200 protein-coding genes, 4 tRNA genes, 2 pseudogenes and 1 riboswitch are annotated in these 230,686 nt (G+C 34.0%); of the genes and pseudogenes, 103 read left to right on the top strand and 103 right to left on the bottom strand.

Annotation, left to right across the window (positions count from 1 at the left end; translation table 11 throughout):
• Positions 1-124: 124 nt before the first annotated feature.
• The 3 genes from rpmH to BUA98_RS16780 all read left to right on the top strand — a co-directional run bounded on the left by rpmH (position 125) and on the right by BUA98_RS16780 (position 4,826).
• On the top strand, positions 125-286 hold the full coding sequence (rpmH, locus tag BUA98_RS16790) for a 50S ribosomal protein L34 (protein ID WP_008464848.1): 162 nt from the start codon (positions 125-127) through the stop codon (positions 284-286).
• A gap of 146 nt (positions 287-432) precedes the next feature.
• Positions 433-3,288: a carbamoyl-phosphate synthase large subunit gene (carB, locus tag BUA98_RS16785; RefSeq protein WP_072974444.1), complete on the top strand. Its 2,856-nt coding sequence runs from the start codon at positions 433-435 to the stop codon at positions 3,286-3,288.
• Between the two features lie 152 nt (positions 3,289-3,440).
• The gene (locus BUA98_RS16780) at positions 3,441-4,826 is read left to right on the top strand and encodes a S41 family peptidase (protein ID WP_072974442.1); all 1,386 of its coding nucleotides are present in this window, start codon (positions 3,441-3,443) and stop codon (positions 4,824-4,826) included.
• A gap of 46 nt (positions 4,827-4,872) precedes the next feature.
• Here the strand turns inward: BUA98_RS16780 and BUA98_RS16775 are convergent, their stop codons facing one another.
• Genes BUA98_RS16775 through BUA98_RS16760 form a run of 4 tightly spaced genes read right to left on the bottom strand, consistent with a single transcriptional unit; the run spans position 4,873 to position 6,925 of the window.
• Complete coding sequence (locus tag BUA98_RS16775) at positions 4,873-5,418, bottom strand: DUF4252 domain-containing protein (protein ID WP_072974440.1); 546 nt, start codon at positions 5,416-5,418, stop codon at positions 4,873-4,875.
• A gap of 2 nt (positions 5,419-5,420) precedes the next feature.
• Positions 5,421-5,948, bottom strand: a complete 528-nt coding sequence (locus BUA98_RS16770; RefSeq protein WP_072974982.1) for a DUF4252 domain-containing protein — start codon at positions 5,946-5,948, stop codon at positions 5,421-5,423.
• Positions 5,949-5,970: 22 nt separating this feature from the next.
• On the bottom strand, positions 5,971-6,429 hold the full coding sequence (locus tag BUA98_RS16765) for a hypothetical protein (RefSeq protein WP_072974438.1): 459 nt from the start codon (positions 6,427-6,429) through the stop codon (positions 5,971-5,973).
• Positions 6,416-6,925: an RNA polymerase sigma factor gene (locus tag BUA98_RS16760; protein ID WP_072974436.1), complete on the bottom strand. Its 510-nt coding sequence runs from the start codon at positions 6,923-6,925 to the stop codon at positions 6,416-6,418. The genes BUA98_RS16765 and BUA98_RS16760 overlap by 14 nt, the downstream gene beginning before the upstream one ends.
• Positions 6,926-7,144: 219 nt before the next feature.
• On the opposite strand from BUA98_RS16760, the gene BUA98_RS16755 reads away from it, so the two are divergent.
• Entirely contained in the window at positions 7,145-8,617 is a 1,473-nt protein-coding gene (locus BUA98_RS16755; RefSeq protein ID WP_072974434.1) for a S41 family peptidase, read from the top strand.
• Between the two features lie 69 nt (positions 8,618-8,686).
• On the opposite strand, the gene BUA98_RS16750 is transcribed toward BUA98_RS16755, so the two are convergent.
• From BUA98_RS16750 to BUA98_RS16715, 8 genes are all read right to left on the bottom strand, one after another.
• Entirely contained in the window at positions 8,687-9,739 is a 1,053-nt protein-coding gene (locus tag BUA98_RS16750; protein ID WP_072974432.1) for a YncE family protein, read from the bottom strand.
• Between the two features lie 4 nt (positions 9,740-9,743).
• Complete coding sequence (locus BUA98_RS16745; RefSeq protein ID WP_072974980.1) at positions 9,744-11,597, bottom strand: TonB-dependent receptor plug domain-containing protein; 1,854 nt, start codon at positions 11,595-11,597, stop codon at positions 9,744-9,746.
• Positions 11,598-11,624: 27 nt separating this feature from the next.
• Positions 11,625-11,830, bottom strand: a riboswitch (cobalamin riboswitch).
• Positions 11,831-11,898: 68 nt separating this feature from the next.
• Positions 11,899-12,435, bottom strand: a complete 537-nt coding sequence (gene cobC, locus BUA98_RS16740; RefSeq protein ID WP_072974431.1) for an alpha-ribazole phosphatase — start codon at positions 12,433-12,435, stop codon at positions 11,899-11,901.
• The gene (locus BUA98_RS16735) at positions 12,420-13,217 is read right to left on the bottom strand and encodes an adenosylcobinamide-GDP ribazoletransferase (RefSeq protein ID WP_072974429.1); all 798 of its coding nucleotides are present in this window, start codon (positions 13,215-13,217) and stop codon (positions 12,420-12,422) included. Before BUA98_RS16735 ends, cobC begins: the two co-directional genes overlap by 16 nt.
• 181 nt (positions 13,218-13,398) lie before the next feature.
• Positions 13,399-15,078 (bottom strand): nicotinate-nucleotide--dimethylbenzimidazole phosphoribosyltransferase, encoded by a 1,680-nt coding sequence (gene cobT, locus BUA98_RS16730; RefSeq protein ID WP_072974428.1) that lies wholly within the window; start codon positions 15,076-15,078, stop codon positions 13,399-13,401.
• A 123-nt stretch (positions 15,079-15,201) separates the two neighbouring features.
• Positions 15,202-15,708, bottom strand: coding sequence for a bifunctional adenosylcobinamide kinase/adenosylcobinamide-phosphate guanylyltransferase (gene cobU, locus BUA98_RS16725; protein WP_072974426.1), 507 nt, complete (start codon positions 15,706-15,708; stop codon positions 15,202-15,204).
• 2 nt (positions 15,709-15,710) lie between these two features.
• Positions 15,711-16,112 (bottom strand): four helix bundle protein, encoded by a 402-nt coding sequence (locus tag BUA98_RS16720; RefSeq protein WP_086065418.1) that lies wholly within the window; start codon positions 16,110-16,112, stop codon positions 15,711-15,713.
• A 23-nt stretch (positions 16,113-16,135) separates the two neighbouring features.
• Positions 16,136-16,498: a C1orf53 family protein gene (locus BUA98_RS16715; RefSeq protein ID WP_072974423.1), complete on the bottom strand. Its 363-nt coding sequence runs from the start codon at positions 16,496-16,498 to the stop codon at positions 16,136-16,138.
• 173 nt (positions 16,499-16,671) lie between these two features.
• Here BUA98_RS16715 and BUA98_RS16710 point away from each other — a divergent pair, with 173 nt between their 5' ends.
• The 4 genes from BUA98_RS16710 (at position 16,672) to BUA98_RS16695 (ending at position 20,275) form a co-directional block, all read left to right on the top strand.
• Positions 16,672-17,814: an ABC transporter substrate-binding protein gene (locus BUA98_RS16710; RefSeq protein WP_072974422.1), complete on the top strand. Its 1,143-nt coding sequence runs from the start codon at positions 16,672-16,674 to the stop codon at positions 17,812-17,814.
• A gap of 1 nt (position 17,815) precedes the next feature.
• The gene (locus tag BUA98_RS16705; RefSeq protein WP_086065416.1) at positions 17,816-18,844 is read left to right on the top strand and encodes a FecCD family ABC transporter permease; all 1,029 of its coding nucleotides are present in this window, start codon (positions 17,816-17,818) and stop codon (positions 18,842-18,844) included.
• A gap of 140 nt (positions 18,845-18,984) precedes the next feature.
• Positions 18,985-19,398 (top strand): GxxExxY protein, encoded by a 414-nt coding sequence (locus BUA98_RS16700; protein WP_072974420.1) that lies wholly within the window; start codon positions 18,985-18,987, stop codon positions 19,396-19,398.
• A gap of 100 nt (positions 19,399-19,498) precedes the next feature.
• On the top strand, positions 19,499-20,275 hold the full coding sequence (locus BUA98_RS16695) for an ABC transporter ATP-binding protein (protein ID WP_072974418.1): 777 nt from the start codon (positions 19,499-19,501) through the stop codon (positions 20,273-20,275).
• A gap of 185 nt (positions 20,276-20,460) precedes the next feature.
• Here BUA98_RS16695 and BUA98_RS16690 read toward each other — a convergent pair whose 3' ends face one another.
• From BUA98_RS16690 to BUA98_RS16680, 3 genes are all read right to left on the bottom strand, one after another.
• Positions 20,461-20,919: a tRNA (cytidine(34)-2'-O)-methyltransferase gene (locus tag BUA98_RS16690; protein ID WP_072974416.1), complete on the bottom strand. Its 459-nt coding sequence runs from the start codon at positions 20,917-20,919 to the stop codon at positions 20,461-20,463.
• A gap of 67 nt (positions 20,920-20,986) precedes the next feature.
• Entirely contained in the window at positions 20,987-21,559 is a 573-nt protein-coding gene (locus BUA98_RS16685; protein ID WP_072974415.1) for a pseudouridine synthase, read from the bottom strand.
• Between the two features lie 55 nt (positions 21,560-21,614).
• On the bottom strand, positions 21,615-21,818 hold the full coding sequence (locus BUA98_RS16680) for a hypothetical protein (RefSeq protein ID WP_072974413.1): 204 nt from the start codon (positions 21,816-21,818) through the stop codon (positions 21,615-21,617).
• Between the two features lie 206 nt (positions 21,819-22,024).
• Between BUA98_RS16680 and BUA98_RS16675 the strand changes: the two genes are divergently transcribed.
• The gene (locus tag BUA98_RS16675; RefSeq protein ID WP_072974977.1) at positions 22,025-22,393 is read left to right on the top strand and encodes a hypothetical protein; all 369 of its coding nucleotides are present in this window, start codon (positions 22,025-22,027) and stop codon (positions 22,391-22,393) included.
• A gap of 164 nt (positions 22,394-22,557) precedes the next feature.
• On the top strand, positions 22,558-23,310 hold the full coding sequence (locus tag BUA98_RS16670; RefSeq protein WP_072974411.1) for an SDR family NAD(P)-dependent oxidoreductase: 753 nt from the start codon (positions 22,558-22,560) through the stop codon (positions 23,308-23,310).
• Between the two features lie 55 nt (positions 23,311-23,365).
• On the opposite strand, the gene BUA98_RS16665 is transcribed toward BUA98_RS16670, so the two are convergent.
• From BUA98_RS16665 to BUA98_RS16645, 5 genes are read right to left on the bottom strand one after another with little or no spacing between them, the layout of a single operon-like run.
• On the bottom strand, positions 23,366-23,926 hold the full coding sequence (locus BUA98_RS16665) for a MepB family protein (RefSeq protein WP_317614831.1): 561 nt from the start codon (positions 23,924-23,926) through the stop codon (positions 23,366-23,368).
• Between the two features lie 60 nt (positions 23,927-23,986).
• Positions 23,987-25,717, bottom strand: coding sequence for a hypothetical protein (locus tag BUA98_RS16660; RefSeq protein ID WP_072974408.1), 1,731 nt, complete (start codon positions 25,715-25,717; stop codon positions 23,987-23,989).
• Positions 25,714-26,268, bottom strand: a complete 555-nt coding sequence (locus BUA98_RS16655) for an RNA polymerase sigma factor (RefSeq protein ID WP_072974406.1) — start codon at positions 26,266-26,268, stop codon at positions 25,714-25,716. Before BUA98_RS16655 ends, BUA98_RS16660 begins: the two co-directional genes overlap by 4 nt.
• Positions 26,269-26,316: 48 nt before the next feature.
• Positions 26,317-26,715 carry a hypothetical protein gene (locus BUA98_RS16650; protein WP_072974404.1) on the bottom strand — a complete coding sequence of 133 codons (399 nt, stop codon included), beginning with the start codon at positions 26,713-26,715 and terminating at the stop codon, positions 26,317-26,319.
• Between the two features lie 7 nt (positions 26,716-26,722).
• Complete coding sequence (locus BUA98_RS16645) at positions 26,723-27,598, bottom strand: protease complex subunit PrcB family protein (RefSeq protein ID WP_072974402.1); 876 nt, start codon at positions 27,596-27,598, stop codon at positions 26,723-26,725.
• A 189-nt stretch (positions 27,599-27,787) separates the two neighbouring features.
• Between BUA98_RS16645 and rmuC the strand changes: the two genes are divergently transcribed.
• The 4 genes from rmuC (at position 27,788) to BUA98_RS16625 (ending at position 30,968) form a co-directional block, all read left to right on the top strand.
• Positions 27,788-29,161, top strand: coding sequence for a DNA recombination protein RmuC (rmuC, locus tag BUA98_RS16640; RefSeq protein ID WP_072974400.1), 1,374 nt, complete (start codon positions 27,788-27,790; stop codon positions 29,159-29,161).
• 32 nt (positions 29,162-29,193) lie between these two features.
• The gene (locus tag BUA98_RS16635) at positions 29,194-29,742 is read left to right on the top strand and encodes an acyl-CoA thioesterase (RefSeq protein ID WP_072974398.1); all 549 of its coding nucleotides are present in this window, start codon (positions 29,194-29,196) and stop codon (positions 29,740-29,742) included.
• Between the two features lie 31 nt (positions 29,743-29,773).
• A complete protein-coding gene (locus tag BUA98_RS16630) occupies positions 29,774-30,166 on the top strand; it encodes a VOC family protein (protein ID WP_072974397.1) in 393 nt (130 codons plus the stop codon).
• 232 nt (positions 30,167-30,398) lie between these two features.
• Positions 30,399-30,968 (top strand): YceI family protein, encoded by a 570-nt coding sequence (locus BUA98_RS16625; RefSeq protein ID WP_072974395.1) that lies wholly within the window; start codon positions 30,399-30,401, stop codon positions 30,966-30,968.
• Between the two features lie 2 nt (positions 30,969-30,970).
• Here BUA98_RS16625 and BUA98_RS16620 read toward each other — a convergent pair whose 3' ends face one another.
• Positions 30,971-31,882 carry a TIGR01777 family oxidoreductase gene (locus BUA98_RS16620; protein ID WP_072974393.1) on the bottom strand — a complete coding sequence of 304 codons (912 nt, stop codon included), beginning with the start codon at positions 31,880-31,882 and terminating at the stop codon, positions 30,971-30,973.
• A 96-nt stretch (positions 31,883-31,978) separates the two neighbouring features.
• Between BUA98_RS16620 and BUA98_RS16615 the strand changes: the two genes are divergently transcribed.
• Complete coding sequence (locus BUA98_RS16615) at positions 31,979-32,641, top strand: TetR family transcriptional regulator C-terminal domain-containing protein (RefSeq protein WP_072974391.1); 663 nt, start codon at positions 31,979-31,981, stop codon at positions 32,639-32,641.
• Positions 32,638-33,942, top strand: a complete 1,305-nt coding sequence (locus tag BUA98_RS16610; protein ID WP_072974389.1) for an ABC1 kinase family protein — start codon at positions 32,638-32,640, stop codon at positions 33,940-33,942. Before BUA98_RS16615 ends, BUA98_RS16610 begins: the two co-directional genes overlap by 4 nt.
• 263 nt (positions 33,943-34,205) lie before the next feature.
• On the opposite strand, the gene BUA98_RS16605 is transcribed toward BUA98_RS16610, so the two are convergent.
• The 16 genes from BUA98_RS16605 to BUA98_RS16525 form a co-directional block, all read right to left on the bottom strand.
• A complete protein-coding gene (locus tag BUA98_RS16605) occupies positions 34,206-35,501 on the bottom strand; it encodes a cryptochrome/photolyase family protein (protein ID WP_072974387.1) in 1,296 nt (431 codons plus the stop codon).
• 194 nt (positions 35,502-35,695) lie between these two features.
• A complete protein-coding gene (locus tag BUA98_RS16600; RefSeq protein ID WP_072974385.1) occupies positions 35,696-36,172 on the bottom strand; it encodes an SRPBCC family protein in 477 nt (158 codons plus the stop codon).
• A gap of 138 nt (positions 36,173-36,310) precedes the next feature.
• Positions 36,311-36,751: a sterol desaturase family protein gene (locus tag BUA98_RS16595; RefSeq protein ID WP_072974384.1), complete on the bottom strand. Its 441-nt coding sequence runs from the start codon at positions 36,749-36,751 to the stop codon at positions 36,311-36,313.
• Positions 36,752-36,836: 85 nt separating this feature from the next.
• Entirely contained in the window at positions 36,837-37,676 is an 840-nt protein-coding gene (locus BUA98_RS16590) for a phytoene/squalene synthase family protein (RefSeq protein WP_072974382.1), read from the bottom strand.
• A gap of 5 nt (positions 37,677-37,681) precedes the next feature.
• Positions 37,682-39,148 carry a phytoene desaturase family protein gene (locus BUA98_RS16585; protein ID WP_072974380.1) on the bottom strand — a complete coding sequence of 489 codons (1,467 nt, stop codon included), beginning with the start codon at positions 39,146-39,148 and terminating at the stop codon, positions 37,682-37,684.
• A gap of 37 nt (positions 39,149-39,185) precedes the next feature.
• Positions 39,186-40,085 (bottom strand): MerR family transcriptional regulator, encoded by a 900-nt coding sequence (locus tag BUA98_RS16580; protein WP_072974378.1) that lies wholly within the window; start codon positions 40,083-40,085, stop codon positions 39,186-39,188.
• Positions 40,086-40,157: 72 nt separating this feature from the next.
• On the bottom strand, positions 40,158-41,120 hold the full coding sequence (locus tag BUA98_RS16575) for an ion channel (protein WP_072974376.1): 963 nt from the start codon (positions 41,118-41,120) through the stop codon (positions 40,158-40,160).
• A 131-nt stretch (positions 41,121-41,251) separates the two neighbouring features.
• Positions 41,252-41,752 carry a tetratricopeptide repeat protein gene (locus tag BUA98_RS16570; protein ID WP_244279220.1) on the bottom strand — a complete coding sequence of 167 codons (501 nt, stop codon included), beginning with the start codon at positions 41,750-41,752 and terminating at the stop codon, positions 41,252-41,254.
• Between the two features lie 260 nt (positions 41,753-42,012).
• Entirely contained in the window at positions 42,013-42,573 is a 561-nt protein-coding gene (locus tag BUA98_RS16565; RefSeq protein ID WP_072974374.1) for a DUF4256 domain-containing protein, read from the bottom strand.
• A gap of 18 nt (positions 42,574-42,591) precedes the next feature.
• The gene (locus BUA98_RS16560) at positions 42,592-43,257 is read right to left on the bottom strand and encodes a DNA alkylation repair protein (protein WP_072974373.1); all 666 of its coding nucleotides are present in this window, start codon (positions 43,255-43,257) and stop codon (positions 42,592-42,594) included.
• 29 nt (positions 43,258-43,286) lie between these two features.
• Complete coding sequence (locus BUA98_RS16555; RefSeq protein ID WP_072974371.1) at positions 43,287-43,862, bottom strand: YdeI/OmpD-associated family protein; 576 nt, start codon at positions 43,860-43,862, stop codon at positions 43,287-43,289.
• Positions 43,863-43,878: 16 nt separating this feature from the next.
• On the bottom strand, positions 43,879-44,256 hold the full coding sequence (locus BUA98_RS16550) for a DoxX family protein (protein WP_072974369.1): 378 nt from the start codon (positions 44,254-44,256) through the stop codon (positions 43,879-43,881).
• A gap of 6 nt (positions 44,257-44,262) precedes the next feature.
• Entirely contained in the window at positions 44,263-44,730 is a 468-nt protein-coding gene (locus BUA98_RS16545) for an SRPBCC family protein (protein ID WP_072974368.1), read from the bottom strand.
• Between the two features lie 6 nt (positions 44,731-44,736).
• Positions 44,737-45,060: an ArsR/SmtB family transcription factor gene (locus tag BUA98_RS16540; protein ID WP_072974366.1), complete on the bottom strand. Its 324-nt coding sequence runs from the start codon at positions 45,058-45,060 to the stop codon at positions 44,737-44,739.
• A 909-nt stretch (positions 45,061-45,969) separates the two neighbouring features.
• Positions 45,970-46,042 (bottom strand) — tRNA-Lys (locus BUA98_RS16530).
• Positions 46,043-46,154: 112 nt separating this feature from the next.
• On the bottom strand, positions 46,155-47,033 hold the full coding sequence (locus tag BUA98_RS16525) for an AraC family transcriptional regulator (protein ID WP_072974362.1): 879 nt from the start codon (positions 47,031-47,033) through the stop codon (positions 46,155-46,157).
• 184 nt (positions 47,034-47,217) lie between these two features.
• Here BUA98_RS16525 and BUA98_RS16520 point away from each other — a divergent pair, with 184 nt between their 5' ends.
• The 14 genes from BUA98_RS16520 (at position 47,218) to BUA98_RS16455 (ending at position 68,431) form a co-directional block, all read left to right on the top strand.
• Positions 47,218-47,910: an RraA family protein gene (locus BUA98_RS16520; RefSeq protein WP_072974360.1), complete on the top strand. Its 693-nt coding sequence runs from the start codon at positions 47,218-47,220 to the stop codon at positions 47,908-47,910.
• A gap of 60 nt (positions 47,911-47,970) precedes the next feature.
• Positions 47,971-50,886 carry a glycoside hydrolase family 2 TIM barrel-domain containing protein gene (locus BUA98_RS16515; protein ID WP_072974358.1) on the top strand — a complete coding sequence of 972 codons (2,916 nt, stop codon included), beginning with the start codon at positions 47,971-47,973 and terminating at the stop codon, positions 50,884-50,886.
• A 1-nt stretch (position 50,887) separates the two neighbouring features.
• A complete protein-coding gene (locus BUA98_RS16510; protein WP_208857999.1) occupies positions 50,888-53,206 on the top strand; it encodes a glycosyl hydrolase family 95 catalytic domain-containing protein in 2,319 nt (772 codons plus the stop codon).
• Positions 53,207-53,221: 15 nt separating this feature from the next.
• Positions 53,222-54,388, top strand: coding sequence for a mandelate racemase/muconate lactonizing enzyme family protein (locus BUA98_RS16505; protein WP_072974355.1), 1,167 nt, complete (start codon positions 53,222-53,224; stop codon positions 54,386-54,388).
• A 39-nt stretch (positions 54,389-54,427) separates the two neighbouring features.
• On the top strand, positions 54,428-57,130 hold the full coding sequence (locus BUA98_RS16500) for a GH116 family glycosyl-hydrolase (RefSeq protein ID WP_072974353.1): 2,703 nt from the start codon (positions 54,428-54,430) through the stop codon (positions 57,128-57,130).
• A 149-nt stretch (positions 57,131-57,279) separates the two neighbouring features.
• Positions 57,280-57,735: a hypothetical protein gene (locus BUA98_RS16495; RefSeq protein ID WP_072974352.1), complete on the top strand. Its 456-nt coding sequence runs from the start codon at positions 57,280-57,282 to the stop codon at positions 57,733-57,735.
• Between the two features lie 18 nt (positions 57,736-57,753).
• Entirely contained in the window at positions 57,754-58,527 is a 774-nt protein-coding gene (locus tag BUA98_RS16490; protein WP_072974350.1) for an SDR family NAD(P)-dependent oxidoreductase, read from the top strand.
• Positions 58,528-59,418: an SMP-30/gluconolactonase/LRE family protein gene (locus BUA98_RS16485; protein ID WP_072974348.1), complete on the top strand. Its 891-nt coding sequence runs from the start codon at positions 58,528-58,530 to the stop codon at positions 59,416-59,418.
• Positions 59,419-59,428: 10 nt separating this feature from the next.
• Positions 59,429-60,430 (top strand): sugar kinase, encoded by a 1,002-nt coding sequence (locus BUA98_RS16480; protein ID WP_072974346.1) that lies wholly within the window; start codon positions 59,429-59,431, stop codon positions 60,428-60,430.
• Positions 60,431-60,446: 16 nt separating this feature from the next.
• A complete protein-coding gene (locus BUA98_RS16475) occupies positions 60,447-61,106 on the top strand; it encodes a beta/alpha barrel domain-containing protein (protein ID WP_072974344.1) in 660 nt (219 codons plus the stop codon).
• A 74-nt stretch (positions 61,107-61,180) separates the two neighbouring features.
• Positions 61,181-62,833, top strand: coding sequence for a sodium:solute symporter family protein (locus BUA98_RS16470; RefSeq protein WP_072974342.1), 1,653 nt, complete (start codon positions 61,181-61,183; stop codon positions 62,831-62,833).
• An 11-nt stretch (positions 62,834-62,844) separates the two neighbouring features.
• Positions 62,845-63,042 carry a hypothetical protein gene (locus BUA98_RS16465; protein WP_072974340.1) on the top strand — a complete coding sequence of 66 codons (198 nt, stop codon included), beginning with the start codon at positions 62,845-62,847 and terminating at the stop codon, positions 63,040-63,042.
• A gap of 493 nt (positions 63,043-63,535) precedes the next feature.
• A complete protein-coding gene (locus BUA98_RS16460; RefSeq protein WP_086065412.1) occupies positions 63,536-66,673 on the top strand; it encodes a SusC/RagA family TonB-linked outer membrane protein in 3,138 nt (1,045 codons plus the stop codon).
• Positions 66,674-66,760: 87 nt separating this feature from the next.
• Positions 66,761-68,431 carry a RagB/SusD family nutrient uptake outer membrane protein gene (locus tag BUA98_RS16455; protein ID WP_072974339.1) on the top strand — a complete coding sequence of 557 codons (1,671 nt, stop codon included), beginning with the start codon at positions 66,761-66,763 and terminating at the stop codon, positions 68,429-68,431.
• A 243-nt stretch (positions 68,432-68,674) separates the two neighbouring features.
• Here the strand turns inward: BUA98_RS16455 and BUA98_RS16450 are convergent, their stop codons facing one another.
• The 7 genes from BUA98_RS16450 to BUA98_RS16420 form a co-directional block, all read right to left on the bottom strand.
• On the bottom strand, positions 68,675-69,754 hold the full coding sequence (locus BUA98_RS16450; protein WP_072974337.1) for a DUF5007 domain-containing protein: 1,080 nt from the start codon (positions 69,752-69,754) through the stop codon (positions 68,675-68,677).
• Between the two features lie 31 nt (positions 69,755-69,785).
• Complete coding sequence (locus tag BUA98_RS16445; protein WP_072974336.1) at positions 69,786-70,424, bottom strand: fasciclin domain-containing protein; 639 nt, start codon at positions 70,422-70,424, stop codon at positions 69,786-69,788.
• Positions 70,425-70,450: 26 nt separating this feature from the next.
• Complete coding sequence (locus BUA98_RS16440) at positions 70,451-71,986, bottom strand: RagB/SusD family nutrient uptake outer membrane protein (protein ID WP_086065408.1); 1,536 nt, start codon at positions 71,984-71,986, stop codon at positions 70,451-70,453.
• Positions 71,987-71,997: 11 nt separating this feature from the next.
• Entirely contained in the window at positions 71,998-75,324 is a 3,327-nt protein-coding gene (locus BUA98_RS16435; protein WP_072974332.1) for a SusC/RagA family TonB-linked outer membrane protein, read from the bottom strand.
• A 303-nt stretch (positions 75,325-75,627) separates the two neighbouring features.
• Positions 75,628-77,493: a glycoside hydrolase family 35 protein gene (locus BUA98_RS16430; RefSeq protein WP_072974974.1), complete on the bottom strand. Its 1,866-nt coding sequence runs from the start codon at positions 77,491-77,493 to the stop codon at positions 75,628-75,630.
• Between the two features lie 89 nt (positions 77,494-77,582).
• Positions 77,583-78,638, bottom strand: coding sequence for a phosphotransferase enzyme family protein (locus BUA98_RS16425; protein ID WP_072974330.1), 1,056 nt, complete (start codon positions 78,636-78,638; stop codon positions 77,583-77,585).
• A complete protein-coding gene (locus tag BUA98_RS16420) occupies positions 78,626-78,838 on the bottom strand; it encodes a hypothetical protein (protein WP_072974328.1) in 213 nt (70 codons plus the stop codon). The genes BUA98_RS16425 and BUA98_RS16420 overlap by 13 nt, the downstream gene beginning before the upstream one ends.
• 1,164 nt (positions 78,839-80,002) lie before the next feature.
• Here BUA98_RS16420 and BUA98_RS16415 point away from each other — a divergent pair.
• Positions 80,003-80,434, top strand: coding sequence for a hypothetical protein (locus BUA98_RS16415; RefSeq protein ID WP_072974326.1), 432 nt, complete (start codon positions 80,003-80,005; stop codon positions 80,432-80,434).
• 225 nt (positions 80,435-80,659) lie between these two features.
• A pseudogene (locus BUA98_RS16410) lies at positions 80,660-81,144 on the top strand (IS982 family transposase); the annotation flags it as partial.
• 65 nt (positions 81,145-81,209) lie between these two features.
• On the opposite strand, the gene BUA98_RS16405 reads toward BUA98_RS16410, so the two are convergent.
• The 4 genes from BUA98_RS16405 to BUA98_RS16390 all read right to left on the bottom strand — a co-directional run bounded on the left by BUA98_RS16405 (position 81,210) and on the right by BUA98_RS16390 (position 89,725).
• Positions 81,210-82,793, bottom strand: coding sequence for a hypothetical protein (locus BUA98_RS16405; RefSeq protein WP_072974324.1), 1,584 nt, complete (start codon positions 82,791-82,793; stop codon positions 81,210-81,212).
• 18 nt (positions 82,794-82,811) lie between these two features.
• On the bottom strand, positions 82,812-84,548 hold the full coding sequence (locus BUA98_RS16400) for a RagB/SusD family nutrient uptake outer membrane protein (RefSeq protein WP_072974322.1): 1,737 nt from the start codon (positions 84,546-84,548) through the stop codon (positions 82,812-82,814).
• A gap of 20 nt (positions 84,549-84,568) precedes the next feature.
• Positions 84,569-87,658 (bottom strand): SusC/RagA family TonB-linked outer membrane protein, encoded by a 3,090-nt coding sequence (locus BUA98_RS16395; RefSeq protein ID WP_072974320.1) that lies wholly within the window; start codon positions 87,656-87,658, stop codon positions 84,569-84,571.
• Positions 87,659-88,036: 378 nt separating this feature from the next.
• Positions 88,037-89,725 carry a tetratricopeptide repeat protein gene (locus tag BUA98_RS16390; RefSeq protein ID WP_086065406.1) on the bottom strand — a complete coding sequence of 563 codons (1,689 nt, stop codon included), beginning with the start codon at positions 89,723-89,725 and terminating at the stop codon, positions 88,037-88,039.
• 499 nt (positions 89,726-90,224) lie between these two features.
• Between BUA98_RS16390 and BUA98_RS16385 the strand changes: the two genes are divergently transcribed.
• The 12 genes from BUA98_RS16385 to BUA98_RS16330 all read left to right on the top strand — a co-directional run bounded on the left by BUA98_RS16385 (position 90,225) and on the right by BUA98_RS16330 (position 106,066).
• Positions 90,225-92,762, top strand: coding sequence for a glycoside hydrolase family 2 TIM barrel-domain containing protein (locus tag BUA98_RS16385; protein WP_244279219.1), 2,538 nt, complete (start codon positions 90,225-90,227; stop codon positions 92,760-92,762).
• 18 nt (positions 92,763-92,780) lie between these two features.
• Positions 92,781-94,028, top strand: coding sequence for a glycoside hydrolase family 117 protein (locus tag BUA98_RS16380; RefSeq protein ID WP_072974318.1), 1,248 nt, complete (start codon positions 92,781-92,783; stop codon positions 94,026-94,028).
• A 32-nt stretch (positions 94,029-94,060) separates the two neighbouring features.
• Positions 94,061-95,077 (top strand): zinc-dependent alcohol dehydrogenase, encoded by a 1,017-nt coding sequence (locus tag BUA98_RS16375; protein ID WP_072974316.1) that lies wholly within the window; start codon positions 94,061-94,063, stop codon positions 95,075-95,077.
• Positions 95,078-95,098: 21 nt separating this feature from the next.
• Positions 95,099-95,869: an SDR family NAD(P)-dependent oxidoreductase gene (locus BUA98_RS16370; protein ID WP_072974315.1), complete on the top strand. Its 771-nt coding sequence runs from the start codon at positions 95,099-95,101 to the stop codon at positions 95,867-95,869.
• A gap of 24 nt (positions 95,870-95,893) precedes the next feature.
• Entirely contained in the window at positions 95,894-97,348 is a 1,455-nt protein-coding gene (gene aldA, locus BUA98_RS16365) for an aldehyde dehydrogenase (protein ID WP_072974313.1), read from the top strand.
• 16 nt (positions 97,349-97,364) lie between these two features.
• Positions 97,365-98,912 carry a sulfatase family protein gene (locus BUA98_RS16360; RefSeq protein WP_072974312.1) on the top strand — a complete coding sequence of 516 codons (1,548 nt, stop codon included), beginning with the start codon at positions 97,365-97,367 and terminating at the stop codon, positions 98,910-98,912.
• A 17-nt stretch (positions 98,913-98,929) separates the two neighbouring features.
• Entirely contained in the window at positions 98,930-101,128 is a 2,199-nt protein-coding gene (locus BUA98_RS16355; protein ID WP_072974311.1) for a glycoside hydrolase family 3 C-terminal domain-containing protein, read from the top strand.
• A 15-nt stretch (positions 101,129-101,143) separates the two neighbouring features.
• Positions 101,144-102,235, top strand: coding sequence for a mandelate racemase/muconate lactonizing enzyme family protein (locus BUA98_RS16350; protein ID WP_072974310.1), 1,092 nt, complete (start codon positions 101,144-101,146; stop codon positions 102,233-102,235).
• A 23-nt stretch (positions 102,236-102,258) separates the two neighbouring features.
• Entirely contained in the window at positions 102,259-103,305 is a 1,047-nt protein-coding gene (locus BUA98_RS16345) for an aldose epimerase family protein (RefSeq protein ID WP_072974308.1), read from the top strand.
• 31 nt (positions 103,306-103,336) lie between these two features.
• Positions 103,337-104,353: an L-rhamnose/proton symporter RhaT gene (locus BUA98_RS16340; protein ID WP_072974306.1), complete on the top strand. Its 1,017-nt coding sequence runs from the start codon at positions 103,337-103,339 to the stop codon at positions 104,351-104,353.
• Positions 104,354-104,363: 10 nt separating this feature from the next.
• Positions 104,364-105,260 (top strand): family 16 glycosylhydrolase, encoded by an 897-nt coding sequence (locus BUA98_RS16335; protein WP_072974304.1) that lies wholly within the window; start codon positions 104,364-104,366, stop codon positions 105,258-105,260.
• Between the two features lie 164 nt (positions 105,261-105,424).
• Positions 105,425-106,066: an HAD family hydrolase gene (locus BUA98_RS16330; protein ID WP_072974302.1), complete on the top strand. Its 642-nt coding sequence runs from the start codon at positions 105,425-105,427 to the stop codon at positions 106,064-106,066.
• Positions 106,067-106,228: 162 nt separating this feature from the next.
• Here the strand turns inward: BUA98_RS16330 and BUA98_RS16325 are convergent, their stop codons facing one another.
• The 3 genes from BUA98_RS16325 to BUA98_RS16315 form a co-directional block, all read right to left on the bottom strand.
• Positions 106,229-106,552, bottom strand: a complete 324-nt coding sequence (locus BUA98_RS16325) for a family 16 glycosylhydrolase (RefSeq protein ID WP_072974300.1) — start codon at positions 106,550-106,552, stop codon at positions 106,229-106,231.
• Between the two features lies 1 nt (position 106,553).
• Positions 106,554-106,850 (bottom strand): LamG domain-containing protein, encoded by a 297-nt coding sequence (locus tag BUA98_RS16320; RefSeq protein WP_072974299.1) that lies wholly within the window; start codon positions 106,848-106,850, stop codon positions 106,554-106,556.
• Positions 106,851-106,997: 147 nt separating this feature from the next.
• Positions 106,998-107,858: an AraC family transcriptional regulator gene (locus BUA98_RS16315; RefSeq protein ID WP_072974297.1), complete on the bottom strand. Its 861-nt coding sequence runs from the start codon at positions 107,856-107,858 to the stop codon at positions 106,998-107,000.
• A 153-nt stretch (positions 107,859-108,011) separates the two neighbouring features.
• Between BUA98_RS16315 and BUA98_RS16310 the strand changes: the two genes are divergently transcribed.
• A complete protein-coding gene (locus tag BUA98_RS16310; protein WP_072974295.1) occupies positions 108,012-109,130 on the top strand; it encodes a Zn-dependent alcohol dehydrogenase in 1,119 nt (372 codons plus the stop codon).
• 143 nt (positions 109,131-109,273) lie between these two features.
• On the opposite strand, the gene BUA98_RS16305 is transcribed toward BUA98_RS16310, so the two are convergent.
• Entirely contained in the window at positions 109,274-110,326 is a 1,053-nt protein-coding gene (locus tag BUA98_RS16305; RefSeq protein ID WP_072974293.1) for a family 16 glycosylhydrolase, read from the bottom strand.
• Positions 110,327-110,638: 312 nt separating this feature from the next.
• On the opposite strand from BUA98_RS16305, the gene BUA98_RS16300 reads away from it, so the two are divergent.
• Complete coding sequence (locus BUA98_RS16300; RefSeq protein WP_072974291.1) at positions 110,639-111,430, top strand: alpha/beta hydrolase; 792 nt, start codon at positions 110,639-110,641, stop codon at positions 111,428-111,430.
• A 244-nt stretch (positions 111,431-111,674) separates the two neighbouring features.
• On the top strand, positions 111,675-113,831 hold the full coding sequence (locus tag BUA98_RS16295; RefSeq protein WP_072974289.1) for a T9SS type A sorting domain-containing protein: 2,157 nt from the start codon (positions 111,675-111,677) through the stop codon (positions 113,829-113,831).
• A 174-nt stretch (positions 113,832-114,005) separates the two neighbouring features.
• Here the strand turns inward: BUA98_RS16295 and BUA98_RS16290 are convergent, their stop codons facing one another.
• From BUA98_RS16290 to BUA98_RS16255, 10 genes are all read right to left on the bottom strand, one after another.
• Entirely contained in the window at positions 114,006-114,452 is a 447-nt protein-coding gene (locus BUA98_RS16290; protein WP_072974287.1) for a fibronectin type III-like domain-contianing protein, read from the bottom strand.
• The gene (locus BUA98_RS16285) at positions 114,449-114,643 is read right to left on the bottom strand and encodes a glycoside hydrolase family 3 protein (RefSeq protein ID WP_072974285.1); all 195 of its coding nucleotides are present in this window, start codon (positions 114,641-114,643) and stop codon (positions 114,449-114,451) included. The genes BUA98_RS16290 and BUA98_RS16285 overlap by 4 nt, the downstream gene beginning before the upstream one ends.
• A gap of 101 nt (positions 114,644-114,744) precedes the next feature.
• Positions 114,745-114,921 carry a hypothetical protein gene (locus BUA98_RS22410; RefSeq protein WP_159433478.1) on the bottom strand — a complete coding sequence of 59 codons (177 nt, stop codon included), beginning with the start codon at positions 114,919-114,921 and terminating at the stop codon, positions 114,745-114,747.
• Between the two features lie 199 nt (positions 114,922-115,120).
• On the bottom strand, positions 115,121-116,722 hold the full coding sequence (locus BUA98_RS16280; RefSeq protein WP_262987438.1) for a sulfatase-like hydrolase/transferase: 1,602 nt from the start codon (positions 116,720-116,722) through the stop codon (positions 115,121-115,123).
• Positions 116,685-116,939: a sulfatase-like hydrolase/transferase gene (locus BUA98_RS22605; RefSeq protein WP_262987437.1), complete on the bottom strand. Its 255-nt coding sequence runs from the start codon at positions 116,937-116,939 to the stop codon at positions 116,685-116,687. The genes BUA98_RS16280 and BUA98_RS22605 overlap by 38 nt, the downstream gene beginning before the upstream one ends.
• A gap of 204 nt (positions 116,940-117,143) precedes the next feature.
• Positions 117,144-118,175: an L-rhamnose/proton symporter RhaT gene (locus BUA98_RS16275; RefSeq protein WP_072974284.1), complete on the bottom strand. Its 1,032-nt coding sequence runs from the start codon at positions 118,173-118,175 to the stop codon at positions 117,144-117,146.
• A gap of 91 nt (positions 118,176-118,266) precedes the next feature.
• Positions 118,267-119,724 carry an aldehyde dehydrogenase family protein gene (locus tag BUA98_RS16270; RefSeq protein WP_072974282.1) on the bottom strand — a complete coding sequence of 486 codons (1,458 nt, stop codon included), beginning with the start codon at positions 119,722-119,724 and terminating at the stop codon, positions 118,267-118,269.
• 9 nt (positions 119,725-119,733) lie between these two features.
• Positions 119,734-120,504: an enoyl-CoA hydratase/isomerase family protein gene (locus BUA98_RS16265; protein WP_072974280.1), complete on the bottom strand. Its 771-nt coding sequence runs from the start codon at positions 120,502-120,504 to the stop codon at positions 119,734-119,736.
• Between the two features lie 427 nt (positions 120,505-120,931).
• Positions 120,932-124,024, bottom strand: coding sequence for an FG-GAP-like repeat-containing protein (locus BUA98_RS16260; protein WP_072974278.1), 3,093 nt, complete (start codon positions 124,022-124,024; stop codon positions 120,932-120,934).
• 439 nt (positions 124,025-124,463) lie between these two features.
• The gene (locus BUA98_RS16255) at positions 124,464-125,234 is read right to left on the bottom strand and encodes an IclR family transcriptional regulator (RefSeq protein ID WP_072974277.1); all 771 of its coding nucleotides are present in this window, start codon (positions 125,232-125,234) and stop codon (positions 124,464-124,466) included.
• Positions 125,235-125,474: 240 nt separating this feature from the next.
• Here BUA98_RS16255 and BUA98_RS16250 point away from each other — a divergent pair, with 240 nt between their 5' ends.
• From BUA98_RS16250 to BUA98_RS16235, 4 genes are all read left to right on the top strand, one after another.
• A complete protein-coding gene (locus BUA98_RS16250) occupies positions 125,475-126,629 on the top strand; it encodes an ABC transporter substrate-binding protein (protein WP_072974275.1) in 1,155 nt (384 codons plus the stop codon).
• Between the two features lie 87 nt (positions 126,630-126,716).
• Complete coding sequence (locus BUA98_RS16245; protein WP_072974273.1) at positions 126,717-127,859, top strand: CaiB/BaiF CoA transferase family protein; 1,143 nt, start codon at positions 126,717-126,719, stop codon at positions 127,857-127,859.
• A gap of 20 nt (positions 127,860-127,879) precedes the next feature.
• Positions 127,880-129,022: a CaiB/BaiF CoA transferase family protein gene (locus tag BUA98_RS16240; protein WP_072974271.1), complete on the top strand. Its 1,143-nt coding sequence runs from the start codon at positions 127,880-127,882 to the stop codon at positions 129,020-129,022.
• A gap of 72 nt (positions 129,023-129,094) precedes the next feature.
• A complete protein-coding gene (locus tag BUA98_RS16235) occupies positions 129,095-131,659 on the top strand; it encodes a glycoside hydrolase family 2 protein (RefSeq protein WP_072974269.1) in 2,565 nt (854 codons plus the stop codon).
• A 362-nt stretch (positions 131,660-132,021) separates the two neighbouring features.
• Here the strand turns inward: BUA98_RS16235 and BUA98_RS16230 are convergent, their stop codons facing one another.
• Positions 132,022-134,115, bottom strand: coding sequence for a carbohydrate-binding protein (locus BUA98_RS16230; RefSeq protein ID WP_072974268.1), 2,094 nt, complete (start codon positions 134,113-134,115; stop codon positions 132,022-132,024).
• Between the two features lie 710 nt (positions 134,116-134,825).
• On the opposite strand from BUA98_RS16230, the gene BUA98_RS16225 reads away from it, so the two are divergent.
• The 5 genes from BUA98_RS16225 to BUA98_RS16205 all read left to right on the top strand — a co-directional run bounded on the left by BUA98_RS16225 (position 134,826) and on the right by BUA98_RS16205 (position 140,484).
• A complete protein-coding gene (locus tag BUA98_RS16225) occupies positions 134,826-135,983 on the top strand; it encodes a cytochrome P450 (protein ID WP_072974266.1) in 1,158 nt (385 codons plus the stop codon).
• Between the two features lie 42 nt (positions 135,984-136,025).
• Complete coding sequence (locus BUA98_RS16220; protein ID WP_072974264.1) at positions 136,026-136,334, top strand: 2Fe-2S iron-sulfur cluster-binding protein; 309 nt, start codon at positions 136,026-136,028, stop codon at positions 136,332-136,334.
• 33 nt (positions 136,335-136,367) lie between these two features.
• Entirely contained in the window at positions 136,368-137,612 is a 1,245-nt protein-coding gene (locus BUA98_RS16215; RefSeq protein ID WP_072974262.1) for an NAD(P)/FAD-dependent oxidoreductase, read from the top strand.
• 73 nt (positions 137,613-137,685) lie between these two features.
• Entirely contained in the window at positions 137,686-138,603 is a 918-nt protein-coding gene (locus tag BUA98_RS16210) for a bestrophin family protein (RefSeq protein ID WP_072974260.1), read from the top strand.
• Positions 138,604-138,819: 216 nt separating this feature from the next.
• Positions 138,820-140,484, top strand: coding sequence for a sodium/sugar symporter (locus tag BUA98_RS16205; protein WP_072974258.1), 1,665 nt, complete (start codon positions 138,820-138,822; stop codon positions 140,482-140,484).
• Positions 140,485-140,617: 133 nt separating this feature from the next.
• Here BUA98_RS16205 and BUA98_RS16200 read toward each other — a convergent pair whose 3' ends face one another.
• Positions 140,618-141,646 carry a LacI family DNA-binding transcriptional regulator gene (locus BUA98_RS16200; protein WP_086065405.1) on the bottom strand — a complete coding sequence of 343 codons (1,029 nt, stop codon included), beginning with the start codon at positions 141,644-141,646 and terminating at the stop codon, positions 140,618-140,620.
• Between the two features lie 185 nt (positions 141,647-141,831).
• Between BUA98_RS16200 and BUA98_RS16195 the strand changes: the two genes are divergently transcribed.
• Both BUA98_RS16195 and BUA98_RS16190 read left to right on the top strand, forming a co-directional pair.
• Positions 141,832-142,854 (top strand): sugar kinase, encoded by a 1,023-nt coding sequence (locus BUA98_RS16195; RefSeq protein ID WP_072974256.1) that lies wholly within the window; start codon positions 141,832-141,834, stop codon positions 142,852-142,854.
• A gap of 32 nt (positions 142,855-142,886) precedes the next feature.
• A complete protein-coding gene (locus BUA98_RS16190; protein ID WP_072974254.1) occupies positions 142,887-143,558 on the top strand; it encodes a bifunctional 4-hydroxy-2-oxoglutarate aldolase/2-dehydro-3-deoxy-phosphogluconate aldolase in 672 nt (223 codons plus the stop codon).
• A gap of 184 nt (positions 143,559-143,742) precedes the next feature.
• Here the strand turns inward: BUA98_RS16190 and BUA98_RS16185 are convergent, their stop codons facing one another.
• The 5 genes from BUA98_RS16185 to BUA98_RS22225 all read right to left on the bottom strand — a co-directional run bounded on the left by BUA98_RS16185 (position 143,743) and on the right by BUA98_RS22225 (position 146,711).
• Positions 143,743-143,949 carry a hypothetical protein gene (locus BUA98_RS16185; RefSeq protein WP_244279218.1) on the bottom strand — a complete coding sequence of 69 codons (207 nt, stop codon included), beginning with the start codon at positions 143,947-143,949 and terminating at the stop codon, positions 143,743-143,745.
• Between the two features lie 47 nt (positions 143,950-143,996).
• Positions 143,997-145,058: a DUF932 domain-containing protein gene (locus BUA98_RS16180; RefSeq protein ID WP_072974252.1), complete on the bottom strand. Its 1,062-nt coding sequence runs from the start codon at positions 145,056-145,058 to the stop codon at positions 143,997-143,999.
• Positions 145,059-145,088: 30 nt separating this feature from the next.
• A complete protein-coding gene (locus tag BUA98_RS16175) occupies positions 145,089-145,475 on the bottom strand; it encodes a single-stranded DNA-binding protein (RefSeq protein WP_072974250.1) in 387 nt (128 codons plus the stop codon).
• A 425-nt stretch (positions 145,476-145,900) separates the two neighbouring features.
• Entirely contained in the window at positions 145,901-146,332 is a 432-nt protein-coding gene (locus BUA98_RS22650) for a TIGR02391 family protein (RefSeq protein ID WP_396182543.1), read from the bottom strand.
• On the bottom strand, positions 146,292-146,711 hold the full coding sequence (locus tag BUA98_RS22225) for a hypothetical protein (RefSeq protein WP_086065401.1): 420 nt from the start codon (positions 146,709-146,711) through the stop codon (positions 146,292-146,294). Before BUA98_RS22225 ends, BUA98_RS22650 begins: the two co-directional genes overlap by 41 nt.
• A 411-nt stretch (positions 146,712-147,122) precedes the next feature.
• Between BUA98_RS22225 and BUA98_RS16165 the strand changes: the two genes are divergently transcribed.
• Positions 147,123-148,352, top strand: coding sequence for an AAA family ATPase (locus tag BUA98_RS16165; protein ID WP_072974248.1), 1,230 nt, complete (start codon positions 147,123-147,125; stop codon positions 148,350-148,352).
• Positions 148,343-148,957, top strand: coding sequence for a hypothetical protein (locus tag BUA98_RS16160; protein WP_244279217.1), 615 nt, complete (start codon positions 148,343-148,345; stop codon positions 148,955-148,957). Before BUA98_RS16165 ends, BUA98_RS16160 begins: the two co-directional genes overlap by 10 nt.
• A 459-nt stretch (positions 148,958-149,416) precedes the next feature.
• Here BUA98_RS16160 and mobC read toward each other — a convergent pair whose 3' ends face one another.
• Genes mobC through BUA98_RS16145 form a run of 3 tightly spaced genes read right to left on the bottom strand, consistent with a single transcriptional unit; the run spans position 149,417 to position 153,101 of the window.
• On the bottom strand, positions 149,417-151,399 hold the full coding sequence (gene mobC, locus BUA98_RS16155; protein WP_072974963.1) for a conjugal transfer protein MobC: 1,983 nt from the start codon (positions 151,397-151,399) through the stop codon (positions 149,417-149,419).
• A gap of 17 nt (positions 151,400-151,416) precedes the next feature.
• Positions 151,417-152,721, bottom strand: coding sequence for a relaxase/mobilization nuclease domain-containing protein (locus tag BUA98_RS16150; protein WP_072974246.1), 1,305 nt, complete (start codon positions 152,719-152,721; stop codon positions 151,417-151,419).
• Entirely contained in the window at positions 152,706-153,101 is a 396-nt protein-coding gene (locus BUA98_RS16145) for a plasmid mobilization protein (RefSeq protein WP_086065399.1), read from the bottom strand. Before BUA98_RS16145 ends, BUA98_RS16150 begins: the two co-directional genes overlap by 16 nt.
• Positions 153,102-153,737: 636 nt before the next feature.
• Between BUA98_RS16145 and BUA98_RS16140 the strand changes: the two genes are divergently transcribed.
• From BUA98_RS16140 to BUA98_RS16130, 3 genes are all read left to right on the top strand, one after another.
• A complete protein-coding gene (locus BUA98_RS16140) occupies positions 153,738-154,028 on the top strand; it encodes a hypothetical protein (RefSeq protein ID WP_317614830.1) in 291 nt (96 codons plus the stop codon).
• Between the two features lie 237 nt (positions 154,029-154,265).
• Positions 154,266-155,789 carry a MauE/DoxX family redox-associated membrane protein gene (locus BUA98_RS16135; RefSeq protein ID WP_072974242.1) on the top strand — a complete coding sequence of 508 codons (1,524 nt, stop codon included), beginning with the start codon at positions 154,266-154,268 and terminating at the stop codon, positions 155,787-155,789.
• An 81-nt stretch (positions 155,790-155,870) separates the two neighbouring features.
• Entirely contained in the window at positions 155,871-156,167 is a 297-nt protein-coding gene (locus BUA98_RS16130; RefSeq protein ID WP_072974240.1) for a DUF6520 family protein, read from the top strand.
• Positions 156,168-156,224: 57 nt separating this feature from the next.
• On the opposite strand, the gene BUA98_RS16125 is transcribed toward BUA98_RS16130, so the two are convergent.
• The 3 genes from BUA98_RS16125 to BUA98_RS16115 form a co-directional block, all read right to left on the bottom strand.
• Positions 156,225-158,822 (bottom strand): alpha/beta hydrolase family protein, encoded by a 2,598-nt coding sequence (locus BUA98_RS16125; protein ID WP_159433477.1) that lies wholly within the window; start codon positions 158,820-158,822, stop codon positions 156,225-156,227.
• 61 nt (positions 158,823-158,883) lie between these two features.
• Positions 158,884-160,269 (bottom strand): RagB/SusD family nutrient uptake outer membrane protein, encoded by a 1,386-nt coding sequence (locus tag BUA98_RS16120; RefSeq protein WP_072974236.1) that lies wholly within the window; start codon positions 160,267-160,269, stop codon positions 158,884-158,886.
• 10 nt (positions 160,270-160,279) lie between these two features.
• The gene (locus BUA98_RS16115; RefSeq protein ID WP_072974235.1) at positions 160,280-163,303 is read right to left on the bottom strand and encodes a SusC/RagA family TonB-linked outer membrane protein; all 3,024 of its coding nucleotides are present in this window, start codon (positions 163,301-163,303) and stop codon (positions 160,280-160,282) included.
• Positions 163,304-163,823: 520 nt separating this feature from the next.
• Here BUA98_RS16115 and BUA98_RS16110 point away from each other — a divergent pair.
• Positions 163,824-164,066: a helix-turn-helix domain-containing protein gene (locus tag BUA98_RS16110; RefSeq protein ID WP_072974234.1), complete on the top strand. Its 243-nt coding sequence runs from the start codon at positions 163,824-163,826 to the stop codon at positions 164,064-164,066.
• A 41-nt stretch (positions 164,067-164,107) separates the two neighbouring features.
• Positions 164,108-164,284 carry a hypothetical protein gene (locus tag BUA98_RS22405; protein ID WP_159433476.1) on the top strand — a complete coding sequence of 59 codons (177 nt, stop codon included), beginning with the start codon at positions 164,108-164,110 and terminating at the stop codon, positions 164,282-164,284.
• A 255-nt stretch (positions 164,285-164,539) separates the two neighbouring features.
• Here the strand turns inward: BUA98_RS22405 and BUA98_RS16105 are convergent, their stop codons facing one another.
• From BUA98_RS16105 to BUA98_RS16080, 6 genes are read right to left on the bottom strand one after another with little or no spacing between them, the layout of a single operon-like run.
• Positions 164,540-165,373 carry an HNH endonuclease family protein gene (locus BUA98_RS16105; RefSeq protein ID WP_072974233.1) on the bottom strand — a complete coding sequence of 278 codons (834 nt, stop codon included), beginning with the start codon at positions 165,371-165,373 and terminating at the stop codon, positions 164,540-164,542.
• On the bottom strand, positions 165,370-166,971 hold the full coding sequence (locus BUA98_RS16100; RefSeq protein ID WP_072974232.1) for an AAA family ATPase: 1,602 nt from the start codon (positions 166,969-166,971) through the stop codon (positions 165,370-165,372). Before BUA98_RS16100 ends, BUA98_RS16105 begins: the two co-directional genes overlap by 4 nt.
• A complete protein-coding gene (locus BUA98_RS16095) occupies positions 166,968-168,590 on the bottom strand; it encodes a restriction endonuclease subunit S (RefSeq protein WP_072974231.1) in 1,623 nt (540 codons plus the stop codon). Before BUA98_RS16095 ends, BUA98_RS16100 begins: the two co-directional genes overlap by 4 nt.
• Entirely contained in the window at positions 168,587-170,008 is a 1,422-nt protein-coding gene (locus BUA98_RS16090; RefSeq protein WP_072974230.1) for a class I SAM-dependent DNA methyltransferase, read from the bottom strand. Before BUA98_RS16090 ends, BUA98_RS16095 begins: the two co-directional genes overlap by 4 nt.
• A complete protein-coding gene (locus tag BUA98_RS16085) occupies positions 170,009-171,124 on the bottom strand; it encodes a nucleotidyl transferase AbiEii/AbiGii toxin family protein (protein WP_086065395.1) in 1,116 nt (371 codons plus the stop codon). It lies immediately after the preceding gene.
• Complete coding sequence (locus BUA98_RS16080) at positions 171,084-171,809, bottom strand: DUF6577 family protein (protein ID WP_072974229.1); 726 nt, start codon at positions 171,807-171,809, stop codon at positions 171,084-171,086. The genes BUA98_RS16085 and BUA98_RS16080 overlap by 41 nt, the downstream gene beginning before the upstream one ends.
• 454 nt (positions 171,810-172,263) lie before the next feature.
• Here BUA98_RS16080 and BUA98_RS16075 point away from each other — a divergent pair, with 454 nt between their 5' ends.
• From BUA98_RS16075 to BUA98_RS16065, 3 genes are read left to right on the top strand one after another with little or no spacing between them, the layout of a single operon-like run.
• Entirely contained in the window at positions 172,264-173,190 is a 927-nt protein-coding gene (locus BUA98_RS16075; protein ID WP_072974228.1) for a hypothetical protein, read from the top strand.
• Positions 173,190-173,681, top strand: coding sequence for a hypothetical protein (locus BUA98_RS16070; RefSeq protein WP_072974227.1), 492 nt, complete (start codon positions 173,190-173,192; stop codon positions 173,679-173,681). The genes BUA98_RS16075 and BUA98_RS16070 overlap by 1 nt, the downstream gene beginning before the upstream one ends.
• Complete coding sequence (locus BUA98_RS16065; RefSeq protein ID WP_072974226.1) at positions 173,668-175,704, top strand: AAA family ATPase; 2,037 nt, start codon at positions 173,668-173,670, stop codon at positions 175,702-175,704. The genes BUA98_RS16070 and BUA98_RS16065 overlap by 14 nt, the downstream gene beginning before the upstream one ends.
• 155 nt (positions 175,705-175,859) lie before the next feature.
• Here BUA98_RS16065 and BUA98_RS16060 read toward each other — a convergent pair whose 3' ends face one another.
• Positions 175,860-176,036, bottom strand: coding sequence for a histone H1 (locus tag BUA98_RS16060; protein ID WP_072974225.1), 177 nt, complete (start codon positions 176,034-176,036; stop codon positions 175,860-175,862).
• Positions 176,037-176,150: 114 nt separating this feature from the next.
• The gene (locus BUA98_RS16055) at positions 176,151-177,839 is read right to left on the bottom strand and encodes an AraC family transcriptional regulator (protein ID WP_072974223.1); all 1,689 of its coding nucleotides are present in this window, start codon (positions 177,837-177,839) and stop codon (positions 176,151-176,153) included.
• A gap of 353 nt (positions 177,840-178,192) precedes the next feature.
• Here BUA98_RS16055 and BUA98_RS16050 point away from each other — a divergent pair, with 353 nt between their 5' ends.
• The 23 genes and pseudogenes from BUA98_RS16050 to BUA98_RS22550 all read left to right on the top strand — a co-directional run.
• Positions 178,193-178,921: a hypothetical protein gene (locus BUA98_RS16050; protein ID WP_072974221.1), complete on the top strand. Its 729-nt coding sequence runs from the start codon at positions 178,193-178,195 to the stop codon at positions 178,919-178,921.
• A 289-nt stretch (positions 178,922-179,210) separates the two neighbouring features.
• Positions 179,211-180,071 carry a helix-turn-helix domain-containing protein gene (locus BUA98_RS16045; protein ID WP_139257023.1) on the top strand — a complete coding sequence of 287 codons (861 nt, stop codon included), beginning with the start codon at positions 179,211-179,213 and terminating at the stop codon, positions 180,069-180,071.
• Positions 180,072-180,183: 112 nt separating this feature from the next.
• The gene (locus BUA98_RS16040; RefSeq protein WP_072974217.1) at positions 180,184-180,864 is read left to right on the top strand and encodes a hypothetical protein; all 681 of its coding nucleotides are present in this window, start codon (positions 180,184-180,186) and stop codon (positions 180,862-180,864) included.
• A gap of 29 nt (positions 180,865-180,893) precedes the next feature.
• Positions 180,894-181,442 carry a hypothetical protein gene (locus BUA98_RS16035; RefSeq protein WP_072974215.1) on the top strand — a complete coding sequence of 183 codons (549 nt, stop codon included), beginning with the start codon at positions 180,894-180,896 and terminating at the stop codon, positions 181,440-181,442.
• A 270-nt stretch (positions 181,443-181,712) separates the two neighbouring features.
• Positions 181,713-182,192: a hypothetical protein gene (locus BUA98_RS16030; protein ID WP_072974213.1), complete on the top strand. Its 480-nt coding sequence runs from the start codon at positions 181,713-181,715 to the stop codon at positions 182,190-182,192.
• A gap of 137 nt (positions 182,193-182,329) precedes the next feature.
• On the top strand, positions 182,330-182,674 hold the full coding sequence (locus BUA98_RS16025; protein WP_072974211.1) for a DUF4134 domain-containing protein: 345 nt from the start codon (positions 182,330-182,332) through the stop codon (positions 182,672-182,674).
• Between the two features lie 11 nt (positions 182,675-182,685).
• Positions 182,686-183,114, top strand: coding sequence for a DUF1896 family protein (locus BUA98_RS16020; RefSeq protein ID WP_072974209.1), 429 nt, complete (start codon positions 182,686-182,688; stop codon positions 183,112-183,114).
• Between the two features lie 38 nt (positions 183,115-183,152).
• Positions 183,153-188,723 carry an Eco57I restriction-modification methylase domain-containing protein gene (locus BUA98_RS16015; protein WP_072974207.1) on the top strand — a complete coding sequence of 1,857 codons (5,571 nt, stop codon included), beginning with the start codon at positions 183,153-183,155 and terminating at the stop codon, positions 188,721-188,723.
• Positions 188,724-188,733: 10 nt separating this feature from the next.
• A complete protein-coding gene (locus BUA98_RS16010; RefSeq protein WP_072974206.1) occupies positions 188,734-189,051 on the top strand; it encodes a DUF4133 domain-containing protein in 318 nt (105 codons plus the stop codon).
• A 39-nt stretch (positions 189,052-189,090) separates the two neighbouring features.
• Positions 189,091-191,553, top strand: a complete 2,463-nt coding sequence (locus BUA98_RS16005) for a TraG family conjugative transposon ATPase (protein WP_072974204.1) — start codon at positions 189,091-189,093, stop codon at positions 191,551-191,553.
• 28 nt (positions 191,554-191,581) lie between these two features.
• Complete coding sequence (locus BUA98_RS16000) at positions 191,582-192,268, top strand: conjugal transfer protein TraI (RefSeq protein ID WP_072974202.1); 687 nt, start codon at positions 191,582-191,584, stop codon at positions 192,266-192,268.
• Between the two features lie 15 nt (positions 192,269-192,283).
• Positions 192,284-192,913, top strand: coding sequence for a hypothetical protein (locus tag BUA98_RS15995; RefSeq protein ID WP_072974200.1), 630 nt, complete (start codon positions 192,284-192,286; stop codon positions 192,911-192,913).
• A complete protein-coding gene (locus BUA98_RS15990; protein ID WP_072974198.1) occupies positions 192,910-193,545 on the top strand; it encodes a hypothetical protein in 636 nt (211 codons plus the stop codon). Before BUA98_RS15995 ends, BUA98_RS15990 begins: the two co-directional genes overlap by 4 nt.
• A gap of 12 nt (positions 193,546-193,557) precedes the next feature.
• Complete coding sequence (gene traJ / locus BUA98_RS15985; RefSeq protein WP_072974196.1) at positions 193,558-194,754, top strand: conjugative transposon protein TraJ; 1,197 nt, start codon at positions 193,558-193,560, stop codon at positions 194,752-194,754.
• A 17-nt stretch (positions 194,755-194,771) separates the two neighbouring features.
• Positions 194,772-195,392: a conjugative transposon protein TraK gene (traK, locus tag BUA98_RS15980; protein ID WP_072974194.1), complete on the top strand. Its 621-nt coding sequence runs from the start codon at positions 194,772-194,774 to the stop codon at positions 195,390-195,392.
• A 14-nt stretch (positions 195,393-195,406) separates the two neighbouring features.
• Positions 195,407-195,901, top strand: coding sequence for a hypothetical protein (locus tag BUA98_RS15975; RefSeq protein WP_072974192.1), 495 nt, complete (start codon positions 195,407-195,409; stop codon positions 195,899-195,901).
• Between the two features lie 4 nt (positions 195,902-195,905).
• Positions 195,906-197,189, top strand: a complete 1,284-nt coding sequence (traM, locus tag BUA98_RS15970; RefSeq protein ID WP_072974191.1) for a conjugative transposon protein TraM — start codon at positions 195,906-195,908, stop codon at positions 197,187-197,189.
• An 18-nt stretch (positions 197,190-197,207) separates the two neighbouring features.
• The gene (gene traN, locus BUA98_RS15965) at positions 197,208-198,053 is read left to right on the top strand and encodes a conjugative transposon protein TraN (RefSeq protein WP_072974189.1); all 846 of its coding nucleotides are present in this window, start codon (positions 197,208-197,210) and stop codon (positions 198,051-198,053) included.
• Between the two features lie 28 nt (positions 198,054-198,081).
• A complete protein-coding gene (locus BUA98_RS15960) occupies positions 198,082-198,879 on the top strand; it encodes a hypothetical protein (protein WP_072974187.1) in 798 nt (265 codons plus the stop codon).
• Between the two features lie 6 nt (positions 198,880-198,885).
• Positions 198,886-199,944 (top strand): hypothetical protein, encoded by a 1,059-nt coding sequence (locus BUA98_RS15955; RefSeq protein WP_139257022.1) that lies wholly within the window; start codon positions 198,886-198,888, stop codon positions 199,942-199,944.
• Positions 199,945-199,958: 14 nt separating this feature from the next.
• Positions 199,959-200,243: a hypothetical protein gene (locus BUA98_RS22555; protein ID WP_072974184.1), complete on the top strand. Its 285-nt coding sequence runs from the start codon at positions 199,959-199,961 to the stop codon at positions 200,241-200,243.
• A gap of 71 nt (positions 200,244-200,314) precedes the next feature.
• A complete protein-coding gene (locus BUA98_RS15945; protein WP_072974182.1) occupies positions 200,315-200,542 on the top strand; it encodes a hypothetical protein in 228 nt (75 codons plus the stop codon).
• Positions 200,539-201,465, top strand: a pseudogene (locus BUA98_RS22550) (recombinase family protein); the annotation flags it as partial. The gene BUA98_RS15945 and the pseudogene BUA98_RS22550, both read left to right, overlap by 4 nt.
• Positions 201,466-202,051: 586 nt before the next feature.
• On the opposite strand, the gene BUA98_RS15935 reads toward BUA98_RS22550, so the two are convergent.
• From BUA98_RS15935 to BUA98_RS15925, 3 genes are all read right to left on the bottom strand, one after another.
• Positions 202,052-202,134: transfer RNA gene (locus tag BUA98_RS15935), tRNA-Leu, on the bottom strand.
• A 44-nt stretch (positions 202,135-202,178) separates the two neighbouring features.
• A tRNA-Lys gene (locus BUA98_RS15930) sits at positions 202,179-202,251 on the bottom strand.
• 40 nt (positions 202,252-202,291) lie between these two features.
• A tRNA-Lys gene (locus BUA98_RS15925) sits at positions 202,292-202,364 on the bottom strand.
• A 126-nt stretch (positions 202,365-202,490) separates the two neighbouring features.
• On the opposite strand from BUA98_RS15925, the gene BUA98_RS15920 reads away from it, so the two are divergent.
• Positions 202,491-203,009: a shikimate kinase gene (locus tag BUA98_RS15920; RefSeq protein ID WP_072974181.1), complete on the top strand. Its 519-nt coding sequence runs from the start codon at positions 202,491-202,493 to the stop codon at positions 203,007-203,009.
• Here BUA98_RS15920 and BUA98_RS15915 read toward each other — a convergent pair.
• Both BUA98_RS15915 and BUA98_RS15910 read right to left on the bottom strand, forming a co-directional pair.
• Positions 203,001-203,501, bottom strand: coding sequence for a phosphoribosyltransferase domain-containing protein (locus BUA98_RS15915; protein ID WP_072974179.1), 501 nt, complete (start codon positions 203,499-203,501; stop codon positions 203,001-203,003). The two genes, BUA98_RS15920 and BUA98_RS15915, sit on opposite strands and share 9 nt — an antisense overlap.
• 150 nt (positions 203,502-203,651) lie before the next feature.
• A complete protein-coding gene (locus tag BUA98_RS15910) occupies positions 203,652-204,041 on the bottom strand; it encodes an RNA-binding S4 domain-containing protein (protein WP_072974177.1) in 390 nt (129 codons plus the stop codon).
• Between the two features lie 79 nt (positions 204,042-204,120).
• Here BUA98_RS15910 and BUA98_RS15905 point away from each other — a divergent pair, with 79 nt between their 5' ends.
• On the top strand, positions 204,121-205,212 hold the full coding sequence (locus BUA98_RS15905) for a BamM family beta-barrel-assembly machinery protein (protein ID WP_072974175.1): 1,092 nt from the start codon (positions 204,121-204,123) through the stop codon (positions 205,210-205,212).
• 83 nt (positions 205,213-205,295) lie between these two features.
• On the opposite strand, the gene BUA98_RS15900 is transcribed toward BUA98_RS15905, so the two are convergent.
• The 4 genes from BUA98_RS15900 to BUA98_RS15885 form a co-directional block, all read right to left on the bottom strand.
• Positions 205,296-206,249, bottom strand: a complete 954-nt coding sequence (locus BUA98_RS15900) for a transketolase family protein (RefSeq protein WP_072974174.1) — start codon at positions 206,247-206,249, stop codon at positions 205,296-205,298.
• 79 nt (positions 206,250-206,328) lie between these two features.
• Positions 206,329-207,180, bottom strand: a complete 852-nt coding sequence (locus BUA98_RS15895; RefSeq protein ID WP_072974172.1) for a transketolase — start codon at positions 207,178-207,180, stop codon at positions 206,329-206,331.
• A 249-nt stretch (positions 207,181-207,429) separates the two neighbouring features.
• Positions 207,430-207,729, bottom strand: coding sequence for a hypothetical protein (locus BUA98_RS15890; RefSeq protein ID WP_072974170.1), 300 nt, complete (start codon positions 207,727-207,729; stop codon positions 207,430-207,432).
• A gap of 101 nt (positions 207,730-207,830) precedes the next feature.
• Positions 207,831-208,733: a polysaccharide deacetylase family protein gene (locus tag BUA98_RS15885; protein WP_072974168.1), complete on the bottom strand. Its 903-nt coding sequence runs from the start codon at positions 208,731-208,733 to the stop codon at positions 207,831-207,833.
• Between the two features lie 364 nt (positions 208,734-209,097).
• Between BUA98_RS15885 and tgt the strand changes: the two genes are divergently transcribed.
• The 10 genes from tgt to BUA98_RS15835 all read left to right on the top strand — a co-directional run bounded on the left by tgt (position 209,098) and on the right by BUA98_RS15835 (position 219,431).
• Positions 209,098-210,228 (top strand): tRNA guanosine(34) transglycosylase Tgt, encoded by a 1,131-nt coding sequence (gene tgt / locus BUA98_RS15880; protein ID WP_072974166.1) that lies wholly within the window; start codon positions 209,098-209,100, stop codon positions 210,226-210,228.
• An 88-nt stretch (positions 210,229-210,316) separates the two neighbouring features.
• A complete protein-coding gene (locus BUA98_RS15875) occupies positions 210,317-211,405 on the top strand; it encodes an LptF/LptG family permease (protein ID WP_072974164.1) in 1,089 nt (362 codons plus the stop codon).
• Complete coding sequence (locus BUA98_RS15870; RefSeq protein ID WP_072974162.1) at positions 211,392-212,279, top strand: DMT family transporter; 888 nt, start codon at positions 211,392-211,394, stop codon at positions 212,277-212,279. Before BUA98_RS15875 ends, BUA98_RS15870 begins: the two co-directional genes overlap by 14 nt.
• 111 nt (positions 212,280-212,390) lie before the next feature.
• On the top strand, positions 212,391-213,344 hold the full coding sequence (locus BUA98_RS15865) for an acetyl-CoA carboxylase carboxyltransferase subunit alpha (RefSeq protein ID WP_056190985.1): 954 nt from the start codon (positions 212,391-212,393) through the stop codon (positions 213,342-213,344).
• Between the two features lie 140 nt (positions 213,345-213,484).
• A complete protein-coding gene (gene dnaB, locus BUA98_RS15860) occupies positions 213,485-215,029 on the top strand; it encodes a replicative DNA helicase (protein ID WP_072974159.1) in 1,545 nt (514 codons plus the stop codon).
• 188 nt (positions 215,030-215,217) lie between these two features.
• Complete coding sequence (locus BUA98_RS15855) at positions 215,218-215,574, top strand: hypothetical protein (RefSeq protein WP_072974157.1); 357 nt, start codon at positions 215,218-215,220, stop codon at positions 215,572-215,574.
• A 148-nt stretch (positions 215,575-215,722) separates the two neighbouring features.
• Positions 215,723-216,226, top strand: coding sequence for a hypothetical protein (locus BUA98_RS15850; protein WP_244279228.1), 504 nt, complete (start codon positions 215,723-215,725; stop codon positions 216,224-216,226).
• Between the two features lie 30 nt (positions 216,227-216,256).
• Positions 216,257-217,051 carry a sensor histidine kinase gene (locus BUA98_RS15845; protein WP_072974153.1) on the top strand — a complete coding sequence of 265 codons (795 nt, stop codon included), beginning with the start codon at positions 216,257-216,259 and terminating at the stop codon, positions 217,049-217,051.
• Positions 217,052-217,162: 111 nt separating this feature from the next.
• Entirely contained in the window at positions 217,163-217,828 is a 666-nt protein-coding gene (locus BUA98_RS15840) for a response regulator transcription factor (protein WP_072974151.1), read from the top strand.
• Positions 217,829-218,171: 343 nt separating this feature from the next.
• Positions 218,172-219,431 carry an asparagine synthetase B gene (locus BUA98_RS15835; RefSeq protein WP_072974149.1) on the top strand — a complete coding sequence of 420 codons (1,260 nt, stop codon included), beginning with the start codon at positions 218,172-218,174 and terminating at the stop codon, positions 219,429-219,431.
• Between the two features lies 1 nt (position 219,432).
• On the opposite strand, the gene BUA98_RS15830 is transcribed toward BUA98_RS15835, so the two are convergent.
• From BUA98_RS15830 to thrS, 11 genes are all read right to left on the bottom strand, one after another.
• Positions 219,433-220,236, bottom strand: coding sequence for an endonuclease/exonuclease/phosphatase family protein (locus BUA98_RS15830; protein WP_072974148.1), 804 nt, complete (start codon positions 220,234-220,236; stop codon positions 219,433-219,435).
• A 265-nt stretch (positions 220,237-220,501) separates the two neighbouring features.
• The gene (locus BUA98_RS22400) at positions 220,502-220,669 is read right to left on the bottom strand and encodes a hypothetical protein (protein ID WP_157849277.1); all 168 of its coding nucleotides are present in this window, start codon (positions 220,667-220,669) and stop codon (positions 220,502-220,504) included.
• 143 nt (positions 220,670-220,812) lie between these two features.
• Positions 220,813-221,481, bottom strand: a complete 669-nt coding sequence (locus BUA98_RS15820; RefSeq protein WP_072974144.1) for a response regulator — start codon at positions 221,479-221,481, stop codon at positions 220,813-220,815.
• A gap of 8 nt (positions 221,482-221,489) precedes the next feature.
• Positions 221,490-223,196 (bottom strand): ATP-binding protein, encoded by a 1,707-nt coding sequence (locus BUA98_RS15815; RefSeq protein WP_072974958.1) that lies wholly within the window; start codon positions 223,194-223,196, stop codon positions 221,490-221,492.
• 59 nt (positions 223,197-223,255) lie between these two features.
• A complete protein-coding gene (locus tag BUA98_RS15810) occupies positions 223,256-224,980 on the bottom strand; it encodes a tetratricopeptide repeat-containing sensor histidine kinase (protein WP_072974142.1) in 1,725 nt (574 codons plus the stop codon).
• A gap of 171 nt (positions 224,981-225,151) precedes the next feature.
• Positions 225,152-225,586: a carboxymuconolactone decarboxylase family protein gene (locus BUA98_RS15805; RefSeq protein ID WP_072974140.1), complete on the bottom strand. Its 435-nt coding sequence runs from the start codon at positions 225,584-225,586 to the stop codon at positions 225,152-225,154.
• Between the two features lie 78 nt (positions 225,587-225,664).
• On the bottom strand, positions 225,665-226,237 hold the full coding sequence (locus BUA98_RS15800) for a Crp/Fnr family transcriptional regulator (protein WP_072974138.1): 573 nt from the start codon (positions 226,235-226,237) through the stop codon (positions 225,665-225,667).
• 152 nt (positions 226,238-226,389) lie between these two features.
• Positions 226,390-226,734, bottom strand: coding sequence for a 50S ribosomal protein L20 (gene rplT / locus BUA98_RS15795; RefSeq protein WP_007810721.1), 345 nt, complete (start codon positions 226,732-226,734; stop codon positions 226,390-226,392).
• Between the two features lie 101 nt (positions 226,735-226,835).
• Positions 226,836-227,033: a 50S ribosomal protein L35 gene (gene rpmI, locus BUA98_RS15790; RefSeq protein ID WP_007810722.1), complete on the bottom strand. Its 198-nt coding sequence runs from the start codon at positions 227,031-227,033 to the stop codon at positions 226,836-226,838.
• Positions 227,034-227,148: 115 nt separating this feature from the next.
• The gene (infC, locus tag BUA98_RS15785) at positions 227,149-227,700 is read right to left on the bottom strand and encodes a translation initiation factor IF-3 (protein ID WP_072974136.1); all 552 of its coding nucleotides are present in this window, start codon (positions 227,698-227,700) and stop codon (positions 227,149-227,151) included.
• Between the two features lie 22 nt (positions 227,701-227,722).
• Positions 227,723-229,669: a threonine--tRNA ligase gene (gene thrS / locus BUA98_RS15780; RefSeq protein WP_072974134.1), complete on the bottom strand. Its 1,947-nt coding sequence runs from the start codon at positions 229,667-229,669 to the stop codon at positions 227,723-227,725.
• Positions 229,670-230,686 lie beyond the last annotated feature (1,017 nt).

Below are 230,686 nucleotides of genomic sequence, written 5' to 3'. Positions count from 1 at the left end.
AAAAATATTTTTATTAAAGTACTTGCCAGAAAAAAAAGTCTTTGTATATTTGCACTCGGTTTTAGAATAACGATATTCAAAAACAGAAAAGAGATATTAGATACCATTTTAAAGATACAAAGCAATGAGCAAAAGAACGTTTCAACCATCGAAAAGAAAAAGAAGAAATAAGCACGGATTTATGGACAGAATGGCTTCTGCGAATGGAAGAAAAGTTCTGGCGCGTAGAAGAGCAAAAGGAAGACATAAATTAACTGTTTCTAGCGAACCTAGACACAAAAAATAATGTTTGTATAAACATACATAAGGCGATTACTTTTTTAGTATCGCCTTTTTTTATACCTTGTCGGTAAAAAACCTGCAACGTTCTAGTTTAGAATATACTAAGAATGTTTTTTTAAGTACTTTATATAACTACACAATACAAATACAATGCCTAAAGACACATCAATAAAATCAGTTTTAATAATAGGATCAGGTCCTATTGTTATTGGTCAAGCTTGCGAATTCGATTATGCAGGATCTCAATCTGCACGTTCTATTCGTGAAGAAGGAATTGAAGTTATCTTGATAAACTCAAATCCAGCGACTATTATGACCGACCCAACTATGGCCGATCATGTATATTTGAAACCATTAACTACAAAATCGATTATTGAAATTCTGAAGGAACATCCACAAATTGATGCGGTTTTGCCAACAATGGGAGGGCAGACAGCTTTGAATTTATGTTTGGAAGCTGATGAAAAAGGAATCTGGCAGGATTTCGGAGTAAGATTAATTGGTGTTGATGTAAATGCTATTAATATTACCGAGGACAGAGAGCAATTTAAACAATTGCTTCAAAAAATAAATGTACCTACCGCGCCTGCAAAAACCGCTACTTCTTTCCTTGAAGGAAAAGAAATTGCTCAGGAATTTGGATTTCCATTAGTAATTCGCCCTTCGTTTACATTAGGAGGAACAGGAGCAGCTTTTGTTCACAGTAAAGAAGAATTTGACGAAAAACTAACCTACGGATTAGAAATGTCACCAATTCACGAAGTATTGATTGACAAAGCTTTGTTAGGATGGAAAGAATATGAATTGGAACTTTTAAGAGATAAAAATGATAATGTGGTGATTATCTGTTCAATCGAAAATATGGATCCAATGGGAATTCATACCGGAGATTCGATTACAGTTGCACCAGCTATGACATTATCTGATACTACTTTCCAAAAATTACGTGACTATGCCATCTTGATGATGCGTAGTATCGGAAATTTTGCAGGAGGTTGTAACGTACAATTCGCAGTTTCACCAGACGATAAAGAAGATATCGTAGCAATCGAGATTAACCCTCGTGTGTCGCGTTCTTCTGCTCTGGCATCAAAAGCAACGGGTTACCCAATTGCTAAAATTGCTTCTAAACTGGCTTTAGGATACAATTTAGATGAATTGCAAAACCAAATTACAAAATCGACTTCGGCTCTTTTTGAACCTACATTGGATTATGTAATCGTTAAAATACCACGTTGGAACTTTGATAAATTTGAAGGTGCTGACAGAACATTAGGACTTCAGATGAAATCTGTTGGTGAGGTAATGGGAATTGGGCGTTCGTTCCAGGAAGCATTGCACAAAGCTACACAGTCATTAGAAATCAAGAGAAATGGTTTAGGTGCTGATGGAAAAGGTTATACCAATTACGAGCAAATTATCGAGAAACTGACATTTGCAAGCTGGGATCGTGTTTTTGTAATTTATGATGCGATTGCAATGGGAATTCCGTTGAGTCGTATTCATGAAATCACAAAAATTGATATGTGGTTCTTAAAACAATACGAAGAACTTTATACTTTAGAGAAAGAAATTTCGAACTATAAAATTTCTAATCTTCCAAAAGAGCTTTTACTTGAAGCGAAACAAAAAGGTTTTGCAGACAGACAAATTGCTCACATGATGAATTGTCTGGAAAGTGAAGTTCACACTTTGCGTATGGATCAAAACATCAACCGTGTATTCAAACTGGTTGATACTTGTGCAGCTGAGTTTAAAGCACAGACACCTTATTACTACTCAACTTTTGAGGCAGAAATTGAAAAAGCAAATGGCGAGCGTTATGTAGATAACGAAAGCGTTGTTACCGATAAAAAGAAAATCATCGTTTTAGGTTCAGGACCAAACAGAATTGGACAAGGAATCGAGTTCGATTACTCTTGTGTACACGGAGTTTTGGCAGCAAAAGAATGTGGATACGAAACAATTATGATCAACTGTAACCCGGAAACAGTTTCGACTGATTTTGATACAGCAGATAAATTATACTTTGAACCAGTTTTCTGGGAACATATTTATGACATCATTCAGCATGAAAAACCAGAAGGTGTTATTGTGCAGTTAGGTGGACAAACCGCTTTGAAATTGGCTGAAAAATTATCTAAATACGGAGTGAAAATCATCGGAACTAGTTTTGATGCACTTGATTTAGCAGAAGACAGAGGAAGATTCTCTGACTTATTGAGAGAATTGCATATTCCTTTCCCACAATTTGGAATTGCTGAAACAGCTGACGAAGCTTCTGCCTTAGCAGATACTTTAGATTTTCCATTATTGATTCGTCCTTCTTATGTATTAGGAGGTCAGGGAATGAAAATTGTAATCAACAAAAAAGAATTAGAGGAGCATGTAATCAATTTATTGAAAACGATTCCAGGAAATAAATTGCTTTTAGATCATTATTTAGCTGGAGCAATCGAAGCGGAAGCAGATGCAATTTGTGATGCTGATGGAAATGTTTACATCATCGGAATTATGGAGCACATCGAACCTTGTGGAGTTCACTCTGGAGATAGTAATGCTACATTGCCTCCTTTCAACTTAGGAGAATTCGTAATGCAACAGATAAAAGACCATACTTATAAAATCGCGAGAGCTTTAAAAACGGTAGGTTTAATCAATATTCAGTTTGCGATTAAAGATGATACGGTTTATATTATTGAAGCAAATCCAAGAGCATCGAGAACAGTACCATTTATTGCAAAAGCTTACGGAGAGCCTTATGTAAACTATGCTACGAAAGTAATGTTAGGTCACAATAAAGTAACTGATTTTGACTTTAATCCACAATTGAAAGGATATGCAATCAAACAACCAGTTTTCTCTTTCAGCAAATTCCAAAATGTAAACAAAGCATTAGGACCTGAAATGAAATCAACTGGAGAGAGCATCTTGTTTATTGATGACTTAAAAGACGATCAATTCTACGAGTTGTACTCAAGAAGAAAAATGTATTTGAGTAAATAATCTCAAATCCTGATATTAAAAAAGCTCCATGAAAATGGGGCTTTTTTTATGCCTTTTTTTAACTTGTGTTTGATAATGAAATATTTACCTATATTTGATAAGGACCGATTTAACTCCGTAATTTTTATTGTAATTATTTCTAAAGAAAAAACATGAAATCACTTTTTATCCATCTCTTGTTATTTGTCATTGTTTTTAAAGCCGAAGTTTTTGGGCAGAAAAAAATAAATGAGAAGTTCAAAAAAGAAACCATCAGTAAAATTGATTTATTACTACATGAACATTATGTTTTTCCAGATAAGGCTGAATTAATTGTTAGTCATTTAAATAAAAGTTTAAAGGAAGGGGAATTTAAAAAACAGGAGCTAATTGATTCTTTTGCAGTTGCTTTAACTAAAGAAATTAGAGTAGTTAATGGTGATAAGCATTTGGGTGTTTGGCCTGCTTTTGCACCTGTAAAACAACAGGAAAATTCAACCACTGATTATGAAATGTATTTTAAAAACTATACCGATACCCGAAAGCAAGCCAGTGGTTTTAAGGAGGTAAAAATACTTGATGGAAATATTGGGTATTTAAATATCAGCTTTTTTCTTTCAGAAACTAATATTACTATTGATGCTTACATGCATCTTTTGGCAAATACCGATGCTGTAATTGTTGATTTACAAAACAACGGAGGAGGTAATCCTAAAACAGTAAATTATTTATGTAGTTATTTTTTGGAAAGTAATTTATTGATTAATACACTTTATTTTAGACAAGGAAATCGAAAGGAAGAAGTTATTACTCATGAAGTAAATGGAAAGAAAAAGATTGATGTTCCCTTGTTTATCATTACCGGCCCAAAAACTTTTTCAGGTGCAGAGGAATTTAGTTATAATATGCAAAGTCAAAAGAGAGCGACATTAGTTGGAGAAACCACTGGAGGAGCTGCGAATCCTGGTGATGTCTTTAAAATAAATTCTGATTTAGAAATCTTTATACCAACAGGAACAGGGATAAATCCTGTGACAAAAACAAATTGGGAAGGAATAGGTGTTATTCCTGAAGTAAAAACTTCAAATGAAAATGCCTATACTGCAACGGTTGACTTAGCACGCAAGGCTGCGGAAATCTACAGAAATAAAAAAGCATTAGAATCAAAAAAACTTTATGATGAATTAGAAATTATCATTAAGCAAGAAGTTCAATCACATTCTGAAAAGAATGATGAAAAAATGGAGCAGCAAATAACAGAAATTTTTAAAAAGGGAATTGATTTAGGTTTATTTGGCGAGGGTGATGTTAATTTTTTCGGTTCTCAAAATATTAAAAATAATCCCATTGCAGCAGAATATATTTTTAAAAGTAATACTGTTTTATATTCTAAATCTCCTATGGTTTATTTGGCTTATGGCGATATGCTTGAGTTAAATGGAAAGAGAAATTTAGCATTAATTAATTTTGAAAAATCAATAGCTTTAGCAGAAGAACAAAAAGCGCCTTATTTAGAAGGTTTGAAAATGCGATATGAGAAAGCAAAAAACAATAAATAGAAAAAGCTCCAATTATGGAGCTTTTTCTATTTATTGTAAGATTATATTATTTATTAGTATTAATCAATTGCTGCAAAGGCTTCAATTGTTCCATGTCAATTTTTGATTGTTGTAAAACCGACATTAAAGTCATGATGTTATTTGGATTCATATTTTTTCCTAAAACACGAACTACTGCAAAACCATTTTCTTTTCTGTTGGCAAAAACTACAAACTCTTCGATGTTTTCATCTGTACCAACGTAGCTTATAGAAGCGCCGTCTTTACCTGAACCAAAAGACATTAATTTTTGGTATTTTGGATCCTTTAAAATAGTTTTAACTTTTGTTCTTTCGATTTCAAATTGCACCTGATTTGTAGCATTAGCTTTGAATGCCAGTATGTTCATTTTATCAAAAGAATTTAAAGCTTCTGTTTGTGCTGCAGTTAGCTTCGTTTTTTCAATGTTTAGGATACTTGGCGAAATATCAAGAGCGATAAAATCTTTGTTATCGGTATTCTGTACAAAATATTTTTGCAATGAAGGTTCAGAATTACAACTTACTAAAGTTAGTAACACTAAAAGGGCCGAGGTAAAAACGTTAAGTCTCATGATTATTTTTTGCCTTTAGAGGCTTTTTTTAAGTCAGAACCTCCAGGAAGTTGCATTTTGTCTGTAAGTAGAGAGATTTCGTTTAGATCAAAATTTCCAGTTAAAGAAAGTAAAACGGTTTCTTCGTTTTTTGCACCGTCAATAAACATAAATAATTCTCTTATTTTACTGTCTGTAGCACCTGATTTAACGTATATTTTTACATTTTTTCCGCTGTCATTTATACGCATCAGTTCTTCCAAATTCGCTGTTTTAATGTATTTATCAGCAGAAAGTTTCATATCGGCTTCAATTTTTGCGTTTTTTGTGGTAAACACTTTTAAATTGTCAAGTTTTTTAATAAGACTCATGTATTGTTGAGCCTCTTTATCAGACGGATCTACTTTTACCTTACTCAATATGTCAAACATTTTTTTGTTGACAAGTACCGACGTTACATCGTCCTGACCATCAAATTTATCAAATGCTCCCTGAGCATAAAAAGCGGTACTAACGAATGCGAATACTAATGTTATGATGAAATTTTTCATTTTGTTTATTTTTTTGATTGATTTACTGTTTAAAAATTTTGTTTTTTGATTGTTCATATTCCTGAATGTATTGTACACTTTCAATACCTACATTCACATTGTTCGATAATAAAGCCAAAGCTTTTTGCGTTGCAGCAAGTGCTTCTTCCGGATTATCATAGGTTCCTAATTCTGATTGCGCTACAACAGGAGCTGTAGTTTTTTGACTTGCAAGATAAAAGGCTCCTATTCCTAGTATAACAACAACTGAAGCTGCAATTGATAACCACGCCACATTTCGTTTTTTAGTTTGTAGTGGAATCTCCTGCGTCGTTTTTTGTTGTTTTACCTGAGAGAAATAACCAAACATTGGTTTGTACTGCTCTAAATGCTGCGCAACATTCGGTGAAGAAAAATATTCTTTTAATTCTTTTTCTTCGGCAATAGTAGTTTCTCCCTGAAAGTATTTTTCTAATATATTTTCTATTTTATCTAATTCCATAACTGTGTGTATTAACCATTGATTCTCTTATTTTTTTTCTTGCTCTCGAAAGTGCTACCCGAATAGCCGTTTCATTCATGTTGACAATTTTCGCAATTTCATCAAATTCATATTGTTCAACATCGCGAAGCTGAATTAATATTTGGAGTTGCTCGGGCAACTGATTTATAATTTTTTCAACCCATTCCAGACTATTTGAATCTTCTAGTTTTTTATCTAACTGCGGCTCACGATCTGTGTAATTATTATGAACTATTTTTAAATTTCCTGCTCTTTTAGATTTTAACTGATCGAGACAATAATTTTTGGTCATTGTCATTGCAACAGCTTCGATATTATTATAAGCGTCTAAATTTTCTTTTTTGTTCCATAATTTCACCATTACTTCCTGAGTGGCGTCTTCCGCTTCTTCAGTACTGGTTAATAATCTTTTTGCCAGACGAAAAACTTTGTCTTTAAAAGGATTAATCAATTCTATAAACGCAACTTGATTCATAATTGGTTATTTGTTGGTTTTTGGTCGGTTATAAGTTATTTGCTTATTGTGATTTATTTAATTAATCAGTATTTACAAGTAAGCTTATATAGTCAAGACGAGGCACTATTATTTTTGTTACAACGTTTTTGTATTTTTTTTAAGAAAACATAATACAGTTAAAACTAAAGGTAGTATTTTTACGTTAATAAAGTATTGAATACTACTACACCTAAATATATGAAAACAATTTTAAAGAGTTTATTACTTGTATTTTTACTTGCATTTGCTTTGCAATCTTGTGAAGATAACGATGATGTTGCTGCTCCGGCAGACTTACAAGTAAATGATTTTGTCTGGAAAGGATTAAATGAAGTTTATTTATGGCAGGCTGACGTGCCCAATTTAGCTGATGATCGTTTTGCAAATCAAGAAGCTCTTAACTCATTTTTGTCTGGATATTCTAAGCCAGAGGAATTATTTGAAGATTTACTAAATAAACCAGTTAGCAAATATCCAATTAATGCAATCGATCGTTTTAGCTGGATTGTAGATGATTATACTGTTTTGGAACAAGAACTTAATGGGATTTCAAAAAACAATGGAGTAGATTTTAGATTGAGCAGAGTCTCTGAGGGATCTAATGATGTAGTAGGTTATGTCCGTTATATTATTCCTAATTCTGACGCTGCATCTAAAGATATTAAAAGAGGTGATTTGTTTACCAGTGTAAATGGGACCAAACTTACCGTTTCAAACTACGAATCGTTATTGCTTAATCCTGATAGCTATACTTTAAATCTTGCAGATTATAATGGTTCTGCTTTTGTTTTGAATGGAAAATCTGTTGCTTTAACCAAAACTGTATTAGAAGAAAATCCAATATTAATTAGTAAAGTAATTACTTCTGGAGGTCATAAAATAGGTTATTTAATGTATAACGGTTTTTATGCCGAATATGACACTAAATTAAATCAGGCTTTTGGAGAACTAAAAGCACAAGGCGCAACTGACCTGGTTTTGGATTTAAGATATAATGGAGGTGGTTCAGTTCGTTCTTCAACGCGTTTGGCAAGTATGATTACAGGACAATTTGAAGGAAAAATATTTTCAAAAAGACAGTATAATTTGAAACAAATGGCCGGTCTGACTGCTGAAGATTTGGAATTTTTGAACGAAAGATTTGTAAAAGATATAGATGGAGCTGCTCTTAACAGTTTAAATTTAAATACTGTTTATGTTATTACAACTTCTAATACCGCATCAGCAAGTGAATTGGTGATAAACGGTTTAAAACCGTATATTAATGTTGTTCAGATTGGTGAAACGACAATTGGTAAAAATGTTGGTTCATTTACAGTTTATGATTCGCCTACATTCACTAAAACAAATGTTAATCCAAATCATAAATATGCGATGCAGCCGTTAGTTTTTAAAATTTCAAATTCAGCTGATTTTGGGGACTATACAGCGGGCTTACCGCCAACATATGTGCAGAATGAATCTGTTAGTACTTATGGTATTTTAGGTGATTCAGAAGAGCCCTTATTGAATTTGGCAATATCTAAAATTACTGGGGCTACAGCAAAAAAGGTAAGAATAGACGAAAATTTAATCTTGCCATATGTTACAGATTCTAAAAAAATCAATGGCTATAGGAATGAAATGTATTTAGAGACTGTTCCAAAAGAATTTCAAAAATTACTAAAATAAACGGAAAAAGGCTTTCAGAAATGAAAGCCTTTTTTACAAAAAATCCAAAAACAAATTTAAAAATAAAGGTTAATCGTTAAAGTAAAAACCATTTGGTCCTACACCAACCGTTAATTCTTTTTGCAAACTTCCACTTAAATTGTAGATGTAAGCTTTGCTGTTTGATCCAAAATCACCACCATCAGCAATATAAATTTTATCATTCTTTACTGCAAAACCGTAAATTGAACCGTCTTCAGGAAGACTAGCCGTTGCAATTGCTGTTGTTGAAGCTGCTGTTGCGGTAGTAGTAATTGCGTACACTGAATTGTTAGAAGTGTAGTAAACTTTATCATTATAAATGTCTAAGTAACCTGCTCTGTCTAAAGATTCAGGGAAAGTAATTTTAGTAACCGACTTATCAGATAATTTTACTTTTACAATTTCACTTCTATTATCGCCATAAGGAGCTCTTAAAACGTATAAAACACCATCTTTAACTTCCATACTGTCTCCACTAGTACCAATTGTTATAGGAGTTTCTAATGCTTTTGTAGCTGGATTTACTACCAATACTTTATCATTATAAGAATCTGTAATGTATAATTTATTGTTTTCCAATAAAATTCTGTTTGCTGTTGCACCCAATTCGATTTTAGATTCTACTTTATTAGTAGCCAAATCAATTATTGCAATATAGTCATCTGTATTACCAGTTGCCGGGTTGATATAAGAATAAGTATTTGCGTTCGTTACATACGCTTTTCCATCTTTTACAACTCCGTATCTTGGATTAGCAAGACCAGTTTCAACTTTTGCAATTAATTTAAAAGTATATCTGTTTACAACGTTAATTACGTTTGATCCACCTGCAATGATGTAGGCTTTGTCTCCATCAAAAAAGATATTTTGAAGATAGACTCCTGCAATATCTGTAGGATTTGCGGTTTTGTAAACATCTGCTGTAAAAGTGGCTAAATCATCACTCGCAAAAGAAACTGAACCACCGCCAGAATTCCCTTCGTTTAAGATGAAAAAACCATTGTCATATACTCCTTTTGGATCATTATTGTCATCATCGTTTGAACAAGAGACAAAAAGCGATACGCTTAATGCTACTAAAAATAATCTGGTTAACTTCATTATATTAAAATTTAAGGTTTAAGTACATATTAAAATTTCTTCCTGGCATGGGTCTGTTTTCAAGACTTTCATAATTTTCATTCCATAGATTTAAAATCTGGAATCCTAGTTTGAAAGAGCTTAAAAATTTAAAATCATAATCGATTCCTATATTGGAAACCAAATAGGCGTCTACAATTTCATTTGGATCATTGTCGGCCTGTGTGTAGACAAAACCGTTATACAAAAATTGGTAATAAGCTGAAATGTTATTTCTTGAATAAGAAACTGCTGCCGTTACTTTATTAAAAGGAACAAAAAACAATTGTTTGTCAGTCGCTATATCTTTAGAAACCGTGTAGGCATAAGTGGCGTTGGCTCCAAAATAATTTTTACCATATTGTTGTTTCCAGCTTAGTAAAGTTTCAGTTCCATAGGTATTTACTTTATCTGTGTTTTGTGGAGTCCAGATTCCGTTGCTTCCCGGGACCCAGCGCAATAAATCGGTAATTTTGATGTAGTAGAAAGTCTGTGTAAGCGAAATATTTTTATAAGTAAAAACATTTCCAATTTCTGCCTGATAGGAACTTTCCGGTTTCAAATCTGGATTTCCGCCTTGCTCCCAATATAAGTCATTGAAGGTTGGAATTCTGAAATTTCGGGACAAATTCAATTTCAAATTATATAATTTTCCAAATTGATACGAAGATCCCAAAGAGAATAAAACAGGTGATTTGTAGTTATCTGTAAATTCTTTTCTGATTCCAAATTCATTTTTCCAATCCTTTGAAAAATCTTGTTTTACCAGTAATGCTGCAGAACTAATTTCTCTGGTATTGTCTCCAAAACCACTTCCAAATCCTTTCGTTCTGTTGTAGTCTAAAATTCCGTTTATTTGTGTTGATTTAAAAAGGGTATATCCTAAATCAGCTTTAGTAATAAAACTTTCTGTTTTTCCGAAAGTATATTGATTGGTTGAATTGTCAGCATAATATTGATAATTTTCAAAAATATAAGCCGTCTTGAAATTGGTTTTGAATTTTCCAAAATCACCGTCGTATTCTAATAAGTTTCTATTGAAACCATTCACGTACTTGCTTTTGGTTTCGGTTTCTGTTATTAAAGATGTATTTCGATCTGTGTTAGAAGTTTGGCTGTATAATTTTAGGCTATTTTTTGTGTCAAATTTGTAACCCAAATTGGCACTCATGGTAATAATATCATATTGCCCGTTTTGGTTCCATCGCTGTTCTCCTTTCCAGGTATATTGATTCAGGTATTTATAATCGTTTGTCGAACTGTTTTTGGAAAAACCAATTTGAGCGCTCCATTTTTCGTTAGAAATATTAGTTTTATAATTGATTCCAATGGTGTTGAAACTTCCATAATCTAGTTTTAAGTTATTCTCAAAACGATTATAAAATCCCAAATCGTTATTTAAATGCACGGTTCCTCCAACGGCTCCGCTTCCATAAATAACACTTCCTCCACCAGCTTTTACACTAACAGAATTATAATCGGAACCAGAAATCGTATTGAAATCAGTGCTTCCGTTCATTTGAGAATTGATGTTGATTCCGTTCCAGATTACAGCCGTTTGAGATGAAGTAGTTCCTCTAAAAGCCACTGTCGAAAGCATTCCTCTTCCGTATTCTTTGAAGTAAATCGTGGAGTTGAAGTTTAAAAGATCCGTTAATAAAGCCTCATTTTTATTGATAACAGAATCATTGAGTTTTAAAACAGATTGTGAAGTCGAATATTTTTTCAGGTTAGAATCAGAAACTACAACAGCTTTCAAATTTGTAATGGAGTCGTTCTGCGCCGACATAATCTGGCACAACAATAGCAAGTAAAAAGCGAAAAGTTTTTTTAAAGTCATAATTTCTACACTCTTTTTCCCGAGAGTTCGATATTTGTTATAAAGGCAGGTCTCCTGGCTTGCGTCTTGTTGTTTACCTTCCCACTCGCCGGGGCGAGCAGTGGTTTTGTAGTTAACAACAAGCATTCTTTTCAGAACTTAGCTTACAGTTGCGGGTACAGCTCAAGATTTTACTTGATTCCCTTTTAATGCGTTTTTAAAATTAAAACACAACCTTAAATTTCGGGCAAAGATAAAGTTAAAAATGTTGAATTATCAAATTTGTTTTACTTTTTAAGTCAAATTCTAAACAAAACTACTCTTAGAGCTCAATTTTAATGACTTCACCAAAATCTGCTTTATTTTGAAAAGCATCTTTTAACGGTAAGGAGGAATGATGGCATAAGATACTTCTTATGATTCCGGCATGACAAACAACTATGATGGGCGAATTGATTTGTTTTGAAGTTAAATCTGATAAAAAGGTTTCAGTACGTTTGTGTAATAAAACAAAAGATTCTCCATTTGAAGCAGGAACATTTACAAAATCTTCCATCCACGGATTGAGTTGTTCGGGTAAAATATCATTCCAGTTTTTCATTTCCCAATCACCAAAATCCATTTCCATTAAACGTTTGTCTTCCTGATACGATATCGTTTTGATACTGTCCTGAATATATTGAGCCAAAATTACACATCGCTTCAGCGGACTTGAAAAAACAATCGCTTCTGAAGGCAATTGTGAAACAATGTTCTCAAAAATAGAATCAAAAGGTTCTGCTAAATCAACATCAGATTGCCCGTAACAAATCCCTTTTTCACAGGCAGTTTCGGTATGACGTACTAAATAAATTTCCATATAAAAAGAAAGCTTAAATAATAAACAACTTCACAAACCTGCTGTGTCGCACCCAGGCAATCTCCTGTATATCCGTCAATCCATTTTTGGAAATAACGAGCCAAAAAGTAACGTGTTATAAAAACAGGAATTATAGCTAGAAGAAAATTGTATTGAAAATAGGAGAGAGCTAAAAGAGGTAATAAGCCAAAGATAGATGATCCTAAAATTTCTTTCCAGGTATGTTTTTTTGCAATTGGTTTGCTTTTGCTAGTAGCGTCATCTCTGGAATACTCATGTGTAAAAGTAATACTGATGGCGGCTAAACGACTCAAAGCATGAGCAGATAGAAACAAAAGGAAAACTTGTAGAAGTCCAATCGGATTTTCCATCTGAAAAAGAGAAATCGATTCGGAAAGTAATTTAAATTTCAATAAAAATAATAAAACCAAACCAATGGCTCCATAAGCGCCAATTGCGCTGTCTTTCATAATCAACAGGATTTTTTCTTTCGTCCAGCCACCGCCAAAACCATCACAAACGTCTGCAAAACCATCTTCATGAAAAGCTCCAGTTGTTAGAATAGAAGCGATGATAGCTAAGATAACAGCAATTTCAACAGAAAGAAATTGAGCAAAAATGTAAAAAGCCAAAAAAGAGATACTCCCCACAATCCATCCAATAAAAGGGAAATAGCGTGTAGCTTTATTTAAATAATCAGGATTATGATCGATGTTTTTTGGACATGGAATTCGGGTGTAAAACATTAAGCAGGTAAAGAAAATATGTAGTTCTTTTTTCATTTAAGAAGTTTGTTTTTTATTTAAGAAATATATTTTAGGTATTCTTGTCATTCCGAGGAACGAGGAATCCCCGCAAGTAGCTCGACAAAGATTGTCCACTTTTCTGTGCGGAGTTGCTTGCGGGGATTCCTCGTTCCTCGGAATGACAAACTGTGACTGAAAACTGAGACTGCGACTAAAATCACTGCCTACTAACCCCGGCACTCTCAAAACTAGCCATTTCATTCAAAAAAGCCTCTGCCGATTTCAAAATGGGAAAAGCAATTGCACAACCTGTTCCTTCACCCAGACGCAAATCTAAATTTAAAATTGGTTTTGCCTTTAAATATTGAAGTAATTTTTGATGTGCCTGTTCAGCAGAGCAATGGCAAAAAAAAGCATTTTTAATTATAGAAGGATTTATTTTTGAAGCAATTAAAAAAGCGACGCTGCAAATAAAACCATCAACTAAAATTAGCATCTTGTTTTCAAAAGCAGTCAGCATTCCGCTTGCCATTTGTATAATTTCGAAACCTCCAAAATAAGCCAGTTGTTCTTTTAAATTGGCTTGACCGGAATAATTTTCGATTGCTCTTTTAAGAAATTCCTGTTTCTGAAGTAATTTTTGATCTTCAACTCCGGTTCCTTTTCCGACACATTCTTCGATAGAAAAACCAGTTAAAAGACTCATTAATACAGAAGCTGTAGAAGTGTTTCCAATTCCCATTTCGCCAAAACCAATACAATTAGAACCTGTTTTTGCGATATTTTCTACAATGGTTTTTCCTTTTTCAAAACACAATTGCAATTCAGTTTCGCTCATCGCCGGCGCGTGCAGGAACGATTGGGTTCCTTTTGCAATTTTAGCATCAATTAGATTGGCATTTGTCGGGAAATCATAATTTACGCCTGAATCTACAATTGATAACTGAATGTCATTTTGCTTGCAAAAAACATTGATAGCTGCTCCGCCATCCAGAAAATTACCAACCATTTGTCGCGTTACGTCTTGTGGATAAGCGCTCACACCATGATTTGCAATTCCGTGATCTGCTGCAAAAACAACAATATTCGGATTTATAATTTTCGGATTTAAAGTTTCAAAAACCGTAGCCAACTGAAAAGCTAAAGTTTCTAAAGTCCCTAAAGCACCTACTGGTTTAGTTTTACCGTCTATTTTTTCTTGTAATTCTTTGCTGAAATCGTTTTTATTATCAATCTCAATTTGAGATTTTAATTTCAAATCAGAAATATAACTTTCTGTTACATTTTTAATTTCAGTGCAAATTGGTGCTTCTGATTTTTTTTTCCAATGCAATTGTTGCAGCATCGGTTGGTTATCATAATTCGTTGCTGGTTTTCCAACGCAGAAATAACCCAAAGGCTCGATGTTGTCTGGTAGGTCAAGTATTTTTTTAAACTGGTAATAATTCAAGATCGAAACCCAGCCCATACCGTAACCTTGATCGGTGAGGGAAAGCCAAATATTCTGAGCTGCACAAACAGAACTAAATTTAACCGCTTCGTTACTGCCAACAGTTCCAATCGTAAACTGATTTAAAACAGAACGGTCATAAGCGATAATAAGTCCAATTGGGGCTTCTTCAATAGCTTCAAGTTTCAGGGATTTATAGTGCTCTTTTTGTTCTGGATTATCTGTTAAGGACTCGGCTTTTTTATTATAATCCAAAAACAAATCTTTGATAGCACTTTTTACTTCTGCAGATTTAATGATATAATAGCGTGTAGCATCCGTCAATCCAACCGATGGTGCCCAATGTCCAGCCTGTAAAGCTTTTTCGATCACTTCATCAGGAACTTCATCAGGGGTAAAATGTCGGGTATCACGACGCGATTTTAAAATATCGTCTAAATTAGTCATGTTGTTGGGGTTAAAATTCCAATAAAAAAAATCCAAATTACAATTTCGAAAATCAATCTGAATGTTTGAATTTATGTAAAGTTAAGGCAGTGCCTTGGAATTTGGAATTTAAAATTTGGAATTTTATTTTATTTTTACCGGAATTCCCGAAACCATCAAAACAACTTCATCTGCATTTGCCGCCAAAAACTGATTCATCCAGCCTTGTAATTCTGTGAATTTTCTGCCGATATGAGTGTCGGCATGAACTCCCATTCCTATTTCGTTGGTAACAATAATTAGTGTTGCATTTTCCTGTTTGGCCATCGCAAGAAACTCTTTTTTTGCTTCTTCTAGACTTAAAGGTACATCGTACTTTGTATCAACAAAAAAGTTAGTCAGCCAAAGCGTTACGCAATCAATCAAAGCTACTTTAGCTGCGAAATCAATTTCACTTAAATGTTTTTCCTTTTCAATATTGGTCCAGCGTCCGTCGCGTTCCTGCTGATGGCGGTCGATTCTATTCTGGAAGTCGTCATCCCATTTTCTGGCTGTTGCCACATAGATTGGTGTATCCGAAAGCTTCAATGCTAAGTTTTGAGCATAACTGCTTTTTCCTGATCGTTCGCCTCCGGTAATTAAGTAAATCATTTTTAATTATTAATTGTTAGTTGTGAATTTGTAGTAGGAACTGGTTTGGAAACGAGTTGATTTTTTGTAGTTTTTATAATACTTGTTATTAGTTTTAAGATTGCAATGGCGTCAGTATTGATGTTTTCAAATTCTTTATCATTTAAATAATCAGTAGCTTTTAATAATTCTAGCCAATAAACTGATTCATTTGCTTCTTTTTGCGCAATAGCAAATTTATGAATAAAATCATTTTTACTTTCGGCATGTTCTGCATCCCTGACCATTGCACCAATGCTTGTTCCCGATCTCAGTAGTTGTTTAGAAAGTGTAAATTCTTTTTTCTCAGTGCATAAATATTGATATAATTTGACAATTCGAATGGCAAAATCAAAACTTTTGTCTTTGATTACGTTGTTCTTCATAATTAACAAACAACAATTTATAATTAGTAGGGGCAATGACGACAATCATTTCCGCAACAGCTTCCGCGTTTTAAATGAAACCAGGTCGTGAAAACAGTATTGCCATCTTCGGTATAATAATCAATATCTTCAATTAGTTTTGCTGTTTTTGGTAAAGATAATGCTTTATTTTGTAGTGCTTTTTTAGGTGTCATGGTCTCCACATAAGCATCAATTTTGTCCATGCAGGCTTCTTTAAAGCAAACCGGACAAAGACAATCTCCTCCTTCAGAAAGATTAAAAATAGGAGGGTAGTCATTACACCAACATTTGTTTTCAACAGAAATATCCCCGCATCTAAAAATAGTTTCACAACTCGAACAAATTTTGGTTTTTGTGGTATTCATATAATGTAAAAAATGAGTTTGTTGAGATTTGTAAGAATAAAGGTAAACAAAAAAAATAGAAATTGCCTTACCTTTGTCCTTATCAAAAAATTAAATTTTGAAATTTTAGTATTCAAAATCTGTGCCGATATTGGGTGTTTACGATTTCAATTACCAAAATGTATAACTAACTTATGAAACATTTATTACCTAAAACGTTTTATGTTTTGTCTTTTTTTCTTCTGATAAGTTGTAAAAAAAATGAAACTACCGAAGTTGCAAAATCTACAATTGCTAAAAATAGTATCGAATATGCTTCAGGGCTTTCTATCGTAAAACAGGAAGGATATTCTGTTGTAACGGTTACCAATCCTTGGCCAAACACAAATAAAAAGTTCACTTATATTTTAAAAGAAAAAGAAGGCAAAGTTCCTGATAGTCTTCAAGCTTACACAACAATCAACGTGCCGTTGGAAACGGTTGTGGTGACATCAACAACTAACATTCCGTATCTTGAAATGCTGGATGTAGAAAATAAACTAGTTGGTTTTCCACATACCGATTATATTTCTTCTGAAAAAACGAGAATATTAATTGATAAAGGGATTGTGAAAAACGTTGGACAAAACGAAAAATTAAACATTGAACAACTAATAGATTTAGCACCAGATTTGATTGTAACTTTTGGAGTTGACAACAACAATCCGATGCTGGATAATTTGAAAAAAAGTGGTTTAAATGTGATGATTCAGGCCGATTGGATGGAGCAATCTCCTCTTGGAAAAGCAGAATGGATAAAACTATACGGAGCGTTATTTGGTAAAGAAGATAAAGCCAAAGAGTTGTTCGATAAGATTGTTGAAAGTTATAATCAGGCAAAGAAATTAGTAGCCGAAAAACCTGCTACAACAACAGTTTTATATGGTTCTATGTACGAAGATGTTTGGTATGTGGCAAAAGGAAACAGCTGGGTAGCGCAATTTATGAAAGATGCAAAGTCTAATTATTTATGGGCCGATTTAAAAGGTACCGGAAGTGAAGGTTTATCATTCGAAAAAGTATTAGACAAAGCCAAAACAGCGAATGTTTGGATTGCGTCAGGTTCTTTTCTGACTTTGGCCGAATTAGAAAAAGCAAACCCGCATTACAGTGAGTTTGACGCTTTTAAAAATAAATCCATTTATACGTTAGAAAGTAAGTTTGGTGCAACTGGCGGAACCATTTATTATGAATTGTCACCAAGCCGTCCAGATTTGGTTTTGAAAGATTATATCAAAATTTTTCATCCGGATTTATTGCCGAGTTATGAGTTTACTTTTGCATCTAAATTGAATTAAATTGGCAAACAAAAAACGAAATACCATTTTATTTATCGTTCTGGGTTTAGGACTTCTTTTGATGTTTTTTGCGAGTCTTAGTTTAGGTTCGGTAAATATTCCGTTTAGAGATGTTTATGAAAGTTTAACCGGAGGTCAGGCGAGCAAATCAACTTGGGAATATATTATTATTAACTACCGTTTGCCTAAATCGTTTACAGCTGTATTAGTTGGAACGGGACTTTCGATTAGCGGTTTGTTAATGCAGACTTTGTTTCGAAATCCACTTGCCGGGCCTTATGTTTTAGGATTGAGTTCCGGAGCGAGTTTAGGAGTTGCATTTGTGATTCTGGGGGCCGGGTTTTTGCCTTCTTTTTTAAGTGCTTTTGTATTATCCTCATATGGAATTGTAATTGCATCCACGTTTGGCAGTACAATGGTTCTATTATTGGTTTTGATCGTTTCTCAGCGATTGAGAGATACAATGGCAATCTTAATTGTCGGATTAATGTTCGGAAGTTTTACAACAGCAATCGTAAGTGTTTTGACCTATTTTAGTACAGCAGAACAATTGCAGAAATTTACTTTTTGGTCGATGGGAAGTTTAGGAAATCTTTCCTGGACAACGTTAAGTATTTTAGCCGTTTGTGTTGGTATTGGTTTGCTTTTGAGCGCCAGTAGTATTAAACCTTTGAACGCATTGCTTTTGGGTGAAAATTACGCAAAAAGCATGGGATTGAGTTTCAAAAAAGCCAGATTGATCATCATATTTGCAACGAGTATTTTAGCTGGAAGTATTACAGCTTTTGCCGGTCCGATTGCGTTTATTGGATTAGCAGTACCACATATCGCCAAACTGACTTTTCAAACGAGTAATCATACTATTTTGTTCTGGAGTACCTTATTTTTTGGAGCCATAATTATGCTGTTTTGTGACATCGTTTCGCAAATGCCGGGCTTCGATGTTACGCTTCCTATTAATGCAATTACGTCGCTAATTGGCGCGCCGGTTGTCATTTGGTTATTGGTAAGAAAAAGAAATTTTCAGTAAAAACTTACAAATATTTAATATCTTAGTTTTTTAAACACATAGAGACATAGTTTTATAACCTTAAAAAAGGCGTTTCACTTTTCCTCAAAAAACATAGCGAAGTGAAAATTAAAATGAGTTTCTATTTTAACTAATATTAAATGGTTACTCAAAAATATTTAGATGAACTAACTTATAATGTAATTGGTGCTTGTATTGAAGTACATAAAATAATTGGAAAAGGATTATTAGAAAATGTTTATCATCAATGTTTGAAGGAAGAATTACAACATAGGAAATTGAATTTTTTCTCTGAAATGAAAGTACCGCTGATTTATAAAAATAAAGAATTGAGTGCAGATTTAAGATGTGATTTATTTGTGGAAAATTGTTTAGTAGTGGAATTAAAAACGGTTTCTGAAATTAGTCCCATTCATGAAGCGCAATTGTTAACTTATATGAAACTATGCAAAGCCCCAAAAGGAATTATAATTAACTTTAATTGCCATAATATTTATAAAGAGGGGCAGAAAACATTTGTAAATGAATATTTCAAATTATTGCCAAAGTTTTAGCAAGAACGGCTATGTGTTAATTTACGAGTAAATTTTAAAACTAACTATAAATTGAACCAACGAAAACTATGTTATCTATGTGTTTAAAAAATAAGTCGCAATGAAAACCATATTAAGCACAATAAATTTATCAATTGGCTACAAGTCCAAGAAAGCAACTGTGACTATTGCTGAAAATTTAAATTTAAGTTTAAATTCAGGAAAACTCATTTCATTAATTGGTGCAAACGGAATTGGGAAATCAACTTTATTACGAACCATTACTGGAATTCAACAGCCATTATCAGGAAAAGTGCTTCTGAATGATAAGAATATAAACAGTTATAATCCTTTAGATTTAGCGCAGAATTTAAGTTTGGTTTTAACCGAAAAGTTGCCACCAAGTAATCTTTCTGTTTTTGAATTAGTAGCGTTAGGAAGACAGCCTTATACCAATTGGATTGGGACTTTAACCTCAGAAGATATAAAGAAAGTTCAGGAAGCAATGGCATTGACTCAAATTGAACATTTGGCTCAAAAAAGGCATTTTGAAATCAGTGACGGACAATTACAAAAGGTTTTAATTGCAAGAGCTTTGGCACAAGATACACCTTTGATTATTCTTGACGAACCTACAACACATTTAGATTTATTGCATAAAGTTTCACTTTTTAAACTGCTAAAAAAGCTAACACAAGAAACGCAGAAATGTATTTTGTTTTCAACTCACGATATCGATTTGGCAATTCAGTTAAGCGATGAAATGATTATCATGACGCCAGAATTTGTGGTGCAGGATGAACCATGTAATTTAATCTCAAAAGGAAGTTTTGAAACTTTGTTCAAAGACGAACATATTATTTTCGATGCTGAGAAGGGGAAGTTTGTGATTACTTAGAGGTTCTAAGTCGCAGCGGGACGTCATTTTTATAGAAATGTTAATTACGTTTAATACAACCCTGTAGGGGTGAAATATTTATTTTTCAAATTCAAAAATTAAGATATCGCTCCTCTGGAGCTCCAAGTGGTGATTTAATATTGAGCTATAAACATAACGCTCCACTGGAGCTTATAATTATAATCTTAAATTTTCTTCAACCCAATCTGCCTCTTAGCTTCACCAATCACAAAAGCCACAGAATTCGCAATATTAAAACTTCGGATTAATTTCGACATCGGAATCGTTAAATGATTTTCAAAACGAGCCAAAACTTCTTGGCTTAAACCAACACTTTCTTTTCCGAAAACCAACCAGTCTCCATCCTGAAAATCAGTTTCTAAATAGGATTTCTCCGCATGTGAACTCATTAGAAAAACACGTGATAGATCTGGAATCTGGTGAATCCATTCTTCTATATTTTGATATTCGGTTACATCAAGATGCACCCAATAATCCAAACCAGAACGTTTCAGGTTCTTATCATTAATCACAAATCCAAAAGGATGAATTAGATGTAAGCGACTTTCTGTACCAACACATAAGCGTCCAATATTTCCGGTATTATTTGGTATTTCAGGTTCTACAAGAACAACGTTTAGCATTTTTTTGAGTTAAGAGTTATGAATTATAAGTTAAGAGTTTCTTATAATTATCTAATTGACACATTTTCTAATTATCTAATTTAAAATCGGAAACTTCCAAAACCTCACCAGCTTTTAAGTTTTGCAAATATACATTTCCTATTCGAACGCGAACCAATCTCAAAGTAGGAAAACCAACCGCTGCAGTCATTTTACGAACCTGACGAAATTTACCTTCATTTATAGTTATCGAAGCCCATGAAGTTGGGCCGTGGCGTTCATCACGGATTTTTTTTGCTCTTGCTCCAAAATCGGGAATTTCAGTAACGATAAAAGCTTTACAAGGTTTAGTTTTATATTTTCCTCCATCAAAACCAATTTCGACACCTTTTTGCAGTTCTTCAATTGCTTCGGGAGTTATAACTCCATCAACTTGCACGTAATATTCTTTGTCGACTTTTTTGCTTCTTATTTGTTCACTTACTTTTCCGTCTGTGGTTAGCAAAAGTAGTCCTTCTGAATCTTCGTCTAAACGGCCAATTGCCATCGTTCCTTCAGGGAAATCATATAATTCACCCAAAAGCTTTTTCTTTCTTTTTAGTTCGTAAATAAATTGGCTTAAATAGCCATAAGGCTTAAAAAGAATGAAATGTTGATGCATGTTTTATATTTTGACTGCAAAGATAGTTTTGTTGAGAGGTAATTCCAATTTATACTTATTCTCGATTTTTCATTTTCTTCAGCCATAATGCCACAAACCAAATCACAGTAATACCAAATAAGATTAATAAAGGAGTATAATAATCCTTGAAAAAGTCATGAAAATAACTTCCAATTAAAATATACGCCGAAGCTATACATAGTTTTATTATGATAAATTCAGCATTTGACCAGCTCGTTTTTGCTTTGAAAAAAATCATAATTCCTGATTTTATTGTTGCTTAAAAAAGCGATTATTGTAATGATAAAACTTCAATACTAATTTACTATTATTTTGATAATTATGCTGTTGCAAATTTTACAATAAGAGTGAAAATGATTTTTGTAATCCAAAAGCTATGTTAAATGACTTAGTTTTAAAAATGAAAATTCGTAATATTATATAGTAATGAAAAAAAATAATGTCATGGAAAATAATAATCTAGGTTCAAAAAAGATAAATGGAGCACAAAAAAATATAGACGATTCTAAAGGAAAAAATGTTTCCCACGATACTGAATTACACGAATCAGAATTGAAAAAAGAAATCGTTGCCGATGCAGAAGGGAACAAAGAAATTGTAGACCGAGCGAGAAATGTAAATGAAAACATCAAAGAAGTTCCGGATAAAACAAATCCGGATAATCCAAATGCAAACCGTGGTGTTTCTTCTGAAGAAGAGGCAAAAAAAACGGTAGAAAATAAAGATCGAAATTCTGATATCACACCCAATCGTTATCCTAATTCAAATCCCGAAAGTCACGAAGATAGGGGAAACATGAAATTGGATGAATAATTTTTGTTCTTCTAAATAGTGATTTTTTGGCAGAAATGGAGCGGTTTTTCCGAAAATAACATTTGATTAGTAAAGTACGTTAATGTTATTTTAAACTCTCGTCTTAATCATATAAGCCATTAAGATCTTCGTAAATTGTAGCTACAAATTTAAATTTTAAGAATATGGCACTTTTAGAAAACAAAGTAGCTTTTGTATCCGGTGGCGGTTCAGGAATTGGACGTGCAGTGGCAGAAGCTTATGCTCGCGAAGGAGCAAAGGTTGTACTTTCAGATATAAATGTAGAACATGGTGAAGAAACGGTTAAAGCGATAAAAGAAAGTGGTGGAGAAGCTTTTTTTGTAAAAGGAGATTCGTCTAGTGCAATCGATAATAAACATATGGTTGAGGTAACTGTCTCTAAATACGGTAAACTTGATATTGCGTGCAATAATGCCGGAATGGGTGGCCCTGCAAAACCTACCGGAGAATATGAGCCAGAAGCCTGGGATAAAGTAATTGCCTTGAATTTAAGCGGCGTTTTTTATGCTTGTCGCTATCAGTTAGAACAAATGGAGAAAAACGGTGGTGGCAGCATTGTCAATATAGCTTCGATCCATGGGCAGGTTGCCGCTCCACTTAGTCCGGCGTATACAGCTTCTAAACATGGAGTTGTTGGATTGACAAAAAATATTGCTGCAGAATATGCACTAAAAAATATTCGTTGCAATGCCGTTGGGCCGGGGTACATCGAAACCGCTTTACTTAAAGATAATTTAAATAAAAGTATGATGGATGCCGTTGCCGCAAAATCACCAATGAACCGATTAGGAACTGCGGAAGAAATCGCCGAACTGGTTGTATTTCTAAGTTCTGAAAAATCGTCTTTTACAACAGGAAGTTATATTATTGCTGATGGAGGTTATACTGCTGTTTAAAACTAGTGATGAATTGAAAAAAAACGGCTGTCAAAATAGACAGCCGTTTTTTATATTAATGATCTAATAAGTTCCTAAAAGTATCAAAATCGGGCTCGGGAGTTATTTCAAAATAATAATCCAATTGCCATTTTTGAGTTTTTTGGGCTTGCTTGTTGTTTGTTTCGTCCCATGGAGGATAAACTCTTATGGCTCTTTTTCCTTCTGTTACTGTTGTGGAAAAAATTCCTTTTTCGAGTAAGACGGCCTTTGGAAAAATAAACTGCCCAAAAAGATCATCTTTTCGAACACTGACAAAAACAAAATCGATTAAATCAGTTGAATTAAAAGGTTCAATTGTTCCTAATCTGCTTCGTTTCCACAAAGTAACAAATTGGCCAGTTTTTGTTGGGGTAATTTTGGCTTCTCTGTAGCAAATAAATTTCTCGTTGAGATAAAAACGATAAGCACTGTAATCAATGCTTTCGCTTTCCTGCTGCGGTTGCGAACAGTCAAAATCAAAACAATCATAAACCAGTTCTTTGGCCAAAAGCAAATCTCTGGGGATAGATTTGTGATTTGTCCAATGGTTTTTTACGATCATTTTGAGAAGACTCGCTTTTAAGCTTGTTTTCAAAATTATTGTAGGTTTAGGGGTTACGTAGGTTTTTGGGTGTTAAATATATTGTTTTTTTATTTAAAATGAAACATTTAATCCGAAATTTAGTCCCCATTGAAATTGATTAAAGGACTGACTGTTCAATGGATTTACGTAATAATTCATGGCCGGCTCTACAAAAACATTTGTTTTTTTGTAAACACGATATTGTAGGGTGCTACTCAATGTTGAACCATATACAAAATCATTTGCGTTTATATTTTCTCCTAACGAATTTCCATCGATAGCAACACTGTTTGAAATCAATTTCCCTACAAAACCGCCTGTATTTAAACTAATAGAAGCCTTATTTTTAGAAAAAATAGCATATGAAACTTCTACTGGCATCTCAATATAACGTAAGCTTTGATCTAAATTTCCACTTTGTAAGTTGTCGCTTTTTAATGCATTTTTAGTTGCATTAGATACTAATACGTAACCATCTGTGCTGGCAATTTGTGGAACCGTTGAATTTTGAACGAAATAATCACCAATACTTAAAAAAGCATTATCAGCAGTTTTTATATACGAAACGTTAGCTACACTTTGGCCCAGTTCGTTAATTTTTAAACCAGAACCAACCGCCCATTTCTTATTGATTTTATATTTAGTTTTAACACCATACGTACTACCTTGTTTTGAGTCGTTAGCGTTGCCTAAAGTTTTTTCATTTTTGTAATTTTCAGAATTGGCAATTCCGGCAAAGACTTCAAGAGCCCATTTTTCAGCTGTTGATGAAGTTTTCGATTTTTTTACATTTTCTTTATTATCTGAAGAAACTATGCCTTTTTCCAGATTTTGAAGTTCTGCCAACTGAACAGAATCTTGTTTGCTTAAAACGTTGTTGAATTTTGAACTGCCTTTTGAACTAGTATCAGCAAATACTTTTTCAGCTTTATTAGATGCAACTTCTTTTTTATTTTCAATTGCTGTTGTTTGTTTATTGTTCGAAACTGAATTTGAAGTTCCTAACGCAACAGTGGCAGAATTTGTATTTGATTGATTTTCAAAAACAGAATTTGGCAAATGATGCTGCGAGAATGAATTAAACTGATTTTGTTTTCCGTTCGTAAAAATTTTCTCAGCCAGAGCCTGATTTTGTTTTCTTTTTTCAACGCTAAAGCTTTGATTTTTTGAAAAAGAATTGAATTGATTGTGATTTCCGGTAGTATACGTTTTTTCGGCTACTGCCTGATTTATTTTTCTCTTTTGAGAATTTAAATTTTTATTCTTCGAAAAAGTTGAATTGACGTGGCTTTCTTTTTCAGAAATTGTTGTTTGTTCAACTACAGCCTGGTTTGTATTTCTTTTTTCCGAATTTAATTTTAGACCTGACGAACTACTATTATTTTTAGAGTCGGCATGAGCAACTGCAGTCTCTTTTGTTTGAATTTCTTCAATAGTAGTAGAGTTGTTTTTTGAGCTATCTTCAGAAGAGCTTTTTACAATTTTAGATTGTTTTACGGTGCTGTTTTCTTGTGTTGAAATCGTTCGGTTAGTATTAAGATCTTTTTTACTTTCGTCTATAACAACACTGTTATTTGCTCCAGTACCATTAGTCTGAATTCCGTTATTTGAGCTAAAATATAAAACAGAAGGCAATAACAAGCCTAATAACAGGCATGCCGCTGCTGACCACCAAAGAATAGCTCTTTTTTTCTTTTTTGGTTTGTCTAGTTTTTCTTCAATGTTTGCCCACAATTCAGGGGGCGGAATACTTGAAAAGTTTTCCATTGATGAAAAAATATCTTCTATATTCTGCTTTTTCATGCTATTTTAAAATTTTTTTTTATGCTCAAAATTCTTTTCTGCAAAATGCCTTTCGCCCGGTTTAAATTTGATTTTGAAGTTCCTTCTGATATTTTTAATAATTCGGCTATGTCTTTGTGTTTCATTTTTTCAAAAACATACAAGTTAAAAACGGTTCGGTACTGATCGGGTAAATCCTGGATATATTCTAACAGTTTTTCTTGTTCTATCGGAATTGCTTCTAATTCTTCCTCCTCTATAAAATCAGTATCAGGATCAAAAACATCTAAAAAGAAACTTTCTTTCTTTTTTTTATTTAAAGTTTCGATAAGCTTATTTATGAAAATACGTTTTAACCAGCCTTCGAAGCTTCCTTCAAATTTGTATTGGCTAATTTTTTGAAAGACAATTACAAATGCTTCCTGGAAAACATCCTTGGCATCATCTTCGTTTTTCATATATTTCAGGCAAATACCATACAAGACAGGAGAGAACAACTGATAAATTTTCAGTTGTCCCTCTCTGTCATTTTGCATGCATTGTCGAATATATTTTTCTAAATCGTCTTTCAAAAATGGTTTATTTGGTTTTGCAAAAATAGTTTTTATAAAGCTAAAAAGCTATCTTTTATAAATACTACGAGTAGCATCCTGATTATTACTAACGATTGTTAAGTTTTGATTATCAAGATTTTCTATAATGTAAGTTTTGCCTTCAAAAGTAATCAGGTCATGTTCTGAATGGTCAAAATATCCAATACCTTTTTCTATTTGATAAGTACTGTTTCTAATTTCTACATCATTTTTATAAGTAATCACTCTCCCTTCCGGAGTAAAAACAATTTTCTTATTAAACCCGCTTGTTTTTGGAGTCGCTGTATAAGGATTACTTGTTCCTCCAATCGATTTTTCCCAAATCCAGGTGTTTACAATAGAACCGGCACTCAACCCTTTTGTCTCTAGTGAATATGCTGAGCTAAAAAGTCCAAAAACAATAAATAATAAAAAATGTCTTTTCATAATCTGCTTATTTTAAACTTATGATTTTATCCTGAATAGTTTTTTTGAAAAGTTTAACCTCTGTACTTTGATCTTCAGTATCGTTGGTGTCAATGTAAATTTTGGTAACTACTGAACCTTGTGTCAATTGAAAATAAACACCTCCCTGATCTGCTGAGCCTGGTGTTCCGTAGGTTTTGGTTTGTCCTTTTAAGTTTAAAATTTCAGTTGGTACTTTACTCAAAAACAAAGTATAATCGTCTCTTTTTGTTATTGCAGCGTATTTATATTGGTTGAAATCATACTTGCCTGGTACTACATTTAAAAATTGCAAAATATTATAATTATTTATCTGAAAGAATTTTTGACAATCAGCTCCTGTACATTTATCATTATAACTTCCAATTACGATATTGTCTGAAGTCTCTGTTGTTCTGTTAAAAATGATAGGTTTTGATGTTTTTGGTATCAAAATAAAATCTGACGGATAAGTTGGAGAAGATGATATTGTTTCGCCGGCTTGTGGTCCTTTTTCATAAAAATTAATAACCATCTGACAGTTATTTTCTACAATACTTGTTATTTTGATAGCATAACCACTTGTCGGCTTAATTCCTGCAAAAATCCCAACTAAGTATTTTTGAGTAAAATCGATATTAGGATCGCTTGGAACGGCACAGGTATTTTCGTGTTTTGTAAAGTAGTACTCCATTTTTTCAGTTGAGTTTACTACAATCGCAGCGGGATTAGTCGGTAAATTTTTTACTGCATAGTTGCATAAAAGTGGAAACCCTGTAAAAGCTACATTAGTATCTGCTCCGCAATTTACATTCATGTCATCGTTACTAAGAGAGCAGGCACTAAATCCAAAAGCTATAAACAAGCTTAACATTAATTTTTTCATGGTAATATTTTAATAGGTTATATTTATGTAGATGCTTTTTTTTTAAATGGTTGCGTGAAGAATTATTTTTTATGATATTTTTTTTGAATGTTTATTTAATTTGAGATTGGTAATAATTCGTGAAATTTTAATTTTAAAAAGTAAGTACTACGTATTATTGCGTACTTTTACGTAAAAAAGAACTAAGTTATGTTTGATTTTCTTCCGTTTTTATTGGCTTTTATTATCGCATTATTTCTGGGGATTTATTTAGGAAGAATACTTTTTTCGGCTAAATTTCAATCAGAAAAGATTAGTTTAGAAGAAAGATTAAATGCCAATATCAATCAATTGCAGTTGCAGAAAGATAATTTTGAAAATGAAAAAAGAAATTTTGAAAAACTACTTCAATTAAATAATACAGAAAAAGAAACGATCCGAACTGAAAAGGATAGTCTGGCAATTCAGCTTTCTAAAAAAGAGGTAGATTTCGAAAATTTGTGGGAACGTCATAAAGAACAAAAAGCAGAGATTACAGAACTTCAGGAAAAATTCACCAAAGAATTTGAAAATTTAGCCAATAAAATCCTTGAAGAAAAATCGGCTAAATTCACAGAACAAAACAGTGTGAACATGAAGAATATCTTGTTGCCACTGCAGGATAAAATTCAGGGTTTTGAGAAAAAGGTCGAACAAACGCACAAAGAAAGCATTGATTATCACGCGGCCTTGCGTCAGCAAATTGTTGGGTTAAGCGAGATGAACGCACAAATGAGCAAGGAAACGCTGAATCTGACCAAAGCCTTAAAAGGGGATAGTAAGATGCAGGGCAATTGGGGAGAACTGGTTTTGGAACGTGTTTTAGAAAAATCAGGTTTAGAAAAAGGACGAGAGTACGAAGTACAGCAAAGTTTTACCAACAGCGAAGGAGCTCGTGTTTTTCCTGATGTGGTGATCAATTTGCCTGATGGCAAGAAAATGATTGTCGATTCTAAAGTTTCTTTGGTAGCCTATGAAAAATGGATCAATGAAGAATCTGAAATTCTGAAAATTGATTATTTGAAAGAACACGTCAATTCCATTAGAAGGCACGTAGAACAACTCGGAAATAAAAATTATCACGATTTGTATCAAATTGAAAGCCCCGATTTTGTTTTGCTTTTTATTCCGATAGAACCGGCATTTGCAATTGCATTAAATGAAGATTCAGCCTTATACAATAAAGCATTTGACCGAAATATTGTAATTGTAACGCCAAGTACTTTACTGGCAACTTTAAGAACGATCGACAGTATGTGGGCAAACCAAAAACAGCAGGAAAATGCTTTTGAAATTGCCAGACAAGCAGGAGCTTTATACGATAAATTTGAAGGTTTTGTTGCCGATTTGGTTCGAATTGGAAACAAAATAAAAGATACCAAAAATGAATACGACAGTGCCATGAATAAATTGGTAGACGGAAAAGGAAATTTAATTTCGAGTGTCGAAAAATTAAAGAAAATGGGAGCGAAAGCCAAGAAGTCGCTTCCCGAAAATATTATTGCCAGAGCCTCTAATACAGATGAAAATCAACTACTAAACTAAAACATTTACCTACTAAATAATACCACAATTATATGACTGCAGATTTCAAACCCGTTTCTTCATCGAAAATAAGTATTTCCGAATTAATGTTGCCTTCTCACACCAACTTTAGCGGAAAAATTCATGGAGGTTATATTCTTCAATTACTGGATCAGATTGCTTTTGCTTCGGCATCAAAATTTTCCGGAAACTATTGTGTGACAGCTTCGGTTGATACAGTGAATTTTTTAAAACCAATTGAAGTGGGAGAATTGGTTACCATGAAAGCCTCCGTTAATTATGTGGGAAGAAGTTCGATGGTTGTTGGTATTCGTGTTGAAGCAGAAAATATCCAGACAGGAGCGGTTAAACATTGTAATTCTTCTTATTTTACAATGGTTGCTAAAGATAAAGAAGGAAATAGCGTTCAGGTTCCCGGACTTATATTATCCAATTTAGAGGAGGTTCGTCGTTTTAGAAAAGCAATTAAACATAATGAAGCGAAAAAAGAATTTCAGGAGCATGAAAAAATTGCAAAAGTAAATTCGATTGAAGATTTGGCAAGTTTAGATAAATATAATGTTCTTTTAGAAATTAGTTAAAAAGTAAAAATTTAATTTTAATCTGATCAAAATGGTAAAATTTGGATATACAATTTTATATGTTGAAAATGTAGAAGAGTCGATTGTATTTTATGAAAATGTATTTGGTTTTTCAAGAAAATTTATCGCACCCGGCAATGATTATGGTGAATTAATCACGGGTGAAACTACACTTTCGTTTGCGTCAAAGAAACTGGCAGGCGAAAATTTAAAGGATGGTTTTGTTGAAAGTAACTTAGACAATAAACCTTTTGCTATTGAAATTGGCTTTATTACAGATGATGTTCCGGAACTGGTACAAAAAGCAACTTCATTTGGAGCTGTACTAATAAAGGAACCAACTGCAAAACCTTGGGGGCAAATTGTAGCTTATGTTAGGGATTTAGATGGGTTTTTAGTGGAGATTTGTACTGAAATGAAATAGTTTAAAAAAGCATTTCACAAACATTATTTCACATTTACACCACAAAAACATTTCACAAATATTTAGCATATTGCAGCAACTAATAGCTTGAAAATTTCGTAACTTTAAGTATATAGATAAGTTACTAAAATTTCACGGAGTATTGCCATTCGATTTTTAAAAAATCAGATTCTTTTTTTAGTTAATCCTACTAAAAAAACCGAATGACATAATTGTTTAATTGATGACGATTATGAAAAGAACTACATTATTAATTTTGCTTTTTTCTGCATTTTCTTTATTTGCTCAGGAAAAATTTACAACCAATACGGCAACTGTAAATTTTGAGGCTTCAGTACCTTTATTTGAGGAAGTAAAAGCAGTAAATAGATCTGTTGCGATTGTTTTGGAACCTAAAACAAGCGTTTTCATCTGCACCGTTGTTGTCAAAGATTTTCGTTTTAAACTGGACTTAATGCAAGAACATTTTAATGACAACTATATGGAAAGTAATCGCTATCCTAAAGCCGTTTTTAAAGGTAAAATTGCCAAATTTGATTTGAAAGACATTAATGAAACTGAAAAAGAATATACAATAAAGGGTAAATTGACTGTTCGTGGTAAATCAAAAGAAATCGAAGTGAAAGCTTATTTGAAAAAAGTAAACGAGGGAATCCAGATTCATTCTGATTTTCCAATTGCTGTATCTGATTTTAATATTCAAATACCAAATAGAATTGCCGAGAAAATTTCACAAACGGCCAATACAGATTTAATTGGAGTGATACGAAATGAAGACGCTTTTCTGGTGACTTTGAAATAAAATCAGGACAGGCTGGTAGAGAGCGTTGCTTCAATATCTGTATGTTGAAATTCGAAACCTGCTTTTTGTATTTTTTCAGAGGAAATTCTTTGTCCTTCCAAAACAACAATACTCATTTCACCTAATGCAAGCTTGATAAGAAACTCTGGTATATTAGGAATCCAAATGGAATATCCATATAAGTTAGCCAGAATTCTTGACAGGGTTGCATTTGTAGTATTATCGGTTATGGTGGCATTGTAGGCTCCCTGCATATTATTGTCAACTATTGCTTTTAAGTAGATCTGGCACAAATCTTCTACATGTATCCATGGTAAATATTGTTTTCCGGAACCTAAAATGGCACCAAAACCGGCTTTAAAACCAGGTGCAATTTTTTTTAGAAATCCTTCGTCTTTTCCCAGAACAATTCCAGTCCGTATTTTTACAGTCCGTATTCCTAATGAAGTAATTTGATCAGCAGCATTTTCCCATTGCTGACAGGTTGTGCCTAAAAAATCATTTGTTGGTGGTGTATTTTCCGTGCAAATTTCAGGACCTGTGATAGCACCGTAAATGCCAACCGCAGAGGCCGAAATAAAAGCGTCTAAAGTTTTCTTGTTTTCTTTTAAAGCAGAAAATATAAGTTCAATCGGTTTTGTGCGACTTTCTAAAATTGCTTTTTTACGGTTTTTAGTCCATCGTTTCTCTACAATTCCTTCACCTGCCAAATGAATAATATAATCAGCATTCAGAATGGCATCTTTCTCAATAAAATTATCTTTTAGATTCCATTTATAGTAGGTAATTGATGGTGTATTTTCTCTGCTCGAACGGCTTAAAATAGAAACCGTAAAACCATTTTCGATAAGAACATCTGTAAGATGCTTGCCGATAAATCCAGTTCCGCCAGTAAGTAAAACATTCTTAGCCATTATATTATAATATATTTAACAGTGCATATTGTTTAACGATAAGTAAAGGTACTTAAACATTCCTTACCTTTAAGGCAAATTCTAAATTTAAATGAAATGGCTACTAAAAAGAAGATAATCAGCAAAGAAGATATCGTTTCACTGTACATGAATGAAGTTTTAGAAAAGGGACAAAAGCCAAAATCAGTTTATCATTTTGCCAAAGAAAATGATTTTACAGAAACGGAATTTTATGCTTTTTTTGGAACACTGGAAGGCTTAGAAAAAGAGATATTCAGACTCTTTTTAGTCAATACAATTGATTTGCTCCACAAAAATTCAGATTATCAGGAATATGATATGAAGAATAAAATGTTGAGTTTCTATTTCACTTTCTTCGAAATTCTGACAGCTAACAGAAGTTATGTTTTACAATCATTAAAACTAGACAGAAATCCATTAAAAAATTTAGTACAACTTACATCACTTCGTGAATCGTTTAAAGAATATGTCGCTGAAATCCTGACAGACGATTACAGATTGGAGCAGGAAAAATTTCAGAAATTTCAGGAAAAAGGAATTCAGGAAAGTGCCTGGTTACAATTGATGATGACAATAAAATTCTGGATGGACGATGAATCTGCTGCTTTTGAGAAAACAGATATTTTTATCGAAAAGTCAGTTAATGCATCATTCGAATTGATGAATGTAGCGCCACTAAATCATTTGATAGATTTTGGAAAATTTCTATTCAAAGAAAAAATATACAGCAAACAATGAAAACAATCGATTATATACCAACATCAAAAATAGAAAGAGCTGGAAAACTGGTGCAGACCGGAGCAAAAATAGGTGTAAATTATGTTAAGCATTACGCCGAAAAAATGGTGAATCCAGATTTAACAAGAGATAAATTAAATGAAAATAATGCCGAGGATATTTACGATGGTTTAAAAAGCCTGAAAGGAAGTGCACTGAAAGTCGCTCAAATGTTAAGTATGGACAAAAACTTTTTGCCTCAGGCTTATGTGGAGAAATTTTCTTTATCGCAATTTTCTGTTCCGCCACTTTCGGCACCGCTGGTTTTAAAGACATTTAAAACGAATTTCGGTAAAACTCCCTATGAAATTTTTGACGAATTCAATGCCAATTCGGTAAATGCTGCAAGTATTGGTCAGGTACATTTGGCTAAGAAAAATGATAAAAAGTTGGCGGTTAAAATTCAATATCCGGGCGTTGCAAACAGTATTTCTTCAGATTTGGCTTTGGTGAAGCCTATTGCGATCAGAATGTTTAATTTGCAAGGGAAAGACTCTGACAAATATTTTAAGGAAGTTGAAGATAAACTGATTGAAGAAACCAATTATTTATTAGAATTAAAACAAAGTCAGGAAGTTGTTAAAGCCTGCAGTAAAATTGAAAATATTCTTTTCCCGAATTATTATCCTGAGTTTTCATCAGAGAAAATCATCACGATGGATTGGATGACCGGAATTCATCTTTCGGAGTTTACCGCTAAAAATACAGATCAGGAAGTAGGGGATAAACTGGGTCAGGCACTTTGGGATTTCTATATGTATCAAATTCATGTTTTGAAAAAAGTACATGCAGATCCGCATCCCGGGAACTTTTTAGTGAACGATCAAAATCAATTGATTGCCTTAGATTTTGGCTGTATGAAACAAATCCCTCAAGATTTTTATGTGCCTTATTTTGAGTTGATCAATAAAAATGTAATTACAGATCCTGCACTTTTCAATCAGAAATTATTTGAATTAGAAATTTTACGTCCAGATGATACGCCTTCAGAAATAGAATATTTTACAGAGATGTTTCATGATTTGTTATCCCTTTTTACAAAACCTTTTAAAGACGAGACTTTCGATTTTGCCGATGAAAGCTTTTTCGAAAGCATTGCTAAATTAGGAGAGCGTTTCTCCAATGATACTGCTCTCAAAAAAATGAACGGAAACCGCGGTTCTAAGCACTTTATTTATATGAATCGAACTTTCTTTGGTTTGTATAATTTAATGTTTGATTTGAAAGCGAAAATTGTGGTTACGAATTATTTGAAATATTAAAAAAAGTTTTTTTTGTTTCAGGTTTCAAGTTTCAAGTTGACAAGATTGCGTTATAATCTCTTTGCGACCTTTGCGGGTAATGTAACGCAAAGTTCGCGAAGATTTTTGAGCAATGTGTTTACATTTATCTTTATTAAGTTCACAAAGCTCTGAGAATATAACTTTGCGTTCCTTGCGTAAATGCTTTGCGGCCTTTGCGGTTAAACCTGAAACTTGAAACTTGAAACCTGAAACTTTAAACTGGAAACCTGAAACAAAAAAACTTATTTCAAAATTCCGGCTTTATATGTTGCAATTGCCCTATCTCTCGCAAAAGCATGATCAATCATGGGTTCATTATAACCCAAATCAAATTCGGGAATCCATTTTCGAATGTAGATTCCTTTTTCGTCAAATTTCTTTTGTTGGATTTCAGGATTAAAAACTCTGAAATACGGTGCGGCGTCACAACCCGTTCCGGCGGCCCATTGCCAGTTCCCGACATTGGAAGCCAATTCAAAATCTAGTAATTTCTCTGCAAAATAAGCTTCGCCCCATTGCCAGTTTATGAGTAAATGTTTGCATAAAAAACTGGCAACCACCATACGAACACGATTGTGCATGTATCCGGTTTCATTCAATTGACGCATTCCGGCATCGACCATCGGGTAACCGGTAGTTCCGGAACACCAGCGTTTAAAATCTTCTTCGTTGTTTCTCCACTGAATGCCATCGTAAGCTGATTTGAAATTGTGATTAACACAATTTGGAAAATTAAAAAGAATTTGGATGAAGAATTCTCTCCAGATTAATTCACTCAAAAAAGTTTGATTTTTTCGGTTGGCCCAATTTACGAGTTTTCGAATACTAACGGTTCCAAAACGTAAATGTGGTGAAAGATAAGAAGTACTGTCTAAAGCCGGAAAATCACGGGTTTCTTTATAATTTCCAATTTGTGTTAAGTTATGAGGAAGGACTTTTATCGCGCTTTTTTCAAAACCTATTTCGCTTAATTCTCGAAATATAAATTGATTTTTTGCAAAAGTGGAGAAAAATGGTTTTGTATCATATTCAGGAGCTTGTTCAGAAAGATGGTATTTCTCCAGCCATTTATTTTTATAGGGTGTATAAACTGTATAAGGAAGCCCATCTGCTTTTGTGATTTCTTTTTCTTCAAAAATTACATGATCTTTAAAGGAAAGGACTTCTATAGAATTTTCTTCTAATAAGGAAGAAATTGCTAAATCACGTTTAATGGCAAACGGTTCGTAGTCTTTATTAAAAAAAACGTGTTGAATATCATATTGGTCTAAAAGTGATTTCCAGACTTCAATAGTTTTGCCTTTTTTGATTAAAATGGAAGAATCAATTGTCTGAAGCTGTTCGTTTATTTTTTGAAGTGAGTCATAAATAAAACTTACCCGCGCATCATTTTTAGGAAGATTCTCTAAAATATCATCATCAAAAATGAATAATGGTATTACAGGAAAATCTGATTGCAAAGCATGAAATAATCCGGTATTGTCTTCTAAACGCAAATCACGTCTAAACCAGAAAAGGGTAATTTTTTGTTTTGTCATTTTATTCTATACTGAAAGGAATTTTTTGTTTCGCATATTTTTAAACACATAGAAACATAGATTTTAATTTTATAAAAAGGAATTTTTTAAGAAAACTAATTCTCTCACACATAGTGCTATGTATTTATATGCGAGTGAAACGCCTTTTCTAGCGAAAGAAAACTATGTTTCTATGTGTTTACATATTAATCGATTTAATTTTCAACCAATACTTTTGAATTGAATAGTGCTTCAATTTTATTATATCGATACTGAAAAATGGTTTTCAGTTTGCTTTTCACAACCAGTTTATTCATTATACGGCCTAAGAACCCTAATGGAAGGGCATAATGCACGATGTCAGTCATTTTTGTTCCGTCTTCTGTTGGTTCAAAAAAATGTTTGTGATGCCATAAAGAATAAGGGCCAAAACGCTGCTCGTCTATAAAATATTGATTTTCTTTTGAAACTGTAATGATCGTAACCCAATTAATTTTAATACCTAAAAGCGGCTTTAAAGTATACGTAATAATTTGGCCGGGATACATTCGTTTACCATCAAAATCCTGAATTTCAAAACTCATATTATCAAGGGTAATGGTTTGAAGGTTTTTTGGACTTGAAAAGAAATCCCAACATTCTTCGACACTTGCGTTTACATGTTGAACGGTTTCTATTTTGTATACTTTCATAAAATCGGTTATTACAGATAGTTCTTAAGATATGATTGCGTTAGGGATTGCAGTGGAGCTCTTTTTGTGGCTGGCCTTTTTGCCAGACATAAAAAAGCGGGAACGAAAAGCCCGACCCTTGGGGAACGCCCAAAATCTTTACATTTTATAATATTTAAAAGGAACGAATAACATTCCGAAACATTCTCCTTCTTCTTTTCCTAAATGCTTATGGTGAATTTTATGTGCTTTTCGTAACCCGATGAGGTATTTGTTTTTGGTGTTTTTAAACCATTTAAAACGCTGATGAATCAAAACATCATGAATTAAGAAATAACAAACTCCATATAAAGTTACACCACAGGCAATGAAAAATAAATAATTGAATCCGCCCTGAACTCCAAAATAAAATAGGATGATACTCGGAACGGCAAAAATGACAAAGAAAATATCATTGCGTTCAAAAGTGTTTTCGTATTTGGGTTGGTGATGATCGGCATGAAAATACCACATTAATCCGTGCATCACGTATTTGTGCGTAAGCCAGGTAACACATTCCATGAACAGAAAAACACCTAAAAAGATTAAGAAAGAAATCATTTTTTTATTTGTTGAAATATTAAAGTTGCAATTAAAATGACTGAAATTTTAACTTGAAAATATAAAAGATTGACTCTATAAATTATCAGACTAATTTTAGTTTGTAAGTTACAAAAGATTGGGCTAAAAGTCCGGCTTTTGTGTAGTTTGAAACTCTTATTCTGGAATTTCCAATTTCATAATACGGCGTGTTTTTGAGTTTCTGTAATAGCTTTTTGTAATAAATGTAAGCCGTATACACACCAAATTTTGCTTCCATCGGAAGTTTTACAATTCCCTGATAGGCAATTCTAAAATCTTCTTCGATTTCTTTGATGATGGCTGTTTTAGCATTTTCGTCGAAAGATTTTAAATCGACTCCGGGAAAATAGTTTCGGTTTAAAACTAAATTGTCATCTTTTAAATCCCTGAGGAAATTCACTTTCTGAAAAGCAGAACCCAATCGCATTGCTTCGTATTTCAATTGCTCGTATTTTTGATTGTTTCCCTTTACAAAAACCTTTAGGCACATTAAACCAACAACGTCCGCAGAACCGTAAATGTAATCTTCATATTCTGTTTGTGTGTTGTAAGTTGATTTTATCAAGTCTAGTTTCATGCTTTTAAGAAACGCCTGAACTAAATCATCCGTTATATTATATTGTTTTACGGTATGCTGAAATGAATTTAAAATAGGGTTAAGGCTGATACCCAATTGTATGGCTTTGTAATATTCTTTTTCAAAATCGTCAATTAAGTATTCCTTTTCATAATCGTGAAAAGAATCGACAATTTCATCGGCAAAACGAACAAAACCATATATACTGTAAATTGCATCGCGAATGCTTGGCGACAACATTTTGACCGCCAGGGAAAATGAGGTGCTATAATGTTGTGTAACCAACTTACTGCATTTTATGGATACGCTGTCAAATAGTGATTTCATTTTTTTTACGATCTTAGAGATTGGTGAATTAATTCAGCTACTAATTTTCCCGAAATTAAGGCGGGCGGAACTCCCGGGCCAGGAACGGTTAATTGTCCTGTAAAATATAAATTACGAACTTTTTTACTTTTTAGTTTTGGCCTTAAAAAAGCGGTCTGCAAAAGTGTATTGGCCATTCCGTAGGCGTTTCCTTTGTAAGCATTGTAATCTGTTACAAAGTCGTTTTTGCAAAAAGATCTCTTAAATATAATGTTATTTTTGATTTTTTGCTGCGTAAGTTGCTCAAAACGAGTGATTATTTTTTCGAAATATTCTTCACGAAGCTCTTCCGTATCTTTAATTCCCGGCGCTAACGGAATTAAAAAGAAGCCGCTTTCCATTCCTTCAGGGGCTGCAGATGCATCGGTTTTTGATGGGAAATTAGCATAGAATAATGGAGCTTCCGGCCATTTTGGTTGATCATAAATGTCAGCTGCATGCTGATTAAAATCAACATCAAAAAATAAAGCATGATGTGTAATATTCTCTATTTTTTTATTGAAACCAACGAAAAACAAAAGAGAGGAAGGTGCAAAAACACGGCTTTCCCAATATTGTTCTGAATAGCTGCGATGTACTTCGTCGAGTAAGGTTTCAGTATGCTGGTAATCGGCACCACTTAAAATGATATCGGCTTTTATTATTTTTCCGTTAATTATGATTCCGGTTGCGGTTTTGTTTTCAACTATAATTTTTTCAATTGATGCGTTTGTTTCGATTGTAACTCCTAGTTCAGTCGCTAGTTTTTCAATGCCGCGAACGACATCAAACATTCCGGTTTTAGGATGCCATGTTCCTAAACCAAAATCGGCATAATTCATAAAATTATAAAAGGAAGGTGTTTTGGTTGGTTTGGCACCTAAGAATAAAACGGGAAATTCGAGAATCTGAATTAATCGCTCGTTTTTAAATTTCTTCCGAATATCACTACTTACATTACTAAAAAACTGATTTAATTTTAAGGCAGTTTGTGGTGTAATCAATTCTAAAGGAGAAATTCCCGGGCGATAAACCAAATCTTTTATGGCAATATCGTAATTGCTTTTGGCCTGATTGATAAAAGCTTCCAGTTTTGATCCGCTTCCTTTTTCGATGGTTTCAAAAGTGGTTTTTATTGCTTCAAGATTATCATAGATATTGACGAAATCATTTATTCCAAAATAAACACGGTACGCTGGATTTAGTTTGATGAGTTCATAATAATCAGATGTTTTTTTGTTGAAATCGCTGAAGAATTTTTCAAAAACATCTGGCATCCAGTACCAGCTTGGCCCCATATCGAAGGTAAAGCCGTCTTTTTTAAATTGTCTTGCGCGGCCGCCTATAGATTCGTTTTTTTCATAAATAATTACTTTGTTACCTTGTTGTGCCAGGTAACAAGAAGCGGCTAACGAAGAGAAGCCTGAACCTATTATTGCGATAGTTTTTGTCATTTGTTTAACAAATATACAAAAACTTTAAACAAAACAATTATATTCTTGCCAGAGTCTCGTCCATTGAGTAGAAAAGTTTTATTCTTTCTGGTAAAACACTCTCGTCAATGTGTTCTATCATACTGCCCATAAGCCAGATTTCGTTGTTTTTCTCCAGTAATTTTTGCCCCATTGATTTTACATATTGATTTATTACGCTGCGATCAGGCTGAACGGTCATGAAAGAGACAAACGTAATATTTTCAAAATATCGGGTAAGATCCTGTAAGTTTTCAATTGGCATACTTTCTCCTAAATAAATACACTTGTATCCTTTCAAAAGAATTTCATATTGAATATACAATAGTCCGAGTTGGTGAATTTCATTTAGGGGTAACGAAAGAACAAAAACACGATCTGTTTTTGTTGGTTTTAGGATTTGAAGGCTCTCAGTATAAATTAAAATCTTTTGTTTAATCAAATGAGATATAAAATGTTCATTTGCCGGACTAATGGTTTCAGATTGCCATAATAATCCCAGTTCTTTTAATAAAGGAAGGAAATGATCTTTGAAAACTTCGCTAAATGTTTTTTCTGAAATAAGCCAGTCAAAGGTGGTGAAGAATAATTCCTGGTCAAAATTCATCATCGCCATCTTAAAAGATGTGATAGCGTAATTTTGAGAATTCTTCTTTGAAATGATTTCACGCACCATCTGTGGAATTTTCTCCTCCGGATAAGTGGCAATCTTAGATATTTTATAACCGTATTCGTGTAATAGGGTTATGTTTAATAGTTTTTGTAAATTATGTACATTATAAAGTCTGATATTGGTATCAGTTCTCATGGGTTCAAGAATGTTATATCTTTTCTCCCAAATACGAATGGTATGGGCTTTTATTCCTGATAAATTTTCAAGGTCTTTTATGCTAAAAACGGTCTTTATGTTGTTTATCATTATTACTATTTTGGATAAACAAAAATAGAATAAAATCTGAGATTACATTTAAAACCTGATTAAAATGATAGATTATGAGAAGTTTGTAGTATCATACTGATTTAATTTGTCTAAATACAAGATTGTTTTGGAGCCATCTTTACTTCTGTTGTACATGGTAACGAATTTTGCGCCATAAATAACTTCGCTAAAAGTATAAGATGTTCTGGCTGCCACGGTGTTACTGTACATATCATCGAATGTGGTAATGAAAACTAAAATTTCGCCATGGATTTTTTTGAAATCTTCTTCTGTAAAATTATATAGCGGACTGTTTTCTGTTATAGGATGCACTAAGGTCCAGCTTAAAGATAAGGCATTAATTCTGTCAAGTTCTAAATCTAAAGTGTAAAATTTGTTTGTTCGTTCGCCATTTTCTTCAATGCTCATTCCGAGCGTTAATTTTGCTTTTGCATCTGTAAAATTGGTGTTTTTAAAAGGCACAAGTCGAATCATTAATCCTTTGCCTTCTCCATAGGGAGAGATGAGAGCATTGTGAGAGAATTTTAAAAAAGCGGTCGGTTTACTAAATCTTCCAAAGAATAGACCTGTAGCAATAGCAAAACTTAATAAACCAATCAAAGCTTCTGCAGCAGATAACGCACTGGTTAAAAAACCACTCGGACTAATATGTCCGTAACCTACGGTTGTAAAAGTTTGCGCACTAAAAAAATAAGCCTGTCCAAATTGTATTAATGCACTTTGTGTTGGTGCAATTCCGTCAAGATGTTCAATTCCAATTGCGTAATAAATAACAGCAAAAACAAAATTAATCGCAATATAGAAACTAAATAAAATAAGCATGAATTTCCAATTGGGCATGTCGATCATGGTATGGTACCAACTGATGCGACGAAGGATATTCATTCCTCTTTTTTCGATATTTGGGGTTCCGTTTTTGTTTACAAATCTACCGCCGTAACTGTTTGCATTGGTTCCGAATCCTGAATTTTTATCAGTTTGAGCCTGGTTGTTTATTTTTTTAAGAAGTGCCATTCAAGGTTGGTTTAAAGAGCAAATGTAAGGATATCTTTTATATGAAAATGGTATCGGTTTTAAACAGAAAAGCAATCAGTAAAAAGTTTTTTTACTGATTGCTTTTTGATTATTGTCAGCTATTTTTTGTTTTATTTACAAAACGTTGCTTTGTTTTTTTTGGCGCTCTGACTCCCTAATTCAATAGCTTTAGAGAAATCTTTGCAGCAATTCTTTTTGTCTCCAATTTTATTATAGGCCAATCCTCTTAAGTTGTATGCAACATAATCTTTTGGATTTAATTCGAGTGATGAAGTACAATCTGCAATGGTTTCCTTAAAGTTCATTAATTTGTAATTGACATTGGCTCTTCCTGTGTAAGCATCAGTATTCATGTCGTTTAATTCAAGTGTTTTGTTAAAATCGGCAAGAGCCCCTTTTAAATCATTGAGATTGTATTTGGCCACACCTCTGTTTTGATACGCTTCGACGAATTTGGGATCCATGTTGATTGCTTTTGTGTAATCAGCGATGGCTCCTTTTGTGTTACCGGCTTCTGCCTTTTTCATGGCTTTGTCAAAATAGGCCGTTGCAGATTGTGCCCAGGTTGAGCAGCTGATCATAATAAATGATAGCAGTAATAATTTTTTCATAAACCAATTTGGGATTAGTTAGTAGGTTAATTAATTCTGAGACGAATTTATGAAAGTTTTATTTTGTAAGAGAAATTCTTTTGTGAAAAAATGGTAATTAAATTTAAAATATTAATTCCCGAATGTAATCATGGCTTTTTTTTAAAATAAACCTGTTATGAAAATGAGTGCCCTAGCCCAGATAGGAGCGGTATCCTTTTTCTTGCTCCTTTAGCAAGGAAAAGATACAAGCGGATAGCTGGATTAGCTCCTAAATAATCCTAAACCTTTAAACAGCCGCGAAAACCTCTTGCTGCGTAATAAGATTCGGCACCATTATGATACACAAAGGTTCTGCCATAACGGAAATCTGAAAATAACGCGCCACCTAATTTGCGAACTTCCGGAGTTGTAGCAATCCAGCTTGAAGTTTTGGTGTCAAAATTTCCTAATTCATGTAATGCTCTGTACTGTTCTTCTGTCAGGATTTCGATACCCATTTCCTCTGCCATATCGATGGCGCTGTTTTTAGGTTTGTGCTCTTTTCTTGAATTCAGCGCTTTACGATCGTAACAAAGACTTCTGCGGCCTTTTGGACTTTCGGCTACACAATCGAAAAAAATATATTCATTTGTGTTTTTGTCATAACCCACAACATCTGGTTCGCCGTCGGTTTTTTCCATTTCAAGAAGAGACCAGAGTTTTGTTGGATTTGCTTCTAATTTCTCCTGAACTTTATTCCATTCAATACCTTCATGGCGTGTTTTATTTTTTTCAAAACGCGTTTTCAGGATGCTGATGATTTCTTCCTGATGTTCTGGTGATAAGTTATTTTTGCTCATGATGTTTTATTTGTGTGGTTATTTTTGTCTGCGAACCATTTCGTTAATCCAGATGGGTGCGAAAGGTGAGGTGCAGCCTTTAGAAGTTGGGTAATCTCTATAAATGCCTAATTTTTCTCCAATACTAAGAGCACGCTCGCGATACTCCGGATGATTAATTCCGATTTGTGCCAAGGTGCTATTCATGGTCCATTGTACTTCTGGCGCTGCTGTAGGCATTTCGTTTTCTATTCGATCAAGAAGCGCTGGTATGTCGACTAATTCGGGAGTGCGGGTTACGCAACCGGTGGTAAGGCTCCAGCCAGCACGCGCCTGCATAACATCAGCTGTATGCATCCATTTTTGGCGTAATGTTTCTTTGTCTGCGTATTCTTTTATGACATAAGAATAGAACCAATCGGCAATGTGAGTGAATTTCTCTGAAGAAACTATTCTGGCAATTTCATCGTTGGAAAGTTTTTTTGGATCGATAATTAAAGTGGCTAAAAATCGGGCTTCAACATTTCCGGTATCCCAAAGTTCAAGTGCCAGTTCATGATTGGTTTTTATCTTTTTGGCTATATTTCGAATATCGCCCATTTTAACACCAAACTGATTGTCTCCAGCTCCGCGTTTCTTATTTTGGGCACGCATTCTTTCGTCGCCTAATACTTCAAATTGTGCTAATATTTCTTTTACCTTCATTTTGATTTCGTTTTGTATTGTAAAGATAATTAATCGTTTAATCCTTTTCCGTTAAGAATATTCGGAATAGCTTTCTCTACTCTTGCTTCTCGGGTTTGGGCTTGTTTTGGTTGAGAAAAATGCAATAAATAACCTCTTTGACGTCCTGGAGTTAGGACTTCGAAAGCTTTTTTTAGTTTAGAATCTGCATCTAATTGCTTTTGAAATTCTTCTGAAACCGGAAATTCTGAGGTCTTTTTTAATTCGACCTTCAAACCTGCTTTTTCAATTTCAATGGCTTCGTAGATGTAGGCTTTTAAAATGTTTTTTTGCTCGGTAATTTCTTTAAGATTAGTAAATCTGATTTGTCTTGCTGCCTGAACATTCTCAGATTGCTGAATCAGAATTCCTTCCGTATCTTTTAATAAAGAGCCTTTAAAAAATAAAAAGGCACAATATTCTTTAAAGTCGTGTATTAAAACAATATTCTTTTTTTGGTGCGTATAACAGGGAGTGCCCCATTTTAGTTCTTCCGTTAATTGACAATCAAGCGCAATCTTTCTTAGTTGTTCCAATTCTTCCTGCCACTTTTTGTCTTTAAAATAAAAATCAACTTTAGGATTCATTTTGATTATTTTTAGATTAAACCGAAATTGTTTTTCTCTCTGCAGGTCTAAAATACCAGGAAAGAACAGTTAAAACAAGCAATAAAGTTGGACCAAAATAAGCAATAGCATCGTCGCCTTTGGCAAAGTGTGATACAATAGCACCCGACATCGCGAAGAAGAAACCGGCATAAGCCCATTCTTTTAGTAACGGGAATTTCGGAATTAGTATTGCGATAACGCCTAACAATTTCCAAACCCCTAATATAACCAGAAAATAAAGTGGATAGCCTAAATGTGCCATCATATCTACTTCTTCTTTTATTTGTAATATCTGCACGATTCCCGTTGCAGTCATTCCTAATGCCAGCCATAGTGTGGCAACCCAGTATATAATTTTGTTTCTCTTTGTCATGATATTTTATTTTAATTTATTTACTATTTCCTGAAGTCTGTTGTGTGCCATATTGATGCCTTGTTTAAACGGAAGCTGCATCATTTGATCTCTTAATGCATTTGATTTGTAAACAATTTGCATGGTCAGTTTGCTGGTGTTTTCTGTGAGTGCTTCAAATTCCAGAAACTCTAATTGCACTGCAAATGGGGAATTTTCCATTTCAAAGGTTCGGGTAATTTTTTGGTTTGGAATGTACTCATGGATGGCACCGTTGATCTGTAGTACTACATTTCCTTTTGTATCACTAGTTTCAAATTGATAGCCGCCGTGTTTTTTATTTTCCAGTTTTAACACTTTGGTTCCCATCCATTGCTCTACAATTCCGGGTTCTATATACGCTTTGAAAAGTAAAGAAACAGGCAAGTCGAAATCTCTTGTAATGACGAGTTCCTGTTTTCCGTCTTCGGCATTTATTTTCGTTTTTAATTCCATATTGGTTTAGTTTTCTGGTTTATAGTTTTTCATGATATCTTCAAGTTTATTGAATCTGTCATCCCACATTTTTATGAAAGGTTCAATAAATTCAGCAACTTCTCTCATTCTTTCCGCATTTATAGTGTAATGTACTTCCCGGCCATTTTGTGTTTGCTGAAGCAATTCACATTCGGTCAGAATTTTTAAATGTTTGGAAACGGTTGGTCTTGCTGTGTCAAAATTGGATGCTATCGCTCCGGCTGTCATCGAATGCGAAGTCACCAAAAGTAAAATAGCTCTTCTCGTCGGATCGGCTATGGCCTGAAATACATCTCGTCTTAAATTCATTATGAAGTTATTTGGCTACAAATGTATATGAAGTTATTTGGCTACGCAAATATTTTGAAGTATTTTTTTTTGTAATTGATTGTTTTTTAGAGGAAAAGCCATTGTTTTTGATGACTGGAAAGGAGAACTGGAAAGATATAGTAATTGAAAACTTTGAAAAATTAGATCGTTTTCTGATGATTATTTGTGCCTGGAAGTAATAAAATCATGGGTATTTCAAGGATTAATATATATTGTGGAGAAATATTAAAATGCTGAGTCTATATTTTTAAAATCAAATAGAAATTCCGGACTCTTCTAAAATCAACGCTAGATATCGTTGGAGAATATTGAAAATTTCATGCATCTTAATTATTTTTTAACGCAGAGAACACAAAGATTTTCGCAGAGTTCACTAGTATTTAAGTTGTGCTTACACAATCAAAGTCCGCAAAGCTTTGTGAACTTTGTGTTTTTACTAAACTTAGAATATTTAAAAAACTTTGCGTTCTCCGTGGTAATTTTTTTTCTCTCCACAGGTTTTAGGGATCAATACATATTGTTGTGGAGAAATATTAAAATGCTGAGTTTATGTTTTTAAAATCAAATAGAAATGCAGGATCTTTTAGAATCAACGCTAGATGTTGTTGGGAAACATTGAAAATTTCGTACATCTTAATTATTTTTTAACGCAGAGAACACAAAGATTTTCGCAGAGTTCACTAGTATTTAAGTTGTGCTTACACAATCAAAGTCCGCAAAGCTTTGTGAACTTTGTGTTTTTACTAAACTTAGAATATTTAAAAAACTTTGCGTTCTCCGTGGTAATTTTTTTTCTCTTCACAGGTTTTAGGGGATCCTGAATCGACCATTTCTCTACATGACCTAAAATGAAAAAAGGTTGAGTAAAATAAATTACTCAACCTTTTGTGACCCGACTGGGGCTCGAACCCAGGACCCCATCATTAAAAGTGATGTGCTCTACCAACTGAGCTATCGAGTCATTATTCCATTCTTGAATGGGGGTGCAAAGATAGTAAGTTTTTTTTGGTAATTCCCAATAAATTTAATTAAAAAAGCTTGAGAATAGTAGTTTTTTTTTAACTCACTGTTTATTAGAAATTTCGAATCGTAGCAAATTCTTTTCTATACGTACTTGGCGTTTTTCCTGTGATTTGCTTAAAATGCTTGTTGAAATTCACAAAATTCTGATAACCACTTTCATAGCATACATCAGATACAGATAGCTTTTCATTTTGCAAAAGTTTACAGGCATGTCCTGTTCTTAATTCGTTTAAAAAACGGGTAAATGATTTTTGGGCTCTTTTTTTAAAGAAACTGCAAAATGCCGGCGGTGTCATGTGGGCGACAGATGCAATCGTTTCTAATGAAATGGGTTTGGTAAAATTCATCATAATGTATTTATACACCTGATTCATTCTTTCGGTGTCTTTTTCATTATAGGAATGGAAATATCCTAAACCGGCAAGCAGCTCATATTCATCAGTATTGAGCATAATATTTACGATCTTAAGAAATTCAATTATTCGTTGAAGCCCTTCAGTCGTTGTCATTTTTTCTAAGTGCTTGGTTATTTTTGTTCTGGTTTTTCCGGTAAAGCGCATGCCTCTTTCTGCTTTTTCAAAAAGACTCTTTTTCTTAGATAAATCCTCGGGCTCCGTGCACAGTTTTTCATAGAAATTAATTGGAAAATAAATCACAATAGCTTCAACAGATTTATTTCTATTGTGTTGATTATTTGGCACGTCTTCATACCACATATGAGGTAAGTTCGGACTCATTAGTACTAAATCTCCATCAGAAAAATTGGTGATACTATCTCCAATAATTCTTTTTCCACTGCTTTTTTTAACAAAACTTAATTCGCAAAAATCATGAAAGTGCAAAGTGGCATCAAAGTCATGTTCTTTTACTTTTTTGACACTAACCAAAGACGAATTTTGCTTAGGTAACTCAATTAATATCGCTTTCATCTTGTATTCATAGTTGATGATTAAACTTAACTTAAACAATATTACACATAATTGTTTTACGGAAACTTAAAATGATTAAAATAGTTTAAGTATTAGTTAAGTTAGTGTAAATAGAGAAAAAGGTTATAGCGTAGTTTTGACTTATGTTTTAATCAGTAATTAATTAAATAAAAATTCGAGGGTAATGGAAACTATATTTTGGAAGAACGACGATGAGCTTTTTGATATTGTGCGTAATGAACTTTATACTGCAGTAGTAGGAGATGTTATGGATAAATTAGGTTTGTTAAACCAATTTCTGCCACCACAAATACAGCCTTTGCAGGATGATATGTTCATTATAGGTCGCGCCATGACCGTATTAGAAGCAGATGTTGTTTCAGATTCCAGTAGTAATAATCCGGTTTTAAATAAACCTTTCGGATTGATGTTAGAAGCATTGGACGATTTGAAAAAAAATGAAGTTTACATCTGTACCGGTTCTTCGCCATCTTATGCTTTATGGGGAGAGCTGATGGCAACACGTGCACAAATATTAGGGGCAGCCGGTGCAGTTGTAGACGGTTATTCGAGAGATACCAGAGGAATACTAGAACTAAAATTTCCTTCTTTTTCTTATGGAAGATACGCCCAGGATCAGGCGCCGCGTGGAAAAGTAATTGACTTTAGAGTACCAATAGAAATAAAAGGTGTCCGAATTAATTCGGGAGATATTATTATTGGCGATATAGACGGTGTTTGTGTAGTTCCAAGAGCAGTTGAAGAAGAAGTATTCCGTCTTTCTATTGAAAAAGCAAGAGGCGAAAAAATGGTTCAGAAGAAGATATTGGAAGGAATGAGTACCAAAGAAGCTTTTGACAAATACGGTATCATGTAAATTTTTGAAACTGAATTTTTGACTTGTATTTAAGTCTTTATAAAACATCAATTCACCAAAATGAAAAAAATAACAATAATAACCTTTTTATGCTGGTTTGCTTTTATCTGTCCCGCAGCTGCGCAAACAAAAAGCATTCAGAATTTTGAAGTTCCTGTCCTTACACCATTTCCTGCTGCTGTTGCTGATGTTTCTTCGCCTATAGTATCTCTAAATGGCAGTTGGGATTTTGACATAAAAGAACAAACTCAAAAGGCAAAAAAGATTGAGGTACCTGGAGAATGGGAAATGCAGGGATACAGCGTAAAAGAAGGACAAACGGCTTTATATACTAAAAAGCTCGCTATTCCGGCCAATTGGAAAGGCAACCAAATTAAAATCAGGTTTGATGCTGTAAGTTCTCATGCTTTGGTTAAAGTAAACGGAAAAACGGTCGGCGAACATGAGGGAAGTTTTGTTCCTTTTGAGGTTGATATCACGAAGCAATTAACTTATAAAGAAGATATTCTGGAGGTTGAGGTTCAGGCTTTAACCGTTAGTGACCGATTGGCGTGTACTTCTCAATATGCCTGCCATACGGTTGGCGGACTTTTGAGAAAAGTAACTTTGTTTGCGGTTGCTCCAATTTATATTGCTGAAGCAAATAACAATACTGTTTTTGATGCTTCTTATAATAACGCTTCCCTGACCATCACAAATGCTGTAACGAGTACTTTATCAGCTTCTGAAGAGGCGTATTTTCAATTTACTCTTTTTGATGCAACCGGAAAAGTAGTGGCAAAAAAGACCTCAGCAGTAAAAAAAATCACTGCAAATACTACGGCTGATATTGAAACAGTTTTAGTAATAAAATCTCCAAAACATTGGGATCCTGAGCATCCCTATTTATATAAACTACAAACTGAATTATTTGTCAATAATAATAAGAAGCAAACCAATGAGCAAAAAGTAGGATTTCGTCAAATCGTTATTAAAGGAAATCAGTTTTTTGTTAACGGAAAAGCAATCAAATTACATGGTGTAAACCGTCATTCTGTTCATCCATTAACCGGGCGAAGCATTTCACCGACTTTGGATCGAACCGATGCGGAATTATTTAAAGCAGCCAATTGCAATTACATACGTACTTCACATTATCCTCCTTCTGAAGAGTTTTTGAACGCGGCAGATGAATTAGGTTTATTTGTAGAAAGTGAAGCTTCATTGACCTGGATTCAGCACCATGCATCGCCAATATGGAAATTGTGGAGTTATACGGATGAAAAATTCCTTCCTTTTATGGTAAGAGCCAATATGGATAATGTATTAGCAGGACGTAATCATCCCTCTATTATTATTTGGTCATTAGGAAATGAATCCAAATGGAGTCCGCTTTGGGAAAAAGTAAATAAGATTGTCAAAGAGATGGATCCATCGAGACCTACAAGTTTTCACGATCAATGTTGGGGAGGTTTTAACAATGCAGGCAGCAAAGCCGATGTAGCCAATTATCATTATCCGGGGATCAATGGACCAAAAGCAACAGACACCATGTCAAGACCAACATTGTTTGGAGAATATGCCCATTTATCGACTTACAATCGTAGAGAACTATTAAGTGATCCGGGAGTTAGAAGTGCTTACAATGAACCGCTTGTGCAATTTTACGATTCTATTTATAAACATAAAGGAAATTTAGGCGGTGCCATATGGAGTGGTATTGATGATATTTTTCATATGCCCGATGGAAGAATCGTAGGTTATGGACCATGGGGACCGCTAGATGCATGGCGCAGACCCAAACCAGAATATTACGGTATGAAAAAAGCTTATTCTCCAATAAGAATTACGAATGTAAATTGGGGAACAATAGCAAAAGGTTTCGTAGAATTAAGCGTTGAGAATCGATTCGATTTCACGTCACTTAAAGAAATTAAAATTGAAGTAAAAGCAAATGGTGGTTCTAAATTGATTTCTTCTGTTATTCCGGCAAGAGGAGAAGGCATTATTAGAGTTCCTCTGGATAAAAAAACAACAGGATTTTATATTTCGTTTACCAATTCAAATGGGACAATTGTTGACGAAGAACAATATGAGAACAAGATTTTAACTAAATTAGAAGATCGAAAAGTAGCACTTTCATTCTCTGAGAGTGAATCGGCGATAACAGTAAAACAAGGAGAAGTCAGTTATTTGATTAATAAAGTAACAGGAATCGTCACCAATATTACAAAGAACAATCAAACGTTAGCAACACAAGGACCGGTTTTTTGTTTTGTACCGATGAATGATGAAGATGGCGGAAAACCGAATGTCGCCGGCGAAACGTATCAGAATAATATTTATCCGGTAAAAAATTATCCGCTTTACACTTTGTTTGCAACAGATCTAACAGTCAAACAAACCGAAAAAGGAATTGCGGTCGATATGAAAACAGCCTATATTGATGTCAAAGGAAAACAATCTTATTTGTTTACTTCTGATGGAAAATTAGAAACAACCTATGAAGTAGAATATGGTGAAACGGATCAAAGTCCGTATCAGTATGGAATGTTAATGCAGTTACCAAAACACTTTGATCAGTTAAGCTGGAAACGTAAAGGCGAATTTACAATCTATCCTGAAAATGATATTGCAAGAATCGAAGGAACGACAATGTTAAATGCAAAACATATAAATGGAGTTGAAGAACCGGGAGTTGCGCCAACCGGAGACTGGAAAGATGACGCCAATGATTTAGGAAGCAATGATTTTCGCTCAACAAAAAGACATATTGAATCAGCACAGCTTCAGGATAAAACAGGAAATGCAATAAAAGTACTTTCAGATGGAACTCAAGCCTCAAGAAGCTGGTTACAAGATGAACAAATACAATGGTTAATTTCTGACTACAGCAATGCAGGATCTGAACCTTTTTACGGAACTCCTCATAGCAATGGCAGAATAAAAACTAAAAATAAAAGGCTAAAAGGAAAATTAACTATTACCATTAATTAAAATGAAAGCACTTCATCTGGTTTTAATTTTTGCTTCTTTAACTTCTTATACTTTAAATGCGCAGCAAGTAACGGATAGGAAAGAAGTAGTTTCTAAACATGAACTTAATTTTGACAAACTTTCCACCTCGTGGGATGAAGGGATTCCGCTTGGGAATGGTATGGTTGGTGCCTTAGTCTGGCAAAAAGGAAATAATCTGCATTTGTCATTAGATCGGGCTGACTTGTGGGATATGCGACCAATGAAAGGTTTGCATCGTAAGGAGTTTAGTTACAAATGGGTAGAAGGACAAGTTGAAAAGAAGGATTATGGCATTGTGCAAAAATATTTTGACGAGCCGTATGATACCGAACCTGCTCCGAGTAAAATACCAGGTGGCGCATTGGAATTTGAAATTCAAAATTGGGGCACAGTTTCATCCGTACGTCTTTCTCCAAAAGAGGCTATATGTGAAGTAAAATGGCAAAATGGAATTGTTTTAAAAACATTTGTACACGCTGTTAAACCAGTAGGATGGTTTCGTTTTGAGAATTTAAAAGGAGATTTCATTCCGCATTTAATTGCACCAAAATATCAGGGAGAAGTTAAAGTATCCGGAGATCCTGTTGGAGGCGATGATTTAGCACGCTTAGGATATAAGCAGGGTAAAGTGACACAACAGGGGAATACAATTTCGTATGAGCAGGAAGGATGGGGAGGATTTAAGTATCAAATAAGTGTTACCTGGAAAAAAATAAACAACGCAACCATTGAAGGTGTATGGAGTGTTACTTCTCAATATCCAGGCACTAAAATAAATCCTGTTGCTGAGAGTGTTGTAAAAAAGACATTAGAAAGCGGTTATAATACCGATCTGAAAAGTCATATTGCCTGGTGGGAGAAATTCTGGAGCAAATCCAGTATTCAGGTTCCTGATCCTTTATTAGAAAAACAATGGTATTTGGAACAATACAAATTTGGGTCAGCAGCCCGAAGAGGAGCGCCGCCAATTTCCCTGCAAGCCGTCTGGACTGCAGATAATGGACGTCTGCCACCTTGGAAAGGAGATTATCATCATGATTTGAATACGCAGTTAAGCTATTGGCCTTCGTACAGTGGAAATCATTTGGAAGAAGGTTTGGGATATATCGATGATCTCGAGAAAAACAAAGCCAATTATAAACGATATACCAAAATGTATTTTGGGAATGATGGTTTGGCAGTTCCCGGTGTTACAACGCTTGATGGAACTGAAATGGGAGGATGGATACAATATTCTTTTTCTCCTACAGTTTCTGCCTGGCTGGGACATCATTATTATTTGCAATGGCGCTATAGCATGGATCGTAAATTTTTGGAACAAAAAGCATATCCATGGATTAAGGACGTAGCTAAACATTTGGAACAAACTACAGTAATAGATGAGAAAGGTTTCAGGAAATTACCCATTAGTTCTAGTCCGGAAATGAATGACAATGATATTAGTGCCTGGTTCCATCAGAATACCAATTATGATCTGGCCTTAATGACTTTTACTTTCAAAACTGCAGCGGAATTAGCAACAGAACTTGGATTAAAAGAGGAAGCGCTTCATTGGAAAAAAATAGGAGATCAATTTCCAGATTATGCGCGTACCGTAAATAATGAAATGATGGTTACGCCAACAATGCCTTATACGGAATCTCATAGACATTTTTCTCATTTGATGGCCATACATCCGCTTGGTCTGATTAAATGGGAAGATGGAGAAAAAGCACAATCAACCATTAAAAATACGCTTAATCTGGTAGATAAAATTGGCCCAGATTACTGGTGCGGTTACTCTTATTCCTGGATGGCGAATCTAAAAGCAAGGGAAAAAGACGGAGAAGGAGCTGCCCACGATTTGGAAATTTTTGCTAAAGCATTTTGTCTTAAAAATAGTTTTCATGTCAATGGAGATCAGACGAAATCGGGTTATTCAAAATTTCAATACAAACCTTTTACACTTGAAGGCAACTTCGCTTTTGCCGCCGGTTTACAAGAAATGTTATTGCAAAGTTATGCCGGTTTTATAGAAATCATGCCTGCTGTTCCGGTTTCCTGGAAAGATATTTCTTTTAATACGTTAAGAGCGGAGGGAGCATTTTTAGTTAGCGCTTCAAAGAAAGAGGGCATTATTACAGAAATCAAAATTGTAGCGGAGCAGGGCGGAAAAACCAAATTAAAATTACCGTTTAAAAATTGGAAGATTGAATCAGGCGAGAAGGTAAATACTAAAGAAATTTCAGAGGAATTTATAGAACTGCAATTTGATAAAGGAGGTTCGATTATTTTGAAAAATAAAGACACAAGATATTAATAGAAATAGAAAGAGATGAAAATTACAGATGTAAAAGTGTGGATGGTTGAAGGTGTTAAATACAACTGGACACTATTAAAAATATATACAGATACTGGACATACCGGTGTTGGAGAAGCTACGAATTGGCCGGGAAGTCCAATTGTTTATCATGCAGCAAAGCATATTGGGGAAAGAATTATTGGCCTGGATCCGATGAAAACCGATTTTATCTGGACAAAATTATATCGCGATCTAAACTGGGTAGGACCAAACGGAGCAAGTTTATGCGCTATTAGCGGAATTGATATGGCCTTGCTTGATTTAAAGGGAAAAGTTTTAGGTACCCCTTGTTACGAATTGTTAGGTGGTGCTTTTAGAAAAGATATTTTATTATATGCCAATTACTGGTTTACAGGTGGCGGACACAATGCTGAGGATTATGCAAAACAGGCTATAAAAGTGAAAGAAGCAGGTTTTACAGGATTAAAATTTGATCCGTTTGCTCATACCAATTATTTGTATGGTGAAGATTTGTCTTCAAATCTTACACTAACAGCAGAACAACAGGATTTAGCTTTTGATGTTAGTAAAGCGGTTCGCGATGCCGTAGGACCCAATTTTGATATTATGATCGAAACGCATGCAATGCTGAATTACAGAGTGGCCGTAAAAATGGCCCAACGTTTAGCTACGCTTGATATTACCTGGTATGAAGAACCAGCTGGTCCGGAAAGTGCTGATACCTTAAGAGCTATGAGGGAACGTATTCCTTCGAACGTTTCGATTTGTGTGGGAGAAAGACATTATACAAGACATGGAATTCGTCCTGTCCTTGAAAAGAATATTTGCGATATCATGATGCCGGATATTACACGTTGCGGAGGCCCGTCTGAGATGAAAAGAATGGCAACTATGATGGAAGCTTATAACGTTTTATTAGCGCCACATAATCCTAACGGACCATTGTCTACATTGGCGTCGGCTCATGTCTGTGCTTCTGTTCCTAATTTTTTTCGCCAGGAATTTATGTTCAATGATGTGCCGTGGCGAGATACGGTTATTACGCATCCCATAAAAGATATGATTCAAAATGGTCATCTTCATTTAAGTGACAGACCAGGTCTTGGTGTGGATTTAGTGGAAGAAGAAATGGAAAAACATCCGGGAATTGTTGTTCCGAGACCAGGATTTTATGTGTAATTTTTTTGAATTTAATTTTCAACCAATTTATAAGCAGCTATGTCAATCGAATCAATAAAGAGACGTGATTTTTTAAAGCAGACAAGTATTTTTACTGCTGGTTTGCTTGCCATGCAAATGGATGTTCTGGCCGGTACTTTTGACACTGATAAATTTGGTAATGGAAATATTTTACTCAATAAAAAAACAGATCCGGATTGGATAAAATCATTGTACCAACGAGGAACGGTTACCACTTATCTCAAAAGTAAAAATGAATTAAAATATATTGGTATGCCTGTTGGAGGAATAAACTGCGGTACTGTCTATTTGGGAGGTGATGGCCGTTTGTGGCTCTGGGATATCTTCAATAAAAATCAGGAAGGTATTGAACCAAAACTTGTAGAATGGAACAAAGGCAATGGCGAACAAATTAAATTACGTCCTCGTGACGGTGCCGCTTATGTATTTCCGGCAACCGAAATTCACCCTTTGGAACAGGGTTTTGGGATAAAAATTACTTATAAAGAAAACACTATAACCAAACGTTTTCATCTGGAAGATTGGGCCGAAATTAAGTTTGAAGCAACCTATCCCGTGGCTGTTATTCATTATATAGATTCCGATTTTCCTTTAGAAATAAAACTAACCGCATTTTCGCCTTTCATTCCGTTAGACGAAGACAATTCGAATATTCCGGTTACAATCCAGTCTTTTGAAATTAAAAACACTGGAAAAGAAGTTGTTGAATTTGAAATAATAGGTTGGTTGGAAAATGCAGCTAATAAATTTTCAGCGACAGCAAGCAGTGATGGAAAAAGAGAAAATACGGTAATTACTAAACCGAATCATGTCTCCATTTTTTCAACCTTTAACGCAAATGATAAAACAAAATTTGCGGAAGCAGGAGATTCAGGATCGCTTTGCTTATCATTTATAGGGAAAAATGCCGTTGCTATTTCTTCGTTTAGTCTTCCTTTTTCTGCAGCATCATTTAATTCAAAAGAGGGAAGAGAAGCCAAAAACATAGTAAATGCAAATGAAAAGTTAATTGCCGGAATCGCTGCAACTGAAAAATTAGCACCTGGAAAAACGGTAAAAAAAGAATTCGCTATTAGTTGGCATTTCTCAAATGTTGGAAAACGTATTGATGTGCCAGATGCAAGAACAGGACATTATTATTTAAATAAATTTTCTGATGCTTTGGCTGTCGCCGATTATGTAGCTGATCTGTATCCATTTTTATCCGCACAAACAAAATTATGGAAGAATACCTGGTATAATTCAACTTTGCCGTGGTGGTTTATGGAACGAACTTTTTCTAATATTTCAGCATTAGCTACCACTACTTCGCATCGTTTTAAAACAGGTCGTTCATGGGCATGGGAAGGTGTTGGCGCATGCGAAGGAAATTGCACGCATGTTTGGCAATACGCACAGGCAACAGGCAGAATATTTCCGGGTATTGAAAGAGATAATCGTCAAAGAGTTGATCTTGGTATCGCTTTACAGGAAGATGGCGGCATCTGGTTTAGGGCAGAATATGATAAACGCCCAGCAATCGATGGACAAGCCGGTAGAGTTCTGGGATGTTTAAGAGAACATCAGATGAGCGCCGATGATACTTTTTTAAAAACAAATTGGCCAAACATTAAGAAAGCGACTCAATTTTTAATTAATCAGGATAAAAATGGCAATGGACTTACAGATACTCCAATGGAAAATACATTGGATGCCGTATGGGATGGAGAAATTGCATGGATTGCCGGTTTATCGATCGCAGCAGTAAAAGCTGGCGGTGTGATGCCTTTAGAGATGAACGATACTTCGTTTGCTGAGCAATGTAAAATATATGCTGAAAAAGGTTCTAAGAACATGGATGAGGTTTTATTCAATGGAGAATATTATATCCATAAACCTGATGCCATCAAAGGAAGAGAAGGAGTAGGCTCTTACAACACTTGTCATATCGATCAGGTATTGGGACAAAGTTGGGCGTGGCAAGTTGGCTTAGGCCGAATTAACGATAAAGAAAAAACAGCCAGCGCATTGAAGTCCTTATGGAAATATAATTTCATGCAGGATGTAGGCCCTTATTTAAAAGAACACACAGGCTGGCGTCCTTATGCCTTACCGGGTGAAAGCGGGATGGTTATGAATACCAATCCTAAAAAAGAGGCCAATCCTTATGGGGAATCCGTTACCTGGCAAATGGGATATTTCCATGAATGTATGACAGGTTTTGAACATCAGGTTGCCAGTCATCTTATGGCCGAAGAAATGACAGATGAATCGCTAATACTTACCCGAGCAGTTCACGATCGTTATCATGCGTACAAACGAAATCCTTTTAATGAGATAGAATGCAGCGATCACTACGGGAGAGCGATGGCGAGCTACGGAACATTTATTACAGCTTGTGGCTTTGAATATCATGGGCCTAAAAACTTCATTCGATTTGCTCCTAAATGGAATAAAGAAAATTTTGAAGCACCGTTTGTTACGGCAAAAGGCTGGGGTTCTTATTCTCAAAAGAATCAAAAAGAGAAACAGATGCATCGTTTTGAAGTAAAATATGGTTCACTCCGTTTACAAAAAATAAGCCTGCAAAAAATAAGCGAATTACCAATAGAAAAAGTAATAGCAGCTGTGGGCGGACAAAAAGTAAAAATGAAATACAAACAAAATGGAAATGATATCATAGTAGAACTTGAAAAGCCACTGACTATTCAAACAAATGAAACATTAACAATTACGATCTAATACGATTATAAATGCTAAAAAGAAATATACTTTTAGGGATGGTTTTTGTAATGCTGCTGTCTTGCAATCAATCTAAAACAAATGAATCAAAGCCAATAATTGAAGCGGATAATAATTGAAAACCCCAATTTGATCAAAAACTTCCATTATTGGGTCATCGTAATTGGATTGTTATTGCAGATAAAGCTTTTCCGGAACAAAATGCCGCGGGTATAGAAGTGATTAACACGAACGAAAATCTTTTGCCTGTTTTGAAATATGTTTTTCAACAGCTAAATTCATCCGGACATGTAAAACCGATTGTTTATCAGGATAAGGAATTACAATTTATTACAGAATCCCAGGCAAAAGGTGTAACATCATTCCGCATAGAATCAGAGAAATTGATGAAAATGGGAAAAACGAATTTAGAATTACAACCCCAAAGTATTCTTCATGATTCTGTTTTTACTAAATTAGACGAAGCATCAAAATTGTTTAAAATAGTGGTATTAAAAACCAATGAAACAATTCCATATACATCAGTTTTTTTACAACTTGATTGTTCCTATTGGAATGCAGAGAAGGAAAAACAATTGCGGGAAAAGATGAAAAGTCAAAAATAAATAGAAAATAAAAGAAATATGTTTCAGATAGATCTAACAGGAAAAACAGTTATGATTACTGGTGTTACTACCGGTATCGGAGCTAGTATAGCAAAAATGTTTGCCAAAGCCGGAGCAAATATTTCTGGTTGCGCAACATCAGCAGATGGTGGTGATTTTACTAAAGTTACTTCTGAAAACCCAGAGAAAACTCTGTACACACAATGTGATGTAACCAAGGAAGAAGATTTGCAAAAATTCATTCAAAATACAATGGCAACATTCGGAAGAATTGATGTACTTATTTCCAATGCCGGACAAAATGTTTTTGAAGGCGCAGCAAATTGTGATGAAGCAAATTGGCAGCAAAACATGGAATTAAATCTGGCGTCGCATTGGCGAGTAACAAAAATATGCAAGCCTTATTTAGACAAGAATAATGGTGTTATCATCATCATGACGTCTAATCATGCCTATTCAAGTATTCCGGGCTGTTTCCCTTATAATGTTACCAAAACAGCTTTGACCGGATTGGTTCGAAGTTTAGCTATTGAATGGGGACCAACGATAAGAACTGTAGGTATTGCGCCTGGTTTTATAGACACTCCCGGAAATCAAAAATGGTTTGATTCCTTTCCGGATCCTGAAACAGAACGACAAAGAACAATTGATTTACATCCGGTAAAAAAAATAGGATCTCCCGAAGAAATTGGCGCCTGGTGTGTATTCCTGTCTAGTGAATACGCCTCGTTTGCCAGCGGAGTTACTTATTTAATCGATGGAGGAAGAACCGCATTAATGCAAGATCAATAAATGGAAACATGGAAAGCAACCTCATTAAATAATACAAAATTAGTTCTTGGAGAAGGAGCAATCTGGAGTTCTGCACGTAAGCTGTTTTTTTATGTAGACATAGAAGGGCAAAAAGTAGGTTTACTAGACCCTGTTTCCGGAATGACGAAACAACGACAACTTCAGGAGAAAGTCGGAACCGTAGTTCCGGCAAATGATGGCCGACTTATTCTAGGTCTGGAAAATTCAATTTCAATATTTGATTTTGATTCAGAAGAATTACAAGAGCTAATAAAATTAGAAGCAGAAATACCAACCAATCGATCTAATGATGGAAAATGCGATGCTGCGGGAAGACTCTGGATTGGGACAATGAACAAAGAAGCAAAGGGAGCCGTCGGAACCTTATATTGTTTTGACGGGAAAGAAGTCAAAAAAATGATTTCAAATCGAAAAGTATCCAATGGCATTTGCTGGAATGCTGACAATACTAAAATGTACTATGTCGATTCATTTGATTACAATATAAAAGGGTATGATTTTGATTTAGAATCGGGTGCGATTTCCAATGAAAGGATTATCGTTGAAATGAAAGAACCGGATTTTACACCAGATGGAATGACAATTGACGAACAGGGAATGTTATGGGTAGCCATGTGGGGAGAAGGAGCCGTAAACAGATACAATCCGCTTACGGGTGAATTAATTGGAAAAGTGGAAGTCAATGCTCCACATGTTAGCTCTTGTGCATTTGGTGGAGCATCTATGACACAATTATTAATTACTACGGCAAGCGTAGGTTTAAGTGATGAACAGCTAAAACAATTTCCAGAAAGCGGTACCTTATTTTTAGTTGATGTTGGAATTAAGGGAACTCAGATGCATCCATTTAAAATCCAAAATAAAATATAAAAGAGTAACAATGAAAGAAATAGTTTTATTTGGAGAGTACTTGTTACGTTTAACTCCGCCAGGAAACAAAAAAATAACGCAGGCAGAAAACCTTGAAATGCACTGGGCAGGTTCTGAAGCTAATATTGCAGTTTCGTTAGCGACATTTAAAAAAAGCACTCGATATATAACTTCGTTACCTAGTAATAGTGTCGGTCAGGCCGGTATAGAACAACTTCATCGTTATGGAGTTCCGACTACCATTATAGAAAAAGAAAAAGGACGCCAGGGCCTTTATTATTACGAAAGTGGCGTAGGAGCCAGACCAGGAAAAGTCACATACGATCGTGAATATTCGAGTTTTAGTATGCTGGAAGAGAGGGATGTAAATTGGGATAAAATTTTCAATAAGGCCGAATGGTTTCACTGGAGCGGGATTACTCCGGCATTAAATGAAAATCTTGCCAAAATTTGTTTGGAGGCTCTGAAGGCTGCAAAGGAAAAAGGACTACTGATTTCGGCTGATTTTAATTTTCGATCAACTTTATGGCAATATGGAAAACAGAGTAGCGAAATAATGCCAAAACTATTGGAATATTGCGATGTAATTCTCGCTGATGTTGATGCCGCAAAATTGTATTTTAATATCCATCCGGATGAGAACAATTTGGTTGAAAGTACGTGTTCTTTATTAAAGGAAAAATTGCCAAATGTAAAATACATTGCCATGACCATGCGCTATCAAAATAATGCTTCAAATGAATATGTTGGCTATTTGTGGAATAACGGTGCTGTAGTTTCTTCAACAACTTATAAAATAGACAATATTGCGGAACGTATTGGTGCAGGCGATGCTTTTATGGCGGGTTTGATTTATGGTTTACATGAACAACAGCCACTTCAGCAAGTTATAGAATTTGCAACCGCATGCGGCGTAATGAAACATTATATAACGGGTGATATGAATATTGCTTCAAAGGAAGAAATTGAGACGATCATTCAACAAAAAGGAAGCGGAAGAATAATTCGCTAATTAAAGCAGAAAACATATGATCATTTCGAATCCTTTAAAAATGCAGGAAGATATTCTAAAAGAAAAATTCATTCCCTTATTTACCAATACGGATGCTGAGGTTTGTAAAAATATTATGCGTATTTGCTATGAAAATGGTATAAATGTATTTGAATTTACCGATCGAAACGAAAACTCATTTGCTGTTTTTAAGGAATTGAAAGATTACAGAGACGCAGCCTTACCTCAACTAAAGATTGGAGTAGGCACGATTAAAAATGTTGCTCAGGCAAAATTATTTATTGAGGCTGGTGCCGACTTTTTAATATCTCCAGTTGTTTTGGAAGAGATTTACCTGATATGTCAGGAGAAAAAAATATTGTGGATTCCGGGTTGTGCCACGCCTTCAGAAATTGCTCTCGCAGAAAACTGGGGATTGTCATTGGTAAAAATATTTCCGGCAAAACCATTAGGAGGATATTCTTATATAGAAGCGATAAAATCCGTGTTTCCTAAAATGTTTTTTATGGCAACAGGTGGCGTCGAACCTAATAAAGAAGATATCGAAAAATGGTACGAAGCCGGCGTTTCTTCTGTCGGTTTAGGGGCAAAACTTTTCCCAAAAGAAATGCTGTCAAACCACGAATATGGTAAGATGAGTGCTCACTTAGCTACGCTCATTAGCCATTTAAATTAAAGAATTTACTAACCATACAACCTTAGATAATAGTTAACGACCTAATACTATTATCAGATAAACTATTTATTATTATGAAATTGGAATTGATTGATTACCTCATTATTGCTATTTATTTTGTTTTTGTAATCGGGATTGGTTTTTTGCTTAAAAGGCAAGTAAAATCAGCAAATGATTTTTTAATGAGTAATCGAAATATTCCGTTATGGATTACCAGTCTTGCTTTTATTTCTGCCAATCTTGGTGCGCAGGAAGTTTTGGGAATGGCGGCCAATGGAGCAAAATACGGATTGTATACGGTTCATTTTTATTGGCTGGGAGCTGCTTTGGCCATGATATTTCTGGGCGTATTCATGATGCCATTTTATTACGGAAGTAAAGCCAGGAGTGTACCGGAATATTTAAAACTTCGCTTTGACGAAAAAACAAGAACTTTTAATGCCTTTGGTTTTGCAGCCATGACCGTTTTTTCTTCGGGAGTTTCATTGTATGCATTGGCGATGTTGATGGAGGTGATTTTAGGTTGGAATTTTGATTTATCCATCTGGGTTGCTGCTTTAGTGGTATTTGTCTATATTTTCATGGGAGGTTTAACGAGTGCTGTTTATAACGAAGTACTTCAATTTTTTCTTATCGTATTAGGAATTGCACCTTTGGTTTTTCTCGGTTTGTATAAAGTCGGAGGATGGGAAGGAATTGTGGCAAACGTACAGGATTATAAACTTCATGTCTGGAAAGGATTAGATGATCCTTCGCATAATCCAATGGGAGTTGACGCTTTTAGTATGGTTTTCGGACTTGGGTTTGTATTGGCTTTTGGGTATTGGTGTACCGACTTTTTAGTAGTACAAAGAGCTATGATAAGCAAGAATTTGAGTGATGCGCAAAAGACGCCTATTATCGCAGCGATTCCCAAAATATTAATGCCGATGATCGTTATTTTACCGGGAATTATAATGCTGGCGCTTCAAAATAAATTTTCTGGATTTGAACTTCCTGTAACTGCCAATGGCGATGCTAACTATAATATGGTACTGCCTATTTTATTGCAAAAATTATATCCGAATGGTATTTTAGGAGTTGGAATTACTGCGCTTATTGCCTCTTTTATGAGTGGAATGGCAGGAAATGTAACCGCTTTTAATACGGTATGGACTTTTGATATTTACCAATCGCATATCAAAAAAAATGGCTCGGAAAAACATTATTATTATGTAGGGAAAATTGCTACCGTTGCCGGAATATTAATTTCGATTATGACGGCATATGTAGCGCGTGGTTTCAATAATATAATGGATTTACTGCAACTGGTATTTAGTTTTGTAAACGCACCACTTTTTGCAACCTTCTTTTTAGGAATGTTTTGGAAAAGAACAACAGGTCATGGTGCTTTTTGGGGATTAATTTGCGGGACTGCAACAGCAACCATGACCCACGGACTTACCGTTGCAGAAGGAAAGGGAGGCTGGATCGCCAATACACATGAGTACTTTTCAGGTACAAGTCAGGCTTTTAATATTGCATGGATTTCTTTTATAGTGTGCGTTATTGTGACGATTGCAATTAGTTTAGTTACCAAACCAAAACCGGAAGAAGAGTTAGTCGGATTGGTTTATAGTCTAACGCCAAAACAGACAGATTCTAACAAAATATGGTATAAAAATCCGCTTTGGATGGGAGTTGGCGTTTTGTTGGTTACCATTATATTTAACATAATCTTTTTTTAAGAATAATAGCTATGAATAAATTATATGATTTACGAATTGTAATCGGGATTTTCTTTCTGATTATTGGTTTTCTCTTAATGGGTTATGCCTTTTTATCAGATGGTTCTTTAGAAGAAAACAATAAAATTAATCTTTATTGTGGATTGCTGTTTTCTTCTTTTGGTTTATTGATGCTTTTGCTGAAAACCAAAAGAAAAAAGAATAATTAAAAACTTCATTAGATTGCGTTTTGCCTTTATAAAACTCCAATCATAAAAGCTGAAATTTGATCTCCTTTATTTCGCTGCACTTTTAAATCTATTTTTTTTAACTGAGTTGAGGTGCCTGTTTATTTGAAAAAATAATTCAGGCACATTCAATGACGCTTTCTTGTTTTATACTTTACTGAAAATCAAAATTCTAAGTTGATTTCTGCTAAAATGATATTTAATCAGAAACAATAATTCTATGCTTTGTAAGTAGTGATTTTGATTAAAATAGTTTCTATTTCTATTAAAAAAGTAAAATAATCTGACTGACATAAATTATACATTGGTTCCCAGCTTAGAGCCTATTTTTTAGAAAGCAGATTTCAAATTTTCATCCATTATTATTTGCTGATTAAGTACTTACAAGCCTGTAAAAAAGAACTTTTTCGAATGAAAAAAAGGGGACAAACAAAAAAACATGACTTAAAATAACCATTATCAAAACTATTAAACTATGAAATTACTAACCAAAAACAAGCCAAGAAATTTTTGGCCTAAAAGTTTGTTTACGAACTTTTTTCAAGTTACTCCCATTGTATTATGTACAATTGCGTTACATGCATCGGCGGCGACAATTCCTAAAAAAGAAGGAGCTTCAAAAATCTATTTGTCTCTTGTACAAAAGGTAATAAAAGGTAAAGTGGTAGATGAACAGGGCTTACCGGTACCAGGAGCAAATATTATTGCAAAAGGCACAAAAATTAGTACTCAGACAGATATGGACGGTAGTTTCTCTATTAACATACCTGATAATGTTACCAAATTAATTGTAACCTATATTGGAATGCAGGACCAAGAGGTTTCGATCACAGGGAATACTCTTAATATAGTCCTGAAACAAACTGGTCAGAAATTAGAAGAAGTGGTTGTTGTAGGTTATGGAAAACAGAAGAAAGTTAATCTTACTGGAGCTGTAAGTGTGGTAGATACAAAAGCGATTTTAAATCGTCCGGTATCCTCGCTGACAAATACTTTACAGGGAACCGTTCCCGGACTTACTGTTATTGCGCGACCAGGAGATGTTGGAGGAGACATCGGAACAATTAACTTACGTGGAAAAGGAAATTTAGGAACTTCTTCTCCTTTATTTATTATCGATGGCGTAATTGCAACTTCTGAATATTTTAATAGAATAAATTCTAATGATGTTGAAAGTATTTCGGTTTTAAAAGATGCTTCTTCTTCGGCAATTTACGGATCTCGCGCTGCTTATGGAGTTATCGTAGTAACGACCAAAAAAGGAAAAGAAGGTAAAGCCCAATTTAATTATAATAGTTATTTTGGTGTTCAGTCAGCCGTTCAACTGCCAAACAGGGTAAATGCTTTGCAATACGCTGAATTGTATAACGAAGCAAGACTTAATGCAGGTAAATCAGCGTTTTACACACCGGCAGAAATAGAGAAAATCAGGAATAATTCAGATCCTGATCATTACGGAAATACAAATTGGTATGACTTATTTCTTCAAAAATCAGCACCAATATTTGAGCATGAAATTAATGTTTCGGGCGGAGGTTCAACTCGTTATTTTGTAAGCGGATCTTTTTTTGAGCAAAACTCTCTTTTTCCGGGAAAACAAATCAACAGATATTCTTTCAGATCCAATACAGAATCTAAAGTAAGTGATAAATTCACAATAGGAACTACTATCTCTTTTAGTCACGATCGTTATGAGAATGAAAACGGAGAGGTTAGTTTTACTTCTATTGACAGAGCAGTTCCTATATCTGTACCAATGCAATCTGATGGTACCTGGGGAGTTTTTACAGGAGGAAGAGTTAGTCAGGAATTCCCTTATAGAGTATTTAAAGAAGGCGGAAGAGCAGGATATACTAAAGATCGATTCTCGGGTGCGATAAGAGCCGTTTTTACTCCAATTAAAGGATTAGATATTACGGGTTCAGTTTCTTATAACTTAAATAATGATTTTAGTAATGCCTTTGTAAACAGATTACCGGCACTTGTTAATTTTGATACAAAAGTGGAAATACCCGGATCAGCTGTTGTACAAAATTCATATAACGAACAATGGTCGACCCTTGGAAAATTCTTAACTGACCTAACGGTGAGCTATGATAAAAAATTGGATAAACATAGCTTCAAGGTTTTAGGTGGACTTTCGTATGAGGATAATTCCGGAAGAAATGTGAATATAACCAGAAAAGAATATGTGACTAATAATATTAGTTCAATTGATGCTGGTTCTGCAGATCCTATTAATACAACAGTTAGTGGAAAACCGGGTCAAAATGCTTTCCAATCCTTTTTTGGTCGTGTAACGTATTCTTATGATAACAAATATTTATTCGAATCGAGCCTTAGATATGACGGATCATCTAAGTTTCCGGTAGAAAATCGTTTTGGGGTCTTTCCTTCAGTATCGGGAGCTTGGCGTATTTCACAGGAAGATTTTATGAAATCTACAGAATGGATATCAGAGCTAAAATTACGTGCTTCATGGGGTAAATTAGGTAGTGTGAGTAACGTAGGAGATTATGATTATTATAATACATTAACTTCAGGAACACAAATTATTTTAGACGGAACAAAACAGGATGGTGTTATACCGGGGCAAATTTACAACCCACTTTTAGGATGGGAAAAGGTAAATATGACCAACATTGGTTTGGATCTTGCCTTGTGGAACAATAAATTCAATTTGCAGGTAGATGTTTACAACAAACTAACGGATGGTATTTTATTGCCGAATCCCTATATTCCTTCTGAAGCGGGATTAAGTGTTATTCCTCCAATCAACTTAGGAGAGGTTACCAATAACGGTCTTGAGATTGCCGTATCTTATAATAATAAAGTAGGGGAATTAAAATATTCTGTAGGGGCAAATATGAGCCGTATTTGGAACAAAGTTTCAGATTTGGGAGATGTAACAGAGACTCCTCCGGATGGTTATTATATTAATAGAGTAGGATCACCTGTGGGTTCTTTTTATATGTGGCAGGCAGAAGGGCTTTTTGCTAATGCTGATGATGTTGCTGGCCATGCTACACAATCAACTAATACTAAACCCGGAGATATTAAATATAAAGATCAAAACGGCGATGGAAAAATCAACGGTGATGATCGTGTCATTATGGGCAGTGAAATTCCAAAACTGACTTACGGATTTAATTCAGCTTTACAGTATAAAAATTTAGATTTTGCTGTAATGTTGCAAGGGGTGCAGGGTACAAAAGCTTATCTTGAAAATGAAGCATCTCAGGCCTTTTTTAACGGTGCTGGTGTAAAAGAATATGCGTTGGATCGTTGGACAACCGAAAACCCAAATCCGAATGCAGCGTATCCGAGAATGTTGCTTTCTCCGGATAATACACAAAACCTTCAAAGATCTTCTTTCTGGTTATTTGATACTTCTTACCTGCGTGTTAAATCGATGTCATTAGGTTATAATTTTCCAAGGCATGTACTTGAGAAAATTAAACTGCAAGGTTTTAGATTGTATCTGGCAGGTAACAACTTGTTTACAATAAGAGGAGATAAACGAATGAAGGATTTTGATCCGGAAGTAGCTTCGCAAAGAGCCTCTTATCCACAATTGAAAACCTATTCTTTTGGTGTAAATCTTTCTTTTTAATTTAAACAAATTGTCTTTTAACGGATTAGATCAGCTTGTTTTAAGATCATGATTATCTTTTTCAAAGACATAAAATAGTATATACAGATGAAAAATAAATTTAATAAAATAGTACTATCTTTTGCTGCAGCTGCCGTTTTTAGCTGTACTGCACCTCCATTGGAAAGAGTGCCGCAAGATACAAATTCAAGCAGCACATTCTGGACTTCAGAAAATGATGCCCGATTAGCCTTAAATGGTTGTTATGGCTATTTAGCATATGCTTACAATAATGCTTATAACGACGGATCTGCTGATAATGCCTATTGTCAATATCCTTGGGAAAGTGATGCGACAACAATTAGTGAAGGAAACATAACACCTGCTTCATTAAACGCAGCTAATTATTCTGGTAAATATCAAAGTATTCGAGGATTTAATAGCTACTTAGATAATGTGGGGAAAATTGATATGGATGAAAATCTTAAGAAACGTTTTATTGCAGAAGCAAAGGTTTTACGTGCGATGGCCTATTTTGATTTAATACGTTCTTATGGTGCTGTTCCATTGCTTACAACAGATTATGTTAGTCCGCAAGAAACAGCTGTAGCACCAACGCCAGAAGGAGATATCGTTACTTTTATCATAAATGAATTGATAGCTGCCCAAGCCGATTTGCCTTTAACTTATTCAGGAGGTATAAAAAATGAAAAAGGAAGAATCACAAAAGGCGCGGCATGGGCATTAAAAGCAAGGGTAGAATTAGATTATAATAAATTTTCAGATGCTGCAGCAAGTGCTCAAAAAGTAAAAGAATTAGGTGTTTACCAATTGTTTAGAGGCGGAGATGTATCTAAGATTAAAGATGATTTTTCGCCCTTTGTTGATTTTGCATCAGCAGCAGAAGAACAAAAATTTTATAAAGGATTCGCTAATTACGAACAATTATTTTGGGCTGTAAATGATAACAATTCAGAAGTTATTATAACTTCTCAAGCGATTAATAATTCATCTTATGAGTGGGGTAATGGTTTAAATACATTATTGACACCTGTTGATATTGGTGGTTGGAGCTCTATTACACCAACGGTTGAATTAGTAAATTCATATTGGAACAAAACAGGACATGCTTTTGTAGCACCATCAGCTGAAGTTAGAACTGCAAATTATAATGAAGGAAGTCCTTCTGCTGCTTATTTTGCAGAATTTCATAATAGAGACACACGTCTATACGCTAGTATAATGTTTCCTACTTCTCCTTGGGAAAATGCTTCTCCGGGTTATATCTATGATTGGAGTGCAAGCAGCAGTATGACAGGATATAATTTCAGAAAACTTACAGACCCAGCTTATCTTTCTGCAGAATGGGATGGCGCGCAGGATTTTCCGATTATGCGTTATGCTGAAATTTTACTTATTTATGCTGAAGCTAAAAATGAGATGAGTGGCCCGGATAGTTCTGTTTATGATGCAATTAATGATATTAGAGATCGTTCAGGTATGCCAGCGGTAGATCATGCGATGTATAACACGAAAGAAAAAATGCGTGAACTGATTCGAAATGAAAGACGTATTGAATTAGCCGGAGAAGGGCAGCGTTATTTTGATATTCGCCGTTGGGGAATTGCTGATCAGGTAATGAAAACTATTTACGATATTACAGGTAATATTGCACAAGAGCGTGGCTGGCAGGCTAAATTTAACAAATTGCCATATCCTCAGGCTGCAGTAGATAAGAACCCGAATTTAAGTTCGGCACAATCCGAAAAAGGGTATTAAAGAAAAGGCCATCAACAATTTGTAAGTTGTTGTTGATGGTTTTGGTTTCCAATAAATTGGTGGTTTATGTAAAAAGCACTGTCCTGTGGTGGGACAGTGCTTTTTTTTCTTATATAATAAAGTAAATAGCTGGATATTAAAAAGCAAATCCCTTTTTACCTATTACAGTAAAAAGGGATTTATTTTATTAGCAACTCAAATAAATGAGCTTAAATAACTTTAGATTGGTATATTCAGTTAAAGTTATTTTTTAGTAGTGTAAGGGATTTTCATTTTAATTTCCCAGGTGCCTGAATCGTTTATTTTTACACCCCATCTGATATAGGCTCTGTTTCGAATTTGACCAGTAGCAGGATCGATATAATTAGTCCAGTCTTTTACTCCATTTGCTGCTTCAAAAGCAGCTTTATCTACCGTAAAAGCATCAGCTGTTGTTAAATAATACATTAAGTAAGCATCATTACCTTGGTAATTTCTTGCATATTGTGGAAATGGAGGAGCAGGTAAACCAAAAGTAGTGCTTTCAGCATCGAGTACTGTTCCTATTGTATTGTCATGATAATTCTGCAAAGGCTCAGATCCACTATAGTTAAAAACTACTTTATTCGGATCAAGAGCTGTTCCATGACTATCCGCAATAATCATTTTTACTTTTACCGCTAATTTAGGTTCGTCACTTATTTTTACAATAGTGATATAAGGATCGGTTCCGTCTAATACTCCTGCAACTTTTGGATCGCTTTCATTCATTACAGAGTAGGTATATCCGGTATCCCAAACTCCTCCTCCTTTACCTAATTGTAGTCTTGAACGCATCTCCGTTTTGAATTCTATAGGAACAAAAGGCGTCATTTTTACCCATGTAAACTTGTCTAATTGACGTTCACCTCTCACATTTTTTGCATTTACATTGATAATGAAATCATCATTAACAACATTTTTGGAAGCTTGGGTGAAGACAAATTCCCCACTTACAGGATTCATTATAATAGAAGGCTGAGGACTCAATTTTAACTTTTTCATGGCCAACTCTAACGTTGTGTCAGTTTTAGGGTCAAATGGGGCCGTCCAGGTAAGAATTTCATGTAAATCCTGTAATTCAGTAGTTGGTTTGCCATCTTTGTCCGTAACGCCAGTGATCGACCATTCCATAGGGTAAGTTGATCCTTCTACAGCTGGCGGCGTTGAAGAATAAAATACGCCACGAGGAACGGTTATTGTATCTTGTAGTGAATGTATATTATCACTGATATATCCTACTTCGGGCTGCTCACAGGATAATACGAGCAGTGTACTCCCAAATAAATAAATTATCTTTTTCATATGTACATATATTTTTTTCTTAAAAAGAGGTTTAATTGACAATATAATTCGAAAAATGATGAGTCCCTTGTAGGACATGAATTACGCCATTGGTAGAAATTAAATTGGAAGTTCTGACAACAGTATAAACATCATCATTGTTACCGTCTTCAGCAGGGTTAGCGCCCCAATAGTCGTCCTCTCCTTTAAAAGTATAATAAACATACTCAGGAAATTCATCTAACTGATCTCCATATTGATCGACAGGTCTAAGTGAAAGCATTCTTTCCTCACCATTATGCGCTATATAAATCTTACCTTCGTTCACCAGTTTACTGCGATCCAGACTTTGATCGAAAATGTAGCCTCCCAGCATCACTTTTAAGTCTTCAACGGGTATATCATTGATTCCATAATCCTGATTTTCCTCTACAAATCTCATGTAATAAATGTAATTTTTTATAGATAAGTTATTCGGAGCAAAAAGGGTTGTTGATTTGGCGTTGACCATATCAATCATTCCGGCTTTTTCAATCAATAAGGCTAAGGTGTCTAACTGTTTATGTGATTTTAGAAAATCGTAAGTTGACATTCCAACATTTTGATCGGCCAAACCGCCATCTATTAGATAGTCATCGTTTGAGCAGGAATACAAGGTAAACAGTACAATTATTATAGATATATATTTCATGTTTATGTTCTTTAAGATTAAAAAAATTACAGTTTTCCTTTCCAGTAATCTGTTTGAATAATGGCAGGATTAATTGAAATTATAGTTGGATCAACAGGCCAAAAACATCCCTGATGTGACAGTCTGCTTGGATTCATCCAACTCACGCCGGCGTAGTAATTCATTCTGATTCTGTCAAATCCTGCTTGTCCTTCTCCTACAAGTTCGATAGCGCGTTCGTCAAAAATGGCTTTGGTCAGTGATTGACTGTCTGTCGCACCGGTGTAGTTCGGTACATTGGCTTTGGATCTGATCGTGTTTAGATCAGAAACAGCAGCTGTAGTATTTCCTAATTTCATATTGGCTTCAGCTCTAAGAAGATAGATGTCTGCTAATCTAAAAATTAGAATATTGGATTCTGAAAATCTCGCATAAGGATCAGTTGACTGACCGTCACGCGTTGCCTGAGAATATTTCATCAAAGAAGACTGTTCATTTGAATCAAAATCACTAAAAAATAATTCTTTACGCTTATCATTATCCCGATCCGGATTAGAATTCATCATATCCTTACCATAAAAATCATCACTAATAACTGGGGCAATTGAATTAGGGTTTAGAAAAAACGGATCTGTTAATGTTAAGACAGTCATAGTCTGATCACCTCCGTCAACGCGATAGGATTCATTCATTGCAGAACTGATATTGATCTCAAAAAGGCCAGTTTTAGATTGACCAATACACATGTCATTAAAGCCATCAACTCCTTCATTTGCATAATCAATAAGTGAAGCATTACTGTTTTGAATTACAGAATTAGCTGCGGCAAGAGCCTGAGCCAACATTGCTGGATTACCTTGATTTCGACTCGCGTACCAAAGTGTAATATGTGCTTTTAAGGCTTCGGCACTTGCTTTGTTTGCGGTTATAGCCCATTTAGGAGAACCTGGAGAAGAGTATTCCAGTAAACTGATTGCTTTATTGGCTGCTGCCAAAGCAAAATCCAGTACTTTAAGTTCATTTTCTCTTGGTTTTGTAATGATATAACCATCCTTAATCAATTGATCTGAAGTTTCTATAACTTCATCAACAATAGGAGCATCTCCCCAAATACGGGCCAGATAGAAATAAGATAACGATCTTACAAAAGCCGCTTCACCTATTAATCTGTTTTTTTCGGCTTTCGATCTGAAATCGCTGTCCGGCATTTCGTTTACGTGTTTTTCAATAGAAAGTGCCCAGTTTGCTGCTCTGTAAAATCCTTTCCAGTTACGAGAATCATCACGATACGCCAAAACATAATTGCCGCTTCCTTCGATATAATCTACAATCCAGAACTGACTATCCATAAAGGTCATTCCGGTAAATTCACCCCACAATAAAAAGTTTGAATCTTTAGTCAATGCTTCTTTAAGTAAAGCATAATCTCCGGCTAACGCTGATTCAACATTGGCTTGCGAAACCCAAAAATTTTGTGGAGTGGCAAGACCTAATGGTTCCTGGTCCAGCATATCTGTACAGCCAAATAGGCTAAAAAAGCCAAAAATCAGGACTGTTATTTTACTATATGTATATTTTTTCATTTTTAATTCATTTAAAATTTAATATCCAATCCAAATGTGAATGTTTTTGATTGTGGATACCCGTTTCCAAGAGTATACCCCATTTCATCTACCTGAGAAGCATCTGCAACTACTTTAGAGCGTTGCCATTGATATGGATTTAAAATTGTTCCATAAACACGCACGCGAGAAATATGCATTTGATCTAAAACACGATTTTTGTCTATTGTATATCCAAGAGTAGCATTTGATATTTTCCAATAATCACCACTTTCTTTCCATAAAGACTGACCACTTCTAAATCTGTAGTAAGGAGTAGTATTAGGAAGAGCAGGGTATAAAGCCGGGTAGCGTACTCCTGCTGCACCATCTCCGGGATTCTGCCAAAATGATAAATCACTTAGATCTCGCAGTCCTGTAGTAGCCCAATCAGTGCCTCTGTCATAATTATCCAAATATCTTTGTGTAGACGAATCTATAATGTCAGAGCCAAACGAGAATTGACTGTAGGCTTGTAAATACCATCCTTTGTATCGTAAATTTATATTGAATAAACCTGTGAAATCTGGTGTTGGCTTAAATGAAGTATCTAGTTTGTAATCACCGGCTTCATCTAACAAATAATCACCATTGTAATCTTTCCAGATTGGTGTACCAGGTGCAATATTTCCCCACGCAGATTTCCCGTGCAGTACTTCGCCTGTATATGGATTTACGGGTAACTGACTCAAATCATCTATAATATATTCATTCTTGAATTGTACAGGAAGAATTAATGGCATCCCTACCACATATCCATAATCCCTCCCTCTAACCTCATCATACCCATAGTAATCTTTGTTTCCGTTAGGAAGCTTTGTTACGTAATTTTTATTTTGACTTATCCCTGTCGTTATTTCCAGTTTCCAAGGATTACCCATTGAAAAGACTTGGAATTTAACCATTGATTCCCATCCGTAATTCATTACCCCAGCCACATTTGACTTTGCTTTATTGAATCCTGAATAAGCAGGAAAAGGTGTTTCGAATAATAAATCCTCTGTTTTCTTGTTGTAAGCATCAAAGGTTATATTGATTCGATTATTAAACAAATCCAAATCGAAACCAATATCCCATTGTTTTGCATTTACCCAAGTAAGATTAGGATTCCCAATCGTATTATAATCGGTTACAACTCCTGTTGTACCTCCATAAGTAGAAACATTCATAAGGTTAGACCATAATGGATTTCCACCGTATCCTAATTTGTAAGATCCGTATCTTAAAAAGTTCTCATCAATTTCATTTCCATTTACACCATAACTGGCTCTTAGTTTTCCATAACTTATAATGTTTTCTCCCCAACTTTTGATGAAAGGCTCATCAGAAAAAACCCATCCTAATGCTACAGAAGAGAAATTGGCATAACGAACATCTTCACCAAAACGAGAAGAGCCATCCCTACTAAAAGCAACGTCAACCATATAACGATCTTTATAGCGATATCCTACACGACCAAAATAAGATAGCAAAGCATTGGATTCGATACTTGTGTAACCATTAATTTGATCCTGCGTATAACGATTATTAATAACCTTGATAGCGTCTACACCAAATCCTTTGGCATACATAAACATATCTTCATATTTATTATAATCCGTTTTTTGTCCTAATACAGCTGTAATTGTATGTTCACCAATTTTTTTCAGGTAGTTAAAATAAAGATCTGAAGATAAATTTTTACGGTTATACAAAGCATAACTGGCAAAACCATCGCCATCTTCGCGCACTGTTGAAGGCTCATAATAATTTTTCTTTTCAGAACTATACACATAATTAAATTGAGCATTAACAGAAAAAGCAGAAGTGAAATCATATTTCATAAAATCAGAAAAGGTCACTTGTGTAACTTCATCAGTATTTAGCTTTTCTGATAATTCTCCTTGTAATGATTTCCTTTTAGCATCAGAAATATAGAATAAAGAAGAATTTAAGTTTGATGGGTCAGTAGGCAACGTGTTATTAAATTGAAAATTTCCACCATCCGGATTTCCCTGACCTGTTTGATTTTCGGTTAGTACTAAATTCACCCGAAATTGATTGTCAAAATTTTGTCCAACTTTAGAATTGATATTACCTGAAAAAGTATAACGCTTGAAACCGGAATTTTTAATAACTCCCTCTACATTGTCATATCCTAATGACAATCTATAGTTAGTCGATTCTGATCCGCCTCGCATACCTAAATTATACTTATTAGAAATTCCCGTTCTATAAAATAATCCCTGATAATCTACTTTATTATTGAATGCCGGATTCAAACTGTCAGATAGAACCATCGGAATATGGGATGTTTGTAAGTCATCAGATTTCCACCATTTGTATAACATAGCCATCTTGGCATTTCTTTCGGCAGATCCAATGTTCATTGGTGCTAAATCCGGAATAGGGGATAGACCTGTGTTTAATGAAAAAGTAAATTCAGGTTTATCCAATGCTCCTCCTTTTTTAGTAGTAATGATAATAACTCCATTAGCACCGCGTGATCCGTAAATAGCTGCTGCAGAAGCATCTTTTAAGAAATCTATTTTTTCAATATCATTTGGATTCAAAGAAGCTAAAAAGTCTGTGTTGGAAGTATTGTATCCCGCTAAATCTTCTAGGGAAGTCTGTACTCCATCAATCACATAAAGTGGGCTGCTGTATCCTGAGGACATACTGGTATTTCCACGAATAACCAAAGAACCTCTTCCTCCCGGGGCACCTGTTTGAGTCGGTGTTTGTATTCCGGTCGCTAAACTACCAATGATAGAAGAAACACTAATTACCGGAATATCCTGTAAATCTTTGCTGGTAATAGTGGATACTGCTGCATTTACATTTTTTTTATGGACTTTTTGATATCCAATAACAACAACGTCTGTTAAATCGTTTTGAGCAGATTTAAGTTTAATGTTGTAATTTTTTTGAGTGCCAACGGTTATCTCTTTGTTTTGATAACCTACAAAAGAGATAAGTAAAATATCTCCTTCTTTTGCGGCTATCGAAAAACTTCCGTCTACATCAGTAATAGCTTGTATAGTAGTGCCTTTTACTTTGACGGTCGCTCCAGATAAATTTTCGCCTAATTCACCCAAAATTTTTCCAGTGATGGTATTGTCAATTTTGGAGGTCATTAGTTTTCCTTCGGGGTTTGATTTCTCAGGAATTTTTATAAAAATATCTTCTTTTGAATCAGAGGATAGTTTTAAGGTATTTCCAAAAGAAGAAATAGTAAATAAGAATGCAAAAAAGAATATCGCTTTCTTTTTCATCAAAAGAAATATTTTTTTTTGTTTGGTTAATAGCCCAGCCGGAGCCGGGTCAAATTGGTTTCTCATAAATTGGTTGTTTAAGTGGTTTATAAATGTGGTTTAATTAAATGGTTGATGTAATAACAGTTTGCCCTAATAGCTCGTTGTTGGCGATTTTAATTAGATTCAAATCAAAAAATAGCAGCATGGTGAGTACTCTATTTTTTGATATTTATTTGTTTAATTATTTTAAAAAAAGGCATAGGAAGGGCAATAAGCAAACCAGTTTTGGCTTAACTTTCTTAAAATCAGACAGTAAATAGAGATGGCTATTTAGGCTTGTTTGTACTTTTTCATTGCCCTAATTTTTCTCCTGAAAACCAACCTTTTTTATTTGGGTTCTCCTTTCTCAGGCTGTAAACTTTCTAATATCGGCGTTTCTAAAGTTCCTACTGAAGTTTGTACTTTGTCATTTTTCTGTTCAAAAATTACAATTTCATTAGTGCCTTTTTTCAACCAGCATCCTGGAAGATATAAGGTTTGTTGAGGTCCAACACTCCAATAACGACCGATGTTGATTCCGTTTACAAAAACGATTCCTTTGCCCCAATCGCGCATGTCAAGGAAAGTGTCACCAACTGCACTCAGGTTAAAAGTCCCCTGGTATACTGCTGGTGCTCCAACTTTTGCGTTATTTTTAGCATCGGTTAAATTAGGAACTACATCCATTGGGAGTTGGTACATATTCCAGTCTCCGGTAATGGTTTGTCCGTTGATAATTACAGGTGAAATAATTCCTTTTGTACTGTTTATAATATCAGCTCCGTAATTAATACGTCCCATGTTTTCAACAATAATATCCAAAGTGGCATTAAAAGGAACATCGATCGTACAATCGTATTTTTTATAGTAGCGATTCAGTTCCGCTACTTTTACTCCATTCACATATACAATTGCATAATCACGTAGTCCTTTTAATTCTAGTTTCCCACTAATAGGCTGTTTGAATTTTTTGCTGTACCAAACATAGCCATGTCCTTGATTTAAATCCTCAAAAGTTAAAGGAGAATCTGCATTAACAGGTTTTATTTTGCTCTTTAAATATTCAAGACTAACAGCTTTTGTTAGCTTAATATTTGGAATAGAAATTACCGAAATCTTTGCAGGGACAGCTGGTGTTTTAGGATTTTTTAGAATCTCGCGTAATGCATTATATTTTTCTGTTCCCCAACCTGCTTCGCTTATTGGAGCATCATAATCATACGTAGTTAAATCTGGCTGAATATCGTGATTTCCATCATAATTTGCCCCAGAGGTAAAACCGAAATTAGTTCCTCCATGTACCATATAATAGTTGAAAGAAACTCCTGCATCAAGATATTTTTGAGTTTGTTTTACGACACTTTCGTTAGAAACTTTCGGGAATTCTTCAGCCCAGTGATCTAACCAGCCCGGATAAAATTCAGCCACCATATAGGGGCCTTTTCCGTCGTTGTATTTATTGACAACTTCTTTTAGTTTTGCAACATCGTCTTCACCGTTTGCTGTTGGTAAAGCTCCCGGAAGAGCACCCCCTTCAAATAACCAACTACCATCTGAAGTAAAGAAAGGAACATTAAAACCTACATCTTTCAGTTGTTGAAAAACGGCTGCACTGTACTTTTTATGTTCTTCTAACGGAATATCTTTGCGTTGCGCTACATAAGAACCGAATTCATTTTCACCCTGAACCATAATTATCGGGCCTCCATTACTAACCAATAAATTTTTTACCTGCCCATAAAGTGCGGTAAAATAAGACTTTGTTGCGGCTAAATATTGAGGGTTATTACCACGGATAACCATTCCCGGAATATTTCGTAAAAACCACGGATATCCTCCAAACTCCCATTCAGCACAAACATAAGGTCCTGGACGTAAAATGACATATAAGCCTTCTTCCTGAGCAATCTTTATATATTCTGCAATATCTTTATTTTCCGTTTTAAAATCCCAAACTCCCGGTGCTGTTTCATGATAATTCCAAAAAACGTAGGTTGCCACAGCGTTTAGACCCATTGCTTTCATCATTTGCAAACGATGACGCCAATAGGGCTTAGGAATACGTGCATAATGCATTTCTCCGCTATGGATCTGGATAGGTTTTCCGTCTAAAACAAAATTACCATCCGCAATAGTAAAAGTGTGTTTAGTTTGCCCTTTTGCGTTTACTGCTAGCAAAAGAAATAGAAATAGGGTAAAAAGATTTTTTTTCATGTAACTATTTAATTTTAATGGATACCAATGAACCATTGGTTATTTACTATTTTCTACTTAGAATCAAAGAGATTTTCTTTTGGTAAATTTCAATGTCTTGTAGTTATACTGAATTGTTTTTTTGTTTTGAGATAGGACTGTACACTGTCCATAAGTTTAATTTGAGTCTTTGCTCTTACCAGATTCTGATCCTCGTATGTTGTTGCATAATAACGATCATTATTTAAGTAATCTCCTAAGAAGCGACAGGCCTGCTCAAAAAGAATCAAGGGTAAACTTAGATGGATATTTTGGGCTTCTTTCTCAGACATAAAAGAAGAAGCTACATTAACATAGGCTTTCATAAAGGCCTCATAAATTTCAATATCGAAAGATACTTTTGAGAGATCTTTTTCTTCTTCTGTAGCAGTGTTAGTCCCTGTTCTTAAGGCATCACCTATATCATGAAAAATACTTCCCGGCATTATGGTGTCAAAATCAATCATGCAAAGAATATTGTTGTCCTTATCAAAAAGCATATTGCCAATTTTAGTGTCATTGTGTACTACTCTCAGAGGTATTTTTCCACTATTTATATCATTAGCAACATCCTGTATGTTTTTAAAATTAGATTCTAAAAAAGCTATTGATTCTTTTGCCTCTAATAGTCTCTCTGCTGAAGCTACTTTTATGCTTTCTCTAAAATCGTGAAATCTTTTTATAGTATTATGAAAGTCCGGAATTGTATATTCCAATTCCGAAACAGGAAAATTAAGCAATGCCGTATGAAACTTTGCTAAATAGGCACCCACCTGACTTGCAACCGCATCCGAGTGAATTCGGTCCAGTACCAAAGAAGGAATGTAGGTAGAAAGCTGCCAAATGGCTTGGTATTGTTCGGAATAAAATTGCCCTTTTGTGTTTTCGATAAATGTCAAAGTAAAAAAACCGTTTGCATTTAGATAGCGCGTAGTTTTGATCTTATTGTTGAGCAAAGCTTTTATGTTTGGAAACACGGTCTGGTTTATCTTTTGCAAAATATAATCAGCATCGGCAGTTTTAATTTTATAAGTGCTATTAATCAGGCCAATATCGATGATAGTGTAAGCAAGTATAGATTTGTTCGGATAAAAATCCTGAAAAACAGTTTGAATTAATTCTTCCATACTATCATTTGATGAATGCTGTTAGTAGGTGTTTTTTTTCTCTCTATTTTGGTCAAACCTTTATATGTTACATAGGTAGTCCCAGTTTGTTTGAAATGGTTATTTAAAATCTCAATATTCGATTTTCTGGCCTGTAACTTTTTAATGGCTTCATGTTGTGTTACTATAACAACGGCTAATTCTGCTGATTTTGGCTTCATCTACTTTGGTTATGCTTTATTACTGTAAATCTCAATTAATCTATTTTATTTTATGGTTTTTTTGAAGTAAAATCTTGTTATTAAAGAGTTTACTCTTTGTTTGTTCCGAAGATTAATTTTTCAAAGAGTAAGTCAAATTAATAATAATTTTCTCCAATTTTTAACAAATATTAATCCTTATAAAGGCTCATTTTTTATGCTTGTTTCCTGCGTTGAAAAAATATGTAAAAAAAGGTCTTGTTTAATAGTTAGATCTTTTCATAAAAAAGTTAAAAAATAATATATAATTACTATTTTAATTGTTTATTAATTAAAAATATGAGCTTGTTGCTCGTAATTCAATGACTAAACTATATATTTTTTTTAAATAAAAAAAGAAAATTTAAAAAAATGTGTTCGAACACATTGAATTTATGTGCACGAGCACATTAAATACGCCAAATGACAACTATTCATTTTTTTTAATGTTTTATAAGTTTTTTAAAATAACAAGAAAAAACTTTCTTTAAAGTGAGAAGGTCTAACTCGAAATGAAAAACTCAAAAAGAAACATATTAACAGTGTGAAAGGTGTTTATTCAAATGAAAAAGAAGTTCATTTTTTTTGTTTTTTGATATCCTTATTGAGAGTGAATTTTATTGTTTAAGTAATTTGAGAATTAAGGAGGTTATCTCAATTAATATCGTGAAAGTATTTAAATGATAAAAATAATACTCCCAAAGAGAGCCTATTTAGAAACTAAGGTATGTAGTAATATCTCATAAGAATTTACAGGCCACAAAAAAAGCCTGAGAATATTGATTCTCAGGCTTTTTAAATTTTATAGTGAACTCCTTGGTACAAAATTCGAACCTTTTACTTGAAGATTTCCAAGTTTTAAGCGAGCTCGCAGAGTTTTAATAATGAAAGTATTTGATTGCCCGAGTTTATTAAAAAGTTGCAAATAGCCTAAATGGGGCTTATACAAAGCACATCCAACAAAGTCCCTTAAGTTTAAGGATATCTAGTAAATAAACAAAAAGTTTATCATTTGTTCCAGCAATATTGAAAGCTTAGGCTTAATAATATTGTATTTATATATGTAAGAACTCGAAAGGTTTCAATATTAAAAATTTACCGTATTGAAAACTAGAATATTAAAATAACAAACTAAAATTTAAAATTATGAAACAGTTGCCTGATTTAGACACATTCGCAAAAATTCTCATAGACAAAGGCTTTAATGGTTACTTTCAAACAGCAGGAGCCTATCCGGGAAAGTTGAAAGAAAGCATTACCGAATATATGGAAGCCTGTAACAATGGTAAAGAAAGATCTGATAGAGACGGAAGCTTTTTACTATCGACTTATCTGCAATGGTCAGGAGATGATAATCCGACTATTGTATGTGATTTTTGGGTAAGACAAGAAAACGACGGTTTTGATATAAAAAGAATGGAAATTACTTGTAAAGACAGATACGGACAACTTTTGAAAAAATCGGAACTAAAAAACCTTTCAATAGGTTCGATTCCGACATTAAAGGAAGTCATTGCACAGGTTTCAGTATTTCCTCAACAAAAACTTTCTTCTCAAAAAAGAGGATTTAGAATGTGACAACTATAAAATAATTACGCATATAAAAAAAACAGTTTCTTTATGTAGAGAAAGAGGTTCCGCTAATTTTATGTCGATCCTAGCAAATACAAGGGCTAAATTATATTACTTAAAAAGGGTCACCTATAGGGTCACTTAACTTTCAGCGTATTAAAATTTTACAATGTAAAGATAGAGAATAAACAAACATATATTGAGTTAAAGATTTAAATAAATAGGACTGTGAACGTTGGGTTTTATGGATATAAACTTCAGGGAGTTTGTTCTCTATCAGGAATTTTTCATTCATTGGACATTACAAAAGCAGAAGTTCACTATGTTCATTTTCTAAAAAACATAAAACAACAAATGTCTGATTGTGTGATTCTTGGAAAGAGAGGTTACGTGTCCGAAACCATGCAATTAGATTTATTTCAATCGGCAAATATCAAGTTACAAACGCCAAAAAGAATGAATCAAAAGAACGACAAACCACAACCATATATTTTCAGGAGGACCCGAAAAAGAATTGAAACTTTGTTTCTCAATTATGTGACCAGTTTTTAATCCGTAGAAATTATACCAAAACTTTTAATGAATTTAAAACTAGAATTTTAGCAAAATTAACAGATCAAACATTAATCCAATATATCAATAAATTTATCTTTAACAGACCGATTAATAATATAAAATCAATTAATTTAATTTCATCCAACGGTTTATATATATAAGAGCAAAGGCAATTTCACTATGTTGAATCGCCTTTGCTATTTAAAAAATAAATAAATTTATATGATTAAGGTCTTAGTTTTGCTTCACTTACAGTGATGTCATCTAAGTAAAACTTAATCGCTGCAGAATTTACGCCATTGTCTCCCCTAATCATAAAGTTGTAATTCGCTGTTGTGTTAATTTTCACTAATGCGCTGGTATAAACCCATTTTCCTACCTCAAAATTAGCAGAGAATCCAGGATTTGGACCAATACCCCAATCAGTGTTTGGATTAATATAGAATCTCAAATCAGGTGTAGAAAGTTTATCACCCAATTCAGTTACATAGATCCAAGAACCCATTGCGTATGTTTTACCAGCAGTCAATGGAAAAGTAACAAGTGATCCAGAAGCTTTGTAACCTAAGATCATTCCTCCTTTTGCTTGCATTTGAACACTTATACTTTTTGTGCCTGAATGTGCTTTAGCAGTCGTAATTGATGAAGTATAATTAGACCATTGTCCTCCCCAACCCAGATCTACCCAGTCTGTACTTGATGATTTTTCAAATCCAAAATCATAATTAGATTTTGTCTCTAAAATATTTTCTGATTTAAATACTACGGGTACTTCAGTAAATGTACTAACTGCAACTGCATCTGCAGTAGTTAATGAGCCTTTTGTATATGATATTAAAATTTTGTCATCGTCGTAAAGTGTTGATCCATAGGTTTTTATATTGACAATATTTCCCTCAGTAATATCCACCGCAGCACTGGCTATCGATAAAGGAATTGATGTACCTTTTGAGGTAGTTAAAGAAAGTGAAAAGTCATTTATTTTAACTGTACTTTCATTTATTTCTCTGCTAAAGTTCAAAGCAATTGTTCCTTTATCATCGATTATTTGAGCTGCATCCATAGTTACAGGGTCCGTAGATGGAACAACCGTTAAAACGTCAGTGAATGCGGCAATAGCCTCACCAAATGGCCTTACGGAGCTAACTGCTACGCTGAGTCCATAAGTCCCCAGTTTCTTATAACGTACGTCTAATACACCTGTAATCGCTTGAGAATTCGCAGGATCACCACCTTCCATTGTCCATTTGAAATCTTGTGGTTCTCCTTCAGTAACTAAACTGTAGCGAATGGTTCTCCCAGCAAGCACCTGGTTTTTAGCACCATTGGCAATGTTTAATTCTGCACCAACAGTTCCGTCCGGATTTACATAATTTGCTTTTACTTGAACTTTCATAGGTGCCAAAACAGTAACTATAATTGTAGTATCTTTTTCTTTTCCAGAAGCACTTGTACCTTCTGTTGTATACGCATCACCTTTAAAAACCTGTTTCAATGTTACATTATGCTTACCCACTACATTAAAAGTTGCCTTGACATTTTGTTCTGTTGAAGTTACATCATTGTCAGATCCAGCTATGTCAACCACACCTTCTGGAAAGGTCCAAAGTCTTGATTCAACTCCAGAAGAAACATCTGCAAAAGTTTCTTCGCCTCCTAAACGTATTCTGTTGCCATAATCCATTTGAGAGGAAACTATAATTCTGCTGTTGGCTTCATTTAGTTGTAGCGTGTCGTAGATGTCACTACAGGAGTTTAATCCAACTATAATAGCAAGCGTCGCTAGTATTATCTTAAAATTTGCTTTCATATAATAATTGTTTTAAAATTAGTTTAATTGATTATTTGATTGTCTTTCAACAGCCGGGATTGGCCAATAATCATTTTTAGCTGAATTGTAGCTTGTACTTGCATTTCTAAAATCATCTCGTATACGTTCCTTAAGCAATAAAGGTTGTACTGGAACAGCAGTTGGGCCTACATCAATGTTTGCAAGTCTCCAGTTTTCATCTGCAACTAGTTCATTAAATACTTGTTGTACAATCCCCCATCGCACTAAATCTTTGAAACGATGTCCTTCGAAAGCAAGTTCAAGAGGTCTCTCCACTCTTTGAATATGTGTCAAAAGAGTTTTTTTTGTCGGCTCTACCAACGGTTGTGTACCATGAACCTCTTTGCTTATATGCAATTGAGGAAACTTATTTCCGTTAGCGTCAAGATATTCTTGTATTGTTTTTACACCAGCGCGCGCTCTAACCTCATCAATATAAAATATTGCAGAACTTAAATCTCCGCTCGCATTGAGTACAGCTTCAGCGTACATTAAGTACACATCCGCTAATCTGATTTGTCTACAGTTAATTCCACTTCTAGAATTACCGTCCTCACTTTTGACATTGTACCAATTTGAATACTTCTTAATGTAAGCACTCTGACCGTAACCCCAGCCCTTAGCAACTCCATTATCCAATAAATAATACTGCCCTTCAAAATTAGCTGGAGCAATAGAGGCCGTAAGACGTTTTGAATGAATGTTTGTTGTATTAATTGAGTTAGTAGGATCTACCTCGTCATTTAAATATAGTTCATGTATGAAATACGATGGAAGGAGGGTATTGTAACCTCCATAATTTAATTGACCATAGGCTCTCGCTAAATTACTCGCTTCTGCACCTGCGGTATATGGGGTATCGTCAACATTATCACCGTTAGCACCTGGGTTTTTTGTTGCACTATATGCTACTTCAAGAATTGATTCAGAATTAAACTCGTGCTCAGTATCAAAATTATCCATAATATTAGCGGTCAAGCTGTACACACCAGAATCAATAACGTTTTTAAATTCAGCTGCTGCTGCTGCCCATTGCTTATCAAATAAATATACTTTTCCAAGTAATGCAGTGGCAGTACCAGTAGTAACTCTCCCTACGTTTTCACCTGACCACTTTTGCGGTAAATTTGCTTTTGCAAATTGCAAGTCTGGAATTATAATTTGGTTGTTCACCTCTGCTATTGAGCTAAAAGGAACTTGAAGATCTTCTTTTGTTTGAGCTACCTTTGTGTGGATCACGGCTCCTCCGTACGTATTAGCTACCAAAAAATAGTAAAATGCTCTTAATGTACGTGCTTGCGCTTCAATACTTTCTTTTTCGCCGGCAGCAAAAATACTGGGTTCTGCCGTTTGAAGTTTACTAATAACCTGATTCGCTCTAAAGATTCCCGTGTACAGGTTAGCCCATTTATTTGTTACATTCTGATCAGCATCTGTAAATGTGAAATTTCTAAATGCAATCGGGTCATACCATGATTCGCTTCCTGCAATATCAGACATTACTTCCTCAAAAACCAAGCCACCACCACTGATAGATTGATATTGCATGGCTGCGTATACAGTATTCAATCCTGTTTGAAAATCTTGCTTACTTTTCCAAAATGTTTCGTTAGTAATAGTATTTGGATTGACCTCTGTCAAGAAATCATTTTGATCACAACTTGTAATAAGTAAAACAGAGCAAACCGCTATAGCTAGAGCTCTTGCTTTTTTATTAAATTTTTTATATCTCATTTTATTTTAGTTTTAAATTGTTAAAATTTAACTTGAAGTCCAAGTACAAATCTTCTTGATACTGGGTAGTTTCCGCTGTCAACACCTCTTGTACTGATACCATTTCCGCCAACTTCAGGGTCATAACCAGTGTATTTTGTAAAAGTAAATGGATTCATTCCTGTAAGGTATAACCTGATCTGTCCAATTCCATTCTTTTGCATTAAGCTTTCAGGTAATGAATAACCGAATGTTAAATTTCTTATTCTAAAGTAAGTACCATCTTCTAAAAAGAAATCAGAACTTGCTCTGACATTACTATGTGTAGCGCTTTCTCTAAATGAAGGAATATCAGAAGTTGGATTTTCAGGTGACCACATAGAATATTCATCTATATGTCTACCTACTGCATAAGCAAAATATCTTGATCCATTATATATTTTTGCACCATATGAAAAATAAGTTTGAACACTAAAATCAAAACCTTTATAAGCTAAATCTAAATTTAAACCAGCATTAAAGTCAGCTTGGCCTGAACCCGCATATACACGATCGTTATCATTGATTACGCCATCGCCATCTTGATCGATATATCTGATGTCGCCTAACTTAGCACTTGGCTGTATTTTTTTGTATTCATCCAATACATCTTGAGATTTGATCACGCCTGCATTTTGAAGTAGGAAAAATGCTCCAGCTTCATGTCCTACTGCAAAAAATGTAGTATATTCCACTGTATTACCGAGTGAATTGGTAGGACGTCCATTCCCATATCCTCTTTCAATTCCGTCTAAATTTGTAATCTCATTTACGTTTTTAGAAAAGTTTCCAGAAATAGAATATGTAAGGCTATTTGAAAGTTTATTTTTATAATTTAACGAAACTTCTATACCTTTATTGGTCATATTTCCTGCATTAACAATGATCGGACTATAAATATCGACGGCACTTGGAACATACGTTCCGCTAGATGCTGGAGTTTGTTGTGGTAATAGCATATCATTCTTATCATTTTTATATAGATCAAGGGTGAAACTCAATTTGTTTTTGAACATCGCTACATCCATTCCGATATTGCTGGAGATGCTAGTTTCCCACTTTACATCAGGATTAGCATATCTCCTTTGGATAGCACCGCTTGCAAGATTTTCGGCACTGCCAAATAAATAATTTGCACCTGATTCTATTTGACCAGAATAAGTATAAGGGGGGATACTTTGATTGCCTAGTTGCGCATAACTTGCTCTAAATTTCCAATTGTCCACAACATTTTTAATTGAACTATTTTTAAAGAAATTTTCCTCAGATATATTCCATCCAGCAGAGACTCCAGGGAAATAGCCATAACGATTGTCTGGACCAAAGTTAGAGGAACCATCCTTACGGATACTTGCTGAGATAAGGTAGCGATTTGCATAGTTATATTGTATTCTGCCCATTAAACCACTTAGAGTGTTATTATAATCATAACTTGTGTTTTTTGTAGCGCTTTTACCTGCTCCCAAAACTGGAGTTTCATTACTCAGTAGTCCAATCACTCCCACTCCTATCTGTTTAGAGTTGAATTCTTCAAAAGAAGAAACCAGTGTTGCATTTAAATTATGATTACCAAAACTTCTTTTGTAGTCAACTATATTTTCAATAGTATTTCTTTGAGAGCTTATGTAATCTTCGTTTAACAAAGCTTCTTCACGGGATGCGGTAGCACTAAATTCCCCCGTTAAATTGTATACTAAAACTTGTGGGCGAAAAAATGTTCTTTTGTAGTCATAGCTGTTTGTCCCCAGGTTAACTTTATATTTTAATCCTTTAAAAATTTCGTATTCAAGATTCAACGAGATGTTGTTAGAGTTGACTTTTCTTTCATCAACATTTTGTAATTCTTTCTGTAAGAAACCAAACAAAATTTCATTGTCCACAGGATAAGATACATTTGATCCCTCTTGTTTTACTCCGCTTAATGGTACTTGCCAAGGCTTTTGTTGTATTGCATATTCGTATAAGGCCCATGGCTCTTGGGTTGTTTTTTCTCGATTAATTCCTAAACTTGCAAAAGCTTTAAATTTTCCTTTTGTAAATTGTGCATTTAAACGGTTACTTAATCTGCTAAACCCTGAGTTAATTAATATACCATCTTGGTCGTAGTAGTTGGTGTTAAAGTTCAATGAAAGATTTTCTGCTCCCCCTGAGATTCCTAGACCATAATTACGTATTAGTGCATTATTGTTTTGTACATCTCCAACATAGTCACTATCATAATTCAGCAAATCGGGAGTTCTGATAAAGTAAGTTGGCAGGTTGCTTGAAAGCATGGCTCTTGCAGTATAATCAGCAAATAACTGCTGCTGTGTATTCATTAAGGGTGTTCCAGAAGTTATATTTTGAATTCCAGCATAGGTATTGAAATCGATTGATATTTTCCCTCTTTTCCCTCTTTTAGTTGTAATTAAAATTACCCCATTAGATGCTCTTGTACCATAAACTGAAGCTGCTGCTCCATCTTTTAAAATGTCAAGCGATTCAATTTGATCTGGAGATATATTAGGATTACTTTGGTATGGTATTCCGTCAACAACATACAAAGGTTCTGTTGATCCAGATAAGGATCCAACTCCTCTAATTTGGATGTTGGACGCTTCTCCTGGGCGTCCACTAGCAGCTTGTACATTAACACCCGCTACTTGTCCTTGTAATGCGGCACCAACATCTGCAACAGGAGACTTGTCAATCACGTCCGATTTTATTGTAGACACAGCTCCGGTAACCTCAATTTTCTTTTGAGTTCCATATCCTACAACTACTACTTCGTTTAGTAGCTGCGTGTCTGGCTGTATTGTAATATTCAGTTCCTTTGATGGTCCAACTATTTTCTTTATAGTTTTATAACCTATAAAAGATACAATTAAAGTCTGATTTTCTTTTGCATCAATATTATAGCTACCGTCAAGATCAGTTGCAGTATTAATAGGAGAGCCTTCAACTTTAATAGTAGCTCCAGGTACTGGTAAGCCTGTCTCATCAATAACTTTTCCGGTAAGTTTACTTTGTGCACTAACACCGAGCGAACAAAGAAAAAATAGAATAAACATTACAGGGAATGTTTCTTTCCAGAATAAATAATCTTTTTTCATAAATAATAGTTAATTAAATTTAATTGAATGGTTAGTTTTAATTTTTTTTGATAATGAAATTTTAATCTAGATTTTTTATTGATTTCGTATTTTATCATTGGCTAAATTACTGAAATGATATTCACATTAATTTTTTTCAAACTAGATTTAAACTGTACAAAGTGACAATGTTTCACTAATTATCAATGATTTTTAAATGAACTAACACAACTTGACACGACTTTTACTTGACAAAATTAACTTTTAATTAAGATTTTGCTGAGGGTATTAAAAATGAGCTCTCAATTAAATAATTAGTGTTATTTATTATTTTTGTTGTTATTAAAAAGATCTCTTTTTTAAATGAATTAAAATTGAACAAGTGGCCATGAGTTGATTTTACTCTAAGGATGCGATAAAGTCATTTAAGTTTTCATTTCGAGTAAGATTAAATTTCTTTCTTAACCGATATCTCGAGGTGTGTACACTCTCGAATGATATCCCTAGCAATGATGCCATATCCTTACTTGAAAGGTTCAATTTTACTAGAGCACAAATTTTTAAATCGGTTTGTCCCAATTCAGGATATTTTTCCTTTAAGTTTGTGTAAAAGCTTTGATTGACAGCAGTAAATCTGGCTTCAAATTCTTTCCAGTTGCCAGCTGATGAACTTTGAATGGTTTTAAGGATATTATTAATTGCTTGAGGATCTAATTTATCTCTGTTTGAACTTAAGTTTTGTTTCAAGTTATCTATAAATTCTTCCTTTTCAATTAATTGTAACGTTGATGAAGTAAGTTCTTTGTTTTTCAATTCAATTATTTCATCGTTTTTCTTTAATTCTATTTCTTGCTTTTCTGCGAGTGATTTTTTCTCTAATAAGTGTTTTCGCCTGATGTTGCGTAATAATAAGTATCCATAAATAATTAACGAAATAATAACTACTGATAATAAGATTAACTTTAAAAAATTAATTTTCTCGTCATTTTCCAGTTGTATCAAGCGTTGCTCTCTTAGCTGTTTTTCTTCTTTTTCTTTCTGCAGTCGGTATTTGTCATTTATTTCGAATAAATGTTCATTATTCTTACTTCTTCTACCAAATATTCTGTTGTTTAATTCAGTTGACTTCGACGAGTGTTTATATGCATTTTTATAATCATTTGTTGATGCGTAAATTTTAGCCAAAGTGTCATGATTCATTAATTTATAATTCATATGGCTATGAAACTTATCTGACAGGCTTATTGATTTTTCAAAATATTCTTCGCTTTTTGCGTATTCTCCTTTTAGTTTATATGTGTTACCTAAAAGCGAATAAATTATAATAAGGTAGGATGGGTCATTTTGTTCAAAATAATTTTTGGACAGGTAAAGGTTGTTGAGTGCATAAGTAAATTTTTTATCAGTTGCAGCCAAATATCCAGCCTCAGCCATTATGTAAAAATTATGACTTTTTTTGGGGTTATTAGAGCTTTTGATATTACAGCTATCAAGGTATTTTTTAGCTGTTTTGTAGTTGCCATTTACACGATAAAAATTCACTAAAGAAAAATAATCACTTCGGACATAATCAAAATCAATTTTCTTTTCTGAAACTAATTTTTTCTTTAGCGAGAGTGAGAGATTAAAATATTTTAAAGCTTCCTTGTCTCTTTGATAGTAACTATAAAGCCATCCTAAAGCTTGATAGAGTGTTGACTTAGAAAATTCATCCTTTGATTGATCAGCTAACAGAAGAGCTGTCCAGTAACCATCATACGCTTTACCGTAATCTAGGGTATGGGTATGTAGATCAGCAAGTTTAGTTAGTGTATGTATAATATTAAAGGTATCCTTCTTTGTAGTATATAAATCGAGGCTTTTGGTGTAATAATAAACTGCGCTGTCAGTATCTGTATTTTTTAGCTGTTCAGCTTTTTTTAAATATTCATTGTTTTTAGGGGCTTTTTGTGAATGTATTAGAGGGCTAATAAAAAATACAATACTCAAAATTATTGTTTTGGCAATTTTATTTTTCAGATCTAATAAAAAAATGGTAAAAAGTACATTATTTACAATGCTGGTTTTGTGAAAATCTTTTAGTGTCATAAAAAAAGAATTTAATGTTGTGTTTGGTTTCTTGCAAAAATGGGGTATTTCTGTACGGGAGCATAATTAGTAGCGCAATATAAAAAATGTCTAGTTTATTTTAAGTGCGTTTTTCCAGATGTATAGGCTTGTTCAGTTTATGTCTAGTTGTTCAAACTCAATTTAAGAGCTAGAATCCTCATATTTGCTTAATCAATAAATGTGTAAAAAAAATGTACTTTTTATGCATTATCTATTAAATAGATATTTTAAAAATAGCATTGTAATAATTTTAAATCAATAGGGGTATTTGTTGAGCAATTGCAAAAGCTACGATAAGCATCTTTTTTTTATAATTAGAAAGAATTTTTATTTGAAGATAAAATCAGTTTCTATTTTGTTTAAAAAACGATTTGTTCATTTTTAAAGATTTATAATATAGAATATATAGGTATAAAGATTATGGAAATACCACATTTTATTTATTAACCAGACCCATTTCATAATAAATCATTAACACGTGAAAAAAATAAAAGAAAAAATTCAAAACCAAATAAAGAGACCTGTTATTTATGCAGGAATTTTAAGTTTTGCCTTTTACAGCTGTTCAGTTCAGAAAGAAAATAAGAATATTGCCGATTTTAATTTTGATTGGAATTTTAAATTAGAAGATTCAGATAATAATAAATGGAGTGATGTTAGATTACCGCATGATTGGAGTGCAGGTTTTTCTTTTGATTCCATTAAAGGAGAAGGAGCAACAGGATATTTATTAGGAGGGATTGGCTGGTATAAAAAAGATTTTGTTATAAAGAAGCAAGATGATACTAAAACGTATATCCTTTTTGATGGTGTTTACAATAATAGCGAAGTTTGGTTAAACGAAACTAAGCTTGGCGAACATCCTTATGGATATTCTCCTTTTTATTACGACATAACACCGAGTTTAAAATCGGATTCTAATGTAATAAAGGTAAAAGTTGATCATTCTAGGTATGCTGATAGTCGCTGGTATACTGGTTCGGGTATTTATAGAAATGTAAAGTTAATTACAAAAAACAAGTTACATGTTCCTATTTGGGGAACTTACATCACCACACCAGTCATAAATTCTGAGAGCAGTGAGGTAGTTGTACAAGTCAAAGTAGCTAATGATTATGGTAGTGATCAAACATTTGTTGTGAGAACAGAAATAGTAGATTCTAATAACAAGAAAGTTGCAACATCTGAAATTCCAATGACTCTTATAGCGAATAAAGCGGGCGAGGTACAACTTAAAACTAAAATTGATAATCCCAAGTTTTGGGGGATAAGTAATCCTTATTTATATATAGCCAATATAACCATTGTAAAAGATGGAAAGGTTATAGACGAAACTAGAACGACTTTTGGAGTTCGTACGATAAAATTTGATGTTAATACAGGTTTTTATCTAAATGGAGAAAACATGAAGATCAAAGGAGTTTGTTTGCATCATGACGGAGGGTTAGTTGGAACCGCTGTTCCTATTGATGTCTGGAAAAGACGCTTTGTAAAACTAAAAGAAGCAGGAGTAAATGCTATTCGTATTTCTCACAATCCAGGCTCAGAAGAGTTTTTGGATTTATGTGATCAAATGGGATTCTTAGTTCAAGATGAGTTTTTTGACGAATGGGACAATCCAAAAGATAAACGATTAAATACCAAAGAAAAATCAGTTGATTATATCACTAGAGGATATGGCGAACATTTTCAGGAGTGGGCAGAGCGAGATTTAAAAGCAACCATGTTACGCGATCGTAACCATGCTTCTATTTTTCAGTGGAGTATTGGAAATGAGATAGAATGGACGTATCAGCGTGATGTAGATGCGACAGGATTCTTTAATTTAAATTGGGATGGAAACTATTTTTGGTCCATACCTCCCGTTGGCCCTGAGGAAATTAAAAAAAGATATGAGTCGAGTGAGAAGGAAAAATATACATTGGCAGAAACGGCACAGAAATTAGCAAAATGGACTAGAGAAATGGATACGACACGTTATGTTGTTGCTAATTCTATCTTGCCTTCCATTAGTCATATTACTGGTTATGGAGATGCTGTAGATATCTTAGGTTATAGTTACCGTCGTGTAATGTATGATTATGGTCATAAAAACTACCCAAATAAAATCATTATGGGTACTGAAAACTTAGTCCAATGGCATGAATGGAAAGCCATTATGGAGCGTCCATTTATTTCGGGAACTTTCTTATGGACAGGTATTGATTATTTAGGTGAATCTAATAAAAAATGGCCAAATAAAGGGACTGATAGTGGTATTCTTGATTTTGCTGGTTTCGAGAAACCTTCTTACCACATGATGAAATCTCTATGGAATGATACTCCGGAGTTATACATCGCTACTCAAACGGTTGCCAAATCAATTTATAAAATAGATGAAAAGTCTGGACAACCTATAGAAAAAAAAGAAGGTAGTTGGAAAAATGCGTTATGGGTTTGGCAAAATGTAAATGAACATTGGGAATACCCAGCAAATGAAAAAACGATTGTCGAAATATATTCTAATTGTGATGAAGTAGAATTGTTTTTGAATGATATTTCTTTGGGTAAGAAAAAGTTAACAGATTTTGATGATCATATTTACAAATGGAATGTTCCTTATCAAGCAGGTGAATTAAAAGCAGTAGGTAAAAATAAATCGGGAGAAAATTCTATTTCTATTTTAAAAACTCCTGATAGCCCAGCACATATACAATTAACTACTGATAAAACGATATTAACTGCTGATGGTTATGAAGTTGCTCATATTGTAGCTCAAATTGTAGATAAAAACAACAATCCTATAAAAACATTTAATCCCGAAATCACTTTTAATGTGAGTGGAGATCTAAAAATATTAGGAATAGATAATGGAGCAGTCGATAACGTTCAAGATTTTCAGTCCAACTCTATAAAACTTTCTCAAGGTAGATGTTTGTTTATTGTCCAATCTAAGAAAGATGCTGCTGGTAACAGTACCATTCTTGCAAGCACTCCAAATTTAAAAAGTAACGAAATTAAAATAGTTCAAAAATAACCTTATAAAAGTAACCTTATGAAATCAAATATGTTAACCGTGGCAATTATAGGAGTTTTCTCTTTAGGTACAGCTCTTTCTTCTTATGCACAAAGTAAACAAGAGGAAAAAGCTTTGAAAGCCAAAGCAGAAAAATTGCAGGATAAGTTGGGAATCAAAGATGTGAACCATTTAAGTGCCGCTACAAAAAGAGCGTTGAATTGGCCAGATGTTGGTAACGAGTGGTTTATAGAATTTGGAGAACCGCAACCCTTAAAAGGTGATTTGGCCTATGAGGAAGGTGTTGTTCGTAGAGATCCAAGTGGTATTATCAAAGAAAATGGTAAGTATTATGTATGGTATTCTAAAAGCACAGGCAAAACAGACGGTTTTGGGGGAGATATGGAAAAAACCAAAGTATTTCCTTGGGATCGTTGTGATATTTGGTATGCTACTTCTCAAGACGGTTGGACATGGAAAGAAGAAGGAATGGCAATTGGTAGAGGAAAAAAAGGATCTTATGATGATCGTTCTGTCTTTACAGTGGAGATAATGAAATGGGAGGACAAATACTATTTGTGTTACCAAACTGTTGAAGGAATTTACAACGTTCGTGTGCAGGAAAAAGTAGGAATGGCTTGGTCAAATTCTCCTGATGGTCCTTGGACAAAATTAGATGCTCCAGTTATAGCACCTGCTCAAAACGGAGTTTGGAAAGGTACGGAAGACAATCGTTTTTTAGTTGAGAAAAAAGGGGATTTTGATAGTCACAAAACCCACGATCCATGTATTTTGCCTTATAAAGGGAAATTCTATTTGTATTACAAAGGTGAACAAATGGGTGAAGAAATGACATTTGGCGGAAGACAAATTAGACACGGTGTGGCTATAGCTGATAATCCTCTTGGACCTTATGTAAAATCGCCTTATAACCCAATCAGTAATAGTGGTCACGAAATTTGCGTGTGGCCTTACAATGGAGGGATTGCTTCACTAATTACAACTGATGGGCCAGAAAAAAACACTATCCAATGGTCGCCTGATGGTGTGAATTTTGAGATTGTCGCTTCTATCAAAGATGCTCCTCATGCTATCGGTTTAAATCGTTCGGCAGACAATGAAAAAGAACCAACTGAAATTCTTAGATGGGGATTAACTCATAAATACAACAATTGGGATTACCAAAGTATCATGAGATTTTCTTCTGAAAGAAAAACAACACATGTTGCTCCTGGAGAAAAAACTGTTGACGGTAAGAAAGCAGCAGCTGAAAACATGCATAAATAAAAAAAAACTAACTAACTCAAAAATTAAACACATTGAAAGCAACAAGATACGAAGGAGATAAAACCTTCACAGTAATAGAAAAAGAAATCCAAGCTCCAGCAGCTAATGAAGTAAGAATTAAAGTAGCCTTTGTTGGAGTTTGTGGCACGGATGTTCACATATACCACGGAATGATGGACAAACGTGTTAGTATTCCGGTAACAATCGGACACGAAATGTCTGGTACAATTGATGCAGTAGGAGATGGCGTTACTGATTATACAATTGGAGATAAAGTTGTTGTTCGTCCATTAGACGATCGCAAAGTTAAAGCGTCAGATAAAGGATTCAACCACATTTGTGAAGAACTAAAATTCATCGGGATTGATAGCGAAGGTGCTATGCAACAATACTGGAACGTTCCCACTTTTGTATTACATAAATTAAAAGAATCGACAGATTTAAAATTAGCAGCTTTAATTGAACCTCTTTCTGTAGCTACACATGATGTACGTCGTAGCGGATTGGTAAAAGGCGAAACAGCAGTAGTTTTAGGTGGCGGTCCAATCGGATTATTAGTGGCTATGGTGGCTAAAGAAGTGGGTGCGCAAGTAATTATTTCAGAAGTAAACCCAAATAGAATTGCCAAAGCTAAAGAACTTGGTTTTGATGCTGTAAGCCCTATTGATACTGATTTAGTAGAATACGTAAAAAGTAAAACAGAAAACCGGAGAGCTGATGTCGTTTTTGAAGTAGCTGGTGTTCAGCCTGCTTTAGATGTTATGTGTGAAGTGGCTGGAATTCGTGGTAGAATTTTAATGGTAGCCATTCACGGCGTGAAAAAAGAAGTGGATTTGTTTAAATTTTTCTGGAAAGAATTAAGTCTTATCGGAGCACGTGTCTACGAAAAAGAAGATTACGAAAAAGCAATCGAGTTAATTACAGCAAACGAATTGCCTTTTGAGCAAATGATTACTGATGTACAGCCCTTGTCAAATATTCAACAAGTTTTTGAAAATATTGATAAAAACCCTGAGGGATTAAAAGTTTTGATGGATTGTCAGTTATAATAATTATAAAAATATATAGATATGAGCGTTTTAGATACATTTAGTTTAAAAGGGAAAGTGGCATTAGTCACAGGATGCAAAAGAGGAATCGGAAAAGCTATGGCTATTGGTTTAGCAGAGGCAGGAGCTAATATTATTGGAGTAAGTGCATCATTAGAAACAGAAGGAAGCGCAGTTGAAAAAGAGGTTACTGCCTTGGGGAGAAAATTCAAAGGTTATACTTGTGATTTTGGAGATAGAATAGCTTTATATGCATTTATTGAAGCAGTAAAAAAAGACTTTCCAACGATTGATATTTTGGTAAATAACGCAGGAACCATCTTAAGAGCTCCAGCAGCAGAACACCCAGACGAGATGTGGGATAATGTAATTGAAGTAAATCAAAATGCACAATTTATCTTAACCAGAGAAATAGGAAAAGATATGATTGCTAGAGGAAGCGGAAAAGTAGTTTTCACAGCATCATTATTAACTTTCCAAGGTGGAATTACAGTGCCAGGTTATGCGGCAAGTAAAGGAGCAATAGGTCAATTAACGATGGCTTTCGCTAACGAATGGGCAGGAAAAGGAGTAAATGTTAATGCAATTGCACCTGGATATATCAATACAGATAATACTGAGGCATTGCGTAATGATCCAGTTCGTTCGGCATCTATCTTGGGAAGAATTCCAGCGGGTCGTTGGGGTAAACCAGAAGATTTTGCTGGACCGACAGTTTTTTTATGTTCAGAAGCAGCTTCTTACATGCACGGTACAACGATGCTTGTTGATGGTGGATGGATGGGTCGCTAATATCAACTATTAAAAAATTAGAAAATGGCAAAAATTAAAGAATACCAATTATTTATAAACGGGGAGTGGAGAACGTCCACTTCAGGTGCTACAATTGATGTTTTAAGTCCAGCAACAGAAGAAGTAGTTGCAAGAGTACAAAACGGTACGGCTGAAGAAGCTCTTGAAACTTTAACTTTCGCTGATAAAGCACAAAAAGAGTGGAGGAAAAAACCAGCTAGAGAAAGAGCTGATTTAATGTATAAATTCTCCAACGAGATAAAAGCTAACTCAGAATATTTAGCACAATTAATCGTAAAAGAGCAAGGGAAATTATTAAAAGTAGCTCGTTTTGAGGTAGCAGTAGCTTCATCTTTTATCGAGTATGCTTGTGAAGGTGCTCGTAGAATTGAAGGCGATATTATTCCTTCTGATAATGCAAATGAACAAATTTGGATTCAAAAAGTACCTCGTGGAGTTATAGTTGCCATCACAGCGTGGAACTTTCCTTTTGCTTTAGCGGCTCGTAAGTTAGGGCCAGCTTTGATTGCAGGTAATAGTATCGTTATCAAACCAACATCTGAAACACCATTATCCACTTTAGAGCTTGGAAATATTGCCAATAAAGTAGGTATTCCTGCGGGAGTAATCAATATACTTACCGGTCCAGGTAGAGCGATGGGGAATGCTTTGGTAAAAAGCCCAATCACGAAAATGGTTACCATGACAGGATCTACTCCTGTTGGGCAAGATATTGCTCGTAATGCAGCAGAAAACTTGACACACGTTCAATTAGAATTAGGAGGAAAGGCACCTTTTATTGTTTTTGCTGATGCCGATATTGATGCAGCTGTTGATGCAGCATTGCATTCTCGTTTTGACAACTGTGGGCAAGTGTGTACATGTAACGAACGTATGTATTTACACGAGGACATCTATGATCTTTTCATGGAAAAATTTATTCCTAAAGTAAAAGCGCTAAAAGTAGGTGATCCAATGTTGGAAGAAACAGATATGGGACCAAAAGTAAACGCAGCCGAATTGAAAGCGATGGAGCATTTGGTTGCTGTGAGTGTCAAAGAAGGAGCTACAATTGCTACAGGTGGAAACAAACCAACAGGTCCTGGTTTTGAAAAAGGATATTGGTTTGAACCAACTATTTTGACCAATGTAACGCAAGACATGACTATTGTTCACGAAGAGTCTTTCGGGCCAATTTTACCAGTTTTAAAATTCAAAACTTTTGATGAAGTAATTGGTTTTGCAAATGATTGCGAATACGGTTTAGCAGCAATGGTCTTTACAAATGACATGAACACAATCATGAAATGTAATGACGAATTAGAATACGGCGAAATTTATGTTAACCGTGGTCATGGTGAACAACACCAAGGTTTCCACAACGGATATAAATTATCAGGTTCTGGTGGTGAAGATGGTAAATATGGTTTTGAACAATATTTAGAAAAGAAAACTTTCTACATCAGACATAAAGCTTAATTAATACAATGATATCATGAAGATTACCCCTTATTTAAAATTTGTAACATTTTTGTATTTTGCAATCAGCGCGGTTGGTTGTGCTCAAAATAAAGAGTTGACCACTGCTAAACCCAATGTAGTTTTAATTTACCTCGATGATTTAGGTTATGGTGATTTAAGTTGTTACGGAGCTACTGAATTGCAAACACCGAATATTGATAAATTGGCCAATGGGGGGATACTCTTCAAGAATGGTTACGCAACCTCGGCTACTTGTACGCCAAGTAGGTATGGGATATTAACTGGAGTTTATCCGTGGCGCAACAAAGATGCTAAGATTTTACCAGGAACAGCTCCTTTGTTGATTTCTACTAAGCAAGAAACTATTGCAAAAGTATTTCAAACAAAAGGGTATGAAACCGCAGTAATCGGAAAATGGCATTTAGGTTTAGGGACAGGAAATGTGAATTGGAATGCTCACATTTCTCCTGGACCCAATGAAGTGGGGTTTGATTATTCCCATATCATGGCTGCCACTCAAGATAGAGTTCCTACGGTTTATATTGAAAATGGAAATGTGGTAGGGCTGGATCCTAAAGATCCGATTGAAGTTAATTATAATAACAATTACCCAGTTGAACCTACAGCAATTTCTAATCCTGAATTATTAAAAATGAAATGGCACCACGGTCATAACAATAGTATTGTCAATGGGATTCCTAGAATTGGTTTTATGAAAGGGGGCAAATCTGCAAAATGGACAGACGTAGATATGGCTGATCATTTTTTAGCGAAAGCGACCGCTTATGTAAAAGAACACAAAAATAAACCTTTCTTTTTATACTATGCTTTACAAGAGCCTCATGTTCCCAGAACTCCGAATCCTCGTTTTGTAGGCAAGTCGGGTATGGGACCACGTGGAGATGTAATCCTTGAAGCCGACTGGATAATCGGTCAATTTGTAGCGAGTTTAGAAGCGGAGGGAATGTTAGAAAATACATTGATCGTGTTTTCTAGTGATAATGGTCCTGTACTGAATGATGGATATGAAGATGATGCCGTTGAAAAATTAGGAAATCATGACCCAAAAGGAGGTTTAAGAGGTGGGAAGTACAGTTTGTTAGATGCAGGTGCCCATGTTCCTTTTATAACTTATTGGAAAGGTACAATAAAGCCAAAAGTATCAGATGCCTTAGTGTGTCAAATGGATTTAATGGCTTCATTGGCTACACTTATTGGTGCTAACGCAAGTCCGACAGATAGTCAAGATATTTTACACGCTTTTTTAGGAAAAAGTGATAAAGGAAGAAAAACGTTGATATTAGAAGCGAATACCAAAACAATATTGAGAGAGGGAGATTGGTTGATGATACCACCTTATCAAGGGCTGCCTGTCATTGCAGACGTACAAATAGAAACAGGATTTTCAGAAGATTATCAGCTGTATAATGTAAAGAAAGATCCTGCACAGAAAGATAATGTTGCAAAATCAAATCCGAAAAAATTAGCAAAATTGATTGCGAATTTTGAAGAATTGCGTGGCGATGCCTATTCGAATATTCAAAAATTAGAATTGAAATAGCATATAAAGAAAAATAGATGAAGTTTTTTAAAATATACATTTCGAAAATAGGTCTACTAGCTTGTGTTATCGCTACATCAACAATGCAAAGTCAAAACCAAAAATGGTTTGACGAGTCATTGTCTTTTGAAGAGCGAGTGGATTTGCTGTTAAAATCGATGATTATTGATGAGAAATGTGGTCAATTTACCTCAGATACCCCTGCGATTCCTCGTTTGGGAGTACCCGAATACAATTGGTGGAACGAAGCACTTCATGGTATTGCCCGAAATGGCATAGCCACTATTTTTCCGCAAGGAATTGCAATGGGAGCGACTTTTAATCCAAGTTTGATAAAAGAGGTGTCTACTGCCATTTCAGATGAAGCCAGAGCTAAATTTCAAGTTTCACAATCCATAGGAAATAGAGGCATGTATGCGGGCCTAACTTTTTGGTCACCAAACATTAATATTTTTAGAGATCCTCGTTGGGGACGTGGTCAAGAAACCTACGGTGAAGATCCTTATTTGACTTCGAAAATAGGCGTTGCTTTCGTTGAAGGTTTACAAGGAGATGATCCCAAATATTTTAAAACGACAGCTTGCGCGAAACATTTTGCAGTACATTCAGGACCAGAGGCATTACGTCATAGTTTTAATGCCAATCCTTCTAAATTGGATTTGTATGAAACCTACCTTCCTGCTTTTGAAGCTTTGGTTACTATGGGAAAAGTACAAGGAATTATGGGTGCTTATAATGCTGTATATGGAGAGCCAGCCAACAGTAGTACTTTTTTGATGGACGATATTCTAAAAAAGAAATGGGGTTTTGACGGATATATTGTTTCTGATTGCGGTGCTCTTGGTGACATTATGAAAGGACATGGAAAGGTAAAAACCGTTGAAGAAGCTGCTGCTTTAGCTTTGAAAGCAGGCGTAAATTTGAATTGCGGTTGGGTATCCAAAAGCATGAAGTCGGCATTGGATAAAGGTTTAATTTCTGAGGATTTGATTAACGACCGCTTGAAAAAATTGTTTCTAATTCGTTTTCAATTGGGGCTATTTGATAAAATAGAAAGCAATCCTTATAATAAAATTGGTATTAAAGCCATTAATTCTGATGCTCATAAAGCGATTACAAGAAAGGCTTCTCAGCAATCTATTGTTCTATTGAAAAACAAAAACAATGTATTGCCTTTAGATAAAAAAATTAAAACATTATATGTAACGGGATCATTTGCTGCTTCAACAGATATATTGTTGGCCAATTATTACGGATCTGCACCCAATATGGTGACCGTTTTAGAAGGAATTACCGATAAGGTGTCCTTAGGAACTTCTGTAGAATACCGTTTAGGAGTTTTGCCTTTTCAAAATAATTTAAACCCACTGAACTGGGCGGTTCAAATACTTAAAACGGTAGATGCTACTATACTTGTTGCGGGTATTTCAAATGAAATCGAAGGAGAAGAAGTAGATGCAATTGCTTCTGAAAATAAAGGAGATCGTAAGGATTTAAAATTACCTCAAAGTCAAATTGATTATATAAAAGAGGTAAGTAAAAATAAAAAAGAGCCGCTAATCCTAGTTTTAGGCACAGGAAGTGCTGTTTCCTTAGAAGATGTAGAGCCTTATGTAGATGCTATTGTTCTAATGTGGTATCCAGGTGAACAAGGGGGTAATGCTGTGGCTGATGTTATTTTTGGTGATGTAGCACCGTCGGGTCACTTACCCATTACTTTTCCGATGAATGTTGAGCAACTTCCTCCTTTTGATGATTACAGTATGAAAGGCAGAACCTATAAATACATGACCAAAGAACCGATGTATCCATTTGGTTTTGGACTTTCTTATAGTACACTGGAACTAAAAAATGCAACATCTACTACAACTACAATTAAAAAAGGAACAGCATTTACGGTTTCTGTTGATGTAACAAATAGTGGAAAGAACAAGTATGAAGATGTGGTTCAGTTGTATTTAGTTCCAGAGGATACCAAAGGATTTTTACCTTTTTATGCTTTAAAAAGTTTTGAAAGAGTGCCATTGAATTCGGGTGAAACGAAAAAAGTTTCTTTTGCGTTAACGGATAGCGACTTTAGACAAACGAATCTTAAAGGTGAAAAAAATTGGATAAAGGGGAATTATAAAATAGTAATCTCAAATGCTTTACCAAGTCAAAGAAGTATGGATTTAGGAGCTGCAAAACCAACCGAAATAGATATAAAATTAAAATAACAAATTACGTAACAGATGAATACTGCAATTAAAAATGTAAAAGTTCAATTATTTAAGGTGCCTTTACCTGAAATTTTAAATGATGCAAAACATGGTGATCACTCTCATTTTGAATTGGTTACAACTACAATTACACTTGAAGATGGTTCTGAAGGTACAGGGTATACTTATACTGGCGGTAAAGGTGGTTACGCGATCAAAGCAATGGTAGAGCATGATTTTGCTTCGGCATTGATTGGTAAAGATGGGACTGATATTGATGGGATTTACGATTTCATGGAATGGCATGTACATTATGTAGGTCGTGGCGGTATTGCTTCATTCGCTATTTCAACGATTGATATCGCGCTTTGGGATATTAAATGCAAAAAGGCAGGGCAGCCACTTTGGAAAATGACAGGTGGTGAAGGAAATACCTGCAAAGCGTATTGTGGCGGAATTGACTTGCAGTTCCCAATTGAAAAGTTATTGCGCAATATGCAAGGCTATATGGATGCTGGATTTAGAGCTGTGAAAATTAAAATTGGCCGTGAGAATTTAGAGGAAGATTTAGAAAGAATCAAAGCGGTACGTGAATTTGTCGGTCCAGATGTTACGTTCATGGTAGATGCAAATTATTCGATGTCTAAAGAAAAAGCGATTCGTGCAATTGAAGGATTCAAACAATATAATATTACTTGGTTTGAAGAGCCAATAATTCCAGACGATTATAAGGGATATGCAGAAATTGTTGACCAAACAGGATTTCCTTTGGCAATGGGTGAAAACTTGCACACCATACATGAATTTGAATATGCTTTTGATCAAGCTAAATTGTCATTCATTCAGCCTGATGCTTCTAACTGTGGGGGTATTACAGGATGGTTGGCTGCAGCTAGATTGGCAGACAAACATAATATTCCAGCTTGTTCACACGGAATGCAAGAGCTACATGTAAGTTTGGTTTCTTCGCAACCCAACTCTGGTTGGTTAGAAGTGCATAGTTTTCCGATAGATGAATATACAACTAGACCATTGGTAGTAGAGAATCATAGAGCAGTAGCGCCAAATTTCCCAGGTACTGGTGTTGTCTTTAACTGGGAAAAACTAGCTCCATTTGAAAAATAATTTTTAATAAAAGATATTGAATTATGAAAGTATCACAGTCTGAATTCGGAGTTTATAATAATGCTCCTGTATCTCTATTTACCCTAACAAATGGCAATGGTATGGAGGTTAAAGTTAGTAATTACGGAGCTACAATAACATCAATTACAGTTCCCACAGCCACAGGAGAGAGAGAGCAATTAGTTTGTGGTTTTGATACTTTCGAGAATTATTTTTCAAATGAATATATTGAAAATGCACCTTATTTCGGATGTACTGTAGGTCGTTATTCATCACAAATAAAAAATGCTGTTTTTGTTTTAGACAGAAATGTTTATGAATTAGCTAAGAATTGTGGTGAAAATAATTTACATGGCGGAAAAGATGGTTTTGATAAAAAAATGTGGAAAGCAGAAGTTGTGACAGCTGATGATGAAGTTACAATTAAACTTTCTTTAGAAAGTCCAGCCTTTGAGGAGGGATTTCCTGGTAACGTAGTAGTTTTTGTTTTTATTAGTTTGTTGAAGGATAATGTGGTTCGTGTCCGCTACAGTGCAGATACTGATGCGGACACCCCATTGTCGCTAACCAATCACACCTATTTTAATTTGTCAGGATTTAAATCAGATATTCAAAATCATACAGTAAGCATAAAAGCGAGTCATAAATTGTTTATGGATGACACGGGAGCAGCAACAGGTGATATAGAAAATCTAGATAATAGAGTTGATGATTTAAGAAAGCCAAAAGAAATAGGAGAAGTGCAACAAACAATGAGCGATGGCTTTGAACATTATTATATTTTTGATAAAAAGGATGGACTAATAGAAAAAGTGGCACATTTTAATTGTGAGGAGAGTAATCGTTCTTTAGAAATATATACTTCAGAGCCAGGTATGTTATTCTATACAGGAAAATACACTTCTGATGCTTTAAGTAGAGAATCAGGCGAACAATTCGGAAAATACAGAGCTTTTTGTTGCGAAACACATCGTTATCCAAATGGGCCCAATATCGAAAAATCGCCACGCTCTATAACCAAATCATCGGAACAATATGAGAGTGAAACCATTTTCAAATTTTCATTCTAATCTATCAACTAACCACCAAATTTAAATAACTATGGCTGAAGGAATGTTTTTGGCAATTTTTGCCGGCTTAATGCTAGGGCTTTATGCACTACCAGAAAAATTTACAAAAGATTTTAAATATGAAAACACATGGAGTCTATTTTTTCTATTGACCATGTTTGTTGTTCCTTGTGTGGCATCGGCAACACTTATAAACGGATTCTCTGATATTTTTTTAAAAATGCCAACAGAAATTTTAATAAAAATGGCATTAGCTAGTTTCCTTTGGGGAACAGGTGTTATGATGTGGGGAAAAGCCATCAATCATATAGGTCTTTCTCTTGGCTTTTCATTATTTATTGGAACCATAATTTTAGTTGGATCTCTACTTCCTTTTATAGTTGAGGGTTTTCCACCAATGGATAAATTAACCTTAATATTGACTGGGTTATTTGTGGTTTTGATTGGGATTTTCGCCAATGGAAAAGCAGGATATATTCGTGAAAGTTTTGAAAAAAAAATAGCTAAAGAAAATGGCGAAGAAAAAGGATCTATGACTACAGGGATACTTATCGCCGTTATAGGTGGACTTTTGGCTACTGGATTTAGCTATGCTAACGCAGTAGGAAGGCCTTACCTGCATGAGGCTTCACAAGCACACGGTAATGCTGAATGGATCACCGCAGTTGCGGTTATGTTTCCTATATTTATTAGTGGTGGAGTGGTAATGACCGCTTATTTTATTGGTCAGTTGTCAACTAAAAAAGCTTGGGTACATTTTAATACACCAGCATTTGGTAAAAACTTTTTTCTAATAAGTATCATGGCAATTTTTCATTACGCAGCTTCTGCTTTGTTTGCTTTTGCCGCTTTCAAATTAGGAAGTAGTGGTAATACTGTGGGGTATGCAATTTTTAATACTTCTTGTGTTGTTACTGCAATTTCGAGTGGGATTTTTACAGGCGAATGGAAAAATGCTTCTAGCGGTGCTAGAAAATTTTTATATGCTGGCTTAGCCTGTATGGTTATTGGAATTGTGATTGTAGCTTTTGGTAACGGAGTTGTTTAATTATATCGATATGAGAATCCTTTATTTAAAATTATTTTTTTTGCTCATTACAAACACTGTAGCTATTGGTCAAGACTGGTCTGCAATTCCAATTCCTGCTGATGCAGGGGCAAATAAAAAATGGTCATTACAGGAAAACTTATCAGATGATTTTAATTATAATGGAAAAAAATTAAAAACATTTGCTAAAAAGTGGGTTGATCACTATCACAATAATTGGACTGGACCAGGATTAACTAATTGGACTAATGAGAATTCTGATGTCGCAAATGGTAATTTAATAATAAAAGTATCCAGAAATGCACCACACAGAGTTTTTTGCGGAGTAGTTACAGGCAAAGAAAAAGTAAAATTCCCAGTGTATGTAGAGGCTCGAATCAAAGTAATGAATCAAACAATTTCATCAAATTTTTGGTTTTTAAGCACAAATGATCGTCAGGAATTAGATGTAATAGAAACCTATGGTAGTGATCGTGAAGATCACAATACAGAATCCCGTCATATGAATTCTAATTATCATATATTCGATCGTAGCCCCGAAAAAGGAATTTACGGTAATCACAATTGGCAACGAGATCATTTTCTTCCCAATAATGCACCTTTTAGAGAGGATTACCACAATGTAGCAGCACATTGGATAGATGAATGGCACATTGACTGGTATTTGGATGGCGTTTTAGTGAGACGAATTGCTCCAAATACCCATGATGTTATAAAAGATCCACTGAATAACAAAGGCATGAATGAAGAAATGGTCATGATTATTGATGTTGAAGATCATGATTGGCGTTCTGAGAAAGGCATCATTGCTACCGATGAGGATTTGCTAGACGAAAATAAAAATAAAATGTTTGTGGACTGGGTAAGGGTTTATAAACCCGTTTTGGCTAATATTAGACAAAATTAAATATTTTTAGTTTTTGACCTTGCTTATGTGGTATAGCACCAAAAAGTCCTCTTTATTGGGGACTTTTTTATTAATTTAGTATATTGATAAATTACATATAGATTCTCATAGTAGATTTAGGTGTTTAAAAATCAGAGTATTTTGATTAAATAAAAAATATAAAGATGGAGAATATAAAATGTGTAATTTTTGATTGTGATGGTGTTTTGGTCGATAGTGAAACTATTGGAAATAAAATATTAGTTGCTATGGGAGAAGAATTGGGATTAAAAATGAGTCTCCAAGAGGCTTTTTTGAAGTTTAACGGTACCAGTCTTAAAAATTGCTTTCAAATCATTCAAGATGGTATTGAACAAAAGTTACCTGATAATTTTGAAAGTGAGTTTAGACGACGTTCTTTTGAAGCCTTCAAAAAAGAAATGAAGCCTGTAAAAGGTGCTAAAGAATTTATCCATAAATTGAAAATTCCTTTTTGTGTAGCTTCAAGCGGTCCCATCGAAAAAGTTTTTTTAAACCTAACAACTACGGGATTTATTAAGCAATTTGAGAATAAAATGTTTAGCTCGTATTTGATAAATAGTTGGAAACCTGATCCTGGAATCTTCTTACATGCAGCCAAAGAAATGGGATTTACTGTTGAAGAATGCATTGTAATTGAAGATAGCAAAGCAGGTGTAATTGCCGCCAAAAGAGGTGGTTTTACAGTTTATGGATTAGCCAATAGTCACAACGAAAAGGAATTAGAAAAAGAAGGTGCTATTATATTTTATAGTTATGAAGAATTAGCAAGGATGCTCAGTTTGTAGGATTAAGTTATTGCTGAAAAACATAATTTTAAAACAGCTTTCCTCTATAATAAAACCCCAAATTAGAGACTATGGAAGCTCATTTTGGGTCTTGTTTTTAGGAACTGTTTTTTTCAGATGTGTTATAAATAACTAGTTTGGAAAGCAAAATTATTTAAAAAATTATTCAGGTTTGTAAACTCTAATATAATCAAAACGACTAGTAGATCTTTTAGGACTTATAACAGAAGGATCAGTTAAATAATTAATGCCTTGATTTTCACGCCATGGTTGAGCAGCAGCACTAATAATCAGGTGCATGTCTTTATTTAAACCAGTAGGATCTTCTGATATACCAGCTGGACTAGTATAATTTTTAGGATCAATATCAATTTTAGGAGTTTCTCTAACTAATTTTCCATCTACATAATATTTTATAGTCCATGGATCTAACCAAAGTACTCCATAGGTATGAAAATCATCTGCCCAATAAGTTCCTTTTATCATCTCAATAATAAGTTTCTTCCCATCCTGTAGGCTGATAATATTGAAAAGGATTTCTTATAAAAACATGATGACTTAAATGTAAACGTTGACCGTAAGCAGTATTTATTTTATCGCCATAAGCTTCTAAATTATCAATTTCTTGTGTTGAATCTTCACTTAACATCCAAACGGCTGTCGCTAATGAGGACTCGCTAATTTTAACTTTAGCTTCCGTATACAGAGGATAACCAACTCTCTCTTTGGAAGTAATACAACCTGTTAATACTTTTTGACCATCAATTGTTGCTTTAAAAACCAATTCACCGTTAGCAATAGAATTTTGTGAAGCACTGTAAACCGTTTTTGGAGCACCCGTCCAGCCATTAAAAAATTTATCTTGCCAATTATCAGCAAATTCAGGAGATGCTTTTCCTCCATTTATTAAATACTAGAAAGTTTTTCATAACTAATTAGTATCCTGATGGTATTTTTTTCGATAAACTAAAGGAGAGCAATCCATAAATTTTTGAAACTGTTTGTAAAAGAAAGGCAGACTCTCAAAACCGCATTCGTAAGCAATAGTACTGACTTGATCGGTAGTCTCTATGAGTAACTTTGATACCATATTAATACGGTATTCATTGATGAAAGTAAAGAGTGATTTGTTAAGGGTCTTTTTAAAAAAACGACAAAAAGCTTCTTCGCTCATATTTACCTGACCCGCAATATCGGACAATATTAATTTTTGATTGTAATTTTCTTGAATGTAATGATAGATAGTATTAATACGCTCGTTGGTTTGAATATTTAAATTAGGAGTAAAACCGTCAGAACTTAATTTATTTATTTTTTTTATTTGACTAAGCTCTTCTAATAATTCAATAAACAAAAGCGTTTTTTTTAAAGGATTTTGAACTAAAATATTATGAAGTCTTTCCAAATAGACAATTGCATCTTCACTAGAGTAATGGATTCCCTGAGAGGCTGATTCAAGCAATTTTTTTATATTTAGAAAAATGGTTTTATCAATCCAGTTCTCTCCCAAGAGACTATCATTCCATTGTATTACTAATGATTGTACACCTTCTTCTGTAGCAGAAGTATTTTTCCAACAGTGTGGTAAGTTAGGCCCCAATAAAACGAAATCCCCTTCTTTAAATTCTTGTACACTATTGCCAACATAGCGCATCCCTTTACCTTTAATAATAAAGGTTAATTCGTACTCTGGATGAAAGTGCCATGGAGCATCGAATTTTTCATTTTCATAGATAAATACGTGTAGTAAATGATCTTCTGTCGCATTAATTTTTTCAAATTTGGCTTTCATTTTTTTATTTCAAAGATACTCAATATTGTATATTAAAAGCCTTTAAGTTCTTTGATAATAATCAATATAAGTCTTTTTTTAGAAGAAATAAGTACTTTTTTTATTCTCTATGCTTTCTATTTTTATAAATTAAAAATTAATAGATTAAAAATTATGAGCATAACATGTAAAGCAGCAATTGCAAAAGGAGATGGATCTTTTTCTTTAGAAACCATAGTTGTACAAAAGCCAAAAGAAGATGAAGTTTTAGTTGCAATAAAAGCAGCTGGTTTGTGTCATACAGATCATGATTCACTACGCTGGGGTAAGCCCATCATTATGGGCCATGAAGGAGCTGGAATTGTTGCTGAAATAGGCAGTAATGTAACCCATGTTCAAGTAGGAGATGCTGTAATCTTAAATTGGGCAACTCCTTGTGGCACTTGTTTTCAATGCAATAATGAAAATGAACACATCTGCGAAAATAATTCTCCAGTTGTAGCTGGTGGAAACGGTTTTACTCCAGGTCATGCACATTTAGAGGGCACCACTTGGAATGATACTCCTATCATCCGCTCATTTAATATCGGAACATTGGCAGAATATACGTTGGTAAAAGCTTCTGCTGTAGTAAAAAATACTTTGCCAGAAATGAGCTTTTCATCTGCAAGTATTATAAGCTGTGGGGTAATGACTGGATTTGGTTCTGTTGTTAATACCGCAAAAGTGATAGCAGATTCTTCAGCAGTCGTATTAGGTACTGGAGGAGTTGGTCTTAACGTAATTCAAGGTCTAAAAGTATCAAAAGCATCTAAAATTATTGCTATTGATATCAATCAAACACGTTTAGATATGGCTGTTGAGTTTGGAGCAACACATACTATTTTGGCCGATAAAAATGACAAAGGCTTGTTGCACACAGCTCAGAAAGTAAAACAAATGACCAATGGAAGAGGAGCAGACTATGCATTTGAGTGTACTGCTATTCCTGCTCTTGGTGCTGCACCATTGGCAATGATTAGAAATGCAGGTACGGCTGTACAAGTAAGCGGTATTGAAGAAGAAGTATTAATTGATATGTCTCTTTTTGAATGGGATAAAAAATATATCAATCCGTTGTATGGAAAGTGTAATCCTCAAAAAGATTTTCCTAAAATTATTGAATATTACAATAACGGTGAAATAAAATTAGACGAAATGATCACTCGAACGTATTGTCTTGAAAATTTGCAAGAAGCATTAGAGGATATGCTAGCTGGAAAAAATGCAAAAGGGGTAATTGTCTTTGAGTAATTTTAGTATACTTATACAGAAAAAAAACTAATTTGTTAACAAGGAATGGGTTCGGTATTTAGTTAAAATGCTCAATATTAAATAGTACTATTTAATATTGAGCATTTTTTATAAGAAATAATTCTTCGGATAGTGTTCGAATACTATTTATTTACAGGTTTTAAAACACGAACCCAATCAATTTTCATGGTGTGGTCATCAGTATTTTTGATTTCTTCGTCTGTAGGTGTGCAGCCAATTCCTGCTCTCCAGTTTTGATCCTCCATGGTGAATAAAATATCCATAGGTTTGTTGAGTCCAGTTCTAGTTGAAGCTTCTAGAGTTGGTGACGTAAAATTTTTAGGGTCAATACCTTCTTTAGATTCAGAGTTGTCTAAACTATTAGTAGAGCGAACTAATTTGCCATCAATGTAATATTCTAACTCAGTTGGACTTTTCCAATAAACACCATAACGGTGATAAGCGTCAGACCAATCTCCAACTGCATTGTCTGTGTACCACGTAGTAATATCACCTGGTTGGTAATCTTGAAATGGATTTCGGATAAAAACATGATGACTTAAATGAATTGTTTTAGAGAATTGTCTTCCGCCAGCAACATTATTTCTCGCTGCTTTTCCACCCCAAGCCTCCATGAAGTCTATTTCTTGGGTGTCATCAGGACTTAATAACCAGGCACCCGAAGTGTTTACACTATTGGCAATTTTTATTCTACTCTCGATATATACAGGATATACAATTTGTTTATTAGAAACTACAGCTCCAAGTCTAGTGGCTTTACCCGTTAGTGTTGAACCTCCGTAGTCATAACTTTTAGTTTCTCCCTCAACACGAGTAGTAATAAGTTTTAATATACCGTCGACTATGGTAACATTTTCATATTTCCATTTTGTTAATCCAGGGCCATCCCATGCATTGTGGTAGAAATTCGTCCATTTCCCATCGCCAAAAGAAATTTTTGTTTCTGAAGGCGTATAAGCATAATCAAAATCATCTGATATGTCTGTTTGAAATTCCCATTTTTTTCCTGTTCCTGGGTCTGCTGGTACAGCTATCAACTTATAATCTGTAATTTCAGGAGTTGGGGTAGGTGTTGGAGTTACCACAATTGGTGTTTCGGCGGGCGAATTTTCTGAACAAGAAATAAAATTGAAACTTACATGAAGTAATACTAGTAGGATTTTTGTTTTTCTCATAATAACTGATTTTATATTTTTTATTTATAATGAAGCGGAATTAAAAGGTTGTTTTTTGTTATTAAATGTTTAAAACAAAGTTATGGCTATAAACTAAATGTAAAAAGAGACAGTCCTTTTATAATAGTGCTTTTATGTCATTTATAAATAGATTTAAACTAGACAAAATGAGAAAAAGAACGTTTCTGAAGGTTTTTAGTGTTAAAAATGCATATAATTGTATAACTCTTATAAAATGCTAATAAAAGTTTCTATACCTATTTTTATCAATTTTAACAGAGTAAATAATTCATTTAAAACAAACATATAAAAATGTCAAAATTCAGAACTACTGAAATTTCAAACCCAGAGTTTGAAAGCAATAATTTGCGGTTTATTACAGTTAAAACTTCCCATTTAAAAGGAAGAGGAGATATTTGTGTTTTTGTTCCTAATGTAACATTAACTGACATACCAATTGTGACATTGTTACATGGTGTTTATGGAAGCGCATGGATTTGGGCGCACAAAACGGGCGTTCATTTTACAGCTATGGAACTGATGAAAAAAGGAATATTGAAACCAATGATTATAGCGATGCCTTCTGATGGATTGTGGGGTGATGGTTCTGCCTATTTACCACATAATCAGTTAGATTTTGAAAATTGGATTGTCGAAGATGTTATTAATGCTGTTATTGAAAACATAGAATGTGTGAGCGATAAATCTCCACTGTTTATATCGGGATTGTCTATGGGAGGTTTTGGAGCATTACGATTGGGGGCTAAATATTCTGAAAAATATACTGCCATATCAGCCCATTCATCAATTACAAATTGCAATCAGATGCCTTTGTTTGTAGAAGAAGACCAAAGTAATTATGCCCAGGAAGATCAAAGTGATGAAGATGTTTTTGAAACTATTTTAAAAAACAAATCGGTTTTACCGCATTTGCGATTAGATTGTGGTAAAGACGATTTATTAATTGAACACAATAGAGTACTCCATAAAAAAATGGTTGAGGCCAATATAAAACACCAATACCAAGAGTTTGATGGTGCTCATGAATGGCCTTACTGGCAGGAACATATTAAAGACAGTTTGTTGTTTTTTAATCAGTTTTAAAATCTTGTATTGTAATTTGCAGGACTGCGATTTGCGTAAAGGATAGCAGTGGAGCTCTTTTTTGCCTTGTTCTTTGCAAGACAAAAAAGCGGGAACGGATAGCCTGAACCGGAGTGTACGGAGGGTTACGCTCAACAAAAGCAAACTTTTAGCGGTTGTCTATTTTTATCTAGTTGCATTGCTGTGGTAACAAGTTTAAATATCCGATTTTTATATTCATTTAAATTCATTTAAAATTTTATATATGAACAAGAAATTTTTGATATTCTTTTTGATTCCAACTGCTTTTTATGCACAAGTAAAAGTAGATGTAAATTGGAATGTTAAACACACCGTTGGGGGTGTATCTACTTTTGAGAGATCAAAATTTATGACCATTCACGCCAACCAAACCGAAGCGGAATGGGATGGTGATAATCAAATTGCAGATTTACGCGATGATTTTCTTAATGGTTATGATGTTTATTTAGGACGTGAAACAGGCTTAATTACATACACCTTAAATACAGTAGCCCAAGATCCTTTACGACCTGGTTTTGCGAGTCCAAGTGATATTAGTGCTAAAGGCGCTAACCACATAAATAATTTTAAAGCAAAACCTGCTTTAAAGCAATATGAAAGCCGCAAAAACCTAATTCTATGCGGTCAATTGTATCCTTTCTGGACGGGAACTGATAGCAAACCAACAGGAAAAGGTTGGTATTTAGCTAATGGGACTGCTACGGGTGAATATATGGGAAAATTTATTAAAGCATTTAATGGAGGAGAGGGACCTAATTACCCCGCATTTGTTGAAATTGTTAATGAACCTGATTGGGATTTATTAGGTGGGATTAATGAATCTTCCAATTCAATAAAAGAAATTGCTGATTTTCATGTTACTGTTGCGAGTGCAATAAGAGCAGAAGTACCAAATGCCAAAATTGCGGGCTATACAAATGCTTTTCCTAATTATGAAGTGAATAATTTTCAGAAATGGACAAATAGAGACAAAATGTTTTGTGATATTGCAGGTACAAGCATGGATTATTGGTCGGTTCATTTATATGATTTTCCAACTATTGGAGGAAAAAGACAAATGCGTTCCGGAAGTTATATGGAAGCAACTTTTGATATGATGGATCAGTATAGCTACATTTCTTTAGGGAGTGTTAAGCCTTATATAATTTCTGAATATGGAGCACAAACACATGATTATAACAACCAGCAATGGAGTTCCTATAGGGATTGGCTGAATATTAAATCATTTAACTCTATGTTAATGACATTTCTTGAAAGACCTAATACTATTGTTAGTGCTATTCCTTTTGCCGTAGTAAAAGCAGAATGGGGGTATAATACTACCACTGGTATACCTTATGGTAGTAGGTTAATGCGAAAAGAGAATGAGCCTGAAAGTTACACAGGACAATGGGTTTATACTGATTTTGTTAAGTTTTGGCAACAATGGAAAAATGTAAAAGGAACCCGCGTAGAAATTAAATCCGATGATCCAGATATTTTAGTTAAAGCCTATGTTGATGGTGATAAAGGATACGTAATTATTAACAACCTTGAACAAGTGTCTAAAACAATTAACTTAAATTTATTTGACAACAAAAACGAAAATATTACTCAAATTGTAAAAAGATATCTAACGGTTTCAGCTAGTCTTATGACTGATTTACAAGAAACAACTATTACTAACCCTATTACGTCTCTTACGTTAGAACCTGAAACCAATGTGGTTTTAGAATATAGATTTGCAAATTCATTGACTTTGGATAAAGTTATTGAGGAAACAAAATATTATTCAGATACTTATTTGAAACCTGTTGTGGCTAACACGGCGCTTAGTTATACTGTAAATGGAATTATAAAAAGCGCTTCGGGTTCAGCAGTATTGCGTTTAGGAATAGGGAGAGATCATGGTAAATCATTGACTCCAATAGTAAAAGTAAATAATACTACCATTACCTTACCTTCTGATTTTAGAGGAGATTTACAAACACAACGCACTTCTTTTTTTGGAGTTTTAGAAATTCCTGTTCCTTATGATGTCTTGCTTGAGAATAATGTAGTTACAGTACAGTTTCCTGACAGTGGTGGTAATGTAAGTAGCCTTGGCTTTCAAGTTTATAATGAAGGGACTCATTTGAGCACTAAAGAGTTTCAATATGATAATTCGGTTCGAATTACACCTAATCCAACTAAAGATAGTTTAGCAGTTATATCAATTGATGAAAATTTACTGAATTCTGTTGCCTATATTTATTCTATACAAGGAAGTATTGTTCATAAGGAAAAACTAAATCAGTTAAATACTAATGTAAAACTTAATAGTTTAAGTAAAGGAATTTATATTGTTGTAATTCAAAAAGATAATAAGAAGTTAGCTAGAACTAAATTGATCGTAAATTAATTTATAGTTTCAACTTTGTGAAAAAGCCGAATTTGATAGTTACAAATTCGGCTTTTTTAATAATTTATTAAGAGTAATTTTTTTTCGTTTAAATAATCTGAATAATAATTTTTACATCAAATAAATGCAAATTAGTTAGGGTATTAATTTAAATTCGACCTTATTCGTTTCCTTTTAAATCTTACCGAAAAATGAGGTAAAATTTCCGTTTTCCATTTTATTTTTATAATCAATACTTATATATTCAAGTTGTTTCGGAGTGATTTCAAAAATGGCAGTTTTAGTTTCGCCAGGTTCTAAATCTAAGATGACAAAATATTTTAAGTCTTTGCTTGTTCGAGTTACGGAGCAAACTTGATCGTGAAGGTACAATTGTACAATTTCTCGGCCTTTTAATTTTCTTGTGTTGGTCACTTTAATAGTGCCATTCTTTGTCATTTTATCAGTACTCGATGCAATTTCCGAATAATAATAAGTGGTGTAACTAAATCCGAAACCACAAGGGAATAAGGGTTTGTTTTGTACATCACGATATGTAGTCTTATAGCGATTGTTTGTAGATCCAGATTCAAGGGAATGACTTTTTTTTATAATTGTAAAAAATTGAAACTTGTCCTTCATGAAAAGGACAGGTCAGGAAGTTTTCCACTTGGATTGAATTTTCCCGATATGATTTCAGCAACTGCTTCTCCGCCCATTGTACCAGGCATCCATGCCTGCAACAGCGCATCAGATTTTTCTGCTAATTTTTTCAACACATAAGGTCGACCTGAAACTATAACCGAAACAAAAGGTTTGTTGCTTTTGGGCAATTTCCTCTAATAATTTTTCTTGTGTGCTAGGCAAATGCAATTCGGCGGTTCCTCAACCTTCACCGCTCATCCAAAAAATTCTTAACCTAAAACCATTATTATCAAATCATTCTTTTGAGCGACTGTAAGCGCTTCAGGAATAAATTTTTCTCCTGCAACATTAAAACTGCCACACACACAACTTGTGCATAGGAGAATTCTCTTTTATCACCAAATTCAGCTTTTAATCCATCATAAATAGAAATCATGTCATTCAGGTACGCATAAATTACTGCCAACGGCTAGCATATGAAAGGTAAGGGGTTTTTAATGGAAGTACCTATCATGTTTGCACTGAGCCAAATTTGCGATTAGACACAAATTTAAACTTTTAATCTACTCGTCAAATTGCAAATTTGGCGGGCTTGATTAGACGTACATAAGTTCCGTAAACCACTTGTACCCTTATGTTTTATGATGCATTGTTAGCAACAGGTATTATTCATTTTCAACTATTTGTGGAATTAAATCTTCTGGGATATTCAATTTTTTATCATCTGAACCATGTGCGAAATTACTAAGCGAATATGTATTTGGTTTAGACCAATCACATTCAACCCGACCATCGCCTAACACAATGGTCCCAAGTTTATGTCTAAACCACTGAGCCAAACCAGCGTACTTATTTGTATAAGCAATATTATTAAGGTCATTGGAGTCTACCCTTAAGTCGTACATTGCTAATTCGGCATCTTCAACATCACATATTATGGCCCATTTAATATTATCATTTAGATTAGCGTCATTCAAAGGTCTTGTTCGCATAGAAAATGCAAAATCTTTGGTTCTCATATAGGCCCTAGGGCCACTAATTACATTTATTTCACCTAAGATATAATCTCTTTTTTCTGTGGTGTTACCAATAAAGTCATATAAGTTATAACCATCTAAATAATTATACTGTTCGTTTTCTATGTCTATTCCAGCTGTTTTTAAAATTGTAGGAGCAATATCTACATATTCCGTTAATTGATTTTGAATTAATCCCGCAGGCACCTGTGCTTTATCTGATGCGACAACAATTAATGCACCTTGCGTTGAATGTCTCCATGGACCTGCTTTCTCTGTTTTACCTTGTTTTCCCAGATGATAATTATGGTCTCCAACAGTGAATAAAATTAAATATTCCTGATTATTTCTAGCGCAATAATCCTTAAAAGCTTGAACAGACTCACCTATTAATGCATCTCCGTAAGCACAAAATGCATAATAATCTTGGATAACTTGTAATTTCTCCTCGTTAGTCATTTCGGAAAGGCTTCCCCAATTAGAAATTTGTTTTAATTGTTCAGGAAGTTTTGAATATTCTTCTTTAGTAAAAGTTGGGATTCTATAATTTATTTTTTTAAACTTATTACGATATTTTTTAGGTGGTAATACGGGTGTATGTGGTAAATGAAATCCTAAATTTAGCATTAAAGGTTTTTGTGGGTTCGCACCTACGCGTTCTTCTCCCCAACTTGTAATAAATTTTGTATTTTCATTACTAAGGTATGATTTAAATTCTTTTACAATTAAAGCGTCTATTGTCTTACCTGCAGGTAATGGATTAACTCCGCCAATAATCCCTGAGCCTTCAGTGAGCCTAAGAATATCAAAATCTTTGTCTACCTGTTTCTTTTTCGCAATATCTTCTTTACTAATCTCTCCATCATTCTTCTTAATATAGTATTTCACTAACTCTCCATCTGGATATTGAACACTTTCCTTTATAGCACCATTTTCATTGTATAACCATTCAATCCATAAATCACCAATACCGTTATTTTGCAAATTATGCTTGAAGTGCATTTTGTAATTATAATGTCCGGCATCGTAAAACCCCTGTCCTGGGCCCCATTTATAAATGTATGAATCAGATTTTCCAAATGCAGCCGTTACATACCCATTCCTTTGTAAAGTCTGAGGGAAAGAGGGTTTTATAAAATCTGGATTTTGATGACTTAGTTCAAATGCATAATGCCCGTTTCTAAAAGGATATCGGCCACTAATCATAGAGCCTCTAGAGGGGGCCACAAATTGGTGAATTGGTATAAGCATTGACAAACATTACACCTTCATCAGCTAACTTATTAATATTAGGCGATGACACATAGCCAAAGGCACTTTCTTTTTCTCCCCTAGTTGCAAGGTTATAACATTCTAAAGCATCTGGCCTCTGATCGTCGGTGACAATCCATAGTATATTTGTTTGCTGCGCTGTAACGTGCATAAAAATTGCAGTACTAAATATTGTAAACAAAGCTTTTATATTCATAATTTTTTTTTAGTAAGTGAAATAGTTTCATTGATTAGATCTAGTTATAAAGGATTGATAATATGCATCACTTATTTTTTAATTTACATTTAAAAATTTATGTAATTCGCTTAACAGATTTAGTTTTTATGTAATCAAAAGCGCTAAATTATTTTGCTATTTGGAACAGATATGAAATTACAAATTCGTGGTATTTTTTATTATTTAAGAAATAGCATTTCCGTAAGCGACTACGATAATTCCGATGGACATGATAAACAATCCAGAGAACAACCAGTTTTTACTTAAGGAACCTGCATTGTTCCATTCACTAGTAAAAAAGCCTAAAAGATTCGCCACCATTATACAACCCGTTTGAAAAATAGCAAAACCTACTGAGGTTCCTAGTGGACCTAATTCATAAGCACCCAATCCATATATTATTAATGATGTACAGTACACTAATGCCATAATTAGTAGAAGCCCAAAATTTTTTGAACTTTCTGGAGTTTTAAAATTTCTCCAACTTTTATTTTTGGTTAATTGAGAACTGAAATAAAGTACGGTAGCAATCCCACTTCCTATAAATGATGGTAGCATCACTGCAATGCGAGCTACCCAAGGTGCATTACCAAATTGATCCTGAGAAATTTGACCAATATGACCTAAATTATCAGCTACGTGGTACGAAAGATTAAAACCTGCTGCGCAAATACTGCCAATAACACAAATTATAATACCATTTCTCATTTTATTAGAATCTGTATTTGATTGGTCTTTGTCGCTATTTTCAAATTTCTCACGCAATAAACCTGCTTTTCCATTGGCAATAATTCCTATCATAATTATAAAAATCCCACCTAAAATCACCATTCCGCGAGGTGTATTTAATTGATCAGCACTTCCCATAAAGAAAGGTAAAATCGAACCTGATAAAGTTCCTACGCCAATTAAAAGTGAAAAGTCCAATGCCATTCCTATTTTAGAGATGCTAATTCCCCATAATAAATTTCCGATTCCCCATAAAATACTCAAGAACAGTATTGTTATAAATAAGGAAGAAGATACCTGACTGTATGTATCCAATAGTCCATTAACTAATGCAAAAGCAGCAATAACGGGTACTACAAACATGGCCAAAACCCAAAATATGCCCCAAGTATTTTCGATGGCATAATTTTTTATATACTTACTAGGTAAGGCGTAAAAGCCTAGCATAATTGCGGCCATTAAGACCCACAAGATTCCAATTCCCATGATTTGATAATTTTGATTTAAGTTTATAGAAAAGCCATTAGAAAAGGTAGAGTTGGTTTTCTTCTAATGGCTCCTGATTTGTAACAAATGCTTAATCGTTATAATCCATATAAATAGTTCTTTTTTGTAAAAAACCTTCAATTCCATAGATACCGTCTTCACCACCAATTCCTGACGTTTTGTGACCAGAATGGTATCCTTGTATATAACCAACAATGCTACGATTGATAAAAATAGTCCCTACTTGCATCTGGTCAATTGCTTTCATGTGAGTCTTATAGTTGTTGGTATATAAATACGCAGAAAGACCTTCTTCACGGGCATTGGTTAATTCTAGAGCTTCATCAAAACCTGAAATTTTCATAATTGGTAGTACAGGACCAAAAACTTCTTCCTGCATGGTTGCATGATCGTTTTTTACGTTTGTTAAAATGGTTGGTTCATACCAGTTTCCTTTTTCAAAATAAGCTCCATCAGGACGTTTTCCTCCAAGAGCTAATTCTGCTCCTTGTTGGATGTTTTTCTTTACTAAACCGTCAATACGTTCTAGACCCAACGAACTAACTCCAGGCCCCATATTAACAGTGCTATCAAAAGGATCTCCTACTTTTATTTTTTGGACTCTTTTGATTAATTTATCGGTAAACTCATCTGCTATTTTTTCATCTACCATTACCATTTCATTACAGATACACACTTGTCCAGAATTGGCATAACGTGAAATAGCTGCTGCTTCAACTGCTTTTTCTATATCTGCATCATCACAAACAATGAAAGGTGCTTTTCCGCCTAATTCTAACGTTAAGGCAGTGACATTTTGTGACGCTGCTTTATAAATTCCTTTTCCTGCACGAGTACTTCCTGTTAAACTTATTAATTTGGTTATCGGGCTTTCAACCAATAACGAAGCAGCGTCAGCCTTTTGTGTGACCACCATATTAATTACTCCTTTAGGAACACCTACTTCGTGTACCAATCGACAAAATTCAGATGTGGTAATCGGAGTCAATTCATGTGGTTTAATAATCATAGTGTTTCCTGTAACCAAAGCCGGTCCAACTTTACGACCAATTAATGCTAACGGAAAATTAAATGCACACAATCCCACAGTTACACCATAAGGAATCTTATAAATGGCCAGATGTTCATTTTTTCCTTCGGAAGGAAATATGGCACCTTGAATACGGCGAGCTGCTTCTGCATTATAAGTTAAATATTGAATGGTGCCATCAACTTCTCCTTGAGCTTCTGCAAATGTTTTTCCTTGCTCTAAAACCAATAAATTAGCAAAATGATCGCGCTCTTGCTTTAATTTAGCTGCAATAGCAATTAAATACAATGCTCTTTGGTGTGCTGGTGTCAGTTGCCAAGCCAATTGTGCCTTTTCTGAACTTTCTAATGCATATTGTACATCTTGTTTAGAACAAGAAGTAACTGTGGCGAAAACTTCTAAGTTTGCTGGGTTTTGTACTTCGATATTGTCACGAGAAGAAGACTCAAGCCATTCTCCGTTAATGTAACATTTGTAATGTTTTATGTTTTGACTCATACTTATGATTTATTTAAAATTAGGGGTTCTTTTTTCTATAAAGGCTTGAAAACCTTCTATTCCATCTGGTGTTTCGTACAAAGGATTAACTAATGCAGTTTCTAGATTTAAAGCTTCAGCAGTGCTCATTCCTTGACTTTGTAATACAAATTTTTTGATACTTGCCATAGCTTCACCGGCACCTAATGCCAATGTGCTGCAATATTTGTTGACTTCTTCTTCAAAAGTAGCAGTAGGGTATAAATGGTTTATTAGTCCGTATTGATGTGCAGTAGTTGCCGTAATTGTATTTCCTGTAACTAATAATTCCATAGCACGACTGGCACCAATAAGATTAATTAAGCGTACCGTTCCTCCGTTTCCAGGGATTAGTCCTAATTTAATTTCAGGAAGACCAATTAGGTATTGACCTTCAGCAGCGAGACGTATATCACAGGCCATGGCCAATTCTAATCCGCCACCTAAGATGTGTCCTCTAAAAGCGGCTATAAATATTTTAGAGCTAGTATTTATTAAATGACAGACTCTACGAGCTGCAACAACCATTTCTTTGTTTTGTTCGACCGTATTATTTCCAAAGACTTTGATATCTGCTCCAGCGCAAAAAAACTTTTCAGAGTCACTGTTAATTAATACAATTTTACAAGTTGGGTCTTGATTGATTGTTTCAATAATGTTACCAAGAGCTGTCAAAAAACTTAATTCATAACTGTTTGCTGGTGGTTTGTTTAATGTAATGGTAACGTGAGCACCATTTTGTGAATACGCAATAGATTCCATGTTGTAGTTGTTGAGATATGTTTATATGTAAAAATATAATTTATATATGAATTATACAATTCTTTTTTTAAAACACATAAATAGGAGTAACTACTAAGATTCTGAGTTACTGAGTTGCTAAGATTTTGTCTGATAATTTTAAAATGCGATAGTAATCATTTCAAAAAACTTAAAAAATCACTCACAATATTTTAAATAAAAAATAAAAAATAAAAGAGCTTAGTAATTTAGCCACTGAATAGTTAAAAATGGTATTGTAAAAAAAAGCTAAATAAAAAAATGGTATTCTTTATTTATTAATTGGATTGACCAGAATTAGGTCAATCCAATTATTTTAACCATTAATATTGTATGCATGGATGATATACTAAAGACTTTTAAACTGATTTATCGATCAGAATTCATTTTTAAAATACCTTATATACTATTATTCAGCCACAATTTCCAAAGGCAAAATTTCATCATTATAGGATTTTCCATCGCTAGAAGTAAAACCAACTCTTAATTGATAAAAATGATTTTCTGGTAAGTCTTTTGTTGGAATTAAGCCTTTCAATGAAAATGTTTTAGTAGCACTACCAGATTCTGTTTTTAAGGCATCAGTATCAATAAGGACTACATCTTTTACAGGAATCCATTGACTCTGAAAATGACGCAACCAAAAACGAATTCCGCCTTCGTCTGCTGCTATAACCCGATTTCCTGAGCCGGCATTATAATTTACGGTTACTTTAAAATCATCTCCAACCTTTAAGGTTTGGCTTTTTAATTGTTCCTTGTTGGTGATTTTAATAAATGGATTAATAAATGGTACTACTTCAAAAGGAATTTTTGAAACCACCGCCCCATCAGCTGTAGATGCTTGTATTGTAGTTTGTCCTGTAGCAATTGCGTTTACGATTCCGTTACTATCTACGGTTGCAATTTTAGAGTTTTCAGTAGTCCAATTTACTCTAGCATTGTCAGCATTTTCGGGTGATACAATTGCAGTCAAAGCAGTTTTTTGTCCTGTGTAAAAAGTTGATTCCTTTGCTTCAATTTTAATAGAAGTCACAGGTAGTGGTGTCCATTCTGTAATTGCAATAGTAGTCTGACTTGTTATTCCATTTGATTTACTAGTCGCTGTAATAACCGCAGTTTGATTAGGTGTTCCTAGTGCAGTCACAATTCCGTTTGCATCAACAGTTGCTATTTTGTCATTATCAGATGACCAAGTAACGGCATTCACGGCATTTTTAGGGGTTACTTCTAGTGACAGTTTTGCGCTTGTTCCTTTGCGAATTTTTAAGGGGCTGATAGTTATAGATTCAGGATCTAATTTATCAGTATCGTACTTATTGTTAGCTGCTTTATTTTTAAATTCGGCAGTTTCGCCATTTCTCCATCTGATTTGAATGCTTTTTATTTCGGTTTCTTTTCCGAGTCCAAAGTGAATAATATTCAGTAAACTTTGTGAGAATACCTCTCCAGCAGAGCCAACTCTTTTGCGGTATTGTTTGGTAGCTGTGGTTACAATTACCTCAGCAGAAATGGGGTCAATGTGCGATTTAGGAGAATAGCCCACTCTAACTAAAGCGTAATTACCTTGCTGTGGCGTATTATTTTTATACAAATACCATTCACCACCTTCGCTACCATTTAATAAATCAATCTTCCCATCTAAATCAAAGTCAAATGCTTGCCCCATGTCTCCGTTTCCAGGGCCACCAACATCATTTGCACCGTGCATGGTTGTAGCTTCAAATGAATTCTTTCCTGAGTTCAATAGCATATTATCAGACACTCTTGCGCCAACGCGTCCCCATCGATAAATAAAAAGATCTTGATATCCGTCATTATTAAAATCGCCTGTAGTAACTCCCAGTGCATTTCCGCCTTGAGGTATATTCCATTCTTTAGAGACATCAGTAAATTTTGTTCCATCATTTCTAAGAAGAATATCGGGACGATTTCTGTTTTGTGGAACAAATTTAGGAGTTACACTACTCACACCTAAAAGACTAAAACGGTATTGCCAAAAAATATCACCATTACGAACCAATGCGGCTTTCCATTTTGAATTTCCTAGATGCCCTAAATAGAAACCATCTGCAGATCTGTCATCTGGCCAACCTATTGCCATTTCGGGACTAATGTCTAATTTTTCACCAGAATTTAATTTTTTGGAAATTTTATTTTTTCCTAAGAAAATAGGATAATCTTTGTTTAAAAAAGCGCCTTGTGCTAAGTAATAATATTTATCTATTGTTATAGTACCATCTGCAGTAAAATCAAAGGCATCTACATCTTTATATGCTCTAGTTTTTAAGGCTAATTCTTTGGTAAGTGGATTAAAATCGAGCGAAGGAGTCTCTCCTTTTCCATGCTCAAACAAATTTCCTTGCGCTAAATACAAATCTAGATCACCATCATTATCAATATCAATATCTGTTATTGCCATAATGTGTGATAGCGAACTAATCTCTTTAGGAATTATAGTATTAACTTCTGTAAAAGTAAAATCACCATTTCCTTTCCAGAATGACATCGGGCTATAAAATATAATATCATCTATTTTATCATTATTAAAATCAGTAACAAGAACACGAGATTCTTCTATGTCCTGGATTCCATTTACCGATTTGTAGGCAAACGTCCCATCGCCTTTATTTTCGTAAAAAAAATGTTGTGGTTTGGTAAATGTAAGTGTTGACTCATTAAACAATAGCAAATCAAGATCACCGTCTAAGTCCATGTCAATCCATCTGGCACCTCGTCCGCGTCCCCCTTTATCAATACCAACATCGCCAGTATATATCATAAAGTCTTTGTTGTTATTAAGGTAAAAAATGTCTGTTGAAGGTGCTTTACCATTACCACCTCCTTGGGTTAACACTAAATCAAGATCGCCATCGTTATCATAGTCACCTAAAGCAGTTCCATGTAAATCTTGTTTAAACCATCGGGCAAGTTTTTCCTCGTCTTTAGTCACAGTTCCATCACCATTATTCCAATAGAGCTTACTTGGCTCTGCATTGTGATTGTTTACTATAAAATCGTAATCACCATCATTATCAATGTCAGCAACCGAAGGACCACCGTATTTAATAGAATTTGCTTTTTCTAAACCGGCTTGTACTGAGATGTCTTTAAAAATGGGTAATTGCAGTTCAGAACAACCTTCAAATTGATAACTATTTATAGTCAGTTTTTGATCTAACGATTCAAATCTGATTTTTGTATCCCCTTCTTTAGAAAATGTAACGATACCCGTAACTTGCTGCGCGCCTTTAATAGGAATATCAAAATCATCAAGTAAAAGAACATTATCAGCAAAAACACTCAAACCAGCATAATCTCCAGGATTCGTAATATTTAAAATGATTTTTTTTGTCAAGTTTCCTGTTGTTTTATAATCTACTGTTATAGGATTTGAAGGAGCAACTTCAAGGGTTTTTGTAAGATTTTTTGTCTCTCCGCAAGAGATAACTACAAAAAGGACGAGTAAAATTTGAAGTAGTTGTACTGATTTGATTTTCATAAAATTTAAGGTTATAATTATTAGAAAGCTTAGTTTTTTTTTAGATATTAGTTTACACTCTGATTATTGGTTAGAGTTTAATTATTTAAAAAGGTAGGTCATGAAGTATAATCTGATGAATCCGAAAAAGCTAAGGGTAAAAGTATAATTATACACTTATATAGTAACTGACAGCTCCTAGACATAAACTGAACAATCGTACAATTAGCTATAAAAAAAGCTTTTTTGGTATTTTTTAAGTTGTTTTATTACAAGATGTGTAAATAAACTTCGGCAAGTGTAAATTGACTACAGCAGTTATCAAAAGATGTAGTATTTGAGTAAGTGGTGTTTTAAAAGAGAGAATTGGAGATATAAAAAAAGCACATTGCTTGGGACATTGTGCTTTTGGACTTTGATTTAGAAAACAATAATTGAGTTAAGACGAAATACCTATGAACTACCCACCAATCAATTTATTGATTTCAGCTTGTGCTTCTTTGAGAGCATTTATGATTTGTTCGTTAGAAATTTCATTATCAATACTAGACGTAAACACAGAAACTGCTAACACTGCTTGTAAATCAGAATCATGTAAACCTACCGGAACGGCAAAATCAGTTATACCGCTCGTAATTTTGCTTTGTGCGTATCTATAGCCGTCTTTTTGAACTTGCAAGATAGATGCAACAAACTCTTTCTGTTCTTTAGTACTCCATTTACTATAATGTATATCACGATTTAAAAAATCGTTGCGTTGTTCGTCTGTAAACAAGGATAGAAAAACTCTACCCGATGTGGTCAGAGCCAATGGGAAGTGAGTTCCTTCTTCTATAGAAAGAGAAACTGCATTTGGACTTCTCATTTGGGCAATGATTAAGAGCTGATCATTATTAATAATACTCAAGTGACAAGATTGTTTAATTTTTTCGGATAAATTTTGCATCGGATAATGTGCTACCCGTTTTAGCTCATCAAATGGAGTATGACGGTGTGATAAACTATACATCTTTAAGGAAAGTCTATATTTTCCGGCGTTTGTACCTCTAATTAGATAGCCTCTTTCTTCTAAACAAACCAGCATTCTATAGATCTCACTAGGTGTTTTCTTGATTCCTTGAGCAATTTCAGCCTGAGATTGTGGTGTACCTTCGGCAGATAAAAATTCGAGAATATCTAAACCTTTATCAAGTGCGGGGGCATTATATTTTACTAATTGTTCGACAGTCATGTTGTGTTATTTTAAAGCAAATTTAAAAAAAAATATTAAAGACTTGTTTAGTTCATATATAAAATATAGTTTTGTATATGAATATTTGATTTTTCAATCTTATCTTTTGAAACTATACTAAAAGAGTTCTTTTTAGGCTTTCAGTATAAAGCAAAATCACTTATAGTTCTCTTCAAAACATTTTTCGATTAGATATAAATCAATGATTTTTTATAAACCAATTAACCGATTACAAATAAAATGAGTTCAGAGAAAATACAATTAAAAGGAATTACTTGGAATCACAGTAGAGGGTTTACTTCTATGGTAGCAACTGCACAACGCTTTTGTGAGTTAAATCCAAATGTTGAAATCACATGGCAAAAAAGGTCATTACAAGCCTTTGCAGATGAGCCAATTGATGAATTAGCAAAACGTTTTGATTTGTTAGTTATCGATCATCCATGGGCAGGTTTTGCAGGAAAAACAAAAGTGATTTTGCCTCTAGATCAATACCTTTCAAAAGAATTCTTAAACGATTTAGCTGAGCATACTGTAGGACATTCACATATTAGCTATAGTTCTAACGGACACCAATATGCATTAGCAATTGATGCAGCTACTCCAGTTGCTTCTAGTCGCCCTGACATTTTAGAATCCAAAGGCTTAAAAATTCCAACGAATTATGAGGAGTTATTGACGTTAGCAAACAAAGGTTTAGTAATCATGCCAGGAATTCCACAAGATACTTTGATGAATTTTTATATGATGTGCTGTAATTTAGGAGAGGAAGTATGTGCGTCTCAAGAACATGTCGTGAGTGAAAAAATTGGCGTTCAGGCTTTACAAATGTTAAGAGCTTTGGCTGTAGAAATGGATCCTAAAATGTATGATTGGAATCCTATTAAAGTTTATGAAGCAATGACACTTACTGATGAATATGCGTATTGTCCTTGGGCTTATGGATATTCAAATTATAGTCGAAATGGATATGCTCGTAAATTATTGCATTTTCATGATATGATTGAAATTAATGGAGTAGGAGCAATCTCTACTTTGGGAGGTACAGGATTGGCAGTATCTGCTCAATCTAAAGAAATTGAAACGGCTATAAAATACGTAGAATACGTAGGTTCAGAAGAATGTCAAAAAACAGTATTTTTTGATGGTGGAGGTCAACCTGGTCACAGAAAAGCTTGGACAGATGAATACACCAATACTGTTACATGTGATTATTTCAAAAATACTTTACCTGGCTTAGACAGAGCCTTTTTACGCCCTAGGTATAATGGGCACATGTATTTTCAAGATAGAGCAGGAGCTCCCATTAGAAATTATTTGATGAATGGCGGTGATGAAGTTGCTTTATTAAACCAGCTAAATGAACTATATTTAAAATCATTAGAAATAGAATAATTTTTAGTTATTTTCGAAATGGGAATGTTTTTTTAAAATACAAAACAGTAAATGCTAATAGTATAGTAATTTAAAATAGATCAAAAAATGAAACCACTAGAAGGAATTATAGTACTTGAGTTTGCTCAGTTTATGGCAGGACCATCAGCAGGTTTGCGGTTAGCTGATTTAGGAGCGAGAGTCATAAAAATAGAACGTCCTGTTCATGGTGAAGCAGGAAGACAAATTGCGCTAAAAAATTTATTCTTAGATAACAGTAGTTTGGTTTTTCATACTGTAAATAGAAATAAGGAATCGTATGCCGCCGATTTAAAAAGTCCTGAGGATCTAGAATGCATTAAAAAATTGATTCAACAAGCTGATGTGATGACTCATAATTTTCGTCCAGGAGTAATGGAGAAAATTGGTTTGGATTATGAAAAAGTAAAAATGATTAATCCACAAATGATATATGCCACTGTTACTGGATATGGTACTAAGGGACCCTGGGTCAAAAAACCCGGACAAGATTTATTAATCCAATCGATGTCGGGATTTGTAAACTTATCCGGTAATAAAAATGATGATCCTGTGCCTGTAGGGGCAGCAGTTTCGGATATTATAACAGGTTCTCATTTATCACAAGGAATATTGGCTGCACTATTCAAAAGGATAAAAACAAATCAAGGATCTTGGGTAGAAGTAAGTTTATTAGAGTCAACTTTAGATTTACAGTTTGAGTCCCTGACTACTTTTCTTAATGATGGTAATAAAAAAATTGCGAGAGCAGAAAAAGGTTCCGCTCAGCCTTATCTTGGAGCGCCTTACGGTGTGTATAAAACGAAGAAAGGTTTTATTTCTCTTGCAATGGGGTCTCTATTAAAACTAGGTGAGGTAATAGGCTGTGCTGAAATTAGTATCTATACCAATTCAGATGCTTGGTTTACTAAAAGGAACGACATCATGGAGGTGCTTGAAACCTTTCTTATAAATAAAACTACGCAACAATGGCTTGATATTTTAGAACCCGCCGGTATTTGGGCCTCCGCCATATATAATTATAGTGAATTACTAGAGGATGAAGGTTATAAAATTTTGAAAATGGATCAAAAACTGAAATTACTTTCAGGTGAAAAAGTACATACTTTACGTTGTCCGATTCGTTTGAATGATAAACGAATTTTTTCTGAAAGACCAGCTCCTAGAGTTGGGCAGCATACCGAAGACTTAAAGAAAGAATTCAATTTGTAAACCTTATATTTTAAAAAAAAATGAAACCATTACAAGATATATTAATAGTTGATTTGAGCCAGTTTTTGTCGGCACCATCAGCTAGTTTAAGGTTAGCCGATTTAGGTGCTAGAGTGATTAAAGTAGAGCGTCCAGAGACTGGGGATATTTGTCGTCAACTATATGTTTCTAATGTGATTTTAAATGGAGAATCCTCTGTTTTTAGAGCTATTAATAGAAATAAAGAAAGTTTTCAAGCTGATTTAAAAGTGGAAGAGGATAAAAAACAAGTACTAAAGTTAATTGAAAAAGCAGATGTACTTGTTCATAATTTTAGACCTGGAGTAATGGAACGTTTGGGATTAGATTATGAAACTGTTAAAAACATAAATCCATCTATTATTTATGCAAATATTTCAGGGTATGGCGAAGAAGGTCCTTGGAAAACAAAACCTGGTCAGGATTTATTATTGCAATCACTTTCTGGCTTAACGTGGTTAAACGGAAAAATAAGTGATGGTCCTGTTCCAGTTGGTTTAGCAATTGTTGATATTTTATCAGGAGCGCATTTGGCTCAAGGCATTTTAGCTGCATTAATCCATAAAGCTAAAACAGGAGCAGGCAGTAAGGTGTCGGTTAGCATGTTAGAATCTATACTTGATTTTCAATTTGAATCTATTACCACTTTTTATCATGATGGGGGCGCACCTACGATTCGTCCTGAGAGTAACAGTGCACATGCGTATTTAGGAGCTCCATACGGTATTTATAAAACAAAATCGGGCTATATTTCACTAGCTATGGGAGCAATTCCCTTAATTGGAGAGTTGATAGGATGTGAGGCTTTGTCAAATTATCCTGAACGCGAAAGTTGGTTTAATAATAGAAACGAAATCAAGAAAATCCTAGCCAATCATTTACTTACCAATACCACTGAACATTGGTTAAGTTTACTAGAGCCTGCTGATATTTGGTGTGCCAAAGTGATGGATTGGGAACAACTTTTTGCTCATGAGGGTTTCAAAATTTTAGAGATGATTCAAAACGTGAAAATGGGCGATGGTTTTGAATATAAAACAACTCGTTGTCCAATAAAAATTGATGGGGAATACTTTACCTCTACAGTCGGGTCTCCTTCTTTAGGAGAGCATACTGCAGCAATAGTAAAAGAATTAATTACATAATATTTAGGTTTGAAATAAATATTATATGACTGTTTAATCACATAAAATAAATGTCTTATAAATTAATAAAATATGAAAATAAATAAATTTTTGCAGAATGTAAATTGGGTACGGGCAGTGCTACTGGCTTGTTTCGTACTAGTTCAGAGTGGACATGTTTGGAGTCAACCCAATACAATGAAATCGCACAAAGAAAATAGCCAGTTAGTTCGTGATTTAAGTGGATTTGACTGGACAATGAAAATGATGCTGCCAGGGGAAGGGATTAAAAAAGGTTTGAATAATTTACCACCAGAGGATATTGAAACTTTGGTATGGAATTATGCTCAAGTTCCTGGAGATGTTTACACCGATTTATGGAAAGCAGGAGTCATCGAAGATCCATATTTTGGAAGAAATAGTGTGAAAGCGCAATGGGTACAACAGTACGAATGGTGGTACACAACACAATTTAATGTAACCGAAGAGATTAAGGATCAAGTGGTAAAACTTGTCTTTGAAGGTGTTGATTATGGTTGTGAAGTATGGCTTAACGGCCATTATTTAGGAAAACATGAAGGTGCATTTTCGTCTTTTTCGTTTGATATAAATCATGCTCTGCGTATTTCAAATAAATTTTTGGCCAGTAAGAATATGTTGGTTGTAAAATTGGATACGCCTCCACAAGTGAATGCTTTGGTGGCAGGAAAAAAGACACCTTGGTTTGGAGATTACTGGCGTGATTTGATTCCCTTTGGAATTTACAGACCTGTAAAAATTATTTCAACAGGGAAATTGCGTTTTGATGATGTGTATGCAAAAACAAAAATAAATAAAGATGGATCTGCTGATGTCGATTTGGAGTTGACTATCGAAAACACGACTAAAGATGTGAAGAAAATGAACTTTGAGACTACCTTGAAGGGACACAATTTTGAAAGCAAAGAAATTAATGTTTCTTTCGAAAATTCGATTGCTCCAGGTATTCATAAGATCATTAAACGCGTACATGTAGATAAACCAGAGTTATGGTTTCCATGGGATTTAGGAAAACCAAATTTGTATAAAGCTAGTATTTCTTTGAAAGAAGGCAAGGTAAATCATGATTTTAACCAAACTGTTTTTGGGATAAGAGAAGTAACTTCAAAATGGAATCCTGGTTTCAAAAAAGATGTTGATGTAAGTTTTCCAAGATCTACTTATATTAATGATAAATTTCACTTTATCAGATCGGCTTGTTGGGGTGGACCACCAGATATTTTTGTGGGAAGAACTTCTATAGCAGAGTATAAAGAATTAATTCGATTAGCGAAAGAAGCTAATATGAATAATATTAGAATTTTTGGATGGCATCCTCCAGAAATCCCAGAGTTTTATCAATTATGTGATGAAGCAGGTTTAACCGTTTGGCAGGATATGATTCCAATGGGAACTGGAAATATTCCAAGTGAAGAAAATAAATTAGCAGATATACTTAATGAAGCTGCGAGAGTTATTAAGGAACGTAGAAATCATCCGTCGCTAATTATGATGGAAGGTGGAGAGGAAATGTTACTGAGAACTAGAGATGCTAAATTTGGTAGAGAATTTCTTGAACGTTTGGGAGATACCTTGCAAGCCTATGCTAATTTACCCTACGTGCCAGATTCTCCATTGACATGTGAAGTTTCCCAAGAAGCAGGTTTTAAACCTAAAGAAGCTGTGCATGCGTTACGTTATTTTTATGAGATGGGTGAGTGGTTGCACGAAGACTGGCTTCAAACATTAGATTTTCCTATTGTTCCTGAGTTTGCTATTACTTCGGTACCATCTGTTGAGAGTTTGGAAAAATTCATTCCAAAAAATGAAATGTGGCCTCCTGGACTAAGTTGGGGACATCACTGGGCAGATCTTACTCATTTAAGAATGCAAAATTGGGATGTTTTTGGCGATGAAAAATTAGGCAGTTTAGAAGAATTTGTTAATGCATCACAAGATGCTCAAGGAATAATTTTTCAGAATGGAATAGAATATTTCAGACGCCATAAGCCAAGTTTAAGTGGCATTGCTTTATGTCACTTTATTACTTACTGGCCTGATATGAAATGGGGAATTGTTGATAATTATCAAAAACCTAAGAACTCTTATTTCTTTGTGAAAAAAGCATACCAGCCAGTTCTTGTTAATTTTGATTTCAAGAAAAGAAGATGGAGTACTAAAGAAGAGTTTAAAGGCGGTATATGGGTCATAAATGACTTATATGAGTCTTATGAGTCTTGTGAAGTAAAATTTACAATTAAAAATGATGCTGGTGTCGTTCTCGAAAACAAAACGTACAAAGTCGGAAAGATTACTGAAAATAGCGCCAAAAAGTTTATAGATATTTCGGCTAATGTGCTTTCTAAAGTAGATAAAAAGTTTTTTGTTGAACTAGAATTAACTGATAAAAAAGGAGTAGTAATTTCTAAAAATGATTACTTTTTCTTAATCGGCGATCAACAAAAAGCTACAGCTGAGTTCAAAGTTCAAAAAGGGGAAAGAGTTAAAATAGAATCTAAATACGGATATGGTAATTATTACCGTTTCTTTGATGATGTTACTCGTGAAAATGGTAAAGATTATGAAAGCGAAACTCAGATTCCTAGAGCAAGTGGATATGAGTTGAAAGTTAAAAAGTAATTTTAAGATATAAGTAAAAACCGCCTCAAACCTTAATTGGTTATGAGGCGGTTTTTTTTATCAATTAACGATTGTGAAATTTACTTTTGATTTAAATGAATATAAATTTTTACATTGTATTAGTTTAAAAATAGATTATTGAGTTAATCTATATGATTAATTAGTTTAAAACAGTTAGTATTTATATATAAAGAATTATACTGTTTTCAAATTTTTTCATTTTTTTTTGTAAAAGGCAATTTTTTTTAAAAAAAACACCTCCATTTTAGAATAATTTAGAGGTGGTTTTTATTTATTTTTTAAGTAGGTTGAGGGGGAAAAAAGGATTGGTAGTGTGAAATGATAGTATTGAAATTAAAATACTAATGCTTCACTATAAAACGTTTTGTTTTAATAGATTTGTCAGAAATAAGCTCTAGAACATAAATACCATTGTTTAAATTGCCAATACTAATAGGATTGGTTACTTCTTTAACATCTTGTATAAATGTACCCGTCAAATCATAAATTTTAATCGCTTTAATGACTTCGATACTGTCAAAGAACAGTACATTGTCCGCTGGCACAGGATAAATCACTGTTTCAGAAATAGAATCAGTAGTTTCTGCTTTCAACGAATTTGTTTTTTTTTGAGTAGAACTGCTTGATAAAGTTATTTTATCCAGATTCCATTGCCAATCGTTAGTCCCTGATGCTATAATTTTCACGGTATGACTTCCAATAGTAAGGTTTGGTTTATTGGTTGCGATAAGTGTTTGATAATTATCCCATTGTCCATTATTAACTACGTTATCACTGCTAATAAGAACATTATCTACATAAAATGATATAGTAGCATTATTAGATGGTGTTGAGATTCTATAAGTAATTGTGTAGGCTCCCGCTTTGGTTACATTAATAGTATATTGCGCAGAATCATTTTTATTTACATAATTTACTCCTACTGAACTTTTGCCCATTCCATAAGGTACAAAGCCATCGTTGTAAGTACCTGCAGTAGAAGTAAAGTTCTCTGCCTCTATTACAATTGATGATGTAGCAGTATTTGAAACGGTTACTGTTGAGGTTGTTTTAAATCCTCCATCTGTTGATTGTGCTGTTATTATTGCAGTTCCTACTGCTTTGGCAGTAACTACACCACTTTGATTGACAGTAGCAATTCCGACGTTATTAGAAGTAAAAGTCATTGTTTTAACGGTGGCAGTAGATGGAGAAATAGCAGCCGTTAAATTCCCAGTAGTATTAACTGCTAAAGATAGAGCTGAAGGTGTCATTGTGATACCATTCACCGCACTGTTACCTCCTGAAGTTACTGGTTTATAAACGCGCAACCAATCTACTTTCATTGTGTTTTTTGAAGGGTCATTCAATTCAGCATTTCCTGGAGTTCTTCCAGCAGCAACGTGCCAGTCTTGAGATTCGACATTTATGATAATGTCAAGTTCTTTTGTGAAACCGGAACCTCCTTGAAAATTATACGGATCAATAACATTAACTGTTGAAGTATTACTTGCTTGTTGTAAAGTTGTAAATGAATAAGAAGAACCTGTAGCAAACTGATTTTCTTTCTGATACCCATCTGCATCAAAAACTAGCACACCACTGTTCATAGAGGGATAAGTATAATACCAAGTATTTCCTTTTTTTGTAGCACATGCTTTTTCATATAACACCCGAACGAGTTGACCATCGATATAATATTCAAAATGTTTTGGACCAATCCAGTTAACACCAATTTGAATATATTTTCTGTTTCCTCCATTCCAACAATAGTCTCCCCATGATGTTGTAATGTCACTTCTTGTCCACCAAGTATTACGACCACGTGGTTGGTAATCTTGAAATGGATTTCTAACAAAAGAATGATGACTTAGATGTATGTCCTTCGCATAATAAGCATTTCCGTTATCAACGCCACCATAACACTCTATGATATCTATTTCTTGGGTGTCATCAGGACTTAACAACCAAACATCTGATGCCAATGAAATATTTGCCACACTCACACTTGCTTCAACATACACCGGATATAGAACTTTTTTGTTTGATGTGATGCATCCAGAATTTATTCCTTGTACCCCCATTTTAGTTGTACTTGTGTTTCGGGAAGCTTTAATAGAGAGGTTGTCACCATCTACGGCCACGTGATTGTACTGCCAATAGGTTGTGCCTGGACCATCCCAAGCATTATGATAAAAATTATACCATTTATTACTTCCAAAATTTGTTTTTTGATTGGTTGCATTAAAGGTGTAATTAAAATCATCTGAAACATCTGCCTGCAATTGCCAGCTTTTTCCAGATCCTGCATTTGCGGGTACGGGTACTGATGCCCATTCTTGTGCATTTGCGTTAAAATTTAAAAATAATGAGAAGATAAATGCAATTGTTTTTAGTTTTAATGTAATAAAATGGTGTTTAATTAAAACTTTTTGTTGATTTAATAGTGTTTCCATGTGTTATGATTTGATTAATTAATAGCTAATATATTTCTTAATTAAATATGAAAAATCATTCAAATATATACTTGTTGCTTATTTTTGAATTAAAAAACTATAGTCTAGTTATATACCCTTAGTAAATAAGATTTGAGCCCTTTATTGTGTAGTTTTATAGTTAACTAGATTTAAACTATACAAATGTCATTTTGATTTTAAAAACTGTTTTTTTTTATTGAAAACAAAAAAAAACAATATTTTTCTACGAAATAGGAAAATATTGTTACCTCTAAGCGAATTGAATCGTTTTTTAAAGTATTTTAAAATGAAATGCATTCTTACCACTACTGCTTATTAAATATAGAAGATTCGAAAAAGATGGTTTGCTTTTAGTTAAGAGGGATAATTCCACTAGGACTACACGATTTTATATTTTAGTTCAATATGATTTGTTTATAGTGCGTTACACATATAAAGGAGAAATGACTACTATAAATAGTTAATCGAGATAAGTGTTTTTATTAACCTATTTTTATGTTGATAAAGTATAATTCAAACAAAATACAGTATTAATTGGTCAAAATACAGAAATTGTACTCTTTCAATTATATTTTTCTTTGTCAAAGTTGTTTCAACTACAAACTTTTGTCCAAAACAACTTAGATGGATACCGTTTTTTTTTGTCAATTTTTTTCTTGCTCAGTCATTCAAATTATACTTCAAATATTATGAAAAAAAGTTCATTACCAGATCCATTTCAAGATGCCCGTATATCAAAAGGCTATGGCGAAATGGATGATCAAAATGACCCAGTAACCATGCTTTTACGATTAAAAGATGTTCGAAAAGCAGCACACAGTTGGGATACTTTTCAATCAGGCGCAACACCAGGTCGCATTGTTATACCATCGGAAGTTGCTATTCGCAATATTCGTCAAATTCCGTTCGAACTAGATCCGCCTTTACACGGTGATTTTAGAGCGATTTTAGAACCTTGGTTTAAGCGTCCTTTGGAGTCAGAATATGAACAAAAGTTGACTAAACAAATAAATGATATTGTCGATGCTGTACTTGTAAAAGATGCTATAGAAGTTGTTGCGGATTTTTCATTATGCTTACAATCTAATGCATTGACTTTGTTGTTAAATATTCCGTTTGAAGAAGCACAAACCTGGATTTCCTGGGGAACACACGTTTTTAGAAGTGATGGTGTGGCGCTAGATGGGGATAAAGCATTGATTTTGTATAATTATATAGACCAACAAATTCAAAAAGCAATTCAAAATCCGGGAGAAGATTTGTATTCTGTTCTTTTGGCATCTGAGGTAAATGGAAAAAAGCTTACGGCAGAAGAGGTAAAAGGTGTAATGATTTTAACTTTTGCAGGTGGGCGAGATACAGTAATTAATGCTGTAACTAATAGTATTGCCTATTTTGCTGAGCATAAGCAATCATTAGAAAAGCTTCGTGATGAGCCTGAAATTATAAACAAAGCGGTCGAGGAGTTGATTCGTTATTTTGCACCCTTGACACAAATGGGAAGGGTCGTAACTAAAGACACCGCAGTTTGTGAGCATGCAATAAAAGCTGATTCTAGAATTTCTTTATGTTGGGCTTCTGCAAATCGTGATGCGACTACTTTTGAAAATCCAAATGAAGTTGTTTTAGATCGAAAAATGAATCCTCATGTGAGTTTCGGATTTAGTCACCACAATTGTTTGGGTGCTACACATGCACGTCAGATTATGAAAATTCTATTAATGGCTTTGTCTCAGAAAGTAAAATCGATTGCAATACTAGATTGTAAAGAAAATATAGAAGAATTAGGAGAATTTAAACGTAAAGTGGGTTATGACTCCATTAGAGTAAAATTTACTGCACTATAATCCTAGCAACAAATAATTAATAAATAACACTTTATAAAAAGAATGGCAAAAATAACATTTATTACAAAGGACAATCAGAGTATTGTTGTAGAAGGTACTTCGGGTTCTGTTATGGAGTTGGCAAAACAGGCAAATGTAAAAGGAATTGATGGTGATTGCGGTGGCGTTTGTTCTTGTGCTACTTGTCATATTTATCTAAACGAAGCAGATCTTTTGAAAACAGGTCCAGCAAGCGAAATAGAAAAAGACATGCTAGAATTAGATGATGACGCAAATGAGTTTAGTCGTTTGTGTTGCCAGATTGAAGTATCGGAAGCAATTGATGGAGTGGTATTTCAAGTGGTCAGATAAAACGATGTTAAATGAAATACCACAATTTAAACGATGAAAGAAAATAATAATGTTTGTGTAATTATTGGTGCTAGTCATGCTGGGGTCAATTTTGCATTTGCTTTGCGTCAGCAAGGGTGGCTAGGAGAGATTCGATTGATTGATGGAGATTTCCATTTGCCGTACCACCGCCCACCTTTATCAAAAGCATATTTAACAAGTAAAGATGGTATTGATAAAAATCTTTTAAAATCGGAAGAAAGTTATCAAAAGGGAAATATTACACTACAATTAGGACTTTCTGTTTTGTCAATAAACCGGATCGATAAAACACTAACTCTTAGTGATGCAACACAACAAAGTTATGATAAACTTGTTATAGCAACTGGAGCACGCGCTTTTATTCCAGAACTTTCTGGTTTAGAGAATGCTTCAAATTTATTTTCATTGCGCACTGCTGCAGATGTTACAGCTATTCGTGATGCAGTTAATAATTGCTTAAACAAGCGAGTTGTAGTGTTAGGAGGAGGGTACATCGGCTTAGAGACTGCGGCTTCATTACATAAGATGGGAGCTAAGGTTACTATATTAGAAAGAGAAGAAAGAGTTTTGTCTAGAGTTACTGCTCCACAAATGTCTGATTTTTTTCAAGAATTACATGCTAAAAATAATGTTTCTATTTTAACAAATAAAAATGTAACGCATATTGAAGCTAAGGGTTCGGAGAATTTTGTTTTTTGTTCTGACGGTTCTTCTTTTATCGCTGATTGCATTGTTGTGGGCGTTGGAATTCGAGTGAATATAGAGTTAGCGCAAGATGCTGGTTTAGAAATTGACAATGGAATAAAAGTAGATGCATACAATTGCACTAGTGACCCCTCAATTTATGCAATTGGTGACTGTACGTTTCATTATAATCCGCATTATGATCGTTTTATTCGATTAGAATCGGTACAAAATGCAGTGGATCAAGCCAAAATTGCCGCCGCATCAATTGTTGGTCAGAATAATAGGTATGATACCATTCCTTGGTTTTGGTCTGACCAGTATGACATTAAATTACAAATAGTTGGTTTGTCAACGGGCTATAATAATGTTGTAATAAGAACAGAAATAGGAGAGATTATTAAATTTTCTGTTTGGTATTTCAAAGATAATGAGTTGCTCGCTGTTGATGCAGTTAATAATGCAAAAGCTTACGTTTATGGAACTAAAGCTATAAAAGAAAGAAAATTAATTGATAAATTAAAGTTGTCTGATTTGAATACTGAATTTAAGTTAGAAAATTTATTTCTTTAATTCGTCATTAAAGATCATAAAAAGAATGGTGTTTAAAGGTATATAAGAACAACAAATAATAAGTCAATATCGCGTGATTATTAAGAAAAAAAAGAATTGGTTTATAATTTTGTTCGAATGGAACGGCTCAGTTCTCCCACAGTTATTACCAAGATTAGTCTTGTTATTTATATTTTGTTCAGTTGTTATTTATTTTAAAAAAGAATTGATTCTATATAATGTTTTTATAGATCCTTCAATATTTACACTTTTTGGAATTGCTCTTGCCATTTTTATGGGATTTAGAAACACAGTAAGTTATGAACGATACTGGGAAGCAAGAAAATTATGGGGAGCACTTCTAAATGACACTAGGTCTTTAGCAATCCAAACCCATACATTGTTAGATAGAAAAAATTATAAAAAACAGCAAACAGAGTTCATTAACCTGTTGATAGCTTTAGTGCATGCTTTAAAACATCAATTACGTGATACTGATCCTAAAACAGACATGGATCGATTGTTAACGAATGGATATGATGAAGAATTACAAGTCGCAGTTTTTAAGCCTGTTTTTATTTTAAAGGAGTTGGGAATTTGGATCAATACGGCAAAAAGAGATGGGAAATTAAACAAAATGACACAAGTTGCTTTTGATTCAAATTTAAAGAATTTATCAGATATTATTGGAGGATGTGAAAGAATAGCCAGTACTCCCATACCTTACACTTACAGTGTTTTATTGCATCGGACAGTTTATCTGTATTGCTTTTTATTGCCCTTTGGATTTTTAAAAAGTATGAGTTGCATTCTTCCTTTCGTAATAGTATTTGTAGGTTATACATTTGTAGCTCTTGAGGCAATTGCAGATGAATTAGAAGATCCTTTCGGCATTGAGCCTAATGATTTAGCATTAGAAAGTATGTCAGTAATGATTGAGAACACATTGATTGAAATTGATGATAGAAAAATCACAGTATGTCCTGAGTCTGCTGATTATTATGTTATTTAAGTGAAGGTGTGGTTTTCGTTTTTAGTAAGTTTAAAATAGGATTATATCATTTTGAGAATAAACACTATTAAAATCAAAAACAATGTGATGTTTTTCGATTCTAATTTTTACTGTCAAATCAACCTATTTTGATGTTTTTGGAGTATAATTCATAATCAACAATAAAGCACAAGTTCAGTGTTTAGTAAAAAAGTTTATAGTAAAAAAAAAAAACACATGGAAACACATTTTGGATTTATAGATTATTTGGTTTTTGCAGCTTATGCTATTTTGATTTTAGGTGTAGGTTTATGGGTTTCCAGAGATAAAGATGGACACGAAAAAAATGCAGAAGATTATTTCTTAGCTAGTAAATCATTACCATGGTGGGCCATTGGTTCTTCTTTGATTGCGGCTAATATTTCGGCTGAACAATTTATTGGTATGTCCGGTTCAGGATTTGCTCTGGGTTTGGCAATTGCTTCGTATGAATGGATGGCTGCCCTAACATTAATTATCGTAGGGAAGTATTTCTTACCCATTTTTATTGAAAAAGGAATTTATACGATACCCGAATTCGTTGAAAAACGATTTTCAACCAATCTAAAAACGATTTTAGCAGTTTTCTGGATAGCTCTGTATGTGTTTGTAAACTTAACCACCGTTCTCTATTTGGGTGGTTTAGCAATTGAAACTATTTTGGGTGTTAAAATGATTTATGCAATTATAGGTTTAGCATTATTTGCTGCAGCATATTCCTTATATGGTGGTCTTTCTGCAGTGGCATGGACAGATGTTATTCAAGTTGTCTTTTTGCTTTTAGGAGGATTGGTTACTACTTATTTAGCATTAGATACCGTTTCAAATGGAGCAGGAGCTTTAGAAGGAATGAAAGCCATTTATCATGCTGCGCCGGAACGTTTTGTAATGATTTTAGATGAGTCAAATCCTGAGTATACAAATTTGCCTGGAATTGGAGTCTTAATCGGTGGGCTTTGGGTGGCTAACTTATATTACTGGGGATTCAATCAGTACATCATCCAACGTACTTTAGCGGCTAAATCATTAAAAGAGGCTCAAAAGGGAATTTTATTGGCTGCTTTTTTAAAATTAATTATTCCGCTTATTGTAGTTATTCCGGGTATTGCGGCGTATGTAATTATCAATGATCCAGAAATCATGACCCGTTTAGGAGTTTCTGCATTAGAAAACTTACCTGGAGTGGGGACTGCAGATAGAGCTTACCCATGGTTATTACATTTTTTACCAACCGGACTAAAAGGGTTAGCTTTTGCTGCTTTAGCTGCTGCCATTGTTTCTTCACTAGCATCTATGTTGAATTCAACTTCTACGATTTTTACTATGGATATTTATAAAGTTTATATCAATAAAAATTCAAGTGAGAAAAATTTGGTAAAAATAGGGCGTTGGTCTGCTGGTATGGCTTTAATAATTGCTGTAATTATAGCACCTTTACTAGGAGGTATTGATCAAGCATTTCAGTTTATTCAAGAATATACAGGGATTGTTAGTCCCGGTATTTTAGCTGTATTTATACCTGGATTATTTTGGAGGAAAACAACAAATAAGGCAGCCATATGGGGTGCTTTAATATCGATACCTATTGCCATGTATTTTAAAGTAGGACCAAAAGGGTGGCTAGTAGGAACAGGTTTTGAAGATGTTTTTCCTTCGTTGCCATGGATGGATCAAATGGGACTAACAACATTAATTACAATAATATTTGTTGTCATATTTAGTTTATTTCAAAATAAAGGAGAGGATGATAAAAAAGGAATTTCTTTATCGCCTAAAACATTTTATACAACTCCTTTATTTAACATTTGCTCCTTTGCAATAATGATTATATTAATAGCTGTTTATAGTATTTTTTGGAAATAATTATGGGGAAAATAAAATACAATTTATGTGATATTAGTTTGATAAGGATAAAAGTGGAGTTTTTACACTCCACTTTTTTAAAATAGCAATAAAATAAATTTCCTTTTAATGAACAAATTTAGGTCTAATTTTTTTATAATTTTCTATATGAAGAACTCCGAATCATTAACTCCGAATCAAGTATTATTTTATTAAGCGAAACCTTTTTTTCAGGATTTTTGATACGTTCTAAAAAGGCTAGAGCTGCTTGTTTTCCAATTTCGGCATTAAATTGATTTATAGTTGATATTTGAGGCTTGATGATGGTACTAAAAGGCTCGTTCCCGAAACCCACAATTGCCATTTCTTCTGGAACCTGAATACCTTCTTCAAGTAATACCTCTAAAGCACCCAAAGCAGCATTATCACTGGCAGCATAAATGGCGTCAGGTCTTTTCTCTTGATTTAATAACGCTTTCATGATACGTCTACCATCTTCCACTTGCAAATTGCATTCTATAATTGAATTTTCCTGAATTGGCAAATCAAACTTTTGCATGGCATCTCTAAAACCTCTGATTCTGTTTTTAAAAATTCGAGTATGACTATACCCTGTAATATGTGCTATTTTTTTGTAATTCTGACCCGCCAAATGTGCTACAATAAGATGACTGCAATTGTAGTCATCAATTCCAATATAATCTACATCTAAGTCATTTTCTCCTCTATCAAAGAGCACTAGGGGCACACCTTTCTCTTTTATTTTTTGATAATAATCAAAGGAGACAGTCTCATTTGCTATTGATGCAATGATGCCATCAACTTGGATGTTAAGTAAATTATCAATGCTTTTACATTCTTTGTTATAGGATTCGTTTGTTTGCGCCATAATAACATTGTAGCCATTTTCATTTAAAACATCTTCAATATTCTCAATTACTGAGGAGTAATAATTTGTGTTTATTCTAGGTACAATTAATCCGACCATATTGCTTTTCCCTTTGCGCAAAGCACTCGATAAAAAGTTAGGTTGATATTGTAATTTAATTGCTGCATCTTGAACAGCCTTTTTTGTTTTATCACTAATCCTGGGATGGTTGTTTAAGGCTTTAGATACTGCGGATGGGGTTAGTCCCAAGAGGTCACCAATATCTTTTATGGTTGTTTTTTTCTTTATTTCCAATTTTTTTATACTTTTGTTCCATCGTTTGAACAAAAGTATGTAATTTATTTTAAAAAAGATAATAGTTAATATTTTTGTATATTATTAAAAATTTGAGGCATAAGGAATGTAAAGATTCCTTATTTTTTTGATTAGTTGTTCAATCGATTGAATAAACATGTAAAACAATTTAAAAAAAATAAATAATGAAGAAAATAGTTACTTTTGGCGAAATTTTATTGCGTCTTTCCACTGAAAGACATTTGAGATTTTCTCAATCAGAATCTTATAAAGCAACTTATGGAGGAGGCGAGTTTAATGTAGCGGTGTCATTAGCTAATTACGGGATGAGTGCTGAGTTTGTAACACGTTTGCCAAATAACGAATTGGGTATTTGTGCTGTCAAAGAAATGAGAAAGTTAAATGTTGTTAATAATAATGTATTATTAGACGGAGATAGAATAGGTATTTATTTCTTAGAAACAGGGGCAAGTAGCCGTGCAAGCAATATTGTTTACGATAGAGCACATAGTGCGATGGCAACTTTAGAAAAAGGAATGTTTGATTGGAGAGAAATTCTAAAAGATGCAAATTGGTTTCACTGGAGTGGAATCACACCTGCTTTGTCAGAGTCTGCTGCTGAAGCATGTTTAGAAGCTATTGAAGTAGCGTATGAGATGGGAATCACTATTTCGACAGATTTGAATTATCGTTCCAAATTGTGGAAATACGGGAAAACTCCTCAAGAAGTAATGCCAAAAATGTTACAATACAGTAATGTCATTTTAGGAGATATTGATACTGCAAACTTTATGTTGGGTATTCCGGCAGTAACTCCAGATTATAAAGAATTAGATTCTTTGCCAGAATTGTATAATCCTCTTTTTAAATTATGCCAAAATTTAAAGTATATCGCAACAACTTTACGCTATTCATTGAGTGCTTCTCATCAAAAAATAGGTGGAATTCTTTATGATGGACAAGAAATATTTAAAGCAGATGTAAATGAAGTTACTCCGGTAATTGATCGCGTAGGTAGTGGAGATGCCTTTATGGGAGGTTTGATTTATGGCTTGAATGAAAAAATAGTAGATAAACAACGTACGCTTAATTTTGCTGTAGCTGCTTGTTGTTTAAAACATACAATTGCTGGGGACTATAATTTAGTAACCGAAGGAGAAGTTGAAAAATTAATTGGGGGTGATCATACAGGGTTAGTATCAAGATAGAAGAATAAAAATTTAAAAAAAATAAATAAAAAATGGCACAGTTTACAAGAATTGAAGTAGCGCAAGCAATGAAAAGTACTGGAATGATTCCTTTATTTTTCAGTAATGATATTGAGTTAAGTAAAAATATCTTAAAAGCATGTTATGACGGAGGTGCTCGTTTGATGGAGTTTACTTCTCGTGGCGATTTTGCTCATGAGGTTTTTGCGGAACTTACAAAATACGCAATCAAAGAATTGCCTGGTATGATTATGGGAGTTGGTTCAGTTACGGATGCAGCTGCAGCTTCTTTATACATGCAATTGGGAGCAAACTTTATTGTAACTCCTGTTTTGAGAGAAGATATTGCAATGGTTTGTAATCGTAGAAAAGTATTATGGTCGCCAGGTTGCGGAACTTTGACCGAAATCACTAAAGCTGAAGAACTTGGTTGTGAAGTGGTAAAACTTTTTCCTGGGGATCTATATGGACCCAATTTCGTAAAAGGTATTAAAGGGCCTCAGCCTTGGACTTCTATAATGCCAACTGGAGGTGTGAATCCTACGGAAGAAAACTTAAAAGACTGGTTTGATGCCGGAGTTACTTGTGTAGGTATGGGATCTCAGTTGATAACAAAAGAAATCATTGCAAACAAAGATTATGCTGGATTAACTATAAAAGTAAAAGAGGTTTATGAAATTATCTCAAGATTACGATATCAATAGCTAGTTTCTATACTTATGGAGAATTTTTAAGGTTCTGTCGCGCCTGTTTAATAACTATTATCTGAGGGTTTAAAAATACATTAAATGAATACCAGACATTGTTTTCCAAAAGCTACTATTCTTCTTCCAATTCCCTGTTACCTGCAAGGAAAGGACTGCTTTAAAAAAATTGGTTTCCATTGCTTTACTGTTTACTTTGTTGTACATCTAAATCATTAATTTTCATCAGCTTATCATAAAGATCCTGCCAGTAAGCTTGTCGTTTTCGGTCAAACTTTTCAAAGCGTTTATCGGTATGGACAAAATTTCTGAAATAGTCTGCATGTTTTATTGCATCTGCTAAATTTAGAACTTCAATATTCTCTCCATTTTTATCTTCTATTTGTATCATATTTTCAGGGTTTAAAAGGACAGGCAGGTTATGCCTGTCCCGATTAGCTAATTCAAAATCAAGGCATCCGAGCCTTTATTAGCAAAATTCACACAAAGGTTAAAAGCGGACTGTGTGCGAATCTGTCCTGTACCACCCATTAAAATGGAAGTTAATTTGGCTTCATCGCTCTTGTAATTTCTAACATTCTGAAAATATCCTGTGATTGCATTGTAAGCCCCAAAAACAGTCCCTTTGGTGGTGCCCATCAGTTGTGTAGGGTTGCTCATGGCATATTCAAATGCGCTATCGACCATATTGGTAAAACAAGTAGATAATTCGCCTTCCCTGCCATTTTGTATAGTTTTGAGCACTTCCTTACTAGGAACAAGGGCGGACCGTATTAGTTTTTTCACTTCATTGTCCGTTATTCGGATTTTTGTCCAATGGTTAAAAATGGATTCCATTTGCGAAGACAGCATATCTGATATACCCATTACTTTGTGTGCCTGTTCTAAACGCTGTTTGGCATTTGAGGTATGGCGGATACGCGCGGTATTGGTCTTATTGTTCATAGCGGCATTCAGGGTATTGTTGCATACGATACGTATAGGGGTGAATGCTGCGGTTATGCTTCCGCTTCCGTCATGGGAAGTGGTCAGGAAAAGATATTTTTCAATCAAATCATCGTTACCAACCCTGATATAATCGGGTAGTTTTGCCGTTATAAAGATGCGTTCCCCTTTTCCGAGTGCCCCTGCGGTTTCGTATAGGATTCCGTCACCGACTACGATACTGTCAAAAAAAGAAAAGGCATCCCTATTTTGTACAATCTGGTAGTCTTTGCCCACAACGCCGAGTACGGCATCATTATCGGTGCGCACCGTACTGAAATAATTCGGGACTTCTATTTTATTGTGAATGCTTTCATTATCCAAAATAATTTCGGCTGAAGTAGGTGTAAACAACTTTCGTTTTTCTACTTCATAATCCAAACCTGCGTGTAAAATAGCTTCGGCGCTTGTTGGATAATCGGTAATGATCTGTCCCAAATTGTGCCATGCTGTTTGTTTAGTGCTGAAAAAACTGTGTTTTCCTGACTGCTCGTTGTAATTGATATTGTGTGCCATGATGTTACATTTTAAGCGATTACGCTATTATTAAAAAGGTACGTCTGCTGTTTTTTTTGATTTCTTTTCCTTTACCGCTGAACTGGCTGTATTAGTTTCTGTCTTTTTGGTAAAAACCAAAATTTTAATATTATTGGTGTGAAAAGTCAGCGTGCCTACTGCTTCGCCTTCGCTGTTATTGTAAACATTCATGCCAATACGCCCAAAGAGCTGTACAATAGTTCCTTTTTTAAGCCACTGTGCTGTAGCAGTATTTAACCAATAAGAGCAATTGATATAGGTTGTTACTTCCTTTACTTCGGTACTGCCTTTTGGCTTGTAATTGTCATTGATGGCAATACTGAAATTGACCACTTGTTTGTCATTGTTCACTTTTTGAACTGATGCATCTGCTGTTACTCGTCCTGTGATTTCCATAATTTTAAAATTTAAAGATTACTACTGTTTTAGTTTCTCTCTAATCCTGCTCCCACAAAAAATGTTTTCAAAACGAAAAAACGGGAAAAAAGAAAGCAAGATGTAAGTGGCTTAAGGATGGGTAAGTGCTATAAGTCCCGAAGGGTGGCAAGGGAAGCGCCGCCATTATGCGCACGGGGCATGCTTAAGTCACTATCTTAGCTGCCCTTTTAGTCCGTTTCGAGTGAAAGCTTTAAGAAAAATTTTCTTAATGGACTTTAATTAAAATGTAATTGGGCTGTTCTTACTTAATGGTAATCTGTAAATTAGTAACAGAACCAAAGAAGATTTGTGCAGCATTTTTTTAAACAAAAAAAATCTGATACTTTCGGTATCAGATTAGGAAGGTAATTCTATGGAAGAAAAACAATAGTACTTAGAGATAGCTAAATAATTATTTTATCAAGTCGTTTGTGTATATATGATATTGTTCCCATTACATCAAGTGCTTCCTCTTCTGTTATGATAAACTTTATCTTAGGTTCATGAGCAGTTGGGTTTCTTATTAATCCAAATATGCCCTTCATAAGATTACACAATCCAATATGCTCACTTCTATCACTATCATTTTGTAACTCGTTTATTTTTATTAATGGAGTTGTCGTAGAAAAAGCAGTTTCCACAAGAGCATTTCCGTCATTTTGAAGTCCTGTAATATCTCGTACTCTGTCTGCTATACTTTTAGCAGCTTCAAAGACAGAATGAAAATAATTTTCTACTAATAACTCCGCTTTGCAATAATCAAAGATAAAGCGATGAACATTTCTGGTTTCTAATTTATGCTTGAAACGATTTGCTCTTTCTTCTGCTTCTGAAATGGTAGCTGATTTTATTAATATTTTTATATTTTCCAGTTTCTGTCAACTCAAATCCCACAAATGAAAGTCTTTTATTTAATTCTATTCTTCTATCTTGAAATACAGCTTCTTGCCCTATATATCTAACAGGCTGCATAGCGACTTGAATAAATTTTAAGACATGATTTGAACATTGATTTTTATTCTGCCACTGTGCAAATGCATTATACAATCTTTTCCATTTAGTATTTGAAGGATCTACATCTATCATATCACAATTACGTAATGTCTGATCAATTTCCGGACCTGTTGATCCATCATTTGTGTGTCCAATTGTTTTGCAAATACCCTCTAAAATATGAGGTTCAAATATTGGTCGTCTTATAACTGTTTTAGCCATGATTTTTTAGATTCAATAAAGGTTAATAAAGGTTAATAAAGGTTTTTAATATGCAATAACATTTTCAAGGCTGTTCTATTGCTACTTTGAGTATCCAGCAATATCCGGCAGCCTTCTTAACCAGAAGAAATATTATCTAGCAGTTTCAGTTTTTAAAAACTGTAACAAAAATAATATAAATGCTTGATTTTTAATATTTTTTAATTTGTTTTAGAATAAGCAACTGTCGGTCCCTTAACAATTTTAGACATTTAGAAAAAGATTATTATAGACTAAAGAAATGGAGTTTACGTAAATAATATTTCAGAAAATTTTAAGTAGACCAAAGAGTTCTTTGTAAATAACATTGATGATTGTTCGTAGTTTTTGATTTATAAATTATGTAAATTTGCTTAACTTACCTTTTGAACAATGATTAAATTAAAAATTAAGAATTTTGGACCGATTAAAGATGGCTATCAAGATAATGATGGATGGTTTGAGGTAAACAAAGTCACCGTATTTATTGGGAATCAGGGCTCAGGAAAAAGTACACTAGCAAAGTTAATTTCTTCATTTATATGGTTAGAAAAAGCATTGGTAAGAGGAGATGTAAAGGCTAGTAATATTTCCTTTAACTATTTTATTGAACTTATTGAATTTCATAGAATAGAAAATTATTTATTTGCTGATACAAAGATCGAATATAAAGGAGTTTCGTACCATATTGTTTATGCTGAAAATTCTGTTAGTGCCATAAAACTAAATAATAAATCGGTCAAGCAGCCTAAAATTATGTATGTTCCTGCAGAGCGAAATTTTTTAAGTTCAATTACTAATATCAACAAGGTTTCTGACCTGATTGTGGGAAGCTTAAAAAATTATTCTGTTGAATTTCGTAATGCTCAACTTTCTCACAAAGGAAAACCAATTGAACTGCCTATAAACGATACTAAAGTTGTTTATGATCCAAAAGAAGATGAAAACTATCTCGAATTTGATGGGGGTAAACGATTAAAACTTTCTGATGCGTCAAGTGGCTTTCATTCAATAGTACCATTATACTGGGTAACAAAATATTTAATTGAATTTGTAAAGCAGGGAGAAAAGAAATTATTGGAATTATTAAGCACAGATCAAACTATTCGAAGAAATAATGAATTAAAAGAGTTGAATAAGTTAGAGCTTGATGAAAAAACAATACGAACAAAAGAAAAAAGAATAAATGAAAAGTATGTCAGTAGGTACTTTGTCAATATTGTTGAAGAACCCGAACAGAATTTATTTCCAAGTTCACAAAGATTGTTATTGAATAGTCTATTAGCGTACAATAATGGAAGTAATATGTTGATAATGACAACTCATAGCCCGTATTTGATAAATTATCTAACATTGGCTGTTGAAGCGGATAAAGTAAAAGATAAAGTAAAAAAATCATCTTCTGAATTAAAAAATAGATTAGATAAAATCGTCCCATTAAATTCTACGCTTAATGGAAATACTTTAGTTGTATATCAATTGGAAGAAACAAATGGTATCATTACTAAACTGGAAACTTACAAAGGTCTCCCTTCAGACAAAAACTATCTGAACGATGTCCTTGCAGAATCAAATGAACTTTTTTCTAACCTATTAGATATTGAAGACGAATTATGCCAATAAATTTTTTTTTATCGCCTTGTAATAATCCAGTTGGTAATTGTCAAACCGAATCTATTCAATGTCATTTTCCTTTTTCCAATGATCGTTTTGGGATAAGTGATGCAAATGCAAATGCACGCATACCTGCAATTGTTTTACTAGACAACGAAAATCAATGGGATTTTACGATTGAAAATCCAAAAAACATAGAAGTAAAATATAAAGCAATTGACTACTGTCTGGATATATTTAGGACTGGGACATATGATGTTAGTGATAACAATAGCAGTATTAATGAATTTTCTTCCGATAGCGTTAATACAATTGACAGAGGAATAATAAAAAGGTGTGAAGGTTTTTTATACAAAGATGATAAATGGGTATTGTTTTTTGAAATTAAAAATCGTCCAAAAGGTGATTGGCTGATTGACGCAAGAAGAAAATTTGAAGAAACTATCTTAAGTTTTAAAGAGCATCATCCAAATCTTTCTAATTTAATTATTGAGCCAATTGTTTCAAATAAGTCATTCTTTCGTACACATCAGTCAGAGATGATACAAAAGAAAATTTTAAAAGATAAAATTGGTGTAGAGTTAAAGGTCCAAACTAGTTTTACTGTAGATTAAAATAAAATTGAAGGAAAATTTATTGCATCAAAAACAATGAAGTGTTTTTTTATTATATAAAAATCACAAGATTTGTGTTACTAATGATAATATTTATCCTCCAATATCTGGATAAATATGTGGCTCTAAAAAAAGGATTTTACATTTAATCTTGATAATACGTATCAGTATGTGATTCGTGTAATGTTAAAATGTTTGTTGCTGATGTGCATCATACCTTAAAGATACTCGTCCTGAAGATAAATTTTCCGCTTTAAGAGCATATAGAAATATTCTCTTGTATACAGAACTTGTTTTTGATACCTCCACTGATTCAGGCAGGTTAAAGCATATCTTCGTTTGAATTTCTAATCTGCTTCACTTCTTTTACTTTTATCGAGTTTATGGCGACAAGTCCAGATGTTTTTTAAAAACTTTTTTTAAAATAGTAAGTTGTAAGTTTTTTTTATAAAATTATCATCACTTTTTAATTACTAAATGGCTCAGTTCAATATCATTTAACAATCTTTCTTTCTCAGCATAAATAATATCCTTGATGTCCTTTTTTATCTGTAGATAATTGCGCTGTACCATTGCATTATCAACTTTGCGAATAATAGGAATATCAACATATTGATCCTGTTCTTTTTTTAATGCTTCATGGTCATTTGCTATTTCAGAATGAAATGTTTTTAGTTCTATTTTACAATCAGGATCATCGGCTACCATACCAACAAACTCACCGGAACTAAGTCCGGAAATTTTGGACGGCGGTACAGCAGATTCCAATTGTTTGGACCGGCTTATAGAAGTATCTCCGCTATTAATAGAAAGGCTTTCCCTGTCCTGCATAATTTTTCCAAAACGCTCTGACAATTGTTTGGCAGTATCACCTGTAACTTGTCCGCTTACTACGTTTCCAACAATATTCATAATCACGTCTGCCTGTTCTCGTCCATAATCTTTACGCAGCTGGCTAAAATCCTGAATACCCAAACAAGTTGCTACTTTATTGCTCCTGGATGTGGCAATCAAACTGTCCATATTGTTGAGGTAGATAGTTGGAAATTCATCGAATATCAGACTGCTTTTCTGCTTGTTTTTTTGGTTCACTTGTTTAACCAATCGGTTTACATAAAGTGATAACACAGCTCCATATATCTGGATTTTCTGCGGATTATTCCCCATACATACGATCTTCGGTTCGTCCGGATTATTGATATCCAATGTGAAATCACTACCCGATAAAACATAATACAATTGTGGAGAAGAAAGACGGGCCATGGCAATTTTTGCCGAAGCAATTTGCCCCTCCAACTGGTCCATTACGTTATTTAAATAGGCATTCACAAAGGGATTAATGAGTACTTCGATTTCTTTTTCGGTTCTGAGCAGGGTAAAGAGACTATCGTAATCTTCCTGCATGAGTTCGATCACATGGGGAAGCGTGCAGAATTCACCGTCTTTATATTTTCGTAAATACCATATTATGGCCGATAGAAAATTAATCGGAGATTCTACAAAAAAATCTCCCTGCCTTTTTATCCATTCCCTATTGAGCCCTAACAGAATAGTACGTGCCGATTCCGAAGCATCCGTAATGTCACTCATGCCTGACGGCTCTAACGGATTACACCGATTGGTCCGGGTCAGATCATCAAAATTAATGACATAAAACTGAGGTAATTTTGGATAGAGATGTTTGTATTTAAGCCAGGTATTATAGACAATTTTGGTCAGGTCATCAAACTTGAAATCATAGACAAACATGGTAAATTTTTTACGTATGTGCTGGGTAATAACATGACGTATAACAAAATAAGATTTCCCGGATCCGGGAGTACCTGAAACCAACAGTCCCCGAAAAGGATTAATAATGTTTATCCAACTGTCCCTTATCTTATCCTTTAAATGGTATCGGGCCGGCAGGTTAATAGAATACTCATTTTCCAGGAACCTTTCTTCCTGGGGGAAAGTTTCATTTTCGGTATTAAAAATATCCTTGCTGTTGAGCCTGTTTTTTATAATTCTGGATAATAATGTACCTCCGGAAAGCATCAGAAGAAAGCCACTGGAAGTGATGGTCATATAGGCAATTGCAGCGAGCATTAATTCTATTTTCACGTATAGTGAAAGATAACTTATAAAGTAAATTAGAATCCCCGTAATTATATAAGCAAAAGCTGTTTTGTAATTCAGTTTTTCATCTTTTCGTCCTTTAGCTCCAAGTAGTGAGATTATTAAAAATCCCAGTGCATAGAGTTTGGACTTATGAAAATTACTGAATAATCCTGTATGGTAAATATTGCCTAAAATTTTATCACTGAACCCACTGACCAGATGCCACTCCCGAAAGGCTGCATAACAGTAATAATAAAAATGGATTGTTAAAATAATAATACTGATGAGTCTTGTCATATCCAAGATCTTTCTCAGTGCCTGTTCGTTTTCTCCTGTCTGCATAGCCATAATTTTAAGTTTTATCGATTATTAGACTGTCCTCTTCTTTTTTTCTTTTTGTTTTTCAGCTCGTATGGAAGGTAATTAGATGTCTGTTCAGCTTGTGTGAGCATCTCTGCTAATTGGCCCATTATAGTACTGGATCCTAAATACTTGTTATCCCTAAAATCATCTCCAAACAGTGCTGCAACTATTTCCGATTTCGGTGTTTCAAATTTGATTTCGTGTAATTTTTCAGTAACCAAATTTGGCATTTTTTGTTCTTCCTGATTAATTGACGTACACCTTTCCTGTATTGCTTTGGCACTGTATTGTTTACCGAGTGTACTTCCATTAAAAACACATTTTGTGGTATGGTCAACGTAGGTAATACCGTAAAGTAAACCTTCTGCGTTTTTTCTAAAAACAGTATTGATACCCTCTTTTTCCAGTAGCTGAACTAATTCTGTGAGGGATATTTGCGCTTTGAAAAATGCCATATCAATGGCGTTTTTCACCCTTCTTCTATCTGAGACTTGATTTGTGGTATTGGATGCGAATTTTTCTTCTAAAAATTTTAGTGTAGGCTTGTTGTAAAAAAGACTGGCTTTTATGGGTACACCAATAGGTTTTCCATTTTCATCGAGTATCCTGTACATTAATCCTTTTGCTTTAAACATTGTTGAATCTTCATTGCCCCGGTCTGCTAAAACATTGTATTGTTTGAGCACCGCATTAAGCTGTGGAAGGCTGGTATATTTATATGATGAAAGTATCTGACCCAGTACATTTGTAATAGCCTTTTTTGATTCGCTTCGCCCGTATTGAATCTTTCCTGACGTGATTGGTTTGATCTGGAAATCCAGACTGTTTTTATTCCCTTGCGCCTTAACAAGTCCAAAGCTTTCTTCGATTTCTTTTCTTGCCGGTTCAGATCGGTTTTTACCAATATTTTGCATGTCAATTCGTGTACCATCCCTTTGAACATTTATGGAGACCAGATGGATGTGCGGATGTCCGGAATCATGATGCTGATATACCAGATAAGGCTGCTGGCTAAATCCGATTTTTTCCATATACGAATCAGCAACAGCCATTAATTTTTCCTTGGAATAATTTTCTGACGGATCAAAGTTGATCGAAATATGTACACTGTTTCGTTTTACATTTTCATTTAGTTCCAGCTGTTTTAAAAATCGGTTCAGTTTTACAGTAGGTCCCATTTTATCAACATCAATAGGATAATTTCCGGCTCCTATACATTCTGCCACATGCTCTTTTACTTTGTTTTCATTGTAATAAAAAACCTTGTGAAGGGAATGTCCGGTCTTTATGATCGCAACCATTTTTCCGAGATTTTCTGGATGTATATTTTGATTTCATCCATCTTATCAAAAAGGATTTTTTTATCCAGTTCAGCACTTATAATCCATACCTTGAATTCCGGAATTTGATTTAGTGTATGCAGTTTTTTTACCGCCTGATTGAAGTTGTTTCCAATGCCATTTAATTGCCTGAACAACTGGGTCATTTCATGGATCATATCATCCAAAGACTGATTCCTGTAAGTGGTGTTTATAGATTTGTTAAATAGGTGCTTTCGGATGTAATCGCTAAGCTTGCGGCAAGTACTTGCTTTCCATTTTTTTTCAATTTTTGCATACTCTTCGGGTGTAAACCGTAACCCGACAATGCGTGTTCTGTTTGAATTTTCTCTTTTCATCATCTCTCTTTTTCATTATTATCAAGCTCTTTTTATTCTTCCAGTATCACTGCTAACGAGTCCCGAGTGTGGAGCAGCAAGAAGGCTGGTGTTTAACAACAGGACATCTTGCTGATTGCAGGAACGTTGCAATCTTCCTGATACTTTAAGTGTCTTTCCGATATTTCGATATTTCCAAAACACTCAAAACATAATTTTCTTTTTTACAGACTTTTTTTATACTATGTGATGTATTAATTCTAGTATTCCGGAAATTCAATGCCGTATCCATTAAGTCATTAAAGTTTCAATATCCTTTTATAAAATCTGTTTCATTTTATTTTAGAACGCAAGGAAAGTGCACACTGCATAAAATTCAGAACTATTATAACTGGGTAGCAATTATGCCAATTTATCTTCCGAATCTTAGATTGAAAAACGTGCTCTTTCAAAGCAATAAACCAATTTCAAAACAACAAAATCCTGACCGTTTTAGGGAAGGTTTTTGATTGCTCATTTTAACCTTTCCTTTTTATTTCAGAGACAAAATTAAGTAAGCGAAATGGATTTTACCTATGATGGACATATTATGTCCATGACACTTTAAGACTGGCTTTATACCTTTGTAGAAATAAATTATTAATTAAAAGCGTGAAGATTATGACAACAAATGATGTGGCCAAGGTTTTTGATACTGTACTTAGTATCCCAGGCATGAATGATGTAGTGAAGATTGATTTGAAAATTTCACGAAAAAATGTATTATTATTGAACCATGTTATTGAACGTGGATTATCTGTTAATGACAATGACAAACCCTCAATTCTCATGACGAGTATCCCAGACGAAAATCTTCAGGAGTTAAGATTCTTTGGAGATGAATGTTTACAAAAAGCCGGACTGATTGAACTTAGTGAAAAACTAAAAACGTTGAGTGAAACGGGTAAGTAATTTTCTTTGAATTGAATTATTTAATCAAGGCATTGCTAAACAAAATAGTTTAGTAATGTCTTTTTTTATTTTTTTAACTATGATTGATTGTTTTTGAAAAATCTTGGCTTGTTTTCGGTAACAGTTTATTGCAGAGGTCACTGTAATTTTGTCTTATCAAATTCTAATTAGTAAAACTTCAAGTTAAGATATCCTTTCTAGAATTTGAAACAGGAATGATTTTCAAAATCTGTGAAGATGAAAAAATTAAATTTACATAGTAAAAAAGCAATTGCGGAGATCATTTGTCTCTTGTATACAATTCTTTTTGTTTATGCAGCAGTAAGTAAATTATTGAATTTTGAGAATTTTGAAGTGCAGCTTGGTCAGTCTCCATTATTAAGTATTTATGCCTCGTGGATTTCGTGGCTGGTAATTAGTATTGAACTATTAATCGCTGCAGCACTGCTAGTACCCAAATTGCAATCAATAGGTTTGTATGCTGGACTGGGTTTGATGACAATGTTTTCTGCTTATATTTTTATAATTCTAAATTTCAGTTCTTTTATTCCCTGTTCCTGCGGAGGGATTTTAGAGAAAATGAGCTGGAATATGCACTTGATTTTCAATTGTACATTTATTGTCCTGGCCCTTTTTGCAATTGTGCTAGAAAAACAAACCAACATTAATGCTACTGCATCTACAACAGGCACCAGAACGGTTAAATTAACAATTGGAATTATTGTTGGCAGTATACTGATTGTGTTTATTTTATTTCTTTCCTCTGAAAATATCATACATCATAACAACCCTTTTATAAGAACATATCCAAATCATCCAGCTGAGTTTTCAAATACAATAGATTTAAAACATCATTCATATTATATTGCCGGTTTTGCAAATAACAGGATCTATCTTGGAAACTATCAATATCCAATGTATGTACTTTCATTGGACCAAAATCTAAAGAACAAAAAATTAGATAAACTGCATTTCGATGCAAAAAAATTCCCCTTCCAATCAATTACGATAAGTGTCAGAGAACCCTATTTTTATTTATCGGACGGCAATGTTCCTGTGCTTCTTAGAGGAGATATGAAAAACTGGACCATCACTAGAGAATTAAACTCAGTTCCTTACTTTACAAGGATAGTCCCAATTGACAGCAGCATGGCGGTATTCAGATCAAACAATTCAAAAAAACTGGCAAATGTTTTGGGGATTTATAATGCTGACGCCGAACAAAAAACAACATATAGCAGAGAACTTCTGCAGAGCCGCAATGATGGCATTTTTGATACTGATGGAACGCTTCTGTACAGTGAAGCTGCAAAGAAAATTGTCTACCTATACTATTACCGCAATGAATTTATGACCGCTGAAAAAAACGGAAAACTTATCACCAGAGGACATACCATTGATACTATAAGCCATCCAAATTTAAAGGTTTCACTCCTCAGGGATGGAAAACAATATGCAATGTCCACGCCATCATTCGTAGTAAATGCAAATGCCGCAGTAGTCGGCAATCTGCTCTTCGTGCACTCCAGGGTAAAGGGCAGGTATGAGAATAAAAAGTTATGGGATAAATCCTTTATTATAGATGTATACAATCTAAAAAACAATACATATCTGCTCAGTTTTCCTCTCTTCCATACTTCGAGCAAAGTCCTTAATTCTTTTGCAGCAACTGATACGCATTTGTATGCTATAATTGGGAATGATCTTGTGGTTTATGAACTAAAAAAAATAATTAAGAATGAAATGAAATTCAATAATTAAAAATTTACCAGCGCTGGTGACAGGAAACAGATCGAAACCTGTAGAAAAAGTAGATCAAATTATAATTTTAAATTTAATATTATGAAAAGTTTATTTTTAAAAAATGGGATGCCTGTGGCTGCCGTATTATTGGCAATGGCAGGAGCTTTTGCAACTACCTCCATGCAGAGTTCGCCAAAAGCAGATACCCTTGCCATTCGACCAGGATACTTTCCTGATTCAAATGGAGACTGTACTGAAGAAGAACCAATAGATTGCTCTAACATTCAAAAGCCTCAGCTATGTCGTCTTAACGTAACATCAGGTCCTGTTGCTTATGAAAAAGATGACCAAAACAATTGTGTTCAACCTTTATATCGTGTTGTAAATGGTCAGTAATTTTCGTTTTCATGGAAGAATGCAGTCCCATTTGGGACTGCATTTTTATATAAATTTCTATTGTACTCCTTTATTAATCCAAGAATAGGAATGATCATCCTTCAAGAAGTAATTAAACCATTCTATCATGCGTATCGTAATGTCTTTTTGATTGTCTGGTTTTGTAAAAACATGACCTTCATCAGCATATAAAAGCATGATGCTTTTTTTCTTTAATCGGCGCATTGCCAGGTAAAATTCTAAACTCTGGTGTATATCTACCTGTTTGTCATTTTTACCACTCCACAGCAGTAGAGGTGATTGAATATTTACAGCATTTGGAAGAGGTGAATTAGCATGATAGCTTGATGGTATATCATGTGGAGATCCACCCATATTCCATTGTTCGCCCTCAAAGCGCCACATTTCCGGATTTCCAGATCTGCCGACAGAATAATAAAGGCTTACCAGGTCCGTTATCGCCCCACTGGCAATTGCAGCAGCAAACATAGGGGTCTGTGTAATAGTAAAAGCGGTCTCATATCCGCCGAAAGAATGTCCCATAAGCCCTATTTTTGCCGAATTTACAATCCCTTTTTTTATTACTGCCGTTGTTGCAGAAACCACACAGTCAGCAGCAGAAATACCTGGGCTCTGGTAAATAAGGCTGATATCGGGAAGAAGCACAAAATATCCTTCCAATGTCATTACAGTAACATTAAATCCTCCTTCGTTTGCAAAGGTAGGGTTTTGATATAGATGCAGCTCATCGGCTTTACCCTGATAAATATTAACAATCATTGGATATTTTTTTTTGGGATTGTAAGCGGCAGGATATAATAGAACAGCTTTTAAATTCTGATCTCTTGAATTTTTAAAATTAATCAGTTCGGATTTTCCCCAATAGTATTTTTCATGCTGTGGATTGCTTTTAAAAAAACTAACCGACAGCGATGAATTATTACTGATGACGAGTTGCGGAGGCATGTCAAATTTTTGCTCTCGATAGAAAATTTTATTTCTTTTCTCACTGTATTTAAACTGATCAATATAACTGTCTAAATAGACTATTCTTTTTTCAAAGGAAGATTTATCCCATCTAAAACAGCCCATCTTGCCGTCATTTCCCTTTGCCCTTAGAAATATTTTTTTGTTCAGGTCAAAGGTCTCTATAACGGGTCCGTCATATACGAGTTTTCTATAATTGACAGACGGATTAATAATTCTGTATTGTATCTGCTGCTCCCTTCCTTTAGTTAATCTTCTAAAATTACTTCCATCAGGGGTAATGGCCCAAATATCGTATTGGTCGTATAAGATAATCTCATTGTCTTTTTTTGTCCACCCTGGATTTCCATAGACTGATTCCGGAACAAGTTCCTGCTTTTTTCCCTTGAATTTAATGCCTGTTGAGGCAGTAATATTTGTATGGGTATCAGTGGACGTATTATAAACCCACCAGTTATTTTCTTTAAAGTACGCCAGGTATTTTCCTGTGGGCGAAGGGTTCAATGCCTCTAAATCATAGGGATGTTTTTCCAGAATTAATTTTTTCTCGAAAGTTTTCAAGTTTAAGATGTAATAATCTCTCGGACCTTCTATTTCAAATTGGGGTTCATACTCTTTGGGATTTGATAGTACAGCATACTTCATATCGGTTGTAAGCATAACACTTGATAACTCATTTGAGGTAATAATATTTACTTTGCTTTCTGCAGGCTGCCATAAACCTAATTTTGATTTCTTTTCAATACTGCCCTGAAATTTTTCAACCGGATATATCCACTTATCATTTGCATTCCATATCTCAACATTTGATTCCTGCTGTATTACAGCAGATGAGGTAACAACAGCAAAAAAAACTTTCTGCAGGTCTTCAGATATTAGAATTTTTCGAAAAGTGTCATTTACTATGGACCAATTTTCCGGGAAATTTATATCAGATGCGCTAAGATGATCTAATTTATGATTCAATAGGTTGTACAGAAACAAAATATTTTCTTTGGAATCATCATACTGCTTTATAAAGGCCAGCGCATTCCCTTCTTTCTGCCATGTCAAACCTATGAATTTTTCCCTGCTGTCCTGCTGAAACCATTTTATCTGTTCCGGTTTTTTAATACTAATTAAAGCAATAGCATTCCTGTTATCCAATAAGGTTGTATAGATCAAATTTTTACCATCAGGACTCATCAGATAACTAGTTATATCATTGATCTTTTTGATGCTTCCGCTTTGCATCGATCTGATTTCAAGGTTTTTTTTATTATTCTTATTTGTTCGCAAACAAATTAAATATCCTGTTTCACTTAATGAATACTGCATCACATTGGGTACTGTTTCTTTTTTTGCAGTTTTCAAATTAAGAATATGCAGGTTATCTCCTGAATGGCAAACGAATATATCATTAGGCGCAAAGCTGCCGTTTTCGCCGTCCGGAAAAGCATATGTAGTGTTTTTTTCGATATTCTGAACAAATAAAGTATCGTTTCCGCTGGTATACTCCATATTGTATACTACCCATTTCTCATCATGGCTTACTTTGTCTAAACGAACGTCTCCCCAAAGATGGTACTCATCAGGTGACAAGACTTTTTTTTGCACCACCTGCCCCCATAAGGGACAGGCTACTAATGGCAAAATAAATAATAAAACTAAATATAGTGGGCATTGCATTTCACAGAACCTCATGGTTCTCAGATGCTTCTTTATTATATTGAAAAACATAATTATAAATTTAATATCCCGGATTTTGAGAACCAAGAAAAGGATTTGCACTAAACTCACTTTGAGGAATAGGTAATAAATTATCAGTTGTATTCCAGCCAGGTTTAATTCCACTGAGTACAATGTCTAATTTAGCCTTCCTTTTAAGATCAAAAAAACGATGCCCGTACTCAGTAAAAAGTTCCCATTTTCTCTCAATAATTATGGCGTCCAAAATTTCCTGCTGCGTTGCAGCTGAAGTGGCAATAAGGCCTGCGCGATGCCTTACTTTATTTAAATCTTCCTTGGCACCAATGAGATCCCCCTGATAGGCCCTGGCCTCTGCTCTGATAAGATACTGCTCGGCTAATCGAAACATTATTGCATATTCTTTTGAAACTGCTGTTGAGTTGTTTTCTTTGTATTTATATGCGTGGTAAAATGTAGAAGTATTTTTTTTAACTGCTTTTATCCATAGGGACCTGCGCAGATCACCAGCTCCAAATGAATCGACCAGAAAACTGCTGAGCGAAACACGAGGGGGAGGAATCGAAATAAAAGTAAAAGTGGCAGCTTCTGCTGTATTTCTGCCTGCAGCTCCAGCCTGCAGCTGCCATATAGTTTCATTTGAATTCAATAAAAATGTACGGTCGGGACTTTCCAGATGATAAAGTTCTTCTCTGTTAAGTACAGCAGAGGAGGCATTTGCCGCTTCCGGATAAGCTTTTGAATACAAATAGACTCTGGCAAGAAGAGCTTTTGCAGTTAAAACATTAGGACGCACTCTTTCCTGTCCCTGATACTGAACAGGCAGTAAAAGAATAGCATTTTCAAGATCTGTTGTAACCTTTCCATATATCTCCGCAACAGGTTTTCTGCTAACAGTGCTGTTTTCTTTATAATCAGTGCTAGTAATATAGGGTATATCTCCAAAAAGGTTTGTAAGATAGAAATGAACCAGTGCCCTGATAAACAATGCTTCTCCCTGAAGCTGATTCTTCTGATCAAGGGTAAGATTGCTACTTGCAGCTGAGCCTTCGATTATCCCATTTGCAGCATAAATTTGATTATAAGCTGCGTTCCAGTACCCACTGATAACAGTGTTGGCGGGCAAAAGTGTATTTTTATAAAAACTTAAACTGGAATTGGTTGGACTTTCACTGCTTTTAATTTCATCTGCATAGTTGCCAAGCTGATTTGAAATACCTACAGCTGTTCCAGTGAAAATTCCCGCATCCCTAATATTGGAGTAAATATTTAAAAGTGCTGCACTGGCAGTATTATAGTCTTCAAAAACAGTTGGCGTGGTCAGCTGGGATTTTGGCAGATCAACTTCTACAAACGAATCACAGGAGAACATCGAAATTATAATAATACAGCACAAGGCATTGATCGATGTATTAAAAAGTGTTTTCATATTAATTGATTTAAAATATTAATTGTATTCCTGCTGTTATAACTTTTAGTGGCGGCAGAAAACCGTAACTTAAAAATTCCGGATCCCCATCCTTATATTTAGTGAATGTCAAAAGGTTCTGCCCCTGCAGCATAATTTTACACTGGGTTTCTTTTAACGAAAGAGGCAGGTTGTAGGAAAGAGATATGTTTTTCAACCGAACGAATGAAGCATCGGTAACAGATCCCGTGCTTTCATCAAGTAAATAACTGGCTGTCATAGCATCATCGTTATACCCGGTAGTGTAGATCTGATATGGCGCAATATCGTTCTGTTCCCTCCAGCTGCCGGTTATTCTTTGCTGCTGATTGGACATCATTCCGGCAGGTCCCATTGGATAGGTTCTGTTTTTCTGTTTTACCAACTGAAATAAAAAATCTAAAGTGATTCCTTTATATGTCAGCTGATTTTGAATTCCTCCGAAATATTTCGGATTCAGATCGGCCATTGCCTGTCTATCTTCAGGAAATGTAATACTGCCATCGCCATTTAAATCCTCGAATTCATATAAGCCTGTCTGCGGATTAACACCTTTGAGGTCGTAGAGCAGTGCTATATTTAAAGGTTTTCCAATGCGGTACTGCTGGCTGTAGGCTGAGCTTTCCAGACCTGGAAAACGCACCAATTTATTGTTGGCAAACGTTAAGTTTAGATTTGTTATCCAGGTAAAATTTCCTTTTACAAAATTACTGGTACGAAGTGTAAATTCCAGTCCGCTGTTTTCTACAACAGCGTCAAGATTAGACTGTATGCTTGTAAAACCTGTTGTGCCCGGCAAGGATAAGCCCACCAGCTGATTGGACGATCGATTTTGATACCAAGCTCCTGTTACAAATATGCGATCCTGAAAAAAACCAAGTTCGAGCGCCGCTTCAAATTTTTTATTTGTCTCCCATCCAAAATCTGCATTATACAATCTGGAGGGAGAAAGTCCGGTGTTGCCACCATAAAGCACTGATGAGGTTGTATAGGTATCAAGAAATTGATAATCCCCGATTTGATCATTTCCGGTTGTTCCATAACTGGAACGGATTTTACCAAAACTTAGCCACGAGCTGTCTTTTAGTAAATTTTCATTTGAAAAAATCCAAGCCAGACCTGCTGCCCCGAAATAAGCAAATTGATTTCCAGGACCAAAACGACTGGATCCGTCTCGTCTTGCTGTCAGATTGATGATATACCGCTCTTTTAGGTTGTAATTTATCCTTCCGAAAAAAGCCTGATATTTATACTGAGTTTGGTCATTATTGAGCACACGTACATTCTTTGCGGCGGCAAGGTTATAAATTAGATTGTTGGAAGCGAAACCTGTTCCCGACTGAACAAGCGATTGGGACTTCTGGCTTTGAAATGTGGCTCCCAAGAGAATGTCGAGATTAGATTTACCAAGATCTTTTTTCCAGTTGATCTGTGGTTCTATAATCCATGACGAGCGATCTGTATTATTTAAAAAGATGGCAGAACCTGCACTGCTTACATTATTTGCCGGATTATAAATTGTGGATGGCACGATTCGGGTTTCATCATTATGTAAGAGCGTATATCCAAGATTGCTTTTTACCGATAATCCTTTTGCTAGTTCGTATGTAAGAGTTGTATTTGCTGTTAAATCATTGGTTGCAGATTCAAATTCCGTATTAAGATTCCTAAGCGGATTATCCCAAGTTCCGTTTTCCCAATTTAGTTCACCATCCGAATTATATAAAGCTGGCGCATTAGGAGGCAGCGCCCGCGCATCATAGGTAAAATCAAATGACGGCTGGTTATTATCCTGTCTATTAAATCCTGCCGAGAATGTCATCTTAAATTTATTATCCTCTGACTGGTGGTTTAAATTTATCTGGCTGCCCCCTTTTCGGTATAAAAAATCACCCGCAAACACAGTAGATTCTGTATGGTAAGAACCACTAACCAGAAACTGTGTGTTCTGTGAACCTCCTGACACAGATGCGTGCAGGTCCGTTATTTGAGCTGTTCCTCCAAGTAGTTCTTTCTGCCAGTCTGTATAGCGGTTTTGATCCCATGTTCCGTTTATATCATAATCAGAAATCCCGTACTCGCTAATCCCATCATTTATAAAGGCCTGTCTGCGCATATCCAAGTACTCTTGTGTATTCATCAGTTTTATAAACTTAGTCACCGTCCCAGTACCTGTCGATGCCGTCACGGTAAACTTTGTTTTTCCGGCTTTACCTTTCTTGGTTGTAATCAAAACGACACCGTTGGCACCTCTAGATCCGTAGATAGAGGTAGCATCTGCATCTTTTAGAATTTCTATGCTTTCGATCGCGTCAGGATTTATGCTATTTAAAGGACTGGTAAGTGTGGGGAAAGTTGTTCCAGTATAAAAGGACCCAACGGGTTCCGAGGAATAGGGTACACCATCAATAATATACAGAGGTGCATTGGCATCCGTTCTGATGCTGTTCTGTCCCCTTATCTTTATATCAAAGCCTCCACCTGGAACTCCAGTTGCCTGGGTTATACTCACTCCAGCCATACGGCCCTGCATCGTTGCAAGGATATTAGTTACGGGCTGTGTTTCGATATCTTTGGAAGTGATACGAGCAATACTTCCGGTGCGTTCACTTTCTTTTACGGAATAATAACCTGCATTGATTTTAACTTCCTGAAGGGTTGTGATATCATAAAGCAATTGTATATCAATATTCGTTCGACTTTTTATTGGGATCAAAGCAGTTTTAAAACCAATAAAAGAAACAATTAAGGTGTCATTTGGAGCGGAAAAAAGGGTGTATTGTCCACTATAATCTGAAATAGTAGACGAATTAAGTCTGCTTTTAACAGTAATAGTAACACCAGGCAATGGATTGAGACCATCGGTTATAGTCCCTTGAATTTGATGTTGTTGAGTAAAAATAGTACTGTGCCGGACTGTTGTTTTGGCATAGACAGATGAAAAAGAAAAACAAAGCCATATAAAAAACAGGCAATAAAGACCTTTCCCATCCTTGTAAAATGAAAAATTATTCATAATATTGGATTGGTTAGTTAAACGAAGATTTGATTAGCTACGGTCCTCTATGCTAGTTTGGTCGCTACGGTAGAGGGCCATTTTTTATGCATTAAGTAAACGGCTTAATGATCATAAAGAAGGATATTTTACTTCACATGCTTATTTTTAAAGGTTCGGTTAAAATGCGAGTCTTTAAATTATAAGGGAAGATTTGCTATGAATTTTATCTGGTTGCTATAAAAAAAGGCATGGAACTCAGCTTATCGAACAGAGGTACTGGCGGCACCAACCACAATAAGTGAGCCCACGCCAATGACGTGAGCATCTTACTTATCCTCTCGTGGTTTAAAAAACGCCAGTTTTCTGTTCGAGATTCAAAGCGAATGCTTCAAATATTTTTAATTGAAGAGTCGCAAAATTAATAAAATCCTATTTAAAATTTCTTTAAATAATTTTTTAGAATTCAAATATATGAAAAAAATCACAAAATTGTCAAATTTGACAATTTATTTTGATCTAATAGTCTCAATTTCACTTTATGAAGGAGATTAAAAAAAAATATTATGTAGCATTTGGTCAAAATTTACAAAGGGTAATGGATGACAATAAAAAAGATGTTATGACTATTGCTTCTGTTGGAAAGATTGAACTTAAGCAGGTGTATAGAGTTCTAAACGGAGAACATGGAGCGTCTTTAGGTACAATAATTTCAATAGCAAAGGGTCTAGATATTGAACCTAAAGAACTATTTGATTTTAAATTTGACTTAGAAAAGGAATAAATATTAAAAGATGCATTGGCATCTTAATTAAATAGATAAATATGACACAAGTTGAGATTAATGATTTAGCAATTGAGATTTATAATGAGATTCCTAATGGAGACATTAAAAAGTATATTAAAGAATGTATAGATCAAGGGGAAACAACAAAAGATGAAGTAAAAGCGTGTGTTTTGTTTAAAATTGCACAAAATTTTAGGAAAAATGCTGGATTGTAAATAAATTTATAAATTAAAAAGATGCTTCGGCGTCTTTTTTTATGCTCAATGAAATTTAAAACAGGTATTTCTACGGTAGTAATATCTTTTTTAAAAGAATATTTTTTAATTAATATATTTCGTAAAAATAATTAATTGCCAATCTTCTGTAATTGCTATTAAAATCAGTTTACTGAGCTATATAATAATGATTAATTAAATAGACTGTTAATAGTCAATATTATAACCTTACTTTTATTATCTTTTAAATTATAATTAGGCCGCCATTCTAATTTTATTTTTTTCGATACAAGCTAAAGCAACTGCTGAAAATTCTGAGGATTTTAGAATCATTTCACGTAATTCAGTTTTTATGATCTCTATTCTTGCATTGTCTCCAGCTGTTCTATGTGCTTTTTGATTAATCAATTTTATTTGATCAATTTTTCTTTGGCATAAATTCCATACAACTAATCTTGCGTCCTTTAATGGTGTATGATTCAAATGGTAAATATCAATTGAAACTTCAGCTCGGGCATAATTCCAAGGCTCAGATTCTTGTTCCACGGAAGGGATTGCCTTACCATCCTCAGAAAAAAACAACAAATCGGGATCATTTGGATTGGTAGGATTTAAAAGATAAATGACCTCATCATCTAATTCCTCGTCACATGTTGCAGCGATACATCCATTTCTTAATGGAAAAAATGATCCTTTTCCATATGATTCATTTTCATCAGTATGTTTGTCTTTCCTTAATCTATTAGAATAAATAGAACTCAATTTATAATTCTTCCAATCATAAGCTAACCACCAATAACCATCTCTTATAATAATTTTTCCCTCGACAATTTGTTTAGCTTCATTTTTTGGTCTAAAATGATCTATATCCATATCAGACATAACCTCTTGAGCCTCTGAATACCAACATTTGTTATTCGATAAACCTTTGAAAATAACGACCAAGTCTTGCCATATAGGATTGTCTTTAAAAATTTTCCTTCTTTCTATCGCTGTTTTCCCTTCCAATGAGTCTTTTAAAACTTTAGCATTTTCTTTCCAACCATCAGGAAGTAAATCTTCCAAATTACTTATGTCTATTGTTCTCATTCTGATTCATCTTTTAATAAATCTTGTAAAATTGAAATAGTCAATTCATCTTGTCTCTTCTGTTCGTTTAAGTTTTTTGGAATTGATGAAAATTCAGCTAGGTTTGCTACTTTTTCAATAAACTTAGAATAGAGAGGGTCTCGTGTATATTTATTAAAACCTAATGAATCAAAATACCCAGCATATTTATTTAAAAAAGTTTTTTCATCCGCTGATAAATTGCCTTTTCTTTCTTTTACTTCTAATGACCTATACTTATTCAATTCATTTTGAGTATTCTCATCAAGTGTGCTCGGTAAATTAAAAAATTCGCTTGTCAAAATTCCAGCAACTCCTAAGCCTTTTGGATCAAAATCAGGTTCAAACGTTTCTATCTTTTGAAATTCTTTTCCATCTTTATCAAATTCTTTTTTAGCATGAAAAATTCTAATTTCTTCTTTGCTTAGTCCTCCAATTACTAATGGATCGTGAGTAGTCATTAGAATTTGACTTGATTCATCTTTACCAGAATATTCTTCTAATAAATTCATATATTTCCATTTCCACAAAGGATTTAAATGAGTGTCAGGTTCATCTAAAAGTATTAAGGATTCATCTTCCTTAGTAAAACGCAATAATCCTAACACTGTCAGGAGTTGTTGTTCACCTTCAGATAATTCTTTGAAAGTTATATTACCATCAACATTAACTTTTTTAACTTTCACCCTTACTTCCTGAATTAAATCAGATATATATGTACTCTCTAAACTTTTAAAAAACTCTGTATTAGTACCATATTTTTTAGCTATTTCAATTAATTTCTCTTGATTAGAAATAAATAAGTATAGTTGCTCTTGTGTATGACTTCTTCTAAAATCTTCTCTCACATTATCTTCTTGAACAATCGGAGCCATAGAAGCATTCCACAAATCATCTAAAAATTTACGAACTACACCTTTTGCAGTCCAAAAATTTAAGGGCTTTGCATTCTTTTTATTTTTTGCCCAAACAGGCTCTTTTAGCACAAAAAGAACAGATTCTAGTCCAATTATTCCTAAAAATTCTTTTAAAAATAAACTAACCTTTGCATCAGTGAATGCATAAAAAGCCATCAATACAAAATAACTATGTATTTGTTGAGCATAAAATAAAGGTCTTGGAGGAGCATCAACTCCGTCTAACAATGCTTTGTAAAACCTTGTTTGATGCTTATCAAAATGTTCTAACAATCGATTACTAATTCCTGAATAGTAAGAGAAAACGTACTTAGGTAAGTACTCTGACTTATCCTTTCTAACTACAGTTTTCGATATTAAAGTTGAATAATTTATTATACTGTCTTTTTTTTTCCCTTTGTAGAATAGATATTTACCTTTTACATTTGGTCCCCCATCAACTTTTAATAAATTATTCTTGCACTCATATTCTATTGAATAGTTGAAATTTGTTTGCTCATCCAAATCTAAATCTCTAAATATTATAACAATAGCTTCGAGTAAATTAGATTTACCAGCGGCATTTTGACCTAACAGAACAGTACTCATATAATTACTGTTTAGATCAATGGTAAAATCTTTAAGATTTTTAAATTCTTCTATATAAATTTTGTCTATCCTCATACTAATTCGATGTATCCTTTATCATCATTAGATTCTTTGATTGTCTTGTCAATTTCAATTTTATTTTTCAAATCTGTATAAAATTTATCAATACTATCATTGATGTTTTTATCATCGTAATGTTCGGACATTTTCCAAAGATCTTCGGCATGTAATTTGCCATTTTCTTTTAATAGTTTTATTAAATCCATATTGGTAGTTTTACTATTGTATTTTATTTCCCTTGTAGGGATATCATTTCTTTTTACAATTGAAATCTTACTAAATAACGAACTATTTTCATCTCCTAATAATTCACTTAAAACTGATTGCATAAGTTTTTCAGAATTTTTTTTATTAGAAATAATTTCATATTCAATTTGGTTACAATTTGATTGCAATTGATTTATTTTTTTCACTATTTCTTTTTGTTCATCAAATGGGGGAATTGGAAAATTCATTAAACTAATATCTAATCTAGAAATGTTTTTCATTGAATCACTGGTTCCCGAAGCTATTTTTGAATAGTGATCTCGTGCATATGGACTATTATTTGCTAAATTTAGATATTCCTCATTTATGAATTTAGAAACATTTACTCTTAATGTTTTATCATTAAGAAGAAGCTTTTCCCTAACATTTTCTCCGACAATGACACTTCTAGCGACTAGTTCACGTGTGTTAGCACGGGTAAGAATAAAATCTCCTGGCTTTATTTCCTTTTCAACAAATGGACTAAAATTTAAAGGCAATGTTTTGTTTTCTTGTTCCTGAAAAGTCCCCCAAGATATTGCACTTATTTTAATTACTCCCCATTGATTATTTTCAGCCGGATATGGTAAGCATTTAGGACTTTTTCCAGCTTCAATATAATTATATATATCTTGAAATTTACACCAACTCCAACTTTCAGGTATATCAAAAGGAGTTTTCTCGTTAGGAATTTTTGGTAGAGGTTTTTCTTTTTTAATTTTATTATATTGAAAGAATTTCTCTTTTTCTACTTTAATTTTCTTTAATAACTGATTTACAGTTTCTACGGTTGGGTTTTGTTCTCGCCATTCTAATGTTAATTTACCTTGTACTGCATCATTAAAAATAGATTTTCGAAGTTTAGCTAAGTTTTCTTCTTGCAATTGTAATTCTCTAATTAATTTTTGATTACTAGCTTCAACTCTTTCAATTTCATCTAAGACTCTCCTTTGTTCTTCTTTAGAAGGTAAATAAATATCTAATTGATAAATCTGTTTAGGATGAATTCTTTTTGAACCTACACCTTTGGCCAAATTTTCTAACTTTAAGTAAAAATTACCTTTCTTAAAAAAGTAAAATATCCATTCTGGATAACAAGAATCGTTTACATCAAAAGCAGGAATATCTAAGCTAGACTCAAAATTATCTAGTTCTTTTGGAATTATTCCAAAGGCTCCTTTGTGCAAATTTTGTTTACCATAAACAAATTGACCTGCTTTTCTTGTATAATATTTCGTTGCACCTTTTTTCTCTTTAATATCTGGTCTTTTTTCTACTCCTAAAATATTAAGTTTTACTCTGATCCGGTTTTCAGTATTTGGATTTTCTGACACTATTTTGGATTCAGTTAAGAGAGACCCTAATTTTACTTTTTTCCAGTTTTTCATAAAAGTAATTTTTTTATTTCAGCTAATAATGCTGAGCTTTTTTGAAAGGAACTGTCCAATATTACTAATAATTCTTCAGTTGAATGCAAATTTTCTTCTTGCAAAACATTTGCGTTTTTTATATCTAAATTAAATTCTCTTTTCTTAATTTCTTGTATGGATACTTTCCAAGCATATTCATTTTCTTTACGCTTTATCCACCATTTTTTAATATCATCAAAATGTTTAATATCAACTGGTCTTGAACTACTAAAATTTTTAATTCCATCTGGATAGGGCATTTCGTAGTACCATATTTCTTTTGTAGGTTTTCCTTTTTCAAAGAATAATAAATTTGTTTTAATTCCTGTATATGGGTTAAATATTCCATTAGGTAAACGTATTATTGTATGTAAATTACATTTAGTTAATAATTCTTCTTTTATTCTCATTTTTACTCCTTCACCAAATAAAAAGTTGTCTGGTAATACTACAGCAGCACGACCATTTTTCGTTAAAGTCTTAATAATTAAGGCTAAGAATAAATCAGCTGTTTCCTTCGTTCTAAATTCTTCAGGGAAATTTTTCTCAGTTCCATCTTCTTCTTGACCGCCAAATGGAGGATTAGATAATATAATATTTACCTGATTTTTTGCTTCCCAATTATTATAAGGTAAGGATAATAAATTTCCTTTATTTATTGCTGGTTTCTCTATACCATGGAGTATTAAATTTGTTGTACACAGCAAGTGTGGTAAAGGCTTTTTTTCTACTCCTCTTATAGAATTTTGTATTATTAGAGAAGTCTCATCAAAATCTTTTTGCTTAGATAAATTATCTAATGAACAAGTTAAAAAGCCTCCTGTTCCGCATGCAGGATCTAAAATGCTTTCTCCTATTTGAGGATTAATCATATCGACCATAAACTGAGTTACTGCTCTAGGGGTATAGTACTCTCCAGATGAACTTGCACTTTGAAGTTCTTTTAATATAGATTCATAGATGTCATTAAAAACATGTCTTTCTGTATTATTGTTTGAAAAATCAATTTTGTTTATTTCGTTAATAACTTGACGAAAAAGATTTCCACTTTTCATATAATTGTAAGTGTCATTGAAAACTGATTTTACAATTACCGATTGGTCTGTATCGGTTGGTTCAATTGTTTTTAGAATTGGGAATAAATCATCATTAATAAAAACTATTAATTCATCTCCCGTTAATCCACCAGCATTTGCAGCCCAATTCTGCCATTTTAATTTTTCAGGGATTGGGCTTTTGTATTCTTTTCTTGAGATTTTCCATTCCTCTTCTTTATCAGCAAATATTTTCATAAAAAGCATCCATACCATCTGAGAAATTCGTTGGGCATCTCCGTCAAGACCTTCGTCTTTTCTCATAATATTTCTTATGGATCTTATTATACTAGTTGTATTCATTTATTCTGTTTTTAAAGCTTTATACCAATAGTAAAAAGCTTCTGGATTATTCTTTTTTAATTTATTTACTTTATTATAGTTTTGGTCTTCGATTAACCAATCCTTAATTTCTAGAGGATTTTTAAATTTCTGTATTGTTCCCAGCTCTTCTGATTGAATCAGTTTGGTTAGATAAGCAACTTTAGCAGCGGCTATTATAGCTTCATCTATGCCAAATCTGTCAATAATAAAATTGGTAAAGTTTTTAATACCGAGTTGTAAATGATTAAATTCTTCAGATTTTAAATCTCTTTCGGCAAGGATATAACATGCTTGTGAGGTATCATTTAAAACTTCTTTCGGTGTTATTTCTAATTTTCGAAAACCAATCTCTTCATGAACTACTTTAGTATAACTACTTTTAACTATTTCTAAATTATCTATGTTATCGAAAAGAAATGCTATATCGTATAGCTGTTTTATAATTTCAACAGGACGATTTTTACTATAAAGGATTCCTGTTGTTTTGGGAGCAAATGCAGTTAGTTTATCTCCTAAGATTGCGTAAAAGGTAGGCATTGTAATTATAGTTTCGTCTTTTGAAGTAGATAACCAACTATGTTTTATTGGTACTTCTTGGACTTCCGGATATGGATTTGGTGTATATAACAAATCTAAAAGAATAGGTTCAATATTTCCGTCTACAACGCTTTTATAATACGCTTTGAAATGCCCAATTGGTGCATCTGGGGTATGTTTACGATGGTTGTCGTCTTCCCAGCTTAGAAAAACCTCTTCATCTACAATTTTTTGTAGAACAGTAATGATTTCCTGTTCGGAGTGCTCCGTAATAATATCAATATCTATGGAGAATCGTTTAGGTACTTCAGTAGCTAGTAATAATGCTGTACCGCCTTTAAATGTGAAATTTAATCCTTTTGTTTTTAGTTGCTCTAATAGTGTTAATGCCCAAATTACTTTTTCAATTAATTTGGGATCTACTCGTTTTCCTAACTTGTTTTTTAAGCTAAGTATCCACTCTATTGTATGGGTTTCGTTATTTATCATCAATTGTATATTATTGGCAAAAAAATGATTATTTTGCCGAAATGACATTGAAAATATTCTGTAATTCATTTTCGCGATTTCTTCTCATTGCGTATCGTTTCATTTTTAATCTATTTAATGGATATTTCTGTAGTGCAGTTTTAAAAATAAAATCTATTTCCCCTTGTTGTGCCGCAAAAAGTCGATTATCAATAAGCATATCTACCAATAGTTTTTCTAAAGTTGGTATACTAACTTTATCTGTTTTTTCAATTGGAGCTTCTGAAATTAAGTTTTTTATTATAATGACTTCATCGGCATAACTTATGTATCTATCAAATATCTCTTCATCAGGATTTAGATAAACATTTTTAAAATTATCATTAAAACTATTGAAGATCTGTTCTACTGCTTCTTTTTCTACTTCAATTACTGTGTAAGTTTTAAAAGGCTGGTGACGCATTAAATCGTTAATCCAGGAAGTATTCCAAACGCAATAATTTACAAATGGATAGTCTTTATGTATCCTGTTATATATTTTTTTTAGCGATGGAGTAATCATTGGTTTAAACTTTTCGCTACTGCCTAACTCGTAAAAACCTCTTGAAGTGTTATGAATAATGCCCTCTTTTTTTAGTTGAGATAGGTACATATTAATGGTGTTTCCTGACCAAGATGGAAAATCTTTTTTGATAGCTAAAACAAACTCCGGTTTTGAAAGTTTTTTATTGTTACCAAAGTAATAATGAATTTTATGTTCTAGGGCTTTGTTCAACTTATATCAGTTTTGAAATGTGAAAGTAATCATTTTTTAATTATAAATATAATTTCGGCAAAAAAAATAATTAATTGCCAATGTTATATAGCTGTTCTTCAGATAAAGATTGCAATGATACATAATACATACAGTATTGTAATAAAAAATTAAAAACAGGTATTTATACTTGATAATTTTATTAATCAAAAGAATTAATTTGCTAATTAAAAAGATACTGTTATGGAAAACCGTAAAAAAAAACTAAAGTATTTTTATATGTTTGATATTTATAAAAGATCAAATGAATTATTAGAAGCAATTAATTGGAAAAGTAAGAGACTTAATATATTTGTAACTGATTGATCTTTAATTAATCAGCAGAACAAAATTACAACGTTAAACAAAAATATTTAAACCAGAAAAAATCTATTAAATTTACCTTTTACTAATATGATAAATCACAAAGTAGAATATGTATAAAACCGAGCACGGAAATTTTGATGGGAATTCTTGGGAATCATTTTGCCAAGTATGTTTCAAAATAAAATATGAGGCTGAAGGTTATCAAGAAATGCCAGCTTGGCAAGGTGATTTAGGAATTGAGGGATTTACAAGAAATGGTATTCTATTTCAATGCTACTGTCCAAATGAAGAATACAATCCTGATAAACTCTACGAAGAGCAAAGAGACAAAATTACAACTGATTTAAAGAAATTAATATTTAATGAGGCAGAATTAAAAAAATATTTAAAATCAATAAAAGTAAAGCAATGGATTTTTGTAACTCCTGGCTATAAAAAGAAAGATATTGTCAAACATTGTCAGGATAAAGCTGAAGAATATAAAAAATTAAATCTCTCCATTTTAGATGATGATTTTGATGTTTTGATTTACGATATTGATTTCTTTGCTTCGCAAATTCCTTTAGTTTTAAATTACAGAGAGAAAAAAATTGAAATAAATCCCTTAACTGAAAAATCAGATGTTGAAATAGCTGATTGGAAAACAAAACAAATTTCACTTGTAGACAATGCTATAAGGAAGCATGGACAAAGAATTAACGCAAGTATTTCAAACAGAGACAGTAAAATAAATGCACTTACTCAAAATTCTATTGAGCATTTTTTAAATGGCAATATAGCTGTTAAAATTATGCAAGAAAAATTCCCAACTGATTATGAGAAATTTGTTAGAGTTGTTAGTCTATTCGAAAAGAAACTAACAGAAATTTGCATTGTTAATACAGAAGATAACAATACATTATATAAACAAATTGAAAATGATTTAAAGGTTAAATTAAAAGAAGCATTTAGTTACATAGACCAAATTACAATTGACAGATTAACGGAACAAGTTTTAGCAGACTGGATTTTAAGATGTCCAATAAATTTTGATTAATGAAAGAGCAAGAATTAAACATAAAGAAACTATCCTTTACCCAAAGACCAATACCAATTCCTGCTGATTATAGACCTATGTATAAAATAGCTTTAATAGTTTTAACTTTACGTCTTTGTTGTAGAGCTGAAACTTCGAATCTTTTAAAATTACATCTTTTTTCATGGGCTCTATCATCAGACAAAAATATTTCAAAATTAAAGGATTATGTTACAAGTAATTTTCAAACTGATTTTTCGGTTTGGAGTATCGAACCTGCTCTCAATAGAGCATTACAATATGCAATTGCAGAAAATATATGCGATGTTGTAAATGGTAAAAATTACAAATTAACTGAAAAGGGATTTAAATTTTATCAAATGATAAATTCAGATACGGAATTATTTGATAAGGAAAAGTCGTTTCTCACCTTTATAGGAAAAAGTAAAATTACAGATAGCCGAATTAATGCAATGTCAAACCAATGGAATATAAATTATGCTGAAAATTAGAGCTATTAAAATTGAAGTGAATACAACAGATGGATTATTTGGTGCTGAATTTAATTTTTCCGATGGGTTAAATATAATTAGGGGTAATAATACATCCGGAAAAAGTAGCTTATTTCAATCAATAATTTACGGTTTGGGATTTGAAGAACTGCTGGGTGGAAAAAATGAGAAAACAATGCAGTCTGTATTAAAGGACCAAGTTGAATTTCCACGTGGCACAAAACATAATATTAACCAATCATTCATATTTCTTGAAATTGAAAATAAAGAAATCATAACAATTAAAAGAAGTGTTACAAGTGGTTCAAGAAAAGCACAATTAGTAGATGTTTATTTTGGAGGATTATTAACTGGAGAAAGTCAAACAATTGAATCACGACAAATGTATGTTCATGATGCAGGTTCAGCTTCTGATGAACTTTACGGATTCCATTTATATTTGACTGAGTTTTTAGAAATAAATCTTCCAGAGGTTGTTACTGCAAAAGGAGATTTGCATAAACTCTATCTACAACAACTTGCACCAGCATTCATCATTGAACAAAAAACTGGCTGGAGTGACTTTTTCGCAACAATGCCGTACTTTGGTATGAGAAATACAGAACAAAGAGTTGTTGAATTTTTACTTAATCTCGATGTTTTTGAAAATGAAAAAAGAAAACAACAGCTAAACTCGGTAAAACAAAATATAAATAATAGGTGGCAAAATTTATTTTCCAAATTTCAACATTTAGCTGAAAGGAGTGGAGGTAAAATCATTGGTATAGACAATAATCCTCTAATCTTAAATAATTATGACGGTATTTATATATCGCTAATAAAAGATGAAAAATCAATTACTTTAGCTAAACTAAATGAAATTCAAAAAAATGAATTATCAATTTTAGAAAATGGACAGACAGTAACTGTAGGTTCCAATGTTAGCAAAAATGAAACTGAACTAAATAAATTAAATGATAAATTAAATCAAGTTTCATTAAATTTTGAATTGTTATCTCCTGAGCTTAATTTTGACAGAGAGAAATTAAATCAATATGAAAAGCAAATTATAGCTGTACAAGATGATCTAAGAAAAAATAAGGGAGCATTAAAAGTCAATAAATTAGGAGGTGATTTACCAACAGAAATAGCAAAAAATATTTGTCCTACTTGCGCACACGAATTAAAAGATTCATTACTTCCAAGCGATATCCAGCAAACTCCAATGAGGATTGAGGATAATATTTCTTATTTAGACTCTCAAGAAAGAATGATAAGAGTATACATTGATGGGCAAAAAAACACTATATACGAAAAAGAGTCAAAATTAAAAGACTATCAAAATTTAATAATTGAAATCCGTCAACAAATTAGAGATTTAAAGAAAGAATTAATTCAAGATGAAAGATTACCATCTGTAATTGAAATCGAAAAAAGAATTGATTTAAAAAGAAGAGTTGAATTTTTTAATAAGATACTAGAAAATTTTAATCCCCTAATTGAAGATTTAAAAAATCTTTCTTCAGAATATGAAAATTTATTAAATAAAGAGAAGGATTTACCCAAAGACTTTTTTTCTGATTTAGATAGGCAAAAACTTGCAACTCTTAAAAATAACTTCATAAATCTACTGCGATTATTTAAATACCAAAGCAAACCATTTGAGGCAATTAGAATTTCAACTGACACTTATTTACCTTTAGCTCAAAAAACAGATGCTGAACAATTTTATAACATAAAATTCGATTCTTCTGCAAGCGATTTTATAAGATGTATTTGGGCTTATACAACTGCATTGCTTCAAACATCTATACAATATAATACTAATCATCCGAAACTTATCATTTTAGATGAACCTAAACAACAAGATATGTCAAAGGAAAGTTTTAGGAGTTTATTAGTGGAACTTTCAAAATTCAAAGAGCAACAAGTACTAGTTTTTGCATCTTTTGAAAATTCTGATGCATCTTTTGATGAAGCAACTAAAGGACTAACCTTTAAATATAATAAAATTGAACAGCTCATGATTAGTCCAATTGTATAATAAAACAAATACTTTAATAAATGCAATTTTAGCAATTGTTTTAACCACGAATAGTTTTCTATAACGCTTGGAATGGATTAATTATATGAATAGTTTTTCTTGAATTATAAAAAAGGGCTGTCTTTATGACCACAGCCCTTTACAGTAAAATGAATTTATTTTTTCGACTCTTCAATAGAAACTTTTCTAAACTCTTTTAAAAGTTTTTCAATTTCTAAAGTTGATTTACGAGCTCTCGCTCCAGCTGCTTTAACACCTTTTTCAATTAGTGAATCTGATTCTGTTTTAAATGTTTCGATTTCGGCGTTTATTTTAGCTACTAAATCTTTCATGATATGTTTTTATTAAATTAAGGCAGCGAAAATAAAACTTTGCTTGTTATATTGCAACTTTGCTGCAAAAATTAAAAACGTTTTTAATTCATAATTATTATAGGAATTATTTATTCAAAGAATCTTATTTTCCTGAGACATCTTATTTAGTTCTTCAATAAAATAAGACGTTGGACAGCCAGCTTCTGCAAAAAAAGCCTGAGTAAATGTTTTAGTACTGCTAAAGCCAACTTCTTCAGCCAATGCACTATTGGAATATTTCCTTATTTTACTATCCTCTTTTAACAACTTTATTAGATAATTGATTTTAAGATCAGCAATGTATCTCACAAATTTCTTTCCTCTGTATTGATAAATTATCTTTGATAAATATTTTGAATTTGAATTGAAGATTGCAGCAAGCTTTGCGGAAGTCAGGTCCTTTGCTAGAAATTTTTTATCTTTTTCGAATTTTTCCAATTGTTTAAGTATATCTGCAACAGTATCTTTATTTATATTTCCAATTCCATTACTTACATTTTTGACTTCCACTTTAGAAACTGCCTCATTTTTTGCCATCAATTCCTCAAATTTTTGCCTGTAAACATTCTTATTCCTGATATGCCTGTAAGCAATGAATGATACGATTAAAAATAATACTAGTACGATACCAGTAAAAATAAAATCGTTATACTTCCTCTTATTAAACAATTCTTCAATATCCCGCTTATCTTTTAGTAATACTTTCTTGTCATACACTTTGCTAACTCTGCCGGAAAGATAGATGAACTTGTTGTCTAATATACTGTCTGCCTTTAGTAGCTTATCCGTATAATACAGCTGTTTATGAAGATCTTTTTTAGATTTATAATATTTGATAATCAGTTCATAGTTCTGACGCAAGTCTGGACGTATATATCCTTTATCATCAAAAATCTTATCAACTTTTAAAAAATACAACAAAGCCATTTCTGGTTTATGGAGATCCCAATAGCTTTTTCCAATGTAAAAATAACCAACAGATTCATTTGCAAAATCCTTGTTTTTATTTATGGTCGGAATTGAATAGGCAATCTTTTTTATAGCTGTGTTATAATTATTTTTAAAATATTGATTAATACCTTCTGAATGAATGAAGTAATCTTTCATTTCATTATTGTCTAATCTTATTCCTTCCTGAATACCTTTTTCATTTATTTCAGAACATAAGCCGTAATTACCAATTCTGTTATAACACAAACCAAGCAAATGCAAAGAATTCAAATATGCTCTTGAATTCTTTTCTTTAAAATAATCAATGCATTCGGTATAGAGCGAAATTGCCTCATCATAGAATCCGAGATAATACTTTACACCTGCAATATTATATTTAACCTTATAAGTCAGGTACTTGTCGCTGGTTTTGGAAATGTAATTATCGGCTACAAGATAATTATCAAGAGCATGTTTATGTTTTTTCTGTCCATAGTAAACAATTCCTTTTGAAAGATAAGCAGAGCCAATAAGAGCATTATCATTGGCTTTTTTAGCAGCATAAATCATACTGTCAGCATATACCAATTTTAATTTTTCAGGAGAATAGAATAAATAATTTTTATATCCATTTACAATTTCCTCAGAATTTTTATCCGTTTTAGCCTTATTCAAAAAGTATTGAAGATAATATGCTTGTTTTATTTTATCCTCAGCCGTAGCTTCTATACGTTCAAAAAGGTAATCATAGTTTTTTCTTTGAAGCGTATCGGAAATTTTCGATTCCATTTCCTGCGCATACAATTGATTTCCTGCGCAAAGAATTACTAATAATATATAATTTTTAATCATAAGCTAAATTAAAAAAGGAGACATTATTTGAAATGAAAATGCATTTTTATCAGCTAAAAACACTATAGAGTCAATATAATATTGTGTTTTGTTCAAAATAGCATCATTAATAACGTAATGTATTGATAATTAGTATGTTTTTGATTAAAAAAGGTGTGTCGATTTTCGGAAAATCGATACCCTAAATTCGGAAAATCCACATACAACGTTTTGCAAATCAAAAATTCTACTTCTAGATTTGTCTTGAATTCAATAGCAAAAATATTTGGCATCGTGCCGGATTAAAGTTCTGCTAACCCGGGTGAAATGAACTGACTGAAAAAAAACAGTCTTTACATTTAACACTTTTAATCATGAAAAATCTTTTATTATTGCTAGTTGTTTTAACATCACCATTTGTTTCTTGTACCAGTGAGAGTATTGATAATGCCAAAATTTTAGATGATGGTCTTATTGAAAATAAATCTAAAAAAACGGCAAAACTGCTTCAGAACCTGAACCCTGAAAATCCGGCTAATGTATATGACATAGCAGGTAAAATACACAATGACATCCTTGATGTTTACCTGTCTGGAAATTATTCTTATAATACGATTGCTCAAATTAGCCAAAAAGTAGATTCTATCGCGGCTTTAAATAGCGATCTTTTAAATATGGGAACAAGTCTTCCTTGTAACTTTCAGGAAATTCAAGAAACTGTCAATGATCCTCAGATAAAATTAGAGCAGGCGATTGCTAATTCCTTAATGACAAATGCCGCTAAAATTTCTCTTTCCAACTTTATGGATTCCATACTGTTATTGGAAACTAATGAATATGCTGTCATTCATCAATCCATAATTTCATTCGAAGCATCCGTTATATCCAACACGCAGTTTAGCAATGAGGACAAGAGGATCATTCTGACCACATCATCCATCGTAAGGCATTCAACTTATTATGCCAAAGAACGAAAGGATAAAGATTGGGAAACATCTGTAGGCAATCGTGTTGGAGCAGTACAGGGTGCTTTGGAAAATTCTTCGACTGCGGTTAACAAATCAGTTGTAACAGGAATAATTGTTCAAAGTCAAGCAGAATAGCTATGTATATAACTGAGTCGATTGAAAAACAATTGCAATATATGTACTGCGTTTTTTTGATTCTTTTCAATATTGTGAGCCTTTATTTCATCATAGATCTATTATCCTATGATGAAATAATAGGCTATTTAACCGATGGCGGGATAAAAACTGATTCTCCCAGAAAATTGGCATATCTATTTTTTGTAAACGGCATTTCAAATTTACTTTTCGTTTGCGTTTCATTGATGGCCAGATTATTTGATAAGTAATACTTTCTAGCACGATTAAACATTTTAAAGCGCTTATTTTGGCATCTCTAAAATCAAAATACAACCCATCAGGCTTAAAAGTCTACATCTTTGAAACGTTCTCCTCCAGAATTGCTTTTAAAGAATCAATTATATTGAATCGATTTACCGTTTTGATTATAAATTCCGGAGCAGTATGCCTATTGATCAACAGTAAGAAGATTCATTTATTTATCAATGAACTAATCGTTATTCCAAAAAAGTCTATTTGTGAAGTTTTAATAATGAGCAATCAATTGCAAATATGCCAGCTTTCATTCTCTTCGGAGTTTGCTTTTGCTAATAGTATAAGATGGCCACACATAGGATATTTTGAATTTTTTATTGCAAAAAATACTTCCAAGATTTTTCTCAAAAATAAAGAAATTGGATTACTTGTAGATTTACTTAAATTAATCAATAGTAAGGTTAGAAGTTCAAATAAGAATATTCTGAAAAAAGAAACATTGCTTTTGAGTTTCAATCTTTTTCTTTATGAACTGGCAGGAACATACTATCGATCATCCTGGTACGATAATGTCAAACACACTGGAAATGAAAAAATAGTTATCCATTTTTTTAGGTTATTAGAACTACACTGCAGAAAAGAACACAGTGTGAAATTCTATGCAAATATCCTAAATGTTACTGCAGGGCATCTTACTAAAACTGTCAAACAGGTTACGGAGATCACAGCGAAACAATGCATCGAAAATGCAATCATTCTGGAGGCCAAAATCTTGCTTCAAAATAATGATTTAACCATTTTGTATATTTCAGAAGAACTGAAATTTGCCAATACTTCTTTTTTCAGTACTTTTTTTAAGAAGCATACTTCCCTGTCTCCTTCTGAATACCGTTTACGATTAAATTCTAATTAAATATTATTAACAACACATGTTTTGACCGGGTTAAGAATGTTCTATAAGCATTGATTTAGAGTACTGTCGATTGCAAGTCGGGAGAAATATTTACTAAATAAAAGTAAAAGAAATGACTCAAACCTATCTTTTAGAATGGATGGACTTAACGGTAACTTCAACCCTTAATCCCAACAAAACGGACCTTACTCTGATTTCTCCAATTCAATCAAGAGAGATTATTGAAAAAGCGAATGAACAAACATTTTTTATTCGGTCACAGTTTACTATACAGGTTTTTTCGCTTACTAAGGAGAAACAGATAAAAATTTTAGTTGGAAATTATTATTCCACATTACTATTTCTTTTAGATAAAATCACAGAAATAAATAATAGTAATGATTTACACAGAGATAGTCTAAAAGAAGTGACAACTACTTTAATATCCTGTTTGAATGAATTAATAATTTTTATAGAATCAAGATTTGCAAACTATTTAACGGCCCCTTTTCAAATTGTTGAAAGGAAGACAACTAGTCCTATAGTAATGAATGGCTTTTCTGGTAAAGTTTTATGTAAACTTTCAACCGATCAAACAGCCTTAATATTAAGGGCATCCGATGAATTAAAAATTCTTATTTCAAAATCAATGAATCATTTATTTAAAACAATCGTTCCTTTTTTATCCACTCCAAACAAAGCAGATCTTTCATACAATGCCATGCGGAGCAAGGCTTATGTTTTTGAAGAAAGGGATAAGCAAATAGCAATTGAAACATTGGAACGCATGATCAAACAGATCAAAGAATATTAATCAAATACGACTAATTTAAAATTTAAAACATGAAAAAGCTATCCTACATTTTAGCGACCTTGATTCTGACAATCATAGGCTGCCAGCCTAAAAAGCTGGATGAGAAATTGGTTACAAACCTTATTCTGGGAAAAAATCATTACCCTGCTATTGTACACCATGACATTTTTTGCGGTGATCCGACGCATGCTTACACCATTTTTAAATCCGGACTCGTAGAAAAAGGATTTGTAAAAGTACTTCAAAGCAAGAAATTTGGTGATACAACTTCGTTTGTGAGTTTTACTCCTGCAGCAAAACCGTATTTACTACATACACCAGCAGATGATAAAATAAGTAAAATACAGCGAGTAAAAGTAGCTGATGAAGAATTTGGAGCAATCAAAGAAATAAGGATGATGAGTTCTGGTAATAAGGCAATTGTAGAATACACTACAATTCGAAGAAAGAATGTTTTTGCTGCTGCCATTAAAAACGGATTGAAAGATACACTAAATCATGAAGTCTATTTTATACGAACAGATGATGGCTGGAAGCTCATGGATAAAAAGTCAGAATTTGAATTTTTATCTTATTAGAATAGGATCAACGATTCAAAAATAATTTATTTCATCATCAATTTGGCCTCCCCACTGGGGAGGCTTTTATTTTTCTTGCATTTTTTTTAATTTTTTATTCTTGATTTTACTGGGGGTTCAATGGGGTACAACTGGGGTACAACAAAAAGTTGTACTTGTGGCAGTTTTATCTCTATCGTTTCTTTGCCTTGTAATGATGAAGAAGCTGGTTTGGAATTATCCATTTACCGGGATTGTGAAAACTAATGTAGAACGATAAAATGATGAGGTATGTTTACAAACATTTCATGGGGTAATTACATAGTTGTAGTTATTCTGCTATTGGCAAGCTGGTATTTATTTGTTGGATTTCGATTTTATTTTGATGACCTCAAAGAAGTAATATCAGGAAAGCGGAAACTTCAATTCCGTGGATTTGAAAATCCAAGTTACGAGGATTCTCAATCCGAATTAAATTATCAGGAATCACCTGAAGCAATCTCAGAGCAAACTTCCTTCGGAGAGTTTGACACTACCTTTCAGGACGTTGATACTTTGGTGGCACGATTAAAAAGTTTTATCGCAGATGCAGCAAAGAAAAAATTAGTCCAAAAAGAATTTACCTATTATCTGCAGCTTCTCCTAAGAGAATTCCCTTCAGTGAAAAATTCCCCTTTTAATTCTTCGATAAGTGAATTAATAGTCTCAGAATGTGACAAACTCGAATCAATTACTTTAACACAGAAGGAAGCAGAAGCCCTTTGGGAATAAACTATAAAACAATTTAACGGAGGAATTGCCCCTGTCCATCCCGGCGCAGTATGGCATATGTAACAGGAAAGTGGAACTGCGACAGCGGCTACACCTCCGTTTTTTATCTGAATTTTTAAACTTTAAAAATATGTACGATGAAAAAATGGAACTGGAATTTTAAAAAGTTTATTGAGCAAAAAACAGATAGTATCTGTATGCTTCTGATACAAATCCTTTTTGTGATCAGTTATGAAACCTACGCCCAAGATGGTCTGGCAGGAATTAACGAAGCCAATCAACAGGTTCGAAGTTACTTTGATGCAGGAACTGAACTGATGTATGCCGTAGGGGCATTACTAGGTCTTATTGGTGCTGTCAAAGTATATCAAAAATGGAATGCTGGTGATCCTGATACCGGAAAAGTAGCGGCAGCCTGGTTTGGAAGCTGTGTTTTTCTGGTGGTAGTGGCTACCGTAATCAAATCCTTCTTTGGGATTTAAAACAAATCGTTATGGAAGATTTACTCAAAGAAAAGTTATGGTTTTACATTATCCATAACAATCCCGATTTGATGTTTACACTACAGGAAGATTATAGTGTATTGGATTATCTCAATGAGAAAATAAGTAGTGTAAAATCCATATTGGACGATATGTTATCTGATGGTACACCTAAATATATCATCGAAGAAATCTGTCTCAATGTACTTACCGAAGATTTAAAACCTTCCCGGTTTTTATATATCCGCTTTCTACTTTCTGATGAGTTTGAGAAAACTTATGCCGCTTTTCAGGAATCAGGTATCCTGACCTATGAGATAATCAACCTTATGGAAAACTGCAGGCCCGTTTTTGAAACCATTGGTTTTACTAAAGAAAATGAAGAAGATCCCAATTTGAGAAATGCCCTTATTGGTCAGATTGCTGACTATCTGAATTGAGCTATTTATAGCAGTGTGTAGTATGAAAAGGAGTAATTATGGCTTACAATCTATCCCAAAAACTAAGTGCCAATATTGAGGCGATTACCATTGCAATGCAATGGCAGCAAGGTGATGCTTTATCGGCAGAAGCAGTTGCCGCACTTAAGGCATACGCTGGCTTTGGAGGTATCAAGGCTGTATTATACCCAAATGGTACTACCGAAGACTGGATAAAATCCGGAGCTACAAAAGAAGATTTGAAGCTGCATCCGGAAATGACAAGACTCCACGGAATACTGCAAGAACACTATTCTGAAAAAGAGTATAATTCAGTTGTTTCTTCACTCCGTAATAGTGTCCTTACCGCATTTTATACACCGGAAATTGTACCCAAAACTTTGTATAATATATTAAAAGAACAAGGCATTATCCCTAGAAGATTATACGAACCATCAGCAGGATTAGGCATTTTTATCACTGAAGCAGACAGTGCATTTTCAAGTTTGGAACAAATTACTGCTGTGGAAAAGGACCAATTAAGCGGACTGATACTTTCAGCATTAAACAGTACACTTTCAACCCAAAATACCACACATGTAATAGGTCTCGAAGAAGCTCCAACAAATGATAACGGCAGTTATGATCTTGTGGTCAGCAATATTCCTTTTGGTAATTTTTCTGTTTATGACCAAGCCTATCCCGATAAAGCGATTTCGGGGAAAATTCACAATTACTTCTTTGCAAAAGGATTGGACAAACTGGCTGATGGAGGTCTTATGGCATACATAACTACAGACGGTTTTTTAAACAGCCCTTCCAATCAGAGCGTGCGAGAATATCTTTTTCAAAATGCGGATTTTGTGAGTGTGGCAGTTATGCCTGACAACCTGATGAAAGAAACAGGAAATACCGATGCTCCAAATCATCTGCTTATTGTTCAGAAAAACGAGTATAAACAAACCCTGTCGGATAATGAAAATGAGCTGTTGCAAACCGTTGAACTCGAAAATGAATTTGGAAAATACAGTATTAATAAATATCTGCACAATAGACCCGAGCTCATCATTGGGAATGAAATAAAAGCTGGTAAAAACCAATACGGACAGGCGCATCAAAGTGTGAGACAAATCGGTGATATTAATTCTATTGGAAATCACCTTGGAGAAAATATTGCCAAAGGACTAAAAGAAAACTTTAACCCAGAACGCTTTGAGAAGGCTCAAAAAACGGAGATCGTTCATGCTGCTGAAGCAATCAGGCAAAAATTTACTTATTTACCCATGCCTGAGAGTAAAGCAAGCGGTATTTCAGTCCAGCTTGGCTTGTTTGATACTGTGCCTGCAGAGAATATAAATCGTGCTATGGATTACATCAATCCTCTTGATGAAACTGTAGTAGATAAAAAAACAGCACGAATACTCAGTACCATACGCACAAATGATAATCCCTCACATGAAAATGTTGTGCTTATCACTGCTAAACAAAACAAGTCCAATCGGTATTTGTATAAATTATATTCCAATGTAAAAGAAATCGATGGCTTTTCAGCCAATTGGATGAATGGCGGATTACTGCCACATGAATTATTGGCTTTATCCAATACCCTTCAATACTATGATCACAAGTATACTTATGAAGGGGATAAAACCCTTGAACCTGCTTTTAACCTTGAAAAAAGACTTTATGAAGAAGTTGCTTCATTGAAATCTTTTTATACAGAAGGCACTCTGGTTAGAGTTGGAGAATCCGTTGGGATTATCAGTGATATCAATGAGCAGCACAAACAGGCCTTTTTCCAACCATTAGTACCACAAGGCAATCTGAAATTCTATGATTCCTATATTGCTATTCGGGATCATTATCTGGAATTGTTTGAGAAAGAGCAATCAAATAAAGCTGGCAGTGAAGAGGTTCGAAAAAATCTAGATGAGCAATATACCAAATTTGTTTCTCACTATGGTATTTTGAACAGTACTGAGAATCGCAGGTTAATCATGCAGGATTTCGCTTTTGGTTTCACCATTCTTTCTTCACTCGAACGCAAAGAAGGCGAACGTTATGTGAAGTCGGATATTTTAATCGAGTCTGTAGTAAAACAGCAAGAACGCTATTATACAGATGATCCTGTTGAAGCGTTAGCCCGCAGTCTGAATGAAAAAGGAACTGTTGACTTAGGATTTATAACTGCCTCGACAGGACTTGAACAAAACGAGGTTATAGAACGTCTGAACCATCATATTTATTTGAATCCTACTGGTCAGAATTGGGAAACTTCAGACCTCTATTTAAGCGGCAATGTTGTAGAAAAGTTACAACAGGCTAAACAGGCTGTGCAGCTATACCCTGAAAACACACAATACTACAAAGGATTGCATGCACTGGAAAAAGTTCAGCCAGAGCGTATCCCTTTTGAATTACTCGATTTTAACCTGGGCGAGCGATGGATTCCTAACCGATACTATGAGAATTTCGCCGGAAAATTATTTGACCAGCCAACTGAAATTAATTATTTCCCATCACTAGATACCTTTAAAGTAAGTACAGGACACAATACCAAAATTGACAGGGAGTTTTCGGTAACTCCAAAAAGTGGCAGAACAACTTATGGATACACCATATTGGAGCATGCGCTCGAAAATACGGCTCCCTTTTTTACCTATGAAGTTGAGGAAGCAGGTGGCAAACCCATCCGACTGCCAGATAATGAAGCCATACAGCTTGCTCATCAAAAAATTGAAAACATCCGTAACGGCTTTATTGAGTGGCTGCAGGAATTGCCAATAAGCGATAAAAATGAACTGGAGAGCCTCTATAACAATACGTTCAATTGTTATGTATTACGCGAGTATGACGGAAGTCATCTGAGCTTTCCGGGTTTGGATAAAAAAGCACTTGAAATTGATGACTTGTACAGTTCGCAGAAAAATGCGGCCTGGCGTATTATTCAGAACTGTGGTGCATTAATCGATCATGAGGTTGGGCTTGGAAAGACACTAACTATGATTGTCGCTGCCAATGAAATGAAACGATTAGGGATTATTCATAAACCTGCAATACTGGCATTGAATGCCAATGTAAATCAAATTGCAGCAACCTATCGAAAGGCTTATCCCAATGCAAGAATATTGGCACCTGGTGAAAATGATTTTACTCCGGCAAAAAGAATGAGACTCTTCCATGAGATTAAAAATAATAATTGGGACTGTATCATCTTAACCCACGATCAGTTTGGTAAAATTCCGCAGTCACCCGAAATACAAAAAGAGATCTTACAAAATGAGTTGGATAATATAGAACGGGACCTTGATACGGCCAGAGATCTGGGAGGCGATACCTCCAAGAAAATATTAAAAGGTCTTGAAATACGAAAAAATAATCTGGACGGCAGACTAAAAACACTGCTCAAAGATATAGAAGATAAAAAGGACAGCGGTATCAACTTTAAAGAAATGGGGATTGATCATTTGTTTGTAGATGAATCTCACAAATTCAAAAATCTGACTTTCACTACCCGTCATGACCGTGTTGCCGGAATTGGAAATATGCAGGGAAGCCAAAAGGCGCTTAATATGTTATTTGCGGTACGCACGCTTCAGGAAAAATTCGATTCGGATCTGTGTGTGACCTTTCTTTCCGGTACTCCAATATCCAATAGTCTTACCGAAATGTATCTGCTTTTCAAATACCTGCGCCCTAAAGAAATGGAACGCCAGCATATTGAAAACTTTGATGGATGGGCAGCTGTTTTTGCCAGAAAAACGACTGATTTTGAATTTTCTGTCACCAACGAGATTATTGCCAAAGAGCGTTTTCGCCATTTTATTAAAGTTCCGGAACTGGCACTGTTCTATAATGAGATTACCGATTATAAAACAGCAAAACATATTGATCTGGACAAACCTGAAATTGAAGAGCGACTTATCAATGTCAGCCCGACACCGGAACAAACCGAATTCATTACCCAACTCATGCAGTTTGCCAAAACAGGTAATGCGACACTTATAGGCAGGGCACCTCTTACCTCGCAGGAAGACAAAGGCAGGATGCTTATAGCTACTAATTACGCTAAAAAAATGGCTGCCGATATGAGGCTGATAAATGAAAGATATGGTGATCACCCGAATAATAAGGTCAATACATGCGCCAGAAATGTGGCTGAAATTTATCAGGGTTCCATGGAGCATAAAGGCACTCAGATTGTTTTTTCGGATATCGGGACACCCAAGCCGGATGACTTTAATATGTACGATGCCCTTAAAGAAAAACTGGTAAGGGATTTTAATATCCCGGCTCATGAGATTACCTATATACACGACTGGACCGATAAAAAGAAACCGGAGTTGTTTTCTAAAATGAATACTGGTGAGATACGTATTCTTTTGGGCAGTACAGAAAAAGCTGGAACCGGGCTTAATGTGCAAAAACGTGTTGTGGCGATGCATCATATGGATATTCCCTGGAGACCGTCTGACCTGGGACAACGGAACGGCCGAGGCAGCAGACAAGGTAACGAAGTCGCCAAACTGCATTATGGGAATAAAGTAAAAAATTTCATCTATGCAACAGAGCAATCCCTGGACAATTACAAATTCAACCTTTTGAAGAACAAACAGACTTTTATCAGTCAGATGAAAAACTGTGAACTTAATGTGAGGACTATTGATGAGGGAGCCATGGATGAGCAAAGTGGAATGAATTTTTCAGAATATATCGCAGTGCTATCTGGTGATACTTCATTACTGGAAAAATCAAAATTGGAGAAAAAAGTAACGGTAATGGAAAGCCTTAAAAAAGCACATTACAAGGAAATTTCCAGAACTAAATATCAGGTTGAATACCTAATGGAGGAAAAAGGAATCACCACTAAAACACTGGATAAACTAACTGCTGATCACAGTTTTTACAAAAACAATCTGAAGTATGAACCTGATGGTTCCAAAGCAAATCCTATAGAGTTGTATAACTGCAAGACAGCAGATCCAGAAAGTATCGGCAAAGAAATTATCCTGCTCTATAAAAACTGGAAACCTCCAGAAGGAGAAAACCAGGCCAAACAAATTGGAAAGTTATATGATTTTGGACTCTATATAAAAAGAGAACGTGAAGCCTATCAAAATGATGGTTTGTACCAGTACCGTTACTCCAACAGTTTTTATGCACAACGTTTGGAAGAAGGTATTAAATATACTTCCAATGGAGGAACTCCAAATGTAGACAATCCAAAATTGGCAGCACGTCATTTTCTAAATGCTATTGATAAAGTGGAACATCTCACGGCAAAATACCAAAAGTCCCTGAATGATATTGAAAACCAACTGCCGGAATTACAACAATTAACCACAAGAGTATTTAGTCAGGAAGATGAGCTTCAAAAAATGAAAAGCGATCTCTGTAGTCTGGAAAGGGAAATAGCCCTGAAAATTCAGGAGAACCAATTGAAAGAAGCCAATCCGCAAGAGGCTAGTCTCAGTAATGAAACAAAATTAATTGATACAGCGCCGGTAATTCAACTGCCAATAAAGAGTATTGAAGAATCACAGCATCTCACACTGACAGAAAGCAATACTGATAAATGGCAGGAGCGCTCTTTTTCAGAGATGAGACGCAGCAGCAGGATGAAATTTTAAAATAAAGACCATGTCAAACAGTGTGTATCAAATCAACAAAGGGATTAACCAGAGCATCGAGTTTAAAGGGCTAAAGGCACAATATATCTGGTATTTGGGAGGTGGCGTAATTGTACTTATGATACTGTTTGCCATTATGTACATAGCTGGTCTGCAATCCATTATCTGTATCGGAATTATTGGTATTTCAGGGACATTATGGATTTTGAAAATATATAAAATGAGTCATCAATACGGTCAATATGGAATGATGAAAGCTTTAGCGAAACGACAGATTCCAAAAGCTGTGAAATCGCAAAGCAGAAAAATATTTATGATGAAGAAATAGAATTTGCTCAGCATTAGCTGAGCGGTAAAAAAAAGGATGATGGAAAAGATGATAGATGATATTTTACCAATTATGGATGTGCAGCACGATTGCATCCTGTCCAAACAAGGAGATGTGACAGTAGTGTTTAAAGCAGAATTACCCGAGATATTTACCTTGTCGGATCAGGAATACGAGGCATTTCATCAGGCTTGGCTCAAAGCTATAAAGTTACTTCCGAAGTTTAGCGTATTCCATAAACAAGACTGGTTTATAGATAGCAAGTTTCAGCCCGATTTCACAAGTGAAGACTCCAGTTTTCTAACCCGTAGCAGTGAACGTTTTTTTAATGAACGCCCATTTCTGGATCATTCATGTTATATTTTCCTGACTAAAAAACCAGTAGGAAGAAAAACGTCCAGTTCCTTGTTTTCAAATTTACTGAGAGCCTCCATCGTTCCGGAAGAAACTTTAAAAGCGCAACTGCGTCAGGAATTTATTGATAGTACCGGCCAGTTCAGACGCGTATTGGAAGACAGTGGTTTTGTCAAACTTACCCGTCTTGGAAATGATCAGCTTAGAAGCCATAGCAGAAAAATTGGAATCATTGAACAATATTGCTTTTTATCTGAAAAAGAAAATTCGTTTGTTTTTAAGGATATTGCTTTTGATGAAGGTTTGCAGGTTGGAGATAAACACTGCCAGATTTATACATTGGGTGATGCCGCTGATCTGCCGGCCTTATGCGGGTCCCGAATTAACTATGATCGGTATTCCACTGATAAGACCAAATTCAGTATCGGATTTGCCTCAACTCTTGGTCAATTATTGTCCTGTAACCACATATACAATCAATATATTTTCATAGAGGATTTTCAGAAAACTCTGCAAAAGTTAGAAAGTAAAAGACTGCGACTGCAATCCTTATCTGCCTACAGCAGGGAAAATCTTATTGCGCGTGATGCAACCAATGATTTTCTAAATGAAGCAATCAGTCAGCAAAGATTACCAGTCAAAGCCCATTTTAATGTGCTGATTTGGACAGAGAATAAAGAAGAACTCAAAGACCTGAAGAATAAAGTTTCTTCCGCACTGGCCCAGATGGATGCGACTGCTAAGCAGGAGACGGTCGGAGCTGCACAGATTTTTTGGGCAGGAATTCCCGGGAATTCCGCAGATTTCCCAATGAATGATACTTTCGACACGTTCACTGAGCAGGCTACCTGTTTTTTGAATCTAGAAACCGGTTACCGTTCTTCTCTTAGTCCAATTGGTATTCGACTAGGAGATCGTTTGACCGGCAAACCGGTTCATGTGGATATTAGTGATGAGCCTGTTAAAATGGGGATCTGTACCAATCGGAACAAATTTATACTGGGACCTTCGGGAAGCGGCAAATCCTTTTTTACCAACCATATGGTCAGAAGTTACTATGAGCAGGGAACCCATATTGTATTGGTTGATGTTGGGCACAGCTATAAAGGATTGTGTGATATGGTAAAGGGCTACTACTTTACCTACGATGAAAAGAACCCAATCCGGTTTAATCCATTTTATATCAGTGAAGGCGATTCGCTTGATACCGAGAAAAAAGAAAGTATTAAAACACTCTTATTGGCACTCTGGAAAAAAGACAATGAAACCTTCAATCGAAGTGAATATGTAGCACTTTCTAACGCACTTCAATTGTATTATGAAAAGTTAGACAGCAATTCTGATTTGTTTCCCTGCTTTGACAGTTTTTATGAATTTCTGAAAAATGAGTTTGTATCCATATTGGAAGGCGACAAGGTAAAGGAAAAGGATTTTGATGTAAACAATTTTCTGTACGTACTGCGTCCTTACTACAAGGGAGGTGAGTTTGATTACCTGCTCAATGCTACGGAGAATCTGGATCTGTTAAAAGAGCGCTTTATTGTTTTTGAACTCGATAATATCAAAGACCATCCGATACTCTTTCCAGTAGTGACCATCATTATAATGGAAGTCTTTATCAGTAAAATGCGCAAGCTTAAAGGAGTCCGAAAAATGATCCTGATAGAAGAAGCCTGGAAAGCTATTGCCAAGGAAGGAATGGCAGAATATATTCGGTATTTATTCAAGACTGTTCGTAAATTCTTTGGGGAAGCCATTGTAGTGACTCAGGAAGTAGAAGATATTATTTCTTCTCCGGTCGTTAAACAAGCTATTATCAATAACAGTGACTGCAAGATATTACTGGACCAAAGCAAGTATCAAAACAAATTCGAGCAAATCCAGGAACTGCTTGGACTTACCGAAAAGGAAAAAGCATTGGTATTATCTGTAAACAAAGCCAATGATCCTGATAAGAAATACAAAGAAGTGTTTATCTCACTTGGAGGCATGCAGTCTAAAGTATACCGCACCGAGGTGTCCCTTGAAGAATATCTCGCCTATACCACCGAAGAAACTGAAAAAGTAAAAGTACAGGCGTATGCCAAGAAATTTGATGGCGATATCCGAAAAGGCATTGCGGCACTTGCTATTGACTTAAGAGCATAAACATTATGAAAACTAAACAATAACAGTTATGAAAACAAAAAAGAAAATCATGATTTGCCTGTTGTGCTTTTTACTGATCAGCACTCCGGCAAGACCGGCAACAGTTGCAGCAATACCGATTTTAGAAATCGTAAAAGCGGTTGCAAAAAAGGTAATTAAGGCTATTGACCTTAGGATCCAAAAACTGCAGAACAAAACGATCTGGCTGCAGAATGCACAAAAAAAAATAGAAAATATCCTCTCCAAACTAAAGCTGGATGAGATTTCCGATTGGACTGAGAAACAAAAAGAACTCTATAAGAATTACTATGAGGAACTGGCAAAAGTCAAATCCATCATTACCTATTACCAGCGTATCAAAGATATCAGTGAAAAGCAGGTTCGTTTGGTAGATGAATATGAAAGAGCCTGGAGCCTGTTTCAAAAAGATACTCATTTTAAGGCCAGCGAACTCGATTATATGCAAAGTGTGTATTCCGGGATACTCGATGAAAGCCTGAAAAGCATCGATCAGATTTTCCTTGTATTGGATTCTTTCACCACACAAATGAGTGATGCCAAAAGGCTGGAGATTATAAATTCTGCTGCAGATCAAATTGATGCTAATTATGATGACCTGACACTTTTCAACAGACAGAATGTACTACTGAGCCTTCAAAGAGCCAAAACAGAGCATGATGTCAAATCCATTAAGCAATTTTACGGAATTCCGTAAACAAGCAATAAAATCATGAAAAAGATATTTTTAGTAGTGCTTTTTACTACACTGATCACAGGAAATCTTCAGGCACAGACAAAACAGCAAAGGATGCTTTTAGAGCAAATAGCAGCTCTGCAAGTCTATATCGGATATGCACAAAAAGGCTATTCCGCAGTGAAAAAGGGGCTGAATACCATAGGATATTTCAAACGTGGAGAATTTAATCTTCATACAGATTACCTGAATTCCCTTAAGACAGTCAACCCCAAAATAAAAAAGTATGCAAGGGTAACGGAAATTATAGGGCTCCAGAGAAAAATCATGAAAAGCTACAAGAGCTTACATCAGCAAATCCGGCAGGATGATTTGTTTCATGGAGATGAAGTCGATTACATCAAAAGGGTCTTTGAAAGGTTAATTAAAAATTGTGATACCAATTTGGATGAGCTTCTAACAATCATTACGGACGGAAAGTTAGAGATGAAAGATGATGAGCGAGTGAAACGCATTGATATGATTTACCAGAATATGCTTGATGACTATACTTTCTCTGAAAGTTTCAGTAATCAAACCAAGATGATTGCTGTATCAAAAGCAGCCGAATTGAAAGAAGCAAAAAACAGCCGTGTCCTAAACGGCATAAATACTGATTTGCCATGAAAAAATTACTGATTACAGGAATTGTGTTTATCGGGTTGCTATTTCCATCCCCGATAACAGCTCAAAAACAGGAAATCCAGCAATTGATTTTGAACATAGAGAAATTGGCCCAGTTCAAACAGATTTTAAAGGATATGAAAAAGGGCTATGAAATACTAAGCGGAGGCTATAATACAGTAAAAGATTTGTCTGAAGGAAATTTCAGCCTTCATGAAACATTTCTTGATGCGCTCATGCAGGTTAGCCCCACAGTTAAGAATTACAGGCGTATTGGTGACATTGTGAATTATCAGATGCTGCTGGTAAAAGAATACAAGTCCGCTTTTAGCCGTTTTAGGGACAGTAAAAATTTTAATTCTGAAGAAATTGCCTATTTCGAAAGGGTGTACGATAATCTTTTTAAGCAAAGTCTTAGAAATCTTGATGAATTGACCTCTGTGATTACCGCAAATAAAATGCGAATGTCTGATGATGAAAGGCTAGCCGCTATTGACAAAATATATGCAGATATGCAAGACAAACTTTTGTTCCTGAGAAACTTCAACAATAATACAACTGTACTGGCTTTACAGCGTGCAAAAGAGCATAATGATACCCGCGCAATGCGCAGTATTTATAAGTTAAATAACTAAATATCCACTGTTATGATAAAGATAAATAAGCAAATAATACTTGTTATTCTTGCAATGATATTGCCATTTACGATCCAGGCACAAGGAATTGCAGACGACATGAACGGCTTGCATAGTGTATTGGAACAATTGTATGATGAAATGATGCCCTTATGTAGTAATCTGATTGGGGTTGGACAAGGACTTGCCGGTTTTGCAGCTATGTGGTATATCGCTTCAAGAGTCTGGCGACATATTGCCAGTGCTGAACCCATAGATTTCTATCCACTCTTTCGTCCTTTTGTTATCGGATTTTGCATTATGATTTTTCCCTCTGTCCTCTATATGATCAATGGTGTCATGAAACCTACTGTTACAGCAACTGCATCAATGGTGGAAGGATCAAATAAAGCGATTGAAAGACTGCTTAAAGAAAAAGAAGAAGCACTTAAAGAAACAGATCCCTGGAAAATGTATGTGGGTTCGACAGGAAGCGGCGATCAGGATAAATGGTACCGCTATACTCATGATGATGCAGATCCAAGTGGGCAGGGGATGCTGGATGGTATTGGAAATGATATCAAATTCGCCATGAGCAAGGCCTCTTATAATTTCCGCAATTCAGTAAAGGAGTGGATGAGCGAGGTACTGCGTGTATTATTTGAAGCTGCTTCCCTGTGCATCGATACACTGCGGACTTTTCAATTGGTGGTACTTTCTATTTTAGGTCCAATCGTTTTTGGTATTTCGGTTTTCGATGGTTTTCAACATACCCTTACCGTCTGGCTGGCACGTTACATCAATATCTATTTGTGGCTTCCCGTGGCTAACATATTTGGAAGCATCATCGGAAAAATTCAGGAGAATATGCTAAAGATTGATATTGCGCAAGCAGGAGAATATGGAGAGACTTTCTTTAGCAGGACTGATGTTGCTTATCTGGTCTTTATGATTATTGGGATTATAGGCTATTTCACTGTCCCTTCTGTTGCCAATTACATTGTTCATGCCGGAGGCGGCGGTGCACTCGGACAAAAAGTGACCAGTATGTTTAGTAATTCTACAACTTCCGTGGTAAATACTACATCTCAAGGAACTACAATGGTAGCGGATGCTATGGGGAATGCTGCCGGGCGTATGTATCAAAGCATGTCTGATTCCGGAAATTCTGCACCTTACTTCAAAGATAAGGACAATTATATGGCTGATAAATTAAAAGGTAAATCTTAACCCTAAATTCAACGTTTATGTTTAGTAAAATGAAAAATATTGACACTGCTTTTCGGCATGTCCGCGGTTTTACGATGCTTGTCATTACAGGGTGCATCCTTATTAGCTGTTTTTCGCTTTATAAGAGTTTCACACTGGTATCACAAATGCAAAATAAGGTTTATATACTAGCTAATGGAAAGGCGCTGGAAGCCTATGCTTCGGACCGAAAAGATAACATTCCTGTAGAGGCAAGGGATCATGTAAAGACATTTCATAAGCTGTTTTTTACACTTGACCCAGATGATAAAGTCATTAAAAGCAATGTAACAAAGGCTCTTTATCTGGCGGATGACAGTGCTAAACGGGTCTATGACGATTTAATGGAAAACGGTTATTACTCCGGTATCATATCGGGGAATGTCAGCCAGACGATACAGATTGACAGTGTGACTATTGACCTTAATAACTATCCGTACGGATTCCGATGTTATGCTACTCAAAATATCATTCGTACCACCAGTATTGCACATCGAAACCTTATTACGGAAGGCAACCTTCGCAATGTATCGAGAAGTGACAACAATCCGCATGGCTTTTTAATCGAGCGATGGAATACTATTGAGAATCGGGACATAAGTACCGAAAACAGAAAATAATAAAGCTGCACATCATGAAATTCACTTCTAAACGAAATAGCAAAAAAAGCGATGTTGTTGCAACTGCTAAAAATAATCTATGGCAAAAGTTTGACCAGGCTAATCTGCGATTGCAGTATAAATGCGCCAATTGGCTTGAACGCAAAACAGCTCATTTTACACGTCTTAACTGGATTGTGATTGTGTTGTGTTTTACCGTATTTACAACTGGCTGCAGTATATACCTGATTGTGAATAGTTTTTCAGGTAATAAAAATAGAAATATAACATTAACCCCGATTACCAAACCAACCAATCTGATACCCTTAAAAGAAAAGCCTCTTGAACTCAATACAATTATTAGCGAAACTGAATTTGAAAAAATTACAAGTTTTCGGAGGTATATGGATAGTCTGGGGCGCAGTCCGACAGGAAAAAAAACGCATGACAGTATTGTATTAAATCGTCCCGGACTTCTGGACAGTTTAACAATAATAGAGAATTATTATTACTCACATCTTAAAAATTAATATCATGGAACAAAACACAAAATCATTAAAGGCCTTAAAACATCGTAAGATGCTCTTGGTACTGCCAATATTGGCGTTGCCATTTCTAACTGCCATATTTTGGGCATTGGGAGGTGGAAAAATGGATGCTGCCAACTCAGCAGCACCACAGCAAAAAGGTTTTAATCTAAAACTTCCCAATGCGAACCTGAAAGAAGGACTTCCGCTCGATAAAATGAATTACTATGATCTGGCTGCACTTGATTCAGCAAAGCTTGATGAACTTATTAAAAAAGATCCCAACTATTTGAGCCAGTCTTTTCAGATTGATTCAACCGAAGGCAGCAGTGCTCTTACTCAGAGAAAAGAGCGACATGGTTTAAATAAATCTGTTTATCGCGATCCAAACGAAGAAAAAGTACATCAAAAATTGGAAGCATTGCAAAAAGCAATCAATACACCAGTAGCAGTTCCGGAGCAAAATAAAGATTATGTAAAAATTGCAAAATCGAATGAAACCTCGCTGCATTCCAATGATGTGGACAGGCTCGAACAAATGATGCAATCCATGAATGAAGAGCAGGAAAGTCAGGATCCGGAACTGCAGCAGCTCGGTGGAATGCTGGAGAGTATTTTGGATATCCAACATCCCAACAGGGTACAGGAAAAATTGAAAAAAGCGTCCGAGGCTCAGCGTGGACAAGTCTTTACTATTTCAACCAAGGAGTATGAAGATCCTGTTTCTTCTTTACAAAACAAAACATTGAACAGTTCTGAGTACAAACAGAATGGTTTTTATTCTTTAGACGAATTTGAAAATGATGATTTAATGCAGAATGCCGTAGAAGCCATTATTCATGAAACACAAACTATTGTAAATGGAGCTACAGTTAAGTTCCGACTCATCAACGACATTTTCATAAATGGCATTAAAGTTCCAAAAGACAATTTTTTGTTTGGAACAGCTTCCTTAAAAGGAGAACGATTAACTATTAACATTAGTAGTATCAGATACAACAACTCCTTATTTCCGGTGGATTTGTCTGTTTACGACATGGATGGACTTGTTGGTATATATATTCCGGGAGCCATTAATCGTGATGTCGCCAAAGCATCCGCTGATCGCTCCATGCAAACTTTAGGAGTTGCATCACTAGACGATTCCTGGGGAGCTCAGGCAGCTGGAGCGGGAATTGAAGCGGCTAAAAGCCTGCTAAGTAAAAAAGTAAAACTAGTTAAAGTAGTTGTAAAAGCGGGATATAAAGTACTGCTGCGTGATGAAAAACAGAAACAAAATGATTCTAATTAAAAACTAAAAATGATACAGATGAAAAATTTTAAACTATTGGTGATGATTTATTTATTATTTATGACCATCGGTGTATTAGCACAGCAATCAAGTAAAAACCATTTATCCAAAACGGAATCGGACTCTTTAATGATAGCCTATTCAAAAACGACCAATATTGTATTTCCTTTTGCCATAAAAAGTGTCGACAAGGGAAGCCCCGATATATTGGTACAAAAGGCTAAAGGTCTTGAAAACATCCTTCAGGTTAAGGCAGCTCAAAAGGGATTTTTTCAGACCAATCTTACGGTCGTGACTGCAGATGGTAAACTCTACTCTTTCGTGCTGGATTATAATGAAGATTTCCCGCAGCTAAATCTTACGCTGAATAAAACTAAGCCAGATGGACAGGAAATTTATTTTTCAGATGAAATTATTAATGATCAGGATATTGAGGAATATTCAAAGTTAGCCTTATACGACAAAAAAAAGCTGCGAGGTCAAAGGGAAAGTAAATATGATATTGATTTTAGGCTCAACGGAATTTTTATTCGTGATGAAGTAATGTATTACAGGATAAAGATAACCAACAATTCTAAAATCAATTATGAGATAGACCAGCTTCGTTTTTTTATTCGCGACACTAAAAAAATAAAACGTACTGCTTCACAGGAAATTGAAATTACGCCCATTTATATACTGAATGATATTGATAAAATTCAAGCTGAAGCAGAAAATATCTTTGTGTTTGCGCTGCCAAAATTTACAATTCCGGAAAAAAAATATTTAGCCATACAGCTCATGGAGAAAAACGGTGGCAGACATTTAGAAGAACATGTCAAGAATACAAAACTGGTACAGGTGACTGTACTTCCCAAACTATAAACTATTTAATAATTAAAAAATTGAAATCATGAACGAGAAAAATTTTGAATACTTACGCGACCAGTTAAAGTACACTGGTTTTGGAGATGCATTAGAATCTGAATTAAAAGAAAAAATGCAGAAAGAAGAACCTAATTTCACTTTGACGCATAATACGCAATATGGTAATGATACTGCTGCAGCTACATTAAATTTCAATAAGTCAAAAGAAAGCGATATGTATTTCTTTAATTCTTATAAAGTGGAATTGCAAAAAGAGAATTCCAAAGAAAATTTGGAGCAAACCTTTTATATCAATAAAGGCAGCAACATCACCATGAAAGAAGCTTACAATCTTATGGAAGGCAGATCAGTAAACAAAGATCTTACCAACAAGGACGGAGAACTTTACAACGTTTGGCTTCAAATCGATTTTAAACAGTCCGAATCTAATGGAAACTTTAAGCTAAACCATTACCATCAGAATTACGGCTATGATTTGGAAGCAACACTCTCCAAACATCCGATTAAAGAACTGGAAACCCCAAAATACAAAGAAGACTTAATCAATTCTTTGAAAAAGGGAAACCTGCAATCCGCTACTTTCCAAAAAGAAGGAAATGAGATTAAGCAATATATTGAAGCCAGCCCACAATTCAAGACAATTAATGTATATGACAGCAATTTGCAACGCATTGATAATCGTAAGTCTAAAGAAGAAAAGCAATCCGAAACTCAGCAAGCTTCTGAAAAACAAGGCAGTAAAAAGCAAAACCAAACTGCCGATGATGATGGACCAGAAGTGCCAAAGGAAGCTAAGAAGAAAAAGAAAAGTCAATCCATGTAATCAGTAATGATGAACGAACAACTTCCCATAAACAGAGTAGAGATGGAATTGAACCAGTGGCGCTCCAGGGAAGAGCGTTTTAGTAAACTGTTTAATTTTAGTCTTTCCAATAATAGGTCACTGATCAAAAAAAAGCTGCATCATTACGAGCGAATTGGAACAAAGTATAAGGGCAGCAAAAATATTGAGGAACGTTTTGCTTTGCAGATCCTCAAGCAGGAAAAGGACAAGATTCTAAAACAGCTTTATCCTAATTTATTGGTAAGACTCATTCGTAAACTAGTTGTAGCACCGCTTATAGATCAAATTGCAGTGCGTAAGGATGTAAAAGAAGAGCAGAAGAATAACCAAGCGCTGTGCGATCAAGTGCAGCGTATTGGTTTTAGAGATTTGTCAAATCAAATTGATCAACAAATCAAACAAGGTCACCAGCAATTTAGTATTCCGGTTTCCTATTACGTCAACGAAAAAGAACGACTGGATCATGAGTTGTCCTTTGTTAAAGACCAAAGCGGACAGTATCAATTTGAGGGTTATAAAGCTAGTCTGCATAATGAGTTAAAACCTGAAGAAAACAGGAATCAGTACTTCAAAGTTGAGCAAGAAAATTCTGTTGACACAACACAGGCTTATAATTTGTTGGCAGGGCGAGCGGTTCAAAAGGAAAAAACTTGGATCCAACTAGATCTTAACGACAAAGATGCTAGTGGCAATCATAGAATCAAAGAATTTCATTCCGGGTATGGTTACGATCTTGAAAAAGCTGTACAACAACTTCCTTTAAAGGAATTATCAAATAAAACTGAAGCAGATAAATTAAAGGATGCTTTAAAACAAGGAAACAGGCTGCCTGTAACCTTGATTAAAAATGGAAATGAACATCGGTTTTATATTGAAGCAAATCCTCAATTTAAATCGATAAATATTTATGACGAGCACTCAAGAAAAATTACGCTATCAACGGCATTGGGGAATAAAACAATGGAAACAGTAAAACAGCAGCAAAAGACAAATGAGAGTCAACAGGTGAATCATTCCACAAGAAATGGTATGCGTGTAAGCTGATAATCTAGGAAATAATGAAAACATTAAAACCTTTATCTGATTTCTTTAAGGCAATAGAAAAAGATTACCGTATTAGTATCACTCATATTGGTATATATGCGGCATTGCTTCAATTTAGGGCTGAAAAGGGTTTTGTTAATCCTATTGAGGTCTATAGGTATGAAATCATGAAGCTAGCCAAGATAACGGGGCCTGTAACCTATCATAAATGCATTCGTGAGCTAAACGAGTATGGTTACATTAGCTATCTGCCAAAACGCAATAGAAACCAGCGGAGTACAATTTATTTTCCTATATGAGTAATTGAAATCAATTTTAATTAATTAGTAAAGCCCGGTTGCGGGCTTTCGCTGTCAATAGAAGGAGGTGTATGATGAGAGAGGAAGAGATTGATAGAATAACACCACACAGAGCTATGGAATTATTGAGAAAGGATGGTATAGATGTAGATGCTGATCGAGCAAAAATTATCTTGGATTTTTTCTACGAAATGGCTGAAATAGTGGTTGATACATATTTAGATGAACAAAAAATACGTAAATTTACACTCACACAAAAGCGTGAAAGCAAGTTTAACCAATCAATATTAAAATCATGAAAATTGCAGATTTATATATCCGTGTAAGTACAGATGAGCAGGCAGATAAAGGATATTCGCAAAGGGATCAGGAAGAACGTTTACGTAAATATTGTGAACTGAATTCGTTTCAGGTTCGAAAAGTGATTATTGAAGATCATTCTGCTAAAACTTTTAACCGTCCATCATGGAAAAAGCTATTGTCAGAGCTTAGAACACGAAGAGGACATTCTGATTTGGTACTCTTTACCAAATGGGATAGATTTAGTCGTAATGCAGGAGATGCCTATCAGATGATAAGTACATTACGTAGATTAGGTGTTGAGCCACAAGCAGTGGAACAGCCTTTAGATCTTACAATTCCAGAAAACAAAATGATGCTTGCTTTTTATCTTGCAGCACCTGAAGTTGAGAATGATCGTAGAGCACTAAATGTGTTACATGGTATGCGTCGGGCCAAGAAAGAAGGGCGTGTTATGGGGATTGCTCCAATAGGTTACAGTAATAAAATTAGTGAGGATGGTAAAAAATATATTGCAATTAAAGAAAGTGAAGCAAGTATTATGCGATGGGTTTTTAAAGAATTGGCGAAAGGAAAAATAAATACACAAGAAATCTGGGGATTAGCGATTGATAAAGGACTCAAATGCAGTAAGAATGCTTTTTGGGGTTCCGTACGTAACCCTGTGTATTGTGGAAAAGTATTCGTGCCAAAATATAAAGAAGAAGAAAGTCAATTAGTAAAAGGACAGCACGAGCCACTAATTTCTGAATCATTGTTTTATGATGTTCAGGATGTACTAGATAGTCGCAAAAAAAAGAGAAAAACTACTGTAACGGTAGATCCTGCCTTACTATTGCGTGGGCATTTGATATGTCCCAAGTGTGGCAGACTGCTTACAGGCAGCGCATCTAAAGGACGTAATCAACATTATCACTACTATCACTGCAGATTAGGCTGTACGTTCCGTGAAAAGGCTCCAGAGGTAAATGCGATTGTTGCAGATGAAATAAGAAAATATGTAAGACCATTGCCTTTTTTAGAATTGTATAAAGAAGTGATAGTATCTGTATTTAAAAATAAAACAAAACACGAACGCAGTGATGTTAATAGATTAAAGGAAGAACTGGAAGGAGCTAATGAAAGATTGACCAAAGCGAGAAATTTACTTATTGTGGGAGATTTAGACCCTAACGATTATCGCATAATAAAAATAGAGACTGAGGAAAAAATAAACAGGCTTGAAGCTAAATTAACCACTGGAATTAAAGGAACTGCAAATGTTGAACCCTTGCTGAATAAGGCTATTAGTCATATTTCTCAACTGGCAACATTATATGAGGAAGGTACAACGGCAAGAAAAAGAAAGATAATTGGTTCGATTTTTCCTGAAAAGCTCACTTTTGACGGAATAGAGTGTCGAACCACAAGAATCAATGAAGCACTTAGGGTTATGCTCTTATTTTACAAGGGTTTAGATGGTAAAAAAAAAGGGACAAATCAGCTGTTTTCTGATTTGTCCCAAGATGTGACCATGGAGGGATTTGAACCCTCACGCCCTTGCGAGCACCACCCCCTCAAGATGGCGAGTCTACCGTTTCTCCACATGGCCTAAAATGAAAAAAGGTCAAGTAATAAAAATTACTCGACCTTTTGTGACCCGACTGGGGCTCGAACCCAGGACCCCATCATTAAAAGTGATGTGCTCTACCGACTGAGCTATCGAGTCATTGCTTTCAAGAAACTTATGTTGTTAATCACATATTTTGTGACCCGACTGGGGCTCGAACCCAGGACCCCATCATTAAAAGTGATGTGCTCTACCAACTGAGCTATCGAGTCATTATGTTTCTTGAATGCGGGTGCAAATATAAGGAGTTTATTTTATTATTTGCAAGCATTTTTATTATAAATTTGTCTTTTTTTAACCAATGTTTACAACGCCCTAGTTTATAGGGTTTTATTAGAATGAAAAAAATCATCTTATTGGGATATATGGGTTGCGGAAAGTCAACTATTGCCCAAAATCTTTCAAAAAGTATAAATATTCCGTTTTTAGATTTGGATAAATGCATCGAAAAAAGAGCAAACTTGTCCATAAATGAAATTTTCGAACAACATGGAGAGATCTATTTTAGAAAATTAGAGCATGAAATGTTTGTTGAATTACTACAGTCTTCAGAAAATAGTATCATAGGTTTAGGTGGAGGAACACCTTGTTACGCTAATAATCACGAATTATTAAAAAGTGACACTGTTGTATCGATTTATTTAAAGGCTTCAATAGAAACTTTATATAATAGATTAGTTCACAATAAAAGTAAACGTCCTTTGATTGCGAATATGGATGAGGAAGAGATGAAAGAATTTATTGCAAAACATTTATTCGATCGTAGCTTTTATTACAACCATGCACAACATAAAGTTGTGGTTGATGATAAGACGGTCGAAGAAACGGTTGAGGATATTAAGACTTTACTAGCTTAAAAAAGCATAGTCGCCCTCTTTGTTGTCGAAAACTACCTGAACATGCTCCAGTAAAGAAGTAGAAAGTGAAATACCTTTAAAATCGGCTTTTACAGGGTATTTTTTATGGTTTCTGTCTACAAGTACTGCTGTTTTGAATTTCTTAAGAGGAACGTCTAAGAAATGACGAACAGCGTATATTAAAGTTGTGCCTGAGTTTAAGACATCATCAACTAATACTAAACCTTTATTTTGGTATTCTTCTTTAGTTAAAGAAGTCTGAATTGGCAATTGTGGATTTTGTTTGTCAACCTTAACTTCACAGGTAGACACTTTAAGTGTTGAAATGTTACTCAGTGCAATGGCAATTTTTTCGGCAAAAATGGATCCGTTAGAAGCGATTCCGGCAATTACAACTTCTTCTTCATCAACAAAAGTCTCGTATATTTGATAGGCGATACGTTTGATTTTGTGTTCGATTTCCTGATTGGTTAAGATGATGTTTTTGCTCATGATTTATTTTTTTTGCTAAAGTACAAATTTTAAATTCCAATAAAAAAAATTCCAAATTCCAATGTTGAGGTTTTGGATTTATCTTTTTGAATTTAAATGTTGGATTTCTATGACAGTAGTTTTGGAATTTGGGATTTGAAAAATTGGAATTTATTCCGTTTCCTCTTCATCAAAAATCTCATTTCCATATTCATCGATATCTCTTCGGTCTTTTTTGGTCGGTCTTCCTGTTCCGCTTTTGCGATAATGTTCTTTAGATAGTTTTAATAATTCTAAATGGGCATAAGCCTCGGCTGGCGTTTCGTTTTTTCGGTATATATCAACCAATTTTGCTCCAACGCGACTTTCAGGAATATCGAGTACAGTTATAATTTGTGTAATCTGATCTTTTCTGAAAGTAATTCTGTCAGTTGGGAAAACTTCTTTTGATGGCTTTGCAACCTGCCCGTTAACAGTTATATGGTTCTTTTTGCATGCCTCCGTTACCATGTTTCTGGTTTTGTAATAACGCACACACCATAGGTATTTATCTATTCTCATAATTTTTCTAAAATCAAAGTTAAATTCTTTACAAAAATAAATCAATATTGTATCTTGCGCACCTAAAAAATTAACAATAATGAATAAATTTAAATATTATTTTGTTTTATTGCTTGCCGGTATTTCTTTGGTTTCTTGTAATAAAAGTGATGATGATGATGTAGTGGTAGTTCCTTTGCGTGATTATAAAGAGCAGTATAAAGCAGATAATGATTCGATTGAAAAATATTTAAAGACTAATTACTTAATAGTTGATAAAGTAACTTTTGATGTAGAAATAAAAAAAATTCCAGCAGGTGGAACACAGGTTTCTATTTGGGATCAACAGGAGTATCCTCTTGAACATAGAGATGTTTATAATCGCGACATTAATTATAAAGTTTATTATTTAACACTTAATAAAGGTGTAGGTGAGTCACCTTGTAATACGGATTTGGTTTATGCAGCATACAAAGGAAACTTATTAGATGGGACTGTATTTGATCAGTCGTACGGTTTGGGTGTTGGTTTTGATTTATATGTTTATAAAACTAATCCTGTTATTGACGGATGGGGAGAAATCTTTCCAAAATTTAAAACAGGTACTTCGACTACTGCTGCTGATGGAGTTATAACATACCAAAATTACGGTGCAGGAGTTATGTTTTTACCTTCGGGACTAGCTTATTTTGGCACTCCACAAACGGGTATTCCTACATATGCTCCGCTTGTATTTAGTTTTAAGTTGTTTGAACTTCAAAGATTAGATCATGATTTTCAAGTAGTAGGAGGACAGAGAACAGGTGCACCGGACGGTGTTTTAGATTATGATGAAGATATTAACCATGATGGTTACAATTATAATTTAGAAGATAAAGTAAGGTTTCCAAATATGCCTAAAGAATTAATTGATGATACTGATGGTGATGGAATAGCCGATTTTATGGATTTTGACGATGATGGAGATGGATATAGTACTCGATTTGAAATAACAAAACCAGAAGGTGCTCCAGTGACGGGAATAAGTAAATATTATCCTTTTGATCCTTTGCCAGACAATCCAAAAACGGTAAATACAGATGAAAGTGAGACGTATGGTATTCCAGCATTCTCTGCAGCTGGAACTCCAGATTATACATCTCCAGGAAGATTAAGAATTCATGTTGATAAAGATCATCATTCTGCTAAATAATTATTCAGTAATCTGAATTTGAAATACAAAAAAACCTCGAAAGTGATTTCGAGGTTTTTTTTATAAAGTAAGAAAATTAAAAATTATTTTCTTTTAATAACTCTTTCTACAGCTTCAACAATTGCCTGATTGTTTAATTTGTATTTTTCCATTAATTGCTCTGGAGTTCCAGATTCACCAAAACTATCGTTTACTGCTACAAATTCTTGTGGAGCAGGATTGTTTAAAGCTAAAACTCGTGAAACACTTTCTCCAAGACCTCCAAGAATGTTGTGCTCTTCTGCAGTTACTACGCATTTTGTTTTTGCCAATGATTTAAGAATTGCTTCTTCATCAAGTGGTTTGATAGTATGAATGTTGATTACTTCAGCAGAGATTCCTTTTGCTTCTAACGCTTCAGCAGCAATAAGCGCTTCCCAAACTAAATGTCCTGTTGCAACAATTGTTACATCAGTTCCTTCGTTTAATAAAATAGCTTTTCCAATTACGAATGGCTCATCAGCAGGAGTGAAGTTAGCCACAACCGGACGTCCAAAACGTAAATAAGCCGGACCATGATGATCTGCTAATGCTAAAGTTGCAGCTTTAGTCTGATTGTAATCGCAAGTGTTGATTACAGTCATTCCTGGCAACATTTTCATTAAACCAATATCTTCTAAGATTTGGTGTGTTGCTCCGTCTTCACCTAGTGTTAAACCAGCGTGAGAAGCACAAATTTTTACATTTTTATCAGAGTAAGCAACTGATTGACGAATTTGATCGTAAACTCTTCCTGTAGAGAAGTTGGCAAAGGTTCCTGTAAATGGAATTTTTCCTCCAATTGTCAAACCTGCAGCAATACCAATCATGTTAGCTTCTGCGATTCCAATTTGGAAAAAACGCTCCGGGTGATTTTTTTTGAAATCATCAAATTTTAATGATCCAATTAAATCCGCACATAATGCCACAACGTTTTCGTTTTTTTGACCTAGTTCAGTCATTCCCGCTCCAAAACCTGAACGAGTATCTTTACTTCCTGTATTTGTATATTTTTTCATTTTTGTCTTTTATGAGATGCTAAGTTTCTAAGTAACTAAGTTTCTAAGTTGAAAACTGTCACTGAGACTGAACACTTTTTTAGTAATCGATTTGGTCTGCAGAATAGTTTTGAGCTAAAGCACTTGCCAACTGATCGTTGTTTGGTGCTTTACCATGCCAAGCATGTGTGTGCATCATAAAGTCAACGCCATTACCCATTTCAGTGTGTAATAAAATACAAACTGGTTTTCCTTTTCCTGTTCTTGATTTAGCGTCAGTTAAACCTGCTAAGATTGCGTCGATGCTATTTCCTTCTTTAATTTCAAGAACGTCCCAGTCAAAAGCTTCAAATTTAGCACGAAGACTTCCCATTGCTAGAACTTCGTCAGTTGTTCCGTCAATTTGTTTTCCGTTAACATCGATCGTTGCGATAAGGTTGTCTACTTTTTTAGCAGAAGCATACATAATTGCTTCCCAGTTTTGACCTTCTTGTAATTCTCCATCACCATGCAGAGTATAGATTAAATGATTATCACCATTTAATTTTTTAGCCTGAGCTGCTCCAAGTGCTACAGATAAACCTTGTCCTAATGATCCAGAAGCGATACGCACTCCAGGTAAACCTTCGTGAGTTGTTGGGTGTCCTTGTAAACGAGAATTTAATAATCTAAAAGTTGCCAATTCTGAAATAGGGAAATAACCGCTACGTGCTAAAACGCTATAGAATACAGGCGAAATATGACCGTTTGAAAGGAAGAAAATATCTTCTCCAATTCCGTCCATATCAAAACCTTCTTTGCGGTCCATAATATTTTGGTATAATGTTACCAAAAATTCAGTGCAACCTAAAGAGCCACCTGGGTGACCTGAGTTGACAGCATGTACCATTCGAAGAATATCTCTTCTTACTTGGATCGTTAAATCGCTTAATTGTTGTGTGTTAGGCTTCATTTTATATGTAAAAGTTAAACTGACGCAAAAGTAATTGTTATTTTGCGGGCTGACAAATGATTTTTTGCTTTAGTTTGCCGGAATTGTTAAATTCCACCACTTTTTTTATTGATCCTGAAAAAAACACTTGAATGTTTTAGATTTCTTGAATGAGACTACTTTATAAGATCTTTTTTTGTTGAAAATTTAAAATAAAAAAGTCCCGTTAGGGACTTGAGTTTTGTTTTATTGATGTGTCGAAAAATGGATTTACTCGGTATCGCTTTCGCTATAGAAATTGTTTTCTTCGTCTTCAGAACCAATTTCTTCCTGTTCGTCATCAAGCTCTGAACCCGGAATGTCTAAGTCATTCCCTAGTTTGTCGCTGTTTTGTTTCCATTCGTGATTGTCCTGATTAACGATTCTTTCTCCGGAAATATCTTCCGGATCAACGTCCTCTAGTTTATCTTCCTGATTGTAAATGTCTTCATTTGCTGGGTAATCTAAATTTTCCAGATTTCTCTCGATTTGATCTTCTTTAATAGGGTTGTTATCTTCTGAGTTTATCATGATTTCTACTTTTTTAATTGATTATTAAAGTTATGAAATTATGAATTCATAATGTTATATGTTTTAAGTACAAAGTTTAAGTATTCACATGATTAATTATCTCATTTTTCAATTATCCTGTTGCTGATTCCGTAATTCGTACTTTGTCTGATTTTGAGGATCTCTCTCCATGTTATTAATTGAATATTGTTATTCATAAGTTTTGTTTTGCATTCCTGACTTGTAAAAAAGTCAAAATCGATTTGGCGCCATGCAGACCCGAAATTTGGATGATTGATTGTAATGCCTTGCATTTCGTAATTATCGAAAGCGGGGTGAAGCAGGAAAACATTAAAACCGGGAATAATTGAATCTAAAGCTTTTTCATAAGATTTTTTAAGTTCTCCTTTTTCGAAATCGGCAAAATACCCAATCAGAAGATTATCAGCTAAAAGAGTATTTTCGAAATTGTATTTTTCATCTGATAAACTGATTGATTCTACAAATTGTTTGTTGAGGAAAACAGGTAGATTGTACGTGTTTCCCAGTTCTTTGTAGATTTCTAAAATTTCCGGAGTAACACCAACGCTGCACATGTGAGAATCGAGATGCGTGGGTTGGATTCCGAATTGTAACGCTTTTTCGATTTGTGCAGTGAGTTCTTTTTTTATTTCAGATGGTTTTGCCTTGTTTTTAAATTCGGCTCTGGTTTTATAAAAGTACCCATTATGGTCGACTAAACTTGAAACTTCGTTAACTGGAAGAATCGGGCCAAATTTATAATTTTCCCATTCACAGGTTAAAGTTAGATGTATCCCGCAATCGAATTGTGGATTGTTTTTGGCAAATGTTGCCATTTCGAAAAACCACGCGCACGGAACCATTATGCTATACGAGTTAACAGATCCGTTTTGTAGTGCTTTTATTGTAGCTTGATTTTCTGAGTGTGATAATCCTGCATCATCAGCATGAATGATTAATAATTTGGTGTTTTCAGGATATCCAAGTTTTTGAGCTAAGTTCATGTTTGATTTTATTTTTGGCTGATGGATCTTGTTTGTAGCAGTTTTTTTCGATGCAGATTGAATTCAAATTTAAAAATTTATTGTTAGAACTTTTGGTTCTTTTTTGCGTTAGGGATAGCAGCGGTATCTCCCGATTTAGAAAAACAAGGCTTTTTAGCCGTAGTTTTTGTTAATCGGGAATAAAGCGGATAGCCCGACCGGAGGGAACGCCCAAAAGAAACTTGAAATTCCAAATTTTCTAATTGACAAATTCCAATCTTTAAGGTTGATGAGAATCATTATCTAATTTTCTAATTGACAAATTCTCTAATTACTTAATTTTCCCTGAAATTAGCTTATCTTTGCCGACTGAAAAAAGAAACAGATGAAGTTTGATTTATTACAAAAAGATCCGCAATCAAAAGCGAGAGCGGGGAGTATTACTACAGATCACGGCGTAATTGAAACGCCTATTTTTATGCCTGTTGGAACGGTTGCTTCGGTAAAAGGGGTGCATCAGCGTGAATTGAAAGAGGATATTAATCCGGATATTATTCTTGGAAATACGTATCATTTATATTTACGTCCGCAAACTGAAATTCTTGAAAAGGCTGGTGGATTACATAAATTCATGAACTGGGATCGTAATATTTTGACAGATTCTGGAGGATATCAGGTATATTCTCTTTCGAGTAATCGTAAAATTAAGGAAGAAGGAGTGAAGTTTAAATCGCATATTGACGGTTCATATCACTTTTTTACCCCGGAAAATGTAATGGAAATTCAGCGTACTATTGGTGCTGATATCATTATGGCTTTTGATGAGTGTACACCTTATCCTTGCGATTACAGATATGCACAACGTTCAATGCACATGACACACCGTTGGTTAGATCGTTGTATCAATCACTTAGATAAACTTCCTTATAAATATGGTTATGAGCAAACGTTTTTTCCGATTGTTCAGGGAAGTACTTATAAAGATTTACGTCGCCAATCGGCGGAATATATTGCAAATTCCGGCCAACAAGGAAATGCAATTGGTGGTTTGTCAGTAGGGGAACCTGCAGAGGAAATGTATGCAATGACTGAAGTGGTTTGTGAAATTTTGCCAGAAGACAAACCTCGTTATTTGATGGGTGTTGGAACTCCTATAAATATATTAGAAAATATTGCGTTAGGTATTGATATGTTCGACTGTGTGATGCCAACACGTAACGCCAGAAACGGAATGTTGTTTACAGCAAATGGAACCATCAATATTAAAAATAAAAAGTGGGAAGCTGATTTTTCTCCAATTGATGAAATGGGACACACTTTTGTAGATACAGAATACACAAAAGCTTATTTACGTCACTTATTTGCTGCCAATGAATATTTAGGGAAACAAATTGCGACTATTCATAATCTTGGTTTCTATATGTGGTTGGTTCGCGAAGCTAGAAAACATATCTTAGCAGGCGATTTTAGACCATGGAAAGAAATGATGGTTAAAAATATGAGCCAAAGACTTTAAAAAAAGTTTCAAGTTTTTTTAGTTTCAAGTTTCAAGTTCTTATAGCAACTTGAAACTTGAAAAGTGAAACAAAAAAACAAAAAAATCTATGTTAACGATAATAGACAAGTATATTTTAAAAAGATATTTAGCCACTTTCTCGGTGATGATCTTGTTATTTATTCCGATTGGAATTGTAATCGACGTTTCTGAAAAGGTGAATAAGATGTTAGAAAACAAGATTCCGTTTCTGGATATTGCTTACTATTATTACAACTTTACCATTTATTTTGCGAACTCTTTATTTCCGATATTTTTATTCTTATCTGTAATTTGGTTTACTTCGAAACTGGCCAATAATACTGAAATTATTGCTATTTTAAGTTCGGGAATTTCATTCACCCGATTTCTTCGTCCTTATATTATTGGTGCCTCTATTGTTTCAGTTTTTGTTCTTTTAATGGGGTTTTATATTGTTCCTGCTGCAAGTGAAGGTTTTAATAATTTTAGATACACTTATTTAAAAGGAAACGGAAAACAACTGATGCGCGGTGAAAATACCAATGTATACAGGCAGATTAACGATAATGATTTCATCTTTGTTAACAGTTTTCAGGAAGAATCTAAAACAGCTTTTAATTTTTCACTGGAGCATTTTGAAAAAGATAAATTGAAATATAAAATTACAGCCAGTCGTATTAAATGGGATCCGAAAAAGAAAACCTATATTTTGTATGATTATACCAAAAGAACCGTTGGTGAATTAGGTGATATTATTGAAAAGAATCCTGAAAAAAGTGTTCCTTTCAAGTTCGAATTGGAAGATTTGACACCAGTAGTTTATATCGCTGAAACTTTGAGTCTTGGTAAATTGTATAAGTTTATTGATAAAGAAAGAAAACGAGGTTCAGGGAATATTAATACTTATTTGGTTGTTCTTTATAAAAAATATAGTGTACCGGTTTCTGCCTTTATTTTAACTATTATTGCCGTTGCTGTTTCATCTATGAAAAGGCGCGGTGGTATGGGTACCAATCTAGCTATCGGAATTGCAATTGCTTTCTCTTTTGTGTTTTTTGATAAAATTTTTGGTACACTTGCCGAAAAATCTACTTTCTCACCTTTATTAGCTGTCTGGTTCCCGAATATGGTTTTCGGAATTCTGGCAGTTTACCTATTACGTAATGCGAAACGATAATTTAAAAAGTTACTTAAATCTTCATTTGATTGTTTTTATCTGGGGTTTTACTGCCATTTTGGGCGCTTTAATCACTATTGATGCTGAAAATTTAGTTTGGTTCAGAATGCTTCTTGCCGGAATTTTCCTTGCGGGATTTATAGTTTATAAAAAACAATCTTTTGTAATATCAGCCCAGTCTTTTGCCAAGTTAATTTTTGTCGGATTGCTGATCGCTATGCACTGGATTTTCTTTTTCAAGGCGATTCATGTTTCTAATGTTTCGATAACACTTTCGATATTTTCATTAGGCGCTTTTTTTGCTTCATTGCTAGAACCGCTCTTTTATGGGAGAAAAATATTATTATATGAAGTTTTCTTCGGATTGATAATTATTGCTGGTTTAACTATGATTATGCAAGTTGAAGTTAAATACCTGAATGGAATGTATTACGCGTTGGCATCCATTATTTTAGGAGTTTTATTTACTTTAATGAACGGAAAATTAATCTCTGATCATGAGCCCTCTGTTATTACATTTTATGAATTTGGTGCAGGCGTTTTCTTTATTTCTATTTATTTTTTAATACAAGGAAAATTCACTGCAGACTTTTTTACAATGTCATTAAACAATTGGGTTTTATTGCTTGTTTTAGCGTCTGTTTGTACGGCTTATGCCTTTACAGCTTCTGTAAAAGTAATGCAGAAATTAACTCCCTATACTGTTATGTTAACGACTAATTTAGAGCCGGTTTACGGAATTATGTTAGCTTATCTTATACTTGGAGGAAAAGAAAAAATGAGTACAGAATTTTATATTGGCGCCCTAATAATTGTAATTACAGTTATTCTAAACGGTGTTTTTAAACATTATAAAAATAAGAAAGAAGTGTAATAGTTTACTTATTTTTAAATCACAATTTGATACTTTACTAACAATTAACTGTGCCAATGATATAATATTTTTATATTTGCGGTTCGATTTACAAACAAAATTCAAAAATCCATGGAATATTTAGATTTTGAGCTTCCAATCAAAGAACTTGAAGAACAGCTAGAAAAGTGTGTTATAATTGGAAAAGAATCTGATGTTGATGTAACACCTACTTGCAAGGAAATCAACAAAAAATTAGAGCAAACAAAGAAAGAAATATATAAAAACCTTACGGCTTGGCAGCGTGTTCAGCTTTCAAGACATCCAAACAGACCTTATACGTTAGATTATATAAGAGCGATCTGTGGTGATACTTTCTTAGAACTTCACGGAGACAGAGGTTTTAAAGATGATAAAGCAATGGTTGGCGGATTAGGGAAAGTAAACGGACAATCGTTTATGATTGTTGGTCAGCAAAAAGGTTTTAATACAAAAACACGTCAGTACCGTAATTTTGGTATGGCAAATCCTGAAGGATACCGTAAAGCTTTGCGTTTGATGAAAATGGCAGAGAAATTCGGAATTCCGGTTTTGACTTTAGTAGATACTCCGGGTGCATATCCAGGACTTGAAGCTGAAGAAAGAGGGCAAGGAGAAGCTATTGCAAGAAACATTTTTGAAATGGTTCGTTTACAAGTTCCAATTATTACAATTATTGTAGGTGAAGGAGCTTCAGGAGGAGCTTTAGGAATTGGTGTTGGAGATAAAGTTTATATGTTAGAGAATACCTGGTATTCTGTAATTTCTCCAGAATCATGTTCTTCAATTTTATGGAAAAGCTGGGAGTACAAAGAACGTGCTGCAGATGCTTTAAAATTGACTTCATCTGATATGAAAAGACAAAAATTAGTTGATGATGTTATTCCGGAACCACTAGGAGGAGCGCACTATGACCGCGAGACTACTTTCAAAACAGTTGCCGAATACATTACCAAAGGATATAATGAATTGAAAGACTTATCAACAGCCGACTTAATTGCCCAAAGAATGGACAAATACAGTAATATGGGCGAGTATAAAGAGTAAATTCTTACAAGATTAATTAAAATCCGAAGCCTTACAGTTTCGGATTTTTTTTTGGTTATGAACAAAAAAATCTTATTTATAAACAATTAATAGTTATAACTCGATAGCAATTTTTTTTTAAATTTTGTTACTTTCGCTATATGGAAAATTTCAAAAACATAAACCCTGTTAAGGTAGATAAAACCACAATTATTAATTTAGAAAAAGGGAAATTACCTCCACAAGTACTTGATTTAGAAGAAGCTGTGCTTGGGGCAATGATGATTGATAAAAAAGGGGTAGATGATGTAATTGATATTTTACAAGCTGATGCTTTTTATAAAGATGCACACAAATTTATTTTTGAAGCAATTGTTCAGCTTTTTACGGATACACAGCCAATTGACTTGTTGACGGTTTCGGCTCAGCTGAAAAAAAATGGAAAATTAGATTTAGCAGGAGGAGATTTTTATTTAATTCAGCTTACACAAAAAATTGCCTCTTCGGCACATATCGAATTTCACTCTCGTATCATTCTTCAGAAATTCATTCAGAGAAGTTTGATTAGAATTTCATCTGAAATTATTGAAGCGTCTTATGATGAAACTACAGACGTATTTGATTTGTTAGATCAGGCCGAATCGAAATTGTATGAAGTAACGCAGGGAAATATTAAACGTAGTTCTGAAACTGCACAAAGTTTAGTTTTGCAGGCTAAGAAACGTATTGAAGAAATTTCTAAACAAGAAGGTTTAAGTGGTGTTGAAACTGGTTTTACCAATTTGGATAAGCTTACTTCAGGATGGCAGCCAAGTGACTTAATTATCATTGCAGCGAGGCCAGCGATGGGTAAAACGGCATTTGTACTTTCAATGGCCCGAAATATTGCCATCGATTTTGGACACCCTGTAGCTTTGTTCTCTCTGGAGATGGCATCAGTTCAGTTAATTACGAGGTTAATTTCGTCCGAAACAGGATTGTCGTCAGAGAAATTACGTACTGGTAAATTAGAACCTCACGAATGGACGATGTTGAGTACCAAAGTGAAGAACTTAGAAAAAGCGCCTTTGTTTATTGATGATACACCATCACTTTCTATTTTCGATTTAAGAGCAAAATGCCGTCGTTTGGTTTCACAGCACGGAATTAAAATTATAATTGTCGATTATTTGCAATTAATGACCGCTGGAGGAAATTCTAAAGGAGGAGGAAACCGTGAGCAGGAGATCTCTACAATTTCCCGAAACTTAAAAGCATTGGCAAAAGAGTTAAATGTGCCGGTAATTGCACTTTCTCAGTTATCGCGTGCGGTTGAAACACGTGGGTCTAGTAAACGTCCTTTGCTTTCGGATCTTCGTGAATCTGGAGCAATTGAGCAGGATGCCGATATTGTTTCGTTCTTGTACCGTCCAGAATATTACAAAATTGATGAGTGGGATGATGATGAGGCTTCGCCAACTGCTGGGCAGGCAGAGATTATGATCGCGAAACACCGTAATGGTGGTATCGAAAACGTTCGTTTGAAATTCTTAGGTCATCTTGGTAAATTTGACAATCTTGACGATTTTTCTGGTAGTTATGATGATTTGCCTTCTAAAATGAATCATGATGATAATCCGTTTATCACTAAAAATCTTCCGTCTCCAAATGAAGCTTTTGGCAGTAATTTGAATGATGACGATGATGATAGTGATGTTCCGTTTTAATATAATATATAGGATACAATACAAAAAAATCTTTATGAGTTAAGTACTTATAAAGATTTTTTTTTTATTTAGTACGACTTATTCTTCTTTATAATTTTACTTATTTAGTATGTTTTATATAAAATTATTTCGGTAGTTTAGCAAAACCATTAACAAATCAAATCTTATTAACTAAAAAATTGTAAATTATGAATGAAGAAACCTTTCCAGGACCTATTCAAATTCCATTAAGTACAGCCCAGGTATGGGAAAAAAGGTATCAGGATGATACAACGGTTGAAGATGCAAAGAATAAAGTAAAAGCTTATTTAATTCCAAGAGAAACTTTGGAAAAAGTATTAGAGTTAAAAACGGAAGCTGTTTGGGCGTATATGGGGATTAACGACCAGAAAGAAAAGACTTTACTTTTCGTTGGAGCAGAATATGATCCGGAAACAAAGAAATATATTAATGTTTACGGACCACCAAGTTCGGGTGAAAATAAATCTGCCGATGCACCTGGAGAAGTTGTCTATGATGGTGTTCGTCCAAGCCCTCCAATGTAATTTTAAATAGCATTTAGAGGTGTATGACTTTTTTGTTTACTCGGTTTATTTAGTTTTACTAGTAAATCTTATACTATATTCATTTAGCTTTTTTCGAAAGGAAAAAGCTAATGTTTTTTTTGTGTCCTATTTGGTTTTCTCATTTGTGATGCAATTATCCATGGAAGTAATGTATCATCTTAAAGTAAATAACTTACCTGTTCTTAATACGTTTTTTATTGGACAGATGATTCTGTTAGGATTGTTTTATAATTCATTACTAAAGTTAAAAATCCAAAAACTATTTATAAAAGTTTGTATCGTTGTTGGATTATTGATTTTAGTTGTACAATTTGCTTTAGATCCGAGTCAATTTTTGAAATTTAATTTGTTTGAAATTGCTTTGACATGTTTACTTAGTGTTGTTTTTGCTTTGCTGCACCTTTATAATATGCTCACAGAAGGTAAAACGTATTATTATGTTAGTATTGGTATTATAATTTACTTATTTGCCAGTACAGTATTATTTTTAATTGGAAATCTTTCTTTTAGTCTTAGCGATGATTTAAAATATCTTATCTGGACCTTAAATGCTTTTTTAGCATTAGCTTACCAGTTTTTTATTTTATATGAATGGAAAGTAAGTTTTTATAACAAATCCTTGCGACCTTAAATTAATAATCTTGTAAAAGAATAGCACGATATGAATACTACCCATTCAATTCCTGAAAAAGAACTTGTTACGATAATATTATACATTTCTCTATTCTTTATAATTGTAGCCGTTGTATTGATAATATTTTTCTATTTTTCAAGAAAAAAAATAATTCAAAAGGAGCTTGAAAAAAAAGACTTAGTATTACAGTATCAAAAGGAACAATTACATGCCGTTCTTTTTACCCAAGAAGAAGAACGAAAGCGTATCGCACAGGACTTGCATGATGATATAAGTTCTAAACTTAATATTGTTTCCTTAAATACACATTTGCTTTCTGCTTCAAATTTAAGTGAAGCCGAAACAAAAGAGATTACTGACAATATTATTAATCTCACTGGAAAAGCATTAGAAAATTCAAGAAAAATTGCCCATAATCTATTGCCGCCTGTTTTTGAAAAATTTGGACTTAATGCTGGAGTTGAAGAATTATGTGAAGAATTTGAAAGTAGTAAAGCTGTTAAAGTTCATTATAAAAATGAAATTGATTTTGATGAAAGTGACATCGATCGTCATTTGCATATTTTTAGAATTCTGCAAGAATTGATGAATAATTCATTACGACATGGAAAAGCAAGTGAAATTTGGATTTCTTTTAATACTGTTTCAAACGTTGCTACTTGTAATTACGAGGATAATGGTGTTGGATTTGATAGTAAAAGTGCCGAAAATCAAAAAGGTTTAGGGATGAAAAACATTGATAGCCGAATTTCTTTTTTGAATGGTACTATTCTGATTAACTCTCAAATTAATAAAGGATTTTCAGTAGTTTTTACTTTTTAAGTCAAAATTTAGCAATAAATCAGCTTTTAGCCCATTATATCAAGCCTTTTGATGGTTTTTTAATTCATATTTTGTAATTTCGGAAAACCAAAAACCAAAAACAAATAAATAATGAGCCCGGCTATTAAGGTTGCTTTAGTTGACGATGAAGTTTTATTCCGAAAAGGAATTGCTTTTTTATTACAAAGAGAAGATAATATCGAAATTATTTTTGAAGCTTCAAACGGAGAAGAACTTCTTTTTAGTTTAGAAGATAACGAGGTAAAGCCTGATATTATTATCATGGATTTAAAAATGCCCATCTTAAATGGCGTCGAGGCTACAAAAATTATTCGAAAATCTTTTCCTGACATTAAAATAATTGCTTTAACCAGCTATGATACTAAATCATTTATTGCAAACATGATTCAGGTAGGAGCAGTGGCTTATTTAATAAAAAATACAACTCCTAAAGATCTAATTCATACTATTAATGAAGTTGCAAAAAAAGGTTTTTATTACAATGAGAACGTTTTAAAAACAATTCAGGAAACTATTGTTTCGTCAAAAAATTCAAAAGGACATTTAGAAACTAGTTTTCTTTCTCCCAGAGAAGTAGAAATCCTTCAGCTTATTTGTCAGCAAAAAACAACTTCTGAAATTGCTGATCATCTTTTTTTAAGTCCGAGAACAGTAGAAGGTCATCGCAACAATTTATTACTTAAAACAGAGTCGAGAAACATTGCCGGACTTGTAGTGTATGCTATCCAAAACGAAATTGCTTTTTTAACAATTTAAACACATACTAACTTGTTAGAAATTGAATCGACAATACATAATATACAATTATAGTTAGCACAAGTAAACAAAGCCCTATTTTTTGTAATAGGTTTAGTCTCTTTGGCTGGTTATCACTTTCATTAAACTTCATATTGTGGTTTTATCAGTTAATAAGTCCAATGATTTGGATTATCAAATGTAGATAGAAATTAATTATTTGAAATACGTATTTTTACCTGTTTTTAATTAAAATACAGAGGTAATTTTTTTTGTTTAATTAATGTTTCTTTCTTTCATAAAAGAACTTTATCTGTTGTGTTTTTTAAAGCATCCTTTATATCTTTACTAAAACAATTTTCTAATGTATAAGAGTTTAGTCTATATTTTCATGCTGTTGCTTTCATTTACAGCAAAAGCTTCGTTTATTTTACTCCCAATGGATGAGACTACGCAGCAAAATCACTTAAAAGCATACGGAATTACATATTGGTGTTTAAGTAAGGATTATAAAGCCAGCTGGTTGCTTAATTATCGTGGCGGATCATTTTTGTTACCAGATGCCGAAGAGATTCGTAAAGAATGTCAAATTCGGGGGGTTAGCTTTGAGGTGCTTTCAGATAGTGAAGAAGCTTCTATTTTAAATGAAATTTCAAGTCCGTCTCAAAATATGGAATCTGTTATTTTGGAGAAAGCACCAAAAATTGCGGTGTATACTCCAAAAGGAAAACAGCCTTGGGATGACGCTGTAACACTGGTACTAACTTATGCCGAAATTCCTTTTACGCCAATATATGATGAAGAAGTTTTAAGTGATCAATTGTTGCTTTATGATTGGTTACATCTGCATCACGAAGATTTTACCGGACAATACGGCAAATTTTATGCAGCATATAAAAATACACCCTGGTATATTGACCAGAAAAAAGATGCAGAAGCTTTGGCTACCAAATTAGGTTATAACAAAGTTTCTCAGGAAAAAGGTGCTGTCGCTAAAAAAATTAGGGATTTTGTTATTGGTGGTGGATTTATGTTTGCCATGTGTTCTGCAACTGACAGTTTTGATATTGCTCTTGCGGCTGATGGAGTCGATATTTGCGAAGCAATGTTTGATGGTGACGCGAGTGATTCGAACTATCAGGCAAAATTAAATTTCGGAAATTCATTTGCTTTTAAGGATTTTACATTAGAAAGAAGGCCAGAACAATATGAGTTTTCAGATATCGATATGACTTTGAAACGTAAAATTCCTGTAGAAAAAGATTATTTTTCTTTAATGGAATTTTCTGCAAAATGGGACCCGATCCCTAGTATGCTGTGCCAAAATCATACACAGTTGGTAAAAGGTTTTATGGGACAAACAACCGCATTTGATTCATCATTAATTAAATCAAATATATTAATAATGGGTTCATGTGAACTTAACGGTGAAGCAAGATATATTCACGGTGAAAAAGGGAAGGGTATGTTTACTTTTTTTGGTGGACATGATCCTGAAGATTTTCAGCATCAGGTTGGTGATCCTCCAACAGTTTTAGATCTGCATCCAAATTCGCCGGGATATAGATTAATCTTAAATAATGTATTATTTCCTGCAGCAAAAAAGAAAAAACTGAAAACGTAAATTATCTTAACGAAAATTCAAACCATATTGGGATATGATCTGATATTTTTCGGGCCTCTTGTAATGAACTAAAAGTTTTGTAGAAAGGTATCACACCTGAATTTTTATAATTTAAGGAATTTAATCTGAAAAATATATTGTCAAACTCTGATGCCAGGCAATAATTGTTTTTGCATTTTTTCTTCAATGATGTTTTTTGATTTTGTAAAACAGAAACATATCCTGATTTTTTCAGTGGATTGAAAACGGAATGTGATTGTGGGCAGTTAAAATCTCCTATAAAAATTAAATTTAAGAAAGGATATTCAGCAGGTAAAAATTTAAAGTATTTAATTTCGGTTTCTGGTTGTTTGTTTTTTGTAATGGCATGAAAATTTACTAAAGTAATTCTCTTTTTATCAATTTCAAAAGTTGCGAAATAAGGCTCCCTGTCAATTTCTAGATGATATTTTTTTTCCAGCCACGGGCTGCCTATTAATTTTATTTTTTTTGTTTTCCAAATAAAAGCATAACGTTCCCTTTTGTAACTGCTGCTACTGGTTGGATTGCTAATTATGTAATTCCATTTTGAGCCTTTTTCGTTCAATATACTGTTAAGTTCTGCAATAGCTTGTGCACCGCCGTAGCCAGCAACAACTTCCTGTATTGCTATTATATCGTATTCTTGAACAGTATTGGCAATAAAATTTAATTCAGTAATAGATTTTGATTTTCCGAAATTTTCTAAATTCCAGGAGACAATTTTAGTTTGTGAAAAAGAGAGAAGACTTAAAAATAAAAGAAGGGAACTTAAAATGTTTTTCATGCAGAATTTTAAAAATCAAATATAAGTAATTTAAAAATTTGATTATATTCTTAATTACTCTAATTTTAGTTTCTGCTTAAGTCGAAATCTTTTTTTAAGACTATTTTTTTTGTGGTATCGTCTTGAGTTTTTTGTTTTATAGCTATTTTAGGAACCATTCTTTCTGTTCTTGAGCTATACCAGTGCACTATAATAAGTATGCAGATCAATATAATTAGGAAGTTTTTTTTCATATCTATGAAGTTTAAGATTGAAAAATTACGACTTAATGTTTTTTATATCTGTTTTTTAAAGCGGTCGAGATAATAATGATTTGCAAGACAAGAAGTGCTGGAATAAAAATAATTTTCCAGTCAACTTCAAGCCACCCTGATTTCTCAGAAACAAAAGCAAAACTTACGGAAAGAAAAATACATAATAACATAGTTTTCATAATGATCTTGTTTTTAGTTGTATTAATTTTTGATATAAAATTAATGTGGTATTTAGGTTTCATTGGTCGCTGAATAGATTCAAAACAAATTTATATGTATAAAGAAACATTTCCTTACGGAAACCCGTAAATACAAATAAAATTTATACTAAGCCAAAGTCTTTGGCAATAGCAATTAGATGGACATTGTTATTAGCTTTAAAGTATATCTTCAATTTATTAATTCTTTTTTCGATACTACTTGTTCCATTAGGAGTAATAGAAGAGGATTTAAACTCACTCGCAATGTTTTCTAAAATGTATCCCTGAGCTAATAATTTTAGAATTGAAATATCATAAGATTCGATTTCAATCAATGTTTTATCGTTAAAGCTAAATGAAAGATCTGATGATAGAATTTTTTCTTCTCCTTTAAAAGTTCCTTCAATCGCTTTTCTCAGTTCATTTATACTATTTCGTCCTTTTGAAACGTAAGCATTTATGTTTAAATCATTAAACAGCGATTTGATTCGGTAAGATTTGTCTTCAATTGAAAATACAATCTTTTTTAAAGAAGGCTGTACAGCATTAATTGCTTCAATAAGATCTTCTCCACTTGACAATACTGTTTTTCTGTGATCCGATTTAAAAGATAAATCGCTTATTACTAGATCATAAGGTGCGTTTTCGACTAGTGCTTTTTTTATTCGTAATAAGCCATCATCGCAATATTTTACATGGTGTATTGTTGGTATTTTTAAGTCTTCAAGTACTTGAATAACAGCAATACTTATACTATCTAAATCTTCGGCTACTAAAACTTTTTTAAACATAATATATTTTATAAAGGGAAGGTGAAACTTATTTTAAAACCTTTTTGTGAATTATTGCCAAAAATAATAGTTCCATTTATAGTTTTAATACGGCTTTCCACATTTTGGAGACCATTTTTTAAAATTAATGTGTTATTTTTAATTCCAACGCCATTATCTATGTAAGTAACGTGTAAATTTTTATTCTTTATGATAAAAGAAATACTTGCTAGTGTTGCTTCGCTGTGTTTTTTCATATTCACAAATAACTCTTGTAAAACTCTGTAAAGAATTATTTTTTTATTCTTGTCTATTTCATTCCAACGAATTGTATCGAAACCATTTATCAATATATTAATTTCAGATGCTTTATGCCCCAAAATCATCTCTTTTACTGCTTGCGGATAATTTTTATCTGTGCAGATATTACTATTTTCTTTTGAAATATTTCTTGTTCTGAAATAAATGTTATCCAGATTATTTAATAATTGTTCTTTGTTTTCATCTTTTTCAAGATCCTTAGTTTCTGCAAAAGCTATCGTTTGATAAACATCATTTGCAAGTTCGTCGTGTAATTTTTTTGAGATGCGTATTTCACTGCTAAAAATAGCATCATTTTTTTCCTTTTTTCCTTTTGAAGTTAAATAAAAGTAGAGGAATAAAATGAGCATCAAAACAAAAGCAATTATGACATATGAAATAATAATTCTGTTTTTTTGTCTTTCCAGTTGTAGATGACTTTCTGTTTTTAGGGCTTTAAGCTGCAGATTTTCTGCTCTGTCTTTGTTAAAATTATACTTAATGTTAGAGAATTGATTCTTTACTTTTTTGTTGGTATGGTTTATACTATCAACAAGTTGAATGTACTTTAATGAATATTTTTTTAATTCGTTTCCATCGGTACTTTTTATTAATAATGAAAGACTGCTAATTCGCTCCATAATATTATTGATTTTTGAAGCATGATCGTAAGCTTTTTTTGCATATTCTTTTGCTAATATTGGATTAGCTTTCTGAAAAAAAATAGATAGATGTTTATAAGAAGTGGAGAGCCCGTCATCATTTTGTGGTTGTAATCGTATTTTTAAACCTTCATAATAACATTCTAATGCTTTCTCAGTATTACCTAGTTTATAATAGCAATATCCTAAATTATCTACAATATAGGCGTGATCATTATTATTTGCAGCGTCGTAACTTGAAATGTTTTTTTGAGAAGCCAATATATTAAGTAAGATGGCGGCTTCTTTATATTTGCGTTGTTCCATATAAACAACTACTAGATTGTTTATGGCAAGGCTTTTTCGCCAAACGCTTGTTTTTAACTTAATTGCCTTTTTAAAACATACAATAGCATTTTTATTATCATAACTATGGGTGTAATTAATGCCTAAAATATTATATACAATCCAGGAATAACGCGGGTTTTTTATATCTTTTAAGTAAGGTAATGCTTCTGTCGCGCTTGCTTCACTAGCTATATAGTCGCAATTTTTTTGATGAAGTTCTGCTATGCAAGTTACTGCATAAACATAATCGATAGGATTTGTTTTGGGATCGCAAAGCGCTTTTATTTTATTAAAGGTATAAATAGCACTATCTTTCTTATCTGTGTCAAAATAGACATCTGCGACATTTGTAAGTCTTTTTATTTCTTCGGTATGATCCGTTTTTGGTTTTGCAATTTTCCTTTGACAAAACTGTGCCAACAAGACAGCGACTAATAATAAACTCATTATTAGTAACAGATATTTGAGAAGTGTTTTTTTTGAAAAAGTATAACGTTGCTTTTTCATTATAATGGAAATTTAATAAAAACTTTGAATCCTTTATTAGGCTTAGTATCAATGTCGATTTGTCCTTTGATGCTAAGGATACGATTCTCGACACTATGTAAGCCGTTTTTAAAGATCATATTATTTATATCAATACCTTTTCCATTATCAGTGTAATTTATGATAACGCTTTTGTCTGTTTTTTTGAAATTTATACCTACCAAAGTCGCATTACTATGCTTTTTCATATTTACAAGCAACTCTTGTAAAATTCTATAAATGGTAATTTTTTTGTTTTTTTCTATTTCGTTCCATGGAATTGATTCTATGTCATTTAATAAAAGATTAAGATTAGAAGTGTTGAAACCAGAAATCATTTCTTTTAAATAGAAAGTATATTTTTCATTGGTTATTACAGGACTGTTTTCCTTTGAAATATCTCTTGTTCGTGAATAAATTGCATCTAAACTAATTAATAACTGTTCTTTGTTTTCAACTATAGAAAGATTCCTGTTTTCAGCGAAAGCCATAGTATGATAGATATCATTAGCAAGTTCGTCATGTAGCTTCTTTGCTATTCTTGTCTCACTTTTATAAGTAGCTTCAATTTTTTCTCTATTCCCTCTCGACGTCAGATAGAAGTATAAAACCACAATCAAACTTAAGCTTAAAGCAATTAAAATATAGGAAATTATATTTCGATTTTTTTGCCTTTCAAGCTGTAATTCATTTTCAGCTTTATGATTTTTTAATTTTAAATTCTCTTCTTTTTCTTTTTTGGAGTCATATTTAATTTTTGCAAACTGGTTTTTTGCTCTTTGTCTTACCTCTGTAATACTATCGTTTATTTTGATATATAGAAGGGAGTATTTTTTTAATTCATTATTTTGACTTTGGTTTATTAATAATTTTAAAGAAGACATTCTATCATTTACATGATTCGTTTGAGTAGACTTTTCATAACTAAGAAGCATATATCTTTTTGCTAATGGAATGTTTTTTTTAAGATAGAATTCTGCCAGATTGCGATAGCTTGAACCAAGTCCTGAATCATCTTTAATTTCGGTTCTTATTTGTAAAGACTTATTTAGGTAAGAAAGTGCTTTTGGGTTATTGCTTTGTGAATAACAGTAACCAATATTGTCAAGAGCTCTGGCATAATCTTCAGGAAATTTCTTTACGCCGTCACCTTCTAATAGAGTCTCAAAAATTTTCGTTGCCTCTTTATATTTTTTTTGTTGGATAAAAGTAAGGGCAATATTATTTTTGGCAGCGGCTTTTCTCCATTCGGTGGTTTTTAAAGCCAAAGCTTTATTGTAATAATGCAGTGCTAGTTTGTAATCGTATGTGTTTAAATAATTAATTCCTAAAATAACGTACGTATTCCAGGCATGTTTAGGGTTTTTTATATATTTTAAATATGGAAGTGCTTCTGTAACTGTTGATTCGCTTCCGGAATAATCACTTTTGTTTTGTTGGATATCGGCCATTCGGTCCAATGTACTAACGAAATTTTCAGAATCAGTTATAGGATTACAAATTGACTTTACTTTATTGTAGTAATAAAAGGCACTGTCAAAGTTTTGATTATCATATAACTTATCGGCAATAATGATTAACTTCTCAACTTGTGGTTTAGTGTTTTTTGGAATAGTACTAGAAATATCTTTCTTTTTGTCGCAGGAAAATAAGATAATAAGCAGTACTGTGATATATAGAATTATTTGGAGCCTTTTTGTAATCATGAGCCAAAAATAGAAAATTTTAGTTCTTACGACCACGTATAAATACGGTATTTTGAATTATCTCAAAAATTACAGTTTTCTTGATCTCATTTACAAGTAGATACAAACAGACCCTCTGGTGCGAGGGCCTATGTTTGTTAGAATGTTGTAAAAATTATCTTTATAAAAAAATTAAACAGCTCTCATTCCTGTAGTAATTCCTATTCTATTCCAGGCATTGATCGTGATGATCATCATAATGATTTCGGCAAGATATTTTTCATCAAATAAGCGTGCTGCGTTTTGGTATACATCTTCTGAAACATGATTGTTGATTAAAGTAACTTGTTCAGTCAAAGCTAAAATTGCTTTTTCTTCTTCGGTATAAACATCAGCTTCACGCCACGCACTTAATAAATAGATGCGTTGTTCGCTTACACCATATTTTCTAGCATCAGCAGTATGCATGTTAATACAATACGCACAACCATTTATTTGTGACGCACGGATTTTAATCAATTCTTTATGTACGGGTGTTAATGAAGTTGTAGAAATATATTTTTCTAAATTCATCATAGCTTGATAAGCTTGTGGCGCAACTGTTGGGATAACGATTCTTGGTGTCATTTTGTGTGTTTTTAAAGTTTGATACAAAGTTGAAGGATATCTACCTTAAAAAACTTGAACTACTTCAAGAAATGAGAATCATAATTTTCCCGCCCTGATTTTACTCATAAATTCAGCTGAAAAATCTAAATAGGAAGCAAGCATATATTGAGGGACGCGCTGTACAAACTCCGGAAATTGATTGTTGAAATGATGGTATCGTTCTTCTGCCGACATGGTAAATAAGAATTTAATCCGCATTTGCATGGCGCCAAACGATTTTTGAGAAACGATTCTAAAGTAACGTTCCAATTTCGGAATTTGAATTAGCAGAGCTTCCAATGTCGGTTTCTCTATTGCAATGACTTCTGAGTTCTCTACAGCCTGAATGTAGAAGTTGGAAGGGGTATGGTTATGATAGCTTAATAAATCAGTGATCCACCAATTCTCTATACCAAATTGAAGTGTTTGTTCACTGCCTTTAGTGTTTATGATATATTGCCTTAAACAGCCCTTTACGACAAAATACATAGTATTGCAAATTTGCCCTTCTTGTAATAGGTGTTCTTTCTTTTTTACTTTAGAAAGTTGTAAGCATGACTCTAAAGTATCGATCTCCGAAGGTTCTAAGTTGGTGAATTTTTCGATATGTCGAAAAAGTGCTTCGTGCATTTGATTTTTTGATTTAATACAAATGTACTTTTAAAATTCAATTTCTAAAAGGAGCAGTTTTACAAACTACTATGAAAACAAAAAACCATCCCGTTTTGACGGGATGGTTTTTCTATGATAAGTAAGTAATCTAAATTGAGTTTATAAAACGTTTATTTTACTTTATTAAGTATTGCTTTGAAAGCTTCAGGGTGGTTCATAGCTAAATCTGCAAGAACTTTACGGTTCAATTCGATTCCGTTAGCTTTTACTTTCCCCATGAATTGAGAATAAGACATTCCTTCCAATCTAGCTCCAGCGTTGATACGTTGAATCCATAATGCACGGAAATTTCTTTTGTTTTGTTTTCTATCGCGGTAAGCGTAGCACATTGCTTTCTCTACTGCATTCTTAGCAACTGTCCAAACGTTTTTACGTCTACCAAAGAAACCTTTGGCTTGCTTCATTATTTTTTTTCTTCTTGCTCTTTTAGCAACTGAATTTACCGATCTTGGCATAATTTTAATGTGTTTTTGTAGCAGGCGTCCTGAATTGAATCAAAGGAACTTAAAAGCCATACTCCAAGGTTATATAAATAATTTTTTAACCTAAAGAATTATTAGATAATTCTTAATTGTTGTTTAATGCTTTTCATATCTGTAGAGTGAACTAGCGCTGAGTGAGTCAAAGCTAATTTACGTTTTTTAGATTTTTTAGTCAAGATGTGACTTTTAAAAGCATGCTTTCTTTTAATCTTTCCAGAACCAGTAACTTTGAAACGTTTCTTGGCGCTAGATTTTGTTTTCATTTTAGGCATTTTTCCTAGTGTTTTAATTTATTCTTACTTACTTATATCTTGGTCAGAAAGTTTAAAAGTCAAAAGTTAAAAGTCAGTTTATGACTTTTAACTTTAAGACTTTGGGCTTTAAGACTTATTTCTTTTTCTTCGGAGCAATGAACATAATCATTCTCTTACCTTCCAAAACTGGCATAGCTTCTACTTTACCATGTTCTTCTAAATCTGTAGCCAAACGTAGTAATAAAATCTGTCCTTGATCTTTATAGATAATAGAACGTCCTTTAAAGAATACGAATGCTTTTAGTTTAGCACCCTCTTTCAGGAATTTCTCAGCATTCTTTCTTTTAAATTCATAATCATGCTCATCAGTTTGAGGACCAAAACGAATTTCTTTTACTACAACTTGCGTAGACTTAGCTTTCAAAACCTTATCACGTTTCTTTTGTTCGTAAACAAATTTCTTGTAATCCATGATTTTACAAACCGGCGGCTCAGCGTTTGGCGAGATTTCAACCAAATCCAATTCGAATTGATCGGCTAAACGTAATGCTTCAGCAAGCTTAAATACACCTGGTTCGATGTTCTCGCCTACTAATCTTACTTCTTGTACACCACGAATATTATTGTTTATTCTGTGTGCATCCTTTTTTTCTACTCGAGGTTGATAACCTCTGTTGCTTCTTATTGCTATGACTTTATAATTTAAGTTAAACTGTAAAAACTTTTAATGTCTTTTTTATTTCTTCGTCTACAATTGCGACAAATTCATCAATTGTAACTGTAATATTCCCTTTTCCTTCTTGACCATGACGACGAATAGAAATCGTTCCGTTTTTCTCTTCTTCCTCACCTACAATCAGCATGAATGGTATTTTTTGCATTTCTGCATCTCTAATTTTCTTACCAATTGTCTCGCTTCTGTTGTCAATTAGGGCGCGAATTTCGTGATTTTCTAGCAAATCTAAAACTTTTTTAGCATAAATTTCGTATTTCTCGCTCAAAGACAAGATTATAGCCTGTTCTGGCATTAACCAAAGTGGGAAATTTCCTGCTGTGTGTTCTAGCAAAATTGCTATAAAACGTTCCATCGATCCAAAAGGAGCTCTGTGAATCATGACAGGGCGATGTAATTCATTATCAGCACCTTTGTATGTCAATTCAAAACGTTCAGGTAGGTTGTAATCCACTTGAATTGTTCCTAATTGCCATTGTCTTCCCAAGGCATCTTTTACCATAAAGTCAAGTTTCGGTCCGTAAAAAGCAGCCTCACCATATTCTACTACAGTATTTAATCCTTTGTCGGCTGCTGCATTGATAATAGCATTTTCTGCTTTCTCCCAATTCTCATCAGAACCAATGTATTTCTCTCTGTTTTCTTGGTCTCTCAATGAAATCTGAGCTGTAAAGTTTTCAAAACCTAACGAACCAAATACATATAGTACAAGATCAATTACTTTTTTGAACTCTTCGTCCAATTGCTCTGGAGTACAGAAAATATGTGCATCATCCTGAGTAAAACCTCTCACACGAGTTAAACCGTGCAATTCTCCAGATTGCTCATATCTATAAACAGTACCAAATTCAGCATAACGCTTTGGTAAATCTTTATACGACCAAGGTCTCACATTATAGATTTCACAGTGGTGAGGGCAGTTCATCGGTTTCAATAAAAACTCTTCGCCTTCAGCTGGGGTATTGATTGGTTGAAAACTATCTGCGCCATATTTCGCATAGTGTCCAGAAGTTACATAAAGTTCTTTCTGTCCAATATGTGGAGTAACAACTTGTTCGTATCCTGCTTTCTTCTGTGCTTTCTTTAAAAATTGTTCTAAACGATCTCTAAGTGCAGCACCTTTTGGTAGCCATAAAGGTAAACCTTGTCCAACTTTCTGAGAGAAGGCAAACAATTCTAATTCTTTTCCTAGTTTACGATGGTCACGACGTTTTGCTTCTTCAAGAAGTTCAAGATATTCAGTTAAATCCTTTTGTTTAGGGAAAGATGTTCCGTAAACACGAGTTAACTGTTTGTTCTTTTCATCACCTCTCCAATAAGCACCAGCGACACTCATGATTTTAAAGGCTTTGATAATTCCAGTATTCGGAATATGACCACCACGGCATAAATCAGTAAAAGTTGCATGATCGCAGAAAGTAATAGTTCCGTCTTCAAGATTCGAAATCAATTCAGTCTTGTAAACGTTATCTTTATACATTTCTAATGCATCAGCTTTACTAACCGGGCGCATTTTAAACTCATGCTTTTCTCTTGAAATCTCAAGAACACGATCTTCTATCTTTTTAAAATCAGCTTCTACAATTTTCTGATCTTCAAAATCAACATCATAATAAAACCCATTAGCGATTGCAGGTCCGAGAGTTAATTTAATTCCAGGATACAATTCTTCAAGCGCTTGCGCCATTACGTGCGAAGTCGAATGCCAGAAAGCCTTTTTACCTTCTGCATCATTCCATGTATATAAAATAAGACTACCGTCGGTCGTCAATGGAGTTTCGGTTTCTATTGTTGTACCATTAAAAGATGCAGAAATTACGTTTCTTGCAAATCCTTCACTAATGCTTTTAGCAACCTCCATCGGAGTTACGCCTGAAGCAAACTCTCTAATTGACCCGTCGGGTAAAGTAATCTTAATCATTGTTTATAATTTTGTGAATGCAAATATAGCGCATTACTAAAATACATACAATATATATATGCATGTTTATATCATATATATGTTAGGTAAGAGTGTTGTTCTTAAGGAGACGCTTTTTTCTACATATATATAAGGTGTAAATTATACTATTATATATAAGAGTGGTTTTGTGAGCTAGAATGAAGTTGAGGCTTTTGAGAATTTATTTTTTAATAAGGAGCTGTTTCCCGCTATCCGCTGCAATCTTTTGTGCCGAACCCCGGCACAAAAGGATTTCCACTACTATCGGGGCTAGGGGAGTTGTTTTCAAAAGAAGTATTACTTCTATATAGTATAAGAAAAAGCAGAAGAAAGAGACTTTGCGCCTTGGTGCCTTAGTGGCAAAGTCAAAAAAGAAGGTGTGATGATATGTTGTAAAGTTCTCAGAAAAGAATGTATTGCTGTGTGAAGTCCATAAAAATGGCGTATTGTGAAACAAAAGAATTGAGACAAACACAAATACTACGGAATATTCTTATAAATAGTAAAAAACGTGAAAAGCTAAGTTTTGTGTTATCAGACTGTTAAGAAAAAGTTTTAAAAAAGATCAAAAAAACTCAGATAAAAAGCTTGTTTAACTCAATAAAGGTGCTACTTTTGCACCCGCAACAGCGATAGACGTTCACTGAAATACTGACAAGCAGACGAATTAATACTGAAATTTTTTTTCAAAAAAAGATTCCAAAAAGCTTGTGAGATTTGAAAACGGATGTTACATTTGCACCCCGCAAAACATTGGAAAGTTCCTTGATAGATTGGTAAGAAAAACAAAGAAATGAGACGAAAAAAAAGTTTCAAAAAAACTTTAAAAAATTCTTGCTAATTAAAAAAGAAGTTGTAGTTTTGCACCCGCTTTGAGAAACAAGCGAAACAAGATTGAAAGACACGTTCGTAGACATATTGAATTGACAGCCGCTTTAACAGAGATGTTAGAGCAAAAGAATAAAGAGTAAGATAATCGAGAGATTAAGAAATGAA

It is taken from the genome of Flavobacterium saccharophilum, assembly GCF_900142735.1.
In the GTDB taxonomy this organism is placed as follows: Bacteria; Bacteroidota; Bacteroidia; order Flavobacteriales; family Flavobacteriaceae; genus Flavobacterium; species Flavobacterium saccharophilum.
The sequence above is the reverse complement of the archived record's forward strand: the minus strand, read 5'-3'. Positions and strand labels throughout refer to the sequence as shown.

Excerpts from the sequence above, each read along its gene's own strand:
- BUA98_RS16205 (WP_072974258.1), top strand. The coding sequence starts at position 138,820 with ATGGAAACACATTTTGGATTTATAGATTATTTGGTTTTTGCAGCTTAT.
- BUA98_RS22400 (WP_157849277.1), bottom strand. The coding sequence starts at position 220,669 with ATGAAAACTATGTTATTATGTATTTTTCTTTCCGTAAGTTTTGCTTTT.
- thrS (WP_072974134.1), bottom strand. The coding sequence starts at position 229,669 with ATGATTAAGATTACTTTACCCGACGGGTCAATTAGAGAGTTTGCTTCA.
- BUA98_RS16650 (WP_072974404.1), bottom strand. The coding sequence starts at position 26,715 with ATGAAAAGACATTTTTTATTATTTATTGTTTTTGGACTTTTTAGCTCA.
- BUA98_RS16330 (WP_072974302.1), top strand. The coding sequence starts at position 105,425 with ATGGAGAATATAAAATGTGTAATTTTTGATTGTGATGGTGTTTTGGTC.
- traN (WP_072974189.1), top strand. The coding sequence starts at position 197,208 with ATGAAAAATTTTAAACTATTGGTGATGATTTATTTATTATTTATGACC.
- BUA98_RS15945 (WP_072974182.1), top strand. The coding sequence starts at position 200,315 with ATGATGAGAGAGGAAGAGATTGATAGAATAACACCACACAGAGCTATG.
- BUA98_RS16680 (WP_072974413.1), bottom strand. The coding sequence starts at position 21,818 with ATGATTTTTTTCAAAGCAAAAACGAGCTGGTCAAATGCTGAATTTATC.
- BUA98_RS16075 (WP_072974228.1), top strand. The coding sequence starts at position 172,264 with ATGTATAAAACCGAGCACGGAAATTTTGATGGGAATTCTTGGGAATCA.
- BUA98_RS16160 (WP_244279217.1), top strand. The coding sequence starts at position 148,343 with ATGCCAATAAATTTTTTTTTATCGCCTTGTAATAATCCAGTTGGTAAT.
- BUA98_RS16400 (WP_072974322.1), bottom strand. The coding sequence starts at position 84,548 with ATGAGATATAAAAAATTTAATAAAAAAGCAAGAGCTCTAGCTATAGCG.
- BUA98_RS16030 (WP_072974213.1), top strand. The coding sequence starts at position 181,713 with ATGTTTACAAACATTTCATGGGGTAATTACATAGTTGTAGTTATTCTG.
- BUA98_RS15800 (WP_072974138.1), bottom strand. The coding sequence starts at position 226,237 with ATGCACGAAGCACTTTTTCGACATATCGAAAAATTCACCAACTTAGAA.
- BUA98_RS16035 (WP_072974215.1), top strand. The coding sequence starts at position 180,894 with ATGAAAAAGCTATCCTACATTTTAGCGACCTTGATTCTGACAATCATA.
- BUA98_RS16675 (WP_072974977.1), top strand. The coding sequence starts at position 22,025 with ATGGAAAATAATAATCTAGGTTCAAAAAAGATAAATGGAGCACAAAAA.
- BUA98_RS16475 (WP_072974344.1), top strand. The coding sequence starts at position 60,447 with ATGATCATTTCGAATCCTTTAAAAATGCAGGAAGATATTCTAAAAGAA.
- BUA98_RS16235 (WP_072974269.1), top strand. The coding sequence starts at position 129,095 with ATGAAAATAAATAAATTTTTGCAGAATGTAAATTGGGTACGGGCAGTG.
- BUA98_RS15910 (WP_072974177.1), bottom strand. The coding sequence starts at position 204,041 with ATGAGAATAGATAAATACCTATGGTGTGTGCGTTATTACAAAACCAGA.
- BUA98_RS16110 (WP_072974234.1), top strand. The coding sequence starts at position 163,824 with ATGAAGGAGATTAAAAAAAAATATTATGTAGCATTTGGTCAAAATTTA.
- BUA98_RS16430 (WP_072974974.1), bottom strand. The coding sequence starts at position 77,493 with ATGAAAAAAAATCTTTTTACCCTATTTCTATTTCTTTTGCTAGCAGTA.
- BUA98_RS16270 (WP_072974282.1), bottom strand. The coding sequence starts at position 119,724 with ATGAGTCAAAACATAAAACATTACAAATGTTACATTAACGGAGAATGG.
- BUA98_RS16005 (WP_072974204.1), top strand. The coding sequence starts at position 189,091 with ATGGAAAAGATGATAGATGATATTTTACCAATTATGGATGTGCAGCAC.
- BUA98_RS16635 (WP_072974398.1), top strand. The coding sequence starts at position 29,194 with ATGACTGCAGATTTCAAACCCGTTTCTTCATCGAAAATAAGTATTTCC.
- BUA98_RS16215 (WP_072974262.1), top strand. The coding sequence starts at position 136,368 with ATGAAAGAAAATAATAATGTTTGTGTAATTATTGGTGCTAGTCATGCT.
- BUA98_RS15975 (WP_072974192.1), top strand. The coding sequence starts at position 195,407 with ATGAAATTCACTTCTAAACGAAATAGCAAAAAAAGCGATGTTGTTGCA.
- BUA98_RS16670 (WP_072974411.1), top strand. The coding sequence starts at position 22,558 with ATGGCACTTTTAGAAAACAAAGTAGCTTTTGTATCCGGTGGCGGTTCA.
- BUA98_RS16605 (WP_072974387.1), bottom strand. The coding sequence starts at position 35,501 with ATGACAAAACAAAAAATTACCCTTTTCTGGTTTAGACGTGATTTGCGT.
- BUA98_RS16595 (WP_072974384.1), bottom strand. The coding sequence starts at position 36,751 with ATGATTTCTTTCTTAATCTTTTTAGGTGTTTTTCTGTTCATGGAATGT.
- BUA98_RS16360 (WP_072974312.1), top strand. The coding sequence starts at position 97,365 with ATGAAGATTACCCCTTATTTAAAATTTGTAACATTTTTGTATTTTGCA.
- BUA98_RS15870 (WP_072974162.1), top strand. The coding sequence starts at position 211,392 with ATGCGAAACGATAATTTAAAAAGTTACTTAAATCTTCATTTGATTGTT.
- BUA98_RS16225 (WP_072974266.1), top strand. The coding sequence starts at position 134,826 with ATGAAAAAAAGTTCATTACCAGATCCATTTCAAGATGCCCGTATATCA.
- BUA98_RS16175 (WP_072974250.1), bottom strand. The coding sequence starts at position 145,475 with ATGGAAATCACAGGACGAGTAACAGCAGATGCATCAGTTCAAAAAGTG.
- BUA98_RS15890 (WP_072974170.1), bottom strand. The coding sequence starts at position 207,729 with ATGATAAACTCAGAAGATAACAACCCTATTAAAGAAGATCAAATCGAG.
- BUA98_RS15810 (WP_072974142.1), bottom strand. The coding sequence starts at position 224,980 with ATGATTACAAAAAGGCTCCAAATAATTCTATATATCACAGTACTGCTT.
- carB (WP_072974444.1), top strand. The coding sequence starts at position 433 with ATGCCTAAAGACACATCAATAAAATCAGTTTTAATAATAGGATCAGGT.
- BUA98_RS16120 (WP_072974236.1), bottom strand. The coding sequence starts at position 160,269 with ATGAAAACACTTTTTAATACATCGATCAATGCCTTGTGCTGTATTATT.
- BUA98_RS16585 (WP_072974380.1), bottom strand. The coding sequence starts at position 39,148 with ATGACAAAAACTATCGCAATAATAGGTTCAGGCTTCTCTTCGTTAGCC.
- BUA98_RS15960 (WP_072974187.1), top strand. The coding sequence starts at position 198,082 with ATGAACGAGAAAAATTTTGAATACTTACGCGACCAGTTAAAGTACACT.
- BUA98_RS16600 (WP_072974385.1), bottom strand. The coding sequence starts at position 36,172 with ATGAAAGTATACAAAATAGAAACCGTTCAACATGTAAACGCAAGTGTC.
- BUA98_RS15955 (WP_139257022.1), top strand. The coding sequence starts at position 198,886 with ATGATGAACGAACAACTTCCCATAAACAGAGTAGAGATGGAATTGAAC.
- BUA98_RS16690 (WP_072974416.1), bottom strand. The coding sequence starts at position 20,919 with ATGCTAAACGTTGTTCTTGTAGAACCTGAAATACCAAATAATACCGGA.
- BUA98_RS16055 (WP_072974223.1), bottom strand. The coding sequence starts at position 177,839 with ATGATTAAAAATTATATATTATTAGTAATTCTTTGCGCAGGAAATCAA.
- BUA98_RS16470 (WP_072974342.1), top strand. The coding sequence starts at position 61,181 with ATGAAATTGGAATTGATTGATTACCTCATTATTGCTATTTATTTTGTT.
- BUA98_RS16150 (WP_072974246.1), bottom strand. The coding sequence starts at position 152,721 with ATGGTTGCGATCATAAAGACCGGACATTCCCTTCACAAGGTTTTTTAT.
- BUA98_RS16545 (WP_072974368.1), bottom strand. The coding sequence starts at position 44,730 with ATGGAATTAAAAACGAAAATAAATGCCGAAGACGGAAAACAGGAACTC.
- BUA98_RS16570 (WP_244279220.1), bottom strand. The coding sequence starts at position 41,752 with ATGAAAAAATTATTACTGCTATCATTTATTATGATCAGCTGCTCAACC.
- BUA98_RS16315 (WP_072974297.1), bottom strand. The coding sequence starts at position 107,858 with ATGAAAGCCAAATTTGAAAAAATTAATGCGACAGAAGATCATTTACTA.
- BUA98_RS16060 (WP_072974225.1), bottom strand. The coding sequence starts at position 176,036 with ATGAAAGATTTAGTAGCTAAAATAAACGCCGAAATCGAAACATTTAAA.
- BUA98_RS16185 (WP_244279218.1), bottom strand. The coding sequence starts at position 143,949 with ATGATACAAATAGAAGATAAAAATGGAGAGAATATTGAAGTTCTAAAT.
- BUA98_RS15885 (WP_072974168.1), bottom strand. The coding sequence starts at position 208,733 with ATGAACTTAGCTCAAAAACTTGGATATCCTGAAAACACCAAATTATTA.
- BUA98_RS16240 (WP_072974271.1), top strand. The coding sequence starts at position 127,880 with ATGAAACCATTACAAGATATATTAATAGTTGATTTGAGCCAGTTTTTG.
- BUA98_RS16415 (WP_072974326.1), top strand. The coding sequence starts at position 80,003 with ATGAAACAGTTGCCTGATTTAGACACATTCGCAAAAATTCTCATAGAC.
- BUA98_RS16145 (WP_086065399.1), bottom strand. The coding sequence starts at position 153,101 with ATGATGAAAAGAGAAAATTCAAACAGAACACGCATTGTCGGGTTACGG.
- BUA98_RS22405 (WP_159433476.1), top strand. The coding sequence starts at position 164,108 with ATGACACAAGTTGAGATTAATGATTTAGCAATTGAGATTTATAATGAG.
- tgt (WP_072974166.1), top strand. The coding sequence starts at position 209,098 with ATGAAGTTTGATTTATTACAAAAAGATCCGCAATCAAAAGCGAGAGCG.
- BUA98_RS16280 (WP_262987438.1), bottom strand. The coding sequence starts at position 116,722 with ATGCTTATACCAATTCACCAATTTGTGGCCCCCTCTAGAGGCTCTATG.
- BUA98_RS16480 (WP_072974346.1), top strand. The coding sequence starts at position 59,429 with ATGAAAGAAATAGTTTTATTTGGAGAGTACTTGTTACGTTTAACTCCG.
- BUA98_RS16700 (WP_072974420.1), top strand. The coding sequence starts at position 18,985 with ATGGTTACTCAAAAATATTTAGATGAACTAACTTATAATGTAATTGGT.
- BUA98_RS15855 (WP_072974157.1), top strand. The coding sequence starts at position 215,218 with ATGAATGAAGAAACCTTTCCAGGACCTATTCAAATTCCATTAAGTACA.
- BUA98_RS16010 (WP_072974206.1), top strand. The coding sequence starts at position 188,734 with ATGTCAAACAGTGTGTATCAAATCAACAAAGGGATTAACCAGAGCATC.
- BUA98_RS16295 (WP_072974289.1), top strand. The coding sequence starts at position 111,675 with ATGAACAAGAAATTTTTGATATTCTTTTTGATTCCAACTGCTTTTTAT.
- BUA98_RS16520 (WP_072974360.1), top strand. The coding sequence starts at position 47,218 with ATGGAAACTATATTTTGGAAGAACGACGATGAGCTTTTTGATATTGTG.
- BUA98_RS16610 (WP_072974389.1), top strand. The coding sequence starts at position 32,638 with ATGAAAACAATCGATTATATACCAACATCAAAAATAGAAAGAGCTGGA.
- BUA98_RS15865 (WP_056190985.1), top strand. The coding sequence starts at position 212,391 with ATGGAATATTTAGATTTTGAGCTTCCAATCAAAGAACTTGAAGAACAG.
- BUA98_RS16500 (WP_072974353.1), top strand. The coding sequence starts at position 54,428 with ATGTCAATCGAATCAATAAAGAGACGTGATTTTTTAAAGCAGACAAGT.
- BUA98_RS16720 (WP_086065418.1), bottom strand. The coding sequence starts at position 16,112 with ATGAAGAACAACGTAATCAAAGACAAAAGTTTTGATTTTGCCATTCGA.
- traJ (WP_072974196.1), top strand. The coding sequence starts at position 193,558 with ATGATAAAGATAAATAAGCAAATAATACTTGTTATTCTTGCAATGATA.
- BUA98_RS16380 (WP_072974318.1), top strand. The coding sequence starts at position 92,781 with ATGAAATCAAATATGTTAACCGTGGCAATTATAGGAGTTTTCTCTTTA.
- BUA98_RS16040 (WP_072974217.1), top strand. The coding sequence starts at position 180,184 with ATGACTCAAACCTATCTTTTAGAATGGATGGACTTAACGGTAACTTCA.
- BUA98_RS16460 (WP_086065412.1), top strand. The coding sequence starts at position 63,536 with ATGAAATTACTAACCAAAAACAAGCCAAGAAATTTTTGGCCTAAAAGT.
- BUA98_RS16095 (WP_072974231.1), bottom strand. The coding sequence starts at position 168,590 with ATGAAAAACTGGAAAAAAGTAAAATTAGGGTCTCTCTTAACTGAATCC.
- BUA98_RS16575 (WP_072974376.1), bottom strand. The coding sequence starts at position 41,120 with ATGGCACTTCTTAAAAAAATAAACAACCAGGCTCAAACTGATAAAAAT.
- BUA98_RS16780 (WP_072974442.1), top strand. The coding sequence starts at position 3,441 with ATGAAATCACTTTTTATCCATCTCTTGTTATTTGTCATTGTTTTTAAA.
- BUA98_RS16760 (WP_072974436.1), bottom strand. The coding sequence starts at position 6,925 with ATGAATCAAGTTGCGTTTATAGAATTGATTAATCCTTTTAAAGACAAA.
- BUA98_RS16615 (WP_072974391.1), top strand. The coding sequence starts at position 31,979 with ATGGCTACTAAAAAGAAGATAATCAGCAAAGAAGATATCGTTTCACTG.
- BUA98_RS22605 (WP_262987437.1), bottom strand. The coding sequence starts at position 116,939 with ATGAATATAAAAGCTTTGTTTACAATATTTAGTACTGCAATTTTTATG.
- BUA98_RS16340 (WP_072974306.1), top strand. The coding sequence starts at position 103,337 with ATGGCTGAAGGAATGTTTTTGGCAATTTTTGCCGGCTTAATGCTAGGG.
- rmuC (WP_072974400.1), top strand. The coding sequence starts at position 27,788 with ATGTTTGATTTTCTTCCGTTTTTATTGGCTTTTATTATCGCATTATTT.
- BUA98_RS16490 (WP_072974350.1), top strand. The coding sequence starts at position 57,754 with ATGTTTCAGATAGATCTAACAGGAAAAACAGTTATGATTACTGGTGTT.
- BUA98_RS16090 (WP_072974230.1), bottom strand. The coding sequence starts at position 170,008 with ATGAATACAACTAGTATAATAAGATCCATAAGAAATATTATGAGAAAA.
- BUA98_RS15835 (WP_072974149.1), top strand. The coding sequence starts at position 218,172 with ATGTATAAGAGTTTAGTCTATATTTTCATGCTGTTGCTTTCATTTACA.
- BUA98_RS16555 (WP_072974371.1), bottom strand. The coding sequence starts at position 43,862 with ATGAATCCTAAAGTTGATTTTTATTTTAAAGACAAAAAGTGGCAGGAA.
- BUA98_RS16715 (WP_072974423.1), bottom strand. The coding sequence starts at position 16,498 with ATGAATACCACAAAAACCAAAATTTGTTCGAGTTGTGAAACTATTTTT.
- BUA98_RS16550 (WP_072974369.1), bottom strand. The coding sequence starts at position 44,256 with ATGACAAAGAGAAACAAAATTATATACTGGGTTGCCACACTATGGCTG.
- rpmI (WP_007810722.1), bottom strand. The coding sequence starts at position 227,033 with ATGCCTAAAATGAAAACAAAATCTAGCGCCAAGAAACGTTTCAAAGTT.
- BUA98_RS16070 (WP_072974227.1), top strand. The coding sequence starts at position 173,190 with ATGAAAGAGCAAGAATTAAACATAAAGAAACTATCCTTTACCCAAAGA.
- BUA98_RS16505 (WP_072974355.1), top strand. The coding sequence starts at position 53,222 with ATGAAAATTACAGATGTAAAAGTGTGGATGGTTGAAGGTGTTAAATAC.
- BUA98_RS16245 (WP_072974273.1), top strand. The coding sequence starts at position 126,717 with ATGAAACCACTAGAAGGAATTATAGTACTTGAGTTTGCTCAGTTTATG.
- BUA98_RS16025 (WP_072974211.1), top strand. The coding sequence starts at position 182,330 with ATGAAAAAATGGAACTGGAATTTTAAAAAGTTTATTGAGCAAAAAACA.
- BUA98_RS15845 (WP_072974153.1), top strand. The coding sequence starts at position 216,257 with ATGAATACTACCCATTCAATTCCTGAAAAAGAACTTGTTACGATAATA.
- BUA98_RS16325 (WP_072974300.1), bottom strand. The coding sequence starts at position 106,552 with ATGATAAAAGGAACTTATTGGGCAGATGATTTTCATACCTATGGAGTA.
- cobT (WP_072974428.1), bottom strand. The coding sequence starts at position 15,078 with ATGACTAATTTAGACGATATTTTAAAATCGCGTCGTGATACCCGACAT.
- BUA98_RS16420 (WP_072974328.1), bottom strand. The coding sequence starts at position 78,838 with ATGAAGCCAAAATCAGCAGAATTAGCCGTTGTTATAGTAACACAACAT.
- BUA98_RS16230 (WP_072974268.1), bottom strand. The coding sequence starts at position 134,115 with ATGGAAACACTATTAAATCAACAAAAAGTTTTAATTAAACACCATTTT.
- BUA98_RS16735 (WP_072974429.1), bottom strand. The coding sequence starts at position 13,217 with ATGAAAAAAGAACTACATATTTTCTTTACCTGCTTAATGTTTTACACC.
- BUA98_RS15905 (WP_072974175.1), top strand. The coding sequence starts at position 204,121 with ATGAATAAATTTAAATATTATTTTGTTTTATTGCTTGCCGGTATTTCT.
- BUA98_RS16190 (WP_072974254.1), top strand. The coding sequence starts at position 142,887 with ATGGCACAGTTTACAAGAATTGAAGTAGCGCAAGCAATGAAAAGTACT.
- BUA98_RS16000 (WP_072974202.1), top strand. The coding sequence starts at position 191,582 with ATGAAAACAAAAAAGAAAATCATGATTTGCCTGTTGTGCTTTTTACTG.
- BUA98_RS15995 (WP_072974200.1), top strand. The coding sequence starts at position 192,284 with ATGAAAAAGATATTTTTAGTAGTGCTTTTTACTACACTGATCACAGGA.
- BUA98_RS16685 (WP_072974415.1), bottom strand. The coding sequence starts at position 21,559 with ATGCATCAACATTTCATTCTTTTTAAGCCTTATGGCTATTTAAGCCAA.
- BUA98_RS15920 (WP_072974181.1), top strand. The coding sequence starts at position 202,491 with ATGAAAAAAATCATCTTATTGGGATATATGGGTTGCGGAAAGTCAACT.
- BUA98_RS16355 (WP_072974311.1), top strand. The coding sequence starts at position 98,930 with ATGAAGTTTTTTAAAATATACATTTCGAAAATAGGTCTACTAGCTTGT.
- BUA98_RS15875 (WP_072974164.1), top strand. The coding sequence starts at position 210,317 with ATGTTAACGATAATAGACAAGTATATTTTAAAAAGATATTTAGCCACT.
- BUA98_RS16370 (WP_072974315.1), top strand. The coding sequence starts at position 95,099 with ATGAGCGTTTTAGATACATTTAGTTTAAAAGGGAAAGTGGCATTAGTC.
- BUA98_RS16345 (WP_072974308.1), top strand. The coding sequence starts at position 102,259 with ATGAAAGTATCACAGTCTGAATTCGGAGTTTATAATAATGCTCCTGTA.
- BUA98_RS16250 (WP_072974275.1), top strand. The coding sequence starts at position 125,475 with ATGAGTTCAGAGAAAATACAATTAAAAGGAATTACTTGGAATCACAGT.
- BUA98_RS16135 (WP_072974242.1), top strand. The coding sequence starts at position 154,266 with ATGAAAAAATTAAATTTACATAGTAAAAAAGCAATTGCGGAGATCATT.
- BUA98_RS15820 (WP_072974144.1), bottom strand. The coding sequence starts at position 221,481 with ATGTTTAAAAAAGTTTTAGTAGCCGAAGATTTAGATAGTATAAGTATT.
- BUA98_RS16565 (WP_072974374.1), bottom strand. The coding sequence starts at position 42,573 with ATGAGCAAAAATAACTTATCACCAGAACATCAGGAAGAAATCATCAGC.
- traK (WP_072974194.1), top strand. The coding sequence starts at position 194,772 with ATGTTTAGTAAAATGAAAAATATTGACACTGCTTTTCGGCATGTCCGC.
- BUA98_RS16710 (WP_072974422.1), top strand. The coding sequence starts at position 16,672 with ATGAAACATTTATTACCTAAAACGTTTTATGTTTTGTCTTTTTTTCTT.
- BUA98_RS16775 (WP_072974440.1), bottom strand. The coding sequence starts at position 5,418 with ATGAGACTTAACGTTTTTACCTCGGCCCTTTTAGTGTTACTAACTTTA.
- BUA98_RS16440 (WP_086065408.1), bottom strand. The coding sequence starts at position 71,986 with ATGAAAAAATATACATATAGTAAAATAACAGTCCTGATTTTTGGCTTT.
- BUA98_RS16695 (WP_072974418.1), top strand. The coding sequence starts at position 19,499 with ATGAAAACCATATTAAGCACAATAAATTTATCAATTGGCTACAAGTCC.
- cobU (WP_072974426.1), bottom strand. The coding sequence starts at position 15,708 with ATGATTTACTTAATTACCGGAGGCGAACGATCAGGAAAAAGCAGTTAT.
- mobC (WP_072974963.1), bottom strand. The coding sequence starts at position 151,399 with ATGCAGACAGGAGAAAACGAACAGGCACTGAGAAAGATCTTGGATATG.
- BUA98_RS16450 (WP_072974337.1), bottom strand. The coding sequence starts at position 69,754 with ATGAAAAAGATAATTTATTTATTTGGGAGTACACTGCTCGTATTATCC.
- traM (WP_072974191.1), top strand. The coding sequence starts at position 195,906 with ATGGAACAAAACACAAAATCATTAAAGGCCTTAAAACATCGTAAGATG.
- BUA98_RS16445 (WP_072974336.1), bottom strand. The coding sequence starts at position 70,424 with ATGAAATATATATCTATAATAATTGTACTGTTTACCTTGTATTCCTGC.
- BUA98_RS16255 (WP_072974277.1), bottom strand. The coding sequence starts at position 125,234 with ATGACTGTCGAACAATTAGTAAAATATAATGCCCCCGCACTTGATAAA.
- BUA98_RS16510 (WP_208857999.1), top strand. The coding sequence starts at position 50,888 with ATGAAAGCACTTCATCTGGTTTTAATTTTTGCTTCTTTAACTTCTTAT.
- BUA98_RS15805 (WP_072974140.1), bottom strand. The coding sequence starts at position 225,586 with ATGACACCAAGAATCGTTATCCCAACAGTTGCGCCACAAGCTTATCAA.
- BUA98_RS16485 (WP_072974348.1), top strand. The coding sequence starts at position 58,528 with ATGGAAACATGGAAAGCAACCTCATTAAATAATACAAAATTAGTTCTT.
- BUA98_RS16765 (WP_072974438.1), bottom strand. The coding sequence starts at position 6,429 with ATGGAATTAGATAAAATAGAAAATATATTAGAAAAATACTTTCAGGGA.
- BUA98_RS16100 (WP_072974232.1), bottom strand. The coding sequence starts at position 166,971 with ATGAGGATAGACAAAATTTATATAGAAGAATTTAAAAATCTTAAAGAT.
- BUA98_RS16105 (WP_072974233.1), bottom strand. The coding sequence starts at position 165,373 with ATGAGAACAATAGACATAAGTAATTTGGAAGATTTACTTCCTGATGGT.
- BUA98_RS16580 (WP_072974378.1), bottom strand. The coding sequence starts at position 40,085 with ATGATAAACAACATAAAGACCGTTTTTAGCATAAAAGACCTTGAAAAT.
- BUA98_RS22225 (WP_086065401.1), bottom strand. The coding sequence starts at position 146,711 with ATGGCTAAAACAGTTATAAGACGACCAATATTTGAACCTCATATTTTA.
- BUA98_RS16335 (WP_072974304.1), top strand. The coding sequence starts at position 104,364 with ATGAGAATCCTTTATTTAAAATTATTTTTTTTGCTCATTACAAACACT.
- BUA98_RS16745 (WP_072974980.1), bottom strand. The coding sequence starts at position 11,597 with ATGACTTTAAAAAAACTTTTCGCTTTTTACTTGCTATTGTTGTGCCAG.
- BUA98_RS16515 (WP_072974358.1), top strand. The coding sequence starts at position 47,971 with ATGAAAAAAATAACAATAATAACCTTTTTATGCTGGTTTGCTTTTATC.
- BUA98_RS15840 (WP_072974151.1), top strand. The coding sequence starts at position 217,163 with ATGAGCCCGGCTATTAAGGTTGCTTTAGTTGACGATGAAGTTTTATTC.
- BUA98_RS16645 (WP_072974402.1), bottom strand. The coding sequence starts at position 27,598 with ATGAAAAAATTAATGTTAAGCTTGTTTATAGCTTTTGGATTTAGTGCC.
- BUA98_RS16130 (WP_072974240.1), top strand. The coding sequence starts at position 155,871 with ATGAAAAGTTTATTTTTAAAAAATGGGATGCCTGTGGCTGCCGTATTA.
- dnaB (WP_072974159.1), top strand. The coding sequence starts at position 213,485 with ATGGAAAATTTCAAAAACATAAACCCTGTTAAGGTAGATAAAACCACA.
- BUA98_RS16425 (WP_072974330.1), bottom strand. The coding sequence starts at position 78,638 with ATGGAAGAATTAATTCAAACTGTTTTTCAGGATTTTTATCCGAACAAA.
- BUA98_RS16140 (WP_317614830.1), top strand. The coding sequence starts at position 153,738 with ATGACAACAAATGATGTGGCCAAGGTTTTTGATACTGTACTTAGTATC.
- BUA98_RS16525 (WP_072974362.1), bottom strand. The coding sequence starts at position 47,033 with ATGAAAGCGATATTAATTGAGTTACCTAAGCAAAATTCGTCTTTGGTT.
- BUA98_RS16560 (WP_072974373.1), bottom strand. The coding sequence starts at position 43,257 with ATGAAGGTAAAAGAAATATTAGCACAATTTGAAGTATTAGGCGACGAA.
- BUA98_RS16085 (WP_086065395.1), bottom strand. The coding sequence starts at position 171,124 with ATGAATTACAGAATATTTTCAATGTCATTTCGGCAAAATAATCATTTT.
- rpmH (WP_008464848.1), top strand. The coding sequence starts at position 125 with ATGAGCAAAAGAACGTTTCAACCATCGAAAAGAAAAAGAAGAAATAAG.
- BUA98_RS22555 (WP_072974184.1), top strand. The coding sequence starts at position 199,959 with ATGAAAACATTAAAACCTTTATCTGATTTCTTTAAGGCAATAGAAAAA.
- BUA98_RS16625 (WP_072974395.1), top strand. The coding sequence starts at position 30,399 with ATGAAAAGAACTACATTATTAATTTTGCTTTTTTCTGCATTTTCTTTA.
- BUA98_RS16435 (WP_072974332.1), bottom strand. The coding sequence starts at position 75,324 with ATGAGAAACCAATTTGACCCGGCTCCGGCTGGGCTATTAACCAAACAA.
- BUA98_RS15830 (WP_072974148.1), bottom strand. The coding sequence starts at position 220,236 with ATGAAAAACATTTTAAGTTCCCTTCTTTTATTTTTAAGTCTTCTCTCT.
- BUA98_RS15915 (WP_072974179.1), bottom strand. The coding sequence starts at position 203,501 with ATGAGCAAAAACATCATCTTAACCAATCAGGAAATCGAACACAAAATC.
- BUA98_RS16125 (WP_159433477.1), bottom strand. The coding sequence starts at position 158,822 with ATGCAATGCCCACTATATTTAGTTTTATTATTTATTTTGCCATTAGTA.
- BUA98_RS16290 (WP_072974287.1), bottom strand. The coding sequence starts at position 114,452 with ATGAAGGACAAGTTTCAATTTTTTACAATTATAAAAAAAAGTCATTCC.
- BUA98_RS16770 (WP_072974982.1), bottom strand. The coding sequence starts at position 5,948 with ATGAAAAATTTCATCATAACATTAGTATTCGCATTCGTTAGTACCGCT.
- BUA98_RS16755 (WP_072974434.1), top strand. The coding sequence starts at position 7,145 with ATGAAAACAATTTTAAAGAGTTTATTACTTGTATTTTTACTTGCATTT.
- BUA98_RS16115 (WP_072974235.1), bottom strand. The coding sequence starts at position 163,303 with ATGAATAATTTTTCATTTTACAAGGATGGGAAAGGTCTTTATTGCCTG.
- BUA98_RS16220 (WP_072974264.1), top strand. The coding sequence starts at position 136,026 with ATGGCAAAAATAACATTTATTACAAAGGACAATCAGAGTATTGTTGTA.
- cobC (WP_072974431.1), bottom strand. The coding sequence starts at position 12,435 with ATGGAAATTTATTTAGTACGTCATACCGAAACTGCCTGTGAAAAAGGG.
- BUA98_RS16630 (WP_072974397.1), top strand. The coding sequence starts at position 29,774 with ATGGTAAAATTTGGATATACAATTTTATATGTTGAAAATGTAGAAGAG.
- BUA98_RS16050 (WP_072974221.1), top strand. The coding sequence starts at position 178,193 with ATGAAAAATCTTTTATTATTGCTAGTTGTTTTAACATCACCATTTGTT.
- BUA98_RS16260 (WP_072974278.1), bottom strand. The coding sequence starts at position 124,024 with ATGAAAATCAAATCAGTACAACTACTTCAAATTTTACTCGTCCTTTTT.
- BUA98_RS16195 (WP_072974256.1), top strand. The coding sequence starts at position 141,832 with ATGAAGAAAATAGTTACTTTTGGCGAAATTTTATTGCGTCTTTCCACT.
- BUA98_RS16180 (WP_072974252.1), bottom strand. The coding sequence starts at position 145,058 with ATGGCACACAATATCAATTACAACGAGCAGTCAGGAAAACACAGTTTT.
- BUA98_RS16305 (WP_072974293.1), bottom strand. The coding sequence starts at position 110,326 with ATGAGAAAAACAAAAATCCTACTAGTATTACTTCATGTAAGTTTCAAT.
- aldA (WP_072974313.1), top strand. The coding sequence starts at position 95,894 with ATGGCAAAAATTAAAGAATACCAATTATTTATAAACGGGGAGTGGAGA.
- BUA98_RS16590 (WP_072974382.1), bottom strand. The coding sequence starts at position 37,676 with ATGAAATCACTATTTGACAGCGTATCCATAAAATGCAGTAAGTTGGTT.
- BUA98_RS16065 (WP_072974226.1), top strand. The coding sequence starts at position 173,668 with ATGCTGAAAATTAGAGCTATTAAAATTGAAGTGAATACAACAGATGGA.
- BUA98_RS16620 (WP_072974393.1), bottom strand. The coding sequence starts at position 31,882 with ATGGCTAAGAATGTTTTACTTACTGGCGGAACTGGATTTATCGGCAAG.
- BUA98_RS16540 (WP_072974366.1), bottom strand. The coding sequence starts at position 45,060 with ATGAATTTAAGACGAGATGTATTTCAGGCCATAGCCGATCCGACGAGA.
- BUA98_RS15850 (WP_244279228.1), top strand. The coding sequence starts at position 215,723 with ATGCAATTATCCATGGAAGTAATGTATCATCTTAAAGTAAATAACTTA.
- BUA98_RS16405 (WP_072974324.1), bottom strand. The coding sequence starts at position 82,793 with ATGAAAGCAAATTTTAAGATAATACTAGCGACGCTTGCTATTATAGTT.
- BUA98_RS16300 (WP_072974291.1), top strand. The coding sequence starts at position 110,639 with ATGTCAAAATTCAGAACTACTGAAATTTCAAACCCAGAGTTTGAAAGC.
- BUA98_RS16350 (WP_072974310.1), top strand. The coding sequence starts at position 101,144 with ATGAATACTGCAATTAAAAATGTAAAAGTTCAATTATTTAAGGTGCCT.
- rplT (WP_007810721.1), bottom strand. The coding sequence starts at position 226,734 with ATGCCAAGATCGGTAAATTCAGTTGCTAAAAGAGCAAGAAGAAAAAAA.
- BUA98_RS16395 (WP_072974320.1), bottom strand. The coding sequence starts at position 87,658 with ATGAAAAAAGATTATTTATTCTGGAAAGAAACATTCCCTGTAATGTTT.
- BUA98_RS16015 (WP_072974207.1), top strand. The coding sequence starts at position 183,153 with ATGGCTTACAATCTATCCCAAAAACTAAGTGCCAATATTGAGGCGATT.
- BUA98_RS16275 (WP_072974284.1), bottom strand. The coding sequence starts at position 118,175 with ATGGGAATTGGAATCTTGTGGGTCTTAATGGCCGCAATTATGCTAGGC.
- BUA98_RS15900 (WP_072974174.1), bottom strand. The coding sequence starts at position 206,249 with ATGAAAAAATATACAAATACAGGAAGTAAAGATACTCGTTCAGGTTTT.
- BUA98_RS16750 (WP_072974432.1), bottom strand. The coding sequence starts at position 9,739 with ATGAAGTTAACCAGATTATTTTTAGTAGCATTAAGCGTATCGCTTTTT.
- BUA98_RS16165 (WP_072974248.1), top strand. The coding sequence starts at position 147,123 with ATGATTAAATTAAAAATTAAGAATTTTGGACCGATTAAAGATGGCTAT.
- BUA98_RS16455 (WP_072974339.1), top strand. The coding sequence starts at position 66,761 with ATGAAAAATAAATTTAATAAAATAGTACTATCTTTTGCTGCAGCTGCC.
- BUA98_RS16390 (WP_086065406.1), bottom strand. The coding sequence starts at position 89,725 with ATGACACTAAAAGATTTTCACAAAACCAGCATTGTAAATAATGTACTT.
- BUA98_RS16265 (WP_072974280.1), bottom strand. The coding sequence starts at position 120,504 with ATGGAATCTATTGCGTATTCACAAAATGGTGCTCACGTTACCATTACA.
- BUA98_RS16660 (WP_072974408.1), bottom strand. The coding sequence starts at position 25,717 with ATGAAAAAGCAGAATATAGAAGATATTTTTTCATCAATGGAAAACTTT.
- BUA98_RS16310 (WP_072974295.1), top strand. The coding sequence starts at position 108,012 with ATGAGCATAACATGTAAAGCAGCAATTGCAAAAGGAGATGGATCTTTT.
- BUA98_RS16465 (WP_072974340.1), top strand. The coding sequence starts at position 62,845 with ATGAATAAATTATATGATTTACGAATTGTAATCGGGATTTTCTTTCTG.
- BUA98_RS15895 (WP_072974172.1), bottom strand. The coding sequence starts at position 207,180 with ATGAAGCCTAACACACAACAATTAAGCGATTTAACGATCCAAGTAAGA.
- BUA98_RS15990 (WP_072974198.1), top strand. The coding sequence starts at position 192,910 with ATGAAAAAATTACTGATTACAGGAATTGTGTTTATCGGGTTGCTATTT.
- BUA98_RS15815 (WP_072974958.1), bottom strand. The coding sequence starts at position 223,196 with ATGAGTTTATTATTAGTCGCTGTCTTGTTGGCACAGTTTTGTCAAAGG.
- BUA98_RS16020 (WP_072974209.1), top strand. The coding sequence starts at position 182,686 with ATGGAAGATTTACTCAAAGAAAAGTTATGGTTTTACATTATCCATAAC.